Here is a 191,855-nt window from a genome sequence, read left to right on the forward strand (position 1 = left end):
TCGGCTCTGCACCAGGAAGTCGTAGGGCTCGGCCCGCGGTGCGCTCCACGCCTTGCGCAGGCTCGGATCGAAGAACTGGCGGGTGGTGGCCGCATCGCGCGGCAGGCCCCCGGACAGCTCCGGCGCCCCTTCGCCGTAATGGGCATAGACGTTGCGCACCAGCGATTCCGGAGTGCGAAAGCCGGCCTCCGCCGCGGTTGGCCAAAGCCCGGCGAGCAGGGCCACGATCCCCGCAAGTTCCCTCATGCCGCTGCTCGCTTTATCGGCCACAGGATTTATCTTAGAAGCCTAGCATCCAGCGACCGGGACCGAAAACTCACATGCGCGAATTGTTCGAAGAAGCCGCAAGCCAGCCTCCGCCGGATCCGCGGGAATCGGCGCGTGCGTCCGCGCGCACCCCGCTGCGCAAGCGCTTCTACAAGGAGGCCGGCGTCGCGGAGGCCGAGGGCGGCTTTGCCATCACGCTCGACGGCAAGCCGATCCGCACGCCCTCGGGCCGCCAGGTGGTGATCCCCGCGCGGGCGCTCGCCGATGCCGTGGCCGCGGAATGGGCGGCTCAGGGCGAGAGCATTGATCCGGTGAGCATGCCGCTGACGCGCATTGCCAACAGCGTGGTCGAGGGCGTCGTCGACCGCGTCGCGCTCGTGAGTGACGATCTTGCAAAATATTTCGAGTCCGATCTGCTGTTCTACCGCGCCGGCCACCCGGAAGGGCTCGTCGCCCGCGAGGCCGCGCATTGGGATCCCGTCCTGTTCTGGGCGGCGGAGACGCTCGGGGCGCATTTCATCCTGTCCGAGGGCGTCATGCATGTGAAGCAGCCGGAGGAGGCGCTTCGGGCCGCCCGCGCGGCGCTGCCGGAGGATGCCTGGTCGGTCGCCGCGCTCCATGTGGTGACGACCCTGACCGGCTCCGCGCTGCTGGCCCTGGCTCTGGCCCATGGCGTGCGCGATGCCGGGCAGATCTGGGATGCCGCCCATGTCGATGAGGACTGGAACAGCGAGCAATGGGGCGTGGACGAGGAGGCGGCCGCCCGCCGGGCCACGCGGCTCAGGGATTTCGAGGCTGCCGTGACGGTCTTGTCGGCGGCAAAGGCCTCCGCGGCCAAAGGTCCTTAACGAGAGGTTTACGACGCGGGCGTTAGGGTGGGGGCTCCCCTTGGGTCCCCTGAGATGCCGACGCCGGTCACGTCCATCCTTCCCGTCAGTGCCGCCAGCCCCTTGGCTGATGCGGCGACGCCCGATCTCGTGCTGCAGGCCGGCAGCGTCGTGGACGCCAGGGTCCTCAGCGTGATGGCGGACAATCTGGTGCGGATTGCGATCGCCAACCTCTCGATGGACGTGATGTCGGAGGTGCCGCTGACGCAGGGGCAGAATCTCCAGCTCGCGGTGTCGCAGCACGACGGCACCATTCGCCTTGCCGTCATGAACGGGGCGGGCGAGGCGGCCACCGATCAGATCACGTTGACGCCGCGTGCGGCGTCGCTGGTGGAAAGCCCGCCGCTTGCGCCGTCGGCGAGTGCGGCACGTGCCACGCTGACGCCGGCGGAGCAGGTCGCCGTCACCGTCGCCTCCGCCGAGGCCGTCACCAAGCAGGGCAGCCAGGGGCCGCTGTTCGCCAATCTGGCCTCTATCGTCACCGGCAGCGATCTGCCGGCGGGGCTGAAGCAGGCGGTGCTGGACGTGCTGGCGCAGCAGACGCCGCTCAACACCGCCCTCGATGGCGGCGATATCGAATCCGCCTTCCAGAAATCAGGCCTGTTCCTCGAGGCCTCGCTCGCCGCCGGCATGACGCCGTCCTCCGGGACCGCACCGGATCTGAAGGCGGCATTGCTGGTGCTGCGCCAGACGCTGGCCACGATTGAAACCGCGGTGCCGCAGACCCAGGGCGCGCTTCCGACGAGCGCCACGGCGACAGCGCAGGTCGCCGCCGCGCCGGCGCAGACCCCAGGCGAGGCCGCGCCGGGCGCGTTGCCGCCATCCGGCTCCGACGTCGCCCAATCATCGCAAGCGCCGCGCAACGCCAATCCCGCCGCTGCCGTGCTCGCCGACATCGCCGGCGGCCCAGCGCAGGCCGCGATGCCGAGGACCATGTCCGCGGGCCTTGCCGCGACCCTGCTGCAGGAGGTCACGCAAAACCTGCCGCGCCTGACCGGCAACGTTCCGGGTTCGAACAAGGCCGTGCCCGATGGCCATATCTTCGAAGCGGCCGCGCGCGCGACACCGCCGCCGTTCCGTGGCGCATTGCCGGCGCCGCAGCCCATCGCCTCGCCGTCGCTCGCGCCCGGTACGCCGCTCCCCGCAACCGTGCATCGCCTGCTCGACGAGACCGACGCCGCCATCGCGCGGCAAACGCTGCTCCAGGTCGCCTCGCTCCCCGATCGCACCGACCCCAGCGGTCATCGGATCGACCCGGCCGTGCCGCAGTGGAATTTCGAGATCCCGTTTGCAACGCCGCAGGGCACCGCGATGGCGCAGTTCGAGATCTCGCGCGACGGCGGCAACGAATCCGCCGATCCCGCCAGGCAGGCCTGGCGCGCGCGCTTCACGCTCAATGTCGAGCCGGCCGGTCCGGTGCATGCGTTGATCACGCTGAGCGGCGACAAGACTTTCGTGCGGATGTGGGCGGAGCGGCCGGCGACCGCGCAGCAGCTTCGTGCCGGCATCGGCGAGCTCAACCAGGCGCTGACGAGGGCCGAGCTCAAGCCCGGCGACATCCTGGTCCGCGACGGCACGCCGCCGCAACCGGCGCCGGCCCGCGCCGGCCACTTCCTGGATCGCGCCACATGAGCGATCCCTCCAAGCTCGCGATCGCGCTGCATTACGAGAAGGGCACCAACGCCCCGGTCGTCGTCGCCAAGGGCAAGGGCTCGATCGGCGAAAAGATCGTCGAGATCGCCAAAGCCAACGACATCCCGATCGAGGAAAACGAGATCCTGGCCGGGGCGCTCTCCAAGGTCGAGCTCGGCGAGGAGATCCCGCCGGATCTCTACAAGGCCGTCGCAGAGGTGCTGGTGTTCGTGCTGCGGCTGTCGGGCCGAGGGCGTTAGAACCAGACTGTCATCGTTTCACCACGATGGCAGCTGCATGGTCGCGGCCCATTCCACGGCTTGACGGATATCTCTCTTGCTGAACCGCCGTTCCGCCCTCGGCCTTCTCGCCGCATCCGCCATGCTGCCGCAGCGCGCGCTCGCCCATGTCGCGCCGCCGCGCAACGAAATCCGTGACAGTCTCGCAAAGCGTTTCACCGATCTCGGCACGTCGGGCACCTTCGTCGGCTACAAGGTCGAGGACTATCTGATCGTTGCCAGCGACAAGGAGCGCTCGGGCGAGGGTAAGCTGCCGGCCTCGACCTTCAAGATCCCGAACTCGCTGATCGCGCTGGAGACGGGCGTCGTCACTGACCCCGACAAGGACGTGTTCCCCTGGGACGGCGTCAAGCGTCCGATCGAGGCCTGGAACAAGGACCACACGCTGCGCAGCGCCATCGCGGTCAGCGCGGTGCCGGTCTATCAGGAGATCGCGCGCCGGATCGGGCAGGAGCGCATGCAGAAATATGTCGACGAGTTCGACTACGGCAATCGCGACATCGGCGGCGGTATCGACCAGTTCTGGCTCACCGGGAATTTGCGCATCGATCCGGTCGAGCAGATCGATTTCGTCGACCGGCTGCGCCGTCGTGCGCTCCCGATCTCCAAGCGCAGCCAGGATCTCGTCGCCGACATCCTGCCGGTCACGAAGGTGGACGACAGCGTCATCCGCGCCAAGTCGGGCCTCTTGGGTGCCGAGCGCGGCGAGCCGTCGCTGGGGTGGATGGTCGGCTGGGCCGAGAAGGGCGAGGCGCACACCGTGTTCGCGCTCAACATGGATTGCGGGGAGTCGCGCCTCGTCGGGGAGCGCATGCCGTTGGCGCAAGCCTGCCTTGCCGAGATCGGCGCGATATAGCGCTACCGCGCCGGCGCCGCTCGACTAGCATCCTCCCACCAGGAAAAATCGGGAGGACAACAATGAACGCAACACCGCTCTGGCTGTCGTCGATCACGCTTGCCGCCGCCGGCGGCTGGCTCGCCGCAACGATGTTTGCAGCACCCGCGACCAGCAAGGAGCCGCGCTTTCCGCAACTGACCATGGATCAGCTCGATGCCAAGCAGAAGCCGCTCGGCGAGCAGATCATGAAGGTGTCGAGCGTCGGCATCGGCGGTCCTTACAACCCGATGATCCGCAGCCCCGTGCTCGGCCAGCGCCTGTTCGACCTGTTTCACTATCTGCGCTGGGAGACCTCGGTCCCGACCAAGCTCAACGAGTTCGCGATCCTGATCATCGGACGGCAATGGCGCTCGCAGGTGGAGTGGTTTGCCCACGCGCCGCTCGCGGCGAAGGCGGGGCTGTCGTCCGACATCATCGCAGAGCTGAAGGCCAACAAGCGGCCGTCGAAGATGGCCGAGGACGAGACCGTGGTCTATGACTTCGTCACCGAGCTGACCGCGACCAGGAAAGTCTCCGACGAGACCTTTGCACGGGCCAAGAAGGTGTTCAACGATCAGCAGATCGTCGATCTCACCGCGCTCGCCGGCAATTACGTGATGGTCGCGATGCTGCTGGCGATGGCGGAGGAGACCGTGCCGCCCGGCAAGGAGGAGCCGTTCAAGCCGGGCGAGCCGTAGGAAGCGCGAGAAGCCCGCGATAGAATTGCGGTGCCGTAGGGTGGGCAAAGGCGCGCAGCGCCGTGCCCACGATCTCTCTCCGTCATCGGCGGTTCGTGGGCACGCTTCGCTTTGCCCACCCTACGGCACTGTGCTGCGGAGCAGGCGCTCACCCCAGCTTGAACAACGCCTGCAGGAACTCCTCCACCGCCTTGCGTGATTCCGCGGCCGTCTTCGGATTGCCGCCGACATGCGGGTTCAGCTCGACGCAGGCATCCTTGTAGGTGAAGGGCGCATTGGTGTCGCCGTTCATCAGCACGCCGCCGTCGCCTTCCTTGATCCGGCAATTGCGGACGGTCTGCGCGTTGGTCGACACGTTGACGGTGCTGACGCCGAGCAGGCCGCTGTCGAAGCCGTGCGCGCTGTCGGGGTATTCGGTCAGCACCACGTCGCGCCCGGCCGTCTTCAGCCGCTCGACGAAGGCCTTGCAGCTCTTCACGGGATTGTAGTCGTCGGGCGTGCCGTGGAAGATGCGGATCGGGCGCGCGGCGACCTCGCTGTCGCCGACATAGGTCGTCGAGCAATCCGGGTAGAACGGGATGTAGGCCGCGAACTGGATGCCGGACTTGTTCCAGAGCTTGTTGAAGCGGTCGAGGCTGGCATAGAGCGTTGCCTGTCCGCCGCGCGAAAAGCCCATCAGCACGATGCGGTCAGGATCGACGCGCGGGTGTTTCGCCAAAATCTCCAGCGAACGATAGATGTCGATGATCAGGTTGAGCCGGCCGAGCAGGGCCTGGTTCGGCCCGACCACCGTCAGCCCGCGGCCGGTGAAGCCGTCGATCACGAAGGTCGAGATGCCCATGGCGTTGAAGGCGTGCACCCAGGCTTCGGTGGTGGCGCCGACGCCGCTGGAGCCGTGCATCAGCACCACGACCGGAAGCTTGCCGGTTCCTTGCGCGACGCGGAATTCGCCGGCGACCGTCACCGGCTTGCCGGCGGCGGCGTCGCCGCTGAGGAATTGCTGGTCGGAGAGGGTGAGCGAGGGGATCGGGTAGATCTCGGCGCGGGTGGCGACTTCCTTCGGCAGGGATTGCGCTTGGGCGAGCATGGTCGAAGCGCAGAGCGCAATGAGCGTTGCAGCGACGCGGAATGCCGTCGGCATCGGATCCTCCCTGATATTTTCAGCGAGTAGAACAACGCAGCCGCGCGCTGTCAATTTTGACGCAGGCTGTCGGCCGGCTCAGGCCTTGTCGGCCTTCTTCGCCGTGAGCGCCTGGTCGATGGCAAAGCCGCCGATCTCGCTCATCGCCTGCGAGATCACGTCACCCTTGCGGGCAAAGCCGGCGGACAGGAAATCGAACTGCGTGCGCGCCAGCCGCAGCACCTCGATCGGCACCGAGACCGCGGTCTCGTTGAAGCTGTCGACTGAGGCACGCAAGCTGTCGAGCTCGGTCGTGAGCTTGCCGATATGGCTCTCGGCATTCTGCATCAGGCTGATCAGCTTGCCACGCTCGGCGTCGAACGCGGCGCGCTCGGCGGCGGCTGCCGCGGTGACCTCGGCAAGCTGCGCCCGCAGCGTCTCGATCTGGCCGACCATGGCATCGGAGGCGAGCTCGGCGGCCTCGCGCAGCTCGGCGTTGCGGGTGCTCTCGATCTGCTGCTCGTGATAGAGCCGCTCGGCGGACATCGCCCGCTGGCCGAGCTGCTCGATCAGGCTTGCGGCGCGCAGCAGCATCTCGCCATTCCGCCCCGACACCATGCTGGCCATCCGCCGCAGGAAGTCGATGGTTTCGGACGATGAGTTCGGCGGCAGGGGGACGACCGTCGCGGACATGAGGTGATGCTGAGCCAAGGCCTTTGGGACCGCCGCCGTACCGACTGGGCTCACGCAACATTCGGCGTCTGATCGCGAGGGCAGAGCAAGCCTGAATCGGCAAGCCCGGTCAACCGGCTGGCGCGCGAAATGCGATCGCGTAGCCCGGATGGAGCGGAGCGAAATCCGGGACGGTGCAGCGTGGGGCCCGACCCCGGATGACGCGGAGCCTGTCATCGGGCGGCGCTCCGCGCCGACCCGTTGGCTCCGTCGGGGCTACGCAGCCGGCCGAAGCTTGAAGCCGTCAGGCGTCCTTCTGCCGGCCGATCCGACCCAGATGGGTGAAGCCGAACCCGGCAGAATATTTCAGCCCATAGCCCAGCGCTCGGTCGATGCCGATATGGGCGAGCCAGATCAAGGCGATGGACAGGGTGAGCGGTGAGGTGAGGCCAAAGCCGAGGGTCAGCAGCGCCACCGGCGCCATGTAGCTGTGGGCGGCGTTGTAGACCATCGCGCCGAAGCGCGCGTCGGCGAGGTATGCCAGGAAGCTCAGATCGGGGACGAAGAACAGCAGGGCAAACACCAGCCAGGAGCCGTCCCAGGCCCAGTAGAGCATCACCATGCCCGCGAACAGTGTCAGTCCCTCCAGGCGCAGCAGGATCCTGACGCCGCCCGTCGCAGCCCCTGTTTCGGTCGTTCGGTCGTCCATCGACGTCTCCCAGGCAAAACTTTGTAATTCCTTGCGCTTTCACGCTACCTCAGGGCAGCCCTGCGGCGCCGAAAGCGGCTTCCCGGCTCGCAAAATGCCGTGTTAGAACCCCCGGCAAGCGTGACTTAGTTAAGAATTGGCGGGAGCAAATGAAACACATCCTGGACGCCCTTGAAGATCGTCGTGCCGGTGCCAAGCTCGGCGGCGGGGAGAAGCGCATCGAGGCGCAGCACGCCCGCGGCAAGCTGACCGCGCGTGAGCGCATCGAGCTCCTGCTCGACAAGGGATCGTTCGAGGAGTTCGACATGTTCGTCGAGCACCGCTCCACCGAGTTCGGCATGGAGAAGAGCAAGGTGCCCGGCGACGGCGTCGTCACCGGCTGGGGCACGGTGAACGGCCGCAAGACGTTCGTCTTCGCCAAGGACTTCACCGTGTTCGGCGGCTCGCTCTCCGAAACCCATGCGCTGAAGATCACAAAACTCCAGGACATGGCGATGAAGGCGAGGGCGCCCATCATCGGCCTTTATGACGCGGGCGGCGCCCGCATCCAGGAAGGCGTCGCCGCGCTCGCCGGCTATTCCTACGTGTTCCGCCGCAACGTGCTCGCCTCCGGCGTGATCCCGCAGATCTCCGTCATCATGGGCCCCTGCGCCGGCGGCGACGTCTATTCGCCTGCGATGACCGACTTCATCTTCATGGTGAAGAACACCAGCTACATGTTCGTCACCGGCCCTGACGTCGTGAAGACCGTCACCAACGAGGTCGTCACCGCCGAAGAGCTCGGCGGCGCCTCGGTGCACGCCACGCGCTCCTCGATCGCCGACGGCGCCTTCGAGAACGACGTCGAGACGCTCCTGCAGATGCGTCGCCTGATCGATTTCCTGCCGTCCAACAACACCGACGGCGTGCCGGAATGGCCGAGCTTCGACGACATCGGCCGCGTCGACATGTCGCTCGACACGCTGATCCCCGACAATCCGAACAAGCCCTACGACATGAAGGAGCTGATCCTGAAGGTCGTGGACGAGGGCGATTTCTTCGAGATCGCCGACATGTTCGCCAAGAACATCGTCACCGGCTTCGGCCGCATCGCCGGGCGCACCGTCGGCTTCGTCGCCAACCAGCCGATGGTGCTGGCCGGCGTGCTCGACTCTGACGCCTCCAGGAAAGCGGCGCGCTTCGTCCGCTTCTGCGACGCCTTCAACATCCCGATCGTCACCTTCGTCGACGTGCCGGGCTTCCTGCCGGGCACCGCGCAGGAATATGGCGGCCTGATCAAGCACGGCGCGAAACTCCTGTTCGCCTATTCGCAGTGCACCGTGCCGCTCGTCACCATCATCACCCGCAAGGCCTATGGCGGCGCCTTCGACGTCATGGCCTCCAAGGAGATCGGCGCCGACATGAATTACGCCTGGCCGACCGCCCAGATCGCGGTGATGGGCGCCAAGGGCGCGGTGGAGATCATCTTCCGCAGCGACATCGGCGACCCCGACAAGATCGCCGCCCGCACCAAGGAATACGAAGACCGCTTCCTGTCACCCTTCATCGCCGCCGAGCGCGGCTATATCGACGACGTCATCATGCCGCACTCGACGAGGAAGCGGATCGCGCGGGCGCTGGCGATGCTGAAGGACAAGAAGGTGGAAACGCCGGCGAAGAAGCACGACAATTTGCCGTTGTGAGGGGTAGTCGATCGGTTCGTCGCTGTTGCTACTTTAGATTGATTATGTAGTCTGCTCTCCAGTCAATGCTGACGGGGGGCGACATGGAGGTATTAGTTGAACTGATAAAGGGGGCGGCTCCGGCGATCGCAGGATCAATTGCGATTGCATTTGCTCTGATCCAGACGCTGGCGCGCTTTTACAGCCAATATATCAAACTTCGACGAGAGCGACTTAAATTCGAGTCTGAAAGGAAGGAGCTCTCAGAAACAATTGTAAACAGCTTATCATTGGAGGAGAAAAATCGAGAGGAAGTCGTAAAACGAATTGATGCTGAGCTCTTGAGGGCGCCGGTACCTGAGCGGCCGCCGTCATGGGCGGCGAATCTTGCTGATAGCCGGGAGCGCCTTACGGACGAAATTTTATCACTCAGAAATTCTGGACGTTCTCACTTGCTTTACGGATTGGCTTTCTCTCTTTTTTCCCTTTCCGCGCTTGGGGTTTTTGCTTTTGTTCAGAATGGGCAAAGTCTTAACGAGTTTGTTAGCCGCGAATTACTCTATCGGTTAGGCTTCGCTCTCCTGCTTCAAACAGTTGGGTTCTTCTTCTTACGACTATATGTGAAGAACCAAGTAGACATAAAGTACTACAACAATGAGTTGACGAACCTAGACGCGAGGGAGGCAGGTATTCGCCTCGCTCTTGAGAGAAAGGGCTCGGTTGCGAAATTGGTCGACAGTCTGTCGAAGACAGAGCGAAACTTCATTTTGAAGAAGGGCGAGAGTTCAATATTCGACGATAACCGCAACTATGTTGAAAATCTCGCTGAGAAGATTTGGATGTCTGCAAGATCCGCGGGTGGCAAATGAATAGAGCGGCGGGTCCGTCCACTGAGCAACAGGCGCGTGGGTTAGGAGACGAGTTGGTCAAGCCCCTTACATACTAGAATGACTAAAGCAAATCCTACCGACGAAATCTCCGACATCGAAGACCGCATCGAGCGGCTCGCCGAGATCGCCGAACGCTGCCGCAAATACATCCTTGCGTCCAAGATCGCGATCGGGGGCGGGGCGGCGCTGCTGGTGGTGACGATCCTCGGTGTATTCGGCTTCGGTCAGACCGCAGCGCTCGGATCGATTGCGCTGGTGCTCGGCGGGATCGTGTCGCTCGGCTCGAACGTCAGTACATTGCGGCAGACGGACGATGCCATCAGCGCTGCGGAGGCGCGCCGTGCGGCGTTGATCGGCAATATCGACTTGCGCCTCGTCGCCGATGCGCCGCTGAAGCTGGTGTGACGGGTAGGGTGGATTAGCGATAGCGTAATCCACCAAGGTCTGCGTCACCGGATCGAGAAGTGGCGGATTACGCTGGCGCTAATCCGCCCTACGTAGCTGACGCATCCGGCGCCAGCACGCCTCACGCGGCGGACTTGAGCGTCAGCTCAGACAATTCGGTACGGCATTCGGCGGCGAAGGCCTGAAGCCGGTCGGCGGTCCGGCGGTCGAGGATGGCCTTGGCCAGCCGCTCGGCGCGGGCGATCTGTCGCTTGAGATATTCGATGCGGACCATGGGTCACCTTTCGAAACTGCTTCCTTTCGCTGGCGACTGTATCCCGGACACGGGATCGGTTATGTGAGGCGCATCACGTTTTGCGCGCCTGATCCGCCGCGGCGAAATGCGCCATCTGGTCGGCGTGGGCCTTGATGAACGCCGGGCGGCCGGTGGCGCGCGCGACGTAGGCGCGACAGGCGGGACTGTCAGCCAGCGCGCCGAAACCATCGATGACGCGCAGCACATCCGCCATCAGGATGTCGGCGACGGAGAACGAGCCGGCCAGCCATTCGCGGCTGGCGAGCACCGGCTCGAGATGCTTCAGGCGAAGCTTGAGGAAGTCGTCGACGAATTTCCACGCCGCGGTGTCGGTCGGATGTCCCATGAACTTCGACATGCCCCAGGGCAGGCTGGCCATCTCCACCGAATTGAGCGCCGCGAACACCCATTCCGTGGTCTCGCTGCGGCCGCGCGGATCGGATGGCATCAGCTTCTCGCTGAGCCCGCCGAGATGCAGCAGGATCGCGCCGGTCTCGAAGATCGAGATGTCGCCGTCGGTCAGCCACGGCACCTGGCCGAACGGCTGATGCGCGAGATGCGCGGGCCCGCGATCGTCGAACGGCGCGCTGGCGACGCGATAGGGCAGACCGGCCTCCTCGAGCGCCCAGCGCACGCGCAGGTCGCGCACGAAACCGCGCGGCGCTTCGGGAACCCAGTTGAAGGTGGTCAGGGTGAGGTCGGCCATGTGCTGTCTCCGTGTCCGGTTTCAAAGCAAGGACGAGCGAAGAGCGTTCGTTCCGACACCCCCGCCAACTCTTTTTGTCGTCGGCGCCTGAAGCGGCTAGGTTCGTGCCAAGCAACAGGAGGAAACCCGATGCCAGCAGCCTTCTTCGTCGTTCGTGCCGTCGTTCCCGACGCCGAACAGCGCGCCGCCTTCGATCGATGGTACGAGACGGAACATGTGCCCGACGCGGTGAAGGCATTCGGCGTAGCCAAGGCGTGGCGGTTCTGGAGCCTCGACGACCCCTCGCTGCACCAGGCGATGTATCAGTTCGACGACGAGGCCAAGCTCGCGGCGATGCTGAAGGGCGATGCCTTGCAGAAGCTCGTCGCCGATTTCATCCGCGACTGGCCGGACGTCAAGCGCTCGCGCGAGACGCTGGTGCTGGCGCAGGAGTTTTCCAGGTAGGGAGATGGCGTAGCCCGGATGGAGCGCGAGCGTCATTCGATGCATGAATCCCGGCATGAATCCCGGATTGCGCTGCGCTTCATCCGGGCTACCAATTTCGCCTCACGTCACCAGGGAATCTGAACACGGGATTCAGCCTCGGTTCATGTCGTGACCGCGACACTTCCCCTGCATCACTTAGCCGATAGCCCAGAGGACATGTCATGGAGCGCCGGAACTTTTTGAAATTTGCATTGGGACTGACGGCGGGTGCCGCCGCGTTCGCCGCGACTGCGCAGGCCGCGCCGCTGTCACCGCATCCGCTCGGCGATTCCGCGCGCATGCCGGAAGGCAATCCCGACGCTCATCCCGCCGTCACCACCAGCGAGGAAGCCGGCAAGCTCACGCCCGAGCAGGTGCACTGGCACGGCCATCACCGCCACTGGGGCTGGCGCCGTCGTCATTGGCGCCGGCATTACCGGCGCTGGCACCGCCGCCACGGCTGGTGAGCCCGGCAAAGTCGTGAACTGGACGGGGATCGCAGCCGGCGATCCCCGTTTCGATTCCGGAGTGCTGCAATTTTCACGGAGGAGCGAATCGTCGCCAGCAGCCGCCGAAACGAAAATGGCCGCGCAGGCTTTCGCCGCGCGGCCATCTCGACAATGTCGGAAGATCAGAACGGGCGGCAGCGGCCGGCGTACCAGCGGAAGCCGTAGGGGCACACGCGCGCGCGCGGCACGACGACGACCGGTGGGGCTACATACACGGGAGCCGGGCGCACGACGACCGCGCCGCGCATCGGGCGACAATTCCCATAGGGGCCGCGATAGAACCCACGGCCGCAGCCCTCGGCGGCGCTGGCCGCTTCGCTGAAACCGACGACCGCGCTGGCAAGCATGGCGGCGGCGAACAGGTATTTCATTTGGTCTTCCTTCTCGTCCTTGGGGGCAAGTCTCTGGAGGCAAGTCTTTGAGGCAAGTCTTTGAGGCAAGTCTTCGGAAATCCGGCGCTTGCGGCGCACACTGAATCAAAAGACACGATTCGACATATCAAATCTTGCAACATGTCGACACGGCGCGATCCAAACCTGCCAATCATGACCTGAATGCGGCATGAACGTTCCCCTGGCATCCGGCCTGGGGCGACAGACATGGCGCGGGCGGCCGGGAAGGCGCCAAACTCTGAGGCCACTGCAGCGCTTCGGGACGCCACGGGCGCGCGGGTCAGTCCTTCCGGTTGCCGAACAGTGCGGCAAACTGCTTCTCGCCAGTGCGGGTGAAGTTCACCACGCGGCTGCCGGGCGTGGTGTCACGCGCCGCCCATTTCAGCTCGGCGAAGCGCTGCATCATTGCAGCCCCGAGCGTGCCGGCAAGGTGATGCCGCCGCTCGCTCCAATCCAGGCAGGCCTTGCACACCGGACGGCGCGGGTGGGTGAGCATGTCGGATGAGATCTGCAGGTGTTTTGCGAGAAAGCGCTCGCCCTCGGCCGTCAGCTCGATGTCCTGCTTCTTCTGCCGAATTAGATTCCGCTCGCGCAAGGAATCCAGCATCTGCACGCCGAGATCGCCGGCGAGATGATCGTAACAGATCCGCGCACGCCGCAGCGCCGGATCCTTCGGCCCGGTGCGCACCCGCATGTGGCCGGTGCGCGCGGCGAGGCCTGCGAGGCCCTCGAGCACGCCGGCGACGTCGTCGTCGGTGAGGCGATAGTAGCGGTGGCGGCCCTGCTTTTCCGGCTCCACCAGCCCGCCGGCCTCGAGCTTGGCCAGATGCGAGCTCGCCGTCTGCGGCGTGATGCCGGCCTCCTGCGCCAGCTCGCTCGCGGTCAGCGCGCGGCCGTTCATCAGCGCCGTGAGCATGTTGGCGCGGGCGGGGTCGCCGACCAGGGAGGCGACCAGGGCGATGTCGGGTCCTGATTTCATGCTTCGATGGTAGCCGAAGCATTGTGGTCGGGCAAGGGACTAGCGTGCTGCTGCAAACACGTCATTGCGAGGCGCGCGTCCGTAGGGCGGGCAAAGGAGCGCAGCGACGTGCCCACCAATCGTCGTTGCGGACAAAGGACGTGGGCACGCTTCTCTTTGCCCACCCTACGAGACCTGCGCTCGCAATGACGGAAACACAGGAGCCGCTCATGTCCGTCACCGTCTTCATCCGCTACCAGCTCGATCCGTTCAAGCGCGCGCAGTTCGAGGCATATTCGAAGCGCTGGCTCACCATCATCCCGAAATGCGGCGGCGACCTGATCGGCTATTTCATGCCGCACGAGGGCACCAACAACATCGCGTTCGCGCTGATCACCTTCGAGAGCCTCGCCGCCTATGAAGCCTACCGCGCCCGGTTGCGGCAGGATGCGGAAGGCATGGCCAACTTCCATTTCGCCGAGGAACACAAATTCATTCTCGCCGAAGAGCGCACCTTCCTGCGCAAGGTGGTATTGTAGGCGGGATAGCAGCAGGAGATGCCCATGATCGCCGTGATCTTCGAGGTCTGGCCCAAGCCGGAACACCGTCAGGATTATTTCGACCTCGCTGCCGATCTGAAGCCGCTGCTGCAAACCATCGACGGCTTCATCTCGGTCGAGCGCTTCGAGAGCCTGACCGAGAAGGGCAAGATCCTGTCGGTGTCGTTCTGGCGAGACGAGGCCGCGGTGCAGGCCTGGCGCAACACGATGGAGCACCGCCGCACCCAGGCCAAGGGCAGGGCGAAGATCTTCGCCGATTATCATCTGCGCATCGCCAGCGTGGTCAGGGACTACAGCATGAACGATCGCGACGAGGCGCCGAAGGACAGCCGGGCGGTGCATGATGCGCACTAGCGTTCGGTTTCATGCATGCCTATCTCTGCGCGGCCAACAAGGGAGAGCAACATGCATGTGACAACCGCCGACAAGCGCGCGACCTTCAAGAAGATGCACGAGAGCGGATGTTTCATCCTGCCCAATCCGGTCGATGTCGGCAGCGCGAAAGCCTTGCAGCATCTCGGTTTCAAGGCGGTCGCCTCATCGAGCGCGGGCTTTGCCTGGACCATCGGCAAGGCCGATAATCACGTCACCGTCGAGGACGTCTGTCAGCATCTGGCAGCATTGAGCTCGGCGGTCGACATTCCCGTCAACGCCGATTTCGAGGGCGGCTTTGCAGTCGAGCCGGACAGGGTCGCGGACAATGTCGAGCGCTGCGTGCGCACCGGCGTTGCCGGCCTGTCGATCGAGGATTCCACCGGCGACAAACACAATCCGATCTACGACCGCGCGCTCGCGGTCGAGCGGATCAAGGCCTCGCGCAAGGCGATCGGTGACAGCGGCACGTTGCTGGTCGGGCGCTGCGAAGCCTATTTGTGGGGCGTGACCGATCTCAAGCTGGTCATCGACCGGCTCACCGCCTATGCGGATGCCGGCGCCGACTGCCTTTATGCGCCGGGCCTGAAGACCCGCGAGGACATCGGCGCCGTGGTGAAGGCTGTCGCACCAAAGCCGTTCAACCTTCTGATCGGCGGGTCCGGTTTGTCACGGAGCGAAGCCGAGGACCTCGGCGTGCGCCGCATCAGCGTCGGCGGCTCGCTCGCCCGCGCCGCCTGGGGCGGCTTCATGCGCGCGGCAAAGGAGATGGCGGAGAAGGGGACCTTTACCGAGATGGCCAGCGGCTATCCCGGCGGCGAGCTCAACAAGATGTTCAGCTAGGCGACTGACAAACTAGAAGACGAAATAATAAAAACAAAAAGAAGAGCGGCGAGACCTGAGTCCCGCCGCTCTCTCATCCCTCGGTGTCATGCCCCGCGAAGGCGGGGCATCCAATACGCCGCGGCGTCTCTGTTCGATAGCCGCTGCCTCGGAGTACTGGATCGCCCGGTCAAGCCGGGCGATGACAGTTGTGTGTTCTGCGACGACAGTTGCGTCGTTACTTGCGCATCGTTACTTGGCGCCCTCAGTCGGCGGAGCCGGATCCGGCTTGGCTGCCGGCATATCCGTCGGCGCTGCCGGCTTGCTCGGCGCTGCACCCGTGGTCACGCCCGGCTCGGTGTTGGCGCGCGGCGTCACGTCGCGCATGCCGGGAGGCGCGGCCGGATTGGTGGCAGGCGCCTGCTGTGCGGTCTGCGTCGCCGGCGGGTTGCTGGCCTGGTTGCCGTTGGTCGTATTGTTCAGGCCGTAGAACACGGCACCCAGCACCAGTGCAATCGCAACGGCGAATAACGCAACCTTGCCGCTGGAGGCGGGGCCTTCGCCAAGCTCGGGATCGACCTGAAGGTCTGCATCCCGGCGCGCCGCGCGAAGATACTCATCGTCGGCGAGGTTGGCGCGGTACGGATCGTTGGGAAAACGGTCGTCAGCCATGGATTGGGTCTCCTCGGTTATGACGCCCGGACAACCCGTGGATGCGAGATTCTGTTCCGCGTCTCCTCATGCTTTCGTCGCATGTTGCCCTGCCGCCGGGAATCGGGAACCTCTTGTTTCCGGGAATGGACCCGGGTTCCATGGTTGCGACGAGGGTACAAGCACAAGGGAACAGGGCAATGTGGACTCTGCCGCCGAGCGATACCGTGCTGCATTTCCTGTCGCTGGTTGCGATCGCCGCTCAGGGCATGACGGCTGCACTCGCGGCCGGACGCCGCAGCATGGACTGGCTGGGTGTGTGCTTCCTCGGCTGCATCACCGCGCTCGGCGGCGGCACGTTGCGCGATCTCTTTCTCGGGCACTATCCGCTGGTTTGGGTCGCCAATCCGATCTATCTGGCGCTGGCTGGCGGAGCGGCCTTCCTCACCATCCTGTTTGCGCGTCTGGTGCACCGGCTGAAGGTCGCCTTCCTGGTGCTCGACGCCATCGGGCTCGTCGTCTTCACCATGGCCGGCTGTGACGTCGCCTGGCAGATGGATGCCTCGCTGCCGATCGTCATCGTCTCCGGCATGGTGACGGGCTGCGCCGGCGGCGTCTTGCGCGACGTGCTCTGCAACGACGTGCCGCTGCTGTTTCGCTCCGAGCTCTACGCCAGCGTCTCGGTGGTGACGGGCCTGTTCTACGCCACCGCGTTCGGCCTCAAGCTCCATGCCGAGCTCTGGACCCTCCTGACTTTCGCGCTCGGCATCAGCCTCCGCCTGCTGGCGGTGCGCTACAAATGGGAGATGCCGAAATTTGTCTTCACGGAGGATGAGGACAAGCAGCGGTGATTTCGCCCCGTTCTATCCCTGCTGACGAGGAGGCCGCGGCGAGCTACTCCTGCTTCCTTGCCTTCGCCACTTGCGCCGGCGTCACCATCAGCCCGGCATTGCCCCAGGAGTTGCGGATGTAGTTCGTCACCGCCGCGATGTCCTCGTTGGACAGCTGCCTGGCATAGCCCGGCATCTCGCCGGTGTTGGGCGCACGCGCTGTGGTCACGGTATGGGCGCCGTCGAGGATGATGCGCAAGGTGGAGGACGGATTGATCGATTGCAGCAGCGCATTGCCGGGCAGCGGCGGATAGATTCGCGGCGCGCCCGAGCCGTCGGCCTCGTGGCAGGCGATGCAGAACTTCGCGTAGACGGCCTGGCCGGCCTTCATCTCGGCTTCGTCAGGCGGTGTGACGATGGTCTCGCGCCGCGCCGGCGGCAGGCTCTTCAGGTAGACCGCGATCGCGCGCACGTCGGCATCGCTCATCTTCGAGGTCGAGTTGACGATCACCTCGGCCATCGGCCCGCCGGCGTGGCTCCTGGCGTTGCGGCCGCTCTGCAGATATTCGGCGATGTCCTGTGCGCTCCACGACTGCAATCCGGTGCGCACCGCGCCATCGAGCCGCGGCGCGTACCAGCCGCCGAACTGGCTGCCTGCGAGGGCCTGCGCGGTCTTGTCCGCGCCGAAATAATTCTTCGGCGTGTGGCAGGCGCCGCAATGACCGAGCCCGGTGACGAGATAGCCGCCTCTGTTCCAGGCCGCGCTCTTGCTCTGGTCCGGCTCGAACAGGCCGGGCTTGAAATACATGGCGTTCCAGACCCGCATCAGGCCGCGATAGCCGAACGGCCAGCGCAGCTCCGGCGGCTTGTTGCGGTTCGCGACAGGCGCGAGCGTGCCGAGATAGGCGCGGATCGCCAGCGTGTCGTCCTTCGTCATCTTCGTGAAGTAGGGATAGGGGAAGGCCGGGTAATAGTTCGAGCCGTCGGGCGCGATGCCGCCGCGCACCGCGCGCACGAAGTCCGCGTCCGTCCACGCGCCGATCCCGGTGTCGCGGTCCGGGGTCAGGTTCGGCGCATAGATCGCGCCGAAGGGCGTGTCGATACGCTTGCCGCCGGCGAACGGCTTTGCGGGATCCGCGGTGTGGCAGCCCGCGCAGTCGCCTGCGTCGACCAGCGTCTTGCCATAGGCGATCAGCTCCGGCGACGGCTCGGCCGCGCTTGCAATCGCACTGCACAACGCCAAACCGGCAACAGCCAAGCCAGTCAGAATCGTCCGCATCGAAGCCTCTCCTGCGACCAATCGCCCGCATCCGGCATGGCGGGCGCGTCATTCATTTCGCCACAGTGGGGGTAGGGTGACACAAATTGAAAACGGCATGCGTGTTTCAGGCCACGAAGTTGCGATTTTTACCCAAGCCTTCCTTTGGTCCAGATTTGTGATGCGCCGCGTTAAATATCCGACATAGAGTGGCGGAATTGGTCGGCGCGCCCTAGCTAAAAACAACGGGAAGGCAACGGCTTAAGTCAGCAAGACCTGAACAGGGCGTGGAAAGAGGACAGCATGGGCATCAACCAGGGTCCGATCAGTCTCGATCAAAAATACACCCAGGAAACCGGGCACGTCTTCACCACGGGCATCCAGGCCCTGGTCCGCTTGCCCATGGCCCAGATCCGGCGCGACCGCGCGGCGGGACTGAACACTGCAGGCTTCATCTCCGGCTATCGCGGCTCGCCGCTCGGCGGCTACGACCAGCAGCTCTTCGCCGCGCGAAAGCACCTGGAGCAGTACAACATCAAGTTCCAGCCTGGCGTGAACGAGGATCTGGCGGCGACCGCGGTCTGGGGCTCGCAGCAGCTCAACCTCTCGCCCGGCGCCAAATACGACGGCGTGGTCGGCATCTGGTACGGCAAAGGCCCCGGCGTCGACCGTTGCGGCGACGTGTTCCGCCACGGCAACGCCGCAGGCTCGGCCAAGAACGGCGGCGTGCTCTGCCTCGCCGGTGACGACCACGGCGCGAAATCCTCCACCGTCCCGCATCAGTCCGACCATGCCTTCATGTCGGCGCTGATGCCCTACCTCTATCCCTCGAGCATCCACGAGATGATCGAGATGGGCCTGCTCGGCATCGCGATGTCGCGCTACTCCGGCTGCTGGGTCGGCATGAAGGTGATCACCGAGACGGTGGAGACCACCGCCGAGATCGACCTCACCGACGAGATGAAGCCCTTCATCATCCCCGCCGATTTCGAGCTGCCGCCCGGCGGCCTCAATCTGCGCTGGCCCGACGACCGCTTCGAGCAGGACCGCCGCCTGCAGGACTACAAGGGCTTTGCCGCGATCGCCTTTGCGCGCGCCAACCGGGTCAACCGCGTCACCATGGATTCCCCGAACGCGCGGTTCGGCATCATGGCCTCCGGCAAGAGCTACGAGGACGTCCGCCAGGCGCTGCGCGAGCTCGGGGTCACCGAAGAGGTCGCCGCGAAAATCGGCCTTCGCCTCTACAAGATCGGCATGCCCTGGCCGCTGGAGCCGGAAGGCGTGCATGAGTTCGCCGTCGGCCTGGAGGAAATCTTCATCGTCGAGGAGCGCCGCGAGATCGTCGAGAACCAGGTCAAGCAGGTGCTGTTCAACTGGCGCGACGACGTGCGCCCGCGCATCGTCGGCAAGATGGACGAGCACGACAAGCGCTTCCTGACCTTCGCCGCCGAGCTCAGCGTCGCCTCGCTCGCGACCTCGCTGACCGAGCGACTTCTCAAGCTCGATCTCAACCCCGAGATCGCCTCGATGCTCCGCGCCAAGGCCGACTGGTTCAACGGCCGCCAGGCGACCCAGATGCAGGCGGTCGCCCCTGTCTCCCGCACTCCGTATTTCTGCTCCGGCTGCCCCCACAACACCTCGACCAAGGTCCCCGAAGGCAGCCGCGCGCTCGCCGGCATCGGCTGCCATTTCATGGCGCTGTGGATGGACCGCTCGACCGAGACCTTCACGCATATGGGCGGCGAGGGCGTGCCGTGGGTCGGCATCGCGCCCTTCACCAACGAGAACCACATCTTCGCCAATCTCGGCGACGGCACCTATTTCCACTCGGGCCTTCTTGCCATCCGGCAGGCGGTGGCGTCCAAGACCAACATCACCTACAAGATCCTCTACAACGACGCCGTCGCCATGACCGGCGGCCAGCGCCACGATGGCGATCTCTCGCCGCAGCAGATCACCCATCAGCTCCACGCCGAAGGCATCCGCGAGATCTACCTGGTCTCGGAGGCGCCCGATGCATATCCCGCCGACACCATCGCGCCGGGCGTGAAGCTGTATCACCGCGACGAGCTGCAGAACGTCATGAAGATGTGCCGGGAGCACAAGGGCACGTCCGCGATCGTGTTCGTGCAGACCTGCGCCGCCGAGAAGCGCCGCCGCCGCAAGCGCGGCCTGATGGAGGACCCGGCGCGCCGCGTCATGATCAACCCGGCCGTCTGCGAAGGCTGCGGCGACTGCTCGGTGCAGTCGAACTGCATCTCGGTCGAGCCGCTGGAGACCGAGTTCGGCCGCAAGCGCGCGATCAACCAGTCCTCGTGCAACAAGGACTATTCCTGCGTGAAGGGCTTCTGTCCGTCCTTCGTCACCGTCGACGGCGGCAAGCCGCGCCACCGCGCGCCGGCGGAGCTTGCCGATATCGGCGCGCTGCCCGAGCCGACCTCGCGGCCGACACTTGAAAAACCCTACAACATCGCGGTCGGCGGTGTCGGCGGCACTGGCGTGCTCACCATCGGCGCGCTGCTCGGCATGGCCGCCCATATCGAGGGCAAGGCCTCGATGATCCTCGACATGTCGGGCTTGGCGCAAAAGGGCGGCGCGGTGCTCAGCCACGTCCGCCTGTCGGACCATCCGGCCGAGGTGACCTGCTCGCGCATCGTCACCGGCACGGCCGATCTCGTGCTCGCGGCCGACGAGGTGGTCGCGGTTGCCAAGGACACGATCTCGCTCTGCGACACCAGCCGCACCCGCGGCATCATCAACAGCCACGTCATTCCCACCGCCGATTTCGTCCTCAACCGCGACTTCAACTTCCAGACCCGCAAGCTGAACGGGCTCCTGGAAACGGCGCTGCACAAGGACTCCGTGTTCTTCGATTTCACCAAGCCGGCCGAGCAGCTGCTCGGCGACTCCATCGCCACCAACATGATGATGATGGGCTATGCCTATCAGAAGGGCCTGTTCCCGCTGTCGGCGGAATCGATCGAGCAGGCCATCGAGGTCAACGGCGTCTCGATCAAGATGAACAAGGAAGCCTTCCGCCTCGGCCGCCTCGCGGTCGCCGATCCCGCACGTCTTGCCGACATGCTGAAGGGGACCGACGAGGTGGTTGCGCCGAAGACGCTGGACGCGATGAGCCTCGACGAGGTCATCGAGCACCGCGCCAGGCACCTCACGGCCTATCAGAACGGCCGTCTTGCAAAACGCTATCGCAAGCTGGTCGACCAGGTTCGCGATGCCGCGGTGAAGGGCGGCTATGGCGATGCGCTGCCGCGCGCGGTCGCGGTGAACTACGCCAAGCTGCTGGCCTACAAGGATGAATACGAGGTCGCACGCCTGTTCAGCGATGGCGCCTTCGAAAAGCAGCTTCGCGACCAGTTCGAGGGCGACTTCAAGTTCAACTTCAATTTTGCCCCGCCAATTCTCGCCCGCGGCGTGGATGCGCTCGGCCGCCCGAAGAAGCGCGCCTTCGGCCCCGGCATGCTCAAGGTCCTGCGTGTCCTGGCAAAGCTCAAATTCCTCCGCGGCACGGCGCTCGACATTTTCGGCCGCAGCACCGACCGCAAGCTCGAGCGCGACCTGATCGCCGGCTACGAGAAGGACGTCACGACCGTGCTCGGCCTGTTGTCGCCGCTCACGATCGACACCGCGGTGGAGCTGCTCTCGCTGCCCGATCACATCCGCGGCTACGGCCCGGTGAAGGAGAAGGCGGTGGAGGATGCGAAGGTGCGCTACGCCCAGCTTGCCGCGGATCTCGCCAACCCGCCGCCGGCCCCGAGGCAGATCGCGGCGGAATAGGAACGCTCCCACTGAGCGGGTGGCTGACCCTCCACTGGCCCGAACTATCGTTCGGTTTGGTGTGTGGGGTCATCTGCTCGCTGACCAAATGATTTTGGGAGAGGGTCTTGTTCGCCGGCGGCCTCGCCGTTGCGACCTGTTTCCTGATGCTTCGTGCAGTGGCCCATGCCGGCTTCAGCTGGGACACCGAGATCGCCGTCCTTTGCCTGCTCGGCGCATTCCTCGGATGCCTGGTGCGCCCCGCGCTGAGTTTGGTCTATCGGCAAATCAGGTCCCGTAGCCCGGATGAAGCGAAGCGTAATCCGGGATAAATGCATCCGCGGGTGAACCCGGACTGCGCTTCGCTGCATCCGGGTGACGAGGCCGGCGATCGACCCCGTCCCGAACGCCGTCCCGCCATCGGCGCGTTTGACAGAAGTTGCGCTCGCGCGATACGAACAACCTTCGATAGTGAAGCGCGCCGGACATGAGACCGTGCGCTATTGCGGGACGGCGTTCGATGTCATTGCGCACTGTGTTGATTCTGTTTGTGGCCGTCGGCGTGCTGGCGGCGCTCGGAATGTTCTGGAATCAGCATGCCATCGAGCGCGTCATGCGCGATGGCTACGGCACCACCGGGAAGATCGTCTCGGCCGAAGTCACCTCGTCACGGTTTCCGTTCGTGTTTGACGGCGGCTGGCCGCGCTATGTCGACGAAAGTCTCTCGATCGGACTGCAGTGGACCGGAAAGGATGGCGTTCAGCGCGAGCGCACCGGCATTGCGGTCAGTGCCGTCTATGCGGCGCGGATTACGGTTGGCCAGCAGCTCAAGCTCGTGACTATCCCGATCCAGGCCGTTGACGACGATTCATCGCTTCCGGTCGTTGTCGAAGATCTCGACGATCATCTGAGCCATATCCGCTCCACGTCCAGATTTTTGCTGGCGGGAGCAGGCGCCTGCGCCGTGCTTCTGGTGCTCTTGATGGGATGGCAGGCATGGTCGGCGCGCCGAAGCGAGCCAGGGAGTGCCGCAATCGCCGCCGCATCCCGGCCCTTTCCCGTCATACTCGGGGTCCTGACCGCCGTGATGCTTCCGTTCGGCGGCTACATGCTGGTGACCTCCTATTTCGAACAGAGCACGTTGAAGGAGATCCTTGACCACGGCAATGAGATCACCGCGGACATCACCCGTGCCTATGGCGAGGTGAGCAAGGCCGGCGATGCTCCGAGCTATCTCGTCATCCTCGCGTGGGCCGACCGGAGCGGTCAACGGCAAACCTACGGACCGACCCATATCAGTTCGGCCTTCTGGCGGCAGATCACACGCAACGACGTCCAGACGGTGAGGCAAACCAAAATCCGTTATCTCCCCGGCAAGCCGGATGCACGTCCTCTCATCGTGGACGACGCGGCCGAACGCCAATACCAGGACAGCATCGGCATAAAGTCAGGCGCTGCGTTCCTCGCCTTCGGACTGATCCTGGCCGGCGTGACCGCGTTTCGCTATCGCGCTCGTCCGGCTGCGGTTGATAGGTGAGTAGGATGCCAGACCTGCGAAGGATGTTTACAGCCCTGGATGCTCCGCTGGATCGGCTCGACAAGCACGAGCAGAACTTCGTCGAGAACATCCGCAACCACGGCTGGTTCGGCACGCACGTCATGCCGGACAACGAAGGGCCGGGCTTTATCTACACGACCGGCCTCTGGCTGAAGTTCAACTTTCCGGAGGTGATCCTGTTCTCGATGCGACGACAAACCGCTCAGGATACGTTCTGGACGATCTACCGCGAGCTCGATGCAGGGCGGCGTCCGCCGATCGGCGAGCCGACGGATGCGATCTTCGAGAACGGTGCCGCGGTCTTTGCGCCGGTATCGTTGCGGCAATACCCGAACTACCTTGGCTGGAGCAGGTGGTTCTACGGCAATGACGAGTTCGAATGTCTTCAACTCGTGTATCCGGATCGCGACGGGCATTTTCCGTGGGCCGCGGAAGCATCCGATGAGTTCCGCGCTGCGCAGCCCGACTTGACGGAAGGCAACTGGTCGGGCTTACGAAAGGTGTCGTAGAGTGGGCAAAGGCGCAGCGCGCCGTGCCCATGACTCTCCATGATTGCGCAAAAGACGTGGGCACGCTTTGCTTTGCCCACCCTACGAGACTGAGGGAATAGACAATGCTTCCGCGGTCAGATGATCCTGAGAAACAGGCGAGGCTCCTCCGTTACGATTTGTCTGATCATGTTGCCTTCTGCGCGAAGACACGCCGATACGATCGCCATCTAAAGCATCATTTCATCAACATCGACGGTGTCATCAAATGGTATGTCCCTGAAGGGAGTACGTTTGATTTCGCAGAGCTTGTCTTGCGTGGCGCAGGTTTCTGGGTTGAGACGCGGCCGAGTCCCTCGTGCAATAGGGGGCTGGGTGACTACGAATTCGACGTGAACGCATGCCTAGCAATCGAAGGATGGAAATGTTTTTTGGCGTTGCGTCCGCCCAAACCTTATGATTATCGCGTGGTGGATCACATCCTCACGACGTGTGATTTTCTTTCAATAGGAGAACCCCGCTTACGGCCCGCTCGAGGGAGATGGTGGTTACTCGGTCGCTAGTCCACGCCGTACCACCATCCCTTGTGCTGCCCGTCGGGCAAAACACCCAATAGGCCGGTCAATCCATTGGCGCAAAAACATTTCGCTTTACCGGAATTCGGAATTGTCGTATCTCTCCGCCACCTCATCCCACTCAGAGGGGCGTATCGCGATCGTCACGAAACGCGGGGTGAGCGGCGGTGGACGCGGGCTGCGTCGCGCGGGGTATTGTCTCGTGCACGACGGACGTGGTCTTGCGTACGGCAAAATCGTGTGGTCCTGACGCCCGCAGGCTGGCGTCAAGTCTTGCGGGTCACTCGCAAGGCGACGGGGGCAATAGTGCATCGCTCCCCGGGGAGAGCGCGACATAAGCCGTAAAGCCACTGCGCAGGGAAGGCCGGATGTTCGGCTTCACCTGTATGCCGCTGTGCAGCCTCTTCTAGCGCAACCTTCGCACAGTGGACCGTGGGTGCCCGGCCGGCACCCGGTCTTCCCTGCGCCCTCTGTTTCCGGAGGGAAGCAAGACGGACGCAAAACTCGGGCGAACGCGCCGCGAGGATGCGATGGTGTGTCTGCGAGTTCGAGGCCGTAGGATGGGTAGAGCACTTGCGAAACCCATCACATTTCAGCATGCGAAGGCGAGTTGATGGGTTTCGCTTCGCTCTACCCATCCTACGGGCATTATGGCGGTGCGCTGCAGAGCCTGGACACGAGAGCGTCACATCACTTGCGCCAACCCGCTGCCCTCTCGCAGGGCGGAATATTTCCCCGCTTGCCAATCCGCCCGGTGCGGTTCAGAAAAAAGAGCCAAGAAGAAACGCGAGCGGAGACCTCTGTTTTGACCATCAAGGGCAAGGCCTACATTGCCGGGATCTATGAGCACCCGACCCGGCATGCGCCGGACAAATCCACCGCCCAGCTTCACGCCGAGGTCGCCAAGGGCGCGATCGAGGATGCCGGGATCAGCAAGGACGATGTCGACGGCTATTTCTGCGCGGGCGATGCGCCCGGCGGCGCCTGGCCGATGGTCGATTACCTCGGCCTGAACACCAAGAAACTGCGCCACGTCGATTCCACCGAGACCGGCGGCTGCTCCTACATCATCCATCTCGGCCATGCCGCCGAGGCGATCGCCGCGGGCAAGTGCTCGATCGCGCTGATCACGCTCGCCGGCAAGCCGCGCACCGGCGTGATGCCGCCGCGTGCGGCCGGTGCCGAGGTCGATTTCGAGTCCGCCTACGGCGCAACCACGCACAATGCCTATGGCATGTGTGCCATGCGCCATATGCACGACTATGGCACCACCAGCGAACAGCTCGCCTGGATCAAGGTCGCGGCCTCGCACCATGCGCAATACAATCCGCATGCGATGCTCAAGGACGTCGTCACCGTCGAGGACGTCCTGAACTCGCCGATGATCTCCGATCCCCTGCATCGGATGGATTGCTGCGTCGTCTCCGACGGCGGCGGCGCGCTGATCGTGACGACGCCCGAAATCGCCAGGAGCCTGAAGAAGCCGCTCGTGAAGCTGATCGGCCATGGCGAAGCGATGAAGGGCCCGCGCGGCGGCAAGGATCTCGATCTCACTTACTCGGCCGGAATCTGGTCCGGCCCGCGCGCGTTCGAGGAAGCCGGCATCACGCCGAAGGACATCAAATATGCCTCGATCTACGACAGCTTCACCATCACGGTGTTGATGCAGCTCGAGGACCTCGGCTTCTGCAAGAAGGGCGAGGGCGGCAAGTTCGTCGCCGACGGCAATCTGATCTCGGGCGTCGGCAAGCTGCCGTTCAACACCGACGGCGGCGGCCTCTGCAGCAACCATCCGGTCAACCGCGGCGGCATGACCAAGATCATCGAGGCTGTCAGGCAGCTGCGCGGCGAGGCGCATCCGAAGGTGCAGGTCAAGAATTGCGATCTCGCCATCGCCCATGGCACCGGCGGCCTCCTGGGTGTCCGCCACGCCGCCTCGACGGCCATTCTGGAGCGCGTGTGATGAGTGAAGCGAAGAAATATCCGGCACCGGTGACGAACCCCGAAACCGCCGCGTTCTGGGACGCCGCCAAAGAGGGCAAGTTCATGATCAAGCGCTGCACCGCGTGCGGCGAGGCGCATTACTTTCCGCGCTCGATCTGCCCGTTCTGCTACTCCGACAAGACGGTGTGGGAGGAGGCCTCGGGCGAGGGCACGATCTACACCTGGAGCCTGATGCGGAAGTCGCCGACTGGCCCTTACGCCATCGGCTACGTCACGTTGAAGGAGGGGCCGTCGGTGCAGACCAATTTCGTCGACTGCGATCTCACGTCGCTGAAGATCGGCCAGAAGGTGAAGGTGGTGTTCAAGCCGACCGACGGCGCACCGTTGCCGTTCTTCACGCCGGCCTGAGCCGAAGTTGCGTAGGGTGGGTAGAGCGAAGCGAAACCCACCGCCGCAGCCATGATGGGTTTCGCTGCGCTCTGCCCATCCTACGAAATCTCCGTTCTTCAATTTGTAGGACGGTCCTCATCCTGAGGAGCTTGCGAAGCAAGCGTCTCGAAGGTTGGCCACAACAAAGAAGCGTTTCGGGCATCCTCATCGTTCGAGACGGCGCAAGAGCGCCTCCTCACCATGAGGATGAGAACCAGAGGAAACAAAATGTCCGCCAGATACGAAGAGCTCAAAGCCCTCAAGAACCTCGGCCAGAAATACGCCTATACCGACCGCGAGGTGATGCTCTATGCCTACGGCATCGGCCTCGGCGCCGATCCCATGGACGAGAACGAGCTCGCCTTCGTCAACGAGGGCACGTTCACGCCGCGGCCGCTGAAGGTGGTGCCGACCTTCGCCTCCGTCGCCGCGTGGGGCTCGGGCCCGGGCGAGATGAACCTCAACCGCGTCATGGTGGTGGACGGCGAGCGCGACATCACCTTCCATCAGCCCCTGCCGGTGGCCGCCAACATCACGGCCGACTCCTCCGTCGTCGAGGTCTACGACAAGGGCAAGGACAAGGGCGTCGTCATCGCGCACCAGACCGTGCTGAAGAACGAGAAAGGCGAGAAGCTGGCAACGCTTGTGGCCTCGCGCTTCGCCCGCGGCGACGGCGGCTTCGGCGGGCCGAACCTGACCCAGCCCGATCCGCACAAGATCCCGTCGCGCGCGCCCGACAAGACCATCGACATCGTCACGCGCCCCGACCAGGCGCTGGTCTATCGCCTCTGCGGCGACCGCAACCCGCTGCACTCTGATCCCGAGTTTGCCAGGAAGGCCGGCTTTCCGCGTCCGATCCTGCACGGCATGTGCACCTACGGCATCACCTGCCGCGGCGTGCTGCAGACCTATGCCGACTACGACGCCAGCGCCTTCCGCCAGCATGTCGCGCGGTTCTCTTCGCCCGTCTATCCCGGCGAGACCGTGACCATGGACCTCTGGAAGGACGGCAACACGATCTCGTTCGAAGCCAAGGTGAAGTCGCGCGGCGTCACCGTGATCAAGAACGGCAAGACGGTGCTGGGTTAGCTGCCTCCGTCATTCCGGGGCGCGCGCAGCGCGAACTCTGGTGCGCAATCGCGCGCCTGAGAATCTCGAGCTACAACCTCTGGATTCCGGGTTCAGCGCTGCGCGCTGCCCCGGAATGACAATGATAAAACAGGGAGAAGCCACCATGGGACTACTCGACGGCAAGGTCGCGCTGATCACCGGCGCGGGCGGGGGGCTCGGTGAGGCCTACGCCAAACTGTTTGCGCGGGAAGGGGCCGCGGTCGTGGTCAACGATCTCGGCGGGCCCCGCGATGGTTCCGGCGCCGACACGTCGATGGCACAGCAGGTCGTGGACGCGATCAAGGCCGAGGGCGGCAAGGCGGTCGCCAACGGCGCCGACATCTCCACCATGGAGGGCGGCCAGTCGGTGTTCGACGACGCCATCAAGCATTTCGGCCGCGCCGACATCCTGGTCAACAATGCCGGCATTTTGCGCGACCAGACCTTTCACAAGGCCTCCGAGTCCGACTGGGACAAGGTCATCAAGGTCCACCTGAAGGGTACCTTTTGTTGCACCATGCCGGTGTTTCGCTGGATGCGGGAAAACGGCGGCGGCGTCATCGTCAACACCTCCTCGACATCGGGCCTGATCGGCAATTTCGGCCAGACCAATTACGGCGCGGCCAAGGGCGGCATCTGGGGCCTGTCCAACGTGCTCGCCATCGAGGGCCGCAAGTACAACATCCGGATCTGGACGCTGGCCCCGGGCGCCCTGACCCGCATGACCGCAGACCTGCCCCGCTATAAGGAGAACCCGGGGGCGGCGCTGGGGCCGGACGGCATCGCGCCGGCCGTGCTATACATGGTCAGCGACTTGTCGGGCGACCAGACCGGCAAGGTGCTGGGCGTGTCCGGGCCCCGCGGCGTGCGCGAGATGCGGATGATGGAAATGGAAGGCTGGAAACCGCCGCACGCGGGCTGGAAGGCCCAGGACGTCGTCGAGCATGCCAAGGAGATCTTCTTCTCCGAGGAGCAGATCAAGATGGGCGCGCGGAGGTTCTGATTCACTGTCGTTCCGGGGCTCGCGAAGCGAGAACCCGGAACCTCGAGATTCCGGGTTCGATGCTGCGCATCGCCCCGGAATGACAACAGAGAGAGACGAGGACTGATGAAACTCACCGCCGACGCCAAGGGCACTTTCGCAATCGCGCCGACGCCGTTCCACGACGACGGCCGGATCGACGAGCGTTCGATCGACCGCCTGACCGATTTCTACGAGGAGGTCGGCTGCGACGGCGTCACGGTGCTCGGCATCCTCGGTGAAGCCCCCAAGCTCGATGCCACCGAGGCCGAGCAGGTCGCGGTGCGCTTCGTCAAGCGCGCCAAGAAGATGCAGGTGATCGTCGGCGTCTCCGCGCCGGGCTTTGCGACCATGCGCTCGTTGGCGAAGGCCTCGATGGATGCGGGCGCGGCCGGCGTCATGATCGCGCCGCCGCCTTCGCTTCGCACCGACGACCAGATCACCGGTTATTTCAAGCAGGCGGCAGAAGCCATCGGCCCCGACATTCCCTGGGTGCTGCAGGACTACCCGCTGACGCTCTCGGTGGTGTTCACTCCCGCCGTGATCCGCAAGATCGTCATGGACAATCCGAATTGCGTGATGCTCAAGCACGAGGACTGGCCGGGCCTGGAGAAGATCACAACGCTGCGCGGCTTCCAGAAGGACGGCTCGCTTCGGCCGCTCTCGATCCTCTGCGGCAATGGCGGCACGTTCCTCGACTTCGAGATGGAGCGCGGCGCGGACGGTGCCATGACCGGCTACGCCTTCCCGGAGCTCCTGATCGACGTCGTCAACCTCTCCAAGGCCGGCAAGCGCGACGCCGCGCACGACCTGTTCGACGCGCATCTGCCGCTGATTCGCTACGAGCAGCAGCCCGGCGTCGGCCTGACCATTCGCAAATACGTGCTGCAGAAGCGCGGTATCATCGCATCCAGCGCGCAGCGCAAGCCGGGTGCGACGATCACGGCGACCGCGAAGGCGGAGGTCGAGTACCTGCTGTCGCGCGTCGCCCGCTTCGACAAGCGCGCCAATCTCGGCCCGCAATCCAGCGCCGCAGGCTAGTCGCATGGCCGAGACATCAGCATCACGCCCGGCGTCGACCATCCTCCTGCTCCGTGACGGAGCCAAGGCCGAGGGCAAGAGCCGCGGCGAGGTCGAGATCTTCATGATGGTCCGCCATCATCAGATCGAGTTCAACTCGGGCGCGCTGGTGTTTCCCGGCGGCAGCGTCGATGCCGGCGACAAGGAGATCGTCGCTCGCGCCGATCTGTATTCGGGCGGCGAGGGCCTCAGTGAATCGGATCGCGGCTTTCGCATCGCCGCGATCCGCGAGACCTTCGAGGAGAGCGGCATCCTGCTGGCGCGCGCAAAGGGGACGGGCACGCCTGTCGATGCCAGGCGTGCCGGCGAGATCGCGGACGCGCATCGCGTTGCGCTCAACGAGCACAAGATCAGCTTCCTGAAAATCCTCGAGGACAACGGCCTCCAGCTCGCGCTCGACACGCTGGTGCCGTATGCGCACTGGATCACGCCGGAGGGCATGCCCAAGCGCTTCGACACCTGGTTCTTCCTCGCGGCCGCGCCGCCCGACCAGCTCGGCGCCCATGACGGCCGCGAGTCCACCGACTCGATCTGGCTCTCGGCGCGCGAGGCGGTGGAGGGCGGCGAGAGCGGCCGTTTCAAGCTGCCGTTCCCGACCACGCGCAATCTGATCCGCCTCGCCAAGCAAGCCAGCGTGAAAGACGCGCTGGAGCATGCCAGGGGCCTGTCGATCGTCACGGTGATGCCGGTCATGACCAAGACCGAGACCGGCCGCCAGCTCCGCATCCCCCGCGAGGCCGGCTATGACGGCGAGGTGTTCGAGGTCGGGGCGGTCGGCTAGGACACTTCGACGCTTGGCGAAGTGTTGACGGCCGCAGCCGCGCTAGGTTCCGTTCATCGCGAAGGACGGAGCGGGCCATGGACACCAGGCAGGACACCAACATCGCGGGCGAGCTGGCGCTGCTGGTCGCGCTCGCGACGCTCTGGGGCGGCTCCTACACCTTCATCAAGCTCGGTGTCGCCACCATTCCGCCGATCACCCTGATCGCGGCCCGCACGACAATCGCCGGGCTGCTGCTGCTCGTCGTGATGTGGGCCCGGGGCATCAGGATGCCCAGCGATGCGGCGACCTGGCAGCGCTTCGCGTTCCAGGCCGTGCTCAACAGCGTTATCCCCTGGACGCTGATTGCCTGGGGCGAGCGCCATGTCGACGCCGCGCTCGCCACTATCCTCAACTCGGCCGGGCCGATCTTCACCTTCCTGCTCACCGCAATCGTCACCCGCCACGAGGCGACGATCCCGCGAAAGCTGTTCGGCGTGGTCGCCGGCATGGCCGGCATCCTGCTGATCGTCGGCACCGATGCCCTCCACGACATCGGCAGCGGCCTGCTTGCGGAAGCGGCCATCGTCGCCGCCACCATCTGCTATGCCTGCGCTGCGATCTTCGGCCGCAGCTTCAGGGGTCTCGATCCCATGGCGCCGGCCGCCGGCTCGCTGCTGGCCGGGGCCGCGGTCCTGATCCCGGCCTCGCTCGCGGTCGAGCAGCCCTGGACGCTGTCGCCCTCGCTCAGCTCCGTGCTGGCGCTGCTCGCGCTCGCCGTGTTCTCGACCGCCGCGGCGTTCGCGATCTATTTCCGCCTGATCCAGACCCTGGGCTCGGTCGGCACCACGGCGCAGGCCTATTTGCGCGTCCCGATCGGAGTCGCCATCAGCGTCGCCTTCCTCGGCGAGACCCTGAGCCGGACTGCCTGGATCGGGCTGGCCTGCGTCGTCCTCGGCGTCGCTGCCATGACGATCCCGGCCCGGCCGCAGCCGCGCGTCAAACCGTCATAGCCGCCGAAGGGGCTCCAAGACCGCCATATTAAGGATATTCCGCGCCCGGAGGCATGTTCCCCCCGGGCGGCAATACGTCGTATATTGGACCCCCAGTAGCCCGGTCCTCTCATCACCAATGTCCGCCGAATTGACGCCGATCCCTGAGAAAAAGCGAACCTTCTCGCTCTCCATCGGCCAGCTCACCTTCGGCAGCTTCCTGTTGGTGCTGGCCGTGATCATCGTCACCTCGACCGCGAGCGTGATCGCGATCCGGCACATCGACACGACCTTCGCCGAGCTGCAGCGGCTCCAGAGCGTCGGCGACCTCGCCGAGGACATCGACCGCCGCATGAACGAGTTGCGGCTTGCCGCGCGCGACTTCGTCACCGATCCCGGCGCCGGCATCCAGTTCAAGCAGGTGGGCGAGGCGGCCTCGACGCTCAGCGACATCCTGAAGAAGACCCGCATCGAGCTCGCGCCCGAGCAGCAGGACATGATCGACGGGGTCACCGAGCGGCTTGCGACCTACCGCACGGGCCTGGAACGGATCTCCACCCTGATCGACCGCCGCGCCCAGCTGCTCGCCGGCCTGCCGCCGCTGCGCGACCGGTTCGATAGGGCCGTCGCCGGCGCCGCCGACCGCGAACTGGCCTCGCGCCTGTCGGAGGCCCAGAGCCGCATCGCACTGGGGCTGCTCGCGCGCAATCCGTCCGCGGCCGAGCAGGCCGCCCAGAGCATGCGGGCACTGAACATCGGCGATGCCTCCCTGAGGTCGGCGGTGAACGATTATGCCGAGGCCATCATGGCCGTGGCCGTCCGCGAGCGGCAGATCGCCGACATCGACCGCGAGGTGCTGGGGACCGAGGGCCGGCTGATCGGCCGCGTCACCGAATTGCTGCGCGAGGTCAGCGACCGGCGCGGCCACGTGCTGTCGCGTGACTTTGCCCGAACGCTGACGGAGGCGCGATGGCAGAGCATCGTGCTCGGCAGCATCGGCGTCCTGATCGGCATCGGCGCGGCGTTGTTCGTGGTGCGCAGGACGGTCCGCCCGCTCGCCCAGATCGCACGCTCCATCCGCGCGCTCGCGGCGGGCCGGAAGGACACCTCGATCCCGTCGGCCGACCTCGACAACGAGATCGGCGACATCGCGCGGGCCGCCGAAGTGTTCCGCCGCGCGCTGGAGGAGGCCGACACGGCGCGCGAGGCGGCGGTGCGCGCGCTCACCGAGCAGCGCCTGGCGGAGGAGAGCTACCGCAAGCTGTTCGAAGGCTCGATCGACGGAATCTATGTGACGACGCCGGCCGGCGATCTCCTCAACGCCAATCCGGCGCTGGCGCGGATGATGGGCTATGACAGCCCGCAGCAGCTGATCGACAGCATCAACGACATCGCCCACACCATCTACGTCCATCCCGAGGCACGCGCCGAATACCAGCGGCTGATGGCGCGTGACGGCATGGTGCGCGAGTTCGAGTACCAGGTGCGCCAGCGCAGCGGCGACATTCTCTGGCTGTCCGACAGCGCCACCGGCGTGCGGGACGAAGCCGGCAACATCGTTCGTTACGAAGGCACGCTGCGCGACATCACCGACCAGAAGCGGGCGGAAGACGCCATCGCCGAAGGCCGTCGTCTGCTCCAGCAGGTCATCGACACCGTGCCCGCGGTGATCAACGTCAAGGACCGCGACCTGCGCTACGTGCTGATGAACCGCTACATGGCCGGCATCTTCGGCATCGAGCCGAGTGACGCGCTCGGCCGCACCACCGCGGACCTGATGTCGCGCTATGGCGCGGCCAAGACCGACGAGAACGACAAGCGGGTGCTCAATCTGCGCAAGGGGCTCGGCTTTTACGAGGAGGAGTACAAGGACGCTTCCGGCAACATGCGGCAATGGCTGGTCAACAAGCTGCCGCTGCTCGATGCCGAGGGCGAGATCGAGCGGATCGTCACCGTCGCGCTCGACATCGGCGAGCGCAAGCGCGGCGAGCAGGAGATGCGCAAAGCCAAGGAATCGGCCGAGACCGCGCTGCGCAACCTGCGCGAGACCCAGGCCTCGTTGATCGAAGCCGAGAAGCTGGCCGCGCTCGGGCGGCTGGTCGCCGGCGTCGCGCACGAGGTCAACAATCCCGTCGGCATCAGCCTCACGGTCGCCTCCGCGCTTGAGCGCAAGACCGCGTTGTTCACTTCCGAGGTCGAGCGCGGCGAGCTCCGTCGCTCCACGCTCAACGATTTCCTCAACACCAGCCGCGACGCATCCTCACAGCTCGTCTCCAACCTCAACCGCGCCGCCGAGCTGATCCAGTCGTTCAAGCAGGTCGCTGCCGACCGCAACTACTCTGACCAGCGCACCTTCGATCTCGGCGATCTCACCGAGCAGGTGGTGATGAGTCTGCGGCCGGGCTTGCGCAAGCACAATCTGACGCTCAACGTCGAGTGCCAGCCGGATCTGACCATGAACTCCTATCCCGGCCCGTACGGCCAGGTGCTGACCAATCTGTTTCTCAATTCGGTGGCGCACGCCTTCCCGGACGGCCGGCCGGGGACGATCGACATCCAGGTGCGCGAGTCCGGCAAGGACAATGTCGAGATTCTGTTCTCCGACAATGGCTGCGGCATGTCGCTCGACGTCCGCCGCCGTGCCTTCGATCCGTTTTTCACGACCCGGCGCGACCAGGGCGGCACCGGCCTCGGCCTGCACATCGTCTACAGCATCGTCACCAACCGGCTCGGCGGGCGGCTCGATCTCGATTCCGAACCGGGCGGCGGCACGCGCATCCAGATCATCCTGCCGCGCACGGCGCCGCTCGAGCAAGCTGCGGAATAGCGAGAGCGTTTTCGAGCGAAGTGGGGACCGGTTCGCGTCAAGAAAACGCGTCAAAACCAGAATCTGGAGCCCCGTTCCGATGCCATCGGAACGGAAAAGGCTTTAGTCGGCCTCAGCGAGCTTGTGCAGGGTGGCGCCGAAGATCAGGCTGGCCTTGCCGACCAGCGCCGTGCCGGTCATCTCCGCGCGCGTATCCGTGTAGGTCCCGCTGACACCGATGCCGACCGGAGCAGGGCCGCCGAACAGCGGATTGTCGTCGCCCCGCGGTGAGGTGTGCCGCTGCACCAGCACTTCGCCTTTGAAGGTCGTGCTGTCCTTCACCACGTAGCTGCCGGTGTAATAGAGGTAGGCATCGCCGCCAAGAATCTTGCCGTCGCGAAAAAGGATCACGCCGCTGCCCTTGCCGGCTCGACCATCGAGCAGGGTCACGTGAATTGAATAGAGGCCGTTCTTCATAACGTCCCGTAGGCCGGCCGCCATCGCCCAATGGCGTAACCGGTCCGGCTTTTATGCCAAAGCCGATCCAGTCGCGCAACGCGGCAGTTTGCCGGCCGGTCGCGGATACTGCCGCCGCGAGCCGTAGTTGTCCCGACTTGTGCGTGAGCCCTTATGGCGGCCTGATGTGGTGGCGAGGCCGGTCGGCGGCGAATCGGGATCGGCCCGCAACATGCATAACACTTGCTACACTGGCCGCAGGGGGCTGGATGATGAGCGACTGGATCGATTCCGGCGGCGATGAGCCGTGTCTGCACTCGGCGCATCCCACCAATCGCAATGACGAACGAACACGCCGGCGAATTGTGACAAGACTGGCAGGCGCGCTGGTTCTGGTCGCGCTCGCAGCGTCCTTCGGCCATGCGCGCGATCGTGGCCAGTTCGGCAGCACCAATGCGGACCTGAAAGCCTGGTTCGAGGGCTTGCGCAGCGGCAAGGGACCGTGCTGCTCCGATGCCGACGGTTCGGCGCTCTCGGATACCGATTGGGATAGCAAGGACGGGCACTACCGTGTCCGCCTGCCGCGCTATGGCACCGGGATCGAAGGCCAGCCCCAGGAGATCGTCTGGGTCGAGGTCCCCGACGAGGCCGTGATCTCCGAGCCGAACCGGGTGGGGCGCACCATGGTGTGGCCGATCTACGGCTACATGGGTGTCACCGTACGCTGCTTTATGCCCGGTAGCATGACGTAGCCGCGCTCGCCGGCAGGGCCGGCGAGGCTCGCGCCGCGCCTCAGGTATATTTCTTGTCGCGCTCGAGCAGCTCGATGGAGATGCCTTCGGGGCCGCGGATGAAGCAGATGCGCACGCCGGGCCGGATCGTGGTCGGCTCGCGCGTGAAGGTGACGCCCTTGGCCTCGAGCTCGGCCGCGACGGCATCGATGTCCTTCACCGTCAGGCCAAAATGGTCGAGGCCTTGATGCGGGTGCGGAGGCGGCGGGCTGACGGCGCTGTCGCCCTCGAGCGGTGCGATGAAGATCCTGGCGCCGCCGAGGTTCACGTCGATCCGCCCCGGCGCGCGGACGACCTCGCCACCGAGGATGTCCCGCAGCCAGGTCGCGGTCGCCTCTGGATCGGGGCTGCGCAGATGGACGTGATCCCAAGTGACGGCGATTGGCATTTCATGGTCTCCCAACGGGGCTTGATGTTGCAGCGCATGTTAGCGGCCCCAACCGGTGACCGCCACCGCCCGCGCCGATTCGCAATTGCGTGGGAACCTTAGGTCGTCTTCCGGATTGAAGTAAGCTGCAGCCGAGTCCGTCGTCCGACGTTGCTTCGGCCGCCATCGGTGATGTCATGAACGCGAGGCTTGACCGGATCGGGGTGGGGCGTTTCGCCGGAACAGGTGAGCGACTGGCAGCGGCGATGATTGCGAGCGTGTCGTTTGGCCGAAGCCTGCTGTGGCTGCTGGCAGCCATCTTCGTCGGATGCGGTGTCTGGATGCTGTTGCCACTCTCCAAAGGCAGCCGTGCCGAGCCGGCGAGGGCGGAGCTGGCGGTTGTCGAGACTGCGCCGTCGGGCGATTCGGCAGCAGCACGCTCTTCGGCTTCCGAGGCGCAGGTGCCAGCGATGGCGGAGCTCGGCCGCTTGCGGATTTCATCACAAACCTGGCGGCGCGGCGGCCTCGGCTCCAAAGCCCTGGTGACGTTCACACTCCGAAACGACAACGACTATGCCGTAAAGGATGTCGAGATCGTCTGCGCCTTTGCGCGGCGTGACGGCAGTCATCTCACCGATCGCAGTCGCGTGCTGGCGGATTCAATCGCCTTGAAGAGCCGCAAGACCTTTGCGCGAATCCCCGTCGGCTTCGTCAATGTGAACGCCGACCAGGCGAAATGTTCGCTGGTTGCTGCACGCCGTGCGTAAAGGCGGCGCGTTCCGGTAGCGGAAAAGTTACTCTCCGTAACCCTTGGCTAAAAAACCTCGCATCGCCATTTGAACCGGATGGCTGGGACAGGAACCAATTAAGAGATCGCCTGTTGAGGCGAAGAGCCCACGCGGGGATGCGGGGGGCGGAGCGCGGTCCATGCCCATCTTTCGGTATTTCCTCTTTGTCGGTGGAGCTTTGCTCGCACTGCTATTCGCAGCGGACTACAGTCTGCCATCGCAGCCGGTTGCGCGGGCCGTTGCCACCGCAGGCAATGATCAGCCGCTGATCCGGATCCGCTCCGACCGCCATCTGCCCGAGCGTGTCGTGATCGATACCACCCAGCCCACGATCGTCCCGCCTGCGGTGAAGACTGCCGCCGTGATCGCACCGCAGCCGCCGGTTCAGGACGGCACGTCGGCGGCGCTCGCCGAGATGTCGGCGAAGGCGCGGGTGCGCGAGACATTCGCCCAGTTCACGCCGGACCCGAAGGCCGAGGCCGCCAGGAAGAGCGACGGCAAGCCGCAGGCCCAGCCGATCCAGGCGCAGACGCCCGCGGCTTCGCCGCAGGCTCAGCCCCGGCGCAAGGTCGTGAGGGCGCATCCAGCCCCGCAGCCGGGCCGGCCGATGATGCTGGTCGCCCAGCAGCCGCATTTCGGGCTCTTCAACACGACCTGGTGACAGTGCCTTCGATCCGCCCCGAACACGGCGGGGAGGGCTTTTTATTGGTCGGCCGCTCTGCTAATCGAACCCATCCGGGGACCGTCCGGCCTGCTGGCTCGCCAGCAGGAGCGTCGGGCACATCTCGGTTGACGGCCCGGTATCCGGGCCCGGGCGCTCGTAGCTCAGCTGGATAGAGCATCGGATTTCGATTCCGAGGGTCGGAGGTTCGAATCCTTCCGAGCGCGCCAGCCTCCTTGTTCGAGATATGTTCCGATTCTCGCTGATGCGCGCGCGCCCTCGCAGCGGCTTGCGCGTCCGTCAGCCTGCCCGAAAACCGCTTTGCCGCCCGCGTGCCAGCGTGTCGGAGGGCGCCTCGTGGAAGGTCGCACGGTAGGCCGCGGCAAACTCGCCCATGTGATGGAAGCCTTGCGCACGCGCGCATGTGGCGACGGTGGCGCCGCCACCCCTGAGCAGGCGGGCGCGGGTCGCCCACAGTCTCTTGAGGCGAATATACTGGTGCAGGCTCATGCCCCGCACCTTGCTGACAGCACCGCCGAGCGTCCGGATCGAGACGCCGAACTCGCCGGCGAGATCGGCGGTATAGATCGGCGCTGTCGGATGGGCTGAAACGAAATCGTCGATTCGCTGCACGAGCTTGATGGACCGCTCGCCCTGCATCGAGGCGGTGCGATCGGACGTCGTATCGATCCGAAACAAATCGTCGAGCGCCAGCAGCAGACCTTCCTGGAGATGGGCGGCCACCTCGCTGGTCTGGAACAGGAGCGGCTGCACCGACGCGGTTCGCAGGATGTCGAGCAGAAGCTGCCGAATGTGGAGCAGGGCGGGACGGTTGGCGACATGGGCCCGCAAATCGTCGGCGCGATCGAACCAGCCCCGGTCTTTCAGGTCGGGGGACAGGATGATCATCGCGTGATGATTGGTCTGGGGCTCGACGAAATGGCATTCCTCGGTGCCACGGAGCGTCACGAAGAAACGCGCGTCGAGATCCAGGCCCTTGAAGTTGACCTGCAGATCGTCGGTCATGGACAGGAGCACCATGCCGCCCGGCATCCGGTAAGCGGTGTCCAGGATGCGCGCGAACGATCGCATCACGATGATGCGGCTCGCGGGCAGGGAGACGACGGCGCGGGCCGCGGCGAAGTTCGGGACATCGAGCGGGATGCTTCTCGCGTCCTCCATCGACTCGACCGGTCGAAACGCATCGACGTCGGCGAAGCCGGTCAGTTGAAGCGCGGAGGATGGAGCGAGGGCGTCGAACAACATGGATCTGGCCGGCCCTGAAATGTGACAATCAAATGAACGTCGATGTACCGCCATCAATGGCGAAACATCGCCCTGCAGTAAATCGAATTTCAGGCCGTAGTATTGCGGACATCATGCCATGACGTCCGTCAGATCGATGTCATCGTCAACGAGCTCGGCTCAGCGGTTGGCGCCGGAGGCGAGGTCGATGAAACGCGGCCGCGCCGAGAGCACAAGCAAAGGACGCAACGCCCCATCCCTCTTGCGGGGCTGCTTCGCCGCCCGCCTGCAAGCATCGAAAACGATCAACCTGACCGTCACCGTAGAATGGCGGTGTCGCCGGATCTCATCCTTGATCTGGATCAGTCCCGATCAGAGCTAGTCTTGGCACCAAGTCGGCGGCGATCGCGCCAGACTTCATTTCGCAAAAGCGAAGGGGCCCGGAGGCCCCTTCAGATGTCACCATCGGCGATAGCCGTAGCCATAATAGCGCGGGCCGTAATAGCGCGGCGGTCCATAATATCGGGGGCCGTAATACGGCCGCGGCCCGTAATACCCATAATAGTTCGGGCGCCACCAGCAGCGCCCCCAGGCGTTGCAGACCATGCGCACCTGCTCGACGCCGGCGACCTCGGGTGTTGCAGGCGCGGGCGCGATAGGCATGGCGGACGCCGCCGACGATGCCGCCATGGCACCGAACACGGCGCCGAACAGGCCTGCGGCGACGAGGCCGATCTTGCGAGTCATGATGTCTTCCTCCGCTGACGCGAACCACGATATCGGACTCGTTCCGATCAAATTGTGGCGGAACCGAAATGTAATGCTGATGAACAAATCTTCAGCAAATACGGCCAGGTAGCCGGCTTTGGCTGCACGCCAATGCCGTGCCCTGGACCTTGATCCTGCGCAATTCGCAGGCGTGCCTCGGCTCGTAGTGTTGTTGGCGTGGCAGCGGCGTGGGGCCTGCTGCCGGACAAGGTGAACTGGATGCGAGTCATTCCAAATCTGTCGATCTCGCCGGAGAAAGTCTTCTTCGTCATTTCGAAATCGCGCCGGTCCGACAGCGAGGCGGCCGGAGGTGGCGTCATCCTGGACTTTGGTGACGACGACATCAGCTATGGCCGCGGCGGGCGCGGCGAGACCACCGATCGTGCGGAGCTCGCGGGCTTCATCCGCGATCTCAATGTCGACGAGCAGATCGACCTCGTGACGCTGACCTGGCTCGGTCGCGGCGATGGCGATCTCTCCAATTGGCGCGAATTGCACGCCCAGGCCGCGCAGGCCCACAACCAGCGCACCGCCTCCTATCTGATCGGCACGCCAATGCTCGCCGACTATCTGGAGGAGGCGATGGCGCAGTTCGGCAAGTCCTTCGAGGAATTCGAAGAACATCTCTGATGCCGGACGGGCGTCGATAAGTTTCAAGGAGAGTTGCTATGGAAAAAATGAGAATCGACAAGGGCGACTGGTTGGTCGTGTGCGACGGACGCAAGGCGCTGATTCTGGAAAATCTCGGCGACGAGATGTTTCCGAACCTTCACGCCAGGGAGGTGCATGAGCAGCCCAATCCCTCAACTGCTGCGCAAGGGACCGACGCGCCGGGCCGCCTGCATGCCGCTGCCGGCGGGGTGCGGAGCTCGGCCGAGCAGACCGATTGGCACGACGAGGCCGAGCGCGCCTTTCTGCGGAGCCTGGCCGGCCGGCTCGATGCCGCCGTCAGTTCCGGCGAGACCACGGCCCTGACCATGGTGGCCTCACCGCGCGCGCTCGGCATGATCCGCGCCGATTATTCGGACGTCGTGCGCAAGGCGATCCAGCATGAGGTCGGCAAGGACCTCGTCAAGCTGCCGGTCTACGAGATCGAGAAGCAATTGCTGATGTCGGGCGCCGCCAAATAGGGACGCCCGCAGAGGACGCGCTGCCGGCCCTCAGTAGCAGGGGTGCCGGCGGCGGTCCTGGCCGACATAGCCGGCCGCGCTCTGGTAGCAATGGTTGGTCGACGGGCCATCGTAAAAGGCGAAGGTGCCGGGGGTGATGCCAGGCCCGTAATTGTGGACATAGCTGATCGGGTAGGGCAGCGGATTGGCGTAAGAGCGGTGGTACCGGTGATGGCCCCGCGCCTCCGCCAGGCCAGGGGCTAGGATTGCGGCCGACAGGGCAGCAACCGCGGCTACAAGCGTCAACTTGCTCATCTCGATTCTCCGGAACCCGCGCGAATTGGTTCGCCATCTATAGCCATTTCGATCCCCCGGGGCACCCGTCCGGCCCCCGGAAATCCGGGTCGATCCCGCAGATTCCCGGGTGGGTGTGACAGAATTGCCGGAGGCGCCCTCCAGGTCTGCCCATTTTTGGCCTTTTCGGGATGCTTAACGAATTCCCCACACAAGTATGACCAAAGAGTATTCGGTTAAGAATCCTGTCGCCGGCCTTTTGGGGCTCCTTCGAGGCCGGTGCATTCCTGAAGGCTTTCGCCGTCACCTCGCCATGCGCATCACGCTTTTGAGCCTGCTGTTGCTCTGCCTCGCCGCCGTCACGCCGGCGCGGGCCGAGCTGCGTATTACCCGCGACCACGGTGGCTATGTCGAGGAATACAAGACCAAGTACAAGCGCGTTCGCGAGAAGGGCGAGCGCGTTATCATCGACGGCATCTGCAATTCGGCCTGTACGCTGGTGCTCGGCATCGTGCCGATGAACAAGATCTGCGTGACGCCGCGCGCGAGCCTGGGCTTCCACCAGGCCTATTACGACAAGGCCTTCACCTTCGGCATCAAGGTCACCAGCTCCGAGGGCACGTCCGATCTGATGTCCTACTACCCCGATACGGTGAAGGACTGGATCCGCCGCAATGGCGGGCTCACCACCGACATGAAGAAGATCAAGAACGGCGTCGAGCTCTGGAAGATCATCGACCCCTGTCCGGAAGAATGGTGAGCGGCTGAGCCGAGCCGCAATCCCCCGTCGCAGCGCAACATCGTCCCGAACGAAATTCGCATTGCCGCATGGCCCCCGCTGGGGCAATGAGGGCGGCAATGAATCATAATCGGGAAGCCCTGACCGCCCGCGCCGCGCCGATCCTGTTCGTGCTGCTCTGGAGCACGGGATTCATCGGGACCAAATACGTCGTCAACAACGCCGATCCCTTGACCTATCTGGCCATCCGCATGGCCATCGTCGTCGTCCTGATGGCGATCATCGCCGGCGTCGCGCGGCCGAAATGGCCCGATGGCACCGGCATCGCGCACAGCGCGGTCGCCGGCATCCTCGTCCACGGCTTCTATCTCGGCGGCACCGCGATCGCGATCGCCCATTCGATTCCGGCCGGGCTCTCTGCGCTGATCCCGGGCCTGCAGCCGATCCTGACCTCGACCATCGCCAACCGCTGGCTCGGCGAGCGGGTGACGCCGGTGCAATGGGCCGGTCTCGCGCTCGGCCTCGGCGGCGTGATCATGATCCTGCACAACCGTCCCATGACCGGGGAGGCCGGCCTCGGCTGGCTCGCCTCGGTAGTTTCGCTGATCAGCATCACGCTGGGCACGCTCTATCAGCGCCGCTACTGCAACCAGATCGACTGGCGCGCCGGCAATCTCGTGCAATATGTCGCCGTCACCGTCTTTTTCGCGACCGGCGCCTTCCTGTTCGAGGACCGCGTGGTGCACTGGACGCAGGAGTTCGTGCTCGCGCTCGCCTGGCTCGCGGTGGCGCTCTCGATCGGATCGATCGGGCTGCTCTACTGGCTGATCCGCCACGCCGCGGCGACCTCGGTTGCGAGCCTGTTCTACCTCGTGCCCGCCGTGACCGCGCTGATGGCCTACATGCTGTTCGGCGAGAAGCTCGATGCGCTGGCGATCGCCGGCATGGCGATGTGCGCAGGCGCGGTGTTCGTCGTCAACCGGCGCGCTTAGCGGCGGCGAGACAGGTCTCCGGACGCGCTCGCATCCGGAGAACCCGGTCTGGGCGCCCTGATCAGCGCTTCGCCTTCTTTGTCTTCTTGGCCTTCTTTGCCTTCTTTGCCTTTGCCGCTTTCTTTGCAGTTTTCTTTGCGGCCTTCTTCCCGGTCTTCTTGGCCGATTTCTTCGAGGATTTCTTTGCGGTTTTCTTCGAACTGCTCTTCGGAGCCTTCTTGGCCTTCTTCTTCTTCGAAGCCTTCTTCGGCGCTACTTTCTTCGCGACCTTCTTGACGGCTTTCCTGACCTTCTTGACGGCGGTGACCGCCGCGTCCTTGGTCGCGTCGACGGCGCTGGTGATCGTCTCCATCGCCTGTTCGGTGATCGGCTTGTCGTCGTCCATATCGTCCCCCGTGGTTGATTGGAGCGATGACGATAGCGAGTTTCGAAATCGTGTCAAAGCAGCGCTCAACTTTTGCGGATCTTCGCGTAGGCGGCGAGCGCACGCTCGCGGCCCCTGGCATGATCGACGATCGGCTGCGGATAGGTTTTGCCGAGCGTGACGCCTGCGCTCGCAAGCTCGATCGGCGTTGCCTGCCACGGCTGGTGGATCAGCTTGGCAGGCATGCCCCTCAGCTCCCCCACCCAGCGCCGGACGTAGGTTCCATCCGGGTCGAACTTCTCGCCCTGAAGGATCGGATTGAACACGCGGAAATAGGGCGCGGCGTCGGCGCCGCAGCCGGCGACCCATTGCCAATTGGCGGGATTGCTGCCGGCATCCGCGTCGACCAGCGTGTCCCAGAACCAGGCTTCCCCGTCGCGCCAGTCGATCAGGAGGTGCTTGACCAGGAAGGACGCCACCACCATCCGCACGCGGTTGTGCATCACGCCGGTGTGCCAGAGCTCGCGCAGCCCGGCATCGACGATCGGATAGCCGGTGCGCCCGCGCTGCCAGGCGGCGAGCGCGATCTTGTCAGGTTTCCACGGGAAGCCGTCGAACTGGGTTTGCAGGTTTTCGCTGGCGAGGTCGGGATGATCGTGCAGGAGGTGGCGGCAGAACTCGCGCCAGCCGAGCTCGCTGAGGAATTTTTCGACACCCGGCCCGAGCGCCGGATCTTCGTCGGCGGCGAACCGTGCGGCGTGCCAGACCTGGCGCGGGCTGAGCTCGCCGAACCTTAGATGCGGCGACAGGCCTGACGTGCCTTCCCGGTCCGGGCGGTCGCGGTCACCGACATAGGCGCGCGAGGTGTGCTTGAGGAAGTCGCGCAGGCGCGCACGGGCCGAGGCTTCACCCGGGGTCCATGTCTCGCGCAGGCCGCCGGCCCAATCCGGCCTCGTCGGCTCGAGCCTCCAGCTCTCCAAGGTGTCGCTGGCGACCTTCGGACCCGGGCGCAGCTCCTTCGGCGCAGGCAGCGGCTTTGGCGGATCGCCGAGCGAGAGCAGCCGCCGCCAGAACGGCGTGAACACGCGAAGGCCCCGGCCTTCCTTGGTGCGGATCGCGGAGGGCGGGACCAGCAGGTCGCCGGGGAAGCTCTCTGAGTCCACGCCGAGCTTTGCCAGCGCGGCTTGGAGCTGTCTCTCAACGGCCTGATGCGGCGCTTGCGCGATTGTGTTCCAGTGGACGGCGCGGGCGCCGATCTCGCGCGCCAGCTCAGGGATGATCTTGGCCGCCAGCCCCTTGCGCAGGACCAGCGACCCGCTGCGCGCGGCGATCTCGGCCTCGAGCGAGCGCAGCGACTGTGCCAGCCACCACCGCGCCGCGCCGCCGGATGGGCGGGCGATGCTGTCGTCGAGGACGTAAAGGCAGACCACCGGCGCGCCGCTCTTGCCGGCAGCATGGAGGGCGGGGTGGTCGGACAGGCGAAGATCGTCGCGGAACCAGACGATGACGGGTGGGGCGCTTGGCTTGGTCAGGCGAGGCCTCGTTTACAATTTGGAAAGCATGCCGCGGTCGGCGGCGTGAACCGGCGTTAATGCCACCGTAAGCCGCCTGCATTATTTTGCAGGAATTACGGAGAGATTCCCATTCATGTCCAGCCTTTCAACGGCAAAGATCCTGCCGCAGTTCAAACTCGGCACCAAGGCCGTGCTGTGCGCCGTACTGCTGATCGGCGTGAATACGGCGCTGGTGGTCGGCGCCGGCTATTGGTCGCTGACGTCGGCCTTCAATGACCGCGCGCTGCGCGACATCGAGGTCAATCTGCGCACCCTGGCGCTCGCCTTCAGCGAGATCGTTCCGGCCGCCAAGATCACGATGCGGGACGGCGCGGTGGTGCGCGCCGAAATCCCCAAGATGCCCGACTTCACGGACCACGCCATCGTCGATCGCGCGGTGTCCTATGTCGGCGGCAATGCGACGCTGTTCGTGTACGACAATGCCAGCGGCCAGTTCGTCCGCCGCTCCACCAACGTGAAAAAGGAAAACGGCGACCGCGCCGTCGGCACCCAGCTTGCCGCCGATCACCCCGGGCAGGCGTCGCTGCGCCGTGGCGAGGCCTATAAGGGGCCGGCCATGCTGTTCGGCAAGTCGTTCATGACCGCCTATTTCCCGATCGCGGACGCGAGCGGCAAGGTCGTCGGCATTCTCTATGTCGGCATTCCCATGATCCAGTACGAGAGCATGCTGGCCCATGCCATCGAGAGCATGGCGGCGGCCGCGGGACTTGCCGCGCTTCTGGTGCTGGTCCTGACCCTGCTGATCGTCCGCCGCGTCACCCGGCCGCTCACCTCGGTCACGCGCTCGCTCACCGCGCTTGCCGACGGCCAGAGCGACGTCGCGATCGAATGCGAGGATCGCGCCGACGAGATCGGCGAGATCGCCCGCACGGTCGCGGTGTTCAGGAGCAATTCGCTGGAGCGGGCGCGCATGCGCAGCGAGCAGGCGGCGGCCTCGGCCGCGGCCGTCGAGCAGCGCAAATCCGACCTGCGCAACTTCGTCGAGGAGTTCCGCGGCAGCGTCGGCGGCATCCTCGACAAGGTGCTGACGTCTTCTAGCGAGTTCGAGCGTGCGGCGCGGCAGCTGACCGACGTCGCTCGCTCCACCGCCGACCTGTCGGCACAGTCCGCCGGCGCCTCCGAAAATGCCTCCGAGCACGTGCGTTCGGCGGCCTCGGCCTCCGACGAGCTGTCTCAATCGATCTCCGAGATCACCCGGCGCGTGCAGGAGTCGAACCAGATTTCCGCCGAGGCGGTGCAGCAGGCCGAGGCCACCGACCAGCGCATCGCGCAGCTGTCGGAAGCCGGCGCGCGGATCGGCGACGTCGTCAAGCTGATCACCTCGATCGCCGAGCAGACCAATCTGCTGGCGCTGAACGCCACCATCGAGGCTGCGCGCGCGGGGGACGCCGGTCGCGGCTTCGCGGTGGTGGCTCAGGAGGTCAAGACGCTGGCCGGCCAGACCGCGAAGGCGACCGACGAGATCTCGAACCACATCGCCAGCATGCAGCTTGCGACCGAGGAATCCGTCGTTGCCATCAAGGCGATCAGCCAGACCATCGAGCGCATCAGCGGCATCGCCGGCTCGATCTCGGCTGCGGTCGAGCAGCAGAAAAGCGCGACCCACAACATCGTGTCGAGCGTCCGCGCCGCGGTCTCCGGCACGGCCGATGTCGCCGTCAACGTCCGCCATGCCGCCGAGGGCGCCAGCGAGACCGGCGAAACCTCGCACCGGATGTTTGCCTCGGCCCAGGCGCTGTCGAGCGAGAGCCTGCACCTGAAGGCAGAGGTCGACGGCTTTCTGGATCGCGTGCGGGCGGCTTAGAGCGAGGCTCAAGGCTTTCACGACGTCATTCCGGGGCGGCTCGCAGAGCCGAACCCGGAATCTCGAGATCCTCTGGTGCGCAACCGCGCACCGGAGATCGCGCTTCGCGCGCCCTTTTTGACGGTCGTTATGCGCGACCGCGCAAAGTCACTTCGGCTGCGGCACGATGCGCAGGTAGGGCTTCGGCTCCTTCCAGCCTTGCGGATAGATCGTCTTGGCCTCGTCGTTGGAGACCGAGCCCGCGATGATGACGTCCTGTCCTTGCGTCCAGTCGGCCGGGGTGGCGACGCGATGCTTGGCGGTGAGCTGGAGCGAGTCGATGACGCGCAGGATCTCCTGGAAGTTCCGCCCCGTGGTCATCGGATAGACCAGCACCAGCTTGATCTTCTTGTCCGGCCCGATGATGAAGACGTTGCGGACGGTCTGGTTGTCGGCGGCGGTGCGCTTGAGGGGATCGCCCGAGATTGCGGCCGGCAGCATGCCGTACAGCTTCGAGACGTTGTAATCGGTGTCGCCGATCATCGGATAGTTGGGCGCGGCGCCCTGCGTCTCCTTGATGTCCTCCGACCATCTTGCGTGGTTCTCGACCGGATCGACCGAGAGGCCCATCAGCTTGACCCCGCGCTTGTCGAATTCCGGCTTCAGCCTGGCGAGCGCGCCGAGCTCGGTGGTGCAAACCGGTGTGAAGTCCTTGGGGTGCGAGAACAACAGCGCCCAGCTGTTGCCGATCCAATCGTGGAACTTGATCTTCCCTTCGGTGGTCTCGGCTTCGAAGTCGGGTGCGGTGGCGCCGATCGGAAGTGTCATGATGTTACCTCATCGCATTGAATTTATTGGAGAATTCGTCTTTTGCCGTCAGCCTCAATATAGGGGTCTTGCAAGGCCAAGTGAACGCCAACTGAACCGGTTGAAGTAAAATGTGAATTCCTTCCTTGAAGGGGCGAATTTCTAGCAACTTATTGTTACGGCGGCAGCTGCGGCGAAACAGCTCCACCCGGGCTCACACGGTCTCGCTCGCCCCGATTATGCCTTTTATGACTTCCATCACGCTCGCCCGGCGCGTCCCAGAACCAAAACGGTCCTGACAGCGACCAATTGGCAACCATCTCGAAAAGTCGCGATCCCCGTATCGAATCGTTAACCACCCCTTTACGTCGGCATGAAAATGCTGACCGGTCAGAAGAAGTCTGGAAGTGAACTATGTCCGCCGCTGCGCCTAAATCTATCGAGTCCTCGTCCCTCGAACCGTCCTGCCGCGATACCGCGGCCCATGCACTCTCCATCGTGCGTGATGGCGTGATCACCGGGGAAGGCCCGACCACCAAGGGAAGGGTGCATTTCTCCCGATCGCTCGACGCCGACGACACCGCCTGGTGCACGCGCATCCTGACGGCGACCGCCGTCAACGACCAGCCGGTCAGCCGTGCCGAGGCCGAAGCCCTGTTCGAAATCAACGAGGCCGCAACCGAACGGACCGATGGCGGCCGCTTCGACGATTTGCTCGCCAAGGCCGTTGCCCATTATGCCGCCAGCGCCTCGGGACTGAAGGTGCCGCCGCGCAGCGTCGCGCTGTCGGCCGAGACCGAGATCGAGAGCTGGGCGCCGTCCTACGCCTCCAAGGTCAACAGCGAGATGCTGGAGTGGATCGCCGGCCAGATGCGCGGCAAGCGCCACAACAACCGTCGCCTGATGGCGATGGTGGCGACTTTCCTCGGCGCCACCGCGCTGCCCCTGGCGGGCCAATTGCCTGCTGTCTTCGACATCGGCATGTAAGATTCCGCGCCTCGCGCGAGGCGGCGTTTGAACGGCGGGGTTACTTCCCCGCCGTTTTTTGTTTGCCCGCGTCCGGCTCGAGGCCCAGCGTGCGGCCGGGGAAGCCGGCGGCATCAAAATAGCGCTGGCTGCCGACGCGCTGGAAATTCAGCACGGTGGTCAGGCCGCCCTCGGCGGGCTTGGACTTCATCGTGCCGGCATACGCCTTCGGTACGACGCCGTTGGGCAGGGCCTCCGACATCACCCGGCCGACGAGGCCGCCGTTCTGCGAGGCGCGCAGGCCCATCAGCCGGGCGGCCGTCATGCCGACGTCGGCATTGCTGACCGGGATCTCGCTGACATAGCCCGCTTTGAAGTCCGGACCGATGGCGGCCATGAAGTTCATGGTGTCGCCGCGGCTGAAGCTGCCATGCATGCCCTGGCCCTGGCGCAGCACGGTATCGGCGACCTGCACCGAGCAGTTGGTCGGCGCCTCGCCGCAATCGCTGGCATAGGAGCGGAAGTTGACGACGATCGACGGCGTCGGCGTCGCCGCGCTGCCACGCAGATTGATGCTCGACAGCGGCAGCGTACCGGGGAAGCGGCCGAGCGAGTCCTCGACGAACAGGCCGGAGACATAGTCCTGCGCCAGCAGCGCCTTGATGGTCTTCGCGGCGAGCTTCTTGTCCTTGTTCGGGAGATAGACGAGGTCGGAGCCGCCATTGGTGGCGACGACGAGATCGGGCTTGGTCGGATCCTTGCCGAGCACGCCGTTGCCGGCCTTGGGATGCTTGTTGCCTTCGACCTTCGCGTTCTTGTCGTTGGGGTCGAACAGCGGCAGGTCCAGGGCCTTGGCAAGATCGAGCGCCAGGAATCCCATGGGGAGGAAATCCTTGGGCGTGTCGTCATAGCTGACCTTGGCCGATGGGCTGGTCTTGCTTTCCTTGGAGATCGTCGAGAAGCCGTGGTCGGCCGAGATGATGATGTTGGTCGAGGCGGCGAGGCCGAGCTCGTCGAGCGCCTTGCGGAGCTGGGCGAGGTTGTTGTCGGCGTTCTTGATGCCGGCCATCGAGGTCGGCCCGTTGATGCCCGGCATGATCTGGTTGAGGCTGTCGCCTGTGTTGTGCTGGCTGCCGTCGGGATCGCGCGACCAGAACACAAGCACGAACGGCTTGTTGCGTGCCTTGAACATCGGCAGCACCACCTTGGCGGCGACGTCGGCGAAATAGGACTGCTGCGCGACGTTGGCCACAATCGTGCCCGGCGTCTTGGCATCGCCCGCCTTGGCATTGTCGCCGCGCGGCGGGGTGGCGGTGGGCAGGCCGGCCTTGGTCAGGGCATCCTTGACCTCGTCGGACAGGGCGACGCCGTTCTTGCCGCCGGTGGAGTCGTCGAACACGACCGAATGCAAGCCCGCCTTTTCGGGCTTGTCGGTGTGGTCGAACTGGTAGGTCGGGCCGACCTTGCCGATCGCCGCGGTGCTGAGGCCCTTGTCGCGGGCCATCTTCAGGATGGTCTCCTCGTTGAGGTAGTTGCCCCTAAAATGCTCGTCGATGTCGCCGAGCACGGCGTCGTTCTCGATGAAGGGGACCACGGTGTCGCCGGCGGGGACTGAGGTGTAGTTGGTCCAGATCGTGTTGGAGAACACGCCGGTGTCGCCGAGATAATGGCCGGTCGACATCGCCGAGCCGTTGGCCATGGTGAAGGTCGGGAACAGCGAGTGCGAATTCTTGAAATTGACGCCCTTGTCACGGACCTCGGCCATCGCGGGCGCCGTGTCGGGGTTCACCTTCAGCGCGCGCAGGCCGTCCGGGATGAACAGGATCAGGTTGCGGGGTGTGTTATTCTCAGCGGAAGCAAGTCCGGTGGACAGCACGGTCAGTCCGGCGGACAGCAACAGCAGTGAACGGCGCATGGAAGTCTCCTGGCGGTGAGGCGGCTTGATCGTGAGACGGCTTGGCCGCCAACCGCGGCCCCCGCTTCGTTTAGTTTCGCTGCATGACGGTTTTGTTACAAGGCCTGCCGCCGATGCACGAGGGGTGGGAGGGGACGCCACGTCCAGGCGCGCCTTCGCGTCCTCGCGGCGCGTTTCGCCCGAGCTCTGCTTCGAAGCCTCACCCTCCATTGAACGAGGGCGCAGGGAAGACCGGGAGCCGGTTGGCTCCCATCGACCGCCATGCCAAGAGCAGACTGCGTGCGCTTCGTGCATAGCGGAGAACAGGGCAACCGGAGACATCCCGGCCTTCCCTGCGCGGTGGCTCTACGGCTTATGGCGTGCTCTCCCCGGGGAGCGTTGCACTATTGCCCCCGTCGCCTTTCGGATGACTGACGCGCGCGTCCGGTTGAACGACACGCATCACCGCAAGACTTGGCGCACAGACCCCGGGCGCCAGGACCACACGATTTTGCCGTACGCCGATCACATCGGTCGTGTGCGCGAGGCGTTTTGCTCACGGTGACCCGCCCTGCAAGACCCGTCGCGCCGATGTGGCCTGCGTCCACCGCGACCCGGCCCGCGTTCGTGACGATCGCGATACGCCCCTCTTCGGTGGGCCGGGTTGCGGCGATGGATACGTCAATTCCGAATTTCGGTAAAGTGGAATATTTTCGCCCGCGCGGATTGACCGCTATCTTGGGTGTGTTGCCCGGCGGGCAGCGCAAGGTATTGTGGGTCGAAACATTCAGTCCGGTGCGGTCTGTACGCCGGGAGTCTGTGTCACGGCTTGCGCCGGCTTCGGCGCCGCCGGATGGCGGCCGGATTTGGCAAGATCGCGCCGCAGCGCGAGCGGCGCGGCGTGCAGGGCGAAGGCGATCGCGATCTGGGTTCGGTTCTGAAGCCGGTATTTGCGCATGATGTTGCCGATATGCGCCCGCACCGTGTTTTCCGAGATCTTGAGCTCGTAGGCGATGTTCTTGTTCTGCATCCCCCGCGCGATCAACATCATCAGCTCTCGCTCGCGCGGTGTCGGCGTGATCGAATCCTTCGAATGATCCGGGCTCATGATGGACTCCTCCCTGGTCTTCGGGCTGAATGGGCCGCCTGCGGCATCTTCTCACTCCGTCTTGAGCGCCTCGATCGGGCTCAGCCTGGATGCCTTGTGGGCGGGATAGAAACCGAAGATGAGGCCGGTGGCGATCGAGAAGCCGAGGGCAAGGCCGATCGCCTGGCCGTCGATCGAGGTGACCCATCCGGCCATCCGGGCGACCGTCATCGAGAGCGTGACGCCGCCGGCAACGCCGATGGCGCCTCCGAGCAGGCAGAGCACCAGCGCTTCGCAGATAAACTGCAAACGGATGTCGCGCATCCGTCCGCCGAGCGCGCGGCGGATGCCAATCTCCCGCGTGCGCTCGGTGACCGACACGATCATGACATTCATGATGCTGATGCCGCCGACCAGCAGCGAGACCGAGGCGATGGCGACCAGCAGCAGCGCGACGGTGCGGATCGCGCCCTGCTGCGCTTCCATCGCGGCGGCGGGATCCTGGACCTTGAAGTCGTCTTCCTGGCCGGCGGGGACACGATGCCGCTGCCGCAGCAGGTTCTCGATCTCCGCTCGCGCGCCTGCCATCTGCCCGTCGCCGGCGACCTTGGCGATGATGTAGGCGACCGAATCCCGGTTGATGTTGCTGGCACTGCCGAGGAAGCGCAGCTTGGCGGTGGCAAGCGGCACGAAGGCGACGTCGTCCTGCGCGGGATCCTTGCGATCGAGAACGCCGACCACCTCGAGCGGGACCTTCATGATCCGGATCTGCGCGCCGACCGGATCGTCGCCGGCCGGGAACAGCTCGCGTGCGACCGTGCTGCCGAGGATCACGACCTTGCCGGCTCCGGCCTCTTCGGCACCGGAAAAATAGCGGCCCGCGGCCAGCTGCCAGTCGCGCACCATGAAATGCGCCGTCGTCGTGCCGTTGATGGTCGTGTTCCAGTTCTTGCCCTCGTGGATCACCTGCGCGGTGCCTGCGATCGAACCGGCAGCGGCCTGGATTTCCGGAATCTGCTCGAGGATGGCCTGCACGTCGCTCTCGGTCATCGTCAGCTTGCTGCCGTCCTTGAGGCGCACGCCGCCCTGGTAGGCCGCGCCGGGGATGATCATCAGCACGTTGGCGCCGATCGAGCGGATCTGCTCCTGCAGGCGCAGCTGCGCGCCGGCGCCGATCGCAAACACCGTCACGATGGAGGCGACGCCGATCACGATGCCGAGCATGGTGAGGAAGCTGCGCAGCGGATTGAGGCGCAGGGCGTGCAGGGCGATCTGAAAGCCCTGGAGCATCGTCATGGCGCAACGCTCCGTTTCGGCAGGATCGGACCTGGCGTTTCGTCGGCGACCAGCTCGCCGTCGTGCAGGCGGATGGTGCGCCGGCATTGCGCCGCGATGCCGGGATCATGCGTGATCATCACGATGGTCTGGCCGGTCCGGTTGAGCGCGGCGAACAGCGCCAGGATCTCGGCCCCGGTGCGGCTGTCGAGCGCGCCGGTCGGCTCGTCGGCGAGCACGATCAGCGGGGAGGCGATCAGGGCCCGCGCGATCGCGACGCGCTGCTGCTCGCCGCCGGAGAGCTGCCGCGGGAAATGATGGGCCCGGTGCAGCATGCCGACGGCCTGAAGGCTCTGCTCCGCGCGTGCCAGGCGCTCCTTGCGGCTGATGCCGCAATAGACCAGCGGCAGCGCGACGTTCTCGATCGCGTTGTGGCGGGCCAGCAGATTGTAGGACTGGAACACGAAGCCGATGCTGCGGGCCCGCAAGGACGAGCGCCGATCTTCCGAGAGGCCGGCGACGTCGGCGCCCTCGAGATAGACCGCGCCTTCGCTTGGCAGGTCGAGCAACCCGATCATGTTCATCAATGTCGATTTGCCGGAGCCGGACGGTCCCATCACGGCGGCGATCTCGCCTTGCGCGATGTCGAAGCTGACATTGCGCACCGCAGTCACGGCAACCCCGTCGGTGCGATAGGTTCTGCTGACCGACCGGAGGCTGATGAGAGGCGGGGAGGCGGTCATGATCCGAACCTGATTCCGAGAAACTCAAAGCCCGCCGGACGGATGGCCTGGCCGACTGCGACCTGGCTGCCCTCGTCGAGGTCTCCGCTCTTGAGTGCGACCTGCTCGGTGCCGGCGGTGCCGACCGTCACGGCGACGCGCTGGAGCGAGCCGCTTGCGCTGCGCACCCACACGCCGCTGTGCGTGCCGGCCGACGCCTGCCGTGTGCCCGAGGGCTGGAAGCGTAACGCGGCGAGCGGCACCTTCAGGACGTCGTCCTGTCGCTCGATCACGATCTTGACCAGGGCCGTCATGCCCGGGAGCAGCGCGCCGTCGAGATTGGAGGTCGCCAGCACGACGGTATAGGTGACGACGTGCTGCTGGGTCTGTGGTGCCTTGCGCACCTGCCGCACCACCGCCTCGAAGCGGCGGTCGGGATAGGCGTCCACAGTGAAATGGGCGCGCTGGCCGGGGGCGATGCGGCCGATATCGGCTTCGTCGACCTGGGCGTGGATCTCCATGTCTTCGAGGCGGTGCGCCACCACGAAGGTGGTGCGCGACTCCAGTCCGACCGCGAGCGTCTGGCCTTCGTTGACGAACCTGCCGACGACGACGCCGTCGATCGGCGAGCGGATCACGGTGCGGTCGAGATCGGCCTGGGCTGCGGCGAGCACGGCCGCCTTCTCCGGCACGGCCATTCGGGCCTGCTGCAGCTCGGCCTCGATGCGGCGGACATCGGCCTGCGCGCCCTCGACCGAATAGGAGTTAAGCGACATCAGCACTTCGGCCTCGCGCTCCTGGGCGAGGCGCGCGGTGAACTCGGTCTGCGCGTCGTCGACCGTCGTCGTCGCCACCACGTTCTGCGACTGCAGCGCGAGCTTGCGCTGCAGGGTTTTCTGCGCCGAGGATTTCACCGCCTGTGCGCTTTCGAGCTTGGCGGCGAGCACGTCGCGGCTGCCTCTGGCGTTCTGCAGGTCGATCCGGGCGCGATCGAGCTTGGCCCTGGCGATGTCGACCAGGGAATTTGCGACGGCAAGGGAGGCACGGGCTTCGTCGACCTTGGCGGCAAAGCTGCGCGGATCGATCAAGGCGAGCGGCTGATCCCTGGCGACGGTGTCGTTGAAATCGACATAGACCCGGGAGAGCTGCCCGGACAGTTGGGAACCCACCTCGATCGTCTTGACGGGCTGCAGGGCGCCGGTGACCGTGACAGTCTGCTCGATGCTGCCGCGCTGGATCGAGGCGTAGCGAAACACGGGCGATTCCGGCTCGAACGTCGCGGCCTTGCGCCCGGCGGGAACGAGCAGGCGCCTGGTCGAGTCCAGGGCGTGCGACGCCTTGTTGGCAGCGCCCCCGGCGGCGGCGATCACCGCCGGCCCCGCGGTTGTGACCGCGGCGAGGCTGCAGGCAGTTCCAAGCACGGCAATAATCGGCACAAATCGCATATCAAATACCCGCCTCTTTGAAATGGCTCGTTGGCGGCACGGACAAAGATCGCGCCATGGTTGTAAATCGACCAGAGCGGTATCGATCGTCAGTATGTCTTTCTTTCCGGGGCGACGGTCGGGCGCGCCTCGTGATCCAGAAGTAAAGTCCGCGCAGTGCGACTATTCGTGATTTGAAGACAATGCATACCGAGCGTATCGGTATGAAGCGCGCGGTATCGAACTCGACAAGCCGATCGAACGTCCCGTCTGGTCTGGCCGAAACGGCCACCTGCTGGCGTTCGAGCGGGCAGATGGGTGGCGATGCCATGACGCAGCCGTCGAAGCCACGACGCAGGATTGCCGCAGTCTCGATATCGGCCCGCCGCGATGCCGCCGATCGCGAGGCATGGTCCGTTCAATCACGAAGCCCGATATGTGAACGCCTTCACTCGTCTCCGGCGCGTGTTGGCTCTAAGAGGTCGTACCGGCGGAACGTCGCACCGCGTTCGGTGTTCGCGATTCTATCCAAGCACCTTGATCTCGTTTGCAAGAAGAATGGACGGCTCGTTGCTTTTTCATCGAGCCCCAAGCCGGGGGAGCCCGTTGCCCATGAGTTCAGGTCAAGCCACAGTTTATATCGTTGACGACGAAGTCCAGATTCGCACCGCGATCGGAAGTCTCTGCGAGGAGACCGGGCATCAGGTGAAGTTGTTTGCGTCGACCGATGACTTCCTCACGGAGACCATGTCACCCGGGCCGTCGTGCCTCGTGCTCGATGTCCGCTTTCCCGGCACCTCGCCGACCGGCCTCGAGCTGCAGCGCCGGCTCGCCGAGACGGGCGTACCCATTCCGATCGTCTTCATCAGCGGCCATTCCGACGTCCGCGTCTCGGTCGAGGCGATGAAGCGCGGCGCGGTCGAGTTTCTGCCGAAGCCCTTTCGCGAGCAGGAGATCCTCGATGCGATCAGGCACGGCATCGAGCGCGATCGCAGGCGGATGGAACGCGAGGACGCCGTGCGGGAAGCCCGCCAGCGCGTCGAGACGCTGACGGCACGGGAGCGCGAGATCATGCTGCTGATGGCCGAAGGGCTCGTCGCCAAGCAGATCGCGGCGCGACTTGGCGTGAGCGAAGTGACGGCGAAGGTGCATCGCGCCAGGATGATGCGGAAGCTGGAGCTGCGCACGCCGATCGAGGTGGTGCGGCTGATCGCCAGCATGGGGCACGAATCCGAGACGCGAGCCGGTGCGGAGTAGCTTGGCGAGCTTTCACGCGCGGGCGATTGCGCGCAACGTCTAGTCCGTACCGATTAGCATGAACTGCAGTCTGTCGCGCAGGCAAGGATCGGTTCAGAGTTGTCCCTACGATGTCGGCCGCTTCCAGGACGGCATCCGAACTCAGTCAGACAACTTTTGCTAGAAAGGAATTCTCCATGCGCAAATTGTTTTTTGCTTCGGTTGCATTGTTCGCCCTGTCCTCCGCCGCGCAAGCCGCCAACACTTCGACCACGGTGCAGGTCGGCGTCGTCAACGGCTCGACCGTTTCGCAGCAGGGCCTCACCAACGACACGTCCTCGACCAGCCAGCTCGGCCTCGTGAACAGCGCGTCGACGATGCAGGGCACCAGCTCGGCTTCGCTCAACAACGGCAGCACGGTCAACCAGATCGGCGTGCAGAACTCGGCGACCACCGGCCAGGTGGCGTTCGGCAACAACACCAGCGGGATCACCCAGAATTCGTTCGGGCCGCCCGCGTTGCAGAACAACTCCGCCGCCGTCGGCCAGCTCAGCGTGTTCGGCGTCAACGGCAGCACCGTCTCGCAGACGGCGCACTGACCCACGTATCGTTCGGCCGGACGCATCCAGTTGCGGTGCGTCCGCGCCATTCTCTAGAGCACCGCAACCGGGCAGGGCGATCAATTGCGACGCTCGCTCATTCTCGCGGAGGAAATGACATGCGGATCACCTATTTCATTGCAACGGTCGCGGCGCTCGGCGCGCTGACGGCCGCCGATGCAAATGCCGGCAACAGCGCCAGCGTGCTGCAATTCGGAACCACCAACACTTCGTTCATTTCGCAGAGCGGCGGCACCAGCAACAACGCCACGACGCTGCAGTTCGGCGCGACCAACACGGCCACCACGTTGCAGACCGGCTCGCTCCTCACCGTCAACACTTCGGTGATCGGGCAGGGCGGCACGACCGCGACGGCGACCAATACCGCGCTGGCCGGCCAGGTCGGCGGCTCCAATTCGAGCCTGATCGGCCAGATCGGTGCGAACAATACGGCGGGCGTCGGTCAGCTCGGAATCCTGAATGGCTCGACCATTCTCCAGCAGGCTCCGTGAGCGGCATGAAGTGATGAGGCATGTCATGAAACGTCATTTGAACTATGTGGGCGCCGTCGTGCTCGCTCTATGCCCGGTCGGCGCGGGATCGGCCGGCGCCCAGACCGCCGACATCAGGACCATCGTCTCGGTCGGGGGGCCGCCGGTCGTGCTGAACCAGAACAGTCAGCTCAACATGGCCGGCGTGTTCATGATCGGCGGCAGCACCAGCGCGACGGTGACGCAGAACGGCACCAGCAATGCCACCGGCGTCCTGCAATTCGGCGGCACGAATTCCGCATCGGTCGGGCAGACCGGGGCGATCAATCTCGCCTTCGTCGGTCAGGCCGGGCAATCGGCGAGCAGCGCGATATCCCAGCTCGGCACGATCAACGCGGGCACGGTGGCGCAATTCGGCACGGTCAACAATTCCACGATTCTCCAGACCGGTCCGTAAATCGCGCGCGAACTCATCGGCGTCGGGAACCAGCGGGGAAGCGCGATGCGGTGTGACAGGGAGATCTTGAAGCGGGTTCTGGCCGTGGCGGCGTTGCTGGCCGCCATCGGCGCGGCGACGCCGGCGAGCGCCGGGTCGATCCAGCGTACCGTGACCAACCGGAACGTCAGTATCGAGACGATCGTTCAGTTCGGCAACGACGTCCAGCCCGTCACGATCGAGGAGAACAGCCGCATCAATATCGCGCGGGTGATCCAGATCGGCGGGACCGGGACGGTGGACGCGACCATCATCCAGAACGGCACGCGCAACTATGCCAACGTGATCCAGATGGGCGGCACCACCAACGTGGCGGTCGGCCAGTCCGGCATCAGCAACACCGCCGACATCACCCAGATCGGCAATTCGACCAACGCGCTCCTGCTTCAGATCGGCGACATGAACAGTGGCGCGGTGAGGCAGTTCGGGCGTTTCAACTGGCTGGCGATCTTTCAGTTCGGCCGATGATGGAGGTGTGACATGAGATTGCTCCTGCTCGCATCCGGACTGGGACTCGTGGGCGTGATCGCAGCGGCGCCGGCCGGCGCTGCCGACGGTCACACCACGGTGGTCCAGGACGAGAACGGCACGTCGGTGATCACGCAAAGCGGCGATCCCGCCGAGGCCGAGGTCAGAATCGAGAAGGAGCCCGGGCGCACGACGGTGTACCGGCGAAGCGGCGGCAACACCGCCATCGTGACGCAAGGTACTGGGCAGGGCACCGGAAACCCGCAGGACATGCTCGACTGGCTGCGCAAGCAGCAGGGCCGCTGACAAGCGAAGGCCCACCGTCCGTGATGGACGGTGGGCCTCGCATGACGCGACCTTACCAGCGATAGCCGCCGGTCAGCGTGCCGTTGTTGTTGCCCTCAGGGCCGACATCGCCCTGTGTCGAGCTCGGGGTCGGATGGTTGGTGCCATTGAGCGCGCCATAGGGCCCCGCGACGTCGGGATAGTATGCGCGCGGTTGAACCGGTTCGTAGGTGGGCGCGGTGCGGTCCCAGCCGGCGCGTGGGCCGTTCCAATCATAGCCCTGCGCCGAGGCTGCCGCCGTGCCGGCGACGAGTGATGCCGTGATCAGGCAGAGGAGTTTTGACTTGTTCTGCATGCGAGATGCTCCTTGCTTGTGTCGGGGGCCAACGGTTGCACTGCGGCAGCGTTCCGGAACCAGGCCTGCGGGGGCGATCAACTCCGATCAACTGGTTATGAAGCGCCTGCTGCGGAACGAAGCGACGCGAGGGGCGGTCGCGGGCGTTCTTGCCGCACCGGTTCCCGCGTTAATCCCGTGCCTTAACCAATAATTAATTATAGGTTTGCGGGCGGGCGACAGCCCGGCCTAGCGTAGTTGCGGGGAGCCGCGATCGCTTAAGCCAAACGAGTTGGTGCGTATCATGACCTATCGAATGCATGGGGCCTTGCTCGCCTCGTTCAGCGCAGCCGCGCTGCTTCTTAGCCCCGGTCACAGCTTTGCCAGACCCGCGGGTGCCACACCGCAAGGCCTCGCGGCTGCGCCGTCCGGCACTGCCGCGCGTGCGACCATCGCGCCAGGCGCCCGGTTCCACCGGCGCAACAATCCCTTCGTGTACTGGCCCGGGGGCGGCGGCTTCTATTACGACGGCGCCGGCTACAGCCAGCCCTTCGTCGATGCGCAGCCGCCGGTCTCCACCGACGTGCGCTACACCTACACCTACGACGTCCCGTGGGACTGGTCGCATCGCTTCCCGCCGAACGTGGTGCCGTCCGACCGGCCCTATGTGCCGAGCTGCCCGACGGAGCAGGTGACGGTGCCCGGCCGCGGCGGGGTCGAGCACACCGTCAACATCACACGCTGCTACTGAGATCTAGCCAAGTTCAAAGCTGGCGACGCCGAAGACGCGGTCGATGCGCAGCGGCGCGATCGCGCCGGTGTACATGCGCGCCGTCTCGAACACGGGCTTGAGCCCGAGCGAGGTTGCGAGCGCGATGGCCTCGGGATTGATTGCGGGGACATCGAGGAAGACTTCGCCGCCGCCGGCACTCGGCAGCAGGGCCTGCATGATCGCCTCCGCCGCCGCACGGTCGTCGGCGACGAGCGGGCCGATCTTATGGCCGGTGCGGCAGGGCCGGATCACGCCCCAAGCTATCAGCTTGCCGTCACGCAAAAGCGCGCGGCCGACATGGCCCGACGTGTCGATCCAGGCGCGCAGGAAGGTGCTGCGCCGGGCCGGGAAGACGGTGGCGTCGTCGGCCTCCGCGCGCGCAAGCGGGATCGTGTCGAGCGCGACGACAGCGGCGGGCGGCCTCAGGGGCGCGGCGGCGATGCCGCCATAGCGGATATTGGCGTAGGCCAGCCGGAAGCCGGACTTCTTGTAGTTGTCCTGCTGCGCGACGACGCCGTCGAGCCCGATCACGCGCGCGCCGGCATGCGCGATCGCCGCGTTCCAGATCCGCAGGCCGTGGCCGGAGCCGCGAAGATCAGCGCGCACGATGTAGAAGCCGAGGAAAGCGAAGCGGTCGTCGTAATTGACGCAGGAGACGGTCGCGACCGGCTCGCCGTCGATCTCGCCGACGAAGAAGCCTTGCGGGTCGGGCATCGCGAAGCAGGCGGCGTCGCAGAGTCCCGGATTCCAGCCCTCGGCCGCAGCCCAGTCGATGGCGAGGGAGATCTCCCCGGGGCGCAGATTGCGGATCAGCAAATCACTCATGACGGAACCCTTCGACCATGGACCAGCCGACAGGTCCGGCGGTAGAAGGCCCCATGATAGGCCGAGCCCGTGGCTCGCCTCAACTCAAGGGATGATCGGTCATGGCAACAGAGAAGGTCGCACTCGTCACCGCGGGCGGCAGCGGCATGGGGGCGGGGGCTGCACGGCGGCTGGCGGCGGACGGGTTTCGTGTCGCGATCCTGTCCTCCTCCGGCAAGGGCGAGGCGCTCGCCGCCGAGCTCGGCGGCTTTGGCGTCACCGGCTCGAACAAGTCGAATGACGACCTGAAGCGTCTGGTCGACGGCGCCATGACGAAGTGGGGACGCATCGACGTGCTGGTCAACAGCGCCGGCCACGGGCCGCGCGCGCCGATCACGGAGATCACCGACGAGCAGTGGCACACCGGCCTCGACACCTATCTGCTCAACGTGATCCGTCCGACCCGGCTGGTGACGCCGCTGATGCAGGCGCAGAAGGGCGGCGCCATCGTCAACATCTCGACCGCCTGGGCGTTCGAGCCGAGCGCGATGTTCCCGACCTCGGCGGTGTTCCGCGCAGGGCTTGCCGCCTTCACCAAGATCTTCACCGACGCCCATGCGGCCGACAACATCCGCATGAACAACGTGCTGCCGGGCTGGATCGACAGCCTGCCGCAGCAGGATTCGCGCCGCGACAGCGTGCCGATGAAGCGCTACGGCAAGGTCGAGGAGATCGCGGCGACGATTTCGTTCCTGGCCTCCGACGGCGCCGCCTACATCACCGGCCAGAACATCCGCGTCGACGGCGGGCTGACGCGCTCGGTCTGAGGCGATGGAATCGGATCGCGCCGGTGCTGCATTGTCATGGTGCGTCACCGGTGCGCGTTGCGCGCCGCTCGCGACGGCTGATGCGTGGCGCTCGGGTCACACTTGTCCTTCGATCGCATGATGTGAGGCGCACGCTACGTCACAGTCCCTATGAACTTCGTCCCAGCCCAAGACGAATATTACCGCACGTCCTACGCCTGATCTGCGCCGGGTGCCTCCCGCGCACATTCGAAACGCGAACAATCGCGTTGGGCTAGGAGACTGGAATGAAGAAGTTTTTGCTTGCGCTGGCCTCGGTCGTGGTGCCGTCGCTTGTCCCCGGCGCCACACCCGTCCGGGCGGCCGACCTTGCAGCGCATTACACCAAGGCACCGGTGATGGCGTCAGTCTATAATTGGACCGGCTTTTACGTCGGCGGTAATGTCGGCGGGCAGTGGGGCAGCGCGAACCCGGCCACCAGCACCCTGTTTCCGGTGGCCGCCTATTTCGCGGATTCGAGCGTGACCGCCATCGGGGCGGTGGGCTCCCAACACATCAACAGCTCCGGCGTGACTGGCGGCTTCACCGCCGGCTACAACTGGCAGGTCAACAACGCCGTGCTCGGCCTCGAAGGCGACATCAACTATTTCGGCTTCAAGGGCAGCGCCAGCAGCACGGCTGTGTACCCGTGCTGCGCGCCGACCAGCTTCACCGTCAATTCATCGGTCTCGGCCGATTGGCTCGCCACCATTCGCGGCCGCATCGGCTTCCTCGCGACGCCGAGTTGGCTGGTTTACGCCACCGGCGGTGCCGCCATCGCGGAGGTCAGGGGCAATTTCAGCTTCACCGACACCTTTGCAGGCGCGACCGAATCCGGAGCGATCCGAGACACCCGCGTCGGCTGGACCGCCGGCGTCGGCGGTGAGTATGCGGTCGGCAACGGCTGGTCGCTGAAGGCCGAATATCTCTATGTCGATCTTGGTCGCAGCAGCATGACCAGCAACAATCTGAACGTCGGCGTGGCGTTGCCGACCCAGACGTTCACCCACTCGGTCGATCTCAAGTCCAACATCGTGCGCGTCGGTGTGAACTACAAGTTCGGCGGACCCGTCGTCGCCAGATACTGAGCGTCATCCCGGTCTCGATCTGGCGTGGAAAGCCCCGGCCTGCCGGGGCTTTCTGTTGTCGGCGACGGTTCAGCGCGAAGCCACGAGCCTGGCCAGCGCGGGCAGGATCCTGTAGCGCGCGATCTCGTGCGGATAGTCGCCGCGATTGGCGAGCAGGACGACCGCGATCCGCCGCGCCGGCACCAGGCCGATATAGCCGGAAGCGTTGTTGAGGCCGCCGGGCTTGTCGACGACGGTGACGCCGGGCAGGTGCACCGTTTCCCAGGCCATGGCCTGGCCGAATTTGTCATCGACGCGAAAGGCCTCGTGCTGGGTCATCCGCAGCGCCTCGCGCAGATGCGGATCGATCGCGCGGCCATCGACGCAGGCCGCAACGAAGGTCGCAAGGTCCCGCGCGGAGGAGAGCATCTGGCCCGTGCCGGGAAAGTCGAAATAGCTCTGCTGGTTGCCGATCGGGCCGATCGCCATGCCCTGATCGGAATAGCCCTGGACCAGACGCTGCATCGAGGCGGCATCCATGACGGCGCGGCCGTCCGGGCCGCGCTCGGGGACGAAGGTCGCGTCCATGGTGAGCGGGCGGAGAATGCGTCGCTGGATCAGCTCGTGGATCGGCTTGCCATGGCAGCGCTCGAGCACGAGCTGGAGCAGCACATAACCGGCATGGCTGTAGATGCGCTGCCGGCCGGGCGCGATATTCTCCGTCGGCGCGAAGGCGTTCAGCATCGCGATGAACTGCGCGCGCGTGTACTCGTCGTTCGGCCAGGGCGGGTGGTCGGTCGGCAGCAACAGGCCGGATGTGTGCGTGACCAGCTGGCCGACGGTGACGTCGCGGATATAGTTCCCCATCAGCTCGGGCAGGTATTTCGGCAAGGGATCGTCGAGCCGCAACTCGCCGCGCAGCACGCCGATTGCGACGAGCGTCGCTTCAAACGGCTTTCTCAGCGAGGCGAGGTTGAACAGGGTGTCGGGCGTCACCTTTCGACCGGTCGCACCGTCGGCAAGACCATAGGTGAAGAACTCGACATGACGGCCGGCATAGAGCGCAGCGGCGAGGCCGCCCGGATGATCGGGCGTCGCGGTCGGCGCCAGCTCGTTCGCGACGACGTCGCGCATCTGCGCGATCATGTCGGAATCCGCCGACGCGCGGCGCGGGCGCAGCGCGATCGCGAGCGGAACGAGTGCGGCCCGGGTGAAAAATCGCCGGGTGATCGGGGATGAGGTGACAACAGGCGACACGTGCTCTGATGAACGATGCTGGTGCGCCCCCGGACATTCTTTAGCGGGAGGGGCACGAGGTCCCAATTCACGATTGCGCGTTGTGGGTTCCATCCGAGCTACCGCGCTCTCCACTTTAACTTAGCTATTCGGCTAACAATTGTTGACGACCGTCACCCGGCGTGTATAGTTAGCTACATGGCTAACCAATTGACCCCTCTTGATCAGGTTTTCGCAGCACTCGCCGATCCCACGCGACGGGCTATCGTGATGCGATTGTGTGCCGGCGAGGCCTCTGTCGGCGAGCTCGCCGATCCCTTCGCCATGGCGCTGCCGAGCTTCATGAAACACATCCACGTGCTCGAGACGAGCGGGCTCGTTCAGTCCGAGAAATCCGGTCGCGTGCGCACCTGCCGCCTCAGTCCGGACGCGCTGCTCGGCGCGGAAGACTGGTTCCAGCAGCAGCGTGCGATCTGGGAGGCGCGGCTCGACCGGTTCGAAGCCTATGTGATGAAGCTCAAGAAAGAGAAGGAGCAGGCGGCCGCCAAACGGCCGTCTCGCACAACCAGGAAGAAAGGTTCTTGACGATGACGAGTTCTGCCAATCCCGCCCTGTCGCAATGGTCGCTCGACCGCGAGATCGTGATGTCGCGCGTGATCGACGCACCGCGCGATCTGGTGTTCGAGGCGTGGTCCGACCCGAAGCATCTGCCGCAATGGTTCGGGCCGAAAGGGTTCAAGGTCGAGACCTTCGAGATCGACGTTCGCGTCGGCGGCGTCTGGCGCTTCAACATGATCGGTCCCGACGGCACGGTCTATCCGAACCGCATGCGCTTCCGCCGCATCGAGCGGCCCTCCTTGATGGAGATGGACCACGGCGTCGACCAGGACGAAGACCCCGGCATGTTCCGCTTCACGGTCACCTTTGCCGAGCAGAGCAACGGCAAGACCGTGCTGATGATGCGCCAGCTGGCCTCGAGCACCGAGCAGCGCGACGGCATGATCGGCTTCGGCGCCGTCGAATACGGCTACCAGACGCTGGACAAGCTGGCGGCCTATGTGGCGGGCTTGAAGCGGTAAGCCAAGGTCTTGGTCGTCATGTCCGGGCTTGTCCCGCCTGCGTGGCCGAAGCCGCTTCGGCGAGGCGAAGGCCCGGGCATCCACGTTCTTCGTGCTGCGCGGTCGGGCGTGGATGGCCGGGACAAGCCCGGCCATGACGAGAGGAGTGGGACCGGCGCCTAACCCGCAAACTCACTCCTTCGCCTCGTCCGTCACGATGTCTCCGAGCTTCTGCCAGCGCTGGCCGTCGAACTGCACCATCTGGAACTGCTTGTTGACGCGATAGTCGGTCGGCGTGGTCGTGACCGAGATCCCGGGAAGGGTGAGATCGAGCACGACGTCCTTCAGGCTGGTGGCTTGCCGCATCACGTTCTCGCGGGTCAGATCGTCGCCGCATTGCTTCAGCACCTGCACCAGCAGCTGGGCGGTGATGTAGCCATAGACGTTCAGGTTCGAATCCTTGTCGCCGTCGGGATAGTATTTCGCCATGAAGGCGAGATAGCGCTTCATGCCGGGATCGTCCTTCCATTCGGGATCGGCGGCGTCCTTGACGTAGCCGACGCTGATGACGCCCTTGGAATTGTCCAGCCCCGCCGGCTTCAGCACGGCGCTGAGGGAGGAGGCGTTGATGTCGATGATGTGCAGCGCCTTCCAGCCGATCTCGGCAACCTTCTTGATCGCCTGCGCCGCCTGTTTCGGCGTCGTGGCGCTGAACAGCACGTCGGCGCCGGCGTCCTTCAACCGCAGGATCTGCGAATCGATGGTCGGTTCGGTGATCTCATAGGAGGTCTCGGCCACGATCATCTTCGCCTTGTCGCCGAGGCCCGCCTTGAGCCCGGCGAGATAGTCCTTGCCGAGGTCGTCATTCTGGTAGAGCACGCCGATCTTCGCGTTCGGGTGGTTCTTCAACAGGTACTGCGCGTAGATCCGCCCCTCGACGAGGTAGGAGGGGTTGAAGCCCATGGTCCAGGGAAAGTTCTTCGGGTCGGTGAAGCGCGCCGCGCCGGTGGCGGCGAAGAGCTGCGGGATCTTCTTGGCATTGAGATATTTCTGCACGGCGACGTTCGGCGCGGTGCCGATGATCTGGAACGTCAGCAGCACCTCGTCGCTCTCGACCAGCTTGCGGGTCTGCTCCACGGTTTTCGGCGGCGAATAGGCATCGTCATACTGGATCAGCTCGACCTTGCGGCCGTTCACGCCGCCCTGGTCGTTGATCATCTTCATGTAGGCCGCCTGGGTCTTGCCGATCACGGCATAGGCCGAGGCGGGACCGCTGAGCGGCACGGTCTGCCCGACCTTGATCGCGCTGTCGGAGGCGCCGGAATCGTATTTCTTCTGCGCGTGGGCTGGTACGATCAACAGCGCCAGAGCGAGCGCAGAGGCCGCGGCGCGTTCGAGAAGACGGTTTTTCATTTTCATTCCCTGTTCGCAAACGTTCATTCGCCCTTGAGCCCGGCATCGCGGATCAGCTTGGTCCATTTCTGCGTCTCGGCGTCGATGAACTGGCCGAACTCGGCGGCATTGCCGGCGCGCACTTCGAGGCCTTGCGCGGTCAGCTTGTCCTTGATCGCCGGCTCGGCGAGCGCGCGCAGGATTTCGGCCTGTAGCTTGTCGACGATCGGGCGCGGCGTCGCGGACGGCGCCATGAAGCCGTACCAGCCGGCGGCAGCGACGTTGGGGAAGCCTTGCTCGCGCAAGGTGGGCGCCTGCGGATAGAGCGCGCTGCGTTCGGGTGAGGCGACCCCGAGCACGATGAACTTGCCGCTCTGGATGTAGGGCAGGGCGGTCGGCAGCGCCGTCAGCGTGGCATCGACGCGGCCGGCGAGCAGCTCGGTATAGGATGCGGCATCGCCCCGGAACGGAATGTTGAGACCCTTGACGCCGGCGTCGCGGAACAGCAGTTCGCCGGCCAGGTGCGGTTGCGAGCCGGCGCCGGGCGAGGCAAAGGTCAGCCCATCCGGTTTTGATTTACCGTAGGCGATCAGCTCGGGCAGCGTCTTGAACGGCGCGTCGGCGCTGATGATGAGAAATAGCGGCGCGATCACCGCCATTGCGACCGGCTGCAAATCCTTGCGGTCGTAGGTCAGCTTGCCGAACAGCGCCTCGGCGGTGGCGTAGGGCGCCGCGACGTAGAGGATGGTGTAGCCGTCGCCCTGTGCATGGGCGACCATGTCGTTGGCGATGCGGGTGCCGGCGCCGGGCTTGTTCTCGACGATGAATTGCTGATGAAGGCTGCGGCCGAACTCTTCGGCCAGCAGGCGCAGAGAGATGTCGTTCGAGCCGCCGGGCCCGTAGGGCGAGATCAGCCGCACCAGGCGCGAGGGCCATGCATCCTCGGCGCGTGCCGACAGGCCGGCGATGGCGGCCAGGCCGCCTGCAACGGTGCCCAGCAGGGTTCGTCGCGTGACTTCAAGCGATGCCACGATCTTCTTCCTCCCTTTTCGTTGGTCTTCTTGTTGTTGGTTCAGATCACCTTTCGCTCGGTGAGCTGTTCGATCTCCTGGTCCGAAAGGCCGAGCCAATTCCGGAAGACTTCGTCGTTGTCCTGGCCGATATCGCCCGCGGCGTGACGCAATCGCGCGGGATCATTGGTGAAGCGCGGCACGACATTGGCCATCGCAACCGTGCCGAAATCGCGGTCGGCAACGCGCGTGATGACCTCGCGCGCCTTCATTTGCGGGTCGCCGGCGATCTGGTCGATCGCATAGATCGGGGCGAGCGTTCCCTGCGCGGCATTGAATCTGGCGAGGACCTCGTCGAGGGGATGCGCAGCGCACCAACCGGCGAAGATGTCGTTGAGCTCGGAAGCGTGCTTGACCCTCCGGTCGTTGCTGGCGAAGCGCGGATCGTCGATCAGGTCGGGGCGTTCGATCGCCCGGCAGTTCGCGGCAAAGAGCGCGTTGGTCGACCCTGCCAGCGTCACCCAGTGATCGTCGCTGGTGCGGAACACGGCGGCCGGCGCCGAATAGCCGTTGGCATTGCCGATCCGGCTGCGCACCACGCCGAGCTGATCGTGCTCGATGGCGAGCACGTCGAGCAGGCGGAAGGTGGCCTCGGTGAGCGAAAGATCGATCTCCTCGCCGGGCGCGTCGGGATCGCGCGCCCGTTTCCACAGCGCCGCGAGCACACCGACGGCGCCGAACAGGCCGCCGATCGAATCCCCGATCGGGTAGCCCGGATGGGTCGGCTCGCCATCGCTTTCCCCCGTGATGTAGGTGAGCCCGCCCATGGCCTCGAAGATGCGGGCAAATCCGGGTCGCTCGCGATAGGGGCCATCCTGCCCGAAGGCGGTGGCGCGCAGGATCACGAGGCGCGGCTGGATCGACCACAGCACTTCCTTCGAAAGGCCCCAGCGGTCGAGCGTGCCGGGCCGGAAATTCTCGATCAGCACGTCGAAGCGGGGCAGCAGCTGCTTGAACAGCGCAAGTCCCTCGGGCGTGCGCAGATCGAGCGTGGCGAACTTCTTGTTGCGGTTGGCGGCCTTCCACCACAGCGGCTTGCCGTCCTTGAACGGAGGGAACGAGCGCACCCCGTCGCCGGTCCCGGGCATCTCGACCTTGAGCACCTCGGCGCCATAGTCGGCGAGCAGCGTCGCGGCAAAGGGCGCGGCGATGATGGTCGCGATGTCGAGAACTCTCAAACCGTCCAGCGGCCCAGCCATCTCACGTCCCGGTGTTGATCTTCTTGGTCTTGCGCGCGGGCAGCGCGGGTGCCGTCTGTCCGACGATGGCGCGGATGCTGTCGGCCAGCGCCGCAAGGCGCGGACCGATCTCACTCTCCAGCTGCCCCGGCTGCAGCCGGAAAGCAGGAATCCCGCAATTGATCGAGAACGATTGCCTGGTTTCGGCGGCGTGGAACAGCGGCGCGGCGACGGCGTGGATCGAGGCCATGTACTCGCCCCAGCAGGTGCAGAAGCCGCGGCTGACGCATTGGGCAAGGCCGGCGCGGTATTTGTCCTGGAAGGCCGACCAGAGCTCGGAATCTTCCGCGGCGATGCGCCGCTCCAGCCGCGTCGCGTCGGCTTGCGGCAACGTCGATGCCGCGGCGCGGCCCATGGCCGTCATCACGACCGGAATGGGCATGCCGATGTCGGGGGCGTGCGGGCCGACATCGCCGGACCGCGCCGTCTCCACATAGATCATCGACGTCGCATCCAGCAGTCCGATCGAGACGGTGCCGCGGACGCTCTGCGCCAGCTCCTGCATCATGGGCCGCGCGAACTGGCGGAATTGCAGGTCGGCAAGCAGCGGGTGCGCCAGCCGCAGGGCGCGCGCGCCGACCAGATACTTCGCTCGGGAGGGGTCGTAGCGGAGGTAGCCGAGTTCCGCGAGCGTGTGCGTCAGCCGCGCCACCGTCGGTCGCGGGATGCCGGTCAGCGTCGACAGCTCCATGTTGCCGAGCAACGTGCTGCCCGCCCTGAAGGCTTCGAGCACCACGAGACCTTTGGCCAGCGTCGTGGCGAAGGCCGCATCGTCAGCACTTTCCGCGAGGACTGCTGCGGCGGACGTGGGGTGAGGCGATCTGGATGGAGGGCGAGCCATGTCGTCATATTCGGACGAACCGCAGAGGATTGTCCATTAGATTCACAAATAGGCGGGCAATTGTCCAATATGTGGACGCACTTAAGGGAAGCATTTTGCTGTGGGCCGCGCAGCGAAACGACCGACCACACGGATTTTTGTCGCGATTTCCTGGTGTGTTGTGACAGGATTGTTACGGCGAAATGTCAGATCGATTACAGCGGAGCGGTTCATGTTGCAGTGGCAGGCGCGGTCAAATCCCCTCGCGTGGTGGTGGGGCTCCCTGACGCTCGTCAGCGCGGCCAATGTCCTCGTCTGGTTCATGCTGTACCGCGAGTTCTATCCGACGGTTGCGGGCAGTCACGGCGGCGGCTCGGACATCGGCCTGATGTTCCTGCTGTGCGCCGGCTACGTGTTCGGCTGCGCGTTCCGCTCGGTGCTGCCGCGCGCCGACGTGCAGCGCATCTGCCTGTTCGACACCTGGCTGTCGAGCGTCGTGGTCGGCCGCACGGTGGCGACCGTGGCCGAGCTCTGCTTCGTCGCGCAATGGGCCATCATCCTGCACCAGCTCGGCAAGATGACGGGCGCGGAGACCGCGGTGAACATCGCGCTCTTGATCGTGCCCATCATCATCATCGCGGAGTGTTTCTCCTGGTACGCGGTGGTGACGACCAACTTCCTCTTCAACGCGATCGAGAACTCGCTGTGGGCGGTGACCTTCTTCCTGGCCGGCATCGCATTGTGCCGCCTGATGCCGGAATTCCAGGGCGTGGTGCGCTGGGCGCTGATCGCGGGCATCGTCGGCATCGCCTGCTTCCTCGCCTTCCTCGTCACCGTCGACGTGCCGATGTATCTCAGCCGCTGGCGGGCAGGGCACGCCGAAGGCAACACCTTTCTCGGCTTCCTCGAAGGCCTCCATGACGTCTCGACGCGCTGGGTGGTGACCCACGACATCGCGCATTGGAAGGGCGAGCTGACCTGGATGTTCCTGTATTTCAGCGCCGCAGTCTGGTCGAGCCTGGCGCTCTGCGCGCTCTATGCGATGGAAGGCTATCTGGCGCAGTATCTGGCCTGATTACTTCCCCACCAAACCGCATTTGCTGCGGTCGAGCGGACGGAAGGCCTGGTCGGGCGGGATCGTCGCGACCAGCTTGACGAAATCCCACGGTCCCCTGGATTCCTCGGGCGTCTTGACCTGCACGAGATAGAGGTCGTGCACCATGCGCTGGTCCTCGCGGATGCGGCCATTGGGCGTGTAGGCGTCCGACACCGGCGTCGCCTTCATCTTCGCCATCACGGTTGCGCCGTCGTCGGAATCGCTGTCCTTGATCGCCTGCAGATAATGGCGCACGGCGGAGTAGACGCCGGCCTGGATCTGCGAGGGCATGGCCTTGCGGCGCGCATAGAAGGCGTCGGAGAATTTTCGCGCGGCCGGCGAGACGTCCTCGAAGAACGAGGTGACGATGAGGTCGCCGCGGGTTGCCTTCAAGCCGACGGAATGGATATCGACGTTCTGGAACGACATCGGGACGATCTTGATGCCCTGGTCGGCAAGGCCGAATTCTTCGGCCTGCTTGATCGCGGTGGTGTTGTCGCCGGCGACGTTGATGGCGAGGATCTTCGCGCCCGAGGACTGGGCCTGGAGCAGGAAAGAAGAATAGTCGGGCGTGCCGAGCTGCGCCTTGACGCTGCCGGCGACCTTGCCGCCGAGCGCGGCGATACGCTCGCGCGCCGTCGCTTCGATCGAATGGCCGAAGGCATAGTCGCCGGTGATGAAGAACCACGGCTCCTTGCTGGTTTGCATGATGCCCGAGACCACGGCGGTCGCGGTGGAATAGGCGTCCTGGGTCCACTGCACGCTGGTCGGCGCGCAGGCTTCATCGGTGAGCTGATTTGCGCCGGCGCCGGAGACGAGGAAGATCTTTCCGTTGCCGCGGACGAGCTCCTGCACGGCGAGGGCGGCGCCGGAGCTGCCCCCGTCGGCGATCGCCTGGACACCTTCGCTGAACCACTTTCGCGCGAGCGATGCCGCAAGATCCGGCTTGTTCTGGTGATCGGCCTGCAGGATCTCGATCGGCTTGCCGTTGATCCTGCCGCCGAACTCCTCCGCGGCCATCCGCGCCGCCTCGACCGAGCCTGGGCCCATCGCGGTTGCGAACACGCCGTTCATGTCGGTGAGCACGCCGATGCGGATGGCATCGCCCTTGATCTGGGCATGTGCAGGCGGGTTCGCGAGAATGAGAGTGAGTAGCAACGTCGTGATGGATGTCGTGCGGTTGGCGGCCATGGCGTGTTTCGATCTTGATGGGGGCGGGTACGCGGCTATTGCCGCAGTGGACGAAGGCGCGGTGAAGCAAGCCTAGTTGACGATCTTGCAGGCGGGGTCCACGGGGCCGAAGGCCTGCTCGCCGGGAATCCGTGTCAGGATCTTGTAGTAGTCCCAGGGGTATTTCGATTCCGTGGGAGCTTTGACCTGAGCAAGCCAGAGATCGTGCACCATGAGGCCGTCGGCCCGCAGCTTGCCGCCGTGCGCGAAGAAGTCGTCGATCGGCGTATCGCGCATCCTGCTCGCGACTTGACCGGGATCGTCGGTCCCGGCTGCCTTGACGGCATTGAGATAGTGTGTGACCGCGGAATAGACGCCCGCCTGCCACATGGTGGGCATGCGCTGCATCCTGGAGAAGAAGCGCTTTGACCAGGCCCGCGTCTGGTCGTCCATGTCCCAGTAGAAGGCGGTCGTCAGCAGCAGGCCTTGCGCGCTTTGCAATCCAAGCGCGTCGATGTCCGTGATCAGCGCAAGCAGAGCGGCCATCTGCTGTCCGCCCTGGAAGAGGCCGAATTCGCCGCCGGTCTTGATCTCGTTCACATTGTTCGGCGGGCCGCCGGCTATTCCGATGATCTTCGCTTTCGAGGCCTGCGCCTGAAGCACGAATGACGACATGTCGGTGGTGCCGAATGGCGGCCGCGCCGAGCCCAGCACTTTGCCGCCCTCGCGCTTGATCACGGCGGTGGCGTCACGTTCCAGCGCGTGGCCGAACGCAATATCGTCGGTGAGGAAGTACCAGGTATCGCCGCCGCGCTTGACCACTTCCTGCGCCGTGCCGACGGCGAGCGCGTGCGTGTCGAATACCCATTGCATGGTGTAGGGGGAGCAGAACTTGCCGTGAAAGTCTGCCGTTCCGGTCGCGGTCACGATCAGCAGCTTCTTCTTCTCGCTCGCGACCGTCTGCGCCGCGAGCCCCACCGCCGACACCGGAACGTCCACGATGAGGTCGACCTGTTCGGTGTCGTACCATCGCCGCGCGATGGCAGCGCCGATGTCCGGCTTGATCTGATGGTCTCCGACGATCAGCTTGATCGGCTTGCCCAACACGCTGCCGCCGAAATCGTCGACGGCCATTTGCGCCGCTGTCACCGAGCCCTGACCGGTTGGTGTCGAGGAGGGCCCCGTCATGTCCGACAAAACGCCGATCTTGACCTGGTCGTCCGAAACCTGGGCCTGGGCGATCGTGGTCGCCAGGATCGCCGCCGTCACGGCGAACGCGCCCGCAAAGCGATGCATGTTGTTTCCTTCCCCTCGATGCCGGATCCGTCCCTTTTTGGGATCGCTTTGACTCAGGCCGGCTCGGCGATGACCGTGTTGCGCAAGGTGCCGATGCCGGAGATCTCGACCTCGACGGTGTCGCCCGGGCGCATCCACAGCGGCGGCGTGCGCTTGGCGCCGACGCCGCCGGGTGTGCCGGTGACGATGACGTCGCCGGGCACGAGCGGGCAGATCGTCGAAATGTAGGCGATCAGCTCGGGGATGCCCGTGATCAGCAGGTCGGTGGTGGTGTCCTGCACCACGGCGCCGTTGAGCCGCGTCTGCAAGGTGAGCTTCGACGGGTCCGGAATTTCGTCCGCCGTCACCAGCCACGGGCCGAAGCTGCCGCCTTCCGCAAAAGTCTTGCCGGAGAGGAACTGGCTGGTGTGGCGCTGCCAATCGCGGATGCTGCCCTCGTTGTAGCAGGCATAGCCGGCGATGTGGTCGAGCGCACGGCTCGCCGGGATGTGCCGGCCCGCCTTGCCGATGACGAGCGCGAGCTCGCCTTCATAATCGAAATCGTCGCTCACCTTCGGTTTCACGATCGGCTGGAGATGGCCGACCTGGCTGCAGGGGAAGCGAACGAACAGCGCCGGCTTCTCGGTAACGGTGCGCCCGGTTTCGGCGACGTGGTCGCGGTAGTTCAGGCCGACGCAGATGATCTTGCCGGGATCGGGGATCACGGGGGCGAAGCTGATCCGGTCGAGCGGATGATCGGCGGCTGCGGACGCGGCGAGCTTCGCGGCCTCGGCAAGACGGCCGGCCTCGAGCAACTGCCGCAGCGTGGTGCAGGGCGCCATGCGCGCGCCGAGATCGACCACGCCATTGTCCTTGACGGCGCCGAAAGAGGCGCGGCCGTCGGCGACGAAAGAAAGCAGCTTCATGATATGTCCTTGAGAAGGGTTCGGTCAGGCCGCGGACGGCACGGGGGTTGGAGGCAAGAGGGTGGCGATGAGCCGGTCGAGTTCGGTCTCGTTACGGGCGGTGCCGCGCACGTAGCGGTCGGGGCGGACCAGTGCGGCGATGATGCCGTGCTCGCGGAGCCAGTCGCCGATGCCCCCGGCATCGTCGCTGGTCAGCAGTTTGATTCCGGCTTGCGCCAGCGCGGGATGCGATGAGTCCGTCGTCGCATGCGCGACGAGCAGCACGTGGCGGTAACCGATCCGGTCGTCACTGCGGCGTCCGTCCGTCAGCGCGAATTGCGGCGCGAGATGTCCGGCCAGGGGCAGATCGCCGAGCGCGAGCCCCGGGCCGAGCAGGGGTTTCATCACCTCGAGCTTCACCGGAGCATTCTCGCGGGCTTGGCCGGCGGCAAGGCCCGCTTCGATCGCCTTGGTGTTGATCACGCCGCCGAGACGGATGGCGAGCTCGATGAATTCGCGGACATGCGGCAGGCGCTCGCTCTGGTAGGTGTCGAGCAGACCGGGTGCGGCGCCGCCCCGGATGACCGCAGCGAGCTTCCAGGCGAGGTTTGCGGCATCGCGGATCCCGGCGCACATGCCCTGGCCGAGGAAGGGCGGGGTCTGGTGCGCGGAATCGCCCGCGAGCAGCAATCGTCCGTTCCGCCATTGCCGTGCGATGACGGAATGAAAGGTGTAGACCGCAGCGCGTTCGAGCTCGGCATCCTCGGGCGTGATCCAGCGCGACAGCAGGTCCCAGACCTTGGGCGGTTGCGCGATCTGCTGAGAATCCTCGTCCGGGAGAACCGTGATCTCCCAGCGTCGCCGCGTGCCGGTGCCGCGCACATAGGTCGCCGGCCGCCGGGGATCGCAGTGCTGGAGACTGTAGTCGCCGAGATCGTCGCGCGCGCGCTTGAGCAGCACGTCGATTACCAGCCAGCGCTCGTGGAAGCCGAGATCGTCCATGCCGGAGCCGATGAAGCGGCGGACCAGCGAGCGGGCGCCGTCGCAGCCAATCACGTAAGCAGCGCGGACTTCGGTGAGCTGTCCATTCGAGAGGTCTTCGTAGCGGACGCGCACGCCATGCTCGTCCTGGTCGAGCGCGAACACGTCGCAGCGGTTGCGCAGGACGACGCTGGGAAAGCGGCTGAGACCGCCGATCAGGACATCCTCCAGATCCGGCTGGTGGAAGCGATAGCTGAGATTCCAGCCCATCGGCGTGGGGGTCTGCGGCCGCGACCAGTCCAGCAGCATCTTGCCGTTGGCATCCAGAAACAGCATGCCGGGGCTGAGGATGACGTGCGGCAGGATCGCGTCGGCGAGGCCGACGGTCTGGAACACCCGCATGCACTCGTCGTCGAAATGCACCGCCCGCGGCAGATGATAGGTCCGCGCCTCGCGCTCCAGCACCAGCGTCTTCACGCCGCACAGGCCGAGCAGGTTGGCCAGCGTGGCCCCGACCGGGCCGCGGCCGACGATCACGACGTCGAACTCGTCGAAGGTGGATTTATCTTGCATGCGGCCATCTCTTCCCCAAGCCATGCCATCCGTTCAACGCCGCCGCGCCAAGTGTCCGCCCAGCGGACGACGACGGGGCTGCACACCCATCCTGTCCGCCAGCCGGACATTTCGGCAATTGCGCTGTTTCGGACAGGTTCGGCCTGGCTACTTAGGTGCAGGAAAAAAAGTGCAGGTTGTCGGTCGAGGCAGCCGCGGAGGAACGACGATGCTGAAATACGCGGGAGCGGCGTTGCTTGCGATCCGACTGTTGGTCATGCCGGCTCAGGCCGCAGACATCAACGTCGGAATCCTGCTGTCTGCCACCGGCCCTGCGGCGGCGATCGGGAATGCCGAGCGCAACGGGACCAGCTTCGGTGCGACCGAGATTGCGGGCCACAAGGTCAACTATCTGTTTCTCGACGAAGCCTCGGACAGCACCGCGGCGGTCGCCGCGCTGCGGAAACTGTTCCAGGGCAGCCAGATTGATATTCTCGTCGGTCCGACCACGACGCCGGGATCCTTTGCCGTGATCGATCCGGCAGTCGAGTACCATGTTCCGGTGATCACTCTCGCGCCCGTCAACGCGCTGGTCGCGCCGGTCGATGCGCGCAAGCGTTGGATCTTCAAGACGACCACCAACGACGACCACGAGGCGACGCCGTTGTTCGCGCACATGAAGACGAACGGCGTCAAGACGCTCGCCCTGATCGGCTTTGGCGATTCCTACGGCGATGCCTGGAGCAAGGTCGGCGCGGACATGTCTGCGGCCAACGGCATCAAGCTTGTTGCCGACGAGAAATATGCACGGACGGACACCAGCGTCAGTGGCCAGGTCCTCAAGATCCTCGCCGCCAATCCCGACGCCGTCCTCGTTGCCGCCTCCGGCGCGCCCGCGGCGCTGCCGCTGCTTCAACTTCGCGAAAAGGGATATGCGGGCAAGGTGTACGGCACTCTCGGTGCGACCTTCGGGGATTTCCGCAAGTTGACCGGCGCTCAGGGCGAAGGGATCTTCGTGCCGCTGAGCCCGGCTGTCGGGGCGGCCTCGTTGCCGGATGAGCATCCCGCCAAGCAAGCGGCGCTGGAATTCATTCGCCGCTACGAGGCCAAATTTGGCGCTGGAAGCCGCAACATCTTTGCGGGCTCCGCCTATGACGCGCTGCTCCTCATCGCGCGCGCCGCGCCGGTGGCGCTCAAGTCAGGAGAGCCCGGGACCGCTGAGTTCCGGGAAGGACTTCGGAGCGCCATCGAGGGGCTCAAGGGCGTCGCCGGCTCGCGCGGCGTCTACAATTACGGTCCCAACGACCACACCGGCCTCGACCAGAGCGCGCTGACGCTCGGCCGGCTCGAGAAGGGCGAATGGGTGGCCGTGCCCTGAGCCGTGCGCTTGAGGCGGGCGGGCGTGCTCTTGGCGGATTCGGAGAAGAGAGGATGACGGCCGCTCCCGGACAACCGGTCTATGACGTCGATCTCTACAGCGACGAGGTCTTGCGTGACCCATACCCGCATTATCGCGCCTTGCGCGAACTGGGCGCCGTGGTCTGGCTGCCTCGAAACGGGCTCCATGCGGTCGCGCGGTTCGACGACGTCCGTGCAGCGTTGCGGAATCCAGCATTGTTCTCGTCGGCCCACGGGGTCGCCGCGAACGATCACGTCAACGAGATCTCGCGAGGCACGACGCTGGCGAGCGATGCGCCCCTGCACGATCGGCTGCGTGCGATCATCGCGGCCCCCTTGCTGCCGCGGGCGCTGCAGGACATCGCACCGCAGATCCGGGCGGAGGCCGGCCTGCTGATCGACGATCTCGTCGCCCGAGGCGAGTTCGACGCGGTCACCGACCTGGCTCAGTATCTTCCCCTGACGATCGTCTCCAAGCTCGTGGGTCTGGAGGATTACGGCCGCGGCAGCATGTTGCGATGGGCTGCGGCGACCTTCAACGTGCTGGGCGGCATGAATGCAAGGGCGTGCGCGGCGCTGAAAGACGTTCAGGAAATGCGAGCCTATCTCGGCGGCGAGGAGATCAGGACGCGGCTGCGGCCCGGCAGTTGGGGTGACCGGATATTCGCAGCGGCGGATCGGGGCGAGGTCGAGGCTGAGCGCTGTCCGGTGTTGATGCGGGATTATCTCGGACCGAGCCTTGATACGACCATCTTCGCAACGGCCAACCTCATCCTGCTGTTCGGTCGGCATCCCGACCAATGGGAGCTCGTCCGCAACGATCCCGCCCTGATCCCTAACGCGATCAACGAGGCGTTGCGGCTGGAATCGCCGGTCCGTGGCTTCACGCGACACCTCGTGGCGGATGCCACGATCGGCGATCTGGCCGTCCCGCGCGACAGCCGGCTGCTGCTGCTCTACGCCTCGGCCAACCGCGACGAGCGAAAATGGCAGGATCCCGAGCGGTTCGACGTGAAACGCCGCGCCAACGATCATCTCGGTTTCGGCAACGGCACGCATATGTGCGCAGGCCTGCATCTGGCCCGGCTGGAGATGACGGCGCTGCTGGAAGGGCTCGTTGAACGCGTCGCCGGTTTCGAGCTTGGCGAGCCCGTGCTCGCGCTCAACAACGTGCTGCGCGGTCTGGCGTCGCTCCCGGTCCGGGTGACGCGCGCGTAGCTGCCGGCGGGCGCCGTTGTCGCACCCGTAACCAGCGTGAGGCTTGGAGTCAGGCGCCGACGTCGATGGCTGCTGCGGCGCTGCGTATCGGATCGACGAAGCTGGCGATGGCCTCGTCGAGCCCCAGCGCCGAGCGAATCCAGATGATGGAGATGCAGCCGAATACGGCTCCGTCCCGCACAATGGGGACGGCAATCGAAGCCGTCTTGGGATTGTACTCGCCCTCGCTGCGGATGGCGTAGCCGCGCGCCTGCGTCTCGGTGATCATGCGATCGAGATGGGCTGCGTCGAGGAACGGGCGGTCGTCGGCCTCGTCGATGCGACGGAGATGATTGACGATGAGGTCGCGCTCGTGCGCGGAGCAGGCGGCGAGATAGGCGCGGCCTGCGGAGGTGCGCAGCATTGGCAGGCGCTTGCCGATCATGCCGCGGTCGATCGAGAGCGGGCTGCGCGCGTGGGTGGTCTCCTGCACGACCATCGCGGCGTTCTCGTAAGTGGAGAGATCGACCGGCCAGACCAGGGTCTTGCTGAGCTCGGCGAGATAAGGCGCCGCCGCCTGGCAGATCACCACGCCGGGATCGTAGCCGTCGCCGAGGCTCAGCGCGCGCCGGGTGACGCGAAAACGGTCGTCGCTGGCGCTGCGGGCGATATAGCCGAGTTCCTCGAGGGTTTCGAGCAGGCGGTAGACGGTGGGCCGGGGCAGGTCGAGGGCGCGGGCAACGTCGCCGGCGCGGATGCCGCCGGAGCGGTTGACCTCGCGCAGCACGTCGAGCCCGCGCTTGAAGGCACGAACGCCTTCCGACTGCCGGGGCGCAGCCTTGCCCGTCCGCTCCTTGGACACTTCGCATTTCCTCCCTTGTGGCGCACGGTCCCGCGATTATCGTTGCGAACGCGAAGCGATTGCGGAAGGCTACCGTAGGATCGCGCGCGGCCGGTATCAAGTTTGCCGTATTGCGGCACACGCGATGCCTTCGGGAGGTCGTCGATGGAAATCACTGCGCTCGGTTATATCGGAATCAATTCATCGCAGCTCGACCAGTGGGGGCAGATGGCGACGGGGCTGCTCGGCATGCAGCAGGTTGATCGCGGCGGCAAGACGCGCGCCTTCCGCATGGACGATCGCAAGCAGCGGCTGATCGTCGACGGCAGCAGCGACGCCGGGCTGGCGGTGATGGGCTGGGAGGTCGCATCGACCGTTGAGCTGGATCAGCTGGCGGCCCGGCTGGAAAACCACGGCGTCAAGGTCACACGCGGCGCGCGCGCGCTGGCCGATGAACGCCATGTGGCCGAGCTGATCACGTTCGCCGACCCCGCCGGCAACCGCCTCGAGGCGTTCTGCAAGCCGGAGCTTGCGAGCGAGCCGTTCAAGCCGGGTCGGCCAATCTCGGGTTTCCGCACCGGCGCGCTCGGCATGGGGCACGTCGTGCTCAACGTCGAGGACGTCGAGCCACTATTGCCGTTCTACCGCGACGTGCTCGGCTTCCACGTCTCGGACTTCGGACTCAAGCCTTACGGGCTCTATTTCTTCCACGTCAACGGCCGCCACCATTCCTTTGCCATGGTCGGCTCGGGGCGGAAGGCGATGCATCATTTCATGGTGGAGCTCGGCAGCCTCGACGATGTCGGGCAGGGCTATGACCTCGCGCAGCTCGAAGATGGCCGCGTCGTCTATACGCTGGGCCGGCATACCAACGACCATATGACGTCGTTCTACGTGAACACGCCGTCCGGCTTCTTCATCGAATACGGCTGGGGCGGGCGCATCATCGATCCCCAGACCTGGCAGCCGCACGAGACCTTTGATGGCCCGTCGCTCTGGGGCCACGAACGGCTCCACATGCCGGAGGAACAGCGCAAGCGCTTGCGCGACATGCGGATGGATGCAGCCGCCCGCGGTGTGCGTGTCGCCGACCCGCGCGTGCCGCCGCTGAACTGCGCATGGCTGGACCAGGTGATCGCGCGCGAATGATCGGCGGCCACGCGACAAGAATCTGACGATCAGGGAAGGATACTATGCTCAAGACTGTTTTGCGGGCAGGCTTCGCGCTGCTCGCGCTGACGACGGCTGCCTCGGCCGAACCGGTCAAGGTGACGCTGCTCGGCACCGGCGTGCCGACCCCGCGGCCGACCAGCTTCAGCGCCTCGACGCTGGTGGAGGCGGGGAACGAGAAGCTGCTGTTCGACCTCGGCCGCGGCTCGACCATGCAGCTCTACAGACTGAAGATCCCGCTCGGCGCGATCACCGCAAATTTCATCACCCACATGCATTCCGACCACCTCGTCGGTCTTCCCGACATGTGGTTGACCGGCTGGCTCGCCACGCCGTGGGCATCCCGCAAGGGACCGATGAAGCTCTACGGGCCCAAGGGCACAGTCGCGATGACGGAGAATCTGACGAAGGCCTTTGCCGACGACATCCGCATTCGTATCGATGACGAGCACCTCGATCCCGAGACGATCAAATTTGCCGCAAAGGATATCGAGGCCGGGCCGGTCTACGACAACAATGGCGTCAAAGTCACCGCGATCGAGGTCAATCACGGCGAGAAGATCAAGCCGTCGTTCGGTTACGTCGTTGAGTATGGCGGCCACAAGGTGGTGCTGTCCGGCGACACCAAGTATGACGAGCGGGTGGCGAAGGCGGCGGAGGGGGCCGATCTGCTGATCCACGAGGTCGCGGTCATCGAGCCGGAGTTGTTGATCAAGAGCCCGGTCTACAAGGACGTTCAGGCGCACCACACGTCGCCGGAAGAGGCGGGCCAGATCTTCGCGGCCGCCAAACCGAAGCTTGCGGTTTACTCCCACATCGTGTTCGGCACCGTGAAGCCCGTGCCTGACATTCCGGAGGAGCCGCTAATCCTGCGCACGCGTACAGGCTACAAGGGACCTCTGCTCGTCGGTCGCGACATGATGTCATTTGTGATCGGCGACACGGTCGAGGCATTTGCGCCTGACGGAACGAAGCTTGCGCCCTAGCGGCAGGCGATGATCACGCCTCGCCGAGATCCGGCTCCGTCAACAGTCCCTGGCGCAAGGCGAGGCGGACCAGCTCGATGTCGGAGCCGACGCCGAGCTTGTCCTTGATCAGGGAGTGCAGGTTCGCCACCGTCTTCGGGCTGACATGCAGTGTTTCGGCGATCTCGTCCGTCGTCCTCTCGGCGAGCAGCAGCCGCAGCACCTCGAACTCACGCGCGGTGAGGACGTCGGCGGCCGAGCTCTCGCCGCCGAGCCGGCTCAGCGCCAGCTCGTGGTCGATGTCGGGGCTGATCGCGATCTTGCCGGCGAGCACGTCCATCACCGCCCGCACCAGCGTCTCGGGCGGGCTCGTCTTGGTGACGTAACCCCTGGCGCCGGCGCGGATCGCCTGCACGGCAAAGCCCGCATTCTGGTGCATGGTGAAGATGAGGATCCTTGCGCCCTTGTCCCATTGCCTGATGCGCCGGACGGCCTCGATGCCGCCGATGCCGGGCATGCTCAGATCCATGATGACGAGATCGGGCGCCTCGGATTTGTACAGCCGGTAGGCCTCCGCGCCGTCGGCGGCCTCGGCGACGACGCGAAGGCCGGGCTGCTTCTGCAGCACGGAACGATAACCCTCGCGGACCACCGAATGGTCGTCGACCAGCAGGATGGACGCATCGGCCGCGCTCATGCCGCATGCTCCAGCAGCTGCCGCTCGCCGGCGGCGAGCGGAATGACCACGCGCAGCGCCGAGCCGCCGTGGGGATCGACCTCGAAGCTCATCCGGCCGCGCAAGGCCGCGACGCGCTCGCGCATGCCGAGCAGGCCCATACCGGATTTGCCCGCGGCATCGCTCGGCCGGCCGTCGTCGTCGATGGCGAGGGCGATCTGGTCCGCGGCCATCGTCAATTGCAGGCCGACCCTGGTGGCGCCGGCGTGCTTGGCGGCATTGGTCAGCGCCTCCTGCACGATGCGGTAGAGATTGGCGCTGATCGCGGCGGGCAGGCTCGCGAAGGCGCCGTCGAACTGGATCGTGAAACGCGTCTCGCCGCGGCTGCGGCCGTTCCAGCCCGCGACCAGGCCTTCGAGGCTGGCAACGAGGCCGAGCTCCTCGACATCGGGCGGGCGCAGCCGGAACAGCGCGCCGCGCAGCGTCTCCATCATGCCCGTCGCGGTCCGCGCGATGCCGTCACATTCCGACAACAGAGCAGGGCAGTCCTGCACGGCGGTCTGGCGGGCGGACGAGGCCAGCGCGCGGATCGCGGCCAGCGACTGGCCGAACTCGTCGTGCAGCTCGCGTGCGAGATGGCGGCGCTCGTCGTCCTGCAGCGCGATCAGCTTGCGCGTCAGCTCGCTGCGTTCGGCAAGCGCGGTGTCGAGGCTTTCGGCGAGATGGTTGAAGCCGTCGCGGATCGCGGAGAGTTCGGCGAGATCGAATGGCGGCAGCCGTGCCGAGAGGTCGTTGGCCGCGATCCGCTCGAGACCGGTGCAGATCAGGCGGGTCGGGCGCAGCGCGCGCGCCAGCGCGGCGTAGACCAAGAGGCACAACAGCGGCAGCGCGATCGCAAGCGCGATCATCAGGCGGCCGGCCTCGTGCCAGGCCTCCGCCGTCTGCACCGCCGGATCGACCGAGACCACGGTCTCGCCGAGCCTGGTGCCGCGCACGATCACAGGCCGTGCCGCCTCGCGGCCGGGGTCGAACAGGCTGCGATAGAAGGCCGTAAAGGCCTGCGGCGGCGGGCTCGCCGGGGCAGGCGCACCGCTGCAGAACCGCTGCAGCATCTCGCCGCTCTCGCCACGGAACGCCAGACAAAGGCCCGGGGTCATCACATAGGCGGCGACGGGGTCGAGGTTGGGAAAGTCGCGCGGGCTGGCCGCCCACTGGATCTTGCCTTGCTGCAGCTCCAGCGACTTCGCCACGATCGCGGCGATGCCGTCGAGGCGCGCATGGGCCTCGCGGTCGGCGGCGATCAGAAAATAGGCGGAGATTGCGGCGAAGCAGGCGGCCGTGATCGCGGCCACGCGCAACGTCAGCCGGACCTTGAGATCGAATTTGGGGCGGTTCCGCATACGAAGGGTGCCTTGCGCGAACGGGTTTGTCGCCTCCGCATTAAACGGCAGAACGCCAGCGGCGGAAAGCGCTACGCGTTACCGCAGTGCAATGGCGTGAAATTTTCCCGGCGCGCGCCGGGATCGTCCCCGTTGCAGGGCCGCGGGCTGCCACCGAGATTTGCGAGCCGCTCGATCCAGCGAGGCCCTGCTCATGCACCTGTCCCGGTTGATCCTCCCTGCTTTTCTCCTGGCTGTCCTCGTGGGTGTCCGGCCTGCCGGCGCGGGGACCGAGGCGGCGGCCGCAGCACCGGTCGGCGTGTCGATCGAGGATTTCCAGTATCTGGACACGTCCGGCGAGCCGGTCGACCAGACCGCCGTCCACGAGAAGCGGCTGGGCGCATTCATGGTCGCGCTGCGGCGGGATGTCGGGGCGGACAAGCGCTATCAGCTCACGCCCGCCGGGCAGGACGATGCGAAATTCAAGGTCGTCGGCGGCGTCCAGAAAACGAGCACGCTGGTGCAATGGGCGCGCGTCGCCGTGATCGATACCGCGGCCAGGAAGGTCCTGTTCGAGAAGCTCTACACATTCCGCGGCGACAACGACGAGGCCTGGGACCGCGCCGAAGCGTTCCTCGCCCGCGAGGTCATCGCAGCGCTCGGCATGCCTGTGCCGGTCGCGCTCGCCGTGTTTGATTTCGAGCTCGAGGACATGACGGCGGCATCAGGGAGCACCTTGGCCGCTTCAGATGCGTCATACCTCGCCGAGACCACCGGGAGTGTGCGTGACGTGCTTGGCCAGTCCGGCCGCTACCGGATCGTCGCGGTCGGCCGGGAGGCGGCGACGGCGGGCGGCTTGCGGGACTGCGGCGGTTGCGAGGCTGCGATCGCGAAAAAGCTCGGCGCGGATCAATCGCTGATCGGCGTGGTGCGGCGGGTCAGCCGCACCGAATATACGCTCGGCTTCCAGCTGCGCGATGCCAGCACCGGCGCGGTGCTGGCGCGCGGCGACAGCGGCCTGCGCATGGGCGCCGACTATTCCTGGAAGCGCGGCGCGGTTCGCCTGGTCAGTGACCGGCTGATCGAGAGTCAGCAGGCCGCTGACGCGGCTAAAAGGTGAGCTGAACCTTCATCGACTGCGAGCGGTCGCTGGCGAGCTCGAAGGCGGCGACCGCGTTCTCGAACGGCATGGCGGCCGTGATCAGCGGCTTCACGTCGATCAGGCCTTCGCCCATCAGCCGCACCGCCAGCTCGAACTCGGGATCGAAGCGGAAGGTGCCGCGGAGCTGCAATTCCTTGGCGACGATGGAGTTGATCGGCAGCGTCATCTCGCCGCCGAGTCCGAGCTGGACCAGCGTCGCGCCGGGGCGGAGCACGTCGAGCGCGGTGCGGATCGCGGCCTGGTTGCCGGAGGCTTCGAACAGGGTGTCGAACACGCCCTTGCCGGCACGCCACGGGTCGAGCGCCGAAGCATGGGTCGCGACGTTGATGGCATGCGCCGCGCCGAGCTTCCTGGCGACCGCGAGCGGCGCTTCGGCCACATCCGTCACCACGATCTCGGATGCACCGCCGAAGCGCGAGACCAGAATCATCAGCGCACCGATCGGGCCGCAGCCGGTGATCAGCACGCGCTTGCCGAGCAGGGGGCCGGCCTGCTTGCCGGCATGCAGGCACACCGCCAGCGGCTCGGCGACCGCAGCTTCCGCCAGCGACAGCCTGTCGGCGATCGGCACCGCCTGCGAGGCGTCGACCGTGATGAACTCGCGAAAGCCGCCTTGCACATGGGGAAAGCGCATCGCGCTGCCGAGGAAGCGCATGTCGAGGCACTGGTTGCGCATGCCCTCCTGGCAATGCTGGCAGTGCCCGCACGGCTTGCTCGGATTGACCGCCACGCGCGTGCCAGCCTTCACGCTGCTGACGCCGTCGCCGACATCAGCCACGACGCCGGCGATCTCGTGCCCCAGCGCCATCGGCTGCTGTATGCGCACGACGCCGAAGCCGCCGTGGTGGTAGTAGTGCAGGTCGGAGCCACAGATGCCGCCATTTGCGATCTTGACGCGGACCTCGCCCGGGCCGGGCGCCGGATCGGGATAGCTGTCGATCCGCAGGTCTTTCGGGGCGTGAATGACGACGGCGCGCATGGTCTGCTCCTTAGTCTGCGATCACATCGCGGCGATCATGCCGCCATCGACATAGATGATCTGGCCGTTGACGTAGGTGGAGGCGTCGGAGGCGAGGAAGATTGCCGCGCCCACCAGCTCGTCCGGCTTGCCCCAGCGCTTGGAGGGGATGCGGCCCATCAGCCAGTTGTTGAAATCGGTGTTGTTGACCAGCGCCTCGTTCATGTCGGTCAGCATGTAGCCGGGACCGATCGCGTTGGCCTGGATGCCGTGCTGGGCCCATTCCACCGCCATCGAGCGGGTCAGATTCTTGATGCCGCCCTTGGCCGCGGTGTAGGGCGCGATGGTGGGGCGGGCGAGCTCGCTGCCGAGCGAGCCGATATTGATGATCTTGCCGCGCTTGCGCGGGATCATGCGCTTGCCAGCCTCGCGGCCGATCACGAAGGCGCTGGTGAGGTCGGTCTCGATCACCTTGCGCCATTCGTCGGTGGTGAACTCGACCAGCGGCTTGCGGTGCTGGATGCCGGCATTGTTGACGAGGATGTCGACGGCGAGGCCCTTCTTGTCGAAATCGTCGAAGGCGGCAACGATCGCGGGCTCGTCGGTGACGTTGAAGGCGGCGCCTTCGGCCTGATGCCCGGCGGCGCGAAACTCGGCGACGGCCTGTTCGACCCGCTTGGGATCGACGCCGTTGATGATGATCTTCGCGCCTGCCTTCGCCATGCCCTCGGCGATGGCGCGGCCGAGCCCGCGCGAGGAGCCGGTCACGAGCGCGGTACGGCCGGAGAGATCGAAGAGGGAGGTGCTCATCGCGAGAATCCTTAGACGTTGGTGCGGCGCACGATCAGATCGGAGCGGTCGAAGACGGCGGGCAGAAGGTCGACGCCGAGGCCGGGACCTTCCATCGGGAAGACGTAGCCGTCCTTGATGGTCGGCATCGTGGTGACCAGCTCGTTGTACCAGCCTTTGTAGAACGCGCGCACCGATTCCTGGATCAGCGTGTTGGGCTGGCTGAACGACATGTGGATGGCGGCGATGAAGCCGATCGGCCCGATGCAATCATGCGGGGCGAAGGGACGGTGATAGGTCTCGGCCATCGCCGCGATCTTGCGGCCCTCGGTGAGGCCGCCGGTCCAGCACAGATCCGCCATCACGACGTGCATGGCGTCGCGGTCGAGCATGTCCTTGTAGGGGAAGCGCGAGCCCAGCGTCTCGCTGGCGCAGACCCAGACGTCGGTCGAGCGGGCGTATTCGGCGAGCGCCTGCGGCGAGTTCATCCGGATCGGATCTTCGTACCAGGTCGGCTTGTACGGCTCGAGCGCGCGCGCGATCTGCTTGGCGGTCGGCAGATTCCACAGCGAGTGGAGCTCGACCATGATCTCCATCTTGTCGCCGACGGCTTTTCGGATCTTCTCGAACGGCTCGATCGCCTGCTTCATCTGGGCGGCGGTGATGTAGAGGCCCTTGTTTTCCTGCGCCGCCGGATCGAACGGCCAGATCTTCATCGCGGAGATGCCGCTCTCCAACAGGCTCTCGGCCAGCGCGTCGGCGCGGTTCATGAAGCCGTCGAGATCCTCATAAGGCCCCTTGGACGCCCCGAGATTCCAGTTCGAGACCGGGCTGATATTGGTGGAGCGGACATATTGGGTGCCGGCGCAGGTGTTGTAGATGCGCTGCTTGTCGCGGCACAGGCCCCCGAGCATCTGGTGCACCGGCTGATTGCAGACCTTGCCGAACAGGTCCCACAGCGCAATGTCGATCGCGGAGGCCGCGCGATATTCGACGCCGGTGGAGGACTGCGCCATCGGCAGGTTCAGCATGTCACGATGGATGGCCTCGATGTGCAGGGGATTGCGGCCGAGCAGGCGGCCGGCAAAGGTGTCGTGGATCTGCGCCTCGACGGCGCCTGCGCCGTAGAAGGTTTCGCCAAGCCCGATCACGCCGGTATCGGTGTGGACGCGCACCCAGATGACGTTGGAAAATTCCTCGGTGCGCAGCGTCTCGATCGACGTGATCTTCACGGCAACAATCCTCCCATCACCGGCGCCTCGCGCCTGACGTCTCATTTTGCGCTGCAACATGTTGCAAGTCGCGCGAAAGTCTTACGCCTGCTTGTAATATATCACAACATGTTTTAAGCCAGTCACAAATAAGGCGCCGCCCTGCGGGGGGGACAACGCAGGCCGACGGGGAGGACAACATGGCACGGCGCAAGCGCACGCTCGAGGTGGTGAGAAACGAGGACGACGGCGAGGGCAAGCCCTCCCGCCGCAACCGTCTCAACTTCTTCGAGCTGGCCTACCTGAGGATCGAAGAGCTCCTCGTTCATTGCGAGCTCAAGCCCGGCCAGTTCATGACGATGCTGGAATTGCAGCAGATCACCGGCTTCGGGCGCACGCCGGTGCATCACGCGGTCAATCGTCTCTCCGCAGATACGCTCATCATCATTCGCCCGCGTCACGGTCTGCACATCGCGCCGATCGATCTTGCGCGCGAGCGCATGCTGCTCGGTCTGCGCCGCGACATGGAGCGTTTCGTGATCCGCCTTGCGGCCGATCGCGCCAGCCTCTCGCATCGCAATCAGGCCCTGCATATCGAGCGTCTCTTGCGCGAGCGCCGCGCCAGCCTGACCCTCGACGAATTCAACCACATCGACCGCCGCATCGACGCGCTGGTGCTGGAAGCCGCTGGCGAGCCGTTCCTGGTGCACACGCTGCGGCCGCTGCACACGCTGTACCGGCGCATCGGCTACATCCACCACCGCTTCATGCCGGGGCAGGCCGATCTGTCGGGCACGATCGATCGACATCTCGCCATTCTCGCCGCGGTGGCCAGCCGGCGCGTCGAGGACGCGGTGAAGGCGAGCGACGGGCTGATCGACTACATGGGCGAGATATTCACGGGCATGGAGGCGGGGATCGACCCGCGCCTGCTCGATTGCAGCATCGAGCCGCTGCTCGGCACGTAGAGTTTTGAAGAGAGGACCAAGCATGACAACGATGGCGATGCCACAACCGACCGCGAGCGAAGCCGCGGTCCGCTACCTCATCACCAACTACAGTCCCAAGGGCAACAAGGTCGGCTGGCTGATGATGGCCTCGATCCTGGTCGAGGCCTGGGACCTCTATTCGATCGCCTTCGTGCTGATCTTCATCAAGGAGCAGTACAATCCCGATCCGCTGATGCTCGGCCTTGCCGCGGCGGGCACGCAGGGCGGCGCGCTGATCGGCGCACTGCTCGGCGGCTGGCTGTCCGACAAGATCGGTCGCCGCGTCATGTTCCTGGTCACGATGGTGATGTTCATCGTGCTGGCGCTGGCGCAGGCTTTCGTGCCCGACGTCACCTGGCTCATCGTGATCCGCTTCCTGCTCGGCATCCCGCTCGGCTCGGACATCTCGACCGGCTACACCTACATCATGGAATCCATGGCCAAGGGTGAGCGCGAGGTCATGGGCAACCGCTGGCAGTTCATGTTCGCCGTCGGCGAGGTGCTGACCATCGGCGTCATCGTGATCTTCCTGCTGCTCGACATCCACCACGAGACGCTGTGGCGCGTGACGCTCGGCCTCGGTGCGCTGCCGGCGCTGATCATCCTTCTGATGCGCCACGACGTGCCGGAGACGGCGGTGTGGCTGGTGCAGAAGGGGCGCTACCGCGAGGCCAAGCAGGTCGCGCGCGAGATGTTCAACGACAATCTCGACATGCTGCCGGACCAGGATGTCGCGGTTCCCAAGACCAGCACCCGTGCCTTCCTCGCCGACCTCAAGAAAGATCCGATCCGCTGGCGCGCCACGCTGTATGGCTGGATCGCCTGCTTCGCCCAGGCGAGCGAGTTCTCGACCTTCGCGTTCTATTTGCCGGTGCTGTTCGTGATGGTCGGTGTGTCGAGCGTGCTCGGCATCAATCTGGTGACGATGGCGCTGTTCTCCTTCGCGGCCCTGTCGGGCTGGGTCGGACCCTTGCTGACGCCGAAGATCGGCCATCGCGGCATCGCGATCGCGGGCTTCTCGATCGTGCTGGTGTCGCTGCTGGTTGCCGCGTTTGCGCTCTACACCGACAACAAGATGCTGCTGCCGTTCGCCGCCGCCGGCATGCTCTGGGGCCACTATTGGGACGCGTCGAACTGCATGACCATCCCGACCATGGTCGCCCGGCCGCAATACCGCGGCACTGCCAGCGGCTTCGCCTACATGTTCGTGAAGCTGCCGTCGTTCCTGGCGATCTTCCTGTTCCCGACGCTGTTCGCCGCGATCGGGCAGGCCAACGCCACGCTGTTCGTCGCGATCTTCCCGGTGATCGGATTGCTCGCCGCAATCTTCATCCTGCCGGAAGTCTACGGCTACGAGAACGACTGATGAAGCGCTGCCCGGTCGCGGCTCCGGCCGCGATCGGGTCCCGCCTCGGGAGGTTCGGCGCCGGTGACTACGGGCTCAGGAAGACCGGGTCGATTCCAGTGCCATGGCCGAGCAGGCCGAGCGCCTGAAGCTGGGCGCTGTGCAGGTCGATCTCGACCATCGCAAACAGGGTCACCAGCACCACGACGGTGAGAAGCAGCAACGGGTGGGACGTTTCAGCCCCGCTCTGGCTGGGTGCGATGAAGCTCTGATACGAGCGACGCAGGAAAGAACTCTGTGGCAACGCCTTTGACTGGAACTGCATGATGAACCTCCTTGCCGCGCCCAATGAGGCCGCGCGACAAGTTGAAGTATAGCTCCTGCCACCGCAGCGACATTGATGCGCCGCAAAGAGCGCACGTTTATCGGATCGCCGCCGCCAAAGCCGCGATCAGGGCCGGCGGGGTTACCAGCATACCGAGCTTGAGGAAGGGCCAGGCGCCGACCTCGATCCTTTCCCGGCGGAGCGCGACCAGCCAGAGGATGGTGGCGAGCGATCCGGTTACCGACAGGTTGGGGCCGAGATCGACGCCGATCAGGATGGCGCTGACGACGGGCGCCGGCAGATGATCGCTGGCGGCGACCGAGCCGGCGACGAGGCCGACGGGGAGGTTGTTGGCGATGTTGTCGGCGAGCGCGGTGGCGATGCCGACGCTCCAGGCCGCCTGCGGCACCGAGTGGGCCACCGCCTGGTGCAGCAGTGCGCTGAGCTGCGCGATCACGCCGGTCTTGATCAGCGCCTCCACCATGACGAAGAGTCCGCCGACCAGCGGCAGCACGCTCCAGGACACGCCCCGCAGCACCGGCCATGGCGATTGCCGGCTGAGCAGCAGCACGATCACGGCCGTCACGCTGCCGCAGATGAAGGTCGGCAGACCGAGCTGCCGGTCCAGCGCCGACGCCGTAACGAGCACGATGCCGATCGCGACGATGCCGACGGCGGTCAGCTTGCCGCCGCGGCCGAGCCTGGGATGCGGCACGCTGCGCGCAATCGTCTCCTGCTTCAGCGCGCGGTGCTGGGTCAGGCGCAGCACGACATAGGTCAGCAGGATCGAAGCCGCCGAGGGCAGGGCGAACAGCCGCAGCCATTCCGTCAGTTGCGGCATGCGCGCGCCGAACACGACGAGATTGGCGGGGTTGGAGATCGGCAGCACGAAGCTCGCGGCATTGGCGATGAAGGCGCAGACGAAGAGATAGGGCAGCGGCTTGGCGCCGGCTGCGCGCGTCGCCGCATAGACGGCGGGCGTCAGCACGATGGCGGTGGCGTCGTTGGAGAGCAGCACGGTGACGAGCGTGCCGACGAGATAGATCAGCAGGAACAGCCGCTGCGGTGACCCGGCCGCATATTCCACCGCGAGCGCGGCGAGATAATCGAACAGGCCCTCCAGCCGCGCCAGCTCGGCGATCAGCATCATGCCGATCAGGAAGAGATAGACGTCGATGCCTTTCTCGACGCCGGCAAGCGCATCCTGCCACGGAAGCAGGCCTGCGAGCACCAGGGCGACCGCGCCGATCACGGCCCAGATCGCTTCGGGCAGGCGAAAGGGGCGGATGATGACGCCTGCGGTGGCGACGACGATGATGCTCCAGGCCCAGATGGCGTCAGACGGCACGTTCAGTCCTTGACGTGAGATGAGTTCATTCGGCAGCGATAGCGGATGCCGGCGCCGCTGTCTCCCCCCGTGCGCCATGCCGCGTTTCCGGCAGGGCAACGAGACAGATGACGGCGCCGATCGCAGCGACGGCGCCGAGGCTGATGAACGCCGCGCTGTAGCCCGCGCCGACCACGACGAAGCCGGACAGCGTCGTCGACAGTGCCGCGCCGATGCTCTGGGCGGTGATGACCGCGCCCTGCGCGACGTTGAAGCGGCCGGTGTTGCGCATGAGATCGGCGACGATGACGGGAAAGATCGCGCCAAAGATGCCGGCGCCGACGCCGTCGAGCAGCTGCACGCCGACCAGCCAGAACGGATTGTCCGAGAGCGTGTAGAGCGCGCCGCGGATCGGCAGGATCAGCAAGGCAGCAAGGAAGAAGCGCTTGTGTCCCCACGTGTCGGCCTTGGCGCCAACCAGCATGGCGAACGGCACCATCACCAATTGCGCGGCGACGATGCAGGCGGACATCAGGCTGGTGCCGAGATTCTTGTCCTGCAATGCCAGCTTCTGCCCGACCAGCGGCAGCATCGCCGCGTTGGAGAGGTGAAACAGGAGCGCGCAGATGGCGAAGACGAGCAGCGGGCGGCAGGTCAGCAGCACCTTCAGCCCCGAAGGCTGTTCGTGTTGCTCGGCGTCATTCGCTCCGTCCAGCCCGCGCGCGAGATCGTGGTCGATCGCCCGTTCGGGAATGGCGAGGATGCTGACGAGACTTGCGATAGCCATGCCGCCGAGCAAATAGAACACGACCGTCGGTCCGAACCAGTAGGCCGATAGTCCGGCCAGGCCCGCCGCGACGGCGTTGCCGGCATGGTTGAAGGTTTCGTTGCGGCCGATCCGTCTGGTGAAGGCGCGATGTCCGAAGATGCCGAGCGAAACGGCGGCAATCGCCGGCGGAAAAACGACGCCGGCCGCCTGCGCAATGCCTTGCGAGATCGCGACCGGCAGGAAGCTCGGGAATAGGGGCAGCGACAACGAGGCGAGAGTCACGAGCATCGCGGCAACCGCCATCACCGTTCGCTTCGCGCGGGTCGCATCGACCAGCGCGCCGGCCGGCGTCTGCGCCACGATGCCGGCGATGGTCGCGATCGACATCACGAGGCCGATCCGCGCCTCGTCCCAATGCTGCTCGGTGAGAAGATAGACGGCAAGATAAGGGCCGAGCCCGTCGCGGACGTCGGCGAGGAAGAAATTGGCGGCATCGAGCGCGCGGCCGGCCCGAGCCTTCTCATGCGTGTCCGACATGAATCCCTCCTTCCTCGCCAGGCGTCCTTGAAGCGTCCCGTCAGGCCGCGCGGGCGTGCGGGTGGCCGGGCCCGGGTTTCTTGTCCTTCTTCTTGATCCGCTTCAGTTGGTCTTCATCCGGTCCGATCTCGTCGACATGGATCACGCGTCCATGCTTGCTCTGAACGCCGTCGCCGCGCGCCGCGACCACGGCACCGGGCGCAAGCAGAACTGCAACGTGCTCGGCTTCCTTCGGCCCGATCCGGAGCACGGTGCCGTCCGAGAGGAGCGCGCCGCGCAGCTCGCCCTTGGGGCCGAACAGCGACAGCTCGACCGTGCCCTCCGCCGCCATCGGGGCGCGCTTCACCTTGGGATGCTCGCGGTCGTGGTCCGGGCCGTTGTCCACGATCTCGCGTCCGCTCGCGGTGATCACCGCGACGGCGGCCAGCAGGGCCGCGACGCGCGGCCGCACGCCGCGGACGCGAACCGTCTCGCCTTGCTTGAGATGGCGGGTGAGTTCCGCGTCCATATGCGGCGGCGTATGAACGAGGACGGCCGTCTTCTTGTCCCTCAAGACGAAGCCGTCGACCTCGCCGTGGGGGTTGAGCACGAAGCGCTCAAAGGTGCCTGCGGTCTCCGGCAGGCTGTCGGGATCGATCCAGTGCATGGTGTACCTCTTCGTGTTGACGTCAATCGCGAATTAGCCGCGGGGCGGCGGACCGAAGCCCGGGGGCGGCGGCGGCGGAGGACCGCGACGATCCGGACCGTCCTTCGGTCCGGGCGGGCGAGGGCCGCGCACCTCCGTCATCTGCTCCGGCGAGGCGCCGATCGCGCGCACGTCGACGACCTTGCCGAGGGGGGTATCGAGGACGTCGCCGCGTACCGAGATGCTCCGGCCCTGAGCGAGCTGGTCCTGCACGCGCTCCGCCTCCGGAGGCGGCAGGCGCAGCGTGGTGCCGTCATCGAGCACGACACCATTCACCTCGCCGCGCTTGCCGTGCAATTGCAGGGCGATGCGGCCGCTGATGGTCTGGTCGTCATTGGCACCGCGCCGGTCCGGCGGGCCGTTGTCGACGACGCTCTTGCCTGTCGCCACATTGGTGATCGACGCCGCGTCGACCAGCGGGATGGCGCGGGCGCGCAAGCCGCGCACCGAAACCTGGTCGCCAGGGCGGATCGCAAACACCGTCTGGGCACTGAGATGCGGCGGCAGCTTCACTTCGGTGCCGTCGGTGAGAATGACGCCGTCGACGTCGCCGCGCGGCGTCAACGTGTACTGCTTCACGGTCCCGCGAGATTCCGGAAGCTGCGATGAATCCCACATGGGATCCCGGGCCTGCGAATAGGCGGCGGCCCCGCTGCCGATCGCCGTGGTGGCCAGCAGCACCCAGAACAGCGCGCGCATGCGTGTCGTTTTCATGGAACAACTCCTGTCGATATCGCGACCTCGTCGCTTACGCTGGGTTCAGCAAGCGATGTGCCAGTCGCACGATGATTGATCCGAAAGGAGTTTTGGCCGCGCCTGCGCAATCAGGCGTCGTCTTTGCCGACACGGTCCGTCAGCTTTTCTGACGCCTCGGCAAGACCGTAGCGCTGCATCTTGGTGTAGAGCAGCTGGCGGTTGATGTTGAGACGACGCGCCGCCTCCGTGCGATTGCCGGCGCAGGTTGCCAGTGCGCGCTCGATCATCTGCTTCTCGAGCTGGGCGACCGCCGCAGGCAGATCGGCATCGTCCGGGGCTGGGCCTGCTGCCGCTGCCGAATTCGCGGCGGTGTCGATGTCCTCCGCTTCGATCACGTCCCCGCGTGTCATGATGCAGGCGCGTTCGATTGCGTTGCGCAGCTCGCGGACGTTGCCGGGCCAGGGATGGCGCTGCAACTTTTCGATCGCGGCTTCGCTGAGCTGCTTGTGACGGCCGTTGCTCGCTCCCGCGCGCGCGAGGAAGTGCCGGGCGAGCGGCACGATGTCCGCCACGCGATCGCGTAGCGGAGGAAGCGGGATCTGCACCACATCGAGCCGGTAATAGAGATCCTCCCGGAAGTCTCCGGCTGCTGCGAGCCTGGCGAGATCGCGGTGGGTGGCGGCAATGACGCGCGCATTGGTGCGCACGGGCTTGCCTCCGACCGGCGTGACCACCCGTTCCTGCAGGGCACGAAGGATCTTCGCCTGCATCGGCAGCGGCATGTCACCGATCTCGTCGAGAAACAGCGTACCGCCAGCGGCGTCGCGGAAGGCGCCGGAGCGGTCCGCCGTCGCGCCGGTGAAGGATCCCCTGACATGCCCGAACAGCTCGCTTTCCAGCAGGTCTTCGGGAATCGCCGCACAATTGACCGCGACGAAGGGACCGTCTTTGCGCTTGCCGTGATTGTGAAGCGCGCGCGCCGCCAGCTCCTTGCCGGTGCCGGTCTCGCCGCGGATCAGCACGATGACGTCGCTGTCGGCAGCAAGACCGATCGCCTTCTGCACGCTGCGCATCGGCTCACTCGATCCGATCAGGCCGTCCTCGCCATCGTCTTGCGGAGCCACGGGTGCCGGCAGGCGCTGGGGCAGGCGCTCCAGCAGGGCTTGCAGCTCCGCGCGACTGATCGGCTTGCTGAGGTGGTCGAAGGCGCCGAGCCGCATCGCTTCGATCGTGTTGGTGGCACTGGCAAACGCGGTCAGCACGACGACAAGCGGCCCGCCTGCGTTCGCACGGATCCGGCGCAGGACCTCGATCCCATCCATGCCGCCCGGCATGCGCAGGTCGAGCAGGACCACATCGATGTCCTCGTCCAGCGCCGCCAGACCTTCGCGGCCGGACGCAGCGAGACGAGGTGTATGGCCGAGATCGCCGAGCGCCTCGGCGAGACCTTCGCGCAGGGCGCGGTCGTCGTCGATGATCAGGACGGTTGCCATGGCACCTCGATCTCGAATTCGGCGCCGCCGACGGAGCGGACCAGGCGGACTTGGCCGCGATGATTGCGCGCGATCTCGCGGACGATGGCGAGCCCGAGGCCGGTCCCGTCGGCACGCCCGGTGACGAACGGCTCGAACAGGCGCTCGCGCAGCTCGTCGGGGATGCCGGGACCGCTGTCTGACACCTGAAGCAGCAACATGTCGTCTCTCCGGCGCGCGTCCACGCTGATCTTGCCGCCTGCCGGCGTATTCTGAATGGCGTTGATGATCAAATTATCCAGGGCCCGCTGCATCTGGAGCGGATCGAACTGCGGTAACGGCGACGAAGCGGGCCCGGTTCCGGCCGTCAGCGCGATGTTCCGGGCCCCGGCGAGGTCGCGATGAGTTTCGACCGTGCGCGCCAGAAAAGTTTCGAGATCGACCTCCGCATGCCGGGGCTCACGCGCCTGGGTCATCTCCAGGAGGTCACGCAGGAGGATGTCGAGGCGGTCGACCTGCTCCAGGATCGAGGTCAGGGCCGCCTCGCTGCGCGAGCCGTCGGCGACTGCCAGCGCATTCTCCGCCTTCAGCCGCATTGCGGCGATGGGATTGCGGATTTCGTGCGCCAGCCCTGCCGACATACGGCCAAGCGCCGCGAGCCGCTCGGCGGCGGCAGCGCGGCGTCGCTCCAGGGACAGGCGTTCGCCGGTGCCGTTGAGCGCATCGACCAGGCGATCCAGCTCGGGGGCGCCGGTCCGCGGCAATGTCGGCAGGTCGATTGTGCCTGCATGGGGGTTGTCCAGAGCTGCCTCGATCCGGTTGATCTTGCGCGACCAGACATAGAGCACGCGCGCCAGCCACGCGGCCGAGCCAAAAATCGTGAAGGCAAGCAAGAGAAGTCCGGCCAGCAGCTGATTGTAGGCCGGCCCCTCCGCCGTGAAGGCCCGCGTCATGGTCCATCCGGTCACGCCGGTCAGCGGGCCGCGCAGCGGGCAGGCATGAACGATCAGCACTTGTGAGCGGCCGCTTTGCCGGATCGAGGAGGGCCGGCCGGATCGCTGCGCTTCGGCATTGACGTCGCGAATGGTGTTGAGCTCGGCCGCGGGCAGGTCGGTCTTCGGTCCGGTGCCTTCATAGGTCGGAAATGCGTAGGCGAGGGAGCCCGCATCTGCCTGCCAGATGCCGCCCTCGACGCCGGCCGCACCGGAGAGCGCGCTCTGGACCACCGCCGCAAGCTGCTGCTTCAAGGGATCGTCGATCTCGCCGCCGCTCCAGCCCGTGACGAAGAATTGGTAGCGATCGGCGAGTTCGCGGCAGGCCCGCGCGGCGAGTTCCTCGGAGCGCGCCAGCCGCGCATTCGCGGTCTGCTGGAAGGATTCGAACAGCAGATAGCCGGTGGCAATGCCGGACACCACCAGCATGATCCACAATGCAAGCAGTCGGGAGCGAAGCGAGCGCATGCGCTAGTGAACGCGCCAGATCGAGAATCGGGGCCTCACAGCTTCACCGCCAGCAGCACCGCGCCGGCACCGATCATGGCGATGCCGAGCCAGCCCTGGCCGGTCGGACGCTCGCCGAGGAAGGCGAAGGCGAACAGGGCGACCAGCACGACGCTGAGCTTGTCGATCGGCGCCACCAGCGTGGCGGGCCCGAGCTTCAGGGCCCGGAAGTAACACAGCCAGGACGCTCCGGTCGCGAGTCCGGACAGGACCAGGAACAGCCACGTCCTCGATGAGACCGCCGACGGCACCGCGAACTGGCCGGTGAAGAACAGCAGCACCGAGAAGGCGATGAGCACCACGATGGTGCGGATGAATGTCGCGAGGTCCGGATTGATGTTCTCGACGCCGACCTTGGCGAAGATCGCGGTCAGTGCGGCGAAGCACGCAGACAGCAACGCCCAGGTCTGCCAGGCGGAGAGGAGGGCAGGTTTCATGTCGTCCTGTCCGTTGCAATCACGGAGTTTGTGACCAGCATCGTGCCGCTTCAATGCTCACCGCGCCACCGACAGCTTCTCCGTGATCGCCTTGCGCAGGATGCGCGAGAGCGATTCCACCGAATACGGCTTCTGGATCAGCTCGAAGCCACGATGGGCGTTTTCGGCGAGCACGTTGCTGTAGCCGGAGGTGAGCACGACGGGCAGGCCGGGATAGCGCTCACGGATGATGCCGGCAAGCTCGACGCCGTTCATGCCGGGCATGATCACGTCGGAGAACACGAGGTCGACGGCGAATTCGTTCTCGCCGAGGATGGCAAGCGCCGCATTGGCGTTGGCGACGCGGCGGACGACGTAGCCGAGATCTTCCAGCAGCTCGGTCGAGAACTGGCCGACATCGTCATTGTCCTCGACCACGAGCACGCGGTAGCCGCGCCCGGTGGTGGCGGCCTCGCTGGTCAGCGCCGCGGCCTCCGTCTCGGCGGCCGGGCTCTGGGCCTGCGGCAGGTAGATGGTGAAGGTCGCGCCTTCGCCTTGCGTGCTCGTCACCGCGATGTCGCCCTCGGACTGTTTCGCGAAGCCGAACGCCTGGCTGAGGCCGAGGCCGGTGCCCTTGCCGACCTCCTTGGTGGTGAAGAACGGCTCGAAGATGGAATCGAGATGGTCGGGGGCGATGCCGCTGCCGGTGTCGGTGACGGAGATGGCGACATAGTCGCCGCCGCGGGCCGACTGTGCGCGCAGGCTCGGGATGCCCTGCACCTTGCGCACGGCGATGGTGAGGCGGCCTTCGCCGTCCATGGCATCGCGGGCGTTGATGGCGAGGTTGATCAGCGCGGTCTCGAACTGGGCGATGTCGGCGACGGTGAAGCAGTCGGCATCGTGGATCTCCACCGCTATTTCGATCCGGCCGCCGACCAGCGGACGGACCAGTTGCGCGACGCCCTCGACCTGGCTGCCGACGTTGAATATCTGGGGTTTCAGCGGCTGCCGGCGCGCGAATGCCAGGAGCTGGGCCGTCAGCTTTGAGGCGCGCTCGACCGTCTCGGAGATCGCGTCGACATAGCGGCGGCGGCGCTCTTCCGGCAACTCGCGGCGGCGCAGGAAATCGGTGGCCGAGCGGATGATGGTGAGGAGATTGTTGAAGTCGTGCGCGACACCGCCGGTGAGCTGGCCGATCGCTTCCATCTTCTGCGATTGCCGCAGCGCTTCCTCGCCGCGGCGGCGCTCGGTGATGTCGACGGCTTCAGGGACGGCGCCGGTGATGTTGCCGTGGCGGTCGAGCACGGGGCGCATGCCGAAGTCGAAATCGCGCTCGCCGATGGGAAGGCGCAGGCGCATCTCCAGCCGCACGGCCTCGCCCTTGAGCACGGTGCGGAAGGCCTCGTGCACCAGCGCGCTCATGCCCTCCGTCGCGCTGAACCAGGGCGTCTGCCACAGCGGCTTGCCGATCACGTCCGAAAAGCTCGCCTTGATGCCGTCGAGCGCGGTCTTGTTGGCGTAAAGCAGTTCGCCCTCGAGATTGACCAGGCCCTGATACTGGTTGCTGGTCTCCAGGATCGCGCGCAGCCGCGCCTCGTTGGATTCGAGCTCGGCGGTGCGCTCGGCGATGCGCTCTTCCAGCGTCTCGTTGAGCCGCCTCAGCTCGATCTCGGCCTGCTTGGCGACGGTGATGTCGTGGGCGACGCCGATGAAGCCGATATGCTTGCCGGTGGGGTCCCAGCGCGGCTGCGATTCCGAGCGCAGCCAGCGCCATTCGCCGCTGGCGTTCTTGTAACGCGCTTCCAGCACGAAGGGCTTGAGGGACGCTTCGCCCTGCACGGATTGCTGCAGCACGTGCGGCAGGTCGTCGGGGTGCAGCACCTTGCGCCAGTCGAAGGCGATGGCCTGGTCGTAGGGCAGGCCGACGAAGTCGACATAGGCCTGGTTGGCGAAGGATCGCGTGCGGTCGAGCTTGGTCACCCAGATCGGCACCGGCGCGCTGTCGGCGATCAGCCGGAAGCGCTCCTCGCTCTCGCGCAGGGTCTCGCGCGCGAGCATCTGGTCGGTGATGTCGATATGGGCGCCGACGAGGCGGATGGCGCGGCCATCCGTGCCGCGTTCGATCTTGGCGACGACCCGGATCCAGCGGGTCTCGCCGTCATTGGGGCGGATGATGCGGTATTCGGCGGTGTAGTCTTCGCTGGTGCCGGCGAGCGCGTCGATGAAGTGCTGGACGGTGGCTTCGCGGTCGTCGGGATGGATACGGTTGACCCAGTCCTCGTGCGACTCTCCGGCCGCTTCCGGCGGCAGGCCGTGGAGCATCAGATATTCGGGCGAACGGTGGTTCTTGAAGCCTTCGCGGAAGTCGACCTCGAGGCCGCCGACCTTGCCGATGCGCTGGATGCGCGCCAGCTCGGCCTCGCGCTCCTGGAGCGCGCGATAGGCGTTGTCGCGCTCGCGCGCAACGTCTTCGAGGTGTTGGCGCAGCCTTTCGGCGGCAATGGTCTCGGGCAAGGGATCGTTCAAGGCATCGGCCGTTGTGATGCGGGAGCGCACGTGCCGGACCGATATTCACACAGACGGGGCGTGATGACCATTGCTTAGAGAAAATAGGCTGTCAGGAAAGGCCGGCGGCGAGCCGAAACGAGGAAAACTGCAGTCAGGCAATGCCCGGTCTGGCATTTTGTTCCGGACATTGGAACGATGCACCGGCGGACGCGTCTTCGCGAGGCGCCCCGGCGCCCATCGATAAGACTCTCTTTTCGAAGAGGATAAATCTTGAAGCTGTTTGTCTGCCAGTCCTGCGGCAACGTCCTCTATTTCGAGAACCGCGCCTGCGAACGGTGCGGCCACCGCGTCGCCTTCCTGCCCGAGAAGGAGACGATGTCGGCCATCGAGCCCGACGGCGAGGCCTGGAGGGTCCTGGCCGACAAGGGCGAAAGCCGCATGCTGTGCCGGAATGCCGAGTACGATGCCTGCAACTGGCTGACGGATCCGGGCGAAGGCAACGGCTATTGCCGCGCCTGCCGCCACAACGGCATCGTGCCGGATCTGTCGGACCCCGCCCAGCTTGCCGGTTGGCGCGAGCTGGAGGTGGCGAAACACCGTCTGTTGTATTCCCTGATCCGCTGGAAGCTGCCGCTCCGGACCCGGCAAGACGACCCCGAGCACGGTCTGATCTTCAATTTCCTCGCCGACGATCCGCAGAGCGGCGAGAGGGTCATGACCGGCCACGACAACGGCCTGATCACGATCGCTCTCACCGAGACCGACGACATCGAGCGCGAGCGGCGCCGGCTCGAGATGGGCGAGCCCTATCGGACGCTGCTCGGGCATTTCCGCCACGAGGTCGGGCACTATTTCTGGGATGTGCTGGTGCAGGGCGGCGGCAAGCTCGATGAATGCCGCGCGGTATTTGGCGACGATTCCATCGATTACGGCCAGGCCCTGCAGCGTCACTATGCCGAAGGCGCGCCGCCGGACTGGCAGCAGAGCTACGTCTCGGCCTATGCCACCATGCACCCCTGGGAAGACTTCGCCGAGACCTGGGCGCACTACCTCCACATCGTCGACACCCTGGAGATGGCCAGCGAGTTCGGCATGGAGGTGCGGCCCAAGGTCGACCGCGACGGGGAGTTGACGGCACGTATCCGTTTCAACCCCTACGAGGCCAGGGACGTTCAGGCGCTGATCGACGCATGGCTGCCCTTCACCTTCGCCATGAACAGCGTCAACCGCGCCATGGGTCTGCGCGACCTCTATCCCTTCATCCTGTCGCCCGCGGTGGTCGGCAAGCTGGGGTTCATCCACGGCCTGGTGCGGGACGTCGCCAAGTCCCTGTCGAGGCCCGGGAAGCCGTAGGTCGCCCGTGGGCTCGTCAGGCCGGTTTCGGTCTTGCGCTGGTACGCCAGACCGGCCGGATTTAGACCGTTGCCTCCGGCCCATTTTGTTGTACCACGGGAGCCACACGGCCCGTCCCAAAGGCCCCAACGGCCAGGGAAGGGTCCCGCCCAAGGTCGAGACTCAAGAAAAGCATGTTCAAACGCATTCTGATCGCCAATCGCGGCGAAATCGCCTGCCGGGTCATCAAGACCGCTCGCCGCATGGGAATCGAGACGGTTGCGGTCTACTCCGAGGCCGATCGCGATGCCCTCCATGTCGAGATGGCCGACGAGGCCGTGCTGATCGGCCCGCCCGCGGCGGCCGAGAGCTATCTGGTGATCGAGAAGATCGTCGAGGCCTGCCGCAAGACCGGCGCGCAGGCCGTGCATCCCGGCTACGGCTTCCTGTCCGAGCGCGAGGCGTTTCCGCGCGCGCTGGAGGCGGCCGGCATCGTCTTCATCGGTCCGAACCCCGGCGCGATCGCGGCGATGGGCGACAAGATCGAATCCAAGAAGGCGGCCGCCAAGGCCAAGGTCTCGACCGTGCCGGGCTATCTCGGCGTCATCGAGGACGACAAGCACGCCGTCAAGATCGCCGACGAGATCGGCTATCCCGTGATGATCAAGGCTTCCGCCGGCGGCGGCGGCAAGGGCATGCGCATCGCGCATTCCAAGGCCGAGGTCGCCGAAGGCTTCAACCTCGCCAAGGCCGAGGCCAAGGCCTCGTTCGGCGACGATCGCGTCTTCGTCGAGAAATTCATCGTCGATCCCCGCCACATCGAGATCCAGGTGCTCGGCGACAAGCACGGCAACGTGATCTATCTCGGCGAGCGCGAATGCTCGATCCAGCGTCGCAACCAGAAGGTCATCGAGGAGGCGCCGTCGCCGCTGCTCGACGAGGCCACCCGCCGCAAGATGGGCGAGCAGGCCGTCGCGCTGGCCAAGGCGGTCAATTACGATTCCGCCGGGACCGTCGAGTTCGTCGCCGGCCAGGACAAGAGCTTCTTCTTCCTCGAGATGAACACGCGCCTGCAGGTCGAGCATCCCGTCACCGAGCTCGTCACCGGTGTCGATCTCGTCGAGCAGATGCTGCGCGTTGCCGCCGGCGAGAAACTCGCCATTGCGCAGAAGGACGTCACGCTCACGGGGTGGGCGGTAGAATCGCGACTCTACGCCGAAGACCCGTTCCGCAACTTCCTGCCCTCGATCGGGCGGCTCGTGAAGTATCGCCCGCCGGCGGAAGCCAGCAAGGACGGCATTACCATCCGCAACGACACCGGCGTGCAGGAGGGCGGCGAGATCTCGATCCATTACGATCCGATGATCGCCAAGCTCGTCACCCATGCGCCTTCGCGTGCCGCTGCGATCGAGGCGCAGTCGACCGCGCTGGACTCGTTCTATGTCGACGGCATCAGGCACAACATCCCGTTCCTGTCGGCGCTGATGCATCATCCGCGCTGGCGCGAGGGCCGGCTGTCGACCGGCTTCATCGCCGAGGAGTTTCCCAAGGGCTTTGCGGTGCGCGTGCCCGAAGGCGAGGTCGCCCGGCGCATCGCCGCGGTCGGCGCCGCCATCGATCATGTGCTCGGTGAGCGCAAGCGGCAGATCTCCGGCCAGATGGGCGGCCGCGTCGTGCAGCGCGAGCGGCGTCGCGCGGTCTGGCTCGACCGCCAGGAAATCCAGCTCGAGGTCGGACGCGAGGGCGAGGCCATCGCGATCCGCTTCGTCGACGCCGAGGGCAAGGCCGGCAACGTGCATCTGCTGGCCTCGCCATGGAAGCCGGGCGATCCGGTCTGGCAGGGCACCATCGACGGCCACTTCGTCGCGGTGCAGGCGCGGCCGATCCCGAACGGCATTCGTCTGGCGCATCAGGGCGTCGAGGTGCCGGTCTATGTCTGGACCGAGACGGAAGCGACCTCCGCGCGGCTGATGCCGGTGACGACGGCCGCCGACACCGGCAAGAAGCTGCTGTGTCCGATGCCCGGCCTCGTGGTCTCGATCGCGGTGAGCGAGGGGCAGGAGGTCAAGGCCGGCGAGACGCTCGCCGTGGTCGAAGCCATGAAGATGCAGAACGTGCTGCGCGCCGAGCAGGACGGCACCGTGAAGAAGATCCACGCCAGCGCCGGCGCGACGCTCGCGGTGGACGCGCTGATCCTGGAGTTTGCGTAAGTAAGCCCACACTCGTGTCCCGGACGCGATGCAACGCATTAGCGTTGCTTCGCAGAGCCGGGACCCAGATCGTTAGCGGATCACTCAGCAGCATGGGCCCCGGCTCTGCAGCGCATCGCTGAAGGGGCGCTGCGCTGCGTCCGGGGCACGAGAGTGCCATATTTCCGTTGCCCGCAATGACGGAGTATGTTGCGGCCTCCGTGACCCAATCGAGACAGCACCATGGCCTTTCGTTCCCGCCGCGAGAAACTTCGCTCCGTCCTGTCGGGCCCCGCCTGCATCCATCCGGGCTCTGTCTATGACGCGATCTCGATCCGCATCGCCGAGGATCTCGGCTTTCCCATCGGCATGTTTGGCGGCTCGGTCGCCTCGCTCGCGGTGCTTGGCGATCCCGACATCACGTTGATCACGCTTACCGAGCTTGCCGAGCAGATGCGCCGGATGTCGCGTGCCTCCGCGCTCCCCGTGCTGGTTGATGCCGATCACGGCTATGGCAACGCGCTCAATGTCCGCCGCACGGTGCAGGAGCTGGAGGCGGCGGGCGCCGCCGGTCTCACCATCGAGGACACGCTGCTGCCGGCAGCCTTCGGCGAGGCGAAGACGCAGCTGGTCTCGCTGGAGGAGGGCGTCGGCAAGGTGAAGGCGGCGCTTGACGGCCGCAGCGATCCCTCGCTGGTCATCATGGGCCGCACGGGCGCTGCCTCGATCACCTCGATCGAGGATGCGATCACGCGTGCGAAGGCCTATGAGGCCACCGGCGTCGATGCGCTGTTCTTCACCGGCATCAAGTCGCGCGCCGAACTCGAGGCGGTCACCGCCGCGACGCGCCTGCCGATCGTGCTCGGCGGGGCGCCGGAGGATTTGAGCGCGCTCGAATATCTCGCCCGCCAGCGCGTCCGCATCGCGCTCCAGGGGCATGCGCCGATCGCCGCGGCGACGCAGGCCGTCTACGCGACGCTGACCGCGCTGCGCGAAGGCACGCCGCCGAAGAACCTCAAGGGCCTCGCATCCTCGGAGCTGACGGCCCGCGTCATGCGCGAGGCCGACGTCAAGGCGCGCAGCGCCGATCTTCTCGGACTGAAAAAATGAGCCGGGCGATCCTTCAGGTCGTGATCCGCGGGCGCGTGCAGGGCGTCGGTTATCGGGCCTGGGTCGAGTACCAGGCGACGGCGAGCGGGCTCGAAGGCTGGGTTCGCAACCGCCGCGACGGCAGCGTGGAAGCGCTGTTCGCGGGAGCGCCGAAGCATGTCGCCGACATGGTCGCGCTCTGCCGTCACGGCCCGCCGTCCTCGCGCGTCGACAGCGTGACCAGCGAGACGGCAAGTGTGGATGAGCTGAACCTGCGCATGGCAGGGCAGGCGTTCTCGGTGTTGCCGACGGTGTAGGTGAGCCGTCTCGCTCCCCACGCTTGCGCAGAGCTGAGCGCGCCTCGTCCTTCGAGACGACCGCTTCGCGGTCTCCTCGGGATGAGGCTAAGAAGCAATTGTTGCGCGTTGAAACGACGGCCGAGCATTCGGTCCGCATCCCGAGGGCCCGCCAAGGGCGGGCGTCTCGAAGAATGGCCACAGGCGGGACCGCTCATGGGCGATTGCGCTGCCGCACGCGGGGAGAGGCGAAGAGAAACTCACCTCGGCAGCTTGGCGATTGCCTCGCTCAGCTCGTGGATCTCGTACGGCTTGCGCAGGATCGGGAAGTCGCCGAGCACGCCGGCGGCGACGTCGCTGTAACCGGTGGCGAGCAGGATCGGCAGACCGGGGCGAAGCTGGCGGAGATGATGGGCGAGGGTGAGGCCGTCCATCTTGCCGGGCATGACGATGTCCGAGAACACGAAGTCGACGCCGTTCTTCTCGATCTCGCGCAAGGCGGCTTCGGCGTCCGCGACCCGGCGCACCTGGTAGCCGAGCTGCTCCAGAAGGCCGGTGCTGACGAGAGCGACGTCCGGATTGTCCTCCACCAGCAGCACCGTGCCGCTGCCGTGGAACGCCGCCGCCCCCGGCGCCTCGGGCAGAGGAGTGTCTTCGCCGCGCGGCAGCAGGATGGTGAACGTCGTGCCCTTGCCGAGCTCGCTTGCGACCCTGACCGTGCCGCCAGCCTGATGGGCGAAACCGTGCACCTGGGAAAGGCCGAGGCCCGTGCCCTTTCCAATCGGCTTGGTCGTGAAGAACGGCTCGAAGACCTTGTCGAGAACGTCGGAGGGAATGCCGAGCCCGGTGTCGACGACGTCGATCGCAACGTAGTCGCCGGCAAAGGGCGCCTCGTCCAGCACGACATTGCGTGCGCCGATCGTCACCGTGCCCCCGTCGGGCATGGCGTCGCGGGCATTGATCACGAGGTTGAGCAGGGCGGTCTCGAGCTCGGAGACGTCGGTCGTGATCGGCCAAATGTCGCGGCCGACGTCGAGGGTCAGGCGGACGGAGCTGCCGACACCGGCATCGAGCACCTCGCGGATCGCCGCGATGCGTTCGGCAAAGTCGATCGCCTGCGGATTGACGCTCTGCCGCCGCGCGAAGGTGAGGAGCTGGTTGGTCAGCGCCGCGCCTCGCTTGGCGGCGGTCTCGATGGCCGAGATGGCGCGCTGGACCTTGGTCTCGTCGTCGGCGCTCCGCTTCAGCATGTGGAGGCTGCCGCTGATGATCATCAGCAGGTTGTTGAAGTCGTGCGCGACCCCGCCGGTGAGTTGCCCGAGCGCGTCGAACTTCTGGGATTCGGCGAGCTGCTTGTGCATCGCCTCGAGCTTGATCTGCGCGTTGCGGCGTTCGGTGATGTCGCGCGTGATCTTGGCGAATCCGACCAACTCGCCGTCCTCGTAGATCGGGTCGATCACGACGCTCGCCCAGAAGAACGTGCCGTCCTTGCGGACGCGCCAGCCTTCCTCCTCGTAGCGGCCCTTTTCCCTGGCGATGCCGAGCGCACGCGCCGGCCTGCCGTTGGCGCGGTCGGTGTCGGTGTAGAAGCGGGAAAAATGCTGGCCGAGGATCTCCTCGGGCGAATAACCCTTGATACGCTCGCCGCCAATGTTCCAGCTGGTGATGATCCCCTGGGGATCGAGCATGTAGAGCGCGTAGTCCGCGACTCCCTCAACCAACAGCCGGAAACTGCGTTCGCTCTCGAACAAGTCTCTCTGTTGACTGAACTTTTCGACCATTCCGGGACCCCGCCTCGACCGGGGCAAACGCCGGAAAGGTCAAATGGTTCCCGGCAAATGGGATATTTTTAGGCAAATCTCCCGCCGCGTATGCCGATCGCACCCCCTTGACAGGGGAGCGGTCCCGTCAGACATTTCTGTTATGACAGAAATAACCGGAAAGAAGAAACTCCCCGCCGCCGTCGAGCGCTTCATCCTGCATTGGGGCGACATGGGGGATCAGTGGGGCGTCAACCGCTCAGTCAGCCAGATCCACGGGCTGCTCTATCTGGCGGAGGCGCCGATGACGGCGGAGGACATTGCCGAGGTGCTCGGCATGGCGCGCTCCAACGTTTCCAACTCGCTGAAGGAGCTGCTGGCCTGGAACCTGATCCGGCGCGTGCCGATCCTCGGCGACCGCCGCGACCATTACGAGGCCGAGACCGACATCTGGGAGGTCGCAGCCCGCATCGCCGCGCGCCGCAAGGAGCGGGAGCTCGATCCGGCGATCGCGGCGCTCAGGGCCTGCGTATCCGACGCCGCCGGCGATTCCACCATCAATCCGGTCGCGAGTAAGCGGTTGAACGAGATGCTCGCCTTCACCGAGCTCGCCGACCACTGGTTCATGCAGATGCTGAAGGTGCCGCGGCCGCGGCTGGTCGCGCTGATGAAGCTTGGCGAGAAGATCGCCAACCTGCTGCCGCTGGGCAAGGTCAAATAGGTTCGAGGAGGGTGCGATGACGTCGGCTCGACTACCAGGCACCAGCGCATCGACATCCGCCCACACAAAACTGCTCGACGACCGCCGCTTCCACGTGTTGCTGCCGGACGAGGATTGGGGCCGCCTGCCGCTTGCGACCTGGCGGCGCTTTTCCAAGCGTGTCGCGGATGGCGACAGCGTGGTCTATGTCGGCGTCGTCGACGAGGTCTCGTTCAGCGAGATCGGCTGGTGGTTCGCGCAAGCCGTGCGCATGATCGGCGGGCCGCTGCCGACCGGCCGCGACATCGGCGTTCCCATGATCGTGACGGTCACTGAGGACGCGGCAACGGGTGGCCAGACCTGGACCCGCATCTGCGCGCGCAAGCGCGGCTTTCCGCAAGTCATCCATTCCGCCAAGCGTTTTGCCGGCCCGACCGGGCTCGAAGAGTATGTCGGCTTCGGCATTTCCATGGCGCTGCGGATCGCGGTCGAAGGCGAGACGTTGACCTTCCGCAGCGCCGGTTACGGCCTCCAGCTCGGACGCCTGTGGCTCCCGCTGCCGCAATGGCTCACGCCGGGCGATCTCGCCGTGACGCACCGCGATCTCGGCGCAGGCGCCTTCCGCTTCACCCTCGATGTCATCCATCCGCGTTACGGCGCGCTGATCCACCAGTCCGCATTGTTCAGGGAGACCGTGTCATGACGCCGCTGTTGTGGACGCTCATCGCCATCCAGATCGCGATGGGCGTGTTCGACACCTTCTATCACCACGAATTCACCGAGCGCCTGGCCTGGCGCCCGTCGCAGCGCTTCGAGCTGAAGCTGCACGGCATCCGCAACATGCTTTATGCGCTGCTGTTCCTGCTGCTCGGCTGGCTCGAGGTCCATGGCGTGCTGGCGCTCTTGATCGTCGCCGTTCTGGTCGCCGAGATCGTCATCACGCTGATGGATTTCGTCGAGGAGGATCTGAGCCGGAAGCTGCCGCCGAGCGAGCGCATCAATCACACGCTGCTCGCGATCAATTACGGCGCCATCCTGGTGCTGCTGCTGCCGGTGCTGATCGACTGGGCGATGCAGCCGTTCGGCGTGATCGTCGTCAATCAGGGTTTGCTCAGCATCGCCGCCACGGCCTGCGCGGTCGGCGCGTCGCTCTGCGGTATCAGGGATTTTGCGGCGATGCGCCGGCTTGGCCGCATGCGCAGTGTGCCGGCGGCCGGGCTCGTCGAGAAGCTGCCGGCTAGCAAGACCGTGCTGATCACGGGCGCCACCGGCTTCATCGGCAGCCGCCTTGCGGCGAGCCTCAGCGGCGCCGGGCACAATGTCATTGCGCTGATCCGCAATCCCGCCAGGGCCGAGATGCTGCCGCCGCCGGTGACGCTGATCACCAGCCTCGATCAGCTCGCCGCAGACACGCACATCGACGCCATCGTCAATCTCGCCGGCGAGCCGATCGGCAACGGCCTGTGGACCGAGGCAAAGCGGGCGAAGATTCTGCGATCGCGCACGGACATGACCGGCGAGGTCGTCAAGCTGATCGCGCGGCTCACGCGCAAGCCAGAGGTGCTGATCAGCGGCTCGGCGATCGGCTGGTACGGGCTGTGGGCCGATCAGGTGCTGACGGAATCGGCGAAGTCGCATGCCTGCTTCAGCCATGAACTGTGCGCAGCCTGGGAGACGGCGGCGCGGCCAGCGGAGGAGCTCGGCGTGCGCGTGGTCTATTTGCGCGTCGGCCTCGTGCTCGGCACCGAAGGCGGATTCATCACGCGCATGCTGACGCCGTTCGAGTTCGGCCTCGGCGGTCCGCTCGGCACCGGGCGGCAGTGGATGTCCTGGATCGAGCGCGACGATCTCATTCGCCTCATCGCCTATGTCTTGGCGACGCCGGATCTCGCCGGCCCGGTCAATGCGACCGCGCCGATCCCCGTCACCAATGCAAAGTTCACCGAGGAGCTCGGCCGCCGGCTGCGCCGGCCCGCCGTGTTCCGCATTCCCGGCGGCCTGCTCCGCCGCATCGGCGGCGGCTTTGCCGACGAGCTTCTGCTTGGCGGCCAGCGCGTGCTGCCCAACAAGGCGCTGAGCCGCGGCTTTGTATTCCGGCACGAGACGCTGCGCAGTGCGTTCGACGCGATCTTGTGAGGGACGTCAGGCGGCGGCACTCCGGAACGTCGCCGCCACCGCACGCAGCGCCGCGAGCTTGGCGGGGTCGCTGACCTTCGAATGCAGCATCACTTTCGAGCTGCCGAGTTTCGGCAGCTTGTGCGCAGGCCCGATGTCGATCAGTCCCGGCGGTGCAATCCGCCGCGCCAGCGGCGCGATGGCCAGTCCCGCGAGCGCGGCGGCGACCACCGCCGTGACACCGCCGCCGACAAAGCGCTCGCGCCAGGGCAGGCCAGCCTTGTCGAGCGCGCGCACGGCGACGGCGCGGACGCCGCAGGGCGGAGCGAGGGTCGCAAGCGGCAGCGCTTCGCCCTTCGGCAGGGCGAAGCGCCGTGATGCGAACCAGCCAAATTCGTCCTCGGCCAGCTTCTCGCCGCCGCGGCGGCTGCCTTCCTGGCGGACGATCACGGCATCGAGCTCGCCCGCGTCGTAAGCGTCCTGCATTTCGCGCGAGAAGCCGATGGTGACGGCGAGGGTGAGATTCGCCGACATCGCGTGCAGGCGTTCGAGCAGCGGCACCAGCTCCGGACCCGCTGCGTGATCGGAAATGCCGAGCGAGAGCGACTGCGTGGCGGAAGCCTCGCCCGATAGCGCAAGGTCGTGTGCCGCCATCAGGGCGCGGGCGCGGTCGAGGAAGCTGGCGCCATCTGCCGTGAGCCGGACCGCGCGGGGCGAGCGTTCGACCAGACGTTTTCCGAGCAGCGTCTCCAGCCGCTGCAGCTTGAGACTGACCGCCGCCTGTGTCGTGCCGAGCGCTTCGGCCGCACGCGTAAAACTCTGGAGGTCGGCGACCAGCAGAAAGGCCTGGACCGTGGCGATGTCGAGCGTTGTTGTCATTAATGATCGTTATCACTGGTATCAATAAAGATAAGATACCAAAATGGAGGCCGAAGGTCTAGCTTCTCCTCAACGCCGCGCAACACCCGCGCAGCATCTTGAGGAGAACGACCATGCCCCTGATCACCGTGTCCTACACCACCTCCCGCCAGTCGCCCGCGCTGAAGGCCGAGATCGCGAGCGCGGTGTCCGAGCTCACGGCAAACATCCTGCACAAGGATCCAAAGGTGACTGCGATCATCGTGAAGTCGGTCGACGCCGATGACTGGTTCGCCGGCGGCCGGTCGCTCGCCGAGCAGAAGCTTGCCAGCTACTGGCTCGACATTCACGTCACCGAAGGCACCAACACCAAGGACGAGAAGGCGGCCTATCTCGCCGCCATGTTCAAGCGCATGGCCGAGATCCTGGGACCGCTGCATCCCGAGACCTATGCCCATGTCGACGAGGTCAAGGGCGATGCCTATGGCTTCGGCGGCCTGACCCAGGAGCGTCGTTACATCGCCGGCAAGCTCGACGTCGCGCTGAAGGCCGCGTGATGCAGGAGGCCGCGGGTGGTCTCACCCGCGGCCTGTTGCAGTCAGCCCGCCGCTCTGAACTGAACTTCGCAATTGTTCAGGAAGCACGTCTTGTCGAACAGCGTCAGGTCCAGCGGGTTCGGCAAGCGGACGTCGGTGATATCAGGGCAGGGCTTGACCGCGGGATCGTAGGATCGATCGATCTGCGAGATGCAGACGACGATCAGCCCCTGGTCGCGTGCGAACGATTTCAATGCGCGCACTTGAACGGTCAGATCGGGGTTTTCGCGTCTCTGGTCGAGCAGTTGCAGATAGTCGATCACCACGAACGTGCCGCGGGGCGCTGTGGCCATCTGCTTAACGACATGGTCGGCGCTGACGGCGTCGGAGCAATCGATCTCGAATGATCTGTCGAACTGCGCCGGCTCCACGCCGATCGCGCGCAGCCGATCCAGCACGTCTTTCTCGGTGTATTCGAGCGAGAAGAACGCCGCACGATGACCCGACCTCATGGCTTCCACCGCAAGCTCGAGGCTCATCAGCGTCTTGCCCTGACCGGGCCGCGCGCCGACCAGCACGAGGTCGCCCGCGTGGAATTGTGGGAACAGCCTGCTCGCGGGCGTCAGCGCGGCGGCCTTTGCTGCCAGCATGCTCCAGGCGGAAAAGCCTTCCGTCTCGGCGATGCGATCGAGCGCGTCGTGCAGGGGAATGCCCGCTTCGCGGGACAGGCGCTTTGCTTGTCGTTTCAGATGATAGATCGGCGCAGAGAGTCTCATCGTCCAAACCTCCCGTTGCGAGCTGAAATGCAATCCCTCCTTATGCCCAGCGCTCGAACAGTCGGCCGGTGATCTCATCGCCCGGCATGAGGTCTGCTTTCCCGGTGGAGGGGGGAGGCGTGGGCGGCGCCTGAGACGAGCATAGCCGATTCCGCGAGAAGCGGAGAGCTCGCGCGACGAGGCTCGAACAGGAAAATGTCAGGCGGCTGCTTCCGGCAGCAGCGCGCGGGTTGGTCCGAACAGCTCCTCGAACGCCTGGCGCAGCGCGATGTCGACATCTTCCATGCTCACGAGCTGGCCGAGATCGACCAGCGAGGTGACGCCGTAGCGGGGATCGACGACGCCGCACGGCACGATGCCGGCGAAATGCGCCAGCTCCGGCTCGACATTGATGGCGATGCCGTGGAACGAGACCCAGCGCTTCAGCCGCACGCCGATCGCCGCGATCTTGTCCTCAAAGCCTTCGCCTTTGTCGGGCCGCCTGACCCAGACGCCGACCCGGTCCTCGCGCCGCTCGCCGCGGATGTTGAAGGCGGCGAGCGTCCGCAGGATCAGCTCCTCCAGGCTCGCGACATAGGCCCGGACGTCCGGCCGGCGGCGCTTGAGGTCGAGCATGATGTAGGCCACGCGCTGGCCGGGCCCGTGATAGGTGAGCTGGCCGCCGCGCCCCGTGGCGAAGATCGGGAATCGGGGATCGCGCAGGTCGCCTTCCTTGCCCGAGGTGCCGGAGGTGTAGAGCGGGGGGTGTTCGAGCAGCCAGACCAGCTCGGGGGCGTCGCCCGCCGCGATGGCGGCAACCCGGGCTTCCATGGCGGCCACCGCTTCCGGGTAGGGCACCGGCGCATCCGAGATTCGCCACTCGACGGGCGCGCCGCCTGCGGCGGAAAACGGCGTCAAATCGAGCTGTTGGCGCGGGTTTTGAGGCGAATTAACCATTGGCTAACCATAACGTGGTGATGATCTCGGGAGCAAATGCCAAGTCCTTCGGCCAAGCCCCAGAATTCAAGTCCCAGTCCCAAGTTGCGGCGGTCCTGACAGTGCCCACCCTCGATAAAGTCACCGTGGATCTCATGGTCGTCCTCGGGACGACCACGATGCCGATCCATCAGGTATTACGTCTTTCCCGCGGCGCCATCATCGAGCTCGACGCGACCGAGGCCGACGAGGTCAAGGTTTTGGCCAATAATCTCCCCGTCGCCTCCGGCGTCGTGCTGGTCGATCGCAACCGCATCGCGGTCGAGGTCAAGCAGATGCTGCCGCGTTCGCCGGGCACGCGGTAGCGACCCGGGTACGCTGTAGCGACCCCGGCACGCGGTAGGGGCTGGGCGTCCAGCCGGGCCGATTCGGGCGAGCGGCCAGAATTTTCCTGCAAAGCTTGTGGAATTCAGGGGCTTTGCAGGCTTGTACCCCTCTGATGGATTTGTTAGATCGGCGCCGTTGATCCGGCCGGCCCTCAAGCCTCAAGCCGGCATCCCCAAAGCGCTCGTGGCGGAACTGGTAGACGCGCTGCCTTGAGGTGGCAGTGAGTAAAATCGTGGGGGTTCGAGTCCCTCCGAGCGCACCAAGGCTCATTATCCATTTAAGATCATTGAGTTTTCCGGGCTTGAGCCCGGAGATTGCCGCGTTCCTCGCTCATCGCGGCCCCGACGCCAGCAGCCAAGCGCCCGCGGCCACAGATGCAATGCCGGCGGCGCGCGCGATCCAACGTCCGACCGGCGTGAGTTTCTCCAACAGGACAAGCAGCGCCAAAAGCGCAATCCAGAGCACGTTCATCACCCCGCCCACGAACAGCAGCGTCATCAAGATCCAGCAGCAGCCGACACAATAGCCTCCGTGCCGAAGTCCCAGCAGCAGGCAGCCGCGCGGATCGCTGCGAAAGCCGCCGTGACGCATCAGGAACAGAAACGGCGATTGGCATTGGGCGAGACAGACGTCCTTGAGCGGTGTCCATTGATAGAGACCCGCCGCGATCAGCACGATGGCGCCGAACAGGTTGCTCGCGATCGTCATCCGTGAATCCAGCAGGGCTGCCCGCTCGATCGCCCATTGCAGACAGGTGGCTGCCAGCGAGAAGCCGCACCAGGCGAGGAGATAACCGGCGGCAAACCATCCGGTCGCGGCGAACGGCTTGCCCCGCGCTTTGCCCTGTCGGCCCACGCGGGCGTACATCAGAATCATGGGCGCAGCCGAGGGCGCCATCATTCCGACCATCATCACCGCCCACATCAGGAACACGTAAGCGAACTCGATCGCCCGCCACGGCTCGGTGGCCGGCAGCATGATTCCGGTCCCGGCCGGGATCATGCGGAAGTCGGTCATGTCCATGCCGCCCATGTCCATGTCGTTGGCGAGCCAGACCACATAGCTCCATGCCAGCACGACAATGAGGGTGATCGCCCCGCTGACGATCCAGCGATCGCGCCGCAGCACGGTTTCGAATGGGCTGTCCGTCATTTGTGATCGAAATTGCCGGCCCTGAAGCTGGCCGGTGTCGGATGTTTACATCACGGCTGGTTCGACCAGCGGATCGGCGCATAGAGGCCGTTTCTGCCGAAATTATCCCAGCGCATGCCATGATCGCTGAAGGTATTGCCCGGGGCGCCGACGGCCATCACCATGGCATCGGGGCTGACCGGATGGCCGATGTTCGCCCACATCTCCCCGCTCGGATGCATGGTTGGCAAGGGGTCGACGGACATGTGCAGGATGCCAGGGATTTCCGCGGACCGCGTCTTGCCGTCGATCCGGAACGTGATCGGGACCTTGCGTACGCCGAGGTTCTTGCTGATGAGCGGCGAGAACGCGGCCATCGGACCGCCGGCACCGCCGGTGAAGATCGCAGCGAGGGCCTCGGTCTGCTCGTCATCGGCGCGCTGATCGATATAGGCGGCCACCGACCAATCTCCGTCTGCCATGACCCCAGGCGCATGGAGGATGACGAGCACATTCAATCCATCGAGCGCGATATCGCCATAGCGGCCGCTCTCGATATGGAAGATCAGCGGTACGTTGCAGAAGCCCTCGGTCGGTCGGGCGGTCAACGGGGGCGCGGCCGACACCAGGCAGGGACACACGATGCTGCAGCTGCAATTCTCGAAATAGTCACCGGAAAGGTGCCATGGGACATCCGCCATTGCTCTCTCCCGCTTGGCCGAACCCGATAGGAGCTTTCGAATGAGCTGCGTAGGATTGAAAATTACGCCTCGTCAGTCAGCGCCGCAAGCCGATTCCACCCCGATGTCTGCGTGCGTGCTGTCACGAATCCGTATCGGCCACGGGGCGGGCTGGCGTCCTCCGTTCGGGACGATCATCGACTTGCCTGCCGGCCACCGTGACCGGGGGGAAGATGCTGTCGTAGATGGCGCGGGCCTCGCGGATCAGACGCTCGCGTTCGAGCTCGGATTTCGGGACGAAACGAACGACGTTTTCCATCTCGGTTTCCCGCCTAGGCGGCTTCATCTGCGCGCCGCCAGATCGGGAACGGATCCGCAAGCTTTGCCCAATCCGCGACCTGCATGGCGGGCGCCCCCGATACGAGGCATGCATCGAGACGCGAACGGATCGAGCCCTCGTCCATGCCGGTGCCGATGAACACGATCTCCTGACGACGATCGCCATAGACGTCGCTCCAGTTCGTGCGCAGCCGCGCCCGCCACGACGCGTCGTCCGGCCATCGTTCCGCGGGCACGCTCGCCCACCAGAAACCGAGAGCCTGCGTGCGGATGATCGAGCCGGCCTGACTGATCTCGCCGAGCCATTGCGGCCGCGTCGCCAGCCAGAAATGACCCTTGGCGCGGATAACGCCCGGCCAGGGTTGCTTGATGAACTGGTCGAATCTGGTGGGATCGAACGGGCGGCGGGCGTGATAGACGAAGTGCTTCACGCCGTATTCCTCGGTCTCCGGCACATGATCGGTGAAGCCGTAGAGCTCCTTGAACCAGAGCGGATGCGCTTGCGCCTTTTCGAACTCGAAGCGGCCGGTGTCGAGGATGCGGTCGAAGGCCACGTGGCCGTCATTGGCCTCGATGAGGTCGGCGTCCGGATTGAGCGCGCGGATGATCTTTCGTGCCGCCTCGCGCTGCTCCGGCGCGGCGTCATCGACCTTGTTGAGCACGATCACGTCGGCGAACTCGATCTGCTCGACCAGCAGATCGACCAGCGCGCGGTTGTCGTTCTCGAGCGCCTGTCCGCGTTGTTCGAGAAAGTCGGTCGATGAATAGTCCTTGAGCAGGTTCACCGCGTCGACCACGGTGACCATGGTGTCGAGCCGCGCGACGTCGGAGAGGCTGTCGCCGTCTTCGTTGCGGAAATCGAAGGTCGCCGCGACCGGCAGCGGCTCGGAGATACCCGTCGACTCGATCAGCAGATAATCAAAGCGGCCATGTTCGGCGAGGGCGCGCACCTCCTTCAGGAGATCATCACGTAGCGTGCAGCAGATGCAGCCGTTCGTCATCTCGACGAGCTTCTCATCGGTCCGGGACAGGTTCGCACCACCATCGCGGACCAGATCCGCATCGATGTTCACCTCGCTCATGTCGTTGACGATCACCGCCACCTTCAAGCCGTGCCGGTTGTTCAGGACGTGGTTCAACAAAGTGGTCTTTCCAGCCCCGAGGAAGCCGGACAAGACGGTGACGGGGAGTTTCCGCATGGAGATCGAACAGCCTTTTCAATGGGATAGGACGACGGCGCTGGGACTTGGGCATCTGGATCGAATATGTTATGTTATAACATAACATGCGACAGGCGGCCGTCTGTCAAGCTGCTTTGAGGCATCGCCGGGGAATGCAGCCGCCGTTGCGGGCGGCCGCCGACAGGTTTGAAGCGCCGTCTATTGGGTGCTGGGGCATCCGTGCGCCGGCGGTGTCTCCGTCGCCCCGCGGCTCGGCGCCGTGCTCGAGGACGTGAGCGTGCGGGCTCGCTCGTTCACGGCTTCGAGCTTGGCTGCATCGCGCGCGATCGGCCTTGCGCCATCGCGCCGTTCAGGCCGATGGCTACTGCGGCTCGATTCCAGCCGCCTTGATGATCCGCCCCCATTTGACGATCTCGGCTTTCAGGAAGGCCTCCAGCGCCTCCGGCGTGGCGCGCTCGGGCTCGACCGGCGCCATGCTGAGCTCGGCAAAGCGGCTGATCAAGGCAGGGTCCTTCAGCGCCGTCTGCAGCGCGCCGACGAGATGGTCGACCACTTGTTTCGGCGTGCCCTTCGGTGCGTAGAGACCGTACCACGTCGTCACGTCGAACGCGGGAACGCCGGCTTCGGTCGAGGTCGGCACGTCAGGCAGCGTCGCCACGCGCGTCTTGCTGGTGATCGCGTAGCCCTTGATCGTGCTCGACTGGATATAGGGCGTCGGTCCGGTCGCGGGATCGCAATAGACGTCGATGTGGCCCGCGATGACGTCGTTCAGCGCCGGTCCGCCGCCTTTGTAGTAGATCGGCGTGAGCTTGGTGTCGGTGGCGCTCATGAACATCAGGCCGCAGAGCTGCGAGGCCGAGCCGAGACCGACATTGCCGAAGGTGATCTTGTCGCCGGCGCCTCGGATCTGCGTGATCAGCTCGCCGAGATTCTTGGCGGGAAAGTTCGGCCGCGCCACCAGGATCATCGGCACGTCGGTGACGAGCCCGATCGTGGCGAAGTCGCCGACCGGGTCGAACGGAAGCTTGGCATAGAGGGCAGGGGCGGTGGCCTGGCCGACATGCATCAGCAGCAGCGTGTAGCCGTCGGGGGCCGCCTTGGCGACGCGGTTGGTGCCGAGCGTGCCGCCGGCGCCGACGACGTTCTCGATGACGACGGACTGTTTCAGCGTCGCGCTCATGGCGCTGCCGAGGATGCGTGCGATGACGTCGCCGGGACCGCCGGCAGAGAACGGCACGATGACCGTGACCGGGCGGGCCGGATACTCGTCCGCGATCGCCGCGTCACGAGGGCAGAGCAGAAGGAGCAGGAACAGCGATCGTACGAGAAACTTCATCGAACACTCCCTGGCGGCATTGTTCTAGTCGTCGGAAGGCGCCGCCTCCTTGGCTGCCGACGATTTTTCGATCATGTCGAGCGCGGCCACCGCAGCCGCGTTGATGTGGTCGACGCAGCAACGCTCGGCGAGGTCAGGGTCGCCGTTCTGGATCGCGCGCCAGATCGCGGTGACCTCGCGCAGGCTCTTGTTGATCCGCTTCGGCTGCGACATCGAGGTGATCCGCAGCAGCTGGATGCGGTCGTGCAGCGGCTTGAGCATGCGCTCGATGAAGGTATTGCGGCAGCCGCCGATCAAGGCCGCATAGAAATCGGTCTTGGCTTCGAGGCTGCCGACGAGATCCTGCTTGGCCGCGGCCGCCTTCAACCGCGTCAGCGCTTCCCCGATCCGGCGCGCGACCTCGGGATCGTGCAGCCTGGCGCATTCGCGGCCGGCAAAACCTTCGAGCACCGCGCGTGCGGCGTAGAGCTGCCGTGCCTCCTCGAGGCTGATCGTGGACACCACGGGGCCGCGGTGCGGCACCGTGTTGACCAGCCCATCGGCCTCCAGCGCACGCAGCGCTTCGCGGATCGAGGGGCGGCTGACGCCCATCATCTCGCACAGCTCGCGCTCGACCAGGCGCTGGCCCGGCTTCAGCGTTCCGGACATGATCGCCGCACGCAGCTTCTGCGCCACCATCGCCCGGACGGTCGGGACGTCCTCGATGCGGAGGGTCGACTGCAATTCGCGACGTCTTTCCATGTCCTGGTCCTGGTTGGGAAAAATCAGTACCGGTTTACAGGCAGAATCATCATTTCGGCAATTTGTACGTGGGCGGGCTGGTCAAGGGCGAAGACGATCGACCGCGCGATATCGGCCGGATCGAGCGCCATCCTGAACTGGTCGAAATAGTCTTTCTCCTTCTGCTGATCGCCGCGGTAGCGGGTCAGGATGATGTTGGTCCGGGTCAGGCCGGGCTGCAGCTCGGTGACCCGGATCGCGGTGTCCGCCAGCTCGCCCCGCAGGGTCTCGGTGAACATGTGCACGCCCGCCTTGCTGGTGCTGTAGGCCGCCATGTCGGGCACGATCCGCACCGCGTTGATGGAGCTGATGTTGACGACATGGCCGGCATTGCGCTGGACCATGCCGGGCAGGATCGCCCGCGTGACGCGCATCAGGCCGATCAGATTGGTCTGGATGATGTTGGACCAGTCGTCCGCGGCGCCGATGTCGAACCGCGTCCGCCCGCCGATGTCGTGACCGGCATTGTTGATGAGGATGTCGACCGGCTTGAAATGACCGGGAATGGCATCGGGGAGGCGATCGACGGCCTTGGCGTCGCTGACGTCGAGCTGGACCGGAAACACCGCATCGCCCGCTGTGGCCGCCAGCTCTTCAAGCGCCTTGGCGTCGCGGTCGACCAGCACGACGCGGCGGCCGCTGTCCAGCAACGCCCTGGTGATGGCGCGCCCCATGCCGCCGGCAGCACCGGTCAGCACGGCGGTCTGGCCTGATCGTTCAGTCATCGCAACACTCCCATTTCCAAGTGCTCATGCCACCGACCAGCCTCCGTCGATCGGCAGGCTGGCGCCGGTGATGTCGTTTGCGGCCGGACCGCAGAGGAAGACGACCATGGCCGCGACGGCCTCCAGCTTGATGAAGCGCTGCGTCGGCTGGCGCGCGCCGAGATAGTCGGCCGTCTCGTCCTCGACGGGACGGCCGCTGGTCTCCGCCAACGTCGCGATCTTGTTCAGGATCGCGGGCGTCGGCAGCGTGCCGGGGCAGAGCGTGTTGCAGGTGATGCCGCTGCGCGCCGTCTCGATGGCGACGGCGCGGGTCAGGCCCAGAATCGCCGTCTTGGTGGTGACGTAGTCGATGCGGTTCTCGACCGCACGGCTCGAATAGATCGAGCCCAGGTTGACGATCCGGCCCCAGCCGCGCCGCTTCATCGCCGGCAGCGCCAGGCGGATGAGGTGGAACGGCGCCGACACATTGACGGCGAGCGCCTCGTCCCAGCGATCGGGCGGAAACTGCTCGATCGCGGAGAAATGCCTGACGACCGCGTTGTTGACGAGAATGTCGATGGCGCCGCAGCGGTCGAGCAGGTCCGCCATCATGGCCGCGATCGACTCGCGCCGGGACAGATCGGCGCCGGCCGCGACGACCTCGACGCCGAAGCGGGCACTGAGATCATCAGCGGCCTGCTGCGGCGCGACGAGATCGTGAAGGACAATGTTGGCGCCGGCACCGGCGAGGCCTTCCGCGATGCCGAAGCCCAGGCCCGCGGTTGCGCCGGTCACGAGTGCCCATTTGCCCTTCATCACAGCCACGCTCCCGCTACGTCTTGTCGAGCTCGGCGAAGACTTCCTTCGCGTTGCGGAACGCATCGACACCGGCCGGCACGCCGCAATAGATCGCGACCTGCATGAAGACCTCGCGGATTTCCTCGCGTGTCGCGCCATTGGCGAGGGCGCCGCGGACGTGCGTCTTCAGCTCGTGCGGACGGTTGAGCGCGCAGAGCATCGCCAGATTGAGGAAGCTGCGGGTCTTTCGTGTCAGGCCTTCGCGGCCCCAGACGTAGCCCCAGCAATATTCCGTGGTCAGGTCCTGCATCGGGCGGTTGAACTCGTCCGCGGATGCGATCGCCTTGTCAACGAATTCGTTGCCGAGCACGCTCTTGCGGATTTCGAGGCCGCGGTCGTAAGTCGCCTTGTCCATTGTGGTCTCCGTTTCCTGTTCGGGCGCTATCAGCTCCTGGGTCAGCTCCTGGGTCAGCTCTTGGGCCAGAACGGCTTTGCCAGCGCGAGCTCGGGCGGGAACACCGTCACCGGCACGCCGGCCTGCCATTGCACGATGGTCATGCCGGCGCCGACACGGCGGCCCTTCTCGTCGAACTTGATTTCGCCCAGCGGGTAATATTTCGAAGGACCGCCATCCATGGTGCGCAACGCTTCGCCGACGGCGACGCGATCGGCCTTGCCGGCCTTCTCCAGCGCGTCCTTGATCACCCACATGTCGCCATAGGTGGAGATCGCGTTCTGCGTCATCCACGGCTCCTTGTAGCGGGTCTTCAATTCGGCGATCAGTGCCTCATGGCCCTTGGCGCCCCAGCTTGCGACGCAGGTCAACACGCCCTGGAGCAGCTCGGGGCTGACGGTCTGCAGCATGTCCGGCTCGGCGATCGCGATGCCGAACGAGATCGTCGGAATCTTGCCCTGGCCGAGGCCGAACTCGTTCATCTTTTCCAGCAGCAGCTTGGCGTCCGAGATCACGGTCGGCAGGAAGAACAGCAGGTCGGGCTTGGCCGAGCGGATTTTCTGCACCAGCGACGTCGCGTCGGCGAGCGGCGGCGTGAAGGTCTCGTCCACGATCAGCTGCAGCTGGTTCTCGGCCAGCAGGCCCTCCCGCATCGCCTTGGCGGAGGCGATCGAGGCGCCGGTGTTGTCGGTCAGGATCGCGACCGTCTTCGGCCGCTTGCCGGAGGCCGTCTCCGCCAGCTTGATGAGCTGGGGCAACGCCTGCTTCGCCTGCGAGCCCGCGGTGGCCGCGGTCTGGAACACATACTTGAACCCGCGCTCGGTGATCAGGTCGGAATAGGAGAGGGTGAGCATGGGCAGGTTGGCGCGCTCGGTCACCTCGGTCACGGCGAGCGTGAACGAGGACAGATAGGCGCCGCTGGCCGCGACCAGATCGGTCTCCTGCGCCACCATCCGCTGCGCGGCGTTCTTGGCCTTCTCGGTGGTGTCGCCGGAGTCGAGCACCACGAGCTTCAGCTTGGCGCCGCCGAGCGCCTTGACGCCGCCTTGCGCGTTGATGTGGTCGATCGCCATCTCGGCACCTTCGCGCATCACCGTTCCCGGACGGGCATAGAGGCCGGAGATCGGCACCAGCAGGCCGACCTTCACCTCCGATGGCTGCTGCGCCCAGGCCGCGCGGGATGCGATCAGCGTGCCGGATGCGCCGGCCAGCAGGGTTCGCCGCGATATCGTGATCTTGCTTTTTGCAGTCATGACAATCCTCCTCCCTGAAAATCGCGCGATGCTTTAGGATTTCTTCGGCCAGAACGGCTGCGCCTGCGCGAGCTCGGGCGGGTAAACGGTGACAGGCACGCCCGATTGCCATTGCACGATGACGACGCCGGCGCCGACGCGGCGGCCCTTCTCGTCGAACTTGAGCTGGCCGCCCGGATAGTATTTCGACGGGCCGGCATCCATGGTGCGGAAGGCCTGCGCGACCGCGTTGCGGTCGGCCTTGCCGGCCTTCTCCAACGCTTCCTTCATCAGCCACATGTCGCCATAGGTCGAGATGACGTTCTGCGTCATCCAGGGCTCCTTGTATTTGGCCTTGAGCTCGGCGATCAGCGCCTCGTGGCCTTTCGAGCCCCAATTGGCGACGATGGTCATGATGCCTTGCACCGTCTCCGGGCTCACGCTCTGCAGCATGTCGGGCTCGGCGATGGTGATGCTGAAGGACACGGTCGGGATCTTGCCCTGGCCGAGGCCGAACTCGCTGATCTTCTCCAGGCCGAGCTTGGCGTCCGACACCGCATTCGGCATGAACAGCAACAGGTCGGGCTTGGCCGAGCGAACCTTCTGGATCAGCGGCGTCGCATCCGACAGCGGCGGGGTCCAGACTTCCTCGACCACGAGCTGGAGGCCTTCCTGCGCGAACAGCTTGTCCTTCAGCGCCTTGGCCGTCGCGACCGAGGTCGCGGTGTTGTCCATCAGCATCGCCACGGTCTTCGGCCTCTTGCCCGAGGCGTTCTCGGCGAGCTTCATCAGCGTCGGCAGGCCGAGCTCGGACTGTCGGCTCGCGGTCGCGGCGGTCTGGAAGATGTATTTGAAGCCGCGATCGGTCAAAAGGTCCGAATAGGACAGCGTCAGCACCGGCAGTTCGGCGCGCTCGGTCACCTCGGTGACCGCGAGCGTGAAGGAAGAAAGGTAGGCGCCGGTGGCGGCGACGAGATCGGGCTCCTGCGCCACCATGCGCTGCGCGGCGTTCTTGGCCTTCTCGGTGGTGTCGCCGCAGTCGATCACGACGAGCTTCAGCTTGGCGCCGCCGAGCGCCTTGATGCCGCCTTGCGCGTTGATGTGCTCGATGCCCATCTCGGCGCCCATCTTCATCACCTGGCCGGGGCGGGTGTAGATGCCCGACAGCGGCACGATCAGCCCGACCTTCACCTCGGCCGGTGTCTGCGCACGGGCCACGCCGGCAAGGCCGACGGCGGCAGCGCCTGACAGCACGGTGCGACGACTCAGTCCTTTTGAAGTCTCGTTCATCTTGTTTCTCCCTGATCTCTGTTTTTATGTTCGTCACATGCCGAGATAGGCTTTCCGCACGCGATCGTCGGCGCGCAGCGTGGCGTTGTTGCCTTGGAGCACGACATGGCCGGCTTCGAGGACGTAGCCGTGATCGGCCGATTCCAGCGCTTCTGCGACGCGCTGCTCGACCAGCAGCATGGTCAGCCCGGACTGGCGCCGGATCTCGATCAGCCGCTCGAAGATGAAGTCCGCGGTCGAGGGCGCCAGCCCCATCGAGGGCTCGTCCAGCATCAGGAGCTTCGGCGAGGAGGCGAGGCCGCGGCCGATCGCCAGCATCTGCTGTTGGCCGCCGGACATCGTGCCCGCGAATTGATCGCGGCGCTCCTTCAGCACCGGCAGCCATTCGAAGATCCGCTCGATGTTGCTCTGCCAGTCGCGCCGGCCGCTCTCGGTCATCGCGCCCATTTCCAGGTTCTCCATCACGGTCAGCGACGGGAAGACCTGGCGTCCCTCCGGGACGTGGGCGATGCCGAGATGGGCGCGCTGCGGTGGCGGCACCGCGAGCAAATCGACGCCGTCGAAAATGATCGTGCCGCCGCTCGGCTTGACGATGCCGGAGATCGTCTTGAACAGCGTGGTCTTGCCGGCCCCGTTCGGGCCGACGATGGCGACGAACTGGCCGGCGCCGACCTCGATCGAGACGTCGTTCAAAACGGGTTTTGCGGAGTAGCCCGCGCTCAATCCCTCAATTCGCAGCATGGCCCGCCCACTTCTTGCCGAGATAGGCCTCGACGACACGGCTGTCGCGCGTCACCACCTCCGGCAGCCCTTCGGTAATGACGGCGCCGTGGTCGAGCACGAGGAAGCGATCGACGAGGCGCACCATCGCCTGCATGGTGTGCTCGATGATGGCGATGGTCATGCCGTCGCGCGCGAGCTGCTGGATCACGGCGACGACCTCGTCGGCCTCGCCGTGGCCAAGACCCGCGAGCGTCTCGTCGAGCAGCAGGATGCGCGGCTGGCCGGCGATCGCGCGGGCCAGCTCCATCAGCCGCAGCTCCTTGGTCGAGAGCTCACCGGCGACACGATCGGCGACCGCGGAGAGCCCGACGCGGGCAACCGCGTCGGCCGCGAACTTGCGCGCCTGGTCGTCGGTGCGGGCGCGGACATAGGCGCCGACGACGACGTTGTCGAGGATCGACATGCGAAGGAACGGCCGCATCACCTGGAAGGTGCGGCCGACGCCGGCCTCGCAGATCACATGCGGCCGCTGGCCCGACATGTCGCGGCCGTCGATCAGCACCTCGCCCTGGCTCGGCTTCAGGAAGCCGTTGAGCAGGTTGAACAGCGTGGTCTTGCCGGCACCGTTGGGCCCGATGATGCCGAGGATCTCGTTCTTGTGCAGCTTGAAGCTGACGTCCTGCACGGCCTTGAGGCCGCCGAACGAACGCGAGAGGTTCTTCACCTCGAGCATCACGTCGCCCTTGGCGGCGCGCTGCCGCGCCACGGGCTTCAGCGCCGTGATGTTGGCGGCAGCTGCTTCCGGCGTGACGTCGACCGTCGGCTTGGGCGCGCTGCGCTTGCGCAGGAGATCGCGCAGCTTCCAGAATAATCCTTCCGGCGCCATCAGGATGACGCAGACGATGGCAATGCCGAAGATCACGCCCTGAATGCCGGGGATGCGCGCGCCGGCTTCGGCGTGCAGGATCTCGGCAAGGGGGATCAGGATCACCGAGCCGATCACCGGCCCCCACACCGTGCCGACGCCGCCGAACATCGCGACCGTCAACGCCTGTGCCGACACCAGCATGCCGAACACCGATTGCGGCGTCACGACCAGCAGCACCTGCGCGTAGAACCCGCCGATGGCGGCCGCGATCGCTCCGCTCAAGGTGATCGCGCGCAGCTTCCAGGCCAGCGTGTTGATTCCGGCAGCCTCGGCGGCGGCCTCGTTCTGCTTGATCGCGAGCAGCGCCATGCCGAAACGGGATCGCTCGATCACCTGCGTCAGCACGATGGTGGCGAGCATGATGGCGAGCCCCAACAGGGTGTAGAAGCGGGGATCGGCGAACTGCATATAGGCGACCGGCGCGTCGCGCTTGATCGGAAGCGTCACCTCCTGGAAGCCGAGCCACTCGAACACGTAGAGGATGGCGAGCGGGTAGGCGAGCATCGCCAGCGCGAAGTAATGGCCCTGCAAACGGAAGGTCGGAAAGCCGATCAGGAGCCCGGCGACGCCGCCGAGCATGGCCGCGACCGGGATCAGCAGCCAGGGCGAGATGTCGAAATAGATCTGGCCGAGCGCGGTCGCATAGGCGCCGATGCCGAAGAAGGCGGCGTGGCCGAACGAGATCAGCCCGGTGTAGCCGCTGAGCAAATTCCACGACAGCCCGAACACCGCCCACACCGGCACCAGCGTCAGGATGAGCTGGTAGTAGGAGTTGGTGACGCCGAGCGATACGAGCGCGTAGGCGAGCGTGAAGAGCAGGGGAGGCAGCAGGGATCGCATCCGGAGCATGGTCACGTCCTCTCGACCATGCGTCCGAAGAAGCCTTGCGGACGGAAGAAGATGATGAGGAGGAAGACGGCGAAGATCGCCGCGTTCTGCAGCTGCGTCGGCAGGATCAGCGTCGACATCTGCTGCACGAGGCCGATCGTCATGCCGCCCCAGAACGCGCCGATGATGCTGCCCATGCCGCCGAGCACGACGCCGGCATACATCACGATGACGTATTCGAGGCCGACGAAGGGATGGAACGGGTAGTTGGTGGCGAGCAGGCCGCCGGCAATGGCAGTGATGCCGCAGCCGAGCGCGAAGGCGGTGCGGTGCGCGCGGTCGACGTCGATGCCCATATAGGTCGCGGCGGTCGGATTGTCCGCGGCGGCGCGGAGCGACTTGCCGATCCGAGTCCGCGTGATCAAGAGCGAGAGCAGGATCATGAGCGCCAGCGACACGATCATATCGATGCTGCGCGCCTTGTTGAGGAAGATGCTCATGTCGAAGAAGGGGCCGAGCTCCCAGGCCGAGCTCGACAGCGGCGTGCGGATCGAGGCCAGCACCGAGCCGAACACGATGAGGCCGCCGTTCTGCAGGATCAGCGCGATGCCGAGCGTGAGGATGAGCTGGGCGTAATGGCCTTCGCCCTCGAGCGAAGCGGTGCGCGTCCCTGAGACGTGCGAGATCAGCGTCCGATGCACGAAATAGCCGAACAGGGCGAGCACGGGGCCGGCCAGGAGGATGGCGACGAACGGCCCGACCGTGTTGCCGAACACCGTCTGAACGCCGGCGGCCGTGAAGAGATAGAAGGCGGTGTACATGCCGAGCATCATGAAATCGCCATGGGCGAAGTTGATGACGCGCATGACGCCGAAGATCAGGCCGAGCCCGACGCACATCAGGCCGTAAACGGCGCCGATCAGAAGGCCCGCGGCGAGCGCTTGAAAGAATCCCTCCATCAGCCCTGTCTCCGCGCAGCCGGCGATTCTAGGCTGGTCTCCGAGCCAAACATGTCTCCCCCGTACTCTCCGGCATTTCTCATGATGCCGATCGTAAAGTCCGTTCCGTTGCGTTGAGGCGGCACTGCGCGGCGATGTCGCCGGCATTGCCGAGCCGCTCGCAATCGTCGATGAGTTGCTCGAGCAGGCAGCCGCGGTCCTCACCGAGGACTGCGGCTGCCGCGCCGCGAAAGCGTGTGCGAATATCTGACGGCGTTGCCGCGATGACGTCGGGCAATGCGTGCCGGATGCTCCGGCCGTCACGCAGTCGCACGGTGACCTCCGCGCCCTGCTTGGCCGGGAAGGCGGCGGTGAAACCGGCGTCGGCCTTGAGCTCGGTGATCGCAACGAGACGGACGATGTCGGCATCGTCGAGCTCGGCGTAGTTGTCTTCCTCGATGTCGCCCCGCGCCAGCGTTGCCGCGACGCTGAACGGAATGCTCATCTTGGCCTGGAGCGCGTTGCGATACGGTCCCATGGAGTCGCAGCCGGGATAGCGCACTGCTGCGTCGGGCGTGCGGATGACGACGCGGTCGATCTCCTCGGTGCTGCCAAGCTCGTGCGAGACGCGAAGCGCCGCCTGGGCCGCTGTCTGCGCGAAATTGCAGGCCGGGACCGGCTTGTTGTAGACGGCCATGATCTCGCATTCGCCGTCCGGAAACAGCGCGATGCTCTCGGGGGCGGCCTGCCGGCGATAGGCGGCGAACAGGCCGGCCTCGCCTTCGAGGATGGTTTCCGAGCCGAACGCGCCGGCCGCGGCGAGGCCGACCGCCCTGATCGCGTTGCCGGCCGCAAAGCCCGGATGGAAATACATGTCGGAGCCGCCGGCATGCGGCCATTCATTGAGTCCGCTGGAGGTGTTGGCCGCGATCGCGATGGCGCTGGTCGCCTGGTCCTCGGATAGCCCAAGCGCAAAGCTGCCTGCGAGCGCCGCGCCCGGGGGCGCCACGAGGCCGGTCGGCCGATAGAGGCGCGCGAGGTCGGACGTCAGCAGCGCGCGGCCGATCCGTGCGCCGGTCTCGTAGCCGATGATGGCGGCCGCGAGCAGCCTGTCCCCGCGCAGCGGCGCCTGCTCCGACAGCGCGAGCAGGGCCGGCCAGATCACGACGCCGTGGTGCGCGATGCTGGCCGCATGCATGTCTTCGCGCACGAGGCCATGCCCCATGACGGCATTGGCGAAGGCCGCGTCGGCCGGCGAGGACAGCTGCGACGTTCCGACGATCGTTGCATGGCCGCCGCCTTGCGCAATCGCGACCGCCTGGCGGCTCCAGGGATGATGGCCCGCCTCGAAGGCGCAGGACAAGAAGTCGAGCAGGCAGAGTTTTGCCTTCGCGACGACTTCAGGTCCGAAATCGCCGAGACCGAGCGCAAGCACGCTCCGCGCCATCTGGCGCGCGAGCGATGGCTTGCCTGATCCGGTCGGGCCGATCGTCATCGCGGGCAGCTCTCCCTGAACGTTCGTGCGCTTAGCCGCGCATCTCGATCCCGGCCCACTCCTCGAGCACCTTCGCGATCGAGGTGAAGTCGGATGAGGCGCCGTATTTGGCGTTGGTGATCGCGAGCATCTGCCGCACCACCGCGCCGCAGACCATCGGCACGCCCATGGCCTCGGCTTCGTCCACGCAGAGGCGGACGTCCTTGTAGGAGAGGCCGGTGGTGAAGCCGAAATCGAACGTGCCGGGCAGCACCGCGCGCGGGAATTTGTCCTCGGAGGCGCTGTTGCGGCCGCTCGACGCGTTGATGATGTCGATCAGCACCTTGGCGTTGACGCCGCCCTTGACGCCCATCGCGACGGCTTCCGAGGTGATCACCAGCGCCGCCGCCGCCATCAGGTTGTTGGCGAGCTTGGCGGTCTGCGCCACGCCGGGCTTGTCGCCGGTGTAGAACAGCTTGCCAAAGTTCTTCAGGATCGGCTGCACGGTCTCGTAGGTCGCCTGCGGGCACGAGACCATCACGGCCAGCGTGCCGTTGACGGCGCCCTTGATGCCGCCGCTCACGGGCGCATCGACCAGCGTCATGCCCTTGGCCTTCAGGCCTTCGGCGACGAGCTTTGCCGCGCCGGGCCCCGAGGTCGACAGGTCAACCACGATCTTCGCGCGATTGCCGCTGCTGATGCCGTCCTGGCCGAGCGTGACCGCCTTGACGATGTCGGGCGTCGGCAGGCTGGCGAGCACGATGTCGGCGCGAGAGGCGACGTCGGCCGGCGATTTGCCGAGCAGCGCGCCGCGCTTGACCAGCGGCTGGGTGGCCTCGGCCTGCGTGTCGTAGATGACGAGCGAATAGCCCGCGTCCATCAATCGTCCCGCCATGGGACCGCCCATGCGGCCCGTGCCGATCACGCCGAGCGTTTCTCCTGCCATCGTTCACTCCCTGTCGCGCGGCCCCCAACGGGGCGCGCCTTCTTGATCTTGTGGTCGTTGATCTCGTGCCGATCGCGGGCCGTGTCGGCCGCAATCGCTGCGGCGAGGGGACCCCGCGCCAGCGGCCGGGATTGTTATGATTGTCAGACAAGCTGTCAAGCATAACATTTGGGGTCGACAGTTTGCCGCGGATCGGCATAAGGTCCGGACAAAACGAGGAAGACGCCCCGCGTGCCGCAAGACCCGATTCCAAGCGTGAGCAGAACGCTCGCCGACTTCGTCGCGGCGTCGTCATGGGCAGACATGCAGGCGCAGAGCCTCGAGGCGCGGCGCTCGCTCCTCAATGTCTTCGCAACGGCGCTCGGCTCCGCGCGCGATCCGGTGGTGTTGGCCGCGATGCGCACCTTGTCGCCGTTCAGCGGCGCCGCGACATCGACGGTCATTGGGCACTCGCAGCCGACGGACGCGCTATGCGCTGCGTTTCTCAATGCCGTCTCGGCGAATCTGCTCGACTTCGACGACACCCACCCCGACACGATCATTCATCCGGCCGCGCCCGTCGCCGCTCCCGTGCTGGCGCTGGCGGAGACGCGCAAGACGTCGGGGCGCGAGGTGCTGACGGCCTTCATCCTCGGCGTGGATGTGGAGTGCCGCATCGGCAATGCGGTCTCGCCGCACCATTATGCGCGCGGCTGGCACATCACCTCGACCTGCGGGATCTTTGGCGCGGCGGCGGCCTGCGCCAAGCTGCTCGGCCTGCCGGCGGAGGGGATTGCGAACGCCATCGGGCTGGCGGCGAGCCAGTCGGCCGGCAATGTCGAGAACCTGCCCAGTGCCGCCAAGAATGTCAGCGTCGGCAACGCGGCGCGGAACGGATTGTTCGCCGCGCTGCTGGCGCAGCAGGGCTATGAGGCGGCGCCGCGCGCCATCGAGGGGCCGCTCGGCTGGGCGCGTACCATGGGCGACGAGCCCGATATGACTCGCCTGCTCGACGGTCTCGGCAAGACCTGGGAGATCGCGAAGAATACCTACAAGCCGTATCCTGCCGGAATCGTCTTTCACGCGGTCATCGATGCCTGTCTTCTGCTGCGCGAGCGGATCGCCGGACGCGTCGACCAGATCGAGCAGGTGGTGGTGCAGGGCTCGGCCTTGCTGCTCGCCCGCGGCGACCGCCCCGTCGACAACGCGCGCGATGCGCGGGTCAGCATTCATCATTGCGCGGCGTGCGGTCTCTTGCTCGGCGCGGCGGGCGTGACCGAGTTCGAGCAGGAGACCGTCGTTCGGCCCGACATCGCGCAGCTGCGGCAGAAGGTGAGGGCGGAGCTCGACCGCGAGATGCCCGACGGCGCCGCGCGCGTCAGCTTGCGTCTGGCCTCCGGCGATCTGCTCACGGAAACCGTCACGTCGCCGCGCGGCAGCCAGGCTGCGCCGCTGTCGGACAGCGACATCGAAGCGAAGTTGCGCGACGGCATACGCACAGGCCGAAGCGATTGGAATGCGGACCGCGTCATCGACGCCGTCTGGCGGCTCGAGGCGGCGGATGACGTCGGCAATCTCCTGCAATCGCTACGGCCACCGATGGCCTCGCGCTGAACAACCACCAACCAGCAACTCTCAAGACCTGAAAGGGACGATCATGAGCAAGACCGAACTGTTCGAAAAGGGCCTCAAGGTTCGTAAAGAGGTGCTGGGCGAGGATTACGTCAACAAGTCGATCGCGGGGGCCGACGAGTTCACGCGTACCATGGCGGAATGGTCCACCGAGTTCTGCTGGGGCGCCTTGTGGACGCGGCCCGGCGTCGATCGGCGCACGCGCTCGATCGTCAATCTGGCGATGCTCGGCGCGCTGAACCGGCCGCACGAATTGAAGTTGCATGTCAAGGGCGCGCTGAAGAACGGCCTGACCAAGGAGGAGATCAAGGAGATCCTGCTCCAGGTCGCGGTCTATTGCGGCGTGCCCGCGGGCATCGACGCCTTCCGCAATGCGCGCGAGGCCTTCAACGAGGTCGACGCGGCCGGTTCGTGACCGCGCATCCCCGATCGGAAGACGCCATGGCTGACCCGGACTACGAGCTGTTCGCCATCCGCTACGCCACGCGCGATGCGCAGCGCAGCGAGCACTTCATCGGCGGCGACCCGCATGACGGGCCGATGCCGATGGACTATTTCATGTGGCTGGCGCGGGGAGGCGGGCGCACCTTTGTCATCGACACCGGGTTCAACGCGGAGATTGCTGGGCAGCGCAGGCGGAACTTCCTGCGCTGCCCGGTGGAGACGCTTCGCGCGTTCGACATCGACCCTGCCGAGGTCAGGGATGTGATCCTCACGCATCTGCATTACGATCACGCCGGCAATTTCGACCGGTTTCCGGGCGCGCGATTTCATCTCCAGGAGCGCGAGCTCGCCTATGCCACCGGCCGCTACATGCAATATCCGAGGCTGTCGCATTCCTTCGAGGTCGAGGATATCTGCGGCATCGTGCGGCTCAACTACGCGCGCCGGGTGCTGTTCTACGACGGAGACGCCGAGATCGCGCCCGGGCTGACGGTCCATGCGGCGGGCGGACATTCCGCCGGCCTGCAATTCGTCCGCGTCAACACGCGCCGCGGTCCTGTCGTGCTCGCCTCCGACGTCAGCCATTTCTACGAGAACATGGCCAGCGAGCGTCCGTTCACGACGGCGTTTCATGTCGGCGACATGCTGGTCGGCTTCGACAGGCTGCGCGCCGCAGCGCCGGACGCGGACCACATCGTTCCCGGCCATGATCCGCTCGTCATGAAGCTCTACCCGGCGCCGCGCCCGGACCTCGACGGCGTCGCGGTGCGCCTCGACGTGCCGCCGGCCGCAATGCCGGCGTAGCCACGCGGAGCGAGCTCCAGATCCGCCTGCATCGGGGTAACCAAAGCCCTTGCCGGACATCGTCGCCCCGGCGGTCTGCGGGCGACGCCGTGGCCGGCCCTTGGGCCGCCGCCTCAGCCATATTCCTCGCCGATGCCGTACTCCCGGTAGATCTCCAGCGGATCGAGGTCTGGAAACAGGCGGCATTTGGCCTGGGCGAGGTGCAGGCTCACCGCCGCCGGCTCCTTGCCGCTCGCGAGCATCTTGCGGATGTCGTCCATATGCGCGTTCGGCTGGTGCTTGGGTTCGAGCTGCTCCAGCGCGACCAGCGCGGTCGCGAGGGCCTCGGTCAGAACCCATTCGTCGTGGCCGGTGATTCCCTTCTTCGGCATCGGCAAGACCCCGGGTGTGGCGGCACGGCGCAGTCTATCGCGACTTCCGCCAAATCGCCATTGAGCCGTTGCGGGCGCGATGCGCGGGGGCCGGGCGATGGCCGGCTTGCATTATGGCGGCGTGTGGCTAAAAGGCGGCGACTTGCAGTATCATTGTTGAAACAAAGTTGGCATAGACGGGCCAGCACGGCACCCAGCCGGCCGTTCCGGTCTGGTTCCCCCGATCCCGCATGTCGCAACACGATCCCGGTTGCGCTCTCTCAAGGCCCGAGCCAGCATGGTCTTTCTCAGCTTCGTCTACCGCTTCATCACCAATTTCGCGTTCATGGCGGTGGTCTATTTCAGCCTGAACTTCATGGAGAAATATCCGAACCGGGCGATCCTGGCGATCCTGGTGCTGGTCTATGCCGCGATGCGCGCGGTCTCGACGCTGCGCGCGTTCTACTTTTTCCAGAAGATCGAGAAGCTCGAAGCCGAGACGAGGCGCCTGCAGGGCCCGATCAACGACGGCTCCGGAGGCACGAACGCGCGCAAGCAGGTCGTCGCCGATGTCGCCCGGCTGCGGCGCGACGGCGAGATCAAGTCCTACATGGACCTGTTCTTCCTCGCCCTGATCGTGCTGCTTTGCGTCGCCGCGATCATGCGGCAATAGGGGCTTAAGCGCGTTTCTTCAGACTGGCGACGCGGGTCGGGCGCGGCGTACCGCTCTTGACCTGCGCGGCATGCTTCGGTGCGGCCGGAGCTGCATGCGCGTGCCGAGCCTGGGGCTTGGCTGCCTTGCCCTTTGCGGTCTTGCCTCTGGCCGCATGCGGCGTCTCGGCCGCCATCGCCAGCCGCGTCGCGGCGCGCCGCGACAACGTCGTCGACAGCAGCACCTCTACCGAGCCTTCCGGGATCGCAAAGAGCGCGCTGCCGGGCACGGGCAGGGTGGATGCGATATCCATCTGCCCCCTGGTCCGGCGCGGCAGCAGCGGCTGATGCTCGGTCTGCGCATTGAGGTCGGCGAGCGAGGGCGCCGGAAGCGTCCTGGTCTGCGTGAACACGAAGTTCGGGACGCGCGGCCAGCGCGCGATCGGCACGGTCTCGGTCGGCGGATGCAGCAGCCATTCCACCGGCGTGGTCGGCGTCGCCGGCCGCTCGGCGGTCGCCGGCACCACATGCACGATGCGATAGCCGCGCGCCTTGAGGTCGCGGATGATCTTCGGCAGCGCCGCCACCGTGCGGGCCTGGATGTCGTGCAGCAGCAAGATACCCTTGCCCTTGGCCTCCAGGCGCTGGATCGCGAGCTGATAGACGCGGTCGGACGACACGTGGCGCCAATCGTCGGCCGGGAAGTCGGCGCTCCAGACCTGGATGCCGCGCGAGATCAGATAGTTCTCGACGCCCTCGGCGCGCATCAGGCCGGGAATGCGGAAGAACGGCGCGAGTTTTGACGGATCGGTCATCGCGGCCGAGGTCCACTCGATGCCGCCGTTGATCTCGGGCTCGAATTTCTCGACCGGCATCCGGTCGAAGGTCAGCGGATGGTTCATGCTGTGGGTGCCAACGGTGTGCCCCGCCGCCACCAGCTTGCGCACGCCTTCCGGGTTCGCCTTGGCCTGGCTGCCGATGATGAAGAAGGTCGCCTTGATGCACTCGTCGTCGAGCATCTTGAGGACCTGGTTGGAATATTTCGGCAAGGGACCGTCGTCGAAGGTCAGGACGACTTCATGGTCCTTCAGCGGCAGCGTCTCGCGGTACTGCATGGTGCCGATGCGCGGATGCTCGCGCGGATCGACCACGAGAGTGCGGGACGTCCCGAGCGCATCCGGGTGGCCCGGACAGTCGGCCGCGCGCGCCGCCGGCGCTCCCAGGGCCGAACATCCGAGGAAACCACCGAGGCAAAGGACGATCCACGATCGCGTCCGCAAAACAACGCTACTTCCGATCATGAACCCGGTCTGCCCTCATATGCGATTGCCGCCATAGTAGGTCGGAGACATCAGGAAACGGTTCAGGCGCCAAAAGCCTTTCCCGATACAAAGTCCCCGTCCATTTGCAGGGCGTAGCATGAACAGAATGTTAATAGGGCCCAAATCACCCCATTTTGCACCGGCGTGACATTCCGGCATCAGCGCGCGTCGGCGTTCTTCTGTGACGTGCCCGACGGTACGATGTGGACGATCCGGTAGCCGTTCTCGCGCAAATAGCGCAGGAAGGCCGGCATGATCGCGGCGGTGCGGGCCTTGGGGTCGTGGAAGAGGACGATGCCCTTGCCGCTGGCAGCGAGGCGCTCGGTGACGAGCTTCAGTTCCTGCTCCGGCGTCATCTCGTTCCAGTCGCTGGCCCACAGATCGGCCCCGAACACGACGATGCCGCGCGACTGCAGCAGATCGAGCTCGGCCTGCGTGGCCTCGAAATAGGGGAAGCGGAAGAACGGCGTCGAGGGCGTCGTGGTCGAGACCCCGTGCAGCGCCGTCTCGACCGCCGCGATGCCGCGGTCGATCTCGCCCTTCGCCTTGTCGAACGGGATTCGTGCCATGAACGGATGCGAGAAGGTGTGGTGGCCGATGGTATGGCCCTCACGGGCGATGCGCTTGACCATATCGGGATGCTGGGAGGCGTGCAGGCCGATCAGGAAGAAGGTCGCGCGCACGCATTCCTGTGCCAGCGCCGCCAGCACCTTCGACGTCGTCGGCGGGTTCGGCCCGTCGTCGAAGGTCAGCACGACCTCGCGGTCGGCGAGCGGCAGCGTCTGCGGAAAGCTCTTCAGGCCGACGCGCGGCGTGGTCTTGGCATCGACGCTCAGCACGCGGAAGGTGCCGAGCGCGTCCTTGCGTGGACACTCGGCCGCATCGGTCGAGGCGATGCCGGCGAGGGCCGCGAGGATCACACCTGATGACATCGAGGTCCACCTCGGTCGAAGCATCTTTGTCATTGCGCTCGGAGTCGCCTTGTGGGTATTGCCTGACCGTCAGCCCAGACCATTCGTTCCAACCTGTCAAACGGCGAGGCGCACCATGGATGAACATATGGACGGTGCCCCGACCGCTGCGGATTCGGTACTCGACCACGTGCCGATGCGCAATGAAGACGGCGAAATTCGTCACGAATTCGTCGAGGAAATTGCCCGTGCCATCGAAGCCGGCGACAGCGCCGCACTGCGCGCCTGTGTCGCGGAACTGCACGAGGCCGATCTCGGCGATCTCATCGGCGCGCTCGAGCCCGACGATCGCGTCCGTCTGGTCGAGCTGACCGGGCGCGACTTCGACTTCTCCGCCTTGAACGAGGTCGACGAGGGCGTCCGCGAGGAGATCCTGGAGGAACTGCCGCCGGAGACGGTGGCCGAGGGTGTCCGCGAGCTGGAATCCGACGACGCGGTCGAGCTGCTGGAGACGCTCGACGAGGCCGAGCAGGAGGAGATCCTCGAAAAGCTGCCGCTGCAGGAGCGCGTCGCGCTGGAGCGCAGCCTGCTGTATCCGGAAAATTCCGCCGGCCGCCGCATGCAGACCGAGTTCATCGCGGTGCCCCAGGATTTTACCGTGGGCCAGGCGATCGACTACATGCGCGAGACGCCGGATCTGCCCGACCGCTTCTACGAGATCTACGTCGTCGACAAGGACCAGCACTGGCAGGGCGCGGTCTCCCTCGACGTGCTCTTGCGCGCGCGCCGGCCGGTGGCGCTGGCCGAGTTGACCGACGAGGATCGCCGCCGCGTCTCCGTCCTGGAGGACCAGGAGGAGGTCGCGCGCATGTTCGGCAAATACAATCTGGTCGCAGCTCCCGTGCTCGACACCCAGGACCGCCTGGTCGGCGTCATCACCGTCGACGACGTCGTCGACGTCATCGAGGAAGAGGCGGACGAGGACCTCAAGGCGCTCGGCGGCGTCACCAGCGACGAAGAGCTGTCGGATACGTTCCTGACCATCGCGCGCGGCCGCTTCAACTGGCTGCTGGTCAATCTCGCCACCGCCTTCCTGGCGTCCTCCGTGCTCGGCCTGTTCGAGGGCCAGCTCGAGAAGATGGTCGCGCTCGCCGTGCTGGCGCCGATCGTGGCGAGCCAGGGCGGCAACGCGGCGACCCAGACCATGACGGTGGCCGTGCGGGCGCTGGCGACGCGCGAGCTCGGCTCGTCCAACGCCTGGCGCGTGGTGATGCGCGAAGCGCTGGTCGGTCTCGTCAACGGGCTCGCCTTCGCCGTGATCACGGGCATCGCGGCGGTGGCCTGGTTCAGGATTCCCGGCCTCGGCATCGTCATCGGGCTTGCCATCATCTGCAACCTCGTCGCCGGCGCGCTCGGCGGCATCCTGATCCCGATGGCGCTCGAACGCGTCAGGGCCGACCCGGCGGTGGCGTCAGGGACGTTCGTGACGACGGTGACGGACGTGGTCGGCTTCTTCTCCTTCCTCGGGATTGCGACGCTCTGGTTCGGGCTGAGTTAGGTTTCCCCCCAACGTCATTGCTGGGCGCGCCTCCTGGCACGAGCCCGGAATCCGTTTTTCCGCATCGCTCGCAGCCTGACGGATTCCGGGCTCGCGCTTCGCGCGCCCGGAATGACAATCATCTTTAATCCGAACTTAAGTGACCTGCCGCATCATCGCCCACGCTTGGGGGACTGGACATGCGGTTGCGGCTGAAGGCTGACGGACGGGTCGTTGAGTTGCGGGACGGACAGGAGCTTCCGGTCCAGCCGTCCGCGGTCGCGCCCACGGCCCCGGTCGCGCCCGCCGATACCTCGTCGCACGCGGTGCGCGACCTGCGCCGCCGCGCCTGCCTGACCCAGATGGAGTTCGCCGCCAAGCTCGGCGTTCCCGTCGAGACCATCCGCAACTGGGAGCAGGGCAAGCGGGCTCCGCGGGGGCCCGCCCGCGCGCTGCTCGCGGTGATCGCGCATGCGCCCGATACCGTCTTCCAGGCGCTCGCCAAAGCCTGACGCGTCACGGGCCGGACGTCGAGCGCCGCCGCGGCCTGAGGCGAACCTCCCGTTAGCACTGCGCCGAATATCCCAGCCGAACTGTCGCCGCCTCCGTTGGCAGCGTCAGGGGCCGGGTCCATAATGGGGCCTGATGACGTCAGGGGCTGCCGCAACGGAAGAGGAGTCCTCATGCTGTTCGTCGAGGCCAATGGCGCAAGAATTCCGGCGATCGGGCTCGGGACCTGGGAGCTGAGCGGAAGGCCCGCCGCGCGCGTGGTCGAGCAGGCGCTGCGGCTCGGCTACCGCCACATCGATACCGCGCAGGTCTACGAGAATGAGCGCGAGATCGGCGACGGCCTGCGCTCCTCGGGCGTGCGCCGCGACGACGTGTTCCTCACCACCAAGGTCTGGACCAACCATTTCGCGCCCCATGATCTGGAGCGCTCGGTCAAGGAGAGCCTGGCTCGCTTGCGGCTTCCCAGTGTCGATCTGTTGTTGCTGCACTGGCCCAACCCGCACGTGCCGCTGGCGGAAACGCTGGGCGCGTTGTCGCATGCGAAGACGATGGGGCTGACCCGCCATATCGGCGTCTCCAATTTCACGGTGGCGTTGCTCGAGCAGGCGGTGGCGGCCTCGCCGGAGCCGCTCGTCTGCAACCAGGTCGAGTATCACCCTTATCTCGACCAGGCGAAGGTGAGGGCGGCCTGCGACCAGCACGGCCTTGCGCTCGTCGCCTACAGCCCGATCGCCAAGGGGCGCATCAAGACCGACCAGACACTGGGCGAGATCGGGCGCGCCCACCACAAGTCGCCGGCGCAGGTCTGCCTGCGCTGGCTGGTGCAACAGAATGTCGCTGCGATCCCGCGCACCTCGCGCATCGAACGCCTGTCCGAAAACATCGAGATCTTCGATTTCGAGCTGTCGGAGGACGAGATGAGCCGGATCGCCGCACTCGCCAGTGCGAAGGGCCGCCTGACCGATTTCGGCTTCGCCCCGAAATGGGATTGAGGGGAGGCCGCGGTATGCTAACAGCAGGACGGAAATCCAAGATCGTGCGATGGAACTGCGGACCTTCATACGGACGGACATTGCAGCGTCGGCGCTTGCGCATCTGACGCTGGTGGCGCTGATCATCGTGATCAGCGAAGTCCATCCGTTCCGCACCCAGCAGCCGGAGACGGTGACGGTCGATATCGTCACGCCGGAGCAGGTGAAGCAGGAGGAGGCCAAAGCGGAGGAGAAGGCTCAGGAGGAGGCGAAGGAGAAACCGCCGGAGCCCGAGCTGAAGCTGCCGAAGCTGGATTTCACCGACAAGGCGCCCGAGGCGTCGAAGTCTGCGGCCAAGCAGCAGGCGCCGTCGCCATCACCGCAGCCTTCGTCCGAACCGCAACAGCCCCAGCAGCAATCCGCGCCGAAACCGCGCGAGGCCAACGCGCAGCCGCAACAACCTCCACCGCAGCAACCTCCACCGCAGCAGCCCCCGCCGCAACAACAGCCGCAGCCGCCTCAGCCGGCGCCGCAGCCTCAGGCGATGCCGCAGCCAACGCCGCCGCAGCAACCGCCGCCACAGGCCGCGCCGCCACCGGCCTATCAGGCTCCGCAGCCTGACGTCACCGTCAGATACGGCGTCATGCTGGGCCTGCCGCCTGAATTGCCGGCGCCGCTGCCCAAAGACGCCCCCAAGGACGATGGCGGCGACGCCAAGGATTCGATCGCGGCCAAGCTGCCGGCCGAGATCGTCGCCGAGCTGCGCCGTCATTTGCGGAGCTGCGCGAAATTGCCGGCTGGCCTCAGCCCGACCGACAACGTTCACATCAAGCTGCGCACGGTGTTCGCGACCGACGGCACGCTGGCGCGCGAGCCGATCCTGATCGAGGCCCCGCCGTCCGCGAAGGGTGTGGCGCTCATGAAGTCCGCGATGAGCGCGATCCGGAATTGCCAGCCCTACAAGATGCTGCCGCCCAATCTGTACGAGGAATGGAAGATCATGGATCTGCCGTTCAGCCCGCGGGATTTCGGGGGATAGCTCTCGCTGATCCCGGCTGCACGACCGTGCCTGTGTCGCCCTCTGTCAATCCCCGTTGTCAAAAACATTCCGCTTTACCGAAATTCGGTTTTGTCGTATGTCTCGCTCATCCCGGCTCACCCAAGAGGGGCGACTTGTCGTCGTCATGTTCGCGAGCCGGGGTTGCGGTGGACGCGGCAGCGGCGGCGCGAGAGGTGCGGGCAGGGCGGGTAGTCCCTGTGAGCCCGAGGCTTCGTGCGGACGACGGCGCTGCTAGGTCTCGTCTCGCCTGTAAGTTTCCGGCTTCGTCGACAGGGCCGGGAATACTGCGGCGACATGGCGGGCCGTGCGTACGGCAAAACCGTGTGGTCCTGGCCGTCGTTGCTACGGTCAAGTCTTTCGCGAAGGTGCGAGCGAGCCCAACCGGGCGGACTGCATCATCCAAATTCGCGGGGCGAGGGAGGCCAAAAGGAATGGTCGGCTCCCGGGAGATCACGGCATAAGCCGTCCAGCCACTGCGCAGGGAAGGCCGAGTGATCGGCGACACCTGTATGCTGCTGTGCGGTTCTTCCTGCGTGCACTTTTCGCGCAGCGGACCGCGGGTGCGAGCCGGCACCCGGTCTTCCCTGCGCCCTCTTGGATTTAGGGGGGTGAAAGCTGAAGCAAAGCTCGGGCAAAATCAGTCGCGAGGACGAGAAGCCATGTCTGCAGCCGCACATTCGGTGTCATCGCCCGCGAAAGCGGGCGATCCAGTATTCCAGAGGCCGCAGTGATCGAACCGAGAGGCCGCGGCGTACTGGATGCCCCGGTCAAGCCGGGGCATGACAGCGTCGGCTGGAGAAGCTGGCTGTCACCTCATACTCCGTCATTGCGAGCGCAGCGAAGCAATCCACAGTCTTTCCGCGGAGGGTTGCTTCGCTGCGCTCGCAATGACGACTGAGACGGTGCGCCCCACACTCCGCTGCGTCCGGGCCGGCTATTCGCATGGCGCATGTCGCCCCTCGGTCCCGGCTCTGCACCGCAACGCTGGCGCGTTGCAGCTTGTCCGGACACGAGCTCATTGACCGCGCCTGATCCCCCCATCACCTTCGCCAACCTCCGGCGCCATCGCCGCCCAGGCACTCGACGCGAATTGCCGGCGCCAGGTCACCACCACCACGGCCGCGGTGGTCACGAACAGCACCCAGGGGCTGACGAACCAGCCGAGATAGCCGAGCGCGAAGAAGAAGGCGCGCTGGCCGCGGTTGAAATGGCGGCCGGCGGATTCGAACAGGCGCGTGGTGCGGATGACATGGGCTTCGGCTTCGGGCGTGTCGCGCCGGTCGGCGGGCGGCATGCCGCCGAACAGGATCGCGACATAGTTGAACAGGCGATAGGCCCAGGCGAACTTGAAGAACGCATAGACGCAGATCAGCACGAGGCCGACGCATTTCAGCTCCCACATCGCCGGAGAGGTGCTGAGGTCGATCGGCAGCTTGCTCAGGATGGTGATGGCGTCGTTGGTGGCGTGCAGCAGCGCCAGCGCGCCGCCGAGCGCGATCAGGCTGGTGGAGGCGAAGAAGGCCGTGCCGTTCTGGAGCGAGGCCATGATCTGCATGTCCACCATCCGCGTCTCGCGGTCGAGCAGCCGGCGCACCCAGACCTCGCGATAACGGTTCATGCGCGCCGACAGGCTGTCGCGACCGTAGGCCGAGTGCTCCAGCGTCAGGGCGTAGACCAGCCATTCGACGATGAAGAAGCCGACCGCGGTGATGTCGACCCAATGCCTGCTCATCTCTGTCTCCTTCGCAGCGGCCACGATTGGCACGCATGGCGGGATGCGGCAACGATTGATTGGCGGCAGGCGATGGCGTTAAAAGCGGCTCGTTTCAAAGCGTCTCGGGAAGGACTGTGACATGGCTGCGCTGAAACTCGCGATTGGCAACAAGAACTACTCGTCATGGTCGATGCGGCCCTGGCTCGCGCTTCGCGCCAACGACATCCCGTTCGTGGAGACGCTGATCCCGCTCTACACCGACAATCCCGCGGACAAGGAGCAGATCCTGTCCTTCAGCCGCGCCGGCAAGGTGCCGGTGCTGGTCGACGGCGACGTCACGGTGTGGGATTCGCTCGCCATCATCGAGTACATCGCCGAGCGCTATCCGGAAAAGAAGCTGTGGCCCGACGACGTCGCCGCGCGCGCGCATGCCCGGTCGGTGTGTGCCGAGATGCATTCCGGATTCGTGGCGCTGCGCAGCGAATGCGGCATGAATCTGCATCGACCGATCCGTCCCGTGGCGCTCTCGGCGGACGCCAGGGCCAACGTCGCGCGTATCGAGGAGATCTGGCGCGAGTGCCGCACCCGCCACGGGGCGAAGGGGCCGTTCCTGTTCGGCCGCTTCGGCGCGGCAGACGCCATGTACGCGCCGGTGGTGCACCGACTGCGCACCTATGCCATCGACGTCGCGCCGGACACCAAGGCCTACATGGAGACGATGATGGCGCTGCCGGCGTTCCAGGAATGGACCCGCGACGGGCTGGCCGAAACGCTCGTCATCGCCAAGTTCGAGGACGCCTGATCGCGGGGGCTGGCCGGGGCCGCTGGCAGCGTGTCGGCCGGCGGCGCTTGGGCTGCGGAACCTGACGACTCACGGATCATCCGTGGGGGGCTGCGACCTGCCTGCGACAGCTGTATCGGAATACGCCACGCCGACGGTATCATCGGCCCGCCGGTTCCGCCTCTATCATTCTGAAAAGACTGCAAAATTCACGCGTTTGCCATGCTGGCATGGCGCTGGCCAAAACGGCGGGGCGCGTGCTATATAATCGTCCGGGTTTCCGGCCAGCCATCGCAGTGGGACACTGGGCGAGGCAGGCGCTGTTTGAGTAATGGAGAGGGTGTTGAAGCACAAATTCCCCGTTGGAGCGCGCGTATTGTTCACGGCCAGCAACATTGCGCGCCCCGCTGCCAGCGGCTCGTATGAGGTCATCCGTCTACTGCCGACCGAAGGCGACGACTGCCAGTACCGGATCAAGAGCTCGACCGAAGCTTTCGAGCGCGTTGCCAAGGAAAGTCAGCTCGCGCTCTCCTGAAGCCGGCTCGTGCTCTCGAAGGCTGACGGTGCCAGCGCATTGGTGCCATCAGGGAATTGGGTCCTGCCGCCGTCAAAAGGCCCGCTTCGCCTTCACAAGGTGAGGTTGGGGGCAGTTGCCGACTCGCGGTGCTCGCTTGACCATTCGCTCTCTGCTCGCGTGAGGGGACGTCGCGCATGAACTGGGCATGGGCCACTTCGCTCGACCAAATCTGGCGCTCGCCGGCCTTTCCGATGTGGATGACGCTGGCCGCTGCCGGATTCTTCGGATTGATCCTGCTGATCACGCTGCTGCGCGCCGAGAGATCGGTCGCCAACGGCGCGCTGACGGTGATCACGCTGCTCTCCATCGCGATCGCCGGCGCCGCCACCGTGCGCGTCTATGGACCGCTGCTGCAGGACGCGCCGAGCGAGGCGCGCGCGCAAGGTGCGATCATCGCAAGCCTGCCGGCGCTGTCCTGCCTCGATGATCTCGCCGGCGATGCGGTCGCCGTCGGCTGCGAGAAGGCGCTGTTCGGTTCGCCCGATGCCGCGGCCGCAGCCGTGTCCTACACCGCCGTCCGGATCGACCGGCTGACGGCGCTCGGTGATGCCGCGACGGCGGAGAAGAGCCTGACGGCGGACATGAAGGCGCTGCGCAAGGCGCTGGAGCACGACCGCTACGGTCTCGTGGCGCAGGTGCTGGTGGCGCGCGATGGCTGCACCCAGTTCGACTGCGCCGCGTTCCGCTCGCTGACCGACCAGCAGCAGGTCGCCGCCAACATGGATTCGCATCTCTACGACCAACTGGTCGCGCGGCATGCGCCGACCTGGAATGCGCCCGCATCCGCGATGGCCATGGCACCGGCGGCGCTGCCACCGACCGCGGCGCTTGCGGGGCTCCCGCCCTCGATGCCGACGGGCAAGCCGACCAGTGCGGAGTTTCCGAGCGCCGCCTCGACGCCGCCGGTGAGCATCATGAATCCCGAGCCCACGGCGACGACGCGGCAGGCGTCGCCTGCCGCCAACGCACCGGCAGCGCCGCGCGCACCGGCGGCCGCCTCGGCCCAGGCCGCGGCGACTGCGGCACCATCGGCCGCGAAGAAGCCGCCGGCACCGAAGGCTGCGCGCGCCCCCGCAGCACCGGTTCCGCTGGCGCCCCCGCCGGCGTCGGTGGCCGCTCCCGCAGCTGCGGATAACGAGTAGATCGGCATTCCAAATGCGATGCTGCCCGGCTAATGCTTGGGCATGCCGCTACACCTGATCAAGCTCGCCGTCGGCTGCGACTCCGTCAAGGAATTGAAGGAGTGGGTCGCCGAACGGATGCAGACCGCCAAGAAGAAGGGTCTGCCGCAACATCACATCCACATCACCCGCATGGTGCCGAAGCGCGACGCCGAGATTCTCGCGGGCGGCTCGCTCTATTGGGTCATCAAGGGCGAGGTCGCCGCGCGGGAAAAGATCATCGGCATCGAGCCGTTCCGCGACAAGGACGGCATCGGGCGCTGCCGCATCGTGATGCAGCCCAAGGTGATCTCGGTGTCGCCGCGGCCGATGCGCCCGTTCCAGGGCTGGCGCTATCTGACCGATGATTCCGTGCCGCCCGATCTCGGCAAGTCCGCCGCCGGCTCGATTGCGGCGATGCCGGAGCCGATGCGGCGCGAGCTGCGCGATCTCGGTCTGCTCTAAACCGCGATATTGTCGATCAGCCGGGTGCTGCCGAGCTTGGCCGCGACCAGGATCCGCAACGGGCCGTCCTTGCGCGAGGTGACCTCCGCCAGCGTCTCGGCGTGGCGGACTTCGTAATAGTCGAGCGCAAAGCCCGCCGCCTTGATCATCTCGGCGCCGCCGGCCATCGCAGGCGCGATCGCATCGCCGGCCTTGATCCGCTGCGCGCTCTCCTTCATGGCGCGGTAGAGGGTGGGGGCGGTCTGCCGCTCCTCGGGCGACAGGTAGACATTGCGCGAGGACATCGCGAGCCCGTCGCGTTCGCGCACGGTGCGCGAGCCGATCACCTTGACGCCGAGGTCGAGGTCGCGCGCCATCTGCGTCACCACCCGCAACTGCTGGAAGTCCTTTTCGCCGAAGATCGCAAAGTCCGGCCGGACTTGCGTGAACAGCTTGCCGACGACGGTGGCGACGCCGCCGAAGAAATGCGGGCGGAAGCGGTCTTCGAGGCCGGCGAGCGCCGGCCCCTCCGGCACGATGCGCGTGGCAAAGCCGTCGGGATACATGGCCTTGACCTCCGGATGCCAGACGATGTCGACATCCTCGGCGGCGAGCTTGGCGATGTCGGCCTTCCAGGTGCGCGGATAGGCGCCAAAATCCTCGGTCGGGGCGAACTGAGTCGGGTTGACGAAGATCGAGACCACGACGCGGCTGGCGCGCCGCTTGGCGAGGCGGACGAGGGACACATGCCCGTCATGGAGGGCCCCCATGGTCGGGACCATCGCGATCGTGGCCTTTCGCTTGCGAAGATTGTCGACGGCGCGGCGCAAGGCCGGGACCGTGCGGGCGATCAGGGGGCTTGATGACATCAGGACTCGACAGGGTTGGGAATCGGCGCGGCGTGGTTTGGCGCCCGGGACGGCTAACCTTAACAAGCGGCGATCGTGGACGCCATGCACCCGGATGCGGCACAGCATCCCGCACAACGTCGCGCACGACATCGCGACATTGTGGGCGGGATCACAGACGAACATTGGCGCCGCGATTCATGGTGAAGATCGGCGCAGTACGATTTGCATTACCTGTCACGCATTTCACTTGACCGCAGGCGCGGCCAACTCGAAGATATTCATCAGGGGTGTTGAGGATCGCCATGCTTGTGCAGGCTAGCCAAGGCCAATCCGGCGCGGCGCATGTGGTCGTGCTCGGCAACGAGAAGGGCGGCTCCGGCAAGTCGACGACCGCCCTGCACATCGCAGTTGCGCTCCTGAAGGCCGGCCAGCGCGTCGCCACCATCGATCTCGACTGCCGCCAGCAGAGCTTCACCCACTACATCAACAACCGTTCCGCCTGGGCCCGCCGCACCAAGCTCGACCTCGAGCTGCCGGTGCATCGCTGCATCAAGCTCGGCGAGACCATGCAGATCGCCGAGAACGAGAATTCCGAGTTCCAGCAGTTCATGGAGGCGGTCTCGGCGGTCGAAAGCAGCTTCGACTTCATCGTCATCGATACGCCCGGCACCGACAGCTACCTGATGCGCCTCGCGCACTCGATGGCCGACACGCTGGTGACGCCGATCAACGACAGCTTCCTCGATTTCGACGTGCTCGGCACCGTCGACCCCGCCAGCTACGCGGTGACGGGCGAGAGCCATTACGCCGAGATGGTGCGCGACGTCCGCCGCAAGCGCCGCCAGCTCGACGGCTCGACCACCGACTGGATCGTCGTGCGCAACCGCCTGTCGATGCTCGGCTCGCGCAACAAGCAGCTCGTCGCCGAAGGGCTGAAGGATTTGTCGCTGCGGCTCGGCTTCCGTTACGTCGACGGCTTCGCCGAACGCGTGGTCTATCGCGAGTTCTTCCCGCGCGGCCTGACCGCCCTCGACGAGATCGACGAGGCCACGCTCGGGATGCGGCCCAATCTCGGCCACCTCACCGCGCGGGAGGAGGTGACGAGCCTGCTCCGCCAGCTCAAGCTGCCGCTCGACGAGCGCGGCCGCCGCCGCGCCGCCAACCGGGCCGAGTGGTTCAACCAGGTCGACAAGCCGCTCGAAGTCCACGACATCCTGGGCGCCTGAGGCGGTATATCGCTACTTCCGATCGATCCACGCGAAGGGGTTCCCAAGGGAACGCCGGCGGACTTCGGCCGTTTTCATCCTGCGTTTACCGCGAAATTGAACCCAATCGAGATCGGTTGCGTCGGATGGTCGGATGCACCCTGACGTCGCGACCGGAGAACGGGGTGCCCAGAAAACGTGTGCGACGCACAATGAAAGGGCTGCCGGTTCACAATATTTGGCCTTCCTGTCACGCGCCTGTGACATATATTAGCGAATAGGCGACCAGAGGCCGAAGAGCCTCGGAAGAACACGATTTTCAACAGGGATTCAGGCCGCAAGAGCCTGAGGCTGAGGACGAAAATGAAGCGTGGAATTGCCGTTCTGGTTTCGGTCAGTGCCCTCTGCGGCATCGCCTATTTCACGGCGAGCAAGTGGGCGATCAAGCACGAGACCATTACCTTCTACGACGCCTCGCGCGACAACCGTCCTGTCCCGGTCCATATCGCAGTGCGCCGCGACAAGGAAATGCAGGCCAATGCCGGCATGATCAAACTGCCGGTCGCGGTGATCAATCACGGCAACACCGTCAAGAACACCGAATACGGCTTCCTCGCCAACATCTTCGCGGCCCGCGGCTACATGGTCGTGAGCCCGCAGCATGATTTGCCGACCGATCCTCCGATGGTGACCAAGCCCGGCGAGCTCTATGTCGGTCGCCTGCCGCAGATTCTGCGCGGCGTCGCCAACATCCATCTGGCGATGCAGGAGATGAAGAAGGTTCAGCCCAACGCCGACTACGAGAAGGTGACGATGGTCGGCCATTCCATGGGCGGCGACATCACCATGTATTTCGCCAAGCAGTATCCGGATGAGGTCAAGAAGGTCGTCACGCTCGACAATCTGCGCGTGCCCTTCGTCACCGCCGGCAAGTTCAAGATCCTGTCGTTCCGCTCGCAGGATCCGCAGTTCAAGACCGATGCCGGCGTGATCCCGACCGACGAGGAATGCGAGAAGGCGGGCATTCAGGTCGTGAAGACCGAATTCCAGCACAACGACATGCGCGACACCGGCCCGGATGCCGCCAAGAATTCGATCCAGAGCATGCTCGACAAATTCCTGAGCGCAACCGACAGCGAGATCGCGCCGGTCGACACGCAATCGTCGCCGCCCAGCATCCTCGAGCCGGGCCCGGTCGCGCTGATGGCGCCTGCCAAGAGCTGAGTCCGAGGGCTTCTGAGATCCCAAGCTTACGTTCGCGAGATCGACCGGACTGATTTCCAAAGCCCCCGCCGGCCTCCGCCGGCGGGGGCTTTGCGCATTGACCAGGCTGCCCGCGCTGACCACATTAGCCGCTCACGCAAGGGGCAAGTGATGTCGGGCGAACCCATCAAGACGCGCGGCGCCGACGCCGTGACGGCGCAAGCCGGTAGCGCGGTGCCACAGGCGGGAACGTCGACCGCGGACGACATTGCCGCCTTCGTCGCCAAGGCGCGGGCACTGTCACCCCATGCGCCGGGCGCGAAGGGGCGGCTGATCTTCGCGTTGGATGCGACGATGAGCCGGCAGCCGACCTGGGACATGGCCTGCGCGCTGCAGGCCGACATGTTTCGCGAGACCGCCGCGCTCGGCAGCCTCGACATAAGGCTGGTCTATTATCGCGGCTTCAACGAGTGCCGCGCCACGGGGTGGATTTCCGACAGCGCCAAGCTCGCGGCGCTGATGAGCAAGATCGATTGTCGCGGCGGCGATACCCAGATCGGCAAGGTGCTGACGGAGGCGCGGCGCGAAGCGGTCGCATCGGGCGTGCGGGCCGTCGTGTTCGTCGGCGATGCCATGGAGGAGAAGGTCGACGAGCTCTGCGCCAAGGCCGGCGAGCTCGGCATGCTCAAGGTGCCGGTGTTCGTGTTTCAGGAAGGTCATGACGCCGTCGCCGAGCAGGCCTTTCGCGAGATCGCGCGCCTGACCGGCGGTGCCTGGTGCCGGTTCGATCCGGGCGCTGCGGCGCAATTGCGCGAGCTGCTGCGGGCGGCCGCGGCCTATGCCGCCGGCGGCCGCGAGGCGCTGTTGAAATTGGCGAAGACCGCAAGCGGAGCGGCCAGGCTGATCGGTCAAATGAAGTAGCGCCGGACCTCGCAGCTCGCACCGGCCTATGCCATGCATTTTGCCGTGAGGGCGACTATATTCCGGCCATGACCCTGATCGCCGGCGCCGTGGCTGTTATCACGCTTTATCTCCTGCTCCAGATGTTCCGCGCCGCCAATCCGGCGGCGCTGGCGCGCGCCATCAGATTCGGCGGCGGCGTGCTGGCGCTGGCGATCGCAGCCTTCACGGGCTTGCGCGGCGAGCTGGTGGTGGCGATCCCGCTCGGATTCTTCGGGGCCGGGCTGCTGGGCTGGACACCGCTGGCAAATGCCGGCTTCGGCAATATCGGCGGACTGTTCGGCGGCGGTGCAGCGCCCGCGTCAGGACAGACCTCGCGGGTGCGCTCGCAATTCCTGGATATGCGGCTCGACCACGATTCCGGTCAGCTGGGCGGGCAGATCGTGGCCGGGCCACAGGCCGGGCGCGATCTCGGCGAGTTCGATCTTCCGAGCCTGCTGGCCATGGTCCCGACGTTCGACGCCGAGAGCGTGGCCTTACTTGAAAGCTATCTGGACCGCCGGTTTCCCGCTTGGCGACAGCACGCGCAGGGCGATGCGGCAGGGGGGCAGCGCCGCACGGCGGCGAGCGGCAAAATGACGGCGGAGGAGGCCTATCAGATCCTTGGCCTGCAGCCGGGAGCGGGGCGTGACGACATCAGCCGGGCGCACAAGTCCCTGATGAAGAAACTCCATCCCGACCAGGGGGGCTCGAACTATCTCGCTGCCCGGGTAAACGAGGCCAAGGATACTCTGCTTCGCACGCATAACGGCTAACTCCGGCACCACGCTACAAACGCCCGTACCCGCGTGAGCTCCGCTTTGCTCTGTCTGTCGTCGCCCCGATGCCCGCCATTGTCGGCGTGGTCGATCTCTTGCGTAAAAATTTAACCGTAAATTGTTGACGAGAGGTTGTCGCGGAACAGACTTCGCATCATCGCATCGGCGAAACGAAAAAAGCCCGCGCCGAAGGCGCGGGCTTTTGATCGGAGCGATGTGGCGAGGATCAGTTGCGGACGGTGATGCAGGAGATCTCGGCGCGCTTCAGGGTGCGGCAGACCGCTTCGGCCTGGTCGCGCTCGAGGCCGGCGAAGCGAGCGCGGTAGAGCTTGCGATTGTCCTTGGCGACGACTTCGGTGAACGGATCAGCCTTGCTGAGCAGGCCGCGGGCCGAGCTGCGCGCGGCGTCGATGCGCTGCTGGGCTTCGTTCTCGCTCTCGAGTGCCCCGACCTGGACGATCCAGCCGCTGTGGGTGACGACCGGCTTGGTGGTGGCGCTCATCTGGATCGGCGCCGGATCGGCGGAGGCAAGCTTCGGCGCAGCCGGGGCGGGCGCTGCGGCCGTTGCCGCCGGCAGCACGCCGAGAATGCCGTTGCCGGTGCCGAAGCCCGCCGGCTGGCGCGGCAGCTCGCTGCGGGCGATCTCGGCCTTCGGCGCTTCCGGCTGGCTGACAACCTCGGGCTTGTTGATGAGATCGGCGCGGGCGACGACGGCGCCGGAGGTTTCCGCAACGTCGGAACGGGACGGAATGGCATTGGTGACCGGGACCTGGGCGGGAGCGGCGGAGGCGACCTTCACGGCACCGGCCTTGACTTGAACCGTCTTGACCCGGACCGGCTTCATCGGCTCGGACGAGCCGGGGATGATGGAGAGCGGCTGGCTCGAGATCACGCCATTGGTGAGCGGCGCTGGCTCGATCTTGGATTCCGTCTGCCGAGCCTCGGGCTTGCTGGCTTCCGGCTTGATCGGGGCCGGCGGCACCGCGGCCGTGGCGGCAGCCAGCGTCGACAGGCGGGCCGCGAGACGAGACGGGGCTGGTTCGGGGGCAGAAGCCGCAGCCTGGACCGGTGCGGCAGGACGAGCCGGCGGCGTATCCGAGGCGTCGGCAACATCGGTGGCGGTGTCGGCGCCGTTGCGCTCGGTGACCGCGGCAACGGTGTGCGTGGTCGCGCCCTTGTCGAGGTTCTCGGCGAGCAGGTTGCGCATGATGGCATCGCGCGAGCCGCCGCTGCGGCCGCCGAGCACGACGCCGATCAGGTGACGGTTGCCGCGGCGCATCGAGCTGACGAGGTTGAAGCCGGAGGCGCGAGTGTAGCCGGTCTTGATGCCGTCCACGCCTTCCACGCTGCCGAGCAGGTGATTGTGGTTGCGGATCGACTGGCCGCGCCAGTTGAAGGTCGAGGTCGCGAAATAGCGATAGTAGCGCGGGAAGCGCTCCTGGATGGCGCGGCCGAGCGTGGCCTGGTCGCGCGCGGTCGTGACCTGCTCGTCGTTGGGAAGACCGTTGGCGTTGCGATAGACGGTCCGGGACATGCCGAGCGCACGCGCCTTGCGCGTCATCATCTGGGCAAAGTCGTCCTCGTCGCCGGCGATCGCTTCGGCGATCACGACGGCGGCGTCATTGGCGGAGCGCGTGACGAGACCCTTGATCGCGTCCTCGACACGGATGGTCTGGCCGGCACGCAGGTTTAGCTTGGTCGGATCCTGGTCGGCGGCGTGCTGGGACACCGGCATCTCGGTGTCGAGCTTCATCTTGCCGGACTCGAGGCGCTCGAACAGCAGGTAGAGCGTCATGATCTTGGTCAGCGAGGCGGGGTGGCGGATGCCGTCGGGGCTCGTTGCCTGCAGCACCGCGCCGGAATTGCCGTCGACGATGATGGACGCGAATTTCGGGCTTGAGCTGTCGGACACATCGCGCTGCACCCGGTGGTGCGCGTAGTGCCGGCGGTGGCGCCGTGCCTCGGCGGCATCGGTCGTGAAGATGACCGCGGTGGTGACCGTAAGAAGCCCGAAAACGCCAACCCGCGCCAAGCGCGAGGAAGACAAGTTTTTACGAAGCATGGAACCCCGTCCCCGTTTCTCAACTGATCACCGGCTCGTGAGGCGAAATTGTGCCCAATGGACCCGGGATCATTACCTGCTCAGGCTGTCCCTCCGCTGGTGTTCGCCGCGGGGGACGTTCGGCCCGAGCCGCTATTCTGGCTAAGGTGATGTTCTCAAACGGCTTTTGACCGCTTGCGGAAGCTGAACACGTCCAGGGAATCAAGGTAGGGCGCTGCGGTTTCCAAAAGCTTAAGGAACCCTTGCGGGAAACCCCGGAAATCTCCGCGATTTGCGTCCTTTGCCCCTTATTTTGTGCGGCGCACAAGATTCTTGACTTTTTTTGTGCGTTGCACTAATTGGAGGCAGGTCAGGGAGCCGGGGCTTCCCGACGAGCCAGGGAAAAGGATTCCGAAATGTTCAAGGTTGAAGACTTTCAGAACTACGGCAAAGAGCACTTCGAGCAGTACGTCGCCTCCGCGACCTCGGTGCAGCACGGCCTCCAGGCGATCGCCAGCGCCTATGGCGACTACACGAAGAAGTCGTTCGAAGACACCAAGTCCTTCGTCGAGAAGCTTTCCGGCGTGAAGTCGCTGGACAAGGCCATGGAAGCGCAGACCGATTTCGCCCGTTCCGCCTACGAGACCTTCGTTGCGGAATCGCAGAAGATCGCCGGCCTCTACAGCGACCTCGCCAAGCAGGCGTTCAAGCCGGTCGAGACCATCGTGTCGAAGTTCACCCCGGCCGCCCAGTAACGTTTCTTCGACATTCTGGAATCGAAAAGCCCGGCTGAACCAGCCGGGCTTTTTTGTTGGGTTGCTGGCGATCCCTCAGCGCGCCACGCGCAGCTTCGACAGCGAGGTGCCGATGTCCTTGAAAACCGAGACGGTCTGGCTGGCCGACGTGACGAGGTAGAACTTGTCGCTGCTGCTGGCGCAATATTGCAGCACGGTCGAGGTCGGATCGCTGCCGGTGTTCACCTGCACCGTGTAGATCGTGATGTTCTCGGCCTTGGCGTTGTCGCACAGCTTCTTCTGGCGCGCGTCGATCTGCGAGGCGTTGCTGTACCAGCGGTTCTGCGTGTTCAGACCGTCGGAGAGCAGAACGATCGCGTCCTTGTAGGTGTAGTTCGGGTCCTTGGCCGGCGCGTTCATGGGATTGCCGGTCGACAACGTCATCCAGCCCCAGGCGAGGCCGATACCCTGGTTGGTGTTGCCGGTCGGCTTCATGGCATCGATGCGGCCCTTGAGCGAGCTCCAGGCGTAGCTCAGCGGCATGATCGGTTGCAGATAGGACGAGCTGCCGGAGTCGCAGTAGGAATACTGCTCGGCGGGGAAGAGCGTCCCCACATTGCCGCTCGTCGGCGTGGTGTTCTTGATGTCGTAGTCCTGGTCGCGATCGACCACGCAACCGGTCCAGGTGCTGTGGCTGGCCGGCACCCACTTCCACTTGTTGCAGTTCCAGTCGTTACCTGCGGTGCAAGTCCAGCTGCCGTGGGCGGCATCCCAATCGCTGAAATCGACCCAGTCCTTGTTGTAGTTGCTGGCGCCGACGTTGACGTCCTTGGCGAACGGAACGATCGAGATGTAGACGTCGCCATCGGCCTTCGCGAGCGCGCTGAGCTGGTCGACCAGGTTCTTCGCGGCCGTCTGCATCGCCGGCATCTTGCCGTCCTGGGCCATGGAGCCGGTGTTGTCGAGCACCAGGGCCACGCGCATGCGGACATTGCCCCACGCGCTGGTGGACGTGGTGCCGATGCCGAGCGTCGGGAAGCCGGCGATCTTCATGAAGCTGGTGGTGTAGGTGCCGGTGCCGTTGAGCTGGATCGTCGAGCCCATGCTGGTGCTCGGCGTATAGGTGGCGGCGACGCTGACCGAGGGCAGGGTGGCGGTGCCGGTAAACAGCCCGTTGAAATAGGCCTGCGCCTTCGTGCTGATCTGCGACGGGGTGATGGTGCCGGCCGACAGATCCTTCGAGAGCATCAGGGCGGCGGAGTCGAGGGCCGCCTGCATAGACGTGCGGGCCTGGGCGGCGCGGCTGTAGTCCACCGCGGCGCCGATGAAGCCCAGCACCGGGACCAGGGCGATGGCGAAGATCACGGCAATATTGCCTTGCTCGGCCGCCGCGAAGCGGGCAAGCCGTCGACCGATCAGGCTGACAAGCGGCGAGCGAAACATGACGATCCCCCGAGATCCGTGGTTTCGCCCGATTTCGCGCCTTGCCATTGAATGCTTGGTAAATCGCACCGTAGAAGTCCGGGGGATTCCGGACGAAACGTCGCAATCGTGTAAAATCACCGGGTTCCTGGTCAACAAGCCCTGAGCGGAGCAGCATAAGTTTTTGTCAAATCGGTCCGGATTGATTAACGTTGGCAGGATCGACCGGACCGGGAATCGGGTCCGCCCTGTGGCCGCAGCGGCCGGATTTTTGCGCGCTTGCGGCGAGCCGGGGGCAGGCCCATATTGCTGGCGAACAATCCGGCTCGGCCGGATTTGTCGGGAGCGGCGATCCAACAAGGCGGCGCGCCTGCGCCAGGCTCCGAAGGGCGGGGTCGTGCGGCGACCGCCATTCGCTTCCGTGGGGATTTTGAACGCCTGAGCCATGCCGCAATTGACTTCCAGACTCGACCCGTCCGCGCCAGCCGCTGCCTACGCTCCTCGCATGAGCAATGACGAGAACCGTTCGGGCAACCCGTCGGGTCCGAACACTTCGGTCATCACCAAGGTCAAGCCCAAGACCAAGCGGCCGAACCTCTACCGCGTGCTGATCCTGAACGACGACTACACGCCGATGGAATTCGTCGTCCACGTGCTGGAGAAGTTCTTCAACAAGGACATCGAGGCCGCGACCAAGATCATGCTCCACGTCCATCATCATGGCATCGGGGAGTGCGGCGTGTTCACCTACGAGATCGCCGAGACCAAGGTGACGCAGGTGATGGATTTCGCCCGCAAGCACCAGCATCCGCTGCAATGCGTGATGGAAAAGAAGTAATCGCGCGTTCGCGTTCTTTAGAGCGGTTCTGTTCGCGTGGCGTGTGGCAGCAGCGCATGTTGCTGCGTGATCCGGCAAAACATCGGCGCCGGCGTCAATCCTGGCCATATGGGTAGTTCTGCCCAAATCGGAACGGGTTTTGCATCGAAAATACCGCGGGCGTGTCGCCGCCGAGTCGCGGAACCGGTCTTTCGCCGCGGTCTTGTATAACTATATGTGACAAAGGTTGTTGTTGCCTGACCGGGCGATCACGACCATGATGGTGGGGGCCATAGAGGACGCGAATGCCGACTTTTTCTCAAAGCCTTGAACAATCCCTGCATCGTGCGCTGGCGATCGCAAACGAGCGTCATCACCAATACGCGACGCTCGAGCATCTCTTGCTCTCCCTGATCGACGACTCCGATGCAGCCGCCGTCATGCGCGCCTGTAGCGTCGATCTCGACAAGCTCCGCACGAGCCTCGTCAATTACCTTGAAACCGAATTCGAGAATTTGGTGACGGATGGCGCCGACGACGCCAAGCCGACCGCCGGCTTCCAGCGCGTGATCCAGCGCGCGGTGATCCACGTCCAGTCGTCCGGTCGCGAAGAGGTCACCGGCGCCAACGTGCTGATCGCGATCTTCGCCGAGCGCGAGAGCCATGCTGCGTATTTCCTGCAGGAGCAGGACATGACGCGCTACGACGCCGTCAACTATATCAGCCACGGTATCGCCAAGCGGCCGGGTGTCTCCGAGGCGCGCCCCGTTCGCGGCGTCGACGAGGAGACCGAGGCCAAGGGCACCGAGGACGCCAAGAAGAAGGGCGAGGCGCTCGAGACCTATTGCGTCAACCTCAACAAGAAGGCGCGCGACGGCAAGATCGACCCGGTGATCGGGCGCAATTCCGAGATCAACCGTGCGATCCAGGTGCTGTGCCGCCGGCAGAAGAACAACCCGCTGTTCGTCGGCGAAGCCGGCGTCGGCAAGACCGCGATCGCGGAGGGCCTCGCCAAGCGCATCGTCGACAGCGAAGTGCCGGAGGTGCTGGCTGCAGCAACGGTGTTCTCGCTCGACATGGGCACGCTGCTCGCGGGCACGCGCTATCGCGGCGACTTCGAGGAGCGCCTGAAGCAGGTGCTGAAGGAGCTCGAGGCGCATCCCAACGCCATCCTGTTCATCGATGAGATCCACACCGTGATCGGTGCGGGCGCGACGTCGGGCGGGGCGATGGATGCCTCGAACCTGCTCAAGCCGGCGCTTGCCTCGGGCACGATCCGTTGCATGGGCTCGACGACGTACAAGGAATATCGCCAGCACTTCGAGAAGGACCGCGCGCTGGTGCGGCGCTTCCAGAAAATCGACATCAACGAGCCGACGGTCGAAGACGCCATCGCGATCCTCAAGGGCCTCAAGCCCTATTTCGAGGACTATCACCGGCTGAAATACACCAATGAGGCGATCGAGGCTGCGGTGCAGCTCTCCTCGCGCTACATCCACGACCGCAAGCTGCCCGACAAGGCGATCGACGTGATCGACGAGTCCGGTGCGGCGCAGATGCTGGTCGCCGAGAACAAGCGCAAGAAGACCATCGGCATCAAGGAGATCGAGACCACGATCGCTTCGATGGCGCGGATCCCGCCGAAGAGCGTGTCGAAGGACGACGCCGAGGTGCTCAAGCATCTCGAAACGACGCTGAAGCGCACGGTGTTCGGCCAGGACAGGGCAATCGAGTCGCTTGCGGCATCGATCAAGCTGGCGCGTGCCGGCCTGCGCGAGCCGGAAAAGCCGATCGGCTGCTATCTGTTCTCCGGTCCGACCGGCGTCGGCAAGACCGAGGTCGCAAAGCAGCTCGCGGCGTCGCTCGGCGTCGAGCTGCTGCGCTTCGACATGTCCGAATACATGGAGCGGCACACCGTGTCGCGCCTGATCGGCGCGCCTCCCGGTTATGTCGGCTTCGACCAGGGCGGACTGCTCACCGACGGCGTGGACCAGCATCCGCATTGTGTGGTGCTGCTCGACGAAATCGAGAAGGCGCATCCCGACCTCTACAACGTGCTGCTCCAGATCATGGATCACGGCCGGCTCACCGACCACAACGGCAAGCAGGTCAACTTTCGCAACGTGATCCTGATCATGACGACGAATGCGGGCGCTTCGGATCTCGCCAAGCAGGCGTTCGGCTTCACGCGCTCGAAGCGGGAAGGCGACGACCACGAGGCGATCAACCGGCAGTTCGCGCCGGAATTCCGCAACCGTCTCGATGCCATCGTTTCGTTCGGCCATCTCAGCGTCGAGGTGATCGGCACCGTGGTCGAGAAGTTCGTGCTTCAGCTCGAGGCGCAGCTCGGCGATCGCGACGTCACCATCGAGCTGTCCGAGCCGGCCAAGGTCTGGCTGGTTCAGCATGGTTACGACGAGCAGATGGGCGCGCGGCCCATGGCCCGCGTGATCCAGGAGCACATCAAGAAGCCGCTGGCCGACGAGGTGCTGTTCGGCAAGCTCAAGGGCGGCGGTCACGTCCGCGTCGTTCTCGTCAAGGACGAGGCCGACGAGACCAAAGACAAGATCGGCTTCGAATTCGTCGAGGGCCCGGTTACCCCGAAGCAGGAGAAGCTGCCGGGCGCCCGCAAGCGTCCCGGCAAGTCCAAGCCGGGTGGCCCCGGCGGCTCGAAGGGGCCGACCTCCAAGGGGCCGCTGGTCAAGGCTTGATCAGGCGCGCAACATGAATCGAAAGGCCGGCTGAAGAGCCGGCCTTTTTGTCTGTGAGGCCGTGCAGGACCGCTTACGTCCCGGTATCGGGCGGTGGTGCCGCCGGAGCCCGTGGCTTCTTCGGCGCCGCCGGCCGCGCGCGGACCGTCGGCTGCATCGTCACGATGACCGGATTGGGCTTGTGATCGGTGGCTGCGCCGGTCGCGGCATCGACGCCCATGCCGACGACGCCGCCGAGCAGGAGATTGCCGGCGAAGCCGGCGGCCCCTGACGTCGGGATATCCCGGCTGAGCGGCACGATCTGCGGCTCATAGCCTTCCTTCTGGAAGGTGATCGAGATGTCGGCGTTCCGCTTGACCACGACCGAACAGGGCGTCGTGCAGGTGGTCGGAACTTCCATTCCGCTGACGACGGCTTCCACGCCTGAAGGTGTCGATGAGATGCTGATATTTTCAGTCGTGCCGCGCGTGACAGACGCGCAGCCGCCCAGCATGACGCTGAGCGCCGCAATTCCCAATAAACGCATGAAGTGCCCCTAATTCCCCGCGACAATCAAGCGCAACCGGAGCGCGAGGGCAAGAGGTCATTGGTCCGGATAGTTAAGCCACGCAAGGGTTGTGCACGGGAATAGGAGGTACCGGAGGCTGGGGCGGCTCGGTCAGTCGCCGCGCAGGCGCTGATCGTCCTGCACGCGGACGTGCTCGGCACCGCGCGCGCCGGCCGGAGACAGTCGCAGCATGCTCAGGACGGCGCCGCAGAGCGCAAACCCGACGCCGGCAAGGAGCGCGACTCGGGTTCCCTCGGTCGGGTAGAGACCCAGGAACAGTGCCACCAGTGCCGCGCCGGTGGTCTGGCCAAGCAGGCGCGCCGTGCCCAGCATGCCGCTGGCACCGCCGGCGCGCTCGCGCGGGGCGGCTGCGATCATGGTGCGGTTGTTGGGGGTCTGGAACAGGCCGAACCCGGCGCCGGCCAGCGCCATGCGCCAGATCACGTCGAGCGGTGTTGGCACTGCAGGCAGCAGCGCGAGCGCGGCAAGGCCGCAGGCGAACAGCGTGAGCCCGATGCCGCCGAGCAGGCCGGCCGGGTAATGCTCGACCAGCCGACCGGCCAGCGGCGCCGCGAACGCCACCGCGATCGGCCATGGCGTGATCAACAGGCCCATATGCACCGCCGAATAGCCGAAGCGGCTCTGCAGGTAGAAGGGGATCGCGACGAAGGCCAGCATCTGCCCGCAGAACGAGGCGATCGAGGTCGCGATCGACAGCGCGAACACCGGGATGCGCAACAGGTCGACCGGCAGCAGCGGCGAGGTCATGTGCGTCTCGCGATAGATCAGCAGCGCGCCGGCGACGATGGCGATGACGAACTGGATCAGACAGGTGATCGCTGCTTCGCCATGACCGACGCTGTCGACCGCGGCGATTCCGACGCCGAAGGTGATCGCGGACAGCCCCGCGCTCTGCCAGTCGAACGGATGGCTGGCAGGCCTGGTGTGGGGCAGGCTGCGCAAGCCGACCAGCAGCGTCACCGCGCCGAGCGGCACGTTGATGGCGAACAGCCAGGGCCAGCTTCCGACCGCAAGGATGCCTGCGGCGAGCGTCGGGCCGATTGCGGCCGAGAAGGCGACGACGAGCGCGTTGAGCCCGATGCCGCGGCCAAGCTGGCTGCGTGGATAGGTGAAGCGCACCAGCGCCGAATTGACGCTCATGATGCCGGCGGCGCCAAAGCCCTGGATGATGCGCGCGATGGTCAGCAGCGGCAGCGTATGCGCCAGCGCGCAGAAGGCCGAGGCCAGCGTGAACAGCACGAGCCCGACCAGATAGACGCGGCGATAGCCGACGATCTCGCCGAGCGAGGCCAGGGGTAGCAGCGAGATCGTGATGGCGAGCTGGTAGCCATTGACGATCCAGATCGAGAAGGCCGGGCTTGCGTCGAGATCGGCCGCGATCGTCGGCAGCGCGACATTGGCGATGGCGCTGTCGACCACGGCCATGATGATGCCGAGCGCAATGGTCAGCACCGCCTGGTTGCGCTGTGGCTGCGGCAGGCCGTCGGCATGCTCGATGGGGGCGGACGACATGATGGAGGCGCGGTTGATTCGGGCCGTGATTCATCTCCGAATAGGAAATTGCCGGATCGACGGCAACCCGTCAGGATACCGGCAGTTCCCGTATCGGCACGGCAAACATGGCCTGCAAGGGCCTTCCGCAACCCTACCAGCGGGCTGTCGACTTTCCGAAGATGTAGAGTGCGATGAGGCCGAACGTCACCGATGTCGAGGCGATGATGACGGCGCGGTCCCAATCGATCCGCTGCCCCTCGGCGCGGTTGAAGTTGAGAACCACGAACAGGGCCTTCATGGCAAATCGGCGCATCTGCAGCCTCGCGACGGCCGCAGAATGTCACGGCCGGCGCAAGCAGGTTTGATGCAGCTCAAGGGCTCAGACCGCCGGCGGGTTCCTGTCGGTGAAGGTCGTACGTTGGTGCCAGTAGGGATAGGGCAGCGTCACCTTGCTCGCCGCGTCGAGCTTGGCGATCTGGTCTGTGGTCAGCGACCAGCCGACCGCGCCGAGATTTTCACGCAGCTGCGCCTCGTTGCGCGCGCCGATAATCAGCGTCGACACGGTCGGGCGCTGCAGCAGCCAGTTCAGCGCGATCTGCGACACGCTCTTGCCGGTCTCCTTCGCGATCTCGTCGATGGTATCGACGACGCGATAGACGTGCTCGTCGGGCACGGGCGGGCCGAACTCGGCCGTCTTCGGCAGGCGGCTCACCTCGGGCTTCGGCTGGCCCCGGCGGATCTTGCCGGTGAGGCGTCCCCATCCAAGCGGCGACCACACCACCGCGCCAAGCCCCTGGTCGAGGCCGAGCGGCATCAACTCCCATTCGTAGTCGCGCCCGATCAGTGAATAGTAGGTCTGGTTGGCGACGTAGCGCGGGTAGCCGTGCTTGTCGGCAACGCCGAGCGACTTCATGAGGTGCCAGCCCGAGAAATTCGAGACGCCGACATAGCGGATCTTGCCGGCGCGCACGAGCGTGTCGAGGGTCGAGAGCACCTCTTCGGGCGGGGTGAAGGCGTCGAAGCCATGGAGCTGGAACAGGTCGATGTAGTCGGTGCCGAGCCGGCTCAGCGAGGCATCGATCGCCTTGAGCAGATGCTGCCGCGACGAGCCGATGTCGTTGGGGCCGTCGCCGAAGCGGAAGGTCGCCTTGGTCGAGATCAGCACCTTGTCGCGGCGGCCCTTGATGGCCTCGCCGAGCACGCGCTCGGACTCGCCGAGCGAATAGACGTTGGCGGTGTCGAACATCGACACCCCCGCCTCGAGACAGATGTCGAGCAGACGCCGCGCCTCGGTCGCGTCCGTCGTGCCCCAGGCGGCGAGGCGGCCGACGCCGCCGAACGTGCCGGTGCCAAGGCTCAGGGCGGGCACCATGAGGCCTGACCGGCCCAAGCGTCGGAATTCCATCGATATGCTCCCTCGGCTGGCCGCTGAATGATCGTTGCGGCCTTGGTCCCGAGGTTAGCGCAAGCGAGCACCTTGTCCTATCACGCGCTCACATACCGGCCTTGCTCGGGAATGGCCTAATCGTGCCGCAGCATATCGTCGAGCGCGGCATCGACGATGCGCGGGCTGGCGGCCCTTGCCGAGAGTCCCGCCTCGTCGCTTGCGACGGACAAGGGAGCGCAGCCGAGCTCTCGGTTGCGCGCCGGCTGCGGCAGCAGCGTCAAACCCCAGCCCACCACGACCAGCACGGCGAGACGGATCGCGATGACGCTCAGCAACAGCTCCGTTCCGCCGATCGTCGCGTGAGTTCTCATGCGCGCAGCCTGATGCACGCGGCCCGGCAAGACAATCTGGAATTGGCGAGCAGAGCCTTCGCCGCCGACGAAGGCTCGGAGAGATGGCTGCCTCAGTGCCGGAGCTGACTCTGCCGGAAATCGCGGGGCGACATGCCGAATTGCTCGCGGAAGACGCGGCCGAAATGCGAGAGGTCGTTGAAGCCCCAGGCGAAGGCGATCTCGCTGATGTGGCGGCGGGCGAGCACGGGCGAGGCGAGGTCGCGCCGGCATTGGGCCAGGCGCTCGGCAAGGAGGTAGCGCTGGAACGACATCTGCTCGTCGGCGAGAAGGTCGTTCACGTAGCGCGGCGAGATGCCGAGTGCGGCTGCGGTCTCCGATAATGAAAGGTCGGGATCGGCGAGATGAGCGCGGACGTGCGCCTTGAGCCGGTAGATCAGCGCGGAGCGGTGGGTCGAGGACGGCAGCGAGGTCTTGCCGAGCCGTTCGCTCAGCGCCATCGCGAGCAGATCGACGGCCTGCTCCGACAATGCGGCGGCGTTGTCGGGCGCAAGCCGGTCGGCGCTCTGGCAAAGCCGGAAGATGAAATCATAGGCGAGCCGTTCGAGCGGTACGTCGGCGCCGAACGACATCGCGGTCAACGTCTCGGTGCCGCCGAGCCGGCGCTGCAACATCTCGCGCGGCACCTTGAAGATGGACTGCGTGAAGGGATCGTTGAACTTCAGCTCATAGGGTCGCGTGGTGTCGTAAAGCGCGAACTCGCCGGGACGGATCACCGTCTCGCGGCCGTCCTGCACGACGCCGCCGTCACCGCGATGGCCGAGCGCGACCAGAACGAAGTCCTGGTCCGAGCGCGCAATGCGGGAGGGCGTGCGGAAGACGTGCTGACGATCGGAGCAGACCTCGGAGCAGACGGCCTTGCCGAGCGAGGCCTGCGTCACCGACCCGCGAAAGGCGCTGCCGAGATCGGACTTGCAGTCGAGCCCGACGAAGACGTCGCAGACGATATCCTGCCAGAGCGCGAGCCGCCGATAGCCGGGGCTGCCGTCCGTCGTGAACTGGATCGTCATTGGGACAGCCTCCCTTTCACATCCCGCAAAACCGCATGTTGGCGCAGATCCAGCCCGACGGAGGCAAATCCCGTACCGGGCGTCGATCCCTTCCAGTCGAGTTTTCGTTCCGCCGTGGTCGAGCACCCGGCCGCCCGGCTTGGCCAGATAGACTGCATCGGAGATGGCTTCCGATCAACCGGCAAGGGAGGCGGCAATGGGCATCGAACATCCGAAATACAAGGTGGCGGTGGTGCAGGCGGCGCCGGCCTGGCTCGACCTCGACGCCTCGATCGACAAATCGGTCGCGCTGATCCGGGAGGCCGCCGAGAAGGGCGCCAAGCTGATCGCCTTCCCGGAAGCCTTCATCCCCGGCTACCCCTGGCATATCTGGATGGATTCCCCGGCCTGGGCGATTGGCCGCGGCTTCGTGCAGCGCTATTTCGACAATTCGCTATCCTATGACAGTCCGCAGGCCGAACGGCTGCGCGATGCAGTGCGCAAGGCGAAGCTGACGGCGGTGATCGGCCTGTCCGAGCGCGACGGCGGCAGCCTCTATCTGGCGCAATGGCTGATCGGCCCGGATGGCGAGACCATCGCCAAGCGCCGCAAGCTGCGGCCGACCCATGCCGAGCGCACGGTCTATGGCGAAGGCGACGGCAGCGATCTTGCCGTGCATGCGCGCGCCGACATCGGCCGGCTCGGCGCGCTGTGCTGCTGGGAGCATCTGCAGCCGCTGTCGAAATACGCGATGTACGCCCAGAACGAGCAGGTGCACGTCGCGGCCTGGCCGAGCTTCTCGCTTTACGATCCCTTCGCACCGGCGCTTGGCGCCGAGGTCAACAACGCCGCCTCGCGCGTCTATGCGGTGGAGGGCTCCTGCTTCGTGCTCGCACCTTGCGCGACGGTATCGCAAGCCATGATCGACGAACTCTGCGACCGGCCGGACAAGCACGCGCTGCTGCATGCCGGCGGCGGCTTTGCCGCCATCTACGGCCCCGACGGCAGCCAGATCGGCGACAAGCTCGCGCCGGACCAGGAAGGCCTCCTGATTGCCGAGATCGACCTCGGCGCCATCGGCGTCGCCAAGAACGCCGCCGATCCGGCCGGCCATTATTCGCGTCCCGACGTGACGCGGCTGCTGCTCAACAAGAAGCGATATCAACGCGTCGAGCAATTCGCGTTGCCGGTGGACACCGTCGAGCCTACGGACATCGCCGCGGCGGCGAGCTGATCTCCGGGATCGAGAGGAGGGCAAGATCATGGAATCCGCAATTCCTGCGCATCTCGCAACCGCGCGTACGCGGCACAAGCGCGTGCCCGATGATTACCAGCCGCCTTATCCGTCCTTCGTGGCGCGCTACAGGCCCGGCGTGAGACGCGTCGTGATGGCCTATTTCGGCGTGCAATATCGCGGCACGGCGCCGGTGGCCGCAACAGAGGCGCTCGCCGAAATTGCGGAGCGGTTCGCCGCGGCAGGTGGGCCGTCGCATTGGGACCGCGCCCGCTACCTCGACCAGGCCGGCCACGAGACCATCGTCTCGGTTGGCTATTGGGACGATATCGCGCGCTTCGATGCCTGGTTCGAACCGGTGCGCGAGAGCTGGACCGGCAAAGCACGGGAAGGCATCGGCACCTTCATCGAGGTGCTGCGCCCCACCGTGGCGCGGCACGAGACGCTGTTCTCCTCACCCGACCGTGCCGAGGGCGTCGCCGCCATCGCGGGCGGCATGAGCGGCGAGGTGCAGGAGCACGCCTATTGGGGCGGCATGCGCGACCGCATCCCGCTGTCGCAAACCGATCCGATGTCGCCGGGCGGCCATCCCGAGCTGATCCGCGACGGCGCGCGGCTACGGGTGAAGGCGCAGGACAATCTCTGCCTGATCCGATCCGGCCAGGACTGGAGCGATACCGAGGCGTCCGAGCGAAAGCTCTATCTCGACGACGTCGAGCCGGTGCTGCGCGAGGGCATGGACTTTCTGCGCGACGACGGCCTTGCGATCGGCTGCTATGCCAACCGCTACATGCAGGTGCTCCAGGCCGACGGCAGCGTGGGCGAAAAGTCCTACGGGCAGAGCTGGTGGAAAAGTCTGGCCGCGCTGGAGCGCTGGGCGGAGTCGCATCCGACCCACGTGAAGATCTTCGGTGCAGCGATGAAGTATCTCTCGACGCTTGGTCCGTCAGCGAAGCTGCGGCTGTATCATGAGGTCACCGTCGCGGAGGCCGACGAGCAGTTCTTCGAATACCGCGACTGTCATCCGCGAACCGGCATGTTGGCCACGGTCGAGACGCTCAAGGTGTAACCCCTTCGGGTGGGCCAAATTGCCTGGATAGAAAAAGGCGCGTCAGGAGATATCCCTGGATGAGGCCTACGACGAAAAAATAGACGATCAGCGAGAGCGCAAAGGGTTTGCCGACGGGCGCAGCCTGCGTCCCGAGCGATTGCGCAAGGTCGACTGCGAGCCCGTCAATGAATCCGCCGATTTGTCTGAAATTGATCAGTCCAACGCCCACGAGAATCTTCGTCAGCCAGTCGGAGACCTGTTCGATATTGGTGTTTGCGACCAGAGCGGACCTGGACGGGACTGAGGGGTTGACCCTCGGAACTGCGAAGAGAAATCCGACGAGGGCACCAGTCGCGATGCACATCATGGCCCACAAATAAGCCGTGCCTCGGTTTCCCTGCGGGCCGAACGTAATGGCAAGAAAGCCGGCGCAGTTTGACATCAACAAGAGGATAGCTATCAGGAGGATTGCCAGTCCGGCCTGACCAAAGTCTATTGAGGGCCTGCGGGTCGTCGCAGGCGACGTCAGTGATGCCTCGGGATGCATCAGAAGATACACCGAGCAGATTCCGAGAAAGACGTTGTTGGGCACGATGGCGACGCGGAAGCTGGTTTGCAGCAAAGTACCGCCCGCAAAATCGGCATCATGAGCCAGGATCTGATAGACTGCAGGGATATAGGCGATCAGCAGGAACAGCGACACGGCGGCGGCCCACTTCCGGGTCAAGGGCACCAGCACGAGCACGCCGATCGTGACTTCGAGCATGCCGCTGGTGATGCCGACCATCGGCTTGTAGGCGTCCGGGACCCAGTTCGGGATCATCCGGATCGTTTCAGCGGTCATCGAAAAATGCATCGAGCCGAACACGATCCATTCGATCGACAGAACCAGAATGCCGATGCGATCGAACAAGGGCGACCTTCCGGACGCTGCTGTGTGGACTGCCTCCTCGGTCGAATCCGTAACGGACATGGCTGACTTCCGGAACAAAAAATGGTGCGCGGCAATGGAGGTTCAGCAAGCAATCGATGCGTGGAGCTTAGATCGTGCAATCTATACGGGAATTGTAAGGCGAGCAACCGTGCGCATACCTCCAACCAAAAGTCCGTCGCAACGTCAGGCGTGCGTCGTCACGTCGGCCTCGGGAGCGTGCACGCCGGGGCAGCCTAGACGACGCAATGGCCGAGCAATTCGGGATGGGCGGCGCAGATGTGGTGCGCGCCGGCGTCCCTGAGCTCGGCCTCGCTGCCATAGCCATAGAGCACGCCGATCGCGGTCATGCCGTTGGTGCGGGCGCCTACGACGTCGTGGCTGCGGTCGCCGATCATGATCGCGCCGCCGGCATCGACGCTGGTCTCGTCGAGCGCGTAGCGCAGCAGGTCCCGCTTGTCGACGCGCGTGCCGTCGAGCTCGGAACCAAACACGCGCTCGAAATAGGGCTTCAGGCCGAAATGATCGACGATGCGGGTGGCGTAGACCGCGGGCTTGCTGGTCGCGACGAACATGCGCTGGCTGGTCGCGGCGAGCGTCGTCAGGGTGTCGACGATGCCGGCATAGGCCTCGTTCTCGAACAGGCCGATATCGCTGAAGCGCTCGCGATAGAGCAGCAGCGCGCGGTCGGCGAGCTCGTCGGTTCCGGTGAGCTTTTTCAGGCTGGCATGCAGCGGCGGGCCGATGCACCAGGTCAGTTCGTCCTCGCTCGGCACCGCGACGTCCAGCCGCTCCAGCGCGTACTGGATCGAGCGCGTGATCCCCGGCTTCGGGTTGGTGAGCGTGCCGTCGAGATCAAAGAAGATTGTAACCATGCTGGCCGTGCCCGTGTCGATATTGCCGCCGATGGCCTGAACTAAACGAGGCCGAAGGCCAAGGCAACGCCGCCTCGTCGATTCCAGGTACCGTTTTAAAGCTCGCTATTGGCGGGGTGTGGGCGTAGTATCGCGCCATCACCGCCCTTCCCATGGCATCCATCGGTGACTGAGGGTCACTCGCGCTCCCGCCGAACGAGGAGGAGCGAGTATGTCTCGATCTCGACTGACCGGTTCAAGCTTGCCGCCGGTGGTCGCCCCGCCGTTTCCATCGCGCCTGGTGACCGCTGCGGCCTTTCTGAATGGATAGGACGCCACTCCAATATCTGGTGAGCGGGCGCGATCAGAGCGGCTACGTCAGCTTGGCGCGCGCCACGACGGCCGCAGCGCTGAAGAAGGCGAGAGAGCTATTGCAGGAAGGCTATATCGACGTGCGGATATGCACGCCGCAGGGCCGGATTTTGCTGTCTGACGAGTTTGACCAGTTCGAAGCATGAGGAGCGTGAGGCGCCAAATGGCGTCCCCGGATTTGCCGCGAGGAAAGATGACTTCATGAAGATGCTTGTTGTCGCATTGGTGCTTGGCACCTTCCCGCAAGGTGCTGCCGCGAACGAGCCGGACTGCGGCGCGATCGAGAGCACGAGCGGCGGGCTCGCCCGTCACGATGCTGCTTCTCCGCCGACAGCGATAGCTCCGACATCAAGCGAAATCATCGAGGTGCCGACATGACGCCGCTCCGCCGTATCGCCATCATAGGCAACTCGCTGCCTCGCCGGTGCGGAATTGCGACCTATACGACCGACCTGAAGAACGCGATATCGATTTCACGCCAGGATCTCGAGACGTGCATCGTGGCAATGACCGATCGCGGTCAAGCCTATGATTATCCTCCAGCGGTCGCGTTTCAAATCAAGGATGGCGATATCGAGGATTACATCCGGGCCGCGGATTTCCTCAATGCCGGCCGGTTCGACACCGTGTGTCTGCAGCACGAGTTCGGGATTTTCGGTGGTGAAGCCGGGGCCCATATCCTCGTGTTGTTGTCTCGCCTTGCCATGCCGGTGGTGACGACGTTCCATACCGTGCTGGCCGATCCGACACCTGCGCAACGGACGGTCCTCGAGCGCGTCGTTGAGGCGTCGTCGAAGGTCGTGGTGATGGCCAACAAGGGCCGCGAACTGCTGCGCGAGGTCTACCTCGTGCCCGACGACAAGATCGAGGTCATCGCCCACGGCATTCCCGATGTCGCCTTCGTCGCGCCCGATGCAGCGAAAGCCAAGCTTGGATTCGAGCAGAAATCGGTCATCCTGACTTTCGGCCTGTTGTCACCGAACAAGGGCATCGAGATCATGATCGACGCCATGCCGTCGATTCTGAAGCGCTGCAAGAATGCGGTGTACGTCGTGCTCGGCGCAACACATCCCAACCTGGTCCGCAACCAGGGCGAGGCCTATCGAGAGAGCCTGATGGCTCGGGTGCGGGAACTCGGAATTGACGACCACGTGGTGTTCTTCGACCGGTTCGCCGATCTGGCGACGCTGCTCGAATTCATCTCGATGTGCGACGTCTATGTAACGCCCTATCTCAACGAGGCTCAGATGACCTCGGGAACCCTGGCCTACAGCTTCGGACTGGGGAAGCCGGTCGTCTCGACGCCTTACTGGCATGCCCGCGAGCTGCTTGCCGATGGGTACGGCGTCCTGGTGCCTTTCAGCGACGCCACGGCGATCGGCAACGAGATCGCAGACTTGCTGACCGACGACGCCCGCCGGCAGGCGATGTCCCGGCGCGCCTATGCGGCGAGCCGGACGATGACATGGGAGCGGGTGGCCGAGCGCTACGTGTCCGTCTTCGAGAATGCGCGGCACGGTCATCGGTCGAAGGTTCTCGCGCGCTCCGAGGTGATCTCGTCGGAGCCTCGTAGTCCCGCGCCGCCCGATATGCAGATCGGCCATTTCCTGTCGATGTGCGACGATGTCGGCCTGTTCCAGCACGCGGTACATTCGGTACCGGATCGCGCGCACGGTTATTGCGTCGACGACAATGCTAGAGCACTGCTGCTGGCCTGCGTCCTCAATGGTCCAGGCGAACAGCCGCTGTCGGAGGTCTTGACGAGCCGGTTTGCAGCCTTCGTGCAGCACGCATGGAACCCCGACACAAAGCAATTTCGCAACTTCATGGGCTTCAATCGAACCTGGCTTGAAGACAGAGGGTCCGAAGACAGTCACGGGCGGACGTTATGGGCTTTGGGCGAGGCTGCACGCAGAGACGCGAGCCCGGCCCGGCGCCTGTGGGCCGCTGCCTTGTTCGCCAAGGCATTGTCGATCGCGGCGAGCTTTCGTTCGCCCCGCGCGTGGGCGTTCATGTTGCTGGGCCTGGACGCCTATTGCGCGGTAACTCCGGACGATCTCCATGCCAGGGAAATTCGGCATTCCCTTGCCGACAAGTTGATGGCCTGTCTGGCGTCGGTCGAGACGCCGGATTGGGTGTGGTTCGAGGACGGGCTGGCCTATGACAACGCGCGACTGCCGCAGGCGCTGATGCTCACGGGCATGGCGACGCAGGCGCCTCAATATCTCGATGCCGGGTTGAGGTCTCTGCGCTGGCTCATGACGCAACAGACGACAGCGGCAGGGCATTTCCGACCGGTCGGCACCGCCGGCTTCGGCGAGCGGCGGCAACATCCCCGTGCCTTCGATCAGCAGCCCGTGGAGGCTACGGCAACGATCGCTGCCTGCCTCACCGCCTGGCGCGCCGAGGGCGATGCCGAATGGAAGGCCATGGCAACGCGGGCCTTCGCCTGGTTCCTGGGCAGCAACGATCTCTCGGTGGCGCTGGTCGATCCGCTCACCGGCAGTTGCCGGGATGGCTTGCACCCCGATCGCGCCAACGAAAACCGCGGGGGCGAGTCCGTGGTTTGCTATCTCCTCGGACTTGCGGAGATGCGCCAGCTTGCGCGCGTCAATCCGGGCCTGACGCGGCCTACGGCGTTGCGCGCCGTGAGCGCCCGAACCTGATTTTCTCATTCAGCGAGGCCGGGATCCCGTGTCACACGTGTCTTTCCTGAACCGGCAGGGGCTTTATCTGCGCCCCGATCCAGCGCGAGTGATCGTGCGGCCATTCAAGCCGGCAACCGAACCCCGCGACCTGAATCCGACCGACAAGATGCGTGCAAATCACATCGTCGACCGGGTTCTTGCGCTCAGTCCGGAAGCAGTTGCGGATCAGCTCGCGGATGTCCTGGACAATTTCCAGGGGCGACATCGTAACCTCCTGGAGCGGTTCGAGGCCCGCGCGGATGAAATGGAGGATGCTTTCGCGACGCACGGCCTCTTCTCGAAGACGCAGCGTCAGCTGATCGGCGCCTATTTTCTCAGTGAGTATTCGTTCGAAGCCTCCGCCTTGTTCAACCCCAGCATCGTCCCGCATCCCGATCAATCGGGAGTGTCGAAGGGAGGCGTGCGCTTCATAATCAGTCTCCGGGCCATCGGCGAGGGCCATGTGTCGTCACTGACGTTTCGAACCGGAACGATTGCGGCTGACGGACGCCTGGCCGTCGATCCGACGGCGCGCCTTGCCTCGGTTCCCCGCATCAGCCATCGCGCATCCGGGCCGGACGGCGATCGTGTGGAACTGATGTTCGCTCCGGAAGAGGACCTCAGCGAGCGGGTCATCTTTCCCGTGACCGCTTCCCAATCCAACGGCATCGAGGATGCGCGCTTTGTCAAATTCAGCGACGGCGGTCGAGACACCTACTATGCGACCTATACGGCCTATAGCGGACGGGCGATCCGGTCCGAGTTGATCGAGACCAGCGACTTCGTGTCGTTTCAAATGACGCCTTTGCGAGGCGTCGCCGCAAGCAACAAGGGCATGGCGCTGTTCCCCCGCAAGATCGGCGGCAGCTATGCCATGATCGCGCGACAGGACAACGAGAACCTGTATCTGGTCTATTCGGACGACCTCTACACATGGGAGGGCGGCCGGGTTCTCCTGAAACCGCAGTTTCCATGGGAGTTCGTCCAGATCGGCAATTGTGGAGCGCCCATCGAACTGGACGAAGGTTGGCTGCTGCTGACGCACGGTGTCGGGCCGGTCCGGAAATACTCGATCGGAGCGGCGCTGCTCGACAAGCGCGACCCGTCCAGGGTGCTGGCACGTTCGGCGGAGCCGCTGTTGCGGCCTGAACCGTCTGAGCGCGAAGGGTATGTCCCCAACGTCGTCTATACCTGCGGCGCGATGAGGCATAATGACCAGATCATCCTGCCATATGCCGTGTCGGACACCTTCTCCAGTTTTGCAACGATGAGGATTTCGGAGCTCATCGAGGCGATGCGCCGCTGAGCGCGGCTTTCTCGGACGTTGACGTCAGGAGCACAGATGAACGAGCGACTTGAAACATTGAAGAAGGCCCGCGATCGCATGATCGAGGACAGAGACACCCATGCGAAGGTGCTGGCCGCTCCCTTCGATCGTGACAACGCCGAGCGCGCACGGAACAAATTTGTCGAGCTCCAGACGTTGATTGATGCCCTGGACCGCGCAATCAGGGCAGAACATCCCGGCTCGGCATAAGGCCGATAGGTGCGAAAGGCGGCCCCCTTTGCAGGACCGCCGCGGCTCGTTCTATTGCTGTCTCGCCCACGCGACGATCGCGGCGGCCTCCGCGCCGGCCTGTGTCTCCCACGCGATGATCGCGGGCGTCGCCGCTTTCCGGAGCGCGGCGACCAGGGAGGCCGGCGCCGGTTCGACGATGCGTACGCCGTTGTCGCGCATGCGCGCGTAATTCTCGGTGGTGCGATGGGCCAATAGCGCGAACTGGCTTTGCTCGGTCTCGGCGGCGGCGGCCAGCACCTCGCGCTGCATCGGCTCGGGCAGTTCGGCAAAAGCGTCGTTGCGGACGAAAGCGATCGAGACCGGCATCGCGTAGTTGACGGCGGTGAAGTGCGGCAGGAAGTCCCAGAGCTTGCGTCCCGCGCCGCCGTCGCCGGAGGTGAGGAATGCGTTCAGCCGATGCTCCTTCAATCCGGCGAGCGCGGCGTCCATCGGCAGGAACTGCGCATTGGCGCCGGCCGCGCGCATGACCTCGCTCGAATTGGAATCATAGGCCCGCAAATTCAGTTTCGGCAGGTCGTCGGCACCTTCCAGCGCACGTTCCGACCAAAGCCCCGTGGCGGGCCAGATCGTCAGATAAAGCAGCTTGAGGCCGCGCGCCGCCAGTGCCTTCTCGTAGAGCGGGCGCGCCCGCGAATTGATGGCGCGGGCGAGTTCGGCCGATTGCACGAGGAAGGGCAGGGTGGACAATCCGAGTACCGGATCGACGCCGGAGAGCGCGCCCGCGAAGGCATCGCCGCCGACGATCCGGCCATCGAGCGCGGCGCGCGGCATCTCGCCCGAATTGATCTTGAGGCTGTTGTCGAAGGCGTTCGCCACGGTCACGAAACCGTTTGTGTGCGCCGCCACGCGACCGGCGAAGGTGGTGAGGCCGATCCCGGAGATGTTATTCTCAGGGTATTCCGTGGTCATCCGCCAAGTGACTTGAGAAGTGACCTGTGACGTGACTTGAGACGGGACGCGCGGGGTCTCCTCCGCGGCGGCTGGCGCGAGGCTCAGCGCGAGCGCGACAAAGGCGAAGATGACGCGGATCCGTTTGGCGGGGTGACGCATTGGGAGAGACAGGTCAGGCAGCATATTGGCAACTCATCGAACCATGGCAGGATGCCATAACTGGGCAGGTCACCTTGTTGCACGCCGCACCGGCGCGCGCCACATCCGTGCCTGCCCATGGTTGAGGCGGATTGCATTGCCTGTGATCGCCGCGCTGCTCGTTTCGACGACGCTGGCGCCGGCGGCGGATGACCCGCCCGCAAAGCCCGACGCCGCGGTGCCGAGCGCCGAGGAGCCCGCAAAGCCACCGGAGAAGTCCCAGGAAAAATCCCAGGAAAAATCTCGAGAAAACTCCCAAGAAAACTCCCAAGAGAAATCCAAAGAAAACTCTCAGGAGAAATCCCCCGCCGCGCGCGAGAGCGATACGCGGGAGTCGATCTGCCTGATCGTCGAGGCCGCCGCGCGCGATGCCAATCTGCCGCTGGAATTCTTCGCCCGGGTGATCTGGCAGGAAAGCCGCTTCCAGGCTGACGCGGTCGGCCCCACGACACGCAGCGGCGAGCATGCGCAGGGGATCGCGCAGTTCATGCCGGGCACGGCGAGCGAGCGCGGACTGCTCGACCCGTTCAATCCGGTACAGGCGCTGCCGAAATCGGCGGAGTTCTTGAACGAGCTGCGCCATCAGTTCGGCAATCTCGGCCTTGCCGCGGCCGCCTACAATGCCGGCCCGCGGCGCGTGCAGGAATGGCTCGCCGGCACCGGCGGAATGCCCGAGCAGACCCGCAACTACGTCTACGCCATCACGGGCACGAGCGTCGATGCCTGGGCCAAGGCAGGAGCGACCGGCAAGGGCCCGCCGAGCTCGCCGCCGACGAGCTGCCGCGATCTGATGGCGCTGCTCAAGCGCGCGCCGAATGCCTTCGTCGCCGAGCTCGAGCAGCATGTCGAGCTGGCGGCTGCAAAGGCCTGGGGCGTGCAGCTCGCCGCCGGCTTCGACCGCAACAAGGCGCTGGCGATGTACTCCCGCGCGGTGACGCGGCTCAGCACCGCAATCGGTGAGCGCGATCCGAGCCTGATCAGCTCGGTGATGCGCAGCCGCGGCACGCGCGCGTTCTACCAGGTGCGTATCGGTGCGGATACGCGGGGCGAGGCGGATGATCTCTGCAACCGGATCCGGAAAGCGGGCGGGGCCTGCTTCGTGCTGAAAAACCGGGGTGTGGCGGGGTAGGGGCGCGTCTCTCTCTCTCCTCGTCATTCCGGGGCGCGCCCGCTTGGGCGCGAGCCCGGAATCCATCGTGCAGCGATCTCTGTGGCCTGATGGATTCCGGGTTCGGCTCTTCGAGCCGCCCCGGAATGACGGCGGTGGGGGCGTCACGCATGCCAGCCCCGCCGCGCGCTTCCTTGACGCGAGCCGCCGCATTGCCCGTTATGCAGCCACGATTCCGTAACTCCGACCAGCACTCCCGTGGCGCTTCCCCCGCTCGATTCACCGCAATGGAATAGCTCTTGGCTTGCCTTCGGCTGGGGCTTGCGCTCGATCACGCAGACGATCCTCACGCTCGTCCTGTTCGCGACCTATCTCGGCATCGGCGCGCTGGCCCATGACACCCATTTCAGCCTGCTCTGGGCGTTGTGCTCGACACTGTTCGTCTGGGCCGGCCCGGCGCAGATCATCCTGATCACCACGCTCGGCTCGGGCGCCACCATCATCCAGTCGGCGATTGCGGTCACCGTCAGCGCCATCAGGCTGTTTCCGATGGTGGTCTCGGTGCTGCCCTTGATGCGGACGCCGACCACCAGGCGGCGCGAGCTGTTCTTCGCCGCGCATCTTACAGCCGTGACGCTGTGGGTCGAATGCCATCGCTTCCTGCCGCAAGTGCCGCGCGAGCGGCGCATCGCCTTCGTCAACGGGCTCGGCTTCGGCCTCGTCTCGGTGTGCCTCACCGCCAACACGGTCGGCTATTTCCTCGCCGCCAACCTGACGCAGACGCTTGGTGCCGCGATCCTGATGCTGACGCCGCTGTCGTTCCTGTTCTCGACCGCGCGCAACAGCCGCGAGGCCGCCGACGTGGTCGCGCTGGCGCTCGGCGTCTTGCTCTATCCGCTGGCGGCAAAGATGAACTCCGGGCTCGACATCCTGGTCAGCGGGCTCGTGGCCGGCACGATCGCCTATGGCGTGCATTGGTGGCGGGAGGTGCGCGCATGAGCTACGCGCAGCTCATCGGCGACTGGCAGGCGCTCGTCGTGCTGTTCGTCGCCGGCGTCGTTCCCAACCAGATCTGGCGCATGCTGGGCCTGTGGTTCGGCGGCGGCATCGACGAAGGCTCCGAACTGCTGGTCTGGGTGCGGGCGGTCGCGACCGCGATCCTCGCCGGCGTCATCGCCCAGATCGTGGTCCAGCCGCCGGGCGCGCTCGCCAGCGTGCCTGATGCCTTGCGCTACGGCGCGGTGGCCGCCGGCCTCGTCGTGTTCCTGCTGACCCACCGCTCGATTTTTGCGGGCGTCGTGACCGGTGAAGTCTTCATGCTGGCCGGCAAGTGGTGGTTGGGTTAAAACCGCCGGCGAACAGCCAAGGAACAGGACACATGGTTCGCGAACAGGAGCTCCGCGAGGGCGAGGTCGCCATCGAGCTGCCACCGACGCAGGATGCCGGCCTCGTCTTCATCGGCCGCATCCGCACGCCCTGGACGTCGCGGCTGGAGACGCCGCGGCAGGGGCGTCAGGACGGCCCGATCTGCCGGCTCGAGATCTTCGAGCCGTTCGTGCCGGCCATCAAGGGCGTGGATTTCTACAGCAATCTCGAAGTGCTCTACTGGCTCGATCAGTCGCGCCGCGACATCCTCCTGCAGAGCCCGAAGAACAACGAGAAGACCCGCGGCACGTTTTCGCTGCGCTCGCCGGTGCGGCCCAACCCGATCGGCACGTCGATCGTGAAGCTGGTCGGCATCGAGGGCAGCACGATCCTGGTGCGCGGGCTCGACTGCATCGACAACACGCCGCTGATCGACATCAAGCCGGACCGCTGCGAGTTCACGCCGCTGGCCGCGCCGCAGGCTGGCGATTTTCAGACGGAGTGACGGTCAGGCCTTCAGCGCCGCGATCAGCTTCGCCGCGTGCTCTTCCAGCACCTTGACGTCTTCCTTGCGGCTGGCAGGCGGCAGCATCGCCACGCCATCGTGGCGCGGCATCACGTGCATGTGCAGGTGAAACACCACCTGTCCGCCGGCGGGCTCGTTGAACTGCTGGATGGTGATGCCATCGGCCTTGAAGGCCTTCATGGCGGCGGCCGCGATCTTGTGCGCGCCGCGGGCGACATGGGCGTAGTCGTCGGGCTTGATGTCGAGGATGTTGCGGGCAGGGGCCTTCGGGATCACCAGCGTGTGGCCGGGAACGCGCGGCATGATGTCGAGGAAGGCGAAGACGTGCTCGTCCTCATAGACCTTGCTGCAGGGCAGCTCGCCGCGCAGGATCTTCGCGAAGATGTTGTTGGTGTCGTAGCTGGTCATGACGGCTCCGGGAAACTTTGCGCTCTCATTTTTCGCCTACTGTCACCAGCCACCGCAGGCCGTCAAGGCGCCTCGTCGGCGCCTTTGCGGAACGGGCCGAGCTCGGCGAGCTCCCGTCCGGCCTCGGCGACGTAGGCGCGCTCGCGCTTGAGGTAATCGCTGATGGCGCGGCGCAGGCCGGGATCGGCGATGAAGTGGGCGGAATGCGTGGTTCGCGGCAGGTAGCCGCGCGCGATCTTGTGCTCGCCTTGCGCGCCCGCCTCGACATGCCTGAGGCCGCGTTTGATGGCGAAGTCGATCGCCTGGTAGTAGCAGACCTCGAAGTGCAGGAACGGATGATGCTCGACCGCGCCCCAGTTGCGGCCGAACAGCGTGTCAGAGCCGATGAAGTTGATCGCGCCCGCAATCCAGCGATCGTTGCGGCGGGCCATCACCAGCAGCACGTCCTCTGCCATGGTCTCGCCGATCAGCGAGAAGAATTCGCGCGTCAAATAGGGCCGGCCCCATTTGCGCGAGCCGGTCTCCATGTAGAATTCGAAGAAGGCGTCCCAGGCGTCCTCGGTGATGTCCTTGCCCGTGAGCCAGTGGATGGTGATGCCCGCGGCCAGCGCATCGCGCCGCTCGCGCTTGATCGATTTGCGGTGGCGCGAGTTCAGCGTCGCCAGGAAGTCGTCGAAGCCGGCAAAGCCCTCATTGTGCCAGTGGAACTGCTGGTCGGTGCGCTGCAGGAAACCGTACTCGGCGAGCAGCTTCCACTCGCTCTCGCGCGCGAAGGTGACGTGGACCGAGGAAGCCTTGCTGACGCCGCACAGCGCCACGAGGCCGCTCGCCAGCGCGTCCATGATCCGCTCGCGATCGACGCCGTCGCGGACCAGCAGCCGCGGACCCGTCGCCGGGGTGAAGGGAACCGAGACCTGGAGCTTCGGATAATAGTGCCCGCCGGCACGCTCATAGGCATCGGCCCAGCCGCGGTCGAAAACGTACTCACCCTGGGAATGCGATTTCAAATAACAGGGCACGATTCCGGCGACGCGGCCATCGGCCTTGGCCACGAGATGCCGCGGGCCCCAGCCGGTGCGGATCGTCGCCGAACCCGATGTCTCAATGGCGGAGAGAAATGCGTGGGAGACGAAGGGGTTATAGGCGGGTTTTGAGAGATCGAGGGAATCGCCTGGCAGGGCGGATGAGGAGCCGTTGCCAGCCCCATTGCATCGTCTGCCGGGATTGGCGCAGGCGTCCCAATCCTCCGGTGACACTTCGCCAATCGAAGGTACGGCCTCGAGCGTGATTTCGGATGATGCCATCGTGCCCAAGATCGTGCATTGCAGCAGCGACTTCAAGGGGTGGGGAACACAGCTCTCGTGCCCCGGACGCAGCGCAGCACGTAGTGGTGCGCTGCTGAGCCGGGGCCCATCTAGCCGCGCAGTGTGACGCCTCCTGGGTCCCGGCTCTGCGCAGCAACGCTACGCGTTGCAGCGCGTCCGGGACACGAGAGCCCTACGGCACGAACCCCTCGAAGATCATCTGATCTGCGTACTGACCGACCCGTGCCCGTTGTTCCGGGGTGCGCACGGTCCAGCCGAGCAGGGCGCAGCCGAACACGTTGCGGGCGATCCAGGGCGCCGGGGCCGGGAGATGATCGACCTTGAAGGCGACGAAGTGGGGCTGGGTCTGAAAACCATGGCGAAGGTACAGCATGCTGTCGCGCTGCGCCTGGGTGAGCTTGGCCCAGTAATCGTCCTCGTAGGTGCGCTGCGCGACGATGCCGCGCGGGCGGTTGGGTAGGAGCTGGCGCAGCGCCAGCACCTGGTCGGGGTCGAAGGACATGCCGACGGCCGGGCCCTGGTAGGACGCCAGCACCGCGGCCATCCGCTTCACCAGCTTGCGGTCGCCGTCAAAACGGCTTTTCACCTCGATCACCAGCGGCACGCGACCTGCGACCATGGCGCAGAGGTCGGACAGCGACATCATCCGCTCGTCCGTGTCCTTGAATTTGACTGCTTTCAGCTCCGCGGCGGTCTTCGACACGACCTCGCCGGTGGCCTCGGTGAGGCGGCCCAGCGCGTGGTCGTGATGCACCATCGCCTCGCCATCGGCGGAGAGCTGGATATCGACCTCGATCGAGAAATTGCCTGCGACCGCCGCCTGCACCGCGCCCGGCATGTTCTCGACGATGCCGCGGGAGATGTCATGCAGGCCGCGATGGGCGACCGGCCGGGCTGTCAGCCAATCTGGAGCGCGCATTGTCGGTCAGGCGACCTCGAACACGCCTTCGACCTCGACCGCAGCATCCGCGGGCAGGGAGGCGACGCCGACGGTGGTACGGGCATGGCGGCCCTTGTCGCCGAAGGCGGCGACCATCAGATCGGAGGCGCCGTTCAGCACCTTCGGCCCGTCCAGGAAGTCCGGCGCCGAGTTGATGAAGCCGCCGAGGCGCACCACGCGCACCACCTTGTCGAGATCCCCGAGCGCCGCCTTGACTTGGGCCAGCAGATTGACCGCGCAACCCCGAGCCGCCGCGGCGCCGTCCTCGATGGAGACGCCGGCGCCCAGCTTGCCCTTGGCGATCAGCTTGCCGGTGGGATCGAAGCAGACCTGGCCGGAGACGAAGAGCAGATTACCGGTGCGCACGAACGGGACGTAATTGGCGACGGGCGTGGGGGCCTCGTGCAGCTTGATGCCCTGTTCCGCCAGCTTCTGCTCGACCGTGCCCGCCATGTCCGACCTCGTTGTCCAAAAACCATTCGCCCCGGCGCGTCCGCGAGGAGCCGGGCGCGCCCTGTTTCGCCCATCGGGCGGCCACATGCAAGCAACCCGCAGGGGGCCGCCTTTTGTCGAGGCGCGGCGGCCGGTTCAACGGCAGAGCCGCAACTTTACGTGAAACGGCCTCAGTTGCGACGCAATGGAACGGTCATTAAAATGTCGAATCTGCGCTTCCCAGGGATGCGTCCCCAAGGAATAGACATGGTGCACCTTTTCCGGACTTCGCTCGGTGTGATGGCGCTCGCGGCCGCCGGTTTCGGCCTTGGTGATTTAGGCCTTGGCGAGGGCGCACAGGCCGCCAGCGGTCCGTTCCTGTCGCACCAGGCGCTCTATGACCTCAGCCTGGTGAAGTCGCGCTCGAATTCGGTCAACAGCGCGCGCGGCCGCATCCTCTACAACTTCACCGGCAGCTCCTGCGAGGGCTACACCTCCGAATTCCGCCAGGTGTCCGAGCTCGACAGCGGCGAGGGCAAGGTTACGCTCAGCGATCTCCGCTCCAACTCCTGGGAAGACGCCGCGGGAAAAAGCTACCGCTTCAAGATCGAGACGCGGATGAACGAGGCGGATGCCGGCCGGGTCGACGGTTCGGCCGAGCGCGACGGCGACCACATCAACGTCAAGCTGAAGCTGCCGTCGCCGAAGAGCTTCACCCTCGACGGCAAGATCGTGTTTCCGACCGAGCAGATCCAGCGCATCATCGCCGCCGCCAAGGACGGCAAGTCGCTGCTCGAGCTCTCGGTCTATGACGGCTCCGACGACGGCCAAAAGGTCTACAACACGCTGACCGTGATCGGCCAGCCGATCGCCGCCGACCGCGCCACCTCGTCCGATCCGTCGACGTCCGACGAGCACATGAAGTCGCTCAAGCGCTGGCCCGTCACCGTCAGCTATTTCGACCGCGACGCCCAGCAGAAAGAGGGCGAGCAGACGCCGGTCTATGCGATGGCGTTCGAGCTCTACGAGAACGGCGTCTCGCGCCAGCTCGTGCTCGACTACAACGACTTCGTCATTTCCGGCGCGATGGGCAAGTTCGACGTCAAGGACAGCAAGCCCTGCAATTGAGGGGAAGCCCCTCCGCGCGGGAAGGGCCGTAGGGTGGGCAAAGCGTAGCGTGCCCACCACGTCCCAAGCGGGCAGAAAGATCGTGGGCACGGCGCTGACGCGCCTTTGCCCACCCTACGGGACCTCTCTTCGCCGCTTTGCTCCTGGCGGGTGACAGACTAGCTCTCGTCACACTCTCCGGCTACGCTCGCTCCCAACCAGAAACCTCAGGGAGCCAGCCCATGCCCAAGCTCGATCATCTCCGCCCCAGCGGCCTGCATCACAATCCCGCTTATTCCCACGTCGTCACCGCCACGGGCGCGCGCACGATCTACATTTCGGGTCAGGTCTCGACCGACGAGGAGGGGCGGATCGTCGGCGAGGGCGACATCGCCGCGCAGACCACGCAGGTGATGCAGAATCTCGGGCACGCGCTGAAGGCGGCCGGCGCGAGCTATTCCAACATCGTGAAGATCACGACCTTCGTGGTGAACTACAAGCCGGAGCTGCGCCCGATCATCGGCAAGGCCCGCTCGGCCTTCTTCGAAGGCATGGAGCCGCCGGCCTCGACGCTGGTCGGCGTCTCCGCGCTCGCCGCGCCCGAATGGCTGATCGAGATCGAGGCGATCGCGGTCGCGGATTGAAGATCTTGTAGCCCGGATGGAGCGCAGCGTAATCCGGAGAGCCTGCCGCTGCGGATGCACTGCCCCGGATTGCGCTGCGCTCGATCCGGGCTACGGGTGCTTCGCCTCCGACATCTCTCGCAGCAGCGCCATCGCCTCGTCCGCCCGGTTAATGGGCACGAAGAGATGGTCGTGGTGAAAGGCCGACACGGCATTCACGCTGATGCCGGCTTCGGCCAGGCGCGTCGTGATCGCGGCCAGGAAGCCGACGGCATCGAGCGCCGAGTGAACGCTCAACGTGATCAGACGCGAGGCGAACGCGTGGCGTAGCCCTGCCGCTTCGGCCTCCTCGCGACGGATGACCAGCGTGGTTCCTTCCAGCTCGCGGAATGTCATGAGCGGATGGAGGTCTGCTGGAATAGTCTCGCCTGCAGCGATCGTGCAGAACACGAATGTGCCCGGCCGGAGCTCCGGCTTCATGTGCCTCAGCAGCGCTGTGAGATCGCGTTCACCGCTCATCACTCCTGCGCCTTCTCCGGGCCCTCATAGGCGATGCCGCGGATCACCGCGGCGCTGCCGAACTTCTTGCGCAGACTGTCCACCGCGCGCTCGGCATGAGCGGCGCGGCGATCGAGCATGTCGGTGTCGTCGGCGGGGGAGCCGTCGCGCAGCGCGCTGACGCCGGCGCCCATCAGGCGGAAGGCGGTGCCGTCGATCTCCTTCGCCAGCATCTCGCGGCAGATCGAGAAGATCTTGGCGGCGAGCTGGGTGGGCGCCGCGATCGACTGCGAGCGGGTGCGCTGGCGGAAATCGGCGGTCTTCAGCTTCAACGTGACGGTCGAGCCGGCAAGCTCGCTGCTCTTGAGCCGCGACGAGGTCTTCTCGCAGAGGCGCCACAGGATCTTCTCCAGCGTCGCGAAATCGCGGATGTCGGTCTCGAAGGTGGTTTCGCTGGAAATCGTCTTGGCGCCCCGGTCAGGCTCGACGCGGCGGTCGTCGATGCCGCGCGCGAGCCGCCACAGCCTGCGGCCGTCGCTCGGAAACTGCCGCATCATCTCGATCTCGTCGGCCTTTTGCAGGTCGGCGATGATGCGGAAGCCGCGCTGCACGAGGCGCTCCTGCGTGGCCGGGCCGACGCCGAAGATGAAGCCGACCGGCTTGTCCGCGAGCATGATGCGCGCTTCCTCCTGGTCGAGCGCGGCGAAGCCGCGGGGCTTGTCGAGATCGGAGGCGATCTTGGCCAGGAACTTGTTGCAGGACAGGCCGACCGAGACGGAGATGCCGATGTCGCGCTCGACCTCGCCGGCAAAGCGCGCGAGCACCTTTGCCGGGATCATGCCGTGCACCCGCTCGGTGCCGGAGAGGTCGAGGAACGCCTCGTCGATCGAGAGCGGCTCGACCAGCGGCGTCAGCGCCTGCATGGCCTGGCGCACCTCGCGGCCGACGCGGACATACTTCGCCATGTCGGGCGGGATCACGGTCGCGTGCGGGCAGGCCTCGAGCGCCTTGAACATCGGCATGGCCGAGCGCACACCATAGGTGCGGGCGATGTAGCAGGCGGCCGACACCACGCCACGCTTGCCCCCGCCGATGATGACGGGCTTGTCGGCGATGTCAGGGTTGTCCCGCTTCTCGACCGTCGCGTAGAAGGCGTCGCAGTCGATATGGGCGATGGTCAGCGAGGCGAGCGCCCGGTGGCGGACGAGGCGGGGGGAACCGCAGGCCGAGCAGCGCCGCACGCCCATATCCAGATCGGCCAGACAATCCCGGCAGAAGCAGCGGGGCCCGGCCGGGTCGGGGAGGGTCACGGCACGTCGCGCTCCCAGGAGGAATCGCCCAGCGCGTCGCCGAGGACCTGCCGCGCTGCGGCGACGTTGGTGGGATGTAGGTCCGCCGAGCTGGCAAAGGCCTTCACTGTGGCGTCGTCGCGCAGCACGAAATCGAGCACGCTGAGCAGGAAATTGGGGTCCGCGGCGGCGTTGCGCAGGGTCTCCGGACCGACCCCCGTCTCGGCCAGGAACAGGCCCAGCCGCTCGGGCTCGCCGGCAACGAAGGACAGCGCCTGAATCGCAACGATTTCAGCGACTTCGCGGGGGTTGTGAACAGGCTTTTTCAAGGGGACGGTTTGCCTTTCCGTTAACTTTCGGTGTCTACTTTGGAGTCATCATGCCCGAGTCTCGGCCTCAAGTCTTCCGACCCCAGACAAGCAACTGGAAACCACATCGCGAAAGTCGACCCTCGGGTTTAACGAAACTCAAGCGAATCTGAGGCTAGTTTGAATCCAGTTTTCGAAACGCCGGAAAGCGGCGTCTGAGGCGTCACATGTACCGGTCCTTCGGACCAATCAGGAGGGCGGGATGGCTAAGACCGTCCTGATCGTGGAAGACAACGAGCTCAACATGAAGCTCTTCCGCGACCTGTTGGAGGCGCACGGCTACCAGACCACCGGCACCAGCAACGGCTACGAGGCGCTTGACCTCGTTCGCAAGATGCGGCCCGACCTCGTGCTGATGGACATCCAATTGCCGCAGGTCTCGGGCCTCGAGGTGACGCGCTGGATCAAGGACGATCCGGAGCTGCGCGCCATACCCGTCGTCGCGGTCACGGCGTTCGCGATGAAGGGCGACGAAGAGCGCATCCGCGAGGGCGGCTGCGAGGCCTATTTGTCCAAGCCGATCTCGGTCGGCAAATTCATTGAGACGGTCCGGCGTTTTATCGGATAGGAAGTGAGTTCACAGTGTCCGCGCGTATCCTGGTTGTCGATGACGTTCCTGCCAACGTCAAACTCCTCGAAGCCCGCCTGTCCGCCGAATATTTCGACGTGATGACCGCCTCGAACGGCACCGAGGCGCTGGCCATGTGTCAGCGCGCGGAATGCGACATCATCCTGCTCGACGTGATGATGCCCGACATGGACGGTTTCGAAGTCTGCCGGCGCCTGAAGACCGATCCGGCCACGCATCACATTCCCGTCGTCATGGTCACCGCGCTCGACAGCCCCTCGGACCGCAACCGCGGGCTCGAGGCGGGCGCCGACGACTTCCTCACAAAACCGGTCTCCGACGTCGTGCTGATCGCGCGCGTGCGCTCGCTGACGCGACTGAAGATGATGACCGACGAGCTGCGCATGCGCGCCATCACTTCGCTCGAGATCGGCATGCAGGCGCCCGAGCGCAGCGCCGTCGCCGACACCGGCAAGGGCGGCCGCATCCTGCTGGTCGACGACCGCGAGTCCTCCTACGAGCGGCTGGCGACGATCCTCGCCGCCGAGCACACCATCGACGTCGAGCCGAACCCGACGGAGGCGCTGTTCCACGCCGCGGAGGGTAATTACGATCTCCTGATCGTCTCGCTCGACCTCAACAATTTCGACGGCCTGCGCCTGTGCAGCCAGGCGCGCTCGCTGGAGCGCACGCGGCACGTGCCGATCCTCGCCATCGCCGACCCCGAGAACTCGACGCGGCTGCTCCGCGGGCTCGAGATCGGCGTCAACGACTATCTGCTGCGCCCGATCGACAAGACCGAGCTGTTGGCCCGCGCCCGCACCCAGATCCGCCGCCGCCGCTACACCGATCATTTGCGCGACAACGTCCAGAACTCGATCGAGATGGCGATCACTGACGCGCTCACCGGCCTGCACAATCGCCGTTACATGGAGAGCCATCTGGCCACGCTCGCCGACCAGGCCGCGGCCCGCGGCAAGCCGCTGGCGCTGATGATCCTGGACATCGACTTCTTCAAGTCGATCAACGACAATTACGGCCACGATGCCGGCGACGACGTGCTGCGCGAATTCGCGGTGCGGGTGCGCAAGTCGATCCGCGGCATCGATCTCGCCTGCCGCTACGGCGGCGAGGAGTTTGTCATCGTGATGCCCGAGACCGATCTCCACGTCGCCGGCATGGTCGCCGAGCGCCTGCGCCGCTCGATCGCGGGCGAGCCGTTCGCGATCCACAAGGGCACCAAGCGCATCGAGGTCACCATCTCGATCGGCCTCACCACGCTGGAGCAGAAGGGCGAGGCCGTCGCCGACGTCCTCAAGCGCGCCGACACCGCGCTCTACCGGGCCAAACACGACGGGCGTAATCGGGTGGTATCGCAGGCGGCGTGAGGCGAGGGGGCACCAAAAAGTGCGAAAACAACCCCATGCACAGTAGAAGCTGCTAGCGGAATCAATGGGTTAGGCCCATTGAAAATGGCGCCTGCGGACCGCATCGTTTGACGACGTCGGGCAAAACAGGATCGCGCGCAAACTATGCTGCGGCTGGGCTTGACGAAGCCATAAGCTGTTCGCGCAAGCCTTGGGGCTTCCGCTCTCCTTCATGGTGGGATCAGTAGTCTGGTAGCTGATATCTCGGTCTCCTTGGGGGAGTGCCAGCTATCCCACTACCGAGCTTCACGTTCCGCTCGTAGGATGGGTTGAGCTCTTCGCGAAACCCATCACTATCACAAGACAAATCGATTGGTTTCGCTTCCGCTCCACCGATCCGCGCCATTCAGCCGATTGCGCGGGCGATCAGTCGGGTGATGGCTGCGGTTGCGTGGAGCGGTGATCGGGAAGAGATGGGTTTCGCAAGGGCTCAACCCATCCTACGCGCTGCCTCGATTTCGCAACACCGCGCCCTCAAGGGCGCCGGCTCGCAAAGCAGCGCCTTCGTTACTTGAGGGGGTGTGCGTCGAGATAGTCGGGGCCAAATACCCGATGCACAGCCGCCAACGCTCCTCGCGCGATCGTAGATTCAACTTCCTTCTCATTCAGGCTGGCGGCGAGTTGATGCTGGTCCACGCAAATATGCTTGACCATGCCACGAAGGCCATCGAGCTGTGACTTCTGCGTCAGCCCTGCCGTCTGCTTTACAATCGTTAGGGCTTCCTCCGAACGAGAGGCGACGCACTTGCTTAGTGCGTCTTCGGCGAATGCCGAGGTCGCCAAGAGGAGGGAAGTCATGCAGGAGGTCACCAGGGATCCAAGCGCGCGTGAACTCATTCAACGTCCCTATGAGTTGAGATATGCGAGCTTAACCGGGCCCCTCGATCCCCGTCCACTCCCTCAGGGACTACCGTCACTTCTCTCAGGTCAGTGCACGGAAGTCTGATTCCGGGCCAGGAGCGGACTTGGCGGGGTGCTTCGGCAGGAGTCAGTTAAGGGCCAAACGCGGAAGTGCTGGCTCTGCGTTGCTACTGACCTAGTTTACGTTCTCCTCGGACCTAGAAGGTCCCCAAGCATATGCCTCTTCGGGGCCGCTAAACGCTCGTATCATCGGGTCGGAGAAACCAAGCACTTCGTAGCAGTAGTCGCTTCCGACAAAGGAGAAGTGCCGCGGCTTCCGACCGACCGGATCGGTCGCAGCGTAGGCTTTCAGCAATGCCGAGTTCTCAGCTTCTTTAATGTAGACTCCGCCGTCGTAGCGGCCAGTTGTTTTGTCCCCGTGATCGGCGATCGAATAGATCATTTCTTCGATGCCCGAATAGATCTGGCAGGACATTTCGATGCCGTAAGCGGCGAAGGCCGGGGTTCGGTGCCACCACGATGAGATAGAGAACGCCACGCCAAAGGCCTTGATCGAAAACAAAAGGTGGGCGTTCGATGCCATCGATTATCGAAGGGTAGGGCCGCCATTTGATAGTGGGATCAGGAAACAACTGGAGTCCTTTTCGGTTTGAAAGTTGGGTCATGGCCGACAACAAGGCGCTGGGTCGAGATTGTCGCAATGGGCCAATCGGCGACGTGAACCACCCTATCGAATGATGTTGGCTTCTCCGATAACGCCGGCCTCCCAAAGATAAAACTTGTCGTTCGCCATGAGTGCCGAAGTCGCCTCCGCGCCTGATAGAAAGACGAAGCCAAGCGTTCGCCGTTCGCCCGGCATCATTTCGCTTTTGAGCAGCAGATAGCCGTCCCAACCGTCGACTGGAGCTTTGTTCGTGCTGCTGCAGGGACACCCCCACCCCAGCCCGACAGGTGACTTCCTCCCTCCTGCATAAGTTGGATAGAGGTAGACCTCTGCTGTGAGGTCAGGAAGACCAAGGGCAAGGCGTCGTCTCAGGGTGGCTTCTCGGGTCATGGACTTTTCATAGCACCACTGTGTTGCGAAGTCCGCTTCGGGTCAAAAAGCCGTCAGGGCCACGGCGTCCGACGAAGGTCCGCTATTGAGGCAGAACCGGTCCCATCCACTCCCTCAGGGGTGCCGGACAACTCTCCTGCGTCCCTTCACCGGCGTCGCATCCCCTGCCACATCCACCCCCGCATTCCTTAGCAGCACTTTCGCCGCTTCCTTTGCCGCCCGCGCCATCGCCGGATCGTCGCGCACGAGGTCCTGCGCGATCGAGCCATCGACCAGCAGCACGAGCTGCGTCGCCAGCGCCTCGGCATCGGCAACACCGAGCTCGGTCAGCCGATCGCGAAACCAGAGGCGGCGGCTTTCCTTGAAGGCGATCGCGATCTTCTTCACGGCGCGGTCCGACCGGCCCAGCTCGGCGACGGCGTTGACGAACGGGCAGCCGCGAAAATCCTTGGCGGCAAAGCGTCGCTCCAGCGAATCGAAGGTCGCGAGAATCTGCTCGGCCGGCGGCTTGTCGGAGGGGCGGGCGTGGACGAAGCGACGCTCGAGGTAGGCTGCGATCAGGGCGTCCTTGGAGGGGAAGTGGTTGTACAGCGTTCGCTTGGAGATGCCGATCTCGGCGGCGATGGTGTCGACGCCGATGGCGCGAATGCCCTGCAGATAGAACAGCTTGTCGGCGGTCTGAAGAATCCGCTCTTTCATCGTCTGTGGGGCGGGCGGGGGAGCCATGCAGCGGAATGCATCCTGTTCGCTTGACAGCAACAGCCATTCATAGCCTAAGTACACAGGTCTGTGTAACCAAAATCAGCGGCAAAAGCGGACGACGGCGTTGGCGCCGTGCCCACGAGGGAGAAGAAAATGCCCCTGTTGCAGGTCCTGCGTCCGACATTGCCCATCCTGATCGGCGCCTCGATCATGCTGACGCTGAGCATGGGGCTGCGGCAGAGCCTCGGCATCTTCATGCAGCCGCTGACGCACGACATCCACATCTCGATCTCGGATTTCACGCTGGCGCTGGCGGTGCAGAACCTCGCCTGGGGCTTCCTGCAGCCGCTCGCCGGCGCGATGACGGTGCGCTACGGCTTCCGTCCCATCATGATCGTGGGATCGCTGATGTACATCGCAGGGCTCGCACTGATGGCGACCGCCGGCGGCCTCGTCAGCATCATCATCGGCGGCGGCGTTTTGATCGGGACGTCGATGGCCTGCACTGCGGCTGCGATCGCGATGTCAGTGGCCGCGCGCGCGGTGCCCGCAACGGTGCGCTCCACCGTGCTCGGCATCGTCTCCGGCGCGGGCTCGCTCGGCGCGCTGCTGTCGGCGCCGATCGGGCAGATGCTCAACGAGGGCTTCGGCTGGCGCGTCGGACTTGCCGGCTTCGTCGTGATGTCCGTGCTGATGATTCCCGCGGCCTGGTATGCCGGCCGGGTCGATCAGGTCCCGCTGCCCAAGCCGGCCGCCGACGACATCGGCGACGCCACCGCGGCGTCCGTGGCGCGGGCGGCGTTCGGCAACGCCTCCTTTGCGGTGATGACCTGCGCCTATCTCGTCTGCGGCATGCAGCTCGTCTTCCTCACCACGCATCTGCCCTCGTATCTGGCGATCTGCGGCCTCGACCCGATGCTGAGCGCGCAGACGCTCGGCATGATCGGCGGCTTCAACGTGCTGGGCTCGCTGTTCTTCGGCTGGGCCGGCCAGCGCTGGAACAAGCTGGCGCTGCTGGGCGGCATCTACATCCTGCGCTCGCTGGCGCTCGCCTGGTACTTCATGCTGCCGGCGACGCCGTTCTCGACGCTGCTGTTCGGCGCGATCATGGGCTTCCTCTGGATGGGCGTCGGCCCGCTGGTCGCAGGCGCGGTCGCCGAGATGTTCGGCCTGCGCTGGCAGGCGATGATCCAGGGCCTCGCCTTCATGAGCCACCAGATCGGCAGCTTCCTCGGCGCCTACGGAGGCGGGGTGCTCTACGACGCGCTCGGCTCCTACACCATGGCTTGGCGCATCGGCGTCGCGCTCGGTCTTGCCGGCGGCATCGTGCAGGTCGCGTTCGCGCTTGTGAGGCCGTCGCAGCCGCCCACGCCGGTGTTGAAGGCGGCGTAGGAGAAGAGCCTTTCGTCATTTGTCCGCTGAAGGGACCGACAGCGGGCGCATCTTCGGTCACGGCCGCATCGATCTCGCGATGCCGGCTTTGAGGTTGAGGGCGATCGATTTGATCGAAAGCCTTGCAAGCCTCCTGAATTGCTTGTTCGGGTCGAAATCGCAGAAGCGAGCACACGGACGTACGCGCCTGATCCCTTGAAATTTGATCTAGATCAAAACCGTAAAGTTACGGAGTGCCATCGTCGAAGGTACCGAGCAGCACGCAGGCATCGACGGAGTATCGGGGCGCTCAGATAGAGATTGTCTGGACCAGTGCTCCGCGCGGCTGGCAATGGACCGTTCGATTCAGCACGGTGAGAGAACCGGATTTCATCCCTACAAGGAGGTGGCAAAATCCCGACCCGCAGGGCGGCTGAGACAGGGAGGCTGTGGCGCAAAGCGGCCAGCATTGGCACAAACTGGATATCCAAAGTCCAAATCGTCCGCGCTCGTGAAGTGCCAAGCCGACATTCGGCAGGATATTTCTCGGTCCGTAATTAGCTACCGTCGCATCCAGCCGCGCGCCCCGTAGTTTGATGAAACTCGGGTCAGCGAGCTGAGCAAGAAGACACTAGGATTCCCCAATGGTGGATGAGTCAGGCCATCGCTTCTTGGCAGGCGGTGGAGAGATGGGCGAGTTAACGAGAGCCTTCGACTGGTCGAAAACCTCTCTTGGCCTGCCGGAGACATGGCCTCAAAGCCTTCGGGTCACGGTGCGTCTCGTTCTGAACTCGCGGCATCCGATGTTCATCTGGTGGGGCCAAGAGTTCATTCAATTCTACAATGATGCTTATCGGGAGACGATGGGACCCGAACGGCATCCGAGCGCACTGGGCGCGCCGGGTCGTCAGTGCTGGGATGAGATCTGGCATATCATCGGTCCCCAAATCGAATATGTCATGGCAGGCAAGGGCGCGACTTGGCACGAGGACCAATTGGTGCCTGTAACGCGACATGGCCGGCTTGAAGATGTCTGGTGGACCTACAGCTTCAGCCCAATTGACCTGGAAAACGAGGTTGGCGGAGTTCTCGTTGTCTGCAGGGACGTGACGTCCGAGCACAGAGCAACGGAAACCATAAAGCTCATAAACGAAGAGCTGAAACACCGCGTCAAGAATACTCTGACGGTGTTGGGGGCTGTGGCCAGCCAGACCTTCCGCAATGTCTCGAGCAAGGCTGAACTGGCGAAATACCAGGATAGGATTGGCGCTTTCGGGCGAGCCCATGACTTGCTGACTGCGGCAAATTGGGCGGCCGCCCCCTTGCATGATGTCGTCAGCTCCGCGCTGAAGCCCTATCGAACCAGCGAAGGTCAGATTTCGATCTCGGGTCCACCTCTGTTCGTAAAATCGCGACAGGCGCTGGCTCTATGCCTGGCGGTGCATGAACTCGCGACGAACGCCTTAAAGTACGGCTGTTTGAGTGACGCAAATGGTCGGGTGTCGATCACATGGGCCCGCGAAGACGAGGCTGCGGAGCCTCAGTTTGTTTTCATTTGGCAAGAGATGGGTGGGCCGCCAGTTTCGGCGCCCCATGATGTGGGCTTTGGTTCGCGTCTTATTTCGAGGGTGCTGAAGGATGATTTCGGCGGCTCGGTCGAAGTCTCTTACGGATCGACCGGTCTGGTTTGTCGTTTGACGGCGCCTTTCCGCAATCTGGAGACGTCGCTGTCGTAACTTCGGTCTCGATCGTTGGGGTCGTCGAGATCGGCGCGTTGGCGAACATCCACCGTCCGGTCCCCGATGTTGATGCCTGGAGATCGTGGGGCCGAATTCATTGGCACTCGCACGTGCGGCGTTTCTCGTGACCTCGTTCGCCTTCCGCAACGACCGGCTAGCCCGCATCTTCGATCGTCTCGGCCAGCATCATCCGCGAACGGCTCACGTTGGACCGGTCGGCTGCTGGCCCGCGTTCAAGAGCTGGGACACGGCAGAAATGACTTGCGCAGGCGCAAATGGCTTTTGCAGCAAAACGCTGTAGGGGACACCGAGGACGGGCCATTTATCGGCGGCGCCGCCGGTCATGTAGACCACGGGGAAAAGCGGATCGATCTCCCTGGCAGCTCTTGCGACATCCCAGCCGTCGAGGCGCCCGAGCAAATTGACGTCGGTGACGAGAGCTCGATAGGATACGATCTCGCCCCTTAGCAAGGCGATGGCTTCCTCGCCTGTCTGGGCGGTCGCGACTGCGAAACCTCCCTCGGTCAGGGCATCCTCGACGATCGCCTGGATTGCTTCGTCGTCTTCGATGACCAAAATGGTTGGAAGTTCCGTCACCGCCATATTCCCCCTTGCCGAGCCCAATGTTACAAAGTGCACAAAGGCTCTTTTGTTCCAGCAGCGGGAGTAATTGCGCAAATCAAGCGGGCGCGAGGGCGCCTATCCGCCGCGTTGTGGAAGGGGGCCTGAGTCGTCTTCCGAGTTCAGTCGTCCGCCGGAGACGAAGCGGCACATTCCGGAGATTGCTAAATTTTCCCGATGTCCTGCGCCAAAGCGGTGGCCTCGGAATGGCCCCAGCTCGAATGCCTCCGATACCCCACGAGCTGCGATCTTCTTCTCCCGCGGTTGGCCCCGACCGCAATTGACAAGCAGAAATGGCTGTTTTCGAACTCCCCAGCGGGACCGCATCGCTCTCATAGCCGCCGGCGTGATGATGCGTTGCACTGGTCTGTCTTGCCATTCTGCCGCTATATCCCGGTTCCAGAATGCTTGAGCTGGCTCGCAGCGCGCATCGGAACTTTGACGGCGCATCACCGTTCCCGCTGAGCGGGCGAACGTAGGCGGACAATATGAAATGGATGCTGGTGGTTCTGGTCGGCGGTGTCTCACCCGTCAATACCGATCTGGTATTCGACAAGTTCAGTGACTGTCTCGCCGCAGAGGAGCAGATGCGACAGCATTACTCCGACGCGTTCGAGGCGTGGGATCGCATGGCGGCGACCCGAATTGATCGGCGCAGGGACTACAAGAAGGCTCGCGATGTCGAGGCAAAACGACTGCTGAGCAACGTAGGGACGTGTGTGCCGCATGGCGGCGGAGATCCCGTCAATGCGCCGCCGCAGCAACAGAAGCCGCCAGGGACATCGCCGGATCAACCCGCAGTGCCGTCGCCTCCGACGCCGCGAACCTGACGCCAGTCGACCGGAATGCGCAGATCGAGAGGGCGTACACGCGCGGTGATCGCTCGGCGGTTGCTGGATGGCACCGTCAAACCCGGCTAAGCTGACGGTCTCCCAGGCAGGGCAGCCAAATGGATCGACGTACCTTTCTGTCTTCAGGTGTTGGTTTCGTGCTTGCTGCGGGGCAGCGAGTACAGGCGGCGGGCAGAATCTCTCGGATCGGATTTCTCACGGCGCAGCGCGAACCGAGCCTTGCGCCGTTTCTCGACGTGTTCAGGGATGGGCTGAGAGAGCTCGGTTATGTCGAGAACACCAATCTGGAGATCGCTTATCGCTATGGCGATGATGATCTGGCGCGGGTGCCGCAGCTTGCGTCCGAGCTGGTTAGCAAACCCGTGGAGCTCCTGGTGGTGCAGGGGTCTGCCGTCGCCGTCGTGCATCAGCTCAAGCTGCCGGTCCCTGCGGTGTATGTGTTCAGCGGAGATCCCGTGATTGCAGGCTTCGCGAGCAGCCTGTCGCATCCCGGCGGCAGCATGACGGGACTGACCTTCATGGCAGCCGAACTGAACGCCAAGCGCCTGCAGATCCTGCGGGACGTGGTGCCTGGCCTGCAGCGTGTCGCGATCATCGGCAATCCCGATCATCCGGGCTCGCAGGTCGAGCGCGCCACTTCGGAGGAGACAGCCAGCAAGCTCGGCATCGCGACCGATTTCTTCGCCACGGCGAGCCAGGATCAGCTCACGTCGGCATTCTCGGTCATGAGCCAGAACCCTCCACAGGCGATCTCGCTTTTCGCGGACGGCTTTGCCATCCAATACCGGAAAGAGATCATCGCGTTCGCGATGCAGCATCGGGCGCCCTTGATATCGGGCTGGCCGATCTTTGCCAGAAGCGGGGCGCTCTGCACCTATGGACCGAAGCTGAACGACTCCTACCGCCGACTTGCATCATACGTCGATCGTATCCTGAAAGGGGCGCGGCCGGAGCAATTGCCGGTCGAACGGCCCACGAAGTTTGAGACCGTCCTCAATTTGCGGACCGCCAAGGCACTCGGGCTGGACTTGCCGGGTTCTCTGCTGGCGTCCGCCGACGAAGTCATCGAGTAGGCGCCGGCGATCCCGGCGCCTGACCCAGGCGGCGCCGTGAACGCAGGCGATTTAGTCGTTGCCTGTCTCGGAAGGTTCATTTGCTTCTAGAAAATTTCGTGGCTCCTCAGCTTGCGAAGGCGGCCTTAGGATCGGATCTTCGGGCGAACCGGCTTTGGCGCCGCCTTCGCTCCGAACACCGGCCCTGGCGCCGGAGGGGAAAGCTGCTCGTCGAAGCCGCAAACGAGAAACACAGGGGGGATCATCATGTCCGCGTTGTCACGCCGCGATTTTCTGACGCTTTCCGCATCCGCTGCAGCCCTTGGCCTCGCCGCGCCGGTGCGCGCCGCGATGGGCCCGAACGACAAGTACGATCTGGTGATCCGCGGCGGCGAGGTCCTCGACCCCAGCCAGTCGCTGCGCGCCAAACGCGATATCGGCATCCGCTGGGGCACGATCGAGACGGTGCAGGAGACGATCCCCGCCGAGCGGGCGCTGAAGAGCATCGACGCGTCAGGCAAGCTCGTGATGCCCGGTCTGATCGATCTGCATAGTCACGTCTATCCTTACGGCTCGGCGATCGGCATTCCCGCCGACGAGCTGGTGCAATTCCAGGCGACGACGACCGTCGTCTCGGCGGGGGATGCCGGGGTCAACAATCTGGCGGCGCTGCGCCGGTTCATCGTGGCCCAGACGCGGGCGCGGATGTACGCCTTCGTCCATATCGCCAACAACGGCCTGTCGGCGTTCCCGGCCGCCGAGCTGTACAATATCGACGTCGCGCAGACCGAAGCCTGCGCGATGGCGCTCGCCGAGAACGCCGACTTCCTGCTCGGGGTCAAGGTGCGGATGTCGGAGAACGTGATCTACAAGCACGGGCTCGAGCCGCTGAAGCGCGGCATCCAGGCGTGCGAGATGTGCGGCTGGCCGGCGAAGATGATGGTGCATATCGGCGGCGTCGAAACCAAGGAGCTGATGTCTGAGATCCTCGACCTGCTTCGCCCCGGCGACGTGCTGACGCATGCCTATTCCGGCGCCCCGAACATGTCGAACGTGTTCACCAATATCGTCCAGGAGGGCAAGCTGCTGCCTGCGGCCCTGGCGGCCAAGCAGCGTGGCGTCATGTTCGACGTCGGTCATGGCGGCGGCAGCTTCGATTTCACCGTGGCGGAAGTGGCGATCCCCGGCGGATGCACGCCGGACACGATCTCCTCCGACATCCACGTCTTCTCCGGCAATTCGCCCGGCATTCCGTTCCTGCCCAACGTGATGAGCAAGTTCATGACGCTGGGCTTCACGCTGGAGCAGGTGGTCGCGATGGCGACCACAGCGCCGGCGAAGATCATCGATCGCGCCCCGAAGATCGGCACGCTGCAAGTCGGTGCGCCCGGCGACGTCGCCATCATGGAGCTGGTGGAGGGGCCGGTCAGTTTCCTCGACACCCGCAACAACAAGAGGGAGGGGAAGGCCTATCTCAAGCCGATCCAGACCGTCATCAACGGGGTGCCCTTCGGCCGGCCTTATCAGGCGCCGTTCGCGGTCAGGTAGCGAGTTGCCGCACTAGGTTCTGTACTCAAACCCCCTTGTCGCCGCTGAGCCGGAGTGATTCAAGGCTTCCCAATGGAGGCT

General features: G+C 65.3%; 199 protein-coding genes and 2 tRNA genes (1 of these 201 cut by a window edge). 104 read left to right on the forward strand and 97 right to left on the reverse strand.

The annotated features are described in order from the left end of the window. Window positions 1-246: the 5' portion of a hypothetical protein gene (locus tag CO669_RS05660; protein WP_097658755.1), read on the reverse strand. It extends 201 nt beyond the left edge of the window; the window shows 246 of its 447 coding nt (coding positions 1-246); it begins with the start codon at window positions 244-246; its stop codon lies beyond the left edge, outside the window. Window positions 247-320: 74 nt separating this feature from the next. Between CO669_RS05660 and CO669_RS05665 the strand changes: the two genes are divergently transcribed. The 5 genes from CO669_RS05665 (at window position 321) to CO669_RS05685 (ending at window position 4,660) form a co-directional block, all read left to right on the forward strand. Further along, window positions 321-1,115, forward strand: coding sequence for an ATP12 family chaperone protein (locus CO669_RS05665; protein ID WP_097658756.1), 795 nt, complete (start codon window positions 321-323; stop codon window positions 1,113-1,115). 54 nt (window positions 1,116-1,169) lie between these two features. Further along, a complete protein-coding gene (gene fliK, locus CO669_RS05670; RefSeq protein WP_198963852.1) occupies window positions 1,170-2,786 on the forward strand; it encodes a flagellar hook-length control protein FliK in 1,617 nt (538 codons plus the stop codon). Next, window positions 2,783-3,046, forward strand: a complete 264-nt coding sequence (locus CO669_RS05675; protein WP_097658757.1) for an EscU/YscU/HrcU family type III secretion system export apparatus switch protein — start codon at window positions 2,783-2,785, stop codon at window positions 3,044-3,046. Before fliK ends, CO669_RS05675 begins: the two co-directional genes overlap by 4 nt. Before the next feature lie 76 nt (window positions 3,047-3,122). After that, window positions 3,123-3,941 carry a class D beta-lactamase gene (blaOXA, locus tag CO669_RS05680; RefSeq protein ID WP_097658758.1) on the forward strand — a complete coding sequence of 273 codons (819 nt, stop codon included), beginning with the start codon at window positions 3,123-3,125 and terminating at the stop codon, window positions 3,939-3,941. A 62-nt stretch (window positions 3,942-4,003) separates the two neighbouring features. Further along, on the forward strand, window positions 4,004-4,660 hold the full coding sequence (locus CO669_RS05685) for a carboxymuconolactone decarboxylase family protein (protein WP_097658759.1): 657 nt from the start codon (window positions 4,004-4,006) through the stop codon (window positions 4,658-4,660). Between the two features lie 148 nt (window positions 4,661-4,808). On the opposite strand, the gene CO669_RS05690 is transcribed toward CO669_RS05685, so the two are convergent. From CO669_RS05690 to CO669_RS05700, 3 genes are all read right to left on the reverse strand, one after another. Continuing rightward, window positions 4,809-5,801: a dienelactone hydrolase family protein gene (locus CO669_RS05690; RefSeq protein ID WP_097658760.1), complete on the reverse strand. Its 993-nt coding sequence runs from the start codon at window positions 5,799-5,801 to the stop codon at window positions 4,809-4,811. 78 nt (window positions 5,802-5,879) lie between these two features. Beyond that, window positions 5,880-6,473, reverse strand: a complete 594-nt coding sequence (locus CO669_RS05695; RefSeq protein WP_198963853.1) for a hypothetical protein — start codon at window positions 6,471-6,473, stop codon at window positions 5,880-5,882. 283 nt (window positions 6,474-6,756) lie between these two features. Continuing rightward, window positions 6,757-7,161 (reverse strand): DUF4260 domain-containing protein, encoded by a 405-nt coding sequence (locus tag CO669_RS05700; protein ID WP_097658762.1) that lies wholly within the window; start codon window positions 7,159-7,161, stop codon window positions 6,757-6,759. Between the two features lie 149 nt (window positions 7,162-7,310). Between CO669_RS05700 and CO669_RS05705 the strand changes: the two genes are divergently transcribed. The 3 genes from CO669_RS05705 to CO669_RS05715 all read left to right on the forward strand — a co-directional run bounded on the left by CO669_RS05705 (window position 7,311) and on the right by CO669_RS05715 (window position 10,117). After that, window positions 7,311-8,843 (forward strand): acyl-CoA carboxylase subunit beta, encoded by a 1,533-nt coding sequence (locus CO669_RS05705; RefSeq protein ID WP_097658763.1) that lies wholly within the window; start codon window positions 7,311-7,313, stop codon window positions 8,841-8,843. 83 nt (window positions 8,844-8,926) lie between these two features. Then, window positions 8,927-9,691 (forward strand): hypothetical protein, encoded by a 765-nt coding sequence (locus CO669_RS05710; RefSeq protein WP_143278621.1) that lies wholly within the window; start codon window positions 8,927-8,929, stop codon window positions 9,689-9,691. Between the two features lie 78 nt (window positions 9,692-9,769). Continuing rightward, on the forward strand, window positions 9,770-10,117 hold the full coding sequence (locus tag CO669_RS05715; RefSeq protein ID WP_097658765.1) for a hypothetical protein: 348 nt from the start codon (window positions 9,770-9,772) through the stop codon (window positions 10,115-10,117). Window positions 10,118-10,238: 121 nt separating this feature from the next. Here the strand turns inward: CO669_RS05715 and CO669_RS35895 are convergent, their stop codons facing one another. Together CO669_RS35895 and CO669_RS05720 are read right to left on the reverse strand one after the other, a co-directional pair. Continuing rightward, the gene (locus CO669_RS35895; RefSeq protein ID WP_198963854.1) at window positions 10,239-10,391 is read right to left on the reverse strand and encodes a hypothetical protein; all 153 of its coding nucleotides are present in this window, start codon (window positions 10,389-10,391) and stop codon (window positions 10,239-10,241) included. A 73-nt stretch (window positions 10,392-10,464) separates the two neighbouring features. Next, window positions 10,465-11,118, reverse strand: a complete 654-nt coding sequence (locus tag CO669_RS05720) for a glutathione S-transferase family protein (protein WP_097658766.1) — start codon at window positions 11,116-11,118, stop codon at window positions 10,465-10,467. Between the two features lie 129 nt (window positions 11,119-11,247). Between CO669_RS05720 and CO669_RS05725 the strand changes: the two genes are divergently transcribed. Continuing rightward, window positions 11,248-11,562, forward strand: coding sequence for a hypothetical protein (locus CO669_RS05725; RefSeq protein ID WP_143278622.1), 315 nt, complete (start codon window positions 11,248-11,250; stop codon window positions 11,560-11,562). Window positions 11,563-11,765: 203 nt separating this feature from the next. Then, window positions 11,766-12,050 (forward strand): twin-arginine translocation signal domain-containing protein, encoded by a 285-nt coding sequence (locus CO669_RS05730; RefSeq protein ID WP_097658767.1) that lies wholly within the window; start codon window positions 11,766-11,768, stop codon window positions 12,048-12,050. A 164-nt stretch (window positions 12,051-12,214) separates the two neighbouring features. On the opposite strand, the gene CO669_RS05735 is transcribed toward CO669_RS05730, so the two are convergent. Then, entirely contained in the window at window positions 12,215-12,463 is a 249-nt protein-coding gene (locus CO669_RS05735) for a GCG_CRPN prefix-to-repeats domain-containing protein (RefSeq protein WP_097658768.1), read from the reverse strand. Window positions 12,464-12,764: 301 nt separating this feature from the next. Further along, window positions 12,765-13,463 (reverse strand): ArsR family transcriptional regulator, encoded by a 699-nt coding sequence (locus CO669_RS05740; protein ID WP_097658769.1) that lies wholly within the window; start codon window positions 13,461-13,463, stop codon window positions 12,765-12,767. A 209-nt stretch (window positions 13,464-13,672) separates the two neighbouring features. Here CO669_RS05740 and CO669_RS05745 point away from each other — a divergent pair, with 209 nt between their 5' ends. Genes CO669_RS05745 through CO669_RS05755 form a run of 3 tightly spaced genes read left to right on the forward strand, consistent with a single transcriptional unit; the run spans window position 13,673 to window position 15,217 of the window. Beyond that, entirely contained in the window at window positions 13,673-13,981 is a 309-nt protein-coding gene (locus CO669_RS05745) for an NIPSNAP family protein (protein WP_097658977.1), read from the forward strand. A gap of 24 nt (window positions 13,982-14,005) precedes the next feature. Continuing rightward, window positions 14,006-14,356, forward strand: coding sequence for an antibiotic biosynthesis monooxygenase family protein (locus CO669_RS05750; RefSeq protein ID WP_097658770.1), 351 nt, complete (start codon window positions 14,006-14,008; stop codon window positions 14,354-14,356). 51 nt (window positions 14,357-14,407) lie between these two features. Continuing rightward, window positions 14,408-15,217: an isocitrate lyase/PEP mutase family protein gene (locus tag CO669_RS05755; protein ID WP_097658771.1), complete on the forward strand. Its 810-nt coding sequence runs from the start codon at window positions 14,408-14,410 to the stop codon at window positions 15,215-15,217. A 231-nt stretch (window positions 15,218-15,448) separates the two neighbouring features. Here the strand turns inward: CO669_RS05755 and CO669_RS05760 are convergent, their stop codons facing one another. Next, window positions 15,449-15,868, reverse strand: a complete 420-nt coding sequence (locus tag CO669_RS05760) for a lipase chaperone (RefSeq protein WP_097658772.1) — start codon at window positions 15,866-15,868, stop codon at window positions 15,449-15,451. Window positions 15,869-16,047: 179 nt separating this feature from the next. On the opposite strand from CO669_RS05760, the gene CO669_RS05765 reads away from it, so the two are divergent. After that, window positions 16,048-16,698: a trimeric intracellular cation channel family protein gene (locus CO669_RS05765; protein ID WP_097658773.1), complete on the forward strand. Its 651-nt coding sequence runs from the start codon at window positions 16,048-16,050 to the stop codon at window positions 16,696-16,698. A gap of 43 nt (window positions 16,699-16,741) precedes the next feature. Here CO669_RS05765 and CO669_RS05770 read toward each other — a convergent pair whose 3' ends face one another. Continuing rightward, on the reverse strand, window positions 16,742-17,956 hold the full coding sequence (locus CO669_RS05770) for a c-type cytochrome (protein ID WP_097658774.1): 1,215 nt from the start codon (window positions 17,954-17,956) through the stop codon (window positions 16,742-16,744). Window positions 17,957-18,238: 282 nt separating this feature from the next. Between CO669_RS05770 and CO669_RS05775 the strand changes: the two genes are divergently transcribed. The 12 genes from CO669_RS05775 (at window position 18,239) to CO669_RS05830 (ending at window position 34,493) form a co-directional block, all read left to right on the forward strand. Beyond that, on the forward strand, window positions 18,239-21,730 hold the full coding sequence (locus tag CO669_RS05775) for an indolepyruvate ferredoxin oxidoreductase family protein (RefSeq protein ID WP_097658775.1): 3,492 nt from the start codon (window positions 18,239-18,241) through the stop codon (window positions 21,728-21,730). A 107-nt stretch (window positions 21,731-21,837) separates the two neighbouring features. Then, window positions 21,838-22,041, forward strand: coding sequence for a hypothetical protein (locus CO669_RS05780; protein WP_097658776.1), 204 nt, complete (start codon window positions 21,838-21,840; stop codon window positions 22,039-22,041). A gap of 188 nt (window positions 22,042-22,229) precedes the next feature. Next, window positions 22,230-23,246: a hypothetical protein gene (locus CO669_RS05785; RefSeq protein ID WP_198963855.1), complete on the forward strand. Its 1,017-nt coding sequence runs from the start codon at window positions 22,230-22,232 to the stop codon at window positions 23,244-23,246. A gap of 5 nt (window positions 23,247-23,251) precedes the next feature. Then, the gene (locus tag CO669_RS05790; protein ID WP_245444181.1) at window positions 23,252-23,776 is read left to right on the forward strand and encodes a DUF4262 domain-containing protein; all 525 of its coding nucleotides are present in this window, start codon (window positions 23,252-23,254) and stop codon (window positions 23,774-23,776) included. Window positions 23,777-25,135: 1,359 nt separating this feature from the next. Next, entirely contained in the window at window positions 25,136-26,293 is a 1,158-nt protein-coding gene (locus CO669_RS05795) for a thiolase family protein (protein ID WP_018322309.1), read from the forward strand. After that, window positions 26,293-26,682, forward strand: a complete 390-nt coding sequence (locus CO669_RS05800; protein ID WP_097658779.1) for a Zn-ribbon domain-containing OB-fold protein — start codon at window positions 26,293-26,295, stop codon at window positions 26,680-26,682. The genes CO669_RS05795 and CO669_RS05800 overlap by 1 nt, the downstream gene beginning before the upstream one ends. 249 nt (window positions 26,683-26,931) lie before the next feature. After that, complete coding sequence (locus CO669_RS05805; RefSeq protein WP_097658780.1) at window positions 26,932-27,792, forward strand: MaoC family dehydratase; 861 nt, start codon at window positions 26,932-26,934, stop codon at window positions 27,790-27,792. A 145-nt stretch (window positions 27,793-27,937) separates the two neighbouring features. Then, complete coding sequence (locus tag CO669_RS05810; protein WP_198963856.1) at window positions 27,938-28,816, forward strand: SDR family oxidoreductase; 879 nt, start codon at window positions 27,938-27,940, stop codon at window positions 28,814-28,816. Window positions 28,817-28,921: 105 nt separating this feature from the next. After that, a complete protein-coding gene (locus CO669_RS05815) occupies window positions 28,922-29,875 on the forward strand; it encodes a dihydrodipicolinate synthase family protein (protein ID WP_097658782.1) in 954 nt (317 codons plus the stop codon). A 4-nt stretch (window positions 29,876-29,879) separates the two neighbouring features. Further along, the gene (locus tag CO669_RS05820; RefSeq protein ID WP_097658783.1) at window positions 29,880-30,695 is read left to right on the forward strand and encodes an NUDIX hydrolase; all 816 of its coding nucleotides are present in this window, start codon (window positions 29,880-29,882) and stop codon (window positions 30,693-30,695) included. A gap of 77 nt (window positions 30,696-30,772) precedes the next feature. Continuing rightward, window positions 30,773-31,687, forward strand: a complete 915-nt coding sequence (locus CO669_RS05825; protein ID WP_097658784.1) for a DMT family transporter — start codon at window positions 30,773-30,775, stop codon at window positions 31,685-31,687. 118 nt (window positions 31,688-31,805) lie between these two features. Continuing rightward, window positions 31,806-34,493, forward strand: coding sequence for a PAS domain S-box protein (locus tag CO669_RS05830; protein WP_097658785.1), 2,688 nt, complete (start codon window positions 31,806-31,808; stop codon window positions 34,491-34,493). Between the two features lie 102 nt (window positions 34,494-34,595). Here the strand turns inward: CO669_RS05830 and CO669_RS05840 are convergent, their stop codons facing one another. Then, on the reverse strand, window positions 34,596-34,949 hold the full coding sequence (locus tag CO669_RS05840) for a GrlR family regulatory protein (protein WP_245444183.1): 354 nt from the start codon (window positions 34,947-34,949) through the stop codon (window positions 34,596-34,598). A 251-nt stretch (window positions 34,950-35,200) separates the two neighbouring features. Here CO669_RS05840 and CO669_RS05845 point away from each other — a divergent pair, with 251 nt between their 5' ends. Next, on the forward strand, window positions 35,201-35,680 hold the full coding sequence (locus tag CO669_RS05845; protein ID WP_097658978.1) for a hypothetical protein: 480 nt from the start codon (window positions 35,201-35,203) through the stop codon (window positions 35,678-35,680). A 40-nt stretch (window positions 35,681-35,720) separates the two neighbouring features. On the opposite strand, the gene CO669_RS05850 is transcribed toward CO669_RS05845, so the two are convergent. Further along, on the reverse strand, window positions 35,721-36,107 hold the full coding sequence (locus tag CO669_RS05850; protein ID WP_097658787.1) for a VOC family protein: 387 nt from the start codon (window positions 36,105-36,107) through the stop codon (window positions 35,721-35,723). Window positions 36,108-36,283: 176 nt separating this feature from the next. Here CO669_RS05850 and CO669_RS05855 point away from each other — a divergent pair, with 176 nt between their 5' ends. From CO669_RS05855 to CO669_RS05865, 3 genes are all read left to right on the forward strand, one after another. Next, window positions 36,284-36,853 (forward strand): hypothetical protein, encoded by a 570-nt coding sequence (locus CO669_RS05855; protein ID WP_097658788.1) that lies wholly within the window; start codon window positions 36,284-36,286, stop codon window positions 36,851-36,853. A 160-nt stretch (window positions 36,854-37,013) separates the two neighbouring features. Then, window positions 37,014-37,535 (forward strand): hypothetical protein, encoded by a 522-nt coding sequence (locus CO669_RS05860; RefSeq protein WP_097658789.1) that lies wholly within the window; start codon window positions 37,014-37,016, stop codon window positions 37,533-37,535. Between the two features lie 153 nt (window positions 37,536-37,688). After that, window positions 37,689-37,765, forward strand: a tRNA-Arg gene (locus CO669_RS05865). Between the two features lie 70 nt (window positions 37,766-37,835). Here the strand turns inward: CO669_RS05865 and CO669_RS05870 are convergent. Both CO669_RS05870 and CO669_RS05875 read right to left on the reverse strand, forming a co-directional pair. Beyond that, window positions 37,836-38,801, reverse strand: coding sequence for an AraC family transcriptional regulator (locus CO669_RS05870; protein WP_198963857.1), 966 nt, complete (start codon window positions 38,799-38,801; stop codon window positions 37,836-37,838). A 438-nt stretch (window positions 38,802-39,239) separates the two neighbouring features. After that, complete coding sequence (locus CO669_RS05875) at window positions 39,240-39,527, reverse strand: hypothetical protein (RefSeq protein WP_097658980.1); 288 nt, start codon at window positions 39,525-39,527, stop codon at window positions 39,240-39,242. A gap of 240 nt (window positions 39,528-39,767) precedes the next feature. On the opposite strand from CO669_RS05875, the gene CO669_RS05880 reads away from it, so the two are divergent. Both CO669_RS05880 and CO669_RS05885 read left to right on the forward strand, forming a co-directional pair. Continuing rightward, complete coding sequence (locus CO669_RS05880; protein WP_097658981.1) at window positions 39,768-40,178, forward strand: DUF3775 domain-containing protein; 411 nt, start codon at window positions 39,768-39,770, stop codon at window positions 40,176-40,178. A 38-nt stretch (window positions 40,179-40,216) separates the two neighbouring features. Further along, window positions 40,217-40,678: a host attachment protein gene (locus tag CO669_RS05885; protein WP_097658790.1), complete on the forward strand. Its 462-nt coding sequence runs from the start codon at window positions 40,217-40,219 to the stop codon at window positions 40,676-40,678. 30 nt (window positions 40,679-40,708) lie between these two features. On the opposite strand, the gene CO669_RS05890 is transcribed toward CO669_RS05885, so the two are convergent. Continuing rightward, window positions 40,709-40,972: a hypothetical protein gene (locus CO669_RS05890; RefSeq protein WP_097658791.1), complete on the reverse strand. Its 264-nt coding sequence runs from the start codon at window positions 40,970-40,972 to the stop codon at window positions 40,709-40,711. A gap of 292 nt (window positions 40,973-41,264) precedes the next feature. On the opposite strand from CO669_RS05890, the gene CO669_RS05895 reads away from it, so the two are divergent. Together CO669_RS05895 and CO669_RS05900 are read left to right on the forward strand one after the other, a co-directional pair. After that, window positions 41,265-41,711: a hypothetical protein gene (locus CO669_RS05895; protein WP_097658792.1), complete on the forward strand. Its 447-nt coding sequence runs from the start codon at window positions 41,265-41,267 to the stop codon at window positions 41,709-41,711. A gap of 98 nt (window positions 41,712-41,809) precedes the next feature. Beyond that, on the forward strand, window positions 41,810-42,682 hold the full coding sequence (locus CO669_RS05900) for a DMT family transporter (protein ID WP_097658793.1): 873 nt from the start codon (window positions 41,810-41,812) through the stop codon (window positions 42,680-42,682). A gap of 61 nt (window positions 42,683-42,743) precedes the next feature. Here the strand turns inward: CO669_RS05900 and CO669_RS05905 are convergent, their stop codons facing one another. Both CO669_RS05905 and CO669_RS05910 read right to left on the reverse strand, forming a co-directional pair. Then, window positions 42,744-43,067 carry a histone gene (locus CO669_RS05905; protein ID WP_097658794.1) on the reverse strand — a complete coding sequence of 108 codons (324 nt, stop codon included), beginning with the start codon at window positions 43,065-43,067 and terminating at the stop codon, window positions 42,744-42,746. Between the two features lie 65 nt (window positions 43,068-43,132). After that, window positions 43,133-44,524, reverse strand: a complete 1,392-nt coding sequence (locus CO669_RS05910; RefSeq protein WP_245444199.1) for a cryptochrome/photolyase family protein — start codon at window positions 44,522-44,524, stop codon at window positions 43,133-43,135. Window positions 44,525-44,693: 169 nt separating this feature from the next. Between CO669_RS05910 and CO669_RS05915 the strand changes: the two genes are divergently transcribed. Next, window positions 44,694-46,424: a methyl-accepting chemotaxis protein gene (locus tag CO669_RS05915; protein ID WP_097658796.1), complete on the forward strand. Its 1,731-nt coding sequence runs from the start codon at window positions 44,694-44,696 to the stop codon at window positions 46,422-46,424. Between the two features lie 147 nt (window positions 46,425-46,571). Here CO669_RS05915 and CO669_RS05920 read toward each other — a convergent pair whose 3' ends face one another. Further along, window positions 46,572-47,231: a peroxiredoxin gene (locus tag CO669_RS05920; protein WP_097658797.1), complete on the reverse strand. Its 660-nt coding sequence runs from the start codon at window positions 47,229-47,231 to the stop codon at window positions 46,572-46,574. 393 nt (window positions 47,232-47,624) lie between these two features. Here CO669_RS05920 and CO669_RS05925 point away from each other — a divergent pair, with 393 nt between their 5' ends. After that, window positions 47,625-48,197, forward strand: a complete 573-nt coding sequence (locus CO669_RS05925; RefSeq protein ID WP_097658798.1) for a hypothetical protein — start codon at window positions 47,625-47,627, stop codon at window positions 48,195-48,197. Between the two features lie 40 nt (window positions 48,198-48,237). Here the strand turns inward: CO669_RS05925 and CO669_RS05930 are convergent, their stop codons facing one another. The 5 genes from CO669_RS05930 to CO669_RS05955 all read right to left on the reverse strand — a co-directional run bounded on the left by CO669_RS05930 (window position 48,238) and on the right by CO669_RS05955 (window position 54,599). Further along, window positions 48,238-50,091: an alkaline phosphatase family protein gene (locus tag CO669_RS05930; protein WP_097658799.1), complete on the reverse strand. Its 1,854-nt coding sequence runs from the start codon at window positions 50,089-50,091 to the stop codon at window positions 48,238-48,240. A gap of 766 nt (window positions 50,092-50,857) precedes the next feature. Beyond that, window positions 50,858-51,178 (reverse strand): response regulator transcription factor, encoded by a 321-nt coding sequence (locus CO669_RS05940; protein WP_097658800.1) that lies wholly within the window; start codon window positions 51,176-51,178, stop codon window positions 50,858-50,860. Between the two features lie 51 nt (window positions 51,179-51,229). Further along, entirely contained in the window at window positions 51,230-52,453 is a 1,224-nt protein-coding gene (locus CO669_RS05945; protein WP_097658801.1) for an ABC transporter permease, read from the reverse strand. Continuing rightward, the gene (locus CO669_RS05950) at window positions 52,450-53,175 is read right to left on the reverse strand and encodes an ABC transporter ATP-binding protein (RefSeq protein ID WP_097658802.1); all 726 of its coding nucleotides are present in this window, start codon (window positions 53,173-53,175) and stop codon (window positions 52,450-52,452) included. Before CO669_RS05950 ends, CO669_RS05945 begins: the two co-directional genes overlap by 4 nt. Next, window positions 53,172-54,599 (reverse strand): efflux RND transporter periplasmic adaptor subunit, encoded by a 1,428-nt coding sequence (locus CO669_RS05955; RefSeq protein ID WP_097658803.1) that lies wholly within the window; start codon window positions 54,597-54,599, stop codon window positions 53,172-53,174. Before CO669_RS05955 ends, CO669_RS05950 begins: the two co-directional genes overlap by 4 nt. Window positions 54,600-55,190: 591 nt before the next feature. Between CO669_RS05955 and CO669_RS05960 the strand changes: the two genes are divergently transcribed. The 6 genes from CO669_RS05960 (at window position 55,191) to CO669_RS05985 (ending at window position 58,174) form a co-directional block, all read left to right on the forward strand. Further along, on the forward strand, window positions 55,191-55,835 hold the full coding sequence (locus tag CO669_RS05960; RefSeq protein ID WP_097658804.1) for a response regulator transcription factor: 645 nt from the start codon (window positions 55,191-55,193) through the stop codon (window positions 55,833-55,835). Between the two features lie 176 nt (window positions 55,836-56,011). After that, a complete protein-coding gene (locus CO669_RS05965; protein WP_097658805.1) occupies window positions 56,012-56,413 on the forward strand; it encodes a curlin subunit CsgB in 402 nt (133 codons plus the stop codon). Between the two features lie 119 nt (window positions 56,414-56,532). After that, on the forward strand, window positions 56,533-56,925 hold the full coding sequence (locus tag CO669_RS05970) for a curlin (RefSeq protein ID WP_097658806.1): 393 nt from the start codon (window positions 56,533-56,535) through the stop codon (window positions 56,923-56,925). Window positions 56,926-56,950: 25 nt separating this feature from the next. Continuing rightward, window positions 56,951-57,361 carry a curlin gene (locus tag CO669_RS05975; protein ID WP_198963858.1) on the forward strand — a complete coding sequence of 137 codons (411 nt, stop codon included), beginning with the start codon at window positions 56,951-56,953 and terminating at the stop codon, window positions 57,359-57,361. Between the two features lie 66 nt (window positions 57,362-57,427). Beyond that, window positions 57,428-57,868, forward strand: a complete 441-nt coding sequence (locus tag CO669_RS05980) for a curlin (protein WP_283806768.1) — start codon at window positions 57,428-57,430, stop codon at window positions 57,866-57,868. Window positions 57,869-57,880: 12 nt separating this feature from the next. Then, window positions 57,881-58,174 carry a hypothetical protein gene (locus CO669_RS05985; RefSeq protein ID WP_097658809.1) on the forward strand — a complete coding sequence of 98 codons (294 nt, stop codon included), beginning with the start codon at window positions 57,881-57,883 and terminating at the stop codon, window positions 58,172-58,174. Window positions 58,175-58,226: 52 nt separating this feature from the next. Here the strand turns inward: CO669_RS05985 and CO669_RS05990 are convergent, their stop codons facing one another. Continuing rightward, window positions 58,227-58,508 (reverse strand): hypothetical protein, encoded by a 282-nt coding sequence (locus CO669_RS05990; protein WP_097658810.1) that lies wholly within the window; start codon window positions 58,506-58,508, stop codon window positions 58,227-58,229. 283 nt (window positions 58,509-58,791) lie between these two features. Between CO669_RS05990 and CO669_RS05995 the strand changes: the two genes are divergently transcribed. Continuing rightward, entirely contained in the window at window positions 58,792-59,238 is a 447-nt protein-coding gene (locus CO669_RS05995; RefSeq protein WP_198963859.1) for a hypothetical protein, read from the forward strand. 3 nt (window positions 59,239-59,241) lie between these two features. Here CO669_RS05995 and CO669_RS06000 read toward each other — a convergent pair whose 3' ends face one another. Then, window positions 59,242-60,084, reverse strand: a complete 843-nt coding sequence (locus CO669_RS06000) for a GNAT family N-acetyltransferase (protein WP_097658811.1) — start codon at window positions 60,082-60,084, stop codon at window positions 59,242-59,244. A 101-nt stretch (window positions 60,085-60,185) separates the two neighbouring features. On the opposite strand from CO669_RS06000, the gene CO669_RS06005 reads away from it, so the two are divergent. Beyond that, window positions 60,186-60,890, forward strand: a complete 705-nt coding sequence (locus tag CO669_RS06005) for an SDR family oxidoreductase (RefSeq protein WP_097658812.1) — start codon at window positions 60,186-60,188, stop codon at window positions 60,888-60,890. 266 nt (window positions 60,891-61,156) lie between these two features. Further along, entirely contained in the window at window positions 61,157-61,996 is an 840-nt protein-coding gene (locus CO669_RS06010) for an outer membrane protein (RefSeq protein WP_097658813.1), read from the forward strand. A 69-nt stretch (window positions 61,997-62,065) separates the two neighbouring features. Here the strand turns inward: CO669_RS06010 and CO669_RS06015 are convergent, their stop codons facing one another. Beyond that, a complete protein-coding gene (locus tag CO669_RS06015; RefSeq protein WP_097658814.1) occupies window positions 62,066-63,232 on the reverse strand; it encodes a serine hydrolase in 1,167 nt (388 codons plus the stop codon). 177 nt (window positions 63,233-63,409) lie between these two features. Between CO669_RS06015 and CO669_RS06020 the strand changes: the two genes are divergently transcribed. Beyond that, window positions 63,410-63,796, forward strand: a complete 387-nt coding sequence (locus CO669_RS06020) for an ArsR/SmtB family transcription factor (protein WP_097658815.1) — start codon at window positions 63,410-63,412, stop codon at window positions 63,794-63,796. Between the two features lie 2 nt (window positions 63,797-63,798). After that, window positions 63,799-64,290, forward strand: coding sequence for an SRPBCC family protein (locus CO669_RS06025; protein WP_097658816.1), 492 nt, complete (start codon window positions 63,799-63,801; stop codon window positions 64,288-64,290). Between the two features lie 171 nt (window positions 64,291-64,461). Here CO669_RS06025 and CO669_RS06030 read toward each other — a convergent pair whose 3' ends face one another. From CO669_RS06030 to CO669_RS06045, 4 genes are read right to left on the reverse strand one after another with little or no spacing between them, the layout of a single operon-like run. Next, window positions 64,462-65,682: an ABC transporter substrate-binding protein gene (locus CO669_RS06030; protein WP_198963860.1), complete on the reverse strand. Its 1,221-nt coding sequence runs from the start codon at window positions 65,680-65,682 to the stop codon at window positions 64,462-64,464. A gap of 23 nt (window positions 65,683-65,705) precedes the next feature. Beyond that, window positions 65,706-66,692 (reverse strand): Bug family tripartite tricarboxylate transporter substrate binding protein, encoded by a 987-nt coding sequence (locus CO669_RS06035; RefSeq protein ID WP_097658818.1) that lies wholly within the window; start codon window positions 66,690-66,692, stop codon window positions 65,706-65,708. Between the two features lie 41 nt (window positions 66,693-66,733). Beyond that, entirely contained in the window at window positions 66,734-67,930 is a 1,197-nt protein-coding gene (locus tag CO669_RS06040; protein ID WP_097658819.1) for a CaiB/BaiF CoA transferase family protein, read from the reverse strand. Between the two features lies 1 nt (window position 67,931). Further along, window positions 67,932-68,810, reverse strand: a complete 879-nt coding sequence (locus CO669_RS06045; protein ID WP_097658820.1) for an IclR family transcriptional regulator — start codon at window positions 68,808-68,810, stop codon at window positions 67,932-67,934. 211 nt (window positions 68,811-69,021) lie between these two features. Here CO669_RS06045 and CO669_RS06050 point away from each other — a divergent pair, with 211 nt between their 5' ends. After that, window positions 69,022-69,864, forward strand: coding sequence for a hypothetical protein (locus CO669_RS06050; RefSeq protein ID WP_097658821.1), 843 nt, complete (start codon window positions 69,022-69,024; stop codon window positions 69,862-69,864). On the opposite strand, the gene CO669_RS06055 is transcribed toward CO669_RS06050, so the two are convergent. The 4 genes from CO669_RS06055 to mhpA form a co-directional block, all read right to left on the reverse strand. Then, a complete protein-coding gene (locus CO669_RS06055; protein ID WP_097658822.1) occupies window positions 69,865-71,076 on the reverse strand; it encodes an ABC transporter substrate-binding protein in 1,212 nt (403 codons plus the stop codon). It lies immediately after the preceding gene. A 72-nt stretch (window positions 71,077-71,148) separates the two neighbouring features. Continuing rightward, complete coding sequence (locus CO669_RS06060) at window positions 71,149-72,351, reverse strand: ABC transporter substrate-binding protein (RefSeq protein WP_097658823.1); 1,203 nt, start codon at window positions 72,349-72,351, stop codon at window positions 71,149-71,151. A gap of 53 nt (window positions 72,352-72,404) precedes the next feature. Beyond that, entirely contained in the window at window positions 72,405-73,256 is an 852-nt protein-coding gene (locus tag CO669_RS06065; RefSeq protein WP_097658824.1) for a fumarylacetoacetate hydrolase family protein, read from the reverse strand. A gap of 24 nt (window positions 73,257-73,280) precedes the next feature. Continuing rightward, window positions 73,281-74,789: a bifunctional 3-(3-hydroxy-phenyl)propionate/3-hydroxycinnamic acid hydroxylase MhpA gene (gene mhpA, locus CO669_RS06070; RefSeq protein ID WP_097658825.1), complete on the reverse strand. Its 1,509-nt coding sequence runs from the start codon at window positions 74,787-74,789 to the stop codon at window positions 73,281-73,283. A gap of 208 nt (window positions 74,790-74,997) precedes the next feature. On the opposite strand from mhpA, the gene CO669_RS06075 reads away from it, so the two are divergent. Both CO669_RS06075 and CO669_RS06080 read left to right on the forward strand, forming a co-directional pair. Beyond that, window positions 74,998-76,146 carry an ABC transporter substrate-binding protein gene (locus tag CO669_RS06075; RefSeq protein WP_097658826.1) on the forward strand — a complete coding sequence of 383 codons (1,149 nt, stop codon included), beginning with the start codon at window positions 74,998-75,000 and terminating at the stop codon, window positions 76,144-76,146. A gap of 53 nt (window positions 76,147-76,199) precedes the next feature. Beyond that, on the forward strand, window positions 76,200-77,384 hold the full coding sequence (locus CO669_RS06080) for a cytochrome P450 (RefSeq protein ID WP_097658827.1): 1,185 nt from the start codon (window positions 76,200-76,202) through the stop codon (window positions 77,382-77,384). 49 nt (window positions 77,385-77,433) lie between these two features. Here CO669_RS06080 and CO669_RS06085 read toward each other — a convergent pair whose 3' ends face one another. After that, the gene (locus tag CO669_RS06085; RefSeq protein WP_097658828.1) at window positions 77,434-78,225 is read right to left on the reverse strand and encodes a DNA-binding transcriptional regulator; all 792 of its coding nucleotides are present in this window, start codon (window positions 78,223-78,225) and stop codon (window positions 77,434-77,436) included. A 144-nt stretch (window positions 78,226-78,369) separates the two neighbouring features. On the opposite strand from CO669_RS06085, the gene CO669_RS06090 reads away from it, so the two are divergent. Next, a complete protein-coding gene (locus CO669_RS06090) occupies window positions 78,370-79,353 on the forward strand; it encodes a VOC family protein (RefSeq protein WP_198963861.1) in 984 nt (327 codons plus the stop codon). Window positions 79,354-79,397: 44 nt separating this feature from the next. Further along, on the forward strand, window positions 79,398-80,360 hold the full coding sequence (locus tag CO669_RS06095) for an MBL fold metallo-hydrolase (RefSeq protein ID WP_097658829.1): 963 nt from the start codon (window positions 79,398-79,400) through the stop codon (window positions 80,358-80,360). Window positions 80,361-80,373: 13 nt separating this feature from the next. On the opposite strand, the gene CO669_RS06100 is transcribed toward CO669_RS06095, so the two are convergent. Both CO669_RS06100 and CO669_RS06105 read right to left on the reverse strand, forming a co-directional pair. Beyond that, window positions 80,374-81,036 carry a response regulator gene (locus tag CO669_RS06100; RefSeq protein WP_097658830.1) on the reverse strand — a complete coding sequence of 221 codons (663 nt, stop codon included), beginning with the start codon at window positions 81,034-81,036 and terminating at the stop codon, window positions 80,374-80,376. Further along, entirely contained in the window at window positions 81,033-82,415 is a 1,383-nt protein-coding gene (locus CO669_RS06105; protein WP_097658831.1) for a sensor histidine kinase, read from the reverse strand. The genes CO669_RS06100 and CO669_RS06105 overlap by 4 nt, the downstream gene beginning before the upstream one ends. A 193-nt stretch (window positions 82,416-82,608) precedes the next feature. Here CO669_RS06105 and CO669_RS06110 point away from each other — a divergent pair, with 193 nt between their 5' ends. Continuing rightward, window positions 82,609-83,514 carry a DUF3280 domain-containing protein gene (locus CO669_RS06110; RefSeq protein WP_097658832.1) on the forward strand — a complete coding sequence of 302 codons (906 nt, stop codon included), beginning with the start codon at window positions 82,609-82,611 and terminating at the stop codon, window positions 83,512-83,514. Here the strand turns inward: CO669_RS06110 and CO669_RS06115 are convergent. Genes CO669_RS06115 through CO669_RS06125 form a run of 3 tightly spaced genes read right to left on the reverse strand, consistent with a single transcriptional unit; the run spans window position 83,504 to window position 86,535 of the window. Then, window positions 83,504-84,535, reverse strand: coding sequence for an L-idonate 5-dehydrogenase (locus CO669_RS06115; protein WP_097658833.1), 1,032 nt, complete (start codon window positions 84,533-84,535; stop codon window positions 83,504-83,506). The two genes, CO669_RS06110 and CO669_RS06115, sit on opposite strands and share 11 nt — an antisense overlap. 21 nt (window positions 84,536-84,556) lie before the next feature. Further along, window positions 84,557-85,324 carry an SDR family oxidoreductase gene (locus CO669_RS06120; RefSeq protein WP_097658834.1) on the reverse strand — a complete coding sequence of 256 codons (768 nt, stop codon included), beginning with the start codon at window positions 85,322-85,324 and terminating at the stop codon, window positions 84,557-84,559. An 11-nt stretch (window positions 85,325-85,335) separates the two neighbouring features. Next, window positions 85,336-86,535, reverse strand: a complete 1,200-nt coding sequence (locus CO669_RS06125) for a mandelate racemase/muconate lactonizing enzyme family protein (protein WP_198963862.1) — start codon at window positions 86,533-86,535, stop codon at window positions 85,336-85,338. Between the two features lie 179 nt (window positions 86,536-86,714). Between CO669_RS06125 and CO669_RS06130 the strand changes: the two genes are divergently transcribed. Together CO669_RS06130 and CO669_RS06135 are read left to right on the forward strand one after the other, a co-directional pair. Then, on the forward strand, window positions 86,715-87,482 hold the full coding sequence (locus tag CO669_RS06130; protein WP_097658836.1) for a GntR family transcriptional regulator: 768 nt from the start codon (window positions 86,715-86,717) through the stop codon (window positions 87,480-87,482). A gap of 22 nt (window positions 87,483-87,504) precedes the next feature. Further along, window positions 87,505-88,869 carry an MFS transporter gene (locus CO669_RS06135; RefSeq protein WP_097658837.1) on the forward strand — a complete coding sequence of 455 codons (1,365 nt, stop codon included), beginning with the start codon at window positions 87,505-87,507 and terminating at the stop codon, window positions 88,867-88,869. Window positions 88,870-88,936: 67 nt separating this feature from the next. On the opposite strand, the gene CO669_RS06140 is transcribed toward CO669_RS06135, so the two are convergent. From CO669_RS06140 to CO669_RS06180, 9 genes are all read right to left on the reverse strand, one after another. Next, window positions 88,937-89,173, reverse strand: a complete 237-nt coding sequence (locus CO669_RS06140; protein WP_097658838.1) for a hypothetical protein — start codon at window positions 89,171-89,173, stop codon at window positions 88,937-88,939. A gap of 97 nt (window positions 89,174-89,270) precedes the next feature. Further along, entirely contained in the window at window positions 89,271-90,521 is a 1,251-nt protein-coding gene (locus tag CO669_RS06145) for an arsenic transporter (RefSeq protein WP_097658839.1), read from the reverse strand. 25 nt (window positions 90,522-90,546) lie between these two features. Next, complete coding sequence (locus CO669_RS06150) at window positions 90,547-91,806, reverse strand: MFS transporter (protein ID WP_097658840.1); 1,260 nt, start codon at window positions 91,804-91,806, stop codon at window positions 90,547-90,549. Between the two features lie 40 nt (window positions 91,807-91,846). Then, entirely contained in the window at window positions 91,847-92,452 is a 606-nt protein-coding gene (locus CO669_RS06155) for a hypothetical protein (protein ID WP_097658841.1), read from the reverse strand. Between the two features lie 33 nt (window positions 92,453-92,485). Next, window positions 92,486-93,205, reverse strand: a complete 720-nt coding sequence (locus CO669_RS06160; RefSeq protein ID WP_097658842.1) for a hypothetical protein — start codon at window positions 93,203-93,205, stop codon at window positions 92,486-92,488. A 110-nt stretch (window positions 93,206-93,315) separates the two neighbouring features. Beyond that, window positions 93,316-94,680 carry a sigma-54-dependent transcriptional regulator gene (locus CO669_RS06165; protein ID WP_097658843.1) on the reverse strand — a complete coding sequence of 455 codons (1,365 nt, stop codon included), beginning with the start codon at window positions 94,678-94,680 and terminating at the stop codon, window positions 93,316-93,318. Further along, a complete protein-coding gene (locus tag CO669_RS06170; RefSeq protein WP_097658844.1) occupies window positions 94,665-96,119 on the reverse strand; it encodes a sensor histidine kinase in 1,455 nt (484 codons plus the stop codon). Before CO669_RS06170 ends, CO669_RS06165 begins: the two co-directional genes overlap by 16 nt. Before the next feature lie 35 nt (window positions 96,120-96,154). Then, window positions 96,155-96,595 (reverse strand): EamA family transporter, encoded by a 441-nt coding sequence (locus tag CO669_RS06175; RefSeq protein ID WP_097658845.1) that lies wholly within the window; start codon window positions 96,593-96,595, stop codon window positions 96,155-96,157. Between the two features lie 57 nt (window positions 96,596-96,652). Further along, complete coding sequence (locus tag CO669_RS06180; RefSeq protein ID WP_097658846.1) at window positions 96,653-99,130, reverse strand: hybrid sensor histidine kinase/response regulator; 2,478 nt, start codon at window positions 99,128-99,130, stop codon at window positions 96,653-96,655. Between the two features lie 222 nt (window positions 99,131-99,352). Here CO669_RS06180 and CO669_RS06185 point away from each other — a divergent pair, with 222 nt between their 5' ends. The 4 genes from CO669_RS06185 to CO669_RS06200 all read left to right on the forward strand — a co-directional run bounded on the left by CO669_RS06185 (window position 99,353) and on the right by CO669_RS06200 (window position 104,009). After that, entirely contained in the window at window positions 99,353-100,435 is a 1,083-nt protein-coding gene (locus tag CO669_RS06185) for a zinc-binding metallopeptidase family protein (RefSeq protein WP_097658847.1), read from the forward strand. A gap of 173 nt (window positions 100,436-100,608) precedes the next feature. Beyond that, entirely contained in the window at window positions 100,609-102,624 is a 2,016-nt protein-coding gene (locus CO669_RS06190) for an acetyl-CoA carboxylase biotin carboxylase subunit (RefSeq protein WP_097658848.1), read from the forward strand. Window positions 102,625-102,846: 222 nt separating this feature from the next. After that, window positions 102,847-103,713 carry an isocitrate lyase/PEP mutase family protein gene (locus CO669_RS06195; RefSeq protein ID WP_097658849.1) on the forward strand — a complete coding sequence of 289 codons (867 nt, stop codon included), beginning with the start codon at window positions 102,847-102,849 and terminating at the stop codon, window positions 103,711-103,713. After that, complete coding sequence (locus tag CO669_RS06200; protein WP_097658850.1) at window positions 103,710-104,009, forward strand: acylphosphatase; 300 nt, start codon at window positions 103,710-103,712, stop codon at window positions 104,007-104,009. Before CO669_RS06195 ends, CO669_RS06200 begins: the two co-directional genes overlap by 4 nt. A gap of 239 nt (window positions 104,010-104,248) precedes the next feature. Here the strand turns inward: CO669_RS06200 and CO669_RS06205 are convergent, their stop codons facing one another. Then, window positions 104,249-105,769 carry a PAS domain-containing hybrid sensor histidine kinase/response regulator family protein gene (locus CO669_RS06205; RefSeq protein WP_097658851.1) on the reverse strand — a complete coding sequence of 507 codons (1,521 nt, stop codon included), beginning with the start codon at window positions 105,767-105,769 and terminating at the stop codon, window positions 104,249-104,251. Between the two features lie 142 nt (window positions 105,770-105,911). Here CO669_RS06205 and CO669_RS06210 point away from each other — a divergent pair, with 142 nt between their 5' ends. The 3 genes from CO669_RS06210 to CO669_RS06220 are packed head-to-tail and all read left to right on the forward strand — an operon-like array spanning window position 105,912 to window position 108,584. Continuing rightward, window positions 105,912-106,469, forward strand: coding sequence for a GbsR/MarR family transcriptional regulator (locus CO669_RS06210; RefSeq protein ID WP_097658852.1), 558 nt, complete (start codon window positions 105,912-105,914; stop codon window positions 106,467-106,469). A gap of 16 nt (window positions 106,470-106,485) precedes the next feature. Then, window positions 106,486-107,151, forward strand: coding sequence for a DUF4166 domain-containing protein (locus tag CO669_RS06215; RefSeq protein ID WP_097658853.1), 666 nt, complete (start codon window positions 106,486-106,488; stop codon window positions 107,149-107,151). Beyond that, on the forward strand, window positions 107,148-108,584 hold the full coding sequence (locus CO669_RS06220; RefSeq protein WP_097658854.1) for a TIGR01777 family oxidoreductase: 1,437 nt from the start codon (window positions 107,148-107,150) through the stop codon (window positions 108,582-108,584). Before CO669_RS06215 ends, CO669_RS06220 begins: the two co-directional genes overlap by 4 nt. A gap of 6 nt (window positions 108,585-108,590) precedes the next feature. Here the strand turns inward: CO669_RS06220 and CO669_RS06225 are convergent, their stop codons facing one another. Beyond that, entirely contained in the window at window positions 108,591-109,442 is an 852-nt protein-coding gene (locus CO669_RS06225) for a LysR family transcriptional regulator (RefSeq protein ID WP_097658855.1), read from the reverse strand. A 113-nt stretch (window positions 109,443-109,555) separates the two neighbouring features. Here CO669_RS06225 and CO669_RS06230 point away from each other — a divergent pair, with 113 nt between their 5' ends. Continuing rightward, the gene (locus CO669_RS06230) at window positions 109,556-109,978 is read left to right on the forward strand and encodes a tautomerase family protein (protein WP_097658856.1); all 423 of its coding nucleotides are present in this window, start codon (window positions 109,556-109,558) and stop codon (window positions 109,976-109,978) included. Between the two features lie 41 nt (window positions 109,979-110,019). Here the strand turns inward: CO669_RS06230 and CO669_RS06235 are convergent, their stop codons facing one another. Together CO669_RS06235 and lipB are read right to left on the reverse strand one after the other, a co-directional pair. After that, entirely contained in the window at window positions 110,020-110,733 is a 714-nt protein-coding gene (locus CO669_RS06235) for a DNA helicase (protein ID WP_198963863.1), read from the reverse strand. A gap of 198 nt (window positions 110,734-110,931) precedes the next feature. Then, window positions 110,932-111,669: a lipoyl(octanoyl) transferase LipB gene (gene lipB, locus CO669_RS06240; RefSeq protein WP_097658857.1), complete on the reverse strand. Its 738-nt coding sequence runs from the start codon at window positions 111,667-111,669 to the stop codon at window positions 110,932-110,934. 101 nt (window positions 111,670-111,770) lie between these two features. Between lipB and CO669_RS06245 the strand changes: the two genes are divergently transcribed. Together CO669_RS06245 and CO669_RS06250 are read left to right on the forward strand one after the other, a co-directional pair. Continuing rightward, window positions 111,771-112,013: a FliM/FliN family flagellar motor switch protein gene (locus CO669_RS06245; protein ID WP_018647371.1), complete on the forward strand. Its 243-nt coding sequence runs from the start codon at window positions 111,771-111,773 to the stop codon at window positions 112,011-112,013. A gap of 199 nt (window positions 112,014-112,212) precedes the next feature. After that, window positions 112,213-112,297: transfer RNA gene (locus CO669_RS06250), tRNA-Leu, on the forward strand. A 68-nt stretch (window positions 112,298-112,365) separates the two neighbouring features. Here CO669_RS06250 and CO669_RS06255 read toward each other — a convergent pair. The 16 genes from CO669_RS06255 to CO669_RS06330 all read right to left on the reverse strand — a co-directional run bounded on the left by CO669_RS06255 (window position 112,366) and on the right by CO669_RS06330 (window position 127,797). Beyond that, on the reverse strand, window positions 112,366-113,187 hold the full coding sequence (locus tag CO669_RS06255; protein WP_097658858.1) for a DUF2182 domain-containing protein: 822 nt from the start codon (window positions 113,185-113,187) through the stop codon (window positions 112,366-112,368). 50 nt (window positions 113,188-113,237) lie between these two features. Continuing rightward, window positions 113,238-113,867 (reverse strand): DUF1326 domain-containing protein, encoded by a 630-nt coding sequence (locus tag CO669_RS06260; RefSeq protein WP_097658859.1) that lies wholly within the window; start codon window positions 113,865-113,867, stop codon window positions 113,238-113,240. 121 nt (window positions 113,868-113,988) lie between these two features. Further along, window positions 113,989-114,165, reverse strand: a complete 177-nt coding sequence (locus CO669_RS35620) for a hypothetical protein (RefSeq protein WP_158228739.1) — start codon at window positions 114,163-114,165, stop codon at window positions 113,989-113,991. Between the two features lie 13 nt (window positions 114,166-114,178). Next, window positions 114,179-115,384, reverse strand: a complete 1,206-nt coding sequence (gene zigA / locus CO669_RS06270; protein WP_097658861.1) for a zinc metallochaperone GTPase ZigA — start codon at window positions 115,382-115,384, stop codon at window positions 114,179-114,181. 343 nt (window positions 115,385-115,727) lie between these two features. Continuing rightward, complete coding sequence (locus CO669_RS06275) at window positions 115,728-116,702, reverse strand: tripartite tricarboxylate transporter substrate-binding protein (RefSeq protein ID WP_097658862.1); 975 nt, start codon at window positions 116,700-116,702, stop codon at window positions 115,728-115,730. Between the two features lie 24 nt (window positions 116,703-116,726). After that, a complete protein-coding gene (locus CO669_RS06280) occupies window positions 116,727-117,443 on the reverse strand; it encodes a GntR family transcriptional regulator (RefSeq protein ID WP_097658863.1) in 717 nt (238 codons plus the stop codon). Between the two features lie 23 nt (window positions 117,444-117,466). After that, window positions 117,467-118,207: an SDR family oxidoreductase gene (locus tag CO669_RS06285; RefSeq protein ID WP_097658864.1), complete on the reverse strand. Its 741-nt coding sequence runs from the start codon at window positions 118,205-118,207 to the stop codon at window positions 117,467-117,469. A 24-nt stretch (window positions 118,208-118,231) separates the two neighbouring features. Next, on the reverse strand, window positions 118,232-119,002 hold the full coding sequence (locus CO669_RS06290; protein ID WP_097658865.1) for an SDR family oxidoreductase: 771 nt from the start codon (window positions 119,000-119,002) through the stop codon (window positions 118,232-118,234). 16 nt (window positions 119,003-119,018) lie between these two features. Beyond that, a complete protein-coding gene (locus CO669_RS06295) occupies window positions 119,019-119,399 on the reverse strand; it encodes a carboxymuconolactone decarboxylase family protein (protein WP_097658866.1) in 381 nt (126 codons plus the stop codon). A gap of 53 nt (window positions 119,400-119,452) precedes the next feature. Further along, the gene (locus CO669_RS06300) at window positions 119,453-120,691 is read right to left on the reverse strand and encodes an ABC transporter substrate-binding protein (protein WP_097658867.1); all 1,239 of its coding nucleotides are present in this window, start codon (window positions 120,689-120,691) and stop codon (window positions 119,453-119,455) included. Window positions 120,692-120,724: 33 nt separating this feature from the next. Beyond that, the gene (locus CO669_RS06305; RefSeq protein ID WP_097658868.1) at window positions 120,725-121,960 is read right to left on the reverse strand and encodes an ABC transporter substrate-binding protein; all 1,236 of its coding nucleotides are present in this window, start codon (window positions 121,958-121,960) and stop codon (window positions 120,725-120,727) included. Window positions 121,961-121,993: 33 nt separating this feature from the next. Continuing rightward, a complete protein-coding gene (locus CO669_RS06310; RefSeq protein WP_097658869.1) occupies window positions 121,994-122,701 on the reverse strand; it encodes an ABC transporter ATP-binding protein in 708 nt (235 codons plus the stop codon). Beyond that, on the reverse strand, window positions 122,688-124,460 hold the full coding sequence (locus CO669_RS06315; RefSeq protein ID WP_198963864.1) for a branched-chain amino acid ABC transporter ATP-binding protein/permease: 1,773 nt from the start codon (window positions 124,458-124,460) through the stop codon (window positions 122,688-122,690). Before CO669_RS06315 ends, CO669_RS06310 begins: the two co-directional genes overlap by 14 nt. Window positions 124,461-124,462: 2 nt before the next feature. Continuing rightward, window positions 124,463-125,398, reverse strand: a complete 936-nt coding sequence (locus CO669_RS06320; protein ID WP_097658871.1) for a branched-chain amino acid ABC transporter permease — start codon at window positions 125,396-125,398, stop codon at window positions 124,463-124,465. 79 nt (window positions 125,399-125,477) lie between these two features. Next, entirely contained in the window at window positions 125,478-126,872 is a 1,395-nt protein-coding gene (locus CO669_RS06325) for an MmgE/PrpD family protein (protein ID WP_097658872.1), read from the reverse strand. 31 nt (window positions 126,873-126,903) lie between these two features. Further along, window positions 126,904-127,797 carry an NAD(P)-dependent oxidoreductase gene (locus tag CO669_RS06330; protein WP_097658873.1) on the reverse strand — a complete coding sequence of 298 codons (894 nt, stop codon included), beginning with the start codon at window positions 127,795-127,797 and terminating at the stop codon, window positions 126,904-126,906. Window positions 127,798-128,052: 255 nt separating this feature from the next. On the opposite strand from CO669_RS06330, the gene CO669_RS06335 reads away from it, so the two are divergent. Genes CO669_RS06335 through CO669_RS06345 form a run of 3 tightly spaced genes read left to right on the forward strand, consistent with a single transcriptional unit; the run spans window position 128,053 to window position 130,656 of the window. Continuing rightward, the gene (locus CO669_RS06335; RefSeq protein WP_245444187.1) at window positions 128,053-129,390 is read left to right on the forward strand and encodes an MmgE/PrpD family protein; all 1,338 of its coding nucleotides are present in this window, start codon (window positions 128,053-128,055) and stop codon (window positions 129,388-129,390) included. Window positions 129,391-129,433: 43 nt separating this feature from the next. Continuing rightward, entirely contained in the window at window positions 129,434-129,823 is a 390-nt protein-coding gene (locus CO669_RS06340; protein ID WP_008557256.1) for a carboxymuconolactone decarboxylase family protein, read from the forward strand. Between the two features lie 26 nt (window positions 129,824-129,849). Continuing rightward, window positions 129,850-130,656, forward strand: coding sequence for an N-acyl homoserine lactonase family protein (locus CO669_RS06345; protein WP_097658875.1), 807 nt, complete (start codon window positions 129,850-129,852; stop codon window positions 130,654-130,656). A gap of 113 nt (window positions 130,657-130,769) precedes the next feature. On the opposite strand, the gene CO669_RS35900 is transcribed toward CO669_RS06345, so the two are convergent. Continuing rightward, window positions 130,770-131,027, reverse strand: a complete 258-nt coding sequence (locus CO669_RS35900) for a hypothetical protein (RefSeq protein WP_198963865.1) — start codon at window positions 131,025-131,027, stop codon at window positions 130,770-130,772. Between the two features lie 277 nt (window positions 131,028-131,304). On the opposite strand from CO669_RS35900, the gene CO669_RS06355 reads away from it, so the two are divergent. Next, window positions 131,305-131,679 (forward strand): hypothetical protein, encoded by a 375-nt coding sequence (locus CO669_RS06355; protein ID WP_097658876.1) that lies wholly within the window; start codon window positions 131,305-131,307, stop codon window positions 131,677-131,679. A gap of 4 nt (window positions 131,680-131,683) precedes the next feature. Here CO669_RS06355 and CO669_RS06360 read toward each other — a convergent pair whose 3' ends face one another. Continuing rightward, on the reverse strand, window positions 131,684-132,958 hold the full coding sequence (locus tag CO669_RS06360) for a polysaccharide deacetylase family protein (RefSeq protein WP_097658877.1): 1,275 nt from the start codon (window positions 132,956-132,958) through the stop codon (window positions 131,684-131,686). A 179-nt stretch (window positions 132,959-133,137) separates the two neighbouring features. Further along, window positions 133,138-133,911, reverse strand: coding sequence for a polysaccharide deacetylase family protein (locus CO669_RS06365; RefSeq protein ID WP_198963866.1), 774 nt, complete (start codon window positions 133,909-133,911; stop codon window positions 133,138-133,140). 115 nt (window positions 133,912-134,026) lie between these two features. On the opposite strand from CO669_RS06365, the gene mgtE reads away from it, so the two are divergent. From mgtE to tolA, 4 genes are all read left to right on the forward strand, one after another. Further along, the gene (gene mgtE / locus CO669_RS06370; protein WP_097658879.1) at window positions 134,027-135,448 is read left to right on the forward strand and encodes a magnesium transporter; all 1,422 of its coding nucleotides are present in this window, start codon (window positions 134,027-134,029) and stop codon (window positions 135,446-135,448) included. Between the two features lie 179 nt (window positions 135,449-135,627). After that, a complete protein-coding gene (locus tag CO669_RS06375) occupies window positions 135,628-135,939 on the forward strand; it encodes a helix-turn-helix domain-containing protein (RefSeq protein ID WP_198963867.1) in 312 nt (103 codons plus the stop codon). A gap of 171 nt (window positions 135,940-136,110) precedes the next feature. Continuing rightward, the gene (locus CO669_RS06380) at window positions 136,111-136,929 is read left to right on the forward strand and encodes an aldo/keto reductase (protein WP_097658881.1); all 819 of its coding nucleotides are present in this window, start codon (window positions 136,111-136,113) and stop codon (window positions 136,927-136,929) included. 49 nt (window positions 136,930-136,978) lie between these two features. After that, window positions 136,979-137,947, forward strand: coding sequence for a cell envelope integrity protein TolA (gene tolA / locus CO669_RS06385; RefSeq protein ID WP_097658882.1), 969 nt, complete (start codon window positions 136,979-136,981; stop codon window positions 137,945-137,947). 1,036 nt (window positions 137,948-138,983) lie between these two features. Here tolA and CO669_RS06395 read toward each other — a convergent pair. Continuing rightward, entirely contained in the window at window positions 138,984-139,700 is a 717-nt protein-coding gene (locus CO669_RS06395) for a DUF599 domain-containing protein (protein WP_097658883.1), read from the reverse strand. A 121-nt stretch (window positions 139,701-139,821) separates the two neighbouring features. Between CO669_RS06395 and CO669_RS06400 the strand changes: the two genes are divergently transcribed. The 4 genes from CO669_RS06400 (at window position 139,822) to CO669_RS06415 (ending at window position 142,665) form a co-directional block, all read left to right on the forward strand. Next, entirely contained in the window at window positions 139,822-140,484 is a 663-nt protein-coding gene (locus tag CO669_RS06400; RefSeq protein ID WP_097658884.1) for a glutathione S-transferase family protein, read from the forward strand. 310 nt (window positions 140,485-140,794) lie between these two features. Beyond that, window positions 140,795-140,998, forward strand: coding sequence for a hypothetical protein (locus tag CO669_RS06405; protein ID WP_097658885.1), 204 nt, complete (start codon window positions 140,795-140,797; stop codon window positions 140,996-140,998). A 176-nt stretch (window positions 140,999-141,174) separates the two neighbouring features. After that, window positions 141,175-142,182, forward strand: coding sequence for a hypothetical protein (locus tag CO669_RS06410; RefSeq protein WP_097658886.1), 1,008 nt, complete (start codon window positions 141,175-141,177; stop codon window positions 142,180-142,182). A 42-nt stretch (window positions 142,183-142,224) separates the two neighbouring features. Continuing rightward, on the forward strand, window positions 142,225-142,665 hold the full coding sequence (locus CO669_RS06415; RefSeq protein WP_097658887.1) for a DUF1489 family protein: 441 nt from the start codon (window positions 142,225-142,227) through the stop codon (window positions 142,663-142,665). Here CO669_RS06415 and panC read toward each other — a convergent pair. Next, complete coding sequence (panC, locus tag CO669_RS06420) at window positions 142,662-143,513, reverse strand: pantoate--beta-alanine ligase (protein WP_097658888.1); 852 nt, start codon at window positions 143,511-143,513, stop codon at window positions 142,662-142,664. The two genes, CO669_RS06415 and panC, sit on opposite strands and share 4 nt — an antisense overlap. A gap of 284 nt (window positions 143,514-143,797) precedes the next feature. On the opposite strand from panC, the gene CO669_RS06425 reads away from it, so the two are divergent. The 4 genes from CO669_RS06425 to CO669_RS06440 all read left to right on the forward strand — a co-directional run bounded on the left by CO669_RS06425 (window position 143,798) and on the right by CO669_RS06440 (window position 147,618). Continuing rightward, entirely contained in the window at window positions 143,798-144,721 is a 924-nt protein-coding gene (locus CO669_RS06425; protein WP_097658889.1) for a division plane positioning ATPase MipZ, read from the forward strand. A gap of 342 nt (window positions 144,722-145,063) precedes the next feature. Next, a complete protein-coding gene (locus tag CO669_RS06430) occupies window positions 145,064-145,924 on the forward strand; it encodes an alpha/beta fold hydrolase (protein ID WP_097658890.1) in 861 nt (286 codons plus the stop codon). 150 nt (window positions 145,925-146,074) lie between these two features. Then, complete coding sequence (locus CO669_RS06435) at window positions 146,075-146,824, forward strand: vWA domain-containing protein (protein WP_097658891.1); 750 nt, start codon at window positions 146,075-146,077, stop codon at window positions 146,822-146,824. A gap of 68 nt (window positions 146,825-146,892) precedes the next feature. Further along, window positions 146,893-147,618 carry a DnaJ domain-containing protein gene (locus tag CO669_RS06440; RefSeq protein WP_097658892.1) on the forward strand — a complete coding sequence of 242 codons (726 nt, stop codon included), beginning with the start codon at window positions 146,893-146,895 and terminating at the stop codon, window positions 147,616-147,618. Window positions 147,619-147,847: 229 nt separating this feature from the next. Here CO669_RS06440 and CO669_RS06445 read toward each other — a convergent pair whose 3' ends face one another. Next, complete coding sequence (locus CO669_RS06445; RefSeq protein WP_097658893.1) at window positions 147,848-149,683, reverse strand: D-alanyl-D-alanine carboxypeptidase; 1,836 nt, start codon at window positions 149,681-149,683, stop codon at window positions 147,848-147,850. A 395-nt stretch (window positions 149,684-150,078) separates the two neighbouring features. Between CO669_RS06445 and CO669_RS06450 the strand changes: the two genes are divergently transcribed. Continuing rightward, the gene (locus tag CO669_RS06450) at window positions 150,079-150,417 is read left to right on the forward strand and encodes a phasin family protein (protein WP_097658894.1); all 339 of its coding nucleotides are present in this window, start codon (window positions 150,079-150,081) and stop codon (window positions 150,415-150,417) included. 75 nt (window positions 150,418-150,492) lie between these two features. Here the strand turns inward: CO669_RS06450 and CO669_RS06455 are convergent, their stop codons facing one another. Beyond that, window positions 150,493-151,839 carry a TadE/TadG family type IV pilus assembly protein gene (locus tag CO669_RS06455; RefSeq protein ID WP_097658895.1) on the reverse strand — a complete coding sequence of 449 codons (1,347 nt, stop codon included), beginning with the start codon at window positions 151,837-151,839 and terminating at the stop codon, window positions 150,493-150,495. Between the two features lie 484 nt (window positions 151,840-152,323). Here CO669_RS06455 and clpS point away from each other — a divergent pair, with 484 nt between their 5' ends. Beyond that, the gene (clpS, locus tag CO669_RS06460; RefSeq protein WP_026202494.1) at window positions 152,324-152,656 is read left to right on the forward strand and encodes an ATP-dependent Clp protease adapter ClpS; all 333 of its coding nucleotides are present in this window, start codon (window positions 152,324-152,326) and stop codon (window positions 152,654-152,656) included. Between the two features lie 284 nt (window positions 152,657-152,940). Continuing rightward, window positions 152,941-155,346: an ATP-dependent Clp protease ATP-binding subunit ClpA gene (gene clpA, locus CO669_RS06465; RefSeq protein ID WP_097658897.1), complete on the forward strand. Its 2,406-nt coding sequence runs from the start codon at window positions 152,941-152,943 to the stop codon at window positions 155,344-155,346. Between the two features lie 73 nt (window positions 155,347-155,419). Here clpA and CO669_RS06470 read toward each other — a convergent pair whose 3' ends face one another. From CO669_RS06470 to CO669_RS06490, 6 genes are all read right to left on the reverse strand, one after another. Continuing rightward, entirely contained in the window at window positions 155,420-155,872 is a 453-nt protein-coding gene (locus CO669_RS06470; protein ID WP_097658898.1) for a PEGA domain-containing protein, read from the reverse strand. A gap of 132 nt (window positions 155,873-156,004) precedes the next feature. Continuing rightward, complete coding sequence (locus CO669_RS06475) at window positions 156,005-157,426, reverse strand: MFS transporter (protein WP_097658899.1); 1,422 nt, start codon at window positions 157,424-157,426, stop codon at window positions 156,005-156,007. Window positions 157,427-157,559: 133 nt separating this feature from the next. Continuing rightward, the gene (locus CO669_RS35905; RefSeq protein WP_198963868.1) at window positions 157,560-157,721 is read right to left on the reverse strand and encodes a hypothetical protein; all 162 of its coding nucleotides are present in this window, start codon (window positions 157,719-157,721) and stop codon (window positions 157,560-157,562) included. A 66-nt stretch (window positions 157,722-157,787) separates the two neighbouring features. Continuing rightward, window positions 157,788-158,813, reverse strand: coding sequence for an aldo/keto reductase (locus tag CO669_RS06480; RefSeq protein WP_097658900.1), 1,026 nt, complete (start codon window positions 158,811-158,813; stop codon window positions 157,788-157,790). A 116-nt stretch (window positions 158,814-158,929) separates the two neighbouring features. Beyond that, window positions 158,930-159,166, reverse strand: coding sequence for a hypothetical protein (locus CO669_RS06485; RefSeq protein WP_097658984.1), 237 nt, complete (start codon window positions 159,164-159,166; stop codon window positions 158,930-158,932). A 92-nt stretch (window positions 159,167-159,258) separates the two neighbouring features. Beyond that, a complete protein-coding gene (locus CO669_RS06490; RefSeq protein ID WP_097658901.1) occupies window positions 159,259-160,215 on the reverse strand; it encodes an AraC-like ligand-binding domain-containing protein in 957 nt (318 codons plus the stop codon). A gap of 196 nt (window positions 160,216-160,411) precedes the next feature. Here CO669_RS06490 and CO669_RS06495 point away from each other — a divergent pair, with 196 nt between their 5' ends. Beyond that, on the forward strand, window positions 160,412-161,428 hold the full coding sequence (locus CO669_RS06495; protein ID WP_097658902.1) for a carbon-nitrogen hydrolase family protein: 1,017 nt from the start codon (window positions 160,412-160,414) through the stop codon (window positions 161,426-161,428). 28 nt (window positions 161,429-161,456) lie between these two features. Then, window positions 161,457-162,497, forward strand: a complete 1,041-nt coding sequence (locus CO669_RS06500; RefSeq protein WP_097658903.1) for a phenylacetaldoxime dehydratase family protein — start codon at window positions 161,457-161,459, stop codon at window positions 162,495-162,497. On the opposite strand, the gene CO669_RS06505 is transcribed toward CO669_RS06500, so the two are convergent. Both CO669_RS06505 and CO669_RS06510 read right to left on the reverse strand, forming a co-directional pair. After that, window positions 162,487-163,392: a DoxX-related protein gene (locus tag CO669_RS06505; protein ID WP_143278623.1), complete on the reverse strand. Its 906-nt coding sequence runs from the start codon at window positions 163,390-163,392 to the stop codon at window positions 162,487-162,489. The two genes, CO669_RS06500 and CO669_RS06505, sit on opposite strands and share 11 nt — an antisense overlap. 254 nt (window positions 163,393-163,646) lie before the next feature. After that, window positions 163,647-164,285 (reverse strand): HAD family hydrolase, encoded by a 639-nt coding sequence (locus tag CO669_RS06510; RefSeq protein WP_097658905.1) that lies wholly within the window; start codon window positions 164,283-164,285, stop codon window positions 163,647-163,649. 302 nt (window positions 164,286-164,587) lie between these two features. On the opposite strand from CO669_RS06510, the gene CO669_RS06515 reads away from it, so the two are divergent. From CO669_RS06515 to CO669_RS06530, 5 genes are read left to right on the forward strand one after another with little or no spacing between them, the layout of a single operon-like run. After that, window positions 164,588-164,782: a hypothetical protein gene (locus tag CO669_RS06515; protein WP_097658906.1), complete on the forward strand. Its 195-nt coding sequence runs from the start codon at window positions 164,588-164,590 to the stop codon at window positions 164,780-164,782. A 55-nt stretch (window positions 164,783-164,837) separates the two neighbouring features. After that, window positions 164,838-165,014: a hypothetical protein gene (locus tag CO669_RS35625; protein ID WP_158228740.1), complete on the forward strand. Its 177-nt coding sequence runs from the start codon at window positions 164,838-164,840 to the stop codon at window positions 165,012-165,014. Then, window positions 165,011-167,302, forward strand: coding sequence for a glycosyltransferase family 4 protein (locus CO669_RS06520; protein ID WP_097658907.1), 2,292 nt, complete (start codon window positions 165,011-165,013; stop codon window positions 167,300-167,302). The genes CO669_RS35625 and CO669_RS06520 overlap by 4 nt, the downstream gene beginning before the upstream one ends. A gap of 28 nt (window positions 167,303-167,330) precedes the next feature. Continuing rightward, window positions 167,331-168,629: a glycoside hydrolase family 130 protein gene (locus CO669_RS06525; protein ID WP_097658908.1), complete on the forward strand. Its 1,299-nt coding sequence runs from the start codon at window positions 167,331-167,333 to the stop codon at window positions 168,627-168,629. 36 nt (window positions 168,630-168,665) lie between these two features. Further along, window positions 168,666-168,860, forward strand: a complete 195-nt coding sequence (locus CO669_RS06530) for a hypothetical protein (RefSeq protein WP_097658909.1) — start codon at window positions 168,666-168,668, stop codon at window positions 168,858-168,860. Window positions 168,861-168,911: 51 nt separating this feature from the next. On the opposite strand, the gene CO669_RS06535 is transcribed toward CO669_RS06530, so the two are convergent. Then, window positions 168,912-169,811 carry a TRAP transporter substrate-binding protein gene (locus CO669_RS06535; protein ID WP_245444189.1) on the reverse strand — a complete coding sequence of 300 codons (900 nt, stop codon included), beginning with the start codon at window positions 169,809-169,811 and terminating at the stop codon, window positions 168,912-168,914. 262 nt (window positions 169,812-170,073) lie between these two features. Here CO669_RS06535 and CO669_RS06540 point away from each other — a divergent pair, with 262 nt between their 5' ends. The 4 genes from CO669_RS06540 to tsaA all read left to right on the forward strand — a co-directional run bounded on the left by CO669_RS06540 (window position 170,074) and on the right by tsaA (window position 172,969). Then, entirely contained in the window at window positions 170,074-171,120 is a 1,047-nt protein-coding gene (locus CO669_RS06540; RefSeq protein ID WP_198963869.1) for a lytic transglycosylase domain-containing protein, read from the forward strand. 237 nt (window positions 171,121-171,357) lie between these two features. After that, a complete protein-coding gene (locus tag CO669_RS06545) occupies window positions 171,358-172,098 on the forward strand; it encodes an AzlC family ABC transporter permease (RefSeq protein ID WP_097658911.1) in 741 nt (246 codons plus the stop codon). Continuing rightward, window positions 172,095-172,445 carry an AzlD domain-containing protein gene (locus tag CO669_RS06550; RefSeq protein ID WP_097658912.1) on the forward strand — a complete coding sequence of 117 codons (351 nt, stop codon included), beginning with the start codon at window positions 172,095-172,097 and terminating at the stop codon, window positions 172,443-172,445. Before CO669_RS06545 ends, CO669_RS06550 begins: the two co-directional genes overlap by 4 nt. A gap of 32 nt (window positions 172,446-172,477) precedes the next feature. Then, window positions 172,478-172,969 carry a tRNA (N6-threonylcarbamoyladenosine(37)-N6)-methyltransferase TrmO gene (tsaA, locus tag CO669_RS06555; protein WP_097658913.1) on the forward strand — a complete coding sequence of 164 codons (492 nt, stop codon included), beginning with the start codon at window positions 172,478-172,480 and terminating at the stop codon, window positions 172,967-172,969. Window positions 172,970-172,972: 3 nt separating this feature from the next. On the opposite strand, the gene CO669_RS06560 is transcribed toward tsaA, so the two are convergent. The 4 genes from CO669_RS06560 to CO669_RS06575 all read right to left on the reverse strand — a co-directional run bounded on the left by CO669_RS06560 (window position 172,973) and on the right by CO669_RS06575 (window position 176,116). Next, window positions 172,973-173,398, reverse strand: coding sequence for an HIT domain-containing protein (locus CO669_RS06560; protein ID WP_097658914.1), 426 nt, complete (start codon window positions 173,396-173,398; stop codon window positions 172,973-172,975). Window positions 173,399-173,460: 62 nt separating this feature from the next. Next, on the reverse strand, window positions 173,461-174,702 hold the full coding sequence (locus CO669_RS06565) for a GNAT family N-acetyltransferase (RefSeq protein ID WP_097658985.1): 1,242 nt from the start codon (window positions 174,700-174,702) through the stop codon (window positions 173,461-173,463). 193 nt (window positions 174,703-174,895) lie between these two features. Next, entirely contained in the window at window positions 174,896-175,642 is a 747-nt protein-coding gene (locus CO669_RS06570; protein ID WP_097658915.1) for a glycerophosphodiester phosphodiesterase, read from the reverse strand. Window positions 175,643-175,648: 6 nt separating this feature from the next. Then, window positions 175,649-176,116 (reverse strand): RidA family protein, encoded by a 468-nt coding sequence (locus CO669_RS06575; RefSeq protein ID WP_024341067.1) that lies wholly within the window; start codon window positions 176,114-176,116, stop codon window positions 175,649-175,651. A 246-nt stretch (window positions 176,117-176,362) separates the two neighbouring features. Here CO669_RS06575 and CO669_RS06580 point away from each other — a divergent pair, with 246 nt between their 5' ends. Both CO669_RS06580 and CO669_RS06585 read left to right on the forward strand, forming a co-directional pair. Next, on the forward strand, window positions 176,363-177,223 hold the full coding sequence (locus CO669_RS06580) for a cell envelope integrity EipB family protein (RefSeq protein ID WP_158228741.1): 861 nt from the start codon (window positions 176,363-176,365) through the stop codon (window positions 177,221-177,223). A gap of 221 nt (window positions 177,224-177,444) precedes the next feature. After that, window positions 177,445-177,846, forward strand: a complete 402-nt coding sequence (locus CO669_RS06585; RefSeq protein ID WP_028143958.1) for a RidA family protein — start codon at window positions 177,445-177,447, stop codon at window positions 177,844-177,846. A gap of 90 nt (window positions 177,847-177,936) precedes the next feature. Here the strand turns inward: CO669_RS06585 and CO669_RS06590 are convergent, their stop codons facing one another. From CO669_RS06590 to CO669_RS06600, 3 genes are read right to left on the reverse strand one after another with little or no spacing between them, the layout of a single operon-like run. Beyond that, a complete protein-coding gene (locus CO669_RS06590; RefSeq protein WP_097658917.1) occupies window positions 177,937-178,344 on the reverse strand; it encodes an ACT domain-containing protein in 408 nt (135 codons plus the stop codon). Next, the gene (locus tag CO669_RS06595; RefSeq protein WP_097658918.1) at window positions 178,344-179,633 is read right to left on the reverse strand and encodes a DNA polymerase IV; all 1,290 of its coding nucleotides are present in this window, start codon (window positions 179,631-179,633) and stop codon (window positions 178,344-178,346) included. Before CO669_RS06595 ends, CO669_RS06590 begins: the two co-directional genes overlap by 1 nt. Beyond that, window positions 179,630-179,941 carry a DUF3572 domain-containing protein gene (locus tag CO669_RS06600; RefSeq protein WP_097658919.1) on the reverse strand — a complete coding sequence of 104 codons (312 nt, stop codon included), beginning with the start codon at window positions 179,939-179,941 and terminating at the stop codon, window positions 179,630-179,632. Before CO669_RS06600 ends, CO669_RS06595 begins: the two co-directional genes overlap by 4 nt. A 241-nt stretch (window positions 179,942-180,182) precedes the next feature. On the opposite strand from CO669_RS06600, the gene CO669_RS06605 reads away from it, so the two are divergent. Together CO669_RS06605 and CO669_RS06610 are read left to right on the forward strand one after the other, a co-directional pair. Next, window positions 180,183-180,548, forward strand: a complete 366-nt coding sequence (locus CO669_RS06605; protein ID WP_027547216.1) for a response regulator — start codon at window positions 180,183-180,185, stop codon at window positions 180,546-180,548. Between the two features lie 14 nt (window positions 180,549-180,562). Further along, window positions 180,563-181,936, forward strand: coding sequence for a PleD family two-component system response regulator (locus tag CO669_RS06610; RefSeq protein WP_097658920.1), 1,374 nt, complete (start codon window positions 180,563-180,565; stop codon window positions 181,934-181,936). 546 nt (window positions 181,937-182,482) lie between these two features. Here the strand turns inward: CO669_RS06610 and CO669_RS06615 are convergent. The 4 genes from CO669_RS06615 to CO669_RS06625 all read right to left on the reverse strand — a co-directional run bounded on the left by CO669_RS06615 (window position 182,483) and on the right by CO669_RS06625 (window position 184,616). After that, the gene (locus CO669_RS06615) at window positions 182,483-182,773 is read right to left on the reverse strand and encodes a hypothetical protein (protein ID WP_097658921.1); all 291 of its coding nucleotides are present in this window, start codon (window positions 182,771-182,773) and stop codon (window positions 182,483-182,485) included. A gap of 238 nt (window positions 182,774-183,011) precedes the next feature. Further along, a complete protein-coding gene (locus tag CO669_RS06620; RefSeq protein ID WP_097658922.1) occupies window positions 183,012-183,419 on the reverse strand; it encodes a hypothetical protein in 408 nt (135 codons plus the stop codon). A 144-nt stretch (window positions 183,420-183,563) separates the two neighbouring features. Next, window positions 183,564-183,890, reverse strand: coding sequence for a hypothetical protein (locus CO669_RS34930; RefSeq protein ID WP_143278625.1), 327 nt, complete (start codon window positions 183,888-183,890; stop codon window positions 183,564-183,566). 114 nt (window positions 183,891-184,004) lie between these two features. Next, window positions 184,005-184,616 carry a TetR/AcrR family transcriptional regulator gene (locus CO669_RS06625; RefSeq protein WP_097658986.1) on the reverse strand — a complete coding sequence of 204 codons (612 nt, stop codon included), beginning with the start codon at window positions 184,614-184,616 and terminating at the stop codon, window positions 184,005-184,007. Window positions 184,617-184,745: 129 nt separating this feature from the next. Here CO669_RS06625 and CO669_RS06630 point away from each other — a divergent pair, with 129 nt between their 5' ends. Then, complete coding sequence (locus CO669_RS06630; protein ID WP_097658923.1) at window positions 184,746-185,984, forward strand: MFS transporter; 1,239 nt, start codon at window positions 184,746-184,748, stop codon at window positions 185,982-185,984. Window positions 185,985-186,607: 623 nt separating this feature from the next. Then, window positions 186,608-187,699, forward strand: coding sequence for a sensor histidine kinase (locus CO669_RS06635; protein WP_097658924.1), 1,092 nt, complete (start codon window positions 186,608-186,610; stop codon window positions 187,697-187,699). Window positions 187,700-187,903: 204 nt separating this feature from the next. On the opposite strand, the gene CO669_RS06640 is transcribed toward CO669_RS06635, so the two are convergent. Then, window positions 187,904-188,305 (reverse strand): response regulator, encoded by a 402-nt coding sequence (locus tag CO669_RS06640; RefSeq protein ID WP_097658925.1) that lies wholly within the window; start codon window positions 188,303-188,305, stop codon window positions 187,904-187,906. 506 nt (window positions 188,306-188,811) lie between these two features. On the opposite strand from CO669_RS06640, the gene CO669_RS06645 reads away from it, so the two are divergent. The 3 genes from CO669_RS06645 (at window position 188,812) to CO669_RS06655 (ending at window position 191,774) form a co-directional block, all read left to right on the forward strand. Continuing rightward, on the forward strand, window positions 188,812-189,153 hold the full coding sequence (locus CO669_RS06645; RefSeq protein WP_097658926.1) for a hypothetical protein: 342 nt from the start codon (window positions 188,812-188,814) through the stop codon (window positions 189,151-189,153). A gap of 119 nt (window positions 189,154-189,272) precedes the next feature. Next, a complete protein-coding gene (locus CO669_RS06650; RefSeq protein ID WP_097658927.1) occupies window positions 189,273-190,247 on the forward strand; it encodes an ABC transporter substrate-binding protein in 975 nt (324 codons plus the stop codon). A 246-nt stretch (window positions 190,248-190,493) separates the two neighbouring features. Then, window positions 190,494-191,774 (forward strand): amidohydrolase family protein, encoded by a 1,281-nt coding sequence (locus tag CO669_RS06655; RefSeq protein WP_097658928.1) that lies wholly within the window; start codon window positions 190,494-190,496, stop codon window positions 191,772-191,774. Window positions 191,775-191,855: the final 81 nt, after the last annotated feature.

Source organism: Bradyrhizobium sp. Y36 (assembly GCF_002531575.1).
Classification (GTDB): Bacteria; Pseudomonadota; Alphaproteobacteria; order Rhizobiales; family Xanthobacteraceae; genus Bradyrhizobium.

What these genes read in the sequence shown, in the direction of transcription:
- CO669_RS05665 (WP_097658756.1), top strand. Translation starts at nt 321, where the DNA reads ATGCGCGAATTGTTCGAAGAAGCCGCAAGCCAGCCTCCGCCGGATCCG.
- fliK (WP_198963852.1), top strand. Translation starts at nt 1,170, where the DNA reads ATGCCGACGCCGGTCACGTCCATCCTTCCCGTCAGTGCCGCCAGCCCC.
- CO669_RS05675 (WP_097658757.1), top strand. Translation starts at nt 2,783, where the DNA reads ATGAGCGATCCCTCCAAGCTCGCGATCGCGCTGCATTACGAGAAGGGC.
- CO669_RS05685 (WP_097658759.1), top strand. Translation starts at nt 4,004, where the DNA reads ATGAACGCAACACCGCTCTGGCTGTCGTCGATCACGCTTGCCGCCGCC.
- CO669_RS05690 (WP_097658760.1), bottom strand. Translation starts at nt 5,801, where the DNA reads ATGCCGACGGCATTCCGCGTCGCTGCAACGCTCATTGCGCTCTGCGCT.
- CO669_RS05695 (WP_198963853.1), bottom strand. Translation starts at nt 6,473, where the DNA reads ATGTCCGCGACGGTCGTCCCCCTGCCGCCGAACTCATCGTCCGAAACC.
- CO669_RS05700 (WP_097658762.1), bottom strand. Translation starts at nt 7,161, where the DNA reads ATGGACGACCGAACGACCGAAACAGGGGCTGCGACGGGCGGCGTCAGG.
- CO669_RS05705 (WP_097658763.1), top strand. Translation starts at nt 7,311, where the DNA reads ATGAAACACATCCTGGACGCCCTTGAAGATCGTCGTGCCGGTGCCAAG.
- CO669_RS05710 (WP_143278621.1), top strand. Translation starts at nt 8,927, where the DNA reads ATGGAGGTATTAGTTGAACTGATAAAGGGGGCGGCTCCGGCGATCGCA.
- CO669_RS05715 (WP_097658765.1), top strand. Translation starts at nt 9,770, where the DNA reads ATGACTAAAGCAAATCCTACCGACGAAATCTCCGACATCGAAGACCGC.
- CO669_RS35895 (WP_198963854.1), bottom strand. Translation starts at nt 10,391, where the DNA reads ATGGTCCGCATCGAATATCTCAAGCGACAGATCGCCCGCGCCGAGCGG.
- CO669_RS05720 (WP_097658766.1), bottom strand. Translation starts at nt 11,118, where the DNA reads ATGGCCGACCTCACCCTGACCACCTTCAACTGGGTTCCCGAAGCGCCG.
- CO669_RS05725 (WP_143278622.1), top strand. Translation starts at nt 11,248, where the DNA reads ATGCCAGCAGCCTTCTTCGTCGTTCGTGCCGTCGTTCCCGACGCCGAA.
- CO669_RS05730 (WP_097658767.1), top strand. Translation starts at nt 11,766, where the DNA reads ATGGAGCGCCGGAACTTTTTGAAATTTGCATTGGGACTGACGGCGGGT.
- CO669_RS05735 (WP_097658768.1), bottom strand. Translation starts at nt 12,463, where the DNA reads ATGAAATACCTGTTCGCCGCCGCCATGCTTGCCAGCGCGGTCGTCGGT.
- CO669_RS05740 (WP_097658769.1), bottom strand. Translation starts at nt 13,463, where the DNA reads ATGAAATCAGGACCCGACATCGCCCTGGTCGCCTCCCTGGTCGGCGAC.
- CO669_RS05745 (WP_097658977.1), top strand. Translation starts at nt 13,673, where the DNA reads ATGTCCGTCACCGTCTTCATCCGCTACCAGCTCGATCCGTTCAAGCGC.
- CO669_RS05750 (WP_097658770.1), top strand. Translation starts at nt 14,006, where the DNA reads ATGATCGCCGTGATCTTCGAGGTCTGGCCCAAGCCGGAACACCGTCAG.
- CO669_RS05755 (WP_097658771.1), top strand. Translation starts at nt 14,408, where the DNA reads ATGCATGTGACAACCGCCGACAAGCGCGCGACCTTCAAGAAGATGCAC.
- CO669_RS05760 (WP_097658772.1), bottom strand. Translation starts at nt 15,868, where the DNA reads ATGGCTGACGACCGTTTTCCCAACGATCCGTACCGCGCCAACCTCGCC.
- CO669_RS05765 (WP_097658773.1), top strand. Translation starts at nt 16,048, where the DNA reads ATGTGGACTCTGCCGCCGAGCGATACCGTGCTGCATTTCCTGTCGCTG.
- CO669_RS05770 (WP_097658774.1), bottom strand. Translation starts at nt 17,956, where the DNA reads ATGCGGACGATTCTGACTGGCTTGGCTGTTGCCGGTTTGGCGTTGTGC.
- CO669_RS05775 (WP_097658775.1), top strand. Translation starts at nt 18,239, where the DNA reads ATGGGCATCAACCAGGGTCCGATCAGTCTCGATCAAAAATACACCCAG.
- CO669_RS05785 (WP_198963855.1), top strand. Translation starts at nt 22,230, where the DNA reads ATGTCATTGCGCACTGTGTTGATTCTGTTTGTGGCCGTCGGCGTGCTG.
- CO669_RS05790 (WP_245444181.1), top strand. Translation starts at nt 23,252, where the DNA reads ATGCCAGACCTGCGAAGGATGTTTACAGCCCTGGATGCTCCGCTGGAT.
- CO669_RS05800 (WP_097658779.1), top strand. Translation starts at nt 26,293, where the DNA reads ATGAGTGAAGCGAAGAAATATCCGGCACCGGTGACGAACCCCGAAACC.
- CO669_RS05805 (WP_097658780.1), top strand. Translation starts at nt 26,932, where the DNA reads ATGTCCGCCAGATACGAAGAGCTCAAAGCCCTCAAGAACCTCGGCCAG.
- CO669_RS05810 (WP_198963856.1), top strand. Translation starts at nt 27,938, where the DNA reads ATGGGACTACTCGACGGCAAGGTCGCGCTGATCACCGGCGCGGGCGGG.
- CO669_RS05815 (WP_097658782.1), top strand. Translation starts at nt 28,922, where the DNA reads ATGAAACTCACCGCCGACGCCAAGGGCACTTTCGCAATCGCGCCGACG.
- CO669_RS05820 (WP_097658783.1), top strand. Translation starts at nt 29,880, where the DNA reads ATGGCCGAGACATCAGCATCACGCCCGGCGTCGACCATCCTCCTGCTC.
- CO669_RS05825 (WP_097658784.1), top strand. Translation starts at nt 30,773, where the DNA reads ATGGACACCAGGCAGGACACCAACATCGCGGGCGAGCTGGCGCTGCTG.
- CO669_RS05830 (WP_097658785.1), top strand. Translation starts at nt 31,806, where the DNA reads ATGTCCGCCGAATTGACGCCGATCCCTGAGAAAAAGCGAACCTTCTCG.
- CO669_RS05840 (WP_245444183.1), bottom strand. Translation starts at nt 34,949, where the DNA reads ATGAAGAACGGCCTCTATTCAATTCACGTGACCCTGCTCGATGGTCGA.
- CO669_RS05845 (WP_097658978.1), top strand. Translation starts at nt 35,201, where the DNA reads ATGAGCGACTGGATCGATTCCGGCGGCGATGAGCCGTGTCTGCACTCG.
- CO669_RS05850 (WP_097658787.1), bottom strand. Translation starts at nt 36,107, where the DNA reads ATGCCAATCGCCGTCACTTGGGATCACGTCCATCTGCGCAGCCCCGAT.
- CO669_RS05855 (WP_097658788.1), top strand. Translation starts at nt 36,284, where the DNA reads ATGAACGCGAGGCTTGACCGGATCGGGGTGGGGCGTTTCGCCGGAACA.
- CO669_RS05860 (WP_097658789.1), top strand. Translation starts at nt 37,014, where the DNA reads ATGCCCATCTTTCGGTATTTCCTCTTTGTCGGTGGAGCTTTGCTCGCA.
- CO669_RS05870 (WP_198963857.1), bottom strand. Translation starts at nt 38,801, where the DNA reads ATGTTGTTCGACGCCCTCGCTCCATCCTCCGCGCTTCAACTGACCGGC.
- CO669_RS05875 (WP_097658980.1), bottom strand. Translation starts at nt 39,527, where the DNA reads ATGACTCGCAAGATCGGCCTCGTCGCCGCAGGCCTGTTCGGCGCCGTG.
- CO669_RS05880 (WP_097658981.1), top strand. Translation starts at nt 39,768, where the DNA reads ATGCGAGTCATTCCAAATCTGTCGATCTCGCCGGAGAAAGTCTTCTTC.
- CO669_RS05885 (WP_097658790.1), top strand. Translation starts at nt 40,217, where the DNA reads ATGGAAAAAATGAGAATCGACAAGGGCGACTGGTTGGTCGTGTGCGAC.
- CO669_RS05890 (WP_097658791.1), bottom strand. Translation starts at nt 40,972, where the DNA reads ATGAGCAAGTTGACGCTTGTAGCCGCGGTTGCTGCCCTGTCGGCCGCA.
- CO669_RS05895 (WP_097658792.1), top strand. Translation starts at nt 41,265, where the DNA reads ATGCGCATCACGCTTTTGAGCCTGCTGTTGCTCTGCCTCGCCGCCGTC.
- CO669_RS05900 (WP_097658793.1), top strand. Translation starts at nt 41,810, where the DNA reads ATGAATCATAATCGGGAAGCCCTGACCGCCCGCGCCGCGCCGATCCTG.
- CO669_RS05905 (WP_097658794.1), bottom strand. Translation starts at nt 43,067, where the DNA reads ATGGACGACGACAAGCCGATCACCGAACAGGCGATGGAGACGATCACC.
- CO669_RS05915 (WP_097658796.1), top strand. Translation starts at nt 44,694, where the DNA reads ATGTCCAGCCTTTCAACGGCAAAGATCCTGCCGCAGTTCAAACTCGGC.
- CO669_RS05920 (WP_097658797.1), bottom strand. Translation starts at nt 47,231, where the DNA reads ATGACACTTCCGATCGGCGCCACCGCACCCGACTTCGAAGCCGAGACC.
- CO669_RS05925 (WP_097658798.1), top strand. Translation starts at nt 47,625, where the DNA reads ATGTCCGCCGCTGCGCCTAAATCTATCGAGTCCTCGTCCCTCGAACCG.
- CO669_RS05930 (WP_097658799.1), bottom strand. Translation starts at nt 50,091, where the DNA reads ATGCGCCGTTCACTGCTGTTGCTGTCCGCCGGACTGACCGTGCTGTCC.
- CO669_RS05940 (WP_097658800.1), bottom strand. Translation starts at nt 51,178, where the DNA reads ATGAGCCCGGATCATTCGAAGGATTCGATCACGCCGACACCGCGCGAG.
- CO669_RS05945 (WP_097658801.1), bottom strand. Translation starts at nt 52,453, where the DNA reads ATGACGATGCTCCAGGGCTTTCAGATCGCCCTGCACGCCCTGCGCCTC.
- CO669_RS05950 (WP_097658802.1), bottom strand. Translation starts at nt 53,175, where the DNA reads ATGACCGCCTCCCCGCCTCTCATCAGCCTCCGGTCGGTCAGCAGAACC.
- CO669_RS05955 (WP_097658803.1), bottom strand. Translation starts at nt 54,599, where the DNA reads ATGCGATTTGTGCCGATTATTGCCGTGCTTGGAACTGCCTGCAGCCTC.
- CO669_RS05960 (WP_097658804.1), top strand. Translation starts at nt 55,191, where the DNA reads ATGAGTTCAGGTCAAGCCACAGTTTATATCGTTGACGACGAAGTCCAG.
- CO669_RS05965 (WP_097658805.1), top strand. Translation starts at nt 56,012, where the DNA reads ATGCGCAAATTGTTTTTTGCTTCGGTTGCATTGTTCGCCCTGTCCTCC.
- CO669_RS05970 (WP_097658806.1), top strand. Translation starts at nt 56,533, where the DNA reads ATGCGGATCACCTATTTCATTGCAACGGTCGCGGCGCTCGGCGCGCTG.
- CO669_RS05975 (WP_198963858.1), top strand. Translation starts at nt 56,951, where the DNA reads ATGAAACGTCATTTGAACTATGTGGGCGCCGTCGTGCTCGCTCTATGC.
- CO669_RS05985 (WP_097658809.1), top strand. Translation starts at nt 57,881, where the DNA reads ATGAGATTGCTCCTGCTCGCATCCGGACTGGGACTCGTGGGCGTGATC.
- CO669_RS05990 (WP_097658810.1), bottom strand. Translation starts at nt 58,508, where the DNA reads ATGCAGAACAAGTCAAAACTCCTCTGCCTGATCACGGCATCACTCGTC.
- CO669_RS05995 (WP_198963859.1), top strand. Translation starts at nt 58,792, where the DNA reads ATGACCTATCGAATGCATGGGGCCTTGCTCGCCTCGTTCAGCGCAGCC.
- CO669_RS06000 (WP_097658811.1), bottom strand. Translation starts at nt 60,084, where the DNA reads ATGAGTGATTTGCTGATCCGCAATCTGCGCCCCGGGGAGATCTCCCTC.
- CO669_RS06005 (WP_097658812.1), top strand. Translation starts at nt 60,186, where the DNA reads ATGGCAACAGAGAAGGTCGCACTCGTCACCGCGGGCGGCAGCGGCATG.
- CO669_RS06010 (WP_097658813.1), top strand. Translation starts at nt 61,157, where the DNA reads ATGAAGAAGTTTTTGCTTGCGCTGGCCTCGGTCGTGGTGCCGTCGCTT.
- CO669_RS06020 (WP_097658815.1), top strand. Translation starts at nt 63,410, where the DNA reads ATGGCTAACCAATTGACCCCTCTTGATCAGGTTTTCGCAGCACTCGCC.
- CO669_RS06025 (WP_097658816.1), top strand. Translation starts at nt 63,799, where the DNA reads ATGACGAGTTCTGCCAATCCCGCCCTGTCGCAATGGTCGCTCGACCGC.
- CO669_RS06030 (WP_198963860.1), bottom strand. Translation starts at nt 65,682, where the DNA reads ATGAAAAACCGTCTTCTCGAACGCGCCGCGGCCTCTGCGCTCGCTCTG.
- CO669_RS06040 (WP_097658819.1), bottom strand. Translation starts at nt 67,930, where the DNA reads ATGGCTGGGCCGCTGGACGGTTTGAGAGTTCTCGACATCGCGACCATC.
- CO669_RS06045 (WP_097658820.1), bottom strand. Translation starts at nt 68,810, where the DNA reads ATGGCTCGCCCTCCATCCAGATCGCCTCACCCCACGTCCGCCGCAGCA.
- CO669_RS06050 (WP_097658821.1), top strand. Translation starts at nt 69,022, where the DNA reads ATGTTGCAGTGGCAGGCGCGGTCAAATCCCCTCGCGTGGTGGTGGGGC.
- CO669_RS06055 (WP_097658822.1), bottom strand. Translation starts at nt 71,076, where the DNA reads ATGGCCGCCAACCGCACGACATCCATCACGACGTTGCTACTCACTCTC.
- CO669_RS06060 (WP_097658823.1), bottom strand. Translation starts at nt 72,351, where the DNA reads ATGCATCGCTTTGCGGGCGCGTTCGCCGTGACGGCGGCGATCCTGGCG.
- CO669_RS06065 (WP_097658824.1), bottom strand. Translation starts at nt 73,256, where the DNA reads ATGAAGCTGCTTTCTTTCGTCGCCGACGGCCGCGCCTCTTTCGGCGCC.
- mhpA (WP_097658825.1), bottom strand. Translation starts at nt 74,789, where the DNA reads ATGCAAGATAAATCCACCTTCGACGAGTTCGACGTCGTGATCGTCGGC.
- CO669_RS06075 (WP_097658826.1), top strand. Translation starts at nt 74,998, where the DNA reads ATGCTGAAATACGCGGGAGCGGCGTTGCTTGCGATCCGACTGTTGGTC.
- CO669_RS06080 (WP_097658827.1), top strand. Translation starts at nt 76,200, where the DNA reads ATGACGGCCGCTCCCGGACAACCGGTCTATGACGTCGATCTCTACAGC.
- CO669_RS06090 (WP_198963861.1), top strand. Translation starts at nt 78,370, where the DNA reads ATGGAAATCACTGCGCTCGGTTATATCGGAATCAATTCATCGCAGCTC.
- CO669_RS06095 (WP_097658829.1), top strand. Translation starts at nt 79,398, where the DNA reads ATGCTCAAGACTGTTTTGCGGGCAGGCTTCGCGCTGCTCGCGCTGACG.
- CO669_RS06100 (WP_097658830.1), bottom strand. Translation starts at nt 81,036, where the DNA reads ATGAGCGCGGCCGATGCGTCCATCCTGCTGGTCGACGACCATTCGGTG.
- CO669_RS06105 (WP_097658831.1), bottom strand. Translation starts at nt 82,415, where the DNA reads ATGCGGAACCGCCCCAAATTCGATCTCAAGGTCCGGCTGACGTTGCGC.
- CO669_RS06110 (WP_097658832.1), top strand. Translation starts at nt 82,609, where the DNA reads ATGCACCTGTCCCGGTTGATCCTCCCTGCTTTTCTCCTGGCTGTCCTC.
- CO669_RS06115 (WP_097658833.1), bottom strand. Translation starts at nt 84,535, where the DNA reads ATGCGCGCCGTCGTCATTCACGCCCCGAAAGACCTGCGGATCGACAGC.
- CO669_RS06120 (WP_097658834.1), bottom strand. Translation starts at nt 85,324, where the DNA reads ATGAGCACCTCCCTCTTCGATCTCTCCGGCCGTACCGCGCTCGTGACC.
- CO669_RS06130 (WP_097658836.1), top strand. Translation starts at nt 86,715, where the DNA reads ATGGCACGGCGCAAGCGCACGCTCGAGGTGGTGAGAAACGAGGACGAC.
- CO669_RS06135 (WP_097658837.1), top strand. Translation starts at nt 87,505, where the DNA reads ATGACAACGATGGCGATGCCACAACCGACCGCGAGCGAAGCCGCGGTC.
- CO669_RS06140 (WP_097658838.1), bottom strand. Translation starts at nt 89,173, where the DNA reads ATGCAGTTCCAGTCAAAGGCGTTGCCACAGAGTTCTTTCCTGCGTCGC.
- CO669_RS06150 (WP_097658840.1), bottom strand. Translation starts at nt 91,806, where the DNA reads ATGTCGGACACGCATGAGAAGGCTCGGGCCGGCCGCGCGCTCGATGCC.
- CO669_RS06155 (WP_097658841.1), bottom strand. Translation starts at nt 92,452, where the DNA reads ATGCACTGGATCGATCCCGACAGCCTGCCGGAGACCGCAGGCACCTTT.
- CO669_RS06160 (WP_097658842.1), bottom strand. Translation starts at nt 93,205, where the DNA reads ATGAAAACGACACGCATGCGCGCGCTGTTCTGGGTGCTGCTGGCCACC.
- CO669_RS06165 (WP_097658843.1), bottom strand. Translation starts at nt 94,680, where the DNA reads ATGGCAACCGTCCTGATCATCGACGACGACCGCGCCCTGCGCGAAGGT.
- CO669_RS06170 (WP_097658844.1), bottom strand. Translation starts at nt 96,119, where the DNA reads ATGCGCTCGCTTCGCTCCCGACTGCTTGCATTGTGGATCATGCTGGTG.
- CO669_RS06175 (WP_097658845.1), bottom strand. Translation starts at nt 96,595, where the DNA reads ATGAAACCTGCCCTCCTCTCCGCCTGGCAGACCTGGGCGTTGCTGTCT.
- CO669_RS06190 (WP_097658848.1), top strand. Translation starts at nt 100,609, where the DNA reads ATGTTCAAACGCATTCTGATCGCCAATCGCGGCGAAATCGCCTGCCGG.
- CO669_RS06195 (WP_097658849.1), top strand. Translation starts at nt 102,847, where the DNA reads ATGGCCTTTCGTTCCCGCCGCGAGAAACTTCGCTCCGTCCTGTCGGGC.
- CO669_RS06200 (WP_097658850.1), top strand. Translation starts at nt 103,710, where the DNA reads ATGAGCCGGGCGATCCTTCAGGTCGTGATCCGCGGGCGCGTGCAGGGC.
- CO669_RS06205 (WP_097658851.1), bottom strand. Translation starts at nt 105,769, where the DNA reads ATGGTCGAAAAGTTCAGTCAACAGAGAGACTTGTTCGAGAGCGAACGC.
- CO669_RS06210 (WP_097658852.1), top strand. Translation starts at nt 105,912, where the DNA reads ATGACAGAAATAACCGGAAAGAAGAAACTCCCCGCCGCCGTCGAGCGC.
- CO669_RS06215 (WP_097658853.1), top strand. Translation starts at nt 106,486, where the DNA reads ATGACGTCGGCTCGACTACCAGGCACCAGCGCATCGACATCCGCCCAC.
- CO669_RS06220 (WP_097658854.1), top strand. Translation starts at nt 107,148, where the DNA reads ATGACGCCGCTGTTGTGGACGCTCATCGCCATCCAGATCGCGATGGGC.
- CO669_RS06225 (WP_097658855.1), bottom strand. Translation starts at nt 109,442, where the DNA reads ATGACAACAACGCTCGACATCGCCACGGTCCAGGCCTTTCTGCTGGTC.
- CO669_RS06230 (WP_097658856.1), top strand. Translation starts at nt 109,556, where the DNA reads ATGCCCCTGATCACCGTGTCCTACACCACCTCCCGCCAGTCGCCCGCG.
- CO669_RS06235 (WP_198963863.1), bottom strand. Translation starts at nt 110,733, where the DNA reads ATGAGACTCTCTGCGCCGATCTATCATCTGAAACGACAAGCAAAGCGC.
- lipB (WP_097658857.1), bottom strand. Translation starts at nt 111,669, where the DNA reads ATGGTTAATTCGCCTCAAAACCCGCGCCAACAGCTCGATTTGACGCCG.
- CO669_RS06255 (WP_097658858.1), bottom strand. Translation starts at nt 113,187, where the DNA reads ATGACGGACAGCCCATTCGAAACCGTGCTGCGGCGCGATCGCTGGATC.
- CO669_RS06260 (WP_097658859.1), bottom strand. Translation starts at nt 113,867, where the DNA reads ATGGCGGATGTCCCATGGCACCTTTCCGGTGACTATTTCGAGAATTGC.
- CO669_RS35620 (WP_158228739.1), bottom strand. Translation starts at nt 114,165, where the DNA reads ATGGAAAACGTCGTTCGTTTCGTCCCGAAATCCGAGCTCGAACGCGAG.
- zigA (WP_097658861.1), bottom strand. Translation starts at nt 115,384, where the DNA reads ATGCGGAAACTCCCCGTCACCGTCTTGTCCGGCTTCCTCGGGGCTGGA.
- CO669_RS06275 (WP_097658862.1), bottom strand. Translation starts at nt 116,702, where the DNA reads ATGAAGTTTCTCGTACGATCGCTGTTCCTGCTCCTTCTGCTCTGCCCT.
- CO669_RS06280 (WP_097658863.1), bottom strand. Translation starts at nt 117,443, where the DNA reads ATGGAAAGACGTCGCGAATTGCAGTCGACCCTCCGCATCGAGGACGTC.
- CO669_RS06285 (WP_097658864.1), bottom strand. Translation starts at nt 118,207, where the DNA reads ATGACTGAACGATCAGGCCAGACCGCCGTGCTGACCGGTGCTGCCGGC.
- CO669_RS06290 (WP_097658865.1), bottom strand. Translation starts at nt 119,002, where the DNA reads ATGAAGGGCAAATGGGCACTCGTGACCGGCGCAACCGCGGGCCTGGGC.
- CO669_RS06295 (WP_097658866.1), bottom strand. Translation starts at nt 119,399, where the DNA reads ATGGACAAGGCGACTTACGACCGCGGCCTCGAAATCCGCAAGAGCGTG.
- CO669_RS06300 (WP_097658867.1), bottom strand. Translation starts at nt 120,691, where the DNA reads ATGACTGCAAAAAGCAAGATCACGATATCGCGGCGAACCCTGCTGGCC.
- CO669_RS06305 (WP_097658868.1), bottom strand. Translation starts at nt 121,960, where the DNA reads ATGAACGAGACTTCAAAAGGACTGAGTCGTCGCACCGTGCTGTCAGGC.
- CO669_RS06310 (WP_097658869.1), bottom strand. Translation starts at nt 122,701, where the DNA reads ATGCTGCGAATTGAGGGATTGAGCGCGGGCTACTCCGCAAAACCCGTT.
- CO669_RS06315 (WP_198963864.1), bottom strand. Translation starts at nt 124,460, where the DNA reads ATGCTCCGGATGCGATCCCTGCTGCCTCCCCTGCTCTTCACGCTCGCC.
- CO669_RS06320 (WP_097658871.1), bottom strand. Translation starts at nt 125,398, where the DNA reads ATGGAGGGATTCTTTCAAGCGCTCGCCGCGGGCCTTCTGATCGGCGCC.
- CO669_RS06325 (WP_097658872.1), bottom strand. Translation starts at nt 126,872, where the DNA reads ATGACGATCGGCCCGACCGGATCAGGCAAGCCATCGCTCGCGCGCCAG.
- CO669_RS06330 (WP_097658873.1), bottom strand. Translation starts at nt 127,797, where the DNA reads ATGGCAGGAGAAACGCTCGGCGTGATCGGCACGGGCCGCATGGGCGGT.
- CO669_RS06340 (WP_008557256.1), top strand. Translation starts at nt 129,434, where the DNA reads ATGAGCAAGACCGAACTGTTCGAAAAGGGCCTCAAGGTTCGTAAAGAG.
- CO669_RS06345 (WP_097658875.1), top strand. Translation starts at nt 129,850, where the DNA reads ATGGCTGACCCGGACTACGAGCTGTTCGCCATCCGCTACGCCACGCGC.
- CO669_RS35900 (WP_198963865.1), bottom strand. Translation starts at nt 131,027, where the DNA reads ATGCCGAAGAAGGGAATCACCGGCCACGACGAATGGGTTCTGACCGAG.
- CO669_RS06355 (WP_097658876.1), top strand. Translation starts at nt 131,305, where the DNA reads ATGGTCTTTCTCAGCTTCGTCTACCGCTTCATCACCAATTTCGCGTTC.
- CO669_RS06360 (WP_097658877.1), bottom strand. Translation starts at nt 132,958, where the DNA reads ATGATCGGAAGTAGCGTTGTTTTGCGGACGCGATCGTGGATCGTCCTT.
- CO669_RS06365 (WP_198963866.1), bottom strand. Translation starts at nt 133,911, where the DNA reads ATGTCATCAGGTGTGATCCTCGCGGCCCTCGCCGGCATCGCCTCGACC.
- mgtE (WP_097658879.1), top strand. Translation starts at nt 134,027, where the DNA reads ATGGATGAACATATGGACGGTGCCCCGACCGCTGCGGATTCGGTACTC.
- CO669_RS06375 (WP_198963867.1), top strand. Translation starts at nt 135,628, where the DNA reads ATGCGGTTGCGGCTGAAGGCTGACGGACGGGTCGTTGAGTTGCGGGAC.
- CO669_RS06380 (WP_097658881.1), top strand. Translation starts at nt 136,111, where the DNA reads ATGCTGTTCGTCGAGGCCAATGGCGCAAGAATTCCGGCGATCGGGCTC.
- tolA (WP_097658882.1), top strand. Translation starts at nt 136,979, where the DNA reads ATGGAACTGCGGACCTTCATACGGACGGACATTGCAGCGTCGGCGCTT.
- CO669_RS06395 (WP_097658883.1), bottom strand. Translation starts at nt 139,700, where the DNA reads ATGAGCAGGCATTGGGTCGACATCACCGCGGTCGGCTTCTTCATCGTC.
- CO669_RS06400 (WP_097658884.1), top strand. Translation starts at nt 139,822, where the DNA reads ATGGCTGCGCTGAAACTCGCGATTGGCAACAAGAACTACTCGTCATGG.
- CO669_RS06405 (WP_097658885.1), top strand. Translation starts at nt 140,795, where the DNA reads ATGGAGAGGGTGTTGAAGCACAAATTCCCCGTTGGAGCGCGCGTATTG.
- CO669_RS06410 (WP_097658886.1), top strand. Translation starts at nt 141,175, where the DNA reads ATGAACTGGGCATGGGCCACTTCGCTCGACCAAATCTGGCGCTCGCCG.
- CO669_RS06415 (WP_097658887.1), top strand. Translation starts at nt 142,225, where the DNA reads ATGCCGCTACACCTGATCAAGCTCGCCGTCGGCTGCGACTCCGTCAAG.
- panC (WP_097658888.1), bottom strand. Translation starts at nt 143,513, where the DNA reads ATGTCATCAAGCCCCCTGATCGCCCGCACGGTCCCGGCCTTGCGCCGC.
- CO669_RS06425 (WP_097658889.1), top strand. Translation starts at nt 143,798, where the DNA reads ATGCTTGTGCAGGCTAGCCAAGGCCAATCCGGCGCGGCGCATGTGGTC.
- CO669_RS06430 (WP_097658890.1), top strand. Translation starts at nt 145,064, where the DNA reads ATGAAGCGTGGAATTGCCGTTCTGGTTTCGGTCAGTGCCCTCTGCGGC.
- CO669_RS06435 (WP_097658891.1), top strand. Translation starts at nt 146,075, where the DNA reads ATGTCGGGCGAACCCATCAAGACGCGCGGCGCCGACGCCGTGACGGCG.
- CO669_RS06440 (WP_097658892.1), top strand. Translation starts at nt 146,893, where the DNA reads ATGACCCTGATCGCCGGCGCCGTGGCTGTTATCACGCTTTATCTCCTG.
- CO669_RS06445 (WP_097658893.1), bottom strand. Translation starts at nt 149,683, where the DNA reads ATGCTTCGTAAAAACTTGTCTTCCTCGCGCTTGGCGCGGGTTGGCGTT.
- CO669_RS06450 (WP_097658894.1), top strand. Translation starts at nt 150,079, where the DNA reads ATGTTCAAGGTTGAAGACTTTCAGAACTACGGCAAAGAGCACTTCGAG.
- CO669_RS06455 (WP_097658895.1), bottom strand. Translation starts at nt 151,839, where the DNA reads ATGTTTCGCTCGCCGCTTGTCAGCCTGATCGGTCGACGGCTTGCCCGC.
- clpS (WP_026202494.1), top strand. Translation starts at nt 152,324, where the DNA reads ATGAGCAATGACGAGAACCGTTCGGGCAACCCGTCGGGTCCGAACACT.
- clpA (WP_097658897.1), top strand. Translation starts at nt 152,941, where the DNA reads ATGCCGACTTTTTCTCAAAGCCTTGAACAATCCCTGCATCGTGCGCTG.
- CO669_RS06470 (WP_097658898.1), bottom strand. Translation starts at nt 155,872, where the DNA reads ATGCGTTTATTGGGAATTGCGGCGCTCAGCGTCATGCTGGGCGGCTGC.
- CO669_RS06475 (WP_097658899.1), bottom strand. Translation starts at nt 157,426, where the DNA reads ATGTCGTCCGCCCCCATCGAGCATGCCGACGGCCTGCCGCAGCCACAG.
- CO669_RS35905 (WP_198963868.1), bottom strand. Translation starts at nt 157,721, where the DNA reads ATGCGCCGATTTGCCATGAAGGCCCTGTTCGTGGTTCTCAACTTCAAC.
- CO669_RS06480 (WP_097658900.1), bottom strand. Translation starts at nt 158,813, where the DNA reads ATGGAATTCCGACGCTTGGGCCGGTCAGGCCTCATGGTGCCCGCCCTG.
- CO669_RS06485 (WP_097658984.1), bottom strand. Translation starts at nt 159,166, where the DNA reads ATGAGAACTCACGCGACGATCGGCGGAACGGAGCTGTTGCTGAGCGTC.
- CO669_RS06490 (WP_097658901.1), bottom strand. Translation starts at nt 160,215, where the DNA reads ATGACGATCCAGTTCACGACGGACGGCAGCCCCGGCTATCGGCGGCTC.
- CO669_RS06495 (WP_097658902.1), top strand. Translation starts at nt 160,412, where the DNA reads ATGGGCATCGAACATCCGAAATACAAGGTGGCGGTGGTGCAGGCGGCG.
- CO669_RS06500 (WP_097658903.1), top strand. Translation starts at nt 161,457, where the DNA reads ATGGAATCCGCAATTCCTGCGCATCTCGCAACCGCGCGTACGCGGCAC.
- CO669_RS06510 (WP_097658905.1), bottom strand. Translation starts at nt 164,285, where the DNA reads ATGGTTACAATCTTCTTTGATCTCGACGGCACGCTCACCAACCCGAAG.
- CO669_RS06515 (WP_097658906.1), top strand. Translation starts at nt 164,588, where the DNA reads ATGGATAGGACGCCACTCCAATATCTGGTGAGCGGGCGCGATCAGAGC.
- CO669_RS35625 (WP_158228740.1), top strand. Translation starts at nt 164,838, where the DNA reads ATGAAGATGCTTGTTGTCGCATTGGTGCTTGGCACCTTCCCGCAAGGT.
- CO669_RS06520 (WP_097658907.1), top strand. Translation starts at nt 165,011, where the DNA reads ATGACGCCGCTCCGCCGTATCGCCATCATAGGCAACTCGCTGCCTCGC.
- CO669_RS06530 (WP_097658909.1), top strand. Translation starts at nt 168,666, where the DNA reads ATGAACGAGCGACTTGAAACATTGAAGAAGGCCCGCGATCGCATGATC.
- CO669_RS06535 (WP_245444189.1), bottom strand. Translation starts at nt 169,811, where the DNA reads ATGACCACGGAATACCCTGAGAATAACATCTCCGGGATCGGCCTCACC.
- CO669_RS06550 (WP_097658912.1), top strand. Translation starts at nt 172,095, where the DNA reads ATGAGCTACGCGCAGCTCATCGGCGACTGGCAGGCGCTCGTCGTGCTG.
- tsaA (WP_097658913.1), top strand. Translation starts at nt 172,478, where the DNA reads ATGGTTCGCGAACAGGAGCTCCGCGAGGGCGAGGTCGCCATCGAGCTG.
- CO669_RS06560 (WP_097658914.1), bottom strand. Translation starts at nt 173,398, where the DNA reads ATGACCAGCTACGACACCAACAACATCTTCGCGAAGATCCTGCGCGGC.
- CO669_RS06565 (WP_097658985.1), bottom strand. Translation starts at nt 174,702, where the DNA reads ATGGCATCATCCGAAATCACGCTCGAGGCCGTACCTTCGATTGGCGAA.
- CO669_RS06570 (WP_097658915.1), bottom strand. Translation starts at nt 175,642, where the DNA reads ATGCGCGCTCCAGATTGGCTGACAGCCCGGCCGGTCGCCCATCGCGGC.
- CO669_RS06575 (WP_024341067.1), bottom strand. Translation starts at nt 176,116, where the DNA reads ATGGCGGGCACGGTCGAGCAGAAGCTGGCGGAACAGGGCATCAAGCTG.
- CO669_RS06580 (WP_158228741.1), top strand. Translation starts at nt 176,363, where the DNA reads ATGGTGCACCTTTTCCGGACTTCGCTCGGTGTGATGGCGCTCGCGGCC.
- CO669_RS06585 (WP_028143958.1), top strand. Translation starts at nt 177,445, where the DNA reads ATGCCCAAGCTCGATCATCTCCGCCCCAGCGGCCTGCATCACAATCCC.
- CO669_RS06590 (WP_097658917.1), bottom strand. Translation starts at nt 178,344, where the DNA reads ATGAGCGGTGAACGCGATCTCACAGCGCTGCTGAGGCACATGAAGCCG.
- CO669_RS06605 (WP_027547216.1), top strand. Translation starts at nt 180,183, where the DNA reads ATGGCTAAGACCGTCCTGATCGTGGAAGACAACGAGCTCAACATGAAG.
- CO669_RS06615 (WP_097658921.1), bottom strand. Translation starts at nt 182,773, where the DNA reads ATGACTTCCCTCCTCTTGGCGACCTCGGCATTCGCCGAAGACGCACTA.
- CO669_RS06620 (WP_097658922.1), bottom strand. Translation starts at nt 183,419, where the DNA reads ATGGCATCGAACGCCCACCTTTTGTTTTCGATCAAGGCCTTTGGCGTG.
- CO669_RS34930 (WP_143278625.1), bottom strand. Translation starts at nt 183,890, where the DNA reads ATGACCCGAGAAGCCACCCTGAGACGACGCCTTGCCCTTGGTCTTCCT.
- CO669_RS06625 (WP_097658986.1), bottom strand. Translation starts at nt 184,616, where the DNA reads ATGGCTCCCCCGCCCGCCCCACAGACGATGAAAGAGCGGATTCTTCAG.
- CO669_RS06630 (WP_097658923.1), top strand. Translation starts at nt 184,746, where the DNA reads ATGCCCCTGTTGCAGGTCCTGCGTCCGACATTGCCCATCCTGATCGGC.
- CO669_RS06635 (WP_097658924.1), top strand. Translation starts at nt 186,608, where the DNA reads ATGGTGGATGAGTCAGGCCATCGCTTCTTGGCAGGCGGTGGAGAGATG.
- CO669_RS06640 (WP_097658925.1), bottom strand. Translation starts at nt 188,305, where the DNA reads ATGGCGGTGACGGAACTTCCAACCATTTTGGTCATCGAAGACGACGAA.
- CO669_RS06645 (WP_097658926.1), top strand. Translation starts at nt 188,812, where the DNA reads ATGAAATGGATGCTGGTGGTTCTGGTCGGCGGTGTCTCACCCGTCAAT.
- CO669_RS06650 (WP_097658927.1), top strand. Translation starts at nt 189,273, where the DNA reads ATGGATCGACGTACCTTTCTGTCTTCAGGTGTTGGTTTCGTGCTTGCT.
- CO669_RS06655 (WP_097658928.1), top strand. Translation starts at nt 190,494, where the DNA reads ATGTCCGCGTTGTCACGCCGCGATTTTCTGACGCTTTCCGCATCCGCT.